The sequence below is a fragment of the Tsukamurella sputi genome, assembly GCF_007858445.1.
GTDB classification, from domain to species: domain Bacteria; phylum Actinomycetota; class Actinomycetes; order Mycobacteriales; family Mycobacteriaceae; genus Tsukamurella; species Tsukamurella sputi.
In genome coordinates this window covers 1-222,997 of sequence record NZ_VIGV01000004.1, presented here as the reverse complement: position 1 = coordinate 222,997, position 222,997 = coordinate 1, and the positions used below count along the sequence as shown (strand labels likewise).

The window sequence follows — 222,997 nt, the reverse complement described above, 5'->3', positions numbered from 1 at the left end:
ATGCGCGCCCTCGCGCGTGGGGTCTACACGCGGGTCAGACCCGGGCTCGGCTCACCAGCTGCTCTTGTGCACACCGGGGAGCTCGCCGGCGTGCGCCATCTCGCGCAGGCACACACGGCAGAGGCCGAACTTACGGAACACCGAGTGCGGGCGGCCGCACTTGTTGCAACGGGTGTACGCGCGAACGGCGAACTTCGGCTTCTTGTTGGCCTTGTTGACCAGCGCCTTCTTTGCCATGGCTCAGTTCTCCTTGAAGGGGAAGCCGAGGTGCTTGAGCAGTGCGCGGCCTTCCTCATTGTTGGTGGCAGTGGTGACGACGGTGATGTCCATACCGCGCGGGCGGTCGATCGAGTCCACGTCGATCTCGTGGAACATCGACTGCTCGTTCAGGCCGAACGTGTAGTTGCCGTTGCCGTCGAACTGGTTGCCGTTGAGGCCACGGAAGTCGCGGATACGGGGCAGCGCGATCGAGGTGAGGCGATCGAGGAACTCCCACATGCGGTCGCCACGGAGGGTGACGCGGGCGCCGATGGGCATGCCCTCACGCAGCTTGAACTGCGCGATGGACTTGCGGGCCTTGCGGATCTCCGGCTTCTGGCCGGTGATCAGCTCGAGGTCCTTGACGGCGCCGTTGATGAGCTTGGCGTCGCGGGCGGCGTCGCCGACACCCATGTTCACGACCACCTTGACGACGCCGGGGATCTGCATCACGTTGGCGTAGTCGAACTCGCTGTTCAGCGCGTCCTTGATCTCGGCGCGGTAGCGCGCCTTCAGGCGCGGCTGGGTCTTCTCAGAGGTGGTCATCTCAGATGTCCTTCCCGTTCTTGCGGGAGATCCGCACGCGCTTGCCGGTCTCCTCGTCGATCCGGTAGCCCACGCGGGTGGGGTTGCCGTCCGAGTCGACGACCATCACGTTGGAGACGTCGATCGGGGCCTCGCGGACCTCGATGCCGCCCTGCGCGGTGGCGGACGTGGAAGTGTGCTTCTTGATCCGGTTGACACCCTCGACGAGGACCTTGTCAACCTTCGGGAAGGACTCGACGACCTTGCCCTTGGCACCCTTGTCGGGGCCCGAGATCACGATGACGGTATCGCCCTTGTGCACCTTCATGTCAGAGCACCTCCGGAGCCAGCGAAACGATCTTCATGAACTTCTTGTCGCGCAGCTCACGGCCGACCGGGCCGAAGATGCGGGTGCCACGAGGGTCGTTGTCGTTCTTGATGATGACAGCGGCGTTCTCGTCGAACTTGATGTACGAGCCGTCCGGACGGCGGCGCTCCTTGGCGGTGCGCACGATCACGGCCTTGACGACCTCGCCGCGCTTGACGTTGCCGCCGGGGATGGCGTCCTTGACGGTGGCGACGATGATGTCACCGATGCCGGCATAGCGGCGCGAGCTTCCACCGAGCACGCGGATGCAGAGGATTTCCTTAGCACCCGTGTTGTCGGCGACCCGCACTCGCGATTCCTGCTGAATCACTAGAGAGTCTCCTCAGACCTGGATTTTCATGCGCGTCGGATTACCGACCCGAACACGCGCGGTCCGCCGCCTGTGGCACGAGGCCGCAGGCAACCGGTCCATGATAGAGGAAACCGCAGGTCGCTGTCGAATCGCGCCCGGTCAACCCCTCGGGCTGCGGTCCTCGATGCCCGACGGTGCCCCAGCCTTGACCGGAACCGGGCAGAACGGGTGCGGGAAGCCATCCGCACCTGACATGCGCCAGCGCACCCGGCACGCAGGGTGCGACCGGGCGAAACAGGTGCAGGGAGCCACCCCCGCTCGCGTGGCCGATGCCGATCGCCCTCGATTCACCGAGCGCCGTGACGATGGTGCGACGGTGCGACGAACTCGTGCTGCAGGTCGCACACGCAGGCGATGTATATCTCCTCCCGGTACCGAACGCGCTCGTCGGGCGTCCGCGCGCTATGACAGAACTCGAGCACCTGCGGTGGACACGCGACGAACAGGTCGGACGGGGAGCGGTCGATGCGCCGCAGACGTTCCGTGATCGCTTCATCGCCGATCCTCGGATGATCCCAACGCCAGCGGTCTCGCGGCGACGGTGTCGTACGGTTGCGCCGTGCAGCTCTCCGACCTCCCGCCGGGCGGGGTCACGCGCCTGCGGGGGACGTCACCGCTCGCGCTGGCGGCCGCCACGGAGCGGCGCGGCCCGGGCGACCCGATCGTCGTCCTCCCGGGCCTGACGCAGCCGCTGGGATCGTCGCCCGCGGCGATCATCGACGACGTGCTCGCGCGCATCGTCGCCGTGGCCTTCGAGCTGTTCCCCGCGTGGCTCCCCGAACCCGGGAACGCGCCGGAATCGGGCGCGATCCTCGACCGGTTCACCGCCCGGTCTCAGGCGCACCGGCACGACGGGGCGCCCGGCATCGGCGTCGCACTCGGGGCGCTCGCCACCGCGGCACTGCGCCCCGAGTCGATCGTGAGCTTCACCGAGCTGCCGGCGGCGAACCGTCGGGGCGCGATCGAGTACGCGCTCACCCACGGCTACGGCGCGCCCCGCATCGCCCTGGCGCTGGACGTGGACCGCCCCGTCGCCCCGCACCAGGCCGACGCGCTGTCCGTCGCCGCGCAGTGGCTCGCGCGGGGCGGCTGCGCCGTCTGGCTGCTCGGGCCGGGCTCGGAGCCCCTGGACCGGTTCCCCCAGGTCGACGGTCCGCCGCTCACCGTCGACCCGGAGACGGCGCGGTCCGCGCACACCGTGGGCCTCGAACCGCCCCCGCTGTTCCCGCCCGTCGCGGGCCGGCCGCATCCCGCGAGCGCGGCGGAACAACACCTGGAAAGCGCCCTCGCGCACCAGGACTGGGCCGCGGCGCGAGTGTGGAACCACGCCGTCGACCTGGGATCCCTGCATCCGCCGGTGCGCGTCGACCTGCACTTCCCGCCGCAGCGCCTCGTGGTGGAGGTCGACGGTCCCGATCACCGCACGATCGAGAAGTACGAGGCCGACCGACGGCGCGATGCCGACCTCCTCCTATCGGGCTTCCGGGTGCTGCGGCTGACCAACGCGCGGATCATGGACGACCTCGCCGCAGCCGTCGCCGTGATCCGTACATTGGTCCTGTCGGGAATCCCATGACGGCGGAGGGGCGCAGGGTGAACGAATCGATCGCCGGTCTCACCGGCACGGAATCCGCGGTCCTGCTGGTTCTGGCCTCCGCCGTGGAGCCGGTGCGCAACCCCGACCTGAAACTCCTCGGCCCGGCGCTGGAGGCACCGTCGCGGCGGAAGCTGGTGGAGCGCGGGCTGCTGGAGGTCGAGACCGGCGAGCGCCGCGCGCTCCTGCTCTCCCTCACCGACAAGGGCTGGGCCGCCGCAGCGGCGCTGCTCGAATCCCCTCCCCCGCCCCGCGCGACGCCCCAGCTGCGGGCGCTGTTCACCTTCGCCGCCGGGATCGGCCGGTACCTCCGGCGGGAATCGCTGGCGCTGGGCGAGGTGGTCACGCCCGCCGAGACCACCCCGGCACCACCCGTTCAGGCGCCGACGCCCGCCTCCGACGGTCCGCCCGCCGAGCGGGTGCGCGCCGCGTACCGGGCGATCGCGACGCCCGGCGCCTGGGTCGCCCTGCACCGCCTGCGGGCCGCCCTGCCCGGCGTGCCGCGCACCGTCGTCGACGAGGGCCTGCGTGCCCTGTACCCCGAACCCGGCGTGCACATCGTCGCCGAGGACAATCTCAAGGCCCTCACTCCGGACGATCACGCCGCCGCGCTGCAGCTCGGCGGTCGCCCCCTGCACGCGATACGGATCACTCGATGACGCTCTCCGATGTGCAGCGCACCGCGCTGCGTTCCGTCCGCCTGAGCTGGGCACCCACCTACGAGGAGGTGTGGGACGCCGCGTCGGAGGACACCCACGTCGACGGCCTGCACACCGACGTCTGGGAGGACCTGGAGGACGCCCTCGGCGACGCCGTCGCGAGCACCGGCGCCTCCCCCACCGGCCTGGTGATCACGGGCAACGCGGGCACCGGCAAGACGCACCTGCTCACCCGGTTCCGGTCCGAGGTGCAGGCGGCGGGTCACTACTTCGTGCTGCTGGAACTGCTGGACGCCACGGACTTCTGGCGCGCGGCGCTCACCTCGCTGCGCAGCTCGCTGCTGCGGCCCGCGCGCGATCACGAGACACAGCTGGCCCAGCTGCTGTGGCTGCTCTCCGACGAGGCCGGGCTGTCGCGGGCGCACCGCCGGGAGTTCTCCGGCGATGCGGTGCCCACCCCCGAGGGCCTGGACGCGCTGGTCGCGGCGATGAGCAAGCGCCGCCCGCAGGTGCGGCAGTACCACGGCGTGCTGCGCGCGCTGGTGCTGCTCGGCTCCCCCGACAGCCGGCTCGCCGACCTGGGCTCCGCCTTCCTCGAGGACATCGAGGTCGAGGAGACCGCCGCCGAGCGCCTGCACTGGGGCCTGCCCGCGCACGGCTTCCCCGCGGTGGAGACGGTGCGCGCGATCTCGGCGTTCATGGCGGAGACCGCGGCGACGGTCTTCGCCGTCGACCAGATCGACACCCTGCTCGCGCAGTCCGCGGCAACGCTCACCGCGCCCGACGCGGCCGAGAGCGAGGTCATCGAGCAGGTCGGCCACGGGCTGATGTCGCTGCGCCAGGGCCTGTACCGCACCGTCACCGTCGCCTGCATGCTCCCGACGGCCTGGGAGACCCTCTCCAGCCGGGCCACCGCCTCGGTCGCCGCCCGGTTCCGGGTCGTGGGCCCGCTCAAATCGCTGCCCGACGGTGCCATCGCCCGCGCCATCGTCGAGCGGCGCCTGACCGCGGCGTACCGCGCGAAGGACTTCGTCCCGCCGCACCCGACCTGGCCGATCGCGCCCGAGGCCTTCGCCTCCGCGGTGCACCACACCCCTCGCGACCTGCTCACCAAGGTCGACGCGCACATCCGGGCGTGTGTCACCAGCCGCACGGACTTCGAACTCGCCTCCTTCAACGACGGTCCGCCGCGCACCGTCGCCACGCCGGCGCCGGCCGCTCCCGCCGCGCCCGCGCCCGAGCAGCCCGCCCTGCCGGAGACGACCCCCGCGGAGGCACTCGCCCGCATCGACGAGCAGTTCCAGGCCCTGCGGATCCGGGCCCGGGTGGGCGACATCGCGACGGATCAGACCGTCGCCGACAAGCGCATGGGGGCGCTCATCGAGGCCGGGCTGCGCGCCTGGACCCGCGAGGACGGGGGCGAGGGCTTCCAGATCGAGCGCGGCAACAAGCAGCTCGACGGCCGGCTGCGGCGCCGCCTGCCCGGCCGCGTGGAGGACGAGCAGCACTGGGCCTTCCGCGCGATCCCCGCGCCGAACGCCGTCGCGACCACCAACCGCGTGCAGAGTGCCGCGACCGCGGCCGGTGTCGCCGCCGGCATGGACCGCCGCAAGCTCTTCCTGCTGCGCTCCACACCCTGGCCCAACAGCCCGAAGGCGTCGTCGGTGATCGCCGACGCCGTCGAGCGCGGGGCGGAGCTGCTCCCGCTCGACGAGGCCGATCTCGCCACGCTCGACGCGCTGGGACGGATCATCGCGAACTCCCCCGACGGGCTCGACGAGTGGCTGACGGCGCGCCGACCCGCGCACGGGCTGCGGATGTTCGCGGGCCTCGACCAGAAGCCGGCCGACCGGCCCACACCGGCGTCCCGCCGGGCGCGGGGCCTCATCCCCGGCGACGCCGTGGGGCGCGTGGGCGGGCTGTCGAGCTCCGTCGCCGACGTCATGTTCGGCAGGCCCCCGGCTCCGCGCCCGGCGCCGGAGGCACCCCCGGCCACGGCCGCACCGTCGTCACCGTCGGGAGACGGGGCGATCGCGGTCGGCCTCGGCCCGGACCACCGCCCGGTCGCACTGGAACCGGCCGAGCTGCGCAAGCACACCGCGATCTTCGCCGGCTCCGGCTCGGGGAAGACGGTGCTGATCCGCCGGCTCATCGAGGAGTGCGCGCTGCGCGGGATCTCCGCGATCGTGCTGGACCCGAACAACGACCTCTCGCGGCTGGGTGAAGCCTGGCCGGACGCACCGTCGGGCTGGTGGGAGGGCGATGCCGAGCGCGCCGAGCGCTACCTGCAGGGCACCGAGGTGATCGTGTGGACGCCCAACCGGGCGTCGGCGCGACCGCTGGTGCTGCAACCGATCCCGGACTTCGCGGCGCTGCGTTCCGGTATGGACGGCGACGGACTCGAGGCCCAGGAGGCGCGCGAGGGCTTCGCGATGGCCGTGGAGGCCTGCGCGAGCGCGCTCGAGCAGCACGTCGGGATCGGTGGTGCGAAGCGTGAGCAGCAGCGGGCCATCCTGCGCGAGGCGCTCGACGCCTACGGCCGTCAGGTCGGTACGGCCGAGATCCGCGGCTTCGCCGAGTACCTCGCCGAGTGGGACTCGACGCGCAGCAGCCTCGGCAGCGCCGACAAGCTGGCGCCGGAACTCGCCGCGAACCTGCAGGCGGCGCTGATCAACAACCCTCTGCTCGGCGGCAAGGGCGAGGCGGTCGACCCGGCCACGCTGCTCTCCCCCGCGGCGGGCAAGCGCGCGCGGATCTCGGTGATCAGCCTCATCGGCCTGCCGGACGAGACGCAGCGGCAGACCTTCGTGGCGCAGCTGCAGCTCGCGCTGTTCGCGTGGATCCGGCGCCACCCGGCGGGAGACCGCCCGCTCGGCTGGCTGCTCGTGATGGACGAGGCGCAGCAGATCGCGCCGTCGGGCGCGGTGAAGCCGTCCACCGAGTCGACGCTGCTCCTGGCCTCGCAGGCCCGCAAGTACGGGCTGGGCCTGGTCTTCGCGACGCAGGCGCCGAAGGGCCTGCACGACAAGATCGTCGGCAACAGCGCCACGCACTTCTACGGCAAACTCAATGCGCCCGTCCAGATCCAGGCCGCCAAGGACCTCGCCGCCGCGCGCGGTGGGCGGCTCGACGGGATCGGCGGGCTGGGCGCGGGCGATTTCTACCTCGGCGCCGGTGCGTCGACGGTGCGCCTGCACGCCCCGATGTGCCTGAGCCACCACGCCGCCAGCCCGCCCACCGAGGACGAGGTCCTCACCATCGCACGGAGGAGCACGACATGAGCCCGAAGAAGAAACTCAGCTGGGGCGAGCTCTCGCCCCGCGCCAAGACCACGATCGTCGCGGCGGCGGCCGTCGACGCGGGGCTACGGGCCTGGGCGCTCGCCGACCTGGCCGGACGCGACGACGCCGAGGTCCGCGGCCCCAAGAAGCTCTGGGGCCTCGGCCTCGGCGTGGTCAACTCCGCGGGTCTGCTGCCCGCGGCCTATCTGCTGTTCGGCCGCGCCTCCGCGCAGGCCTCGTCCGCGACGGCCTGACGCGGATCAGCCCGCGGGGCGGGTGGCGCGGCGACGGGGCTGCTGGGCGCGGCCCTGCCCCGTCGGGCGTCCCTGGACCTGGGCCCGTCCGCCGGACGAGGCCTGACGCTGCTGCCCCGAGCGCTGACCGCCCTGGCCGCGCCCGGCGCCCTGGCCCCGTGCGGCGCCGTCGCGGCCGGCACCGTCGGACCGCTGGCCCGTGCCCTTGCCGCGGCCCGCGCGCCCACGCCCCGGAGCGTGACCGCCGCCGGGGCGGCGCTGCTGCTGCGGCGGCGCGACGGGCTCGGGCTTGACGTACGGCGCCACGTCACCGACGAGGTCGACGACGACGGGCGAGGCGGCGGTGACCGCCACCGGGCGCGCGGCGATCGCGGCCTTCTTGAGCAGGACCTGGGTGTCCTTGCGCTGCTCGGGCGTCATCACGGTGACGACGGTGCCCGCGCTGCCGGCGCGCGCCGTGCGGCCGCTGCGGTGCAGGTAGGCCTTGTGCTCGGCCGGCGGGTCGACGTGCACCACGAGCTCGACGTCGTCGACGTGCACGCCGCGGGCGGCGATGTCGGTCGCGACGAGCACCCGCGCGGTGCCCGCGCTGAACGCCTCGAGGTTCCGGTCGCGCTGCGGCTGGCTGAGGTTGCCGTGCAGGTCACGCGCGGGGATGCCCTGCTCGGTGAGCTGCTTGGCGAGCTTCTTGGCCTGGTGCTTGGTGCGGGTGAAGAGGATCCGGCGGCCGGTACCCGAGGCGAGCGCGCGCACCAGGGCGGTCTTCTCGTCCTTGCCGCCCACCTCGAAGACGTGGTGGGTCATGTCGGCGACGGGCGAGGTCTCGGGGTCCACGGAGTGCGAGACCGGATCGTGCAGGAACTTGCGCACGAGCTTGTCGACGCCGTTGTCCAGCGTCGCGGAGAAGAGCATGCGCTGCCCGTCCGACGGGGTGGCCGCGAGGATCCGGGTCACAACGGGAAGGAAGCCCAGGTCGGCCATGTGGTCGGCCTCGTCGAGCACGGACACCGCCACGTCGGACAGGTCGACGATGCGCTGCCGCATGAGGTCCTCGAGGCGGCCGGGGCAGGCGACGACGATGTCGACGCCGTTGCCGAGCGCCTGCTCCTGGCGCGACTGCTTGACGCCGCCGAAGATCGTGGTGACGTTGAGGCCCAGGGACTTCGCCAGCGGCTCGACGGTGGCCGTGATCTGCGTCGCGAGCTCGCGCGTCGGCGCGAGCACCAGGCCGACGGGGCGGCCCGGGCGGCGGCGCGATCCGCGCGCCTCGTCGACGGCGACGACGAGCGGGATGGCGAAGGCCAGGGTCTTGCCCGAGCCGGTCTTGCCACGGCCGAGCACGTCGCGGCCGGCGAGGGTGTCGGGCAGGGTGTCGGCCTGGATCGGGAACGGGGTGGGGCGGTCCATCGCGACGAGGGCGTCGACCACGGGGGCCGGGACGCCGAGGTCGGCGAAGGAACGGGTGGGCACAGCTGTAGACACGGGTGTGGTCATACCTAACACTGGTGGTGGCGAAGGCGGCGGTGGCCGCGTCCGTTCGCCGCAAGAAAAGAACCGGGAGGAGGTCTCGAGCCGCTACCGGCGAGACAGGGCCCGGGAGCCCTACGACGCATGTAGGGCGTCACCGCCCCACACGATCTAGAGCATAGCAAAGTTGTTCGCGCGGCCGCGTGCACGCGCGGCGGAAGTGCCGACGCTCACACGCCGGACGGTGTTACCCGTGCGCCGGGGCGGCGGCGCGTGAGCGACAATGCACACAGGAGGCGTCCACATCGGCGCTGCCAGGGGAGGCGAGAGATGACCACAGGAAGAACCCGGCCCGTGCGGAGGGGCGCGGCGGCGATCGCCGGGGCGGCGGCACTGATCTCGCTCGCGGCGTGCACACCGGTCGCCGGGTCCGGTTCCGCGCAGCCGACCGACGTCGCGGCGTACCAGTCCACTGTCGCCTCCTCGCGGGCGGCCGCCGCGGCCGCGGCCAAGACGTCGGCGTGCACCGCCTGGCGTGCGGCGTTCGACAAGCGCAACCCGCTCACAGACGCGACGATCGCGGCCACGAAGGACGGGAAGTGGACCTGGGACAGCATCGGTCCCGCGATCAACGCCGAGCTGGCGGCCATCGCCACGGAATCGGGCACGCTCCCGGGGATCGTCGCGACCCCGGACCTGGCGCCGACCATCCGCACCCTCATGACGGACTACAAGACGAAGCTCGACGCCTACGGCGAGGGACTGCGCGCCGATCAGGCCGCGCGCTCGACGTCGACGGACAGCTGGAGCCGCTCCAACCCCGCTCTCGACGCGCTGCAGACCGTCACCAACAATGTGCAGGGAATCTGCTCCATCGGGTGAGCAGGTCAGGGGAGGAAGACGCATGACGAGGAACATCACCAGGATCGCCGGGCCGGCCGTGGCCGCCTTCGCGGGGGCCTCGGTGCTCGCAGGCTGCACCGTTGCGGGTGACGGATCGGCGTCACCGTCGGACGTCGCGGCGTACCAGACCACGATCGCGTCGTCGCGGGCCGCGGCGGCGGCCTCGGCACTCTCGTCGGCGTGCACGACGTGGTCGCAGAACCTCAGTACGCGGCTCGTGGCCAGCCGGGCGACGGCGGCGTTCACCAAGACCCCGGGCTGGCAGTGGGACGGGATCGCCGGACTGGTGAACGCCGAGCTGGCCGCGGTCGCCACCGAATCCGGCAAGCTGCCGGGCATCATCGGCACCGCGAACCTCCAGCCCACGGCGAAGACCCTGTTCACCGACTACCGCACCAAGCTCGACGCGTACGGTGAGGCCCTCCGGGCCGACGCCCAGGCCCGCGGCTCCGAGGCGCAGACCTGGGCCAAGCGCAATCCCGCGTCGGAGACCCTCATCGCGGCGGAGAAGGCGATCCAGGCGACCTGTCCGCGCTCCTGACGCGCCAGCGCGGGCCCACGCGAAAGGCCCCCGTCCTCTCCTTGCGGAGTGGACGGGGGCCTTCTCGTCTGTGCGGTGCGGTCCGGCCCTACTTGGCCTTCTCCAGCACCTCCACCAGGCGCCAGTGCTTGCTGGCGCTCAGCGGACGGGTCTCCATGATCCGGACGCGGTCGCCGACACCGGCGACGCCCTCTTCGTCATGCGCCTTCACCTTGGAGGTGGTGCGGATGATCTTGCCGTACAGGGAGTGCTTCACGCGGTCCTCGAGCTCGACGACGATGGTCTTCTCCATCTTGTCGGACACGACGTACCCGATGCGGACCTTGCGGCTGTTCCGCTCCTCGGTGGTCACATTGCTTCCGTTCTCGCTCATGCGGCGTCACCCTCCGGACCCGAGGCCAGGCCGAGCTCCCGCTCGCGCAGGATCGTGTAGATCCGGGCGATGTCGGTACGCACGGTGCGCAGGCGACGATTGTTGCTCATCTGTCCGGTGGCCATCTGGAAGCGCAGGTTGAACAGCTCCTCCTTGGCCTCACGCAGCTTCTCCACCAGCTCGTCCGCGGTGAGACCGCGGAGATCAGCGGCGACGGTGTTCGACATCAGAACTGCTCCTCTCGGGTCACGATGCGGGTCTTGCAGGGGAGCTTGTGCTGTGCGCGGCGCAGGGCCTCGCGAGCGGTCTCCTCGTTGGGGTAGGACATCTCGAACAGCACCCGACCGGGCTTGACGTTCGCCACCCACCACTCGACGGAACCCTTACCGGAACCCATGCGGGTCTCGGCCGGCTTCTTGGTCAGCGGGCGGTCCGGGAAGATGTTGATCCAGACCTTGCCGCCACGCTTGATGTGGCGGTTGATGGCGATACGAGCGGACTCGATCTGACGGTTGGTGATGTAGGCGGGCTCGAGAGCCTGGATGCCGTAATCACCGAAGGTCACCTTGTTGCCGCCCTTGGACTGGCCCGAGCGGCTGGGGTGGTGCTGCTTGCGGTGCTTGACGCGACGGGGGATCAACATGGCGTCAGCCCTCCTGGTTCGTTGCAGCCGGAGCAGCCGCCACCGGAGTCTCCTCCGTTGCGGCGCGACCGGCCTCAGTGCTGGTGGCGGTGGTGCCCGACGCACCGCTACGACGCGGGCGCTGGGGGCGCTCACGACGCGGGCCGCGACGGTCGTCGTTCGACGGTGCCGCCAGCTCGCGCCGGCCGCCCACGACGTCGCCCTTGTAGATCCACACCTTGACGCCGATCCGCCCGAAGGTGGTCTTCGCCTCGTGCAGGCCGTAGTCGATGTCGGCGCGCAGCGTGTGCAGGGGCACGCGGCCCTCGCGGTAGAACTCGCTGCGGCTCATCTCCGCGCCGCCCAGGCGACCCGAGCACTGGACCCGGATGCCCTTGACGTTCGGCTGACGCATCGCCGACTGGATCGCCTTGCGCATCGCGCGGCGGAAGGCCACGCGGTTGCTCAGCTGCTCCGCGATGCCCTGCGCCACGAGCTGGGCGTCGGCCTCGGAGTTCTTCACCTCGAGGATGTTGAGCTGCACCTGCTTCTTGGTGAGCTTCTCCAGCTCGGAGCGGATGCGATCGGCCTCGGCGCCGCGGCGGCCGATGACGATGCCCGGACGCGCGGTGTGGATGTCCACCCGCACGCGGTCCCGGGTGCGCTCGATCTCGATCTTGCTGATGCCAGCGCGCTCGAGGCTGTCGGTCAGACGCTTACGGATCTGGACGTCTTCCTTGACGTACTCCGAGTACTGCTTATCGGCGTACCAGCGGGACTTCCAGTCCGTGGTGATGCCGAGGCGGAAGCCGTGGGGATTGATCTTCTGACCCATGCTTACGCTCCCTTCCGGCTGTTGCGGCTGGCGGCGGGCTTCTTCGACTCCAGCGACTCCACCACGACGGTGATGTGGCTGGTGCGCTTGCGGATCCGGTACGCACGGCCCTGGGCCCGCGGCTGGATGCGCTTCATGGTCGGCCCCTCGTTGGCGTACGCCTCCGAGACCACCAGGGTGCGCGGGTCGAGACCCAGGTTGTTCTGCGCGTTGGCGATCGCCGAGGCGAGGACCTTCGCGACGGGCTCACTCGCGGCCTGCGGCGCGAACCGCAGGATGGCGAGCGCCTGCTCGGCGTCCTTGCCGCGGACCAGATCGATCACGCGACGGGCCTTCATCGGCGTGACGCGCACGAAACGTGCGGTCGCCGACGCCGAGGTCTGTGCTGCTGTGTCGTTGCTCATTAGCGGCGCTTCGCCTTCCGGTCGTCCTTGATGTGGCCCTTGAACGTCCGCGTCGGGGCGAACTCGCCCAGCTTGTGGCCCACCATGTTCTCCGAGACGAACACCGGCACGTGCTTGCGACCGTCATGGACGGCGAAGGTGTGACCGATGAAGTCGGGGATGATGGTGGAACGACGCGACCAGGTCTTGATGACCTGCTTGGTGCCCTTCTCGTTCTGGACGTCGACCTTCGCGAGGAGGTGGTCGTCGACGAACGGGCCCTTCTTGAGGCTGCGTGGCATTCTCTAACTCCCTCCTAGCGCTTGTTCTTACCGGACTTGCGGCGACGCACGATCAGCTTGTCGCTCGCCTTGTTCTTGCGGGTGCGGCCCTCGGGCTTGCCCCACGGGCTCACCGGGTGACGACCACCGGAGGTCTTACCCTCACCACCGCCGTGCGGGTGATCGACCGGGTTCATGACGACACCACGGACGGTCGGGCGCTTGCCCTTCCAGCGCATGCGGCCGGCCTTGCCCCAGTTGATGTTGCTCTGCTCGGCGTTGCCCACCTCGCCGACGGTGGCGCGGCAGCGCACGTCGACGCGACGGATCTCGCCGGAGGGCATACGCAGGGTCGCGTACGCGCCCTCCTTGCCCAGCAGCTGGATGCTGGCACCGGCCGAGCGGGCCATCTTGGCACCGCCACCGGGGCGCAGCTCGACGGCGTGGATCACGGTGCCGGCGGGGATGTTGCGCAGCGGCAGGGCGTTGCCCGGCTTGATGTCGGCGTTGGGGCCCGACTCGACCACGTCGCCCTGCTTCAGGTCCTTGGGGGCGAGGATGTAGCGCTTCTCGCCGTCCAGGTAGTGCAGCAGTGCGATCCGCGAGGTGCGGTTGGGGTCGTACTCAATGTGCGCGACCTTGGCGTTGATGCCGTCCTTGTCATGGCGACGGAAGTCGATGACGCGGTACGCACGCTTGTGACCGCCACCCTTGTGCCGGGTGGTGATACGACCGTGCGCGTTACGGCCACCACGGCCGTGCAGCGGGCGGACCAGCGACTTCTCCGGGGTCGAACGCGTGATCTCGTCGAAGGTCGAGCCCGACGAGCCACGACGACCCGGGGTGGTCGGCTTGTACTTACGGATAGCCATTTAGCTCGCGCCTCCGAAGATGTCGATGGGCTTGCTATCGGCGCTCAGGGTCACGATGGCGCGCTTGGTGCTCTTGCGCTGACCGTAACCGGCACGGGTGCGCTTGCGCTTGCCCTGGCGGTTCAAGGTGTTGACGCTGTCGACCTTGACGCCGAAGACCTTCTCCACGGCGATCTTGATCTGCGTCTTGTTCGCGTCCGGGTGCACCACGAAGGTGTACGTGTTCTCCTCGATGAGGCCGTAGGCCTTCTCGGAGATCACCGGCGCGAGCAGGATGTCCCGCGGGTCGGCGGGGATGGTTGCGGTAGCCATCAGGCGTTCGCCTCCTCGGTCTTCGTGGCGCTCGCGATGAACGAACCCAGAGCCTCGCGGCTGAACACCAGGTCATCGGCGTCGAGGACGTCGTAGGTGTTGAGCTGGTCGGCGGTGATCCACTTCGCGTTCGGCAGGTTCTGGACGCTGCGCTGCGCGGTCAGGTCCTCGCGGCCGACGACCACGAGGAACTTCTTGCGCTCCGACAGCGCGGCCAGGAACAGGCGGGCCGACTTGGTCGACGCCTCCTGGCCGGCCACCAGCTCGGTGACGACGTGGATGCGGTCCTCGCGAACCCGGTCGGTGAGGGCACCGCGCAGAGCGGCGGCCTTCATCTTCTTCGGGGTGCGCTGGCTGTAGTCGCGCGGCTGCGGACCGTGAACGGTGCCACCGCCGTTGAACTGCGGCGCGCGGGTCGAGCCCTGACGGGCGCGGCCGGTGCCCTTCTGGCGGTACGGCTTACGGCCACCGCCGCGGACCTCGCCGCGGGTCTTGGTGGCGTGGGTGCCGGCGCGCGCAGCGGCGAGCTGCGCGACGACCACCTGGTGCATCAGCGCGATGTTGGGCTCGACGTCGAAGATCTCGGCGGGGAGATCGACGGTGCCGTCGACCTTGCCGTCGGCGGTCTTGACATCAAGAGTCAGCTTGCTCATGCGCGAGCACCACCCTTCACAGCGGTACGGACCATCACGAGGCCGCCCTTGCGACCGGGGATGGCGCCCTTGATCAGCAGGACGCCGGCCTCGGCGTCCACCTTGAACACGGACAGGTTCTGCGTGGTCACCTTGTCGGAGCCCATGCGGCCGGCCATGCGGACGCCCTTGAAGACGCGGCCGGGGGTGGCGCAGCCACCGATGGAACCGGGGGCACGGTGCACGGCCTGCGCGCCGTGGCTGGCGCCGAGACCGGCGAAGCCGTGGCGCTTCATGACGCCGGCGTAGCCCTTGCCCTTGCTGATGCCGGTCACGTCGACGAAGTTTCCGGCCTCGAAGACGTCGGCGCCCAGCTCCTGGCCCACCTCGTAGTCGGCGGCGGCCTCGGCATCGGCGAGCCGCAGCTCGGCGATGTGGCGACGCGGCGTGACACCGGCCTTGGCGAACTGGCCCGAGACGGGCTTGTTCACCTTGCGCGGGTCGATCGCACCGAAGGCGATCTGCACGGCGTCGTAGCCGTCGGTGGCCTGGGTACGGATCTGGGTGACCACGTTCGGCCCGGCCTTGACGACGGTGACCGGGACGACCCGGTTGTTCTCGTCGAAGACCTGGGTCATGCCGAGCTTGGTGCCCAGGATTCCCTTGATCTTGTTCTCAGTCATATCGATTTCTCCGCAGCCGCTTACTGGATGTTCACGTCGACGCTGGCCGGCAGGTCGATGCGCATGAGCGCGTCGACCGTCTTCGGCGTCGGGTCCAGGATGTCGATCAGCCGCTTGTGCGTACGCATCTCGAAGTGCTCGCGCGAGTCCTTGTACTTGTGCGGCGAACGGATGACGCAGTACACGTTCTTCTCCGTCGGCAGCGGCACGGGACCGACCACACGGGCGCCGGTGCGGGTCACGGTCTCGACGATCTTCCGAGCAGACGCGTCGATCGCCTCATGGTCATAGGCCTTGAGCCTGATGCGGATCTTCTGTCCCGCCACGCTGTGTCCTCTTCCGTCAAGTGTTCAAACGTATTGCCAGACACACGGACAGCTGAATCACGTGCGGGAACGCATCCCGCCTGAAGTCGATCGACGCTGTTCATGTGTCAAATTGCTCCGGTCCACGCGGTCGGGCGTGTCGCGCTGGCGCTCATGCTCCGCCGTGTGTTCCGGTGGCTCCCGCGAGGGGTGCCGGGCGATACCGTAGCCGGGAGAGTCTGCCGTCCCCGTGTCACAGGGGACCGCGCCGCCCGACAAGGCAACCCGACCAGTATGCACTGCTCGGGCCCGTTCTTCAAATCGAACCGGTCGATCCCGCCCCTGCGATTCGCATCACAAGCGGCACTCGGCCCTGCTCTGGAAGAATATCGGTCATGACCGAGCGGAGCGTCGCGCCGAGGCCGGGCGCGTTGCTCCTGGCCGTACTCCTGTGTGTCGCCGCACTGCTGGGCGCGGGATGCCACGTCGAGACTGCGGACCGGCCCACGGCGCCGTCGACGGCGGCCCCGTCGAGCCTCCCGGTGCCGCGGCCCGTCGCGGCGGTGCAGGACGATGCGATCCGCTACCGCTACCCGGCACCGAACGCGGATCCCCGCCAGAACTACGGCAACCTCTACCTGCCCCGGGGCGCCCATCAGGCGCGCAGCGTGCCGGTGGTCGTCCTGATCCACGGCGGGGGCTGGAAGAACCGGTCCAGCGCGGCGTACATGTCCGACGTGGCGCGGGCGTTGCAGGCGGCCGGGCTGGCGGTGTGGAACGTCGAATACCGGCGGGTCGGCTCGGGCGGCGGCTGGCCGACGACCTTCACCGACGTCGGGCACGCCGTCGACTTCGTCCCCACGCTCGCCGCGAACGCGCCCGCGATCGACCCGTCGAACGTGATCCTCGTGGGCCACAGCGCCGGCGGACAGCTCGCCGCCTGGGCGGCGACGCGGCGCACCCTTCCCGCCGGGGCACCGGGCGTCACGTGGCCGGCGGGCGGTGGCCCGACGGTGATCCCCCGCGCCTTCGTCTCCATGGCCGGGGTGCTCGACATGCGCACCTCGTCGCGCCTGAACGATCACGTGCGCAAGGTGCTCGACGGCATGCCCGATCAGGTGCCCGACCGCTACGCACTGGCGAACCCGATCCAGCGGATCGACCCGCTGATGCCGTCGGTGGCGATCCACGGCACCAAGGACACGGTCGTGCCCGTGAGCGAGTCCATGGACTTCGTGGCCGCCGCGCGCGCCCTGGGCGCCCCGTCGCTGATGGTCCAGCTCGACGGCGCGAACCACGGCACGCCCGTCACCGTGCGCTCGCCGTACTGGCAGACGATCCTCGACACGATCGTCCGGTTGTCCCGCGAGGGCTTCGACGCCCTCGCCGCGAACCCGCCCCGCTGAGCGCACCGTCGAACTTACCGCGCGGTAAGGTAGCGGCATGACCGACACCTCCACGTACAAGATGTGGCGCGCTCTCAGCGACAAGCCGCTGGGCAAGCTGGCCTTCTCCGCCGCCGCATCGCTGAAGGCGCCCTACTTCGCCTCCGTGACGCCGTACATCTCCGAGATCGAGTACGGCCGCGCCGTCGTGCACGGACCGAAGTGGTGGTTCGTGCAGAACCACATCGGCACCTTCCACGCGATCGCGGCCTGCAACCTGGCCGAGGTGGGCATGGGCATGGTCATGGAGGCCTCGACCCCCGGCACGCACCGGTGGCTGCCGAAGTCGATGACGGTGAACTACCTCGCCAAGGCCGAGTCCTCGCTCATCGCGACCGCGACGCTGGCCGAGGAGGTCGACTGGGACGCGATCACCACCGGGCGCGAGGTCGCCGTCGACATCGCGGTGCGCGACAAGAAGGGCACCGAGGTGGTGCACGCGACGATCACGACATGGGTCACACCGAAACCCTCGAAGTGAGTCAATTCCACAACTCGGGTCACATGAGTTAACCAGCGCCTCAGCGATCACTCGGTTTACAGGCGGTGTGCTCTGTGGCACGCTACCGTCGCACAGTCTTGCGCCGACCCGAGGAGAATCATGCGCCGCACCATCACGTCGTTCGCGAGGACGGCCGCGGCTTCTGTGGCCGTCGTCGGCGGCGTCGCCGCGCTGGTTCCCGCCGCCGCGCAGGCGGAACCGATCGCCACCGTCACCCCGGGCAGCTCCGTGCTCACGATCACCAAGCTGGTCGGGAACGTCGCGGACGGCCGCGGCTGCACCGTCGGCTTCGTCGGACAGCGGCCCGACGGCACCCGCGTGGGCCTCTACGCCGGCCACTGCGGCGCGCAGGGGCAGCAGGTCGTCGTCGACGGCCGGATCGTCGGCGTGAACACCGGCTCATCCGCGCCCAAGCTGACCAATTCCGACACCTTCGTGGTGCCCGACGCCCCCGACTGGGGCGTCTTCACGCTGGATCCGAAGCTCGCCAAGGCCGCCCCCGGCGGCCGTGTCCGGCCCACCTCGGTGGGCACCGCGCGCCCGGGCGATCCGGTCTGCAGCCAGGGCGTCTCGTCGGGATGGCGCTGCGGTTCCGTGGTGAGCGTGGAGGGCGGCTACATCGCCACCACGATCCCGGTACAGGTCGGTGACAGCGGCGGGCCGCTGGTCCGCTCGTCGGACAACGCCGCCCTCGGCATCGCCAGCCGTGCCGCGACCTTCGACGGACCGGTCACCCGCAACGGCTCCCTGTTCTACGACCTCGGCTCCGCGCTGCGCGCCACCGGCACGTCGCTCGTCGTCGGCTAGCAGCCCCGTCCCCCGAGGAAACGGCTGATTTCCGGGCCGGCGCCGCGGATATCCGGCGCCACCACGGAATCGGCCGGTTTCACCAGTTCTCAGGCGCTGAACCAGGCGCGCACCGACTTCGGCGCCCACAGCAGGATCGGCGCCACGACGGTCGCAACGAGGCCGGTGCACGTCGCTCCCAGGATCACGGCCGCCGCGGTCGCGACGACGAGGGCCGTCCGCGTGCGCTGCGCGAACAGCACCACCGCACCGACGAACCCCGCGACCGAGCAGACCAGCCACAGCACGCTGAGCGCCACGCCGACGTCGGCGTTCGAGAGATTCGTGAAGCCGAGCAGGAGGCCGAAGACGCTCGCGACGACGAGCACGATCGCCGCCACCACCGCCTGCCACGGCCGCTTCGACGGAACAGGTGCCGCCGCGACGGGCGCCGCCGCAACGGCGGGGAACGAGGGCTGCGAGCCGTACGGAGCCATCGGCGCCGACGGCCGGATCTGCGTCGCCGGTCCGTACGGCGGGGGCGTGTGCGGTGGGGATGGGTGCGACGGTCCCGAGCCCACCTGCCGGGCCTCGGCCTCGAGAGCGCGGGCGAAATCTGCGCACGTGCGGAACCGCCGGTTCGGGTCGGCGGCCATGCCGGCGGCCAACGCCCGGTCCAGCGGCGCCAGGCGCGGGTCGGCGTCGGCGGCGCGCGGCACCTCGCCGCGCATCTTGCGGCTGATCACCGCTCCCGGCGTGGTGCCGGCGAACGGACTGCGGCCGGTCAGCAGGGTGAGCGCGGTCGCGGCGAGGGCGTACTGGTCGGTGCGGCCGTCGACGGCCTCGTCGGCCAGTTGCTCCGGCGCGGCGTAGGTCACCGTGCCCACCGCGGTGTTCGTGGCGGTGAGGCCGGCGTCGTCGTCCATCCGGCGGGCGATGCCGAAGTCCGCGAGCAGGACCCGTCCGCTCGCATCCGCACCGGACTCGGCCAAGAGGATGTTCGCGGGCTTCACGTCACGGTGGATGAGGCCCTTGGCGTGCGCGTGATCGAGCGCGGCCGCGACCTGGGTGATCACGGAGGCCACGTCGGCCACCGGCAGCCCGCGCGGGTGCCGGTCGCGGATCAGCCGGTCGAGGTCGACACCGGCGACGTAGTCCATCGACAGCCACAGCTTGCCGTCGGACTCGCCGCGATCGTGCACGCCCACGATGTTCGGGTGGAAGAGCGTGGCCGCGAGGTCCGCCTCGCGGTTGAAGCGGACCCGGTAGGACTCATCGGCGGAGAGGTCCTGAGGGAGGATCTTGAGCGCCTCCTCCCGCGGGAGCCGCGGATGCGCCACGAGGTACACCTCGCCCATCCCACCCGCGCCCAACCGGCGGACCACCCGGAACCCGGCGAATTCTGCACCGGCCTGCATCGACATGGGCGAATCCTAGCGGCCTGCACCGACCGCTTCCGGCATACCACCCGAAACCGGCGACATTTGCGATCGCGCCGCGAATACCGCGGCGCGACCGCGTTTTCCGCCGGTTCCGGGAGCCGCTATCGGACGGTCAGTCCCGCCACAGCGTCGACGGATCGACGGCCTCGGGGTTCGGCGCCTCGGGCGTGCCCGCGGGGGTGCGGGAGAAGCGCGGCGCGGGCATCGGCGCCATCGCTCCCCCGATCTCCTGCAGGTTCTTGCGGGCGGCCATGTGCGGGTGCTTCGAGGCCTCCTCGAAGGTGAGGATCGGCGCGACGCAGGCGTCGGAGTCGAAGAAGATCTCGGCCCACTCGTCGCGCGTCTTCGTCTTCAGCGCGGCCTCGATCGCGGCGCGCAGCTCGGGCCACCGGGCCTGATCCAGCTGGTAGGGCAGGTCCTCCTGCTCGAGCTCCAGCTTGGCGAGCAGCTCGGCGAAGAACTGCGGCTCGATCGCGCCGACGCTGACGTACTTGCCGTCGGACGTCTCGTACGTGTCGTAGAAGGGCGCGCCGCCGTCGAGGGTGTTCACGCCGCGCTCGTCGCTCCAGATGCCCTGGCCCCGGAAGTCCCACTGCATCTGCCCGATCAGGGAGGCACCGTCGACCATGGCGACGTCGATGACCTGCCCCTTGCCCGACGTGTTGCGCTCGTAGAGCGCCGCGAGAACGCCGAAGACGAGGAACATCGAGCCACCCGCGAAGTCGCCGACGAGGTTCAGCGGCGGTACCGGACGCTCACCCTTGCGGCCGATCGCGTGCAGCAGGCCGGTGAGCGAGATGTAGTTCATGTCGTGGCCGGCGCGCTGGGCGAACGGCCCGTCCTGGCCCCAGCCGGTCATCCGGGCGAAGACGAGGCGCGGGTTGCGCTCGAGCACCACGTCGGGGCCGAGGCCGAGGCGCTCCATGACGGCGGGGCGGAAACCCTCGACCACCACGTCGGCGCGGTCGATGAGCTCGAGAATGGTCGCGATGTCGTCCGGGTTCTTCAGGTCGGCCTCGACGATGGTCCGGTTCCGCTTGACGCCCGACGGGACGCCCGTGAGGCCGGCCACGCCGACGCCCGGGCGCTGCACCGAGACGACGTCGGCGCCCTGGTCGGCGAGGAGCATCGCGGCGTGCGGGGCGGGGCCGAGACCGGCGAACTCGACCACCTTCAGTCCGGCGAGGGGACCCTGCTTCGAATCAGTCATGAATGCACGTTAACTTGCCCGTAGGCTGGACGGGTGACCTGGCTCTCGATTCACGACCCCGAAGGCGACACCCGCGCAACGTTGATCCTGGCGCACGGCGCGGGCGGGAACCGCGACCAGGCGATGCTGCGCCTGCTGGGCGAGGAGCTCGCGGGGCGCGGCGTGCGCACCGTCCGCATCGACCTCCCGTTCCGGCGCAACCGGCCCAAGGGGCCGCCGTCACCGTCGGGCCAGGCGGCCGACCGGGCAGCCTTCGCCGAGACCGCGCGACTGCTGGACGTGCAGGGTCCCGTCCTCTGGGGCGGGCACAGCTACGGCGGCCGGATGGCGTCCATGGCGGTCGCCGAGGGCCCCGGCCCGGAGGCACAGAGCCCCGACGGCCTCGTCCTCCTCTCCTACCCCCTGCACCCGCCGGGGCGGCCGGAGAAGGCCCGCACGGCGCACCTGCCGGACATCACCGTCCCGACGGTGCTGGTGCACGGCCGGCGCGACCCCTTCGCCTCGCCCGAGGAGCTGGCGGAGGCGGCGGAGCTGATCACGGGCCCCACCACCATCGTGGACGTCGCCGCTGCACACGACCTGGCGCCCGCGAAGTCCGGCGCGCCGGCCAAGGCGGCCGACGCCGTGATCGCACTGCTGGATCAGCTGAAGGCGTAGTCGTCGATCGCGAAGCTGCTGGCGGCCCGTCGTGCCCCGAGGACGGAACTGGGGCGCAGCAGCGTCGCCTCGCCGTGCGGGTCGAAGTAGTAGCTGCGGCTACCCCCGCACGCGCCCCGCTGGAACACGGAGCGTTCCAGGCGGCGGCTCATGGTCGCCAGGAACCGCGCGTTCGCCTGCTCCGTGACCTCGACGGTGTGCGCCCGCCGCCGGTCGATCTCGTCGAAGACGCGGCGCAGGTGCACCATCTGCGCCTCGATGGTCCAGAAGTACGACAACCCGGTGTAGCTGTACGGACTGTGCAGGCTGAAGAAGTTGGGGAACTTCGGCACGGCCATGCCCTCGTACGCCTGGAACCGTCCCTCGCGCCAGAACTCGCCGAGGTTCCGCTCGTCGCGGCCGGTCACGTCGATCGCGGGGAAGTTCTTCTCCCACAGCGAGAACCCGGTGGCGAGCATGAGCACGTCGAGCTCGTGGACGGTGCCGTCGGCCATCTCGATGCCGTTCGGCAGCACCCGCCGGATCGACGTGGTCTCCAGCGTGACGTTCGGCCGGGAGAAGGTCGGGAAGTAGTCGTTGGAGAAGGTGGGCCGCTTGCAGCCGAAGGAGTACGACGGGGTCAGCGCGGCCCGGATCGTCGGGTCCGGGACCTGCGCCCGCAGGTGGGCCTTGGCCAGCAGCGCAGCCACGTCGTTGAACCGGTGCCCGTACTGGTAGTTGAGCACGCCCACGGTGTTGAGCACCTCGAGCGCGGTCGAGTTCGCCAGCCGCGCAGCGCGTTGCGTGATCGGCAGCGCGCCGAACAGCGCCTTGACGGGCCCCGGCACCGGGAAGTCGACCTTCGGCACCACCCAGATCGGCGTGCGCTGGAACACCGTGAGGTGCCCGGCGACCTTCGCCAGTTCGGGGATCAGCTGCACGCCCGTGGCGCCCGTGCCGATGATCCCGAGGCGCCGGCCGTCGAGCGGCACCGAATCGTCCCACTGCGCGCTGTGGACGACGGTGCCGGCGAAGCCCTCGATCCCCTCGATGTCCGGCAGTTTGGGTTGGCTGAGGAAGCCGGTCGCGGTGATCAGGAAGCGGGAGCGCAGCTTCTGCTCGAGCCCGCCGTCGCGCACCACGGTGACCTCCCACTCCGCGGCCCGCGCGTCCCAGCGGGCGGCGCGCACGTCCACCCCGAAGCGCATGTGCCGGCGCAGCCCGTACTTCTCGGCGACGCGGCTCGCGTACGCCTTGAGCTCGGCGCCCGGCGCGTACAGCCGCGACCAGTCGGGATTCGGCTCGAAGGAGTACGAGTAGGTCACCGACGCGATGTCCACCGCCAGGCCCGGGTAGCGGTTGACGTGCCAGGTGCCGCCCAGATCCTCCTCGCGCTCGAGGATGAGGACGTCGGTGCGGCCGCGGCCCAGGAGCTCGATCGCGGCACCCATGCCGCCGAATCCCGCGCCGACGATGATCACGTCGTGTGCCATGGCCACTGCCTTTCGGTGAACGGGGCGTCAGTTCCCACCCCGAAATCTACATCAATGTAGGACCGGATACGTCCTCTCGCCTCCGGCTCAGACGGACGCGAGCCCCGCCCGCGCGCCGAGCAGGACGACGCCCAGCGCCGCTCCCCCGCCGGTCGTCAGCGCGAACAGCGCCACCCACAGCCCGCCCGGGATGCCGGTCAACCGCGCCAGTTGGTCGGCGTCGCTGCCCTGACCGTGCCCGCGGCGCCGTAGACGATGCAGTTCGACGACGGCCCGGGGCGCACCGAACAGCAGGAACCACGTACCGAGGTGGGCCAGCGCGACCTTGGCCTCGGGCGGCGCCCACCAGGAGACCGCCACCACGACGGCGGCGGCGAGGAGCACCACGGAGAGGCCGAAGAAGTTGCGGATCCACACGAGCAGCAGCGCCAGCAGGAGCACTGCGGCCCACAGCGCCGCCAGCGCGTAACCGCGGGAGAGCAGGACGGCGGCGACGAGGCCGACCGCCGTCGGCGCCGGGTATCCGGCCGCGAACGTGGCGATCATCCCGGGCCCACCGGGCCGCCCGCGGGTGACGGTGAGCCCGGAGGTGTCCGAGTGCAGGCGGACGCCGCTGAGCCGCCGTCCGCACGCCACCGCGACCACGGCGTGGCCCCCTTCGTGGGCGATGGTCACCACGTGCCGGGCCCGGCGCCACGCCGGCCCCCACAGCACCAGGACCAGGGCGGCGACGGCCGTGCCCACCAGGACGGGAGCGCCCGGCGCCGGCGACCGGGCCGCGACGTCGGCGACGATCCTCTCCCAGGCCTGGGAGAGGACATCGGGCAGCGGGCGATCCACCGGGTGCACGGTAGTCGCGGCCGCTGGGCGGGCACAATCCTCCACCACTGCGGCCGATAACCTGGACGCATGAGCCTGACCCCCCACTCGAGCCGCAGCCAGATCGTCACCGTCGCCGAGGTGATCGACGAGACCGCGCTCGCGAAGTCCTTCGTCTTCGACGTGGAGTGGGACTACCGGCCGGGGCAGTTCGTCACGGTCCGCGTGCCGTCGGAGCGCACGGGGTCCGTGGCCAGGTCCTACTCGCTCTACACCTCCCCGTTCGACGGCGGGAAACCCGGCGTCACGGTCAAGCGCACCGTCGACGGGTACGCCTCGAACTGGCTCTGCGACAACCTGACCACCGGCTCCGAACTGGAGGTGCTGCCGCCGTCGGGCGTCTTCGTGCCCGAGAGCCTCGACGTGCCGCTGCTGCTGCTCGCGGCCGGCAGCGGCATCACGCCGATCATGTCCATCCTGCGCGCCGCCCTCACCGCAGGCACCCGGCCGATCACGCTGCTCTACGCCAACGCCGACCCGGAGGCCACGATCTTCCGCGCCGAGATCGCCCGCCTCGAGGCGGAGCACGAGCGGCTCACGGTGATCTGGTGGATGGAGTCCGAGCGCGGCATCCCCGACGCCGACATGCTGTCCGCTGTGCTCTCGCCGTACTACTCCCGCGCCACCTACCTCTGCGGGCGCGACGAGTTCATGGCCGCCTGCAAGGAGGCGTGCCGGGTGATCGGCACCCCGCGCGAGCAGGTGCACCAGGAGATCTACGCCTCGCTCACCGGCGACGCCTTCGCCGACATCGTGCCGCACGACGTGGAGGTCACGGCCGATTCGCCGGAGGTCACCGTGCACAACCTGGGCGCGACCTTCACGGTGCCGTGGCCCGAGGGCGAGACCCTGGTGGACGTGCTCATCAACAACGGGCACGACGTGCCCTACTCCTGCCAGTCCGGCGAGTGCGCCACGTGCCTGTGCAAGCTGACGAAGGGCACCGTCGAGATGGCGGTGACCGACGGACTCGACCCCGATGACGCCGAGGACGGCTACATTCTGGGGTGCCAGGCGAAGCCGACGTCGCCCGAACTGGAGGTCGAGTACTGATGCGGATCCGTGGAGCGGTGCTGGAGGAGATCGGGCGCGCGCGTCCCTACGCGGATTCGACGCCGATCTCGGTGGGCGAGCTCGAGCTCGCGGAGCCCGGTCCGGGCGAGCTGCTGGTGCGCATCGAGGCTGCGGGACTGTGCCATTCGGATCTGTCCGTGGTCGACGGGAACCGCGTGCGCCCGGTGCCGATGCTGCTGGGCCACGAGGCGGCGGGCATCGTCGAGACCCTGGGACCCGGCACCGAGGGAGTGGCGGTCGGCGACCGAGTGGTCATGGCCTTCCTTCCCCGCTGCGGCGAGTGCGCCAATTGCCGCACGGACGGCCAACTTCCGTGCACGCCGGGCAGCGTCGCCAACAACGCCGGCGAGTTGCTGGGCGGGGGCCGGCGCCTGTCCCGCGACGGCGCGCAGGTGCACCACCACCTCGGCGTCTCCGGGTTCGCGACGCACACCGTGGTGGACGCCCGCTCGGTGACGCGCGTGGATTCCGATGTGCCGCCCGAGATCGCGGCGGTGCTCGGTTGTGCGGTGCTCACCGGCGGCGGCGCGGTGCTCAACGCCGGCGTGCCGTCGGACGGCGACGATGTGATCGTCATCGGCCTGGGCGGCGTCGGCATGGCCGCCGTCCTCACCGCCCTGTCCTTGAAGGCCGACGGTGCCGTCGGCCGCGTGATCGGTGTCGACGCGCAGCCCGCCAAGCTCGACGCGGTGCGGGAACTCGGTGCCGACGCCGCCTACACCCCTGAGGAACTGGCCGAGGCGGGCGTGCGCGCGCCCGTCGTGATCGAGGCCGCGGGGCACCCGAAGGCCTTCGAGGCCGCCGTCGCGGCCACCGCGGTCGGCGGGCGGACGGTCACCGTCGGGCTGCCGAATCCCGCTGCGCGCTCGGAGATCAGCCCCTTGGTGCTCACCGCCGAGGCCCGCACCATCATCGGCAGCTACCTCGGCTCCGCCGTGCCGCAGCGCGACATCCCGCGGTACGTTCAGATGTGGCGCGCCGGCCGGCTGCCGGTGGAGAAGCTGATCTCGGGCGTCATCACGCTGGAGCAGATCAACGAGGGCATGGATTCCCTGGCCGACGGCACCGCGGTCCGCCAGGTCATCCGCTTCTGATCAGTCCTGCTCCGGGGCAGGCGCGGGGCGGGGCCAGTCCGTCGGACGCTGCTGGGCGTCGAGGCCACCGTCGGCGAAGACGACGGAGCCGACGCAGTAGCCCGAATCCGGGCCGAGTAGGAACTGCGCGAGCGCGGCGATCTCCTCGGGCCGTCCGGCACGGCCGGCCGGAATGAGGTCCAGGAAGGCGTCCATCGCGGCGCCGAGCTGCGGATCGGCGCGGCCGGCCTGCGTCATCGGGGTGTCGATCAGCCCCGGCGCGATGGCGTTGAGCCGGATGCCCTGCGCCACGTACTCGGCCGCGTGCGTACGGACGAAGTACGCGAGCGCCGCCTTCGTGGCCGGGTAGGCGAGGATCGAGGCGTACTCGCCGTAGGAGTCGGCGAGGTCCGCGGCGGCGTGCTCGTCGCCGCCCAGGCACGTCTCGGCCAGCTCCATCGGCCACCCCGGCTGCGTGGTCGTGGAGTTGGAGCTCACCAGCAGCGCCGCCGACGGCCCGCGCGCGAGCAGCGGCCGCAGCCCCACCAGCAGGTCGACGGCCCCGAAGTAGTTCACGGCGACGACGGACGAGCCCGACCGGCCGGCGGCGGGACCGAGCCCCGCGAAGGCGGCGAAGCCCGCGAGCGGCGCGGAACCCACCAGCTCGCCGATCCGCGCGACCGCCTCGAACCGTCCCCCGGGCGTCCCGAGGTCGGCCTCGACGTCGGTCCCGTGCAGGTCCACGCCGATCACCCCGTGCCCGGCGGCGTGCAACCGCTCCGCCGTCGCGGCGCCCAGTCCCGAGGCCGCGCCCGTCACCACGTACATGCTCATGATCCCCACCTTTCCTCCCGTGAACGGCCCGCGCCAAATCGGGTGACATCCGCCCCTGTCCGGTTTAGCGTGAACGCACGCGAGAGAGAGGAGACACCATGCCCGCCGACGGTATCGCCGACAAGTTCAAGGAAGCACTCGAACGCAAGAACGCGTCGAATCGCCAGGGGTCCGCGCATCTGGACGGATCCACCAAACCGCAGACCCCGCACGGCTCGGAGAGCCACCAGCAGCAGTTCCGCCGCAAGAGCGGTTAGCCGCACTCCTAGGGCCCGGTGCCCCGATCCGTCGGGCGCCGGGCCCTTCGGTGCGCGCGGCGGCCGCGCACCGCATCCGATAGACTTGCGATCGCATCACGACGGTCGCAGGAGGAGGGTGTCATCGACCTGCCGCTGCTCGTTCCCGTTCCGGTGGGCCGGCCACCCGCGCCCGGCGCTCCATCGACGGAAGATAGTGCGATCCAACAGGTTCGCAGCGTCGTCGCCTCGATCCTGGGCTCACTCCGCGGCGGCCCGCACCTTCCCGAGTCCGGCCTGAACTGGGCCGTCGCGTACCTCACCCGCGACTCGCAGCCGCTGCTCGTCGCCACCACCACCGACGCCGGCTGGATGCCGCTGGGCACGATCGTCCCCGCGGGAGTGCGGGTGCTGTGGAACGTACCCACTGCCGCCGCGTGGGCCACCGTCGACGATCCGGTGCGCCAGCTGGTCGAGTTCGCCGCGGCGGAGGGCTACACGATCCGCGCGGTCGCCACGACCCACCCGAGCCGCGCGCACCACATTCCCAACGGGCCCTGGAAGCTCGTCGGCGAACGGCATCCCGGCCAGGTGCTCCCGCATCGGGTCACGCGCTTCGAATCGGTGGCCTCCCCCGCGCGGGTCGCCCACATCCGCGCCCTGCCGGCCGACGAGGCGGACCGGCAGGCCCGCGCCCTCCTGCGCGATCTGGAGCGGGTCACCGTCGTGCCCCGGTACGCGATCGGGGTCGAGGAGGCCCGGACGGAGGCCCGGCGCCATCTCTCGGCCGGCCAGGAGGTCCCGTCCGCCGTGGTGGATCAGTTGCTGCTCGACCAGGACGCGCTCGCCGACGCACTGAACCTCGCCCGGGTACCTCCGCGCTCACTCACCGCCGGCGGTGATCCGCCCGACGGGACCGCGCTCCGCGCCCGGCTCGTCGAGCGCGCGCTCGTGGAGGTCACGATCTCCGCCGCTCGGCACGATCTCGAGTCCGCGGTGTACGGGTGGACCTTCGCGCGCTACCTGGCCCGCTGAACGGCGATCACGGGTAGGTTTTGTACCGGTCCCAGTGACGGTTGCACAGGTACTGCGCGGCGTAGAAGACCACCTGCTGCCGCTCCCACAGCGGGTACGCGCGCTCGTCGTTGTAGAGGGCGCGCGTGGCGGCGGCGGTGCTCGCGGGGTTCCGGTCCAGCGCGGCGCAGGCGCTGTAGCCGAACCGCACCATCTGGGCGTCGGTGGTCCGGCCGCCGAAGGGCTTGGTGAAGTCGTGGAGGTTCTTCGTGGCGACCACGAAGCGCCCCTCGTCGAGGCGGCCGTCCGCGTGCGCCGGGGCCTGGACCAGCGTGGCGAGCCCCACTGCCGCGATCCCCGCAGCCAGCGCCCTCATCAGCTTCGGCATCCGTGGTACTCCTCGCTCCCGGTGGGGCTCCGCCCCACGTGTAGACGGATTATCCACCGAACGCCGTGCTCCGCGCACCCGTCTCCCGGGAAATCAGCCGGCCGGACCGCACACGAGACGGCCGCGTCATGAGAATCTGCCGTGGAATCGGTCTCGATTCGGCGTCGGATGCCTTCTCGCAGTAGCGCGATCGCGATTCCACCGCCAGTCTGAGCGCAGACCGAACACGAGGGGGTTTCCCATGACGCACCATCTGCTCGCCGGCGACACCTGGGGGATTCCGAGCGCGGACTTCCTCATCGGGTACCTGCTCCTGAGCGTGCTCACGGTGATCGCCGTGCTGGTCGCGCGCACCAGCGGACGCGGCCCCCGGCACCGGATCGCCGTGCTGAGCCCCGTCGAGACGGGGATGTTGATCTCGGACGGCAACGCGGTGGTCGCGGCCCTCGCGCAGCTCCGCGCCGCCGGAATCATCGACGCGGACGGGCGCACCGTCCGCCCCGTCACCCGGGAGGACCGCGCCACGCTCGACTGGTTCGTGCGGAGCGTCGCCGACCGGCTCGAGAAGCGGTCGACGTCCCTGGTCAGAGACCTCGAGGCGCCGCTCCGGCAGCTCCGCTCCGGGCTCGTGCGCGACGGTCTGCTGCGCGCTCGGCCCCGCTCGGCGGGCCCGGCGGTGCTGCTCCTGCCGGTGATCGCGCTCGGGGTGATCCGCATCGTCGCAGGTGCGGCCGGCGGCAAGCCCGTCGGCTTCCTCACCGCCGCCGTGATCGCGCTGACGGCGCTGTTCCTGGTGCTGGCCCTGCGCACGCGCAGGCTCACGCCCGCAGGGCGGCGTGAGCTCGCGGCGGCGCGGCAGCGGCACGCCCACCTGCACCCGCGGTTGAAGCCGTCGATCCGGACGTACGGCACCGCCGCCGCGGCGTACGGGGCCGCGCTCTTCGGCGTCGTCGGGCTCGCCCAGCTCGATCCCACGCTCGCCGCGAGCGCGTACGCGGCGCAGGCCGGCGCGATGACGCCCGCCTTCACGGTCGGCGGCGGCTCGGGCGGCTCGTCCAGCTGCTCCTCGTCGAGCTTCAGCAGCTGCGGCTCGTCGTCGAGTTGCTCCTCGTCCTCCAGCAGTAGCAGCTGCGGCGGAGGCGGCTGCGGCGGCTGAGCGGCGCACCGTCGGACCGGAGAAGTCCTCCCGGACATGCGAAACGGCGCCCCTCCCTTCCGGGAGAGGCGCCGTTCACGGCTGACTACCTAGATCAGGCGATGATCTTGGTGACGCGGCCGGCACCGACGGTGCGGCCACCCTCGCGGATCGCGAAGCGCAGGCCCTCGTCCATGGCGACCGGCTGGATGAGCTTGACGCTCATCTCGGTGTTGTCGCCGGGCATGACCATCTCGGTGCCCTCGGGGAGGGTCACGACGCCGGTCACGTCCGTGGTACGGAAGTAGAACTGCGGACGGTAGTTGTTGAAGAACGGGGTGTGGCGGCCGCCCTCGTCCTTCGACAGGATGTACGCCTGGCCCTCGAACTCCGTGTGCGGGGTGGTGGTGCCCGGCTTCACGACGACCTGGCCGCGCTCGACGTCCTCGCGCTTGAGGCCACGGACGAGGAGGCCGACGTTGTCGCCCGCCTGGCCCGAGTCGAGCAGCTTGCGGAACATCTCGATGCCCGTGACGGTGGTCTTGGTCGACTTCTCGCGGATGCCGACGATCTCCACCTCCTCGTTCACGTTGATGATGCCGCGCTCGACGCGACCGGTGACGACGGTGCCACGACCGGTGATCGTGAAGACGTCCTCGACCGGCATCAGGAAGGGCTTGTCGGTCTCACGCTCGGGGTCCGGGATGGACTCGTCGACGGCGTTCATCAGCTCGACGATCGACTCGACCCACTTGGCATCGCCCTGGAGCGCCTGGTAGCCCGACACGCGGACGACGGGGGCGTCCTCGTCGAACTCCTGCGAACCCAGCAGCTCGCGGACCTCCATCTCGACGAGCTCGAGGATCTCCTCGTCGTCGACCATGTCGCACTTGTTCAGGGCGACGAGGATGTAGGGCACGCCGACCTGGCGGGCGAGCAGCACGTGCTCGCGGGTCTGCGGCATCGGGCCGTCGGTGGCGGCCACGACCAGGATCGCGCCGTCCATCTGGGCGGCACCGGTGATCATGTTCTTGATGTAGTCGGCGTGACCCGGCGCATCGACGTGGGCGTAGTGGCGCTTCTCGGTCTGGTACTCGACGTGCGAGATGTTGATCGTGATGCCACGAGCCTTCTCCTCGGGCGCCTTATCGATCTGATCGAACGCCGAGGCCTCGTTGAGGTCCGGGTACTTCTCGGCCAGAACCTTGGTGATGGCAGCCGTCAGGGTGGTCTTGCCGTGGTCGACGTGACCGATGGTGCCGATGTTCACGTGCGGCTTGGTCCGCTCGAACTTCGCCTTCGCCACTTTGTGTCCTCCTGGACGTAGTGCTTGCGGGGCCGGTTGCCCTGCAAGGGTGTTTATCTTTCGGTTGTTTTCGACGCCGAGGCGCCAGACGCCTAGGCGCCACGCTCCGGAGAGCGGGGAGGACTACTCCCCGTTCACCTTCGCGATGATCTCCTTCGACACGTTCGCCGGAACCTCGGCGTACGAGTCGAAGACCATGGAGTAGTTCGCCCGGCCCTGGGTCTTCGACCGGAGGTCGCCGATGTAGCCGAACATCTCCGACAGCGGGACCTGAGCCTTCACGAGGCGGGCACCGCTGCGTTCCTCCATGGCCTGGATCTGGCCACGGCGGGAGTTGAGGTCGCCGATCACGTCACCCATGTAGTCCTCGGGGGTCGTGACCTCGACAGCCATGATGGGCTCGAGGATGACGGGACCGGCCTGGCGTGCTGCCTCCTTGAAGGCCTGCGCGCCGGCGATCTTGAACGCCATCTCGGACGAGTCCACGTCGTGGTACGCGCCGTCGAGCAGCGTGACCTTGACGTTCACCAGCGGGTAGCCCGCGAGCACGCCGTACTGCATCGCGTCCTGGGCGCCGGCGTCGACCGAAGGGATGTACTCCTTCGGCACGCGGCCACCGGTCACGGCGTTGACGAACTCGTAGGTGGCGCCGTCCTCGGCGTCCTCCAGCGGCTCCAGCTTGATGATGACGCGCGCGAACTGGCCCGAGCCACCCGTCTGCTTCTTGTGGGTGTACTCGTGCTTCTCGACGGGACGACGGATCGTCTCGCGGTAGGCCACCTGCGGCTTGCCGACGTTGGCCTCGACCTTGAACTCGCGACGCATGCGGTCGACGAGGATGTCGAGGTGCAGCTCGCCCATTCCGCCGATGACGGTCTGGCCGGTCTGCTCGTCGAGCTCGACGGAGAAGGTGGGATCCTCCTCGGCGAGCTTCTGGATCGCGACGCCGAGCTTCTCCTGGTCGGACTTGGTCTTCGGCTCGATCGAGACGTTGATGACCGGGTCCGGGAAGGACATGGACTCGAGCACGATCGGGTTCGCCGGATCGCAGAGGGTGTCACCGGTCGTGGTGTCCTTCAGACCGATCATCGCGTAGATGTGACCCGCGGTCGCGTCCTCGACCGGCATCTCCTTGTTGGCGTGCATCTGGAAGAGCTTGCCGATGCGCTCCTTCTTGCCCTTCGTGGCGTTGAGCACGCCGGTGCCCGAGTCGATGTGACCCGAGTACACGCGGACGAAGGTCAGCTTGCCGAAGAACGGGTGCGCGGCGATCTTGAAGGCCAGGGCCGCGAAGGGCTCGTCCTTGCTGGGCTTGCGCGAGAGGATCTTCTCCTCGTCGCCGACGGCGTGGCCCTCGATGGAGGGCACGTCGAGCGGGCTGGGGAGGTAGTCGATCACGGCGTCGAGCATGGGCTGCACGCCCTTGTTCTTGAACGCCGAACCGCACAGCACCGGGTACAGCTCACGGCTGACGGTGAGCTTGCGGATCGCGGCCTTGATCTCGTCGATCGAGAGCTCTTCGCCGGCGAAGTACTTCTCCATCAGAGCCTCGTCGGACTCGGCGACGGTCTCGAGCAGCTTCTCGCGGTACTCGGCGGCCTTGTCGGCGAGGTCGGCGGGGATCTCCTCGATGGTCGGCTCCGCGCCGATCTCGACGACGCCGCGCCAGGTGATGGCCTTCATCTCGAGCAGGTCGACGACACCGTCGAACTCGTCCTCGGCGCCGATCGGCAGCTGCAGGACCAGCGGCTTCGCGCCGAGGCGCTCCTCGATGGTGCGCACGGTGAAGTAGAAGTCGGCGCCCAGCTTGTCCATCTTGTTGACGAAGCAGATACGCGGGACGTCGTACTTCTCAGCCTGACGCCACACCTGCTCCGACTGGGGCTCGACGCCCTCCTTGCCGTCGAACACGGCGACGGCACCGTCGAGCACGCGGAGCGAACGCTCCACCTCGACCGTGAAGTCGACGTGCCCGGGGGTGTCGATGATGTTGATCTGGTTCTTCTTCCAGAAGCAGGTCACGGCGGCGGAGGTGATGGTGATACCCCGCTCCTTCTCCTGCTCCATCCAGTCGGTGGTCGAGGCACCGTCGTGGGTCTCACCGATCTTGTAGTTCACACCGGTGTAGAAGAGGATGCGCTCGGTGGTGGTGGTCTTACCGGCATCGATATGCGCCATGATGCCGATGTTGCGGACCTTCGTGAGGTCGGTAAGCACTTCCTGTGCCACGGTGGTAAGCCTCGTTCTCTTAAGAGGATGGATTTGCTTCCGGTGACCCGCGCCGGCCGCCGTGCGGCGGCCGGCTCGGGGATCAGATCACCAGCGGTAGTGCGCGAACGCCCGGTTGGCCTCGGCCATCTTGTGGGTGTCCTCGCGACGCTTCACCGAAGCGCCCAGACCGTTGCTCGCGTCGAGGATCTCGTTGGCGAGACGCTCGATCATGGTCTTCTCGCGACGCTGCCGCGTGAAGGTCACCAGCCAGCGCAGCGCGAGGGTGTTGGCGCGACCGGCCTTCACCTCGATCGGCACCTGGTAGGTGGCGCCACCGACGCGGCGGCTCTTGACCTCGAGCGACGGGCGCACGTTGTCGAGCGCCTTCTTCAGCGTGAGAACCGGATCGGTGCCGGTCTTCTCACGGGTCGCCTCGAGGGCGCCGTAGACGATGCGCTCGGCGGTGGACTTCTTACCGTCCAGGAGCACCTTGTTCACGAGCTGGGTGACCACGGGCGAACCGTAGACGGGGTCGTTGACGACGGGGCGCTTGGGCGCCGGTCCCTTACGAGGCATCAGCCCTTCTCCTTCTTCGCGCCGTAGCGGCTACGCGCCTGCTTGCGGTTCTTGACACCCTGGGTGTCGAGCGAACCGCGGATGATCTTGTAGCGAACACCCGGGAGGTCCTTCACACGACCGCCACGGACGAGCACCATCGAGTGCTCCTGAAGGTTGTGACCTTCGCCGGGGATGTACGCGGTGACCTCGACCGAGCTCGTCAGACGGACGCGGGCGACCTTACGAAGCGCCGAGTTCGGCTTCTTCGGGGTGGTGGTGTAGACGCGGGTGCACACGCCACGACGCTGCGGCGAGCCCTTCAGGGCGGCCACCTTCGTCTTGGAGGCCTTGTCCCGGCGGCCCTTGCGGACCAGCTGGTTGATAGTTGGCATAGAAGCGCTGTTTCCTTCGTTTCGGCTGTCGCCGGCCGTCCGGCCGACTTTTCCTACTGCTGCGGTTGTAGCTCCGGGCAAGCGCCTCGACTCATCCGCGGATGGATGAAGGCGACTTCCGCAGCGCGGCCCCACCGGCCTCCTCGGCTCGCGCCGAATCCGCTGGTCAGTCCCGTTTCCGGGAAGTAGCTACCCGCCTCGCACGTACCCCGAGGTCGGGCGTGTCGCGCGTCCGTGAGCGGTTCCGGTCACCCGGCCTACGCATGGACACGTGAGATCGTCCTAGCATTCGCCAGGCACGGCTCCCCAGCTTACCGTGCTGAACTCACCATGGTCAAAAGAGTTGCCCTCACCACGCCCGGTAGTCGCGCACGGCCACCCGCGGACCCCGTCGTTCCCGGTCCACTCCCGCCCGCGCGAGCAGCCGGATCACCCTGCCGCGCTGGCCGCGGTACGGCTCGAGCACCTCGAGCATCCCGGCATCGTCCAACGCCTCGCCCACGAATCCCATTCCCACGATGCGCGGCAGGTGGTAGTCGCCCACCGGCACGGCGTCCGGATCGCCGCAGGCCCGGCCGAGCAGCTCCCCGACGGTCCACGCCCCGATGCCGGGAAGGGCTCCGAGCCGCTCCGGCCGATGCTCCACCTCGATGCCGCTCGCGCCGATGATCGTGCGCATGCGGACGGGTTCCACACCGGCCCGGTGCCATTCCCAGGCGGGGATCGCGGCCCACTGATCGCGGGCCGGCGGCACCCGCAGGTCCGGACCGCCCGTCGGCCCCGGGGCGACGGTGCCGAACCGGCGGAGCAGGTAGCGCCATGCGCGGAAGGCCTCCGCCCCGACGACCTTCTGCTCCAGCACGGTCGGGACCAGCGTCTCCCAGACCCGGTTCGACCGGGCCAGCCGCAGGCCCGGCGATGCGGCCACCGCCCGCTCGACGACGTCGTGCTGCGGAACCAGGGCCGACGGGTCGTCGTCGGCGCCCGCCATCGCCGGAGCGTGTTCGAGGAGCCACTGCGCCCCGCTCCCCCACGCCTGCGCCGTCACCGTCCCGTCGGCGAGGCGCAGCCGGACCGTCCCGGGACCGTCCGGCGTGCCGACCGCGCGCCACAGGGAACCGTCGGGCGTCCGCGCATAGGCCGGATCGCCCGCGCCGCGGCGGAGCACCCCAACGGTGCCGTGCAGGTCGAGGACGTGCCCCGGAGCCCATGAGCGTTCTGCCGTCACCCGGCGAGGCTACGCCGCCCGGTGCCGGTACTTCTGCTCGTAGACCTGCGCCCGGCGGCGGTGCTCCTCGAGTTGCCTGCCGCTCTCGGTGTGCGGATCGATGCCGTTGTCGACCAGGAGCTCCTGCAGGTAGATCGAGCGCAGGCCGCCGACGAAGACGATCGCCGGCAGCGCCATCATCGCGACCAGCGCCAGCTTGACCCACAGCGGCGAGGGCAGGATCAGTGCCACGACGAGGAAGGGCACGAACATCAGCGCCCCGCGGATGAAGAAGCGACGGTTGTGGCCGGGGCCGGTGGCGTCGTTGACCACCCAGTCGCGCATGGAATCGGGCAGGCGCATTCCCATCAGGTACTTCACCCGCTCGACGAGGTTCGGTGTGGTTCGAGTAGTGGACATATCCCCAGGTTACGCCGGTGTGATCCGAGTCACAATCAGTCGGAAACCGACTACCGCTCGGCACTGTGCCGGTAGGCGATCGCGGCCGCGCCGGCGAAGACGGCGAACCAGACGACCACGTTGATCGCGGCTCCGAGCAACGACGTGTGCACGCCGGTGAGCGTCTCGCCGCCGGTGAGCGGATAGCGGGCCAGCGCGGTGATCCCGTACATCGGCGTGAACTGCGCGAAGGTCAGCATCCCGCCGGAGAGCGGGAAGAAGACGTTGCCGCCGAAGGCCAGCACCGTCAGGAGCAGCCCCGGGATGTGCATCACGATCTCGGGCCGCAGCGCGAGGCCCAGCGCCAGTCCCAACGCCCCGAACAGCGCGGACCCGAGCCACGCGATGAGCAGGGACAGCACCCAGACCTGCGGTTCGGCGTGCGCACCGGTCGCCGCGGACAGCACAGCGAGCATCACGACGGGGAGCGCGGACATGGTCAGGGCGCTCACCACCTTCGAGGCGATGTACCCGGGCGGGCGCAGGGGCGTGAGCCGCAGCGTGCGCACCCAGCCCGTCGACCGCTCGGCCGCGACCTGGGCCGCCGTCGTCGTCGCCGCGGCGGCGGAGCCGTACAGGGCGAGACCGATCATCATCCACGCGGCGAAGTCGCCGTGCGCGAATCGTGCGTCCGGCCCGGCCTGGGTGTGCAGCGCCAGGTACAGCACCACGGGCAGGACGGTCGTGATGATGAGGGTCTGCCGGTTGCGCAGTTGGCGCCGCACGTCGAGCAGGAGGAAACGGGGCGTGAGGCCCCAGGCCGTGGGCGTCGTCGCGGTGGTGGTCGTCGCGGTGGTGGTCATGCCTTCTCCTCGGTGAGCTGCAGGAACGCCTCTTCGAGACCGTGCGTGACGGTCTCCACGTCGCGGGCGTCGGTACGGGTGAGCAGGAATCGGAGGGCGTCGTCGGACGCGCGCGGATCGCCGTCGACGGCGAAGACGGTGCGCTCGCCGCGCACCTCCACCACGCGGAGGCCGGGCACGGCCGCGACGAGGGCGGCGGCACCGTCGGGCCCGAGAACCGCCGAGATCCGCCGGCCGGTGGCGGCGGCCCGGACGTCGGCGGTCGCGCCGTCGGCGACGATCCGCCCGCCGGCGATCATCACCACCCGGTCGGCGAACTGGTCCGCCTCCTCCAGGTAGTGCGTGGCGAACAGCACCATCGTGCCGCGGCGGGCGTCGGCGCGGACGGCGGCCCAGAACCGGCGGCGCGCGTCGACGTCCATGCCGGCCGTGGGCTCGTCGAGGATCAGCAGGTCGGGCTCCGCGAGGAGTGCCAGGGCGAACCGCAGCGCCTGCTGCTGCCCGCCGGAACACTTCCCCACCTGCCGCTTGCGCAGGTCGTCCAGACCGGCGCGGGCGATCGCCGCCTCCGGGTCGGATCCGGGGTGCAGCGCGGCGATCAGCTCGACGGTGTCCTGCACGGTGAGGGTGGGCAGGAGGCCGCCCGACTGTTGCACGGCGGCGACGGTGCCGGTGTGCGTGGCGGTGCCGGAGTCCGGGGCGATGAGGCCGAGGATCATGTCGATCGTGGTGCTCTTGCCGGCGCCGTTGGGGCCGAGGAAGGCGACGACCTCGCCCTGCCGGACGGTGAGGTCGATGTCGTCGACGGCGGCGAACCGCTCGCCCGCCGCGCTCGCGTAGGTCTTGGTCAGGGATCTCAGTGTCAGTGCCGGTGTCATGACCTCGACGATGCCCGTGACCTGCGACGATCGGATCCACCCGAGGGTGGAGGCGCGGGTGGAGGTACACACTGTGAACGGCGTCACATCCGGAGTAGATTCACTGTCGTGCGCCTGCGATCATCACTCCCCCTCGCGGTGGCGTCCGCCGTGTGCGCGGCCGCCCCGGCCTTCGCGGCCGCGCCTGCGCCGGGCGCCCTGCTCGGCGAGTTCGCGCAGAACCAGCTGGAGAACTGCGCAGCGATCTGCCCCTACGTGGCGCAGGGCGCGATCGGAGTACCGGCGGGCGTTCTCGCGGCGCCGGGTACAGCCCTGGTCGCGGCCCCGGGAGGGCCGTTTCGGGCGCTCGGCGCGGGCGCGGCCGCAGTGACCGGGCCCGCGGACGCCGCGATGACCGGCATCATCGGCAACGACCTCAACCAGGTGGTGCCGCGGTTCCAGAACGGGGTGGTCATCGGCCTGCTCGACCTGATGCGGATCGGCGGCGGCACCGGGTCGGTGGATGCGCTGCGCGCGGATCTGTACGCAGCACTGCGGGAGCCGCTGCCGCCGGTCGCCGCGACGCCACCGCCGCTCACGACGCCCCCGCCCTTCGGTATCACGCCGGCGCCGCAGGGTCCGGCCGAGACGGCGCTCACGCGGGGGACGAACGCCTTCTTCGCGGCGGCGTTCTACGTTCCCGAGCTGTCACTGCTCGGGGCGACGCAGACCGCGAACGCCACGGCGACGACCCTCGCGCGGACCGGCGATCCCGTCGCCGCCGTCCAGGCCGGGCTGGACGCGGCGGGCGCCGTGGCCGCGGAGAACGGACGGATCCTCGCGGGGGCGACGAGCAGTCCCGAGACGAGCAGTCCCGAGACCAGCAGTCCCGAGACGAGCACCTCCCGCGAGCGCCCCTCCGCGACCGAGCCCGCACCCGTCGCCGGCGCGGCGAGCGCGGTCGGCGCGACCGAGCCACCTGCGACCGCGACCGCCGGTCACCCCGCCGCGGACGGCCCGGCGGATGGCCCGGCGACCGGCACCGGCTCGACCACCGGCGCGGGGGCGACCGGGGACTGAGCGAGCGCGGCGCGGGCCGCGCGGGCTCAGGCTCCCGCCGCGGCCCTGGCCTCGATTCGCGCCCGTACCTCGGGCCGGCGCAACGGCGGAACGGTCTTCGGCGGCTGCCGCCGTGCGGGCAGCGCGTCGAGCAGTTCCTCGGTGGCGGCGGTGACCTTCGCGACGGCTTTCTCGAAGGCGTCACGGTTGGCATCGCTGAGTTTCTGGATGCCCGAGATCTTGCGCACGTACTGCCGCGCGGCGGCCTCGATCTCCTCGTCGGTGGCGGCAGGCTCGAGCCCTCGCAGTTCAGTGATGTTCCGGCACATGTGCTGGACGGTACGCCGATACCACAACCTCCGCCGCGCTATCAGTGAACTGCGACGATGCGAGAGTCTGCGTGTCACGCGATGGACAGGTTCTGCCTGAATTTGCACTTCGATCTGGCACGTATCTGGCACGACCGAGATGTGCCAAATTGACGTAGGAGCGGCGGAGTGGCAGGCAAGGGCGGGTTCGGATCGGTCCGACGCGTGCCATCAGGAAGGCTGCAGGCGCGATACACCGCCCCCCGACGGCCGCAGCTATTCAGCCGGGACCTTCGGAACCGTCCGGCAGGCCGAGGCCGCGCTCGCAGCGGTGCGCCGGAGCATCGACGACGGCGAGTGGACACCCCCAACGACCGCCACGACCACCACTGCAGTGCCTGCCGTTACTGTGCGCAACGCCGCGGAGGCCTGGCTCGCGACGATCCCCAGCCACCAGCATCGCGCACAATCGGCCGGGCGGATGCGCCTCCACGTTCTGCCCCAGCTTGGCGATCTGCAGCTGGACGACCTCACCCGCGAACGGTGCGACGAGTGGTATGCGCAGCTCTGCCCTGAACGCCCTACTCAGCGCGCGCGTACCTATGCCGCGCTGCGTGCCGCGCTGCGGCTCGCCCATGACCGCGGCCACCTCACCGAGGTCCCACTCAAGATCCGAGGAGCTGGGGATACCCCGCCGGTGCGCGAGGCGCGGACCGCGACCGCAGAGCAGTTAACCCAGCTGCTCGACGTGTTGCCGCCGCAGGACCGTGCCGCAGCGCTCCTCGCTGCGTGGTGCGGACTGCGCGTCGGTGAGGTCATCGGCCTACAACGCCGCGACGTCGAGGTCGACCCCACGGCGTATCCCCCACTTGCACCCAACCTGCGGCTGCGTATCCGGCGGCACGTCGTGCAGCACCATGGGCGCGCCCTTGACGAGCCCGCGCAGCTGATCGTCTCGGGATCGAAGGCGGACAAGAGCGCCGCTGCAGTGGTGGTGCCGCCACATCTGTCGCGTGCCCTCTGGAAGCACCTGGAGAACTACGTCGAAGCCGACCCCTCGGCCTGGCTGTTCCCTCAGCGCAACGATCCATCTCACCCAATCAACACCGGCACGCTGCATCGATCATGGCGGCGCGCGCGAGACGCCGCCGGGCTCGACGGATTCGTTTTCCACGACCTGAGGAGGACCGGCAACACCCTCGCCGCGGAGAGCGGAGCGACGCTGGCGGAGATGATGCAAAGGCTCAGGCATCGGAACGTGCGCGTCGCGCAGCGCTACCTGGTGGCAGCGGCCGGAGCCGACGTCCGGCTCGCCGAGCGGATGAGCGCGAAGGTCGCTGCACCGCTCGCCACCAAGCCCGACACGCCTCCGCTGCCTGCGGTCGATCTCGTTGAGGCGGAGGTCGAGCGCCGGCTCGCGGCGCGGCTCAGGGCGCTGGGGATCGAGCCGGAGTGATCAGCTGACGCTCACCGCCGCTTCATCCACCGTCTGAGCCAGCAACATCGCGATCGTCATTGGCCCGACACCACCCGGCACCGGTGACGCAGCCCGGGCGACCGCGGCAGCCTCCTCCGACACCTCTCCCGGAGCGAATCCGGCATCTACGACGACCGCACCCGAACGCACCATCGCGGCCGTGATCAAGCCGGGCCGGCCCGCAGCGGCGACGAGGGTCTCGGCGCGGCTGGTGTGCGTGACGAGGTCACGGGTCCGGGAGTGACAAACCGTGACGGTGGCGTCGCGCGCCGTGAGCATCGCTGCCAGGAGCTTGCCCCCTTCGCGCACCTGAAGTACCCGGGCGAGTAGACGACCATGAGAACCGTCCAACGAGTTACATTCGCCGTCGCCGTCGTTCTCGCCGTCACGATCGTGGGCATCTGGTACATCGTGGACATCTGGTACTGGGGGTACGACCCCTTCGGAGGCAACAACTGGTGGCAGGGCAGCCCCGCAGGCCGTCCACGTCCACGGACGGACGTGGTCGATCACCCCGCAGCTGGTGAGTCCCGCCGCGGTCCCGCCGCTGTGCGAAGTCCCGAAGGACCTCCTGCTACCGAACAAGCGGTACTTCGCGCTCGTCGGCGGCGCCTGCCCTACCATGACCGGGCGTCTGGGTCAAATGGCACGGCGGCTACTTGCCTGGGCCCCTCCTCGGCGCCCCCGAAAGCTGACCGCCGGGAGCACCGTCGTCGTCGGAGGCGGCGCGGCGCAGGCGGCACCGCGCTGCGCGGGCGCGGAGAGCGACAGCACCACCGTTGAGGTCCGCTTCGGCTACACCGTCCCCACCAAGGCCAACGCTGGAATCAACTAGCGGAATGCAGCGGCCCCGCCCTCGTGGCGGGGCCGCTGCATTAGCAACCTGTGACATCCCTGCCCCTTGCGCGCACATGTGGTCGCCTCACACCGCGACCTCTACGTCCTTCACGATCCGGTACGCCGAGGCGCGGCTGATCCCGGAAGTACAACATCTAGTGACCTGGCACGACCCTGGTCCATGTCCCCGGGGCCTCAACAGCCAGGAGGATCGGGGCACGGTACCGTCCCTTGGTCTTGCCCATGCTCACCTGGGCCCATTCCTCGCCCCGGCGGTACAGGTATAGGGCGCCGGCGTCGATGACGAACCCTTGCGGTGTGGGCGGCGTCTCGCCATGAGGCGGGTCTTCGTTTGGGCGATCCACCGCGAAGTCGCCCCAAATCACCTGTTCGTCATCGTGCATGGCCCAGTGTTGCACAGGCAACGCTCATACGCAGTCCGAGACCTCGCGCAAGGCAAGCACCAGAACGGCTCCTCACCGATCCTGGGTGAGGGGCCGGCTTCTTCGTCTCAGGAGTGCGCCGCCGTGGAGAACCAGGATGTTCGGGTGGAGACGGTCTCGTACGTGCCGGTGGCCGCAGTACAAGCCGCGCGCCGCTCGCGGTCCCCGCGGTCAGATCTGCCGAGCGGCTTTGCGGCTCATGAGCTTCCGACCGGCGGAGTCAACCAGAGCGTCGACGCTCCCGCCTTCGGTCGGGAACCGTGCGGCTGCGATAGTGGCGGTAACAGGCGATGTGAATTCACGAGTGCCTGTGGCGCATAGCGCGGTGTAGAGCCTCGTCTCGATCTCATGCAGCTGCTCCGACATGCGGCGACCGGCGGTGATAACGGCGAACTCGTCTCCGCCCCACCGTCCGGCTACCGCGCCAGGCGGTACAACTGCTCGAATCGTCGCTGCCACCTGCCGGATTGCTGCGTTGCCGGCCGCGTAGCCATAGGTGGTGTTAATGCCCTTGAGATTGTCGACGTCGATGAGCACCAGGCCGGCAGCCGATAGAGCCGGCCGTGGAGCGTGGAGAGCGGAGCGGGCGCCCTTGAGTAGTCCGCGGCGGTTCAGGAGCGAAGTTAGCTCATCGGTTTCACTAAGGGCGCGCACCTCCGAGTAATTCGAATACAGGCTGGATATATCTCGTGAGATACACAAGACAGCCGCTGGCCGGCCAGCTCGCATGATCGGGGTCAGGACGTTGTCCCAGATTTGGACACCGGCGTCGGATTTGGTCTGTCCCTCGAAACGCGCCGGGGTCCCGCTCGCGGCATCGCGGATTGCAACAATCCCTGAGTCTCGAATACTCGACGGAAGCACCTCAAGCCAAGGTATTCCCAATTGATCGTCCGGGCCAAGCCCTAGGGCATTCCGGCCCGCGTTGTTGATACTCCGAAGGGAGCCGTTCAGGTCGATGACCTTAACGCAGTCGGAGCTGTCGCCAAAGACCTCAGTCCACTGCTGCATAGCCTCTGAGGAGATGAGTCCATGGCTCCACTCTTCAGATTGGATGCCTCCCGCTACATTGCGACGCGCGCGCCCGTGTGGCCGCTCGACTTCTCGCCATCTACGCCTGCGAGAGTTGGGTGACATCGGGAGGATCGACATCGGTTGATCATCTACGAACTGGCACACGGTTTCATCCGTGTGTCGCATACACGGCGCAACGGGCGAATCGATATCGCAAAGTTCAGGGTCGCGCCCAAGTAGAGGCACGGGGGAGCCAACTCTTGCAAATCTGTTGAAACAAATACTGGTCGCCGGACGGAATTCAATATGTCAATACGCTGAAGCTGATAAGCCATCCAATTTACGGCCTTCGATCAGGTCATACTAGCGATATGGCCTCAATCAACCTAGGGAGTTTATTGCTGCACATAAGGTGTGAATCCGTTCATGGTCCACGTCTTGATGTCGACGCATTGTTGTGCTGCTTTAGCTTTTGCACATTGGGTGATTGTGCGAAGTAATAGCCCAGCATGTGAGACGTACAAATCGGTCGCAGCACGGCGGCGACGATGCCGGCGAGCATCGATACAGGGGTCCGGCGCATCCCTGGACGAGGTCCCGGGCGCTTCCACGGGACAGGCGAGGGATATCGTGCGGATCGAACTGCCGACACGGACCGGTAGGCGGCTGCTCCGGTGTGGTTACGGGAGGAGTCTCGCTGAGACCAGCGTTGGTGCACTGGCGATTCTGCCCGCGGGTGCTGTCATGGGGGAATGGTTACGCCAAGGAGGTGACATGCAAGTAGAGTCGGAAGCCAGGAACTGGACGGTGCCGAAGTGACTACATACCACATCATTTTGACTGTAGCGGCCGTAGCGCTCGCTGTCGTGGCGCTCGTTGTTGGACGCGGCATCCGGCGTTCAAATTTGAAGGCATCGCCTGCCCGCCAGAAGCGGACTCGTTACATCGCAGCGGCAGTCTTGTGCCTCGTGGGGGTGCTGCTGGCGGTTCTGTCGGTCGTATCGAATCAGCCGGTATTGTCCACCCTATTCGAAGGCGCGATGGCCGCGATACTATTCGTTGTCGGCGCCTGGCACCTCATCAGGATCTCGAAAACGACTGTCGCTTAGTAGGCCTGGCGCGAAGGTGTCCCGCAGGCCCAGTCTGCTGGCAGTGGCAACTCGAGCTGAGTGCCGATGAACGTGGCTCCTACCTCGGTAGGAGCCACCGTTCTTTGCCGCAGTCGTCTCCGTCCGCCACGATCATGCATCGTAGCGGATATTAGATTCTAGGAGTTGAATGACCGGTCGTCGCTTCTAGTCTGACCGCATGGAGCCGGAACAGGTGTGGTCACATGAGCAGTACGAGCCGTATATTCAGGAGCCCCTCACGCCGGAGTCCCTGGCCGCAGCGGAACAGGAACTGGGCGTTCGGCTTCCGTTTTCCCTCGTGGCGCTCCTGATGTACCGCAACGGCGGGCCCATCCGCGTGACTCTCCCCCACGACCGCGACTTCGACATCCTCCACGAAACCATCCGCGGTATCGGTGAGAAGTTCCCGCACCTCGCCAAAGAGGCGTGGTGGCAGTGGCCGGACGAGGACGAGGGCGTCCCGATCCCGCCCGATCCGCACTGGCTGATCTCCTTCGACGGTGGCGGTCACTGGGACCTGTGTCTCGACTACCGGCACTCACCGACCGACACGACCGGCCTGGGCATCGACCCAGCAGTCACCGTCATCGACACCGAGCGGATCGAGATCGAGTACCCCGTCGCCGAGTCCTTCGACGCCTACCTGGCGGATCTGATCGTCTCGCCGGACGAGGAGTGAGGGTCAGCGGCCGAAGAACCTATCGCTGAGCCGGTCGAAGAAGCCTTCGATCCGCTTCCCCGGGTGTTCCGGGCGCGCTGTGGGCCTCATCGCGGATCTACGCGTCGCCTGTCGGCGACGCCGGTGTGACTGGACGGGGCGCAATGGTGGCGGCTGAGGGCTCGGTGGTGCTCAGTTCGTTTGTGGGTGGTCAGCGGCGGCGCGGCGGCACTAGATCGCGGCACTGTTCGGGTGCGGCTGCATACATGAATTCGCTGATCGTCCGCGGTTTCGGGACGTGGAACACAGACGCTACGAATGATGAACCGGTGTCCGGGGCATTCACGAGGCGATACCAGAGTCTCCGTCGCTGTGGACGGCGCTCTTCTAGCGCATCTGCCCGCTGACCGGGAATCAGTATGAGGCGGTAGACCAGCGCGGTCCGTATTCCCCGCGCTTGTTGCTCCAAAGTGGTGACAGTTCTGATCTCCGACCATGCCCACTCCCGTAGGTGGTACTCGATCGCGATCACCCACTCGTAGAAAGCTGGACGTCGCCGCGAGTTTCCGCTGCACCGACGAAGGAGCGAGCAACCGCCCGTGATCGGTGGCGCCCGCCAGGCCGAGACGCTGCTCGGGACGCCCGGACGGGATCCGGCGGAGGTAGCCGAGGAACTCGAACGCTGTCGGTGTCCGAAAGTCGTTGATGCTCAGTCCCTTGGCCGCGAGGAACTTCAGTCGATGCCGCAGACCGTAGGCGTATCCCGCGACTGTGTTCGGGCTGTACTCGGCGTCGATCAGGTGCGCGAGGTACCAGTTAACCGGCTCGACTTCGGCGCCGGACGGACCCTACAAATAGACGCGGCGGGCCACTCCATCTTCGTGCTCGGTGAGCACCTTCATGGCGTTGGTCTGCACTCAGTGTTGTCTCGCTCATCGTTGTCTCGCTCATCCTGATCCAATTGAGCATCGCCTGCTTCTGCCCCGCCGCAGTTACTGCTCAAGCGATTCGGCCTGCGCCAAGGCAGCCCGTTTTGAGCCCGACCTAAGGTCGCCTAGAAACCTGGCACCGGGCGCATTACGAGCGAGCGTCGGCTTGCCTCAGCAAGCGCTGGCATCCCTGCACTAGGGTAGCCTCACGTTCGTTGAAATGGCCGCTGACCAGCGTTTAGTCTGGCCGCTGTGACGAACAGGGACGGGATCGCCGACACCGCGACAGAATGCTCAGGACACGACGGTGAGCCGCACAGCGGCGCAGTCGGGAGCAAGCTGAATTGGCTCCGAGCCGGAGTCCTCGGAGCCAACGATGGCCTGCTCTCCACCGCGGGATTGGTGATCGGCGTCGCCGCAACCGCCGCCACCCCCGGAGCCATTCTGGTCGCCGGCGTCGCCGGACTGTCAGCAGGCGCATCAGCAATGGCCCTCGGTGAATACGTATCCGTGAGCACCCAGCGTGACACCGAGAAGGCGTGGATCGCGAAAGAGCAACGGGAACTTCTGGAGCAGCCGGAAGAGGAGTTCGACGAACTCGTCGGCCTCTACACCGCCAAGGGACTGAGCGAGGCGACCGCCCGGCAGGTCGCCAGTGAACTCACTGCCGCCGACCCCTTGCGTGCTCATCTCGACATCGAGTTGGGTATCGACCAGGAAGAACTGACCAATCCCCTGGCAGCGGCGTTATCGTCAGCGGTCGCGTTCAGCCTCGGCGCGCTCATCCCCATCGCAGCCTCCCTGATCGCCTGGCACCGCATGCTCTGGATCGTGCTCGCCGTCGCAGTCGGACTCGCCGTCACCGGCTACGCCTCAGCCGCGCTCGGCGGCGCCAACCGCCGCACAGCGGTCATCAGGCTCCTCGTCGGCGGCGCAGCCGCCATGGCCATCACCTACGCGATCGGCCGACTCCTCGGAACCACAAGCCTCACCTAAACCAAGATCCGCCACCGCAGCGCGCCGCAGCCCGATCACCCGATCGTCAAATGCCTGACCACACCATCGCCGCGCCCGAATGCCCTGCAATCACCACCCCGACGATCCCACCGACGGCAACAAGAACAGACAGAACACCGAGCGCGATTGCGCCCACCCGCCCACGAAGAGCGGCCATCACCGGAACCTTCCGATGAACCCACGAACTAGAACCGGCCCACACCATCACCGCAAGAACGAACAAGGCAATAGACCACAAGAACGTGACTGTCCCCTGCGTCGAGTGATCCTCGATCTGCGCGCGCATCGAAGCCATCGCCAGCCGCTTCTCTAACCGCTCCCCCGACTCCTTCGCCAGATAGCAGCCGATCACCGCAGCAAGCGCAAGGACCGGGAGAACCAAGCCCGCGCGGTCGCGGGCCCGAGCCGACCATGCGCAGACCACCAGTAACAGAGCTGCAAGCGGCACCAACACCACAGCACCGTGAACGAACAAGGGATGCGCCGGAATCCCGGCGATATCAGTGAACACACCGAAACAATGCCACCCGATCCTGGCAATCCACTGTCAACGAAGCGGGAGGTGACTCGTGCCGACACTGTACGACCATCGACGGAATGCGTCGACGGCTTTTCATGGCGAACAACCCCGAGGGGTCGCTGGTTCGCGTTGACACCAACATCACTTCCGTGCTTCCCGACGCCGAGCGGATGCTATGGAAGGAGCCTTCTGGGGCACAACCCACCAGTCGATCATCGGACACGGCGTGATCGATCAACCGCGCCGTGCGCCGCAACTACCGGCGCGGTGGCTCCTCATTGGTCTCGCCCGGCAGACGAGCCATCTCAACCTGTACGTCAACGCCGCCGAAGATAACCAACACCTCGCGCCGGTCTACGCTCCCACACTGGGGAAGGTAAAGGCCGGAGCGGCGAGCCTGTCGTTCGCGAACGCTGATCGCATCGATACTGACGTCCTCACCACGATGCTTCACCACGCAGCTCGACTAGTCCCACCCGGCAACTAACAACAACCACAACGGTAGTCAATCTCGGTCCAGAAGCTCACAGGAAAGTTCGCCGATCACTGCACGAAGGCGGTCGAGCTCCTCAACGCCGGCCGGAGTGGCTGTGTAGACACGTCGCACCCGGCCATCTACGACGTGCTCCGCTGAGCAGAGCAGTCCCCCGTCTTGAGCGGTAAGCGGGATGTTCCGCTTAGCCAGTTCGGCGGTCAGCTTTGCCTCGATTCCCATCCGATGAGGTCCAGTCCAGCAGCGGTTCCCGGGGTAGCCTGACGCCAGTGGGGTCTACGCGGCGTCGTTACTGAAGGGCTGTGCATGATGAGCGTTTGGTGTCTGCGGTGGTGGAGATGATCAGCCGTGACGTCCGCGATCCGGAACTTGCGGCAACTGATCTGGCGGCGCTGGTCGAACGGGAGGGCGTCGTCGAGTTGGCCGGAGTGGTCTCGCCAGCGTGGCTGGAGAGTGCCCGCTCCGACGTCGGTCATGCCATGAGTTCCGGTAGTGGGAACGCGTTCCTGATATTCGATCCCTCTGCCGAGGAGAGTCCGGCTGCCGAGGCAATCACGACGGACCGGCGGCTGATCGAGCTGTTCGAGGGCCTCACGAGACAGTCGTGGCCGCGAGCAGTGGAGCCAGCTACCGTGCGCCTACGGTCCTTTCTTCGGATTGTCGTCGGCGCCGACGACAATCCACCCACTCTTCTGCATTACGACGCCTACGTCGTGACAATGGTAATCCCGATAGTTCTCCCTGCTCCGGAAAGTGCCCCCTGTGGCCGGCGCGGCGAATTGCTCGCGCTGGGGAATCACCGGCGATTTCGGCGCACTGTGGCCGCGCACGTGGTCGATAAACTCCGTACCCACAACGGCCGATACCGCGCACAGGCCCTCGCTAGCGGCGTTCACGACGCTTTGGTGCCGATGGAACTCGGAAAAGCGTATCTCTTCTGGGGGTACCGGACCTTTCACGGCAATCTCCCGCTTCAGCCCGGTCTCGAGCGCGCAACGCTCATAGTTCACTACGGACTTCCGCACCGTGACAGTCGCTTCTTTGACCTCGCGAAGACGCTTAGTCCCGCCCGACGAGGAGTCCGCCGATACTCGAAAGTCAGTAATTGAGCGCATGTCACGCTCGGAGGGATAGCCGCGCAGCAGGGTGCGATGCCGTCGGCAAGCGACGACATGGAGTCCGACTTCGACAGACTACGGAGACGGTTCTGACTCCACCTTTTCGCACGACCTGAGAGACTGTCTGGAGAGCACGCCTCTTTATGGAACTGCTGTGCAGACAATGAATCCAGACACTCGCACCTGTAGGCTCAGCGAGTTCGTCAGTGCTTCAACGCGTCTGGTTAAACGGGGGGCTAGGCGATCACGGCGCGAGGGGAGGCTCATCCGAAGGTCGAGCGCGAAGCGCCAGTTAAGCAAGGAACACGTACAGTAAAGTACATGCCGCGACGGCGAGTGCGCAGACCGACCAGTGGAAGCTACCTGGCACCGGGACCCTAGCCAGCCTTCGCCGGGGCCCGCCATCGTCGAGGTGGCCATCGGCCCCCTTGGCTATGTCGGCCAACCCGCTAGCTAGGGGATGCATTCGACGTCGGGGCAGCGAGCGGCACCCTCGCGCCGCCGCTGACGTTCGTGCCAGCGCCCAGCCAAGATCTACTCCGCGGTGCGGGACAATGCAGACTATGAGCAGCGGGCCAGGCCCTGGAAGGCAATTTCCACCGGCGAGTCCCGGTGCATTCATTGCATGCAACCAACTGATAACGGGACGTGTTTAAGTTGCTCGCGGAAGTTCTTGGGCTTCGCCCCGAGGTGGATTCAGTGGCCGTTAGGACCGCCGAATGATTCATTCCGTCGCGCTAAGAGTTGAGCGACCAGACCGAACAGTTGAGAGCCGTAGCGAACAGGGACCATGCCAGGTATGGCGTAAGCAGTATCGCCGCGAGGCGATCGCGGAACCAGAAGGCCACGATCGTCGCAACAACAAGGACGTCCAGCACGACGATGTCGCCGAGTGCCCATCCGCGCTGCTCAAGGCCAAAGAACAGTGGCGACCACAGCAGGTTAAAGAGCAACTGCGCGCCGTAGAGCACAATAGCTCGGTTGCCGAACGTGGGTTCCGTGCGCCAGATTCGCCACGCTGCGATCGCCATAAGGATATACAGGACGGCCCAGACAGGACCGAACAGCCAACTCGGAGGCGCCCACGACGGCTGAGCGAGCTGCGAGTAGGTCGACGCCGCATCGGCTGACGCCGCCCCACCGACGCCGGCAACGATTCCGACGCACAGCAGCGAGACCACAAGGGCCACGGGACGGAATTCTCGGCGGTCGGCGAGATCCTCGCGGTGGGGTGCTCCTGTAACCATGCAGATCAGCTCACATTCGTTGGCTTGTCCGTAAGTCGTTGGTGCGCCGGGTTCGGTGCACCAACGCGCGACGCTCTGTTCGCCGCTATCAAGTATTCGGCGCCGCAGTGCCTCTGGATGGCATCGCACCGGGCGTACGCCCGGCGCGCGCATGTCCACTCACCTGCCGCACGGCGGCTGCGGCGAACGCTCCCTGGCCGACTGTGTTGAGGGTCTGCTCGATCCATTGCAGGGAGACGGTCTGTTCCGATCGAGCTAGATTTCCAAGTAGGTAGGTTGCGACTGTCATCACGAGCAGTACGAGCGTCGTCGAATCTCGTTCACGAAGCGCGTGCCGCCCGAGGGCGAGGTACAGAGTCGTGGTGCCGCCGATGACGGCAATGAGGTACCAGCCCTGCACATTCGGGACTGCGATCCCAAGCGCGGCCAGGGCAATGCAGCACCAACCGAGGAAGTTGATTCGGCACTCCCATGCGCCGGCAGCGAGGATGATAAGACCGCAGCCCATCATCGGGAAGAGCATTCCGGACAGCTGATCGAACTCTCCCGCCCCGAGTGCGGACAGCAGTTTGGCAACGGCCTTGCCGACGCCGCCGGCAGCCACCATCGCTGCGCCGATGTAGGCCATCGTCCGGTTTAGCCGGCGGGCCACGAAGAGCGCTCCGAGGGACCCGAGGGCGACGGGCACGAAGTCGTAGAGCGCTAGGAGCATTAGTTCGGTCTCAGGCACGGCCATGCTCGGTGCCTTCAGCGCCACTTGCCCCGGATGCCGCCCAGAGGCCGAGGACGAGACTGCCGAGGAGGAGCAACTCACCGACGTTCCCCAGCCACAGTGGTGTCCCGATTCCCGCCGCGAACAGCATCGCCACGCCTCCGACGAGCAGCCATGACGATCGTGATCGGCGCCAGATGAGCACACCCGCGCCGATGACGGCCAGGACGGTGAGTATCGACGGAAGGGGCACCAGTGTGGCCGCGTGCGTGTAGCGCAGGACGTCTCCGAAGGCGCGAGGCACGAGTGGGGGAGCCGTGAGCATCTCCACACACCCCGCCAGTATTGAGACCGCGGTCGTGAGTGCGACCAGCGCGCGTGCTCTTCGGTCGATGTGCACGCCACTTCTCACCGCAATGCTCGCCGCCGCGACGATGATCAGCGGCGTGAGAAGCGCATGCAGCCAGAACCGCAGCACGTTGAGCGCATAGAGGCTCTCTCCGTAGTGGAGCAGTCTTCCCGCGGCCAGCGTCCCATTGTCGAAGGCCAGTCCGCTCCCGATCGTCGACAGGAGGGCTGTCGGGCGGCCCAGCTGCCTGCGATGGAAGACGGTCCAGGCGACAAGGGCGAGTATCGCGGTACCGATTGCGGCGAAGATCACCGAATCGAGCGAGGGTGAGCCTCTCACGGCACTTCCTCCGCGGCTGCGGCTGCGGCGGTGTCGGTGTCGGTGTTTTGAGAGTCCTCCCGGCCGCGCGAGTCGTCCTTGAGTCGGCTGGGCCACCAGACCGTCGGACCGATGTCGTAGACCAGCGCCGGAACCAACAGGGTGCGTACGAGGAGTGCGTCGAGGAGCACGCCGAAGGCGACGATGAAGGCGATCTGCGCGAGGAAGATAAGGGGTATCACCGCCAACGCGGAAAAGGTCGCCGCCAGAACGATTCCTGCTGAGGTGATCACGCCTCCGGTCACTGTAAGGGCTCGGATTATTCCCCGTCGTGTGCCGATCTCAGCCGCTTCTTCGCGGGCCCGTGTCATCAGGAAGATGTTGTAGTCGATCCCGAGGGCGACGAGGAAGACGAAGGCGAATAGGGGTACCACCGGATCGACTCCGGGGAATCCCAGGATGTGGTTGAAAACGACCGACGAGATTCCCAGTGTGGCGGCGAAGGAGAGGATCACCGTGCCCATCAGGAGAATCGGCGCGAGAATGGAGCGCAGCAACAGGCACAGGATCAGCAGCACCACCAGGCTGACGACGGGAATGATCAGGTTCCGGTCATGGGTCGCCGTGGTCCTGGTATCAAGATCGACCGCGGTGGGCCCACCTACCAGCGCATCGGCTCCGTCGATGCGCCGGACCGCGTCCCGCAGCCGTACCAATGTCTCTTCGGCGGCCAGCGAGTCCGCGGGATCACGCATACTCGCATTGAGAGCGACCCGGCCCCCGACCTCCGTCGGCTGTCCGGCGGGATCGGCCACCGGTGCCACAGTGGCGATTCCATCGACCGCGGCCGCGGCCTTGCGCACGGATTCGAGCGATGCCACATTCGCGATGATCACGGCGGGCGATCCGCTGTCGGCCTCGAAGTGTTTCGTGAGGACGTCTTGGCCGCGTTGCGAGTCGACGGTCAATAGGAAGGTATCGGACTGTGCAACACCGTCGGCGCGGAACTGCGGTAACAACGCCGCGAACAGCACGAGCAGCAATGTCGACGCCACCCAGATTCGCCGCGGGTGCCGCCGGACGCGGTCGGCCAGGCGGCCCCAGGATCGATGCTCCTGCGGCTGACGGCCGACGGGCGCCTCCGGCTCGACGACCGGCGTGCGGGGCCAGAACACCCGGCGGCCGATGAGCCCGAGCACGGCTGGGAGGAAGGTCATCGAGGCGAGGAACGACGCGACGATGCCGATGGCCGCCACCGGACCCAGGCCGCGATTGGAATTGAGATCCGACAGCAGAAGACACAGGACACCCGCGATCACGGTGCCGGCCGACGCGGCCACCGGTTCCAGGGAGGCGCGCCACGCCGCCCGGATCGCGGTGTAGCGATCCGTGGTGGTAGCGAGCTCTTCCCGGAACCGCGATACCAGTAGCAGTGCGTAGTCGGTCGCCGCACCGAAGACAAGGATGAATAGGATTCCCTGGCTCTGGCCGTTCAGTGTGATGGCACCGTTCGAGGCCAGCACGTAGACCGCGGCGCTCGCGAGGGAAAGCGCGAGGACCGCGGAGATGATCACGATGAAGGGCAGAGTGGGACTGCGGTACACCACCACGAGAATCAGGACGACAACCGCGCCCGCCACCAGCAGCAGGAGGCCGTCGATGCGCCCGAAAGCGGCGCCCAGGTCGGCGGCAGTGCCCGCGGGGCCGGTGACATAGGCGCTCAGCCCCTGCGGGGCATCGTCGTTCAACTGATCGCGTAATCGCTTGACGCTCTCGGCCACCTCCCTGGAGGAATCGACGGGGACGACGATCTGGATCGCTCTCCCGTCCGCCGATCGGATCGGGGGTGATGCCGCTTCGGGGAACCCTTTGGTACCGGTGAGCCGGCCGATCGCGGCGGTAACGAACGTGCCGTCGGCATCGGTGATGCCGGAGCCGCGTTCCAGGGCGACCACCGCCGGAATTCGGCTCGAATCCTGGAAGGCCGAATGGGCCTTTGCGACCTCGGTGGCCTCGGCGGAGGCGGGCAGGAAGGCCGTGTTGTCGTTCGCCTGGACGTCGCCGAGCTTTCCGGCGAACGGCCCGCCGGTCGCGCCAATCGCGAGCCACAGAATGAGGAGCAAAGCGGGGAGCAACCATCGCACGCGCCGCACCGGCCGTCGGGAGCTGATCGTGTCGTTCACTTCGCGGGCCTCTCTGAGATTCGGATCGGCATCTGCGCTGAGGCGCCCCGCCATTAAAGCTCAGTAGGCTGAGTAATGGCAAGGTTGCGATCCCCACTCCGGGGCGGTTATGTGAGCGATGTGGATGACGGAATCGATGGGTGGCCCACCGGGCGCCTGCTTTCGACGGCGGCGCGGCTGGTGGAGCACGCCTGGGAGCAAGTGCTACGAGAATACGGCATCTCCAGTGCCGGACTCGTTGTGTTGCACGCAGTTTCCGCTGCGCCGGCATCTCAGCGCGAGATCGCCCGTGCCGCTCGCGTGACGGACCAAACAGCGAGCCGCACGATCGAACGGCTCGAGCGGGCCGGCTACATCACGCGCGATGTCGATCCCGGCGACGAACGCCGGCGCGTCGTCGCGGCTACCGAAGCCGGACGGCGTGTGTACCGCTCGCTCGTCGAGCGGGAACGCACAGATCCCAGCCTCGTCGCAGCCCTCGGTGACTCGGAAGTCGCCCTGCGCGCACTCCTCCTTGAGCTGATCAACTCCCAAAAAAGGGCCACCTGATCAGGGGAATCGCCTATGCAGCTGAGCGAGACCGATGAGCTGACGTCGCTACTCAACCGTCGTGGCCTCCTGACTGGTGTGCGTAACGTACTTGATGCCGCCGGGTCAGCCCTGTCCGCGGTGGTGGTTCTTGTCGACGTCGACGATCTCAAGGGCATCAATGCCGCCCATGAGTACGCAGCTGGTAATCGTGCAATTCGGCAAGTTGCGGCAACGATCCGAGCGTCTTCTCCACCCGGCACGGTTATCGGTCGATGGGGTGGGGACGAGTTCGCAACCCGCAAGCCGGCTCGGCGACGCACGTCACGCCGTGGTGCCCAGCAGAACCGATGTGTGCGGATAGTCGGCTCCTTGCTGCACCAATGCCGACCGTAGGCTTCCGACCTCAGGCGTATCCGCTCGACTCACCACCGAGTCAGTCGCCGCCTCGTTTCCCACAGTCTGCGTTCATTGCCGCGGCCCAAAGTTCGCGCCAGTGTGTCATGGGCCATCCGGTCACGTTGTCGCAGGCCAGATTCGGAGCCTTCCAGGTCGCGGCTGTCGCCGCGACCTGAAGGTAGGCGATAAGGGGTTCGAGTTCTTTGAAGGTTGCGGGCAGGTTGTTGCCTGATCGCCACTCACGGATCTGTTGCTCGGTGATGCCGACGCCAGACTGCGCTACGTCGGTGGAGGGTGGGGCGCCAGCTTCGGCGAAGGCTCGCTGGAGTGCTGACGCCAGGGCGGCCCGTGCGATGCTCACCGCGGGAGCACCACGTTCTCGCAGGCAAGAGCCACCGTTGAATTGGTAGCGTCGTCGGTCCCAGTTGAATCGGTCGCGGCGAACTCCAGGGTTCCCACTTCACTCTCCTGCCCCGTGTAGCTGATCTTATCGTCGGGTCTATTTCAGTGTGGGTAGGGGGACTCCGGCTTGGGCGAGGGCGATGACGCCGTCGGTGGCGATGGGGGCCCAGTCTGATGGTCCAGGTGTGATGGTGGGGTTGCCGCCGAGTGTTCCGACGTATTGGGTTTGCATCTCGTACTGGAACTGGTAGCGGACAAGTGTTTCGGTGTCGCCGAGCGTGGTGGTCACGGCTCGTGTGCCGATCGGGGTTGCTTTGACTACGCGGAGGCGGACCATGCGTTCGACGCCGATTTCGGGGAGGCGGCCGCCTTTGCCTGGGACGCGTAGTTCTCCGGGCGCGGTGGGGATCCGGATGGTTTCGGAGCGGCCGCCGCCGGGCCCAGGCAGGGCCCCGCCGGATTTGCCGAGCGCGTTGGGGATGATGAGGTTGCCGGACCATCCTGCAGTTGCGCCGGCATTAGTGTTGGGGTCGATCGTGCGTGGCGCGGTGCGTGGGTCTCCACCAGGGAACGGTCCGGCAGTGCCGGGCGAAATGGAGAAGACGCGATCGGTTCCCAGGTGGTACGGGGATCGGGACGCCTGGCCACCGGCGGGCAACGTCTCCTCGAGGACCGTTGAACCCGGCAGGTCCGGCGTGCCGCCGACACTACCGATCTGCACGGTCGAGGTGGTCGGTGACGGCGCGGTCGGTGTGGCGGAGTTCGGTGGCTGCGGGGACTCCCCGGACGGTTCGGGGGCGGCAAGGCGGTCGTCGGAACCGGAGTTCGGGTCAGGAAGGGGCGGGATCCCGGCCGCGCTTGTGGACGGTTGCTGCGATTGCGTTGACGGTGGTGAAGGTTCGGCGGTCGGCGCGGCACTGCTGGGGCTCGTCGGCTTCGTGCCATCGGAGTCGCGATCACGATTTGGTCGATCGCGATCCCTATCCTTGTCCTTGCGTTTGTTGTCGCCGGGCTTGCTCGAATCGTGAGAGCCCGAGCCACCCCCGGGGTCACCGTGCGCGACAGCGACGGGACCAGAGCCGACCGTCAGTACTACAGCCGCGGCCGCGATGAACGAGATCACGCGTGACATAACGATCCCCAATCAGATCCACCAATATGAATATGTCATCCAAGATTAGGCTGGGTCGGCGGGGAGTGTCGCGGCGAAGCAAGGCTTACGTGTCCGACGTCACAAATCTTCGGGTGGCACCGCTGAGCGCCGTGCACTGCGTGGGTCAGCGGCCCTGGAAGGCGGGGCCGCGTTTCTGGAAGCGGGCGACCTGCGCTTCGGCAGCGTCCTCGCTGCTCCACGCTGCGTCAAAGAGTTCCCGGCGGCGCTGTTCGGTTTCGGTGTCCCAGGCGCCGTCATCGTTGAGGACTCGTTTGCCGTGCTGGATCGACAAGGGTGCCAGGGCGGCGATCCCGCGGGTCCACTGTTGGGCGTCGTCGATCCGGTTAGCCAGGCCGGTAAGCAGCGCTTCGTCGGCGGGCAGCTTCTGCGCGCCCAGGAGCATCGCCCGCGCTCGTCCGTATCCGACGAGGGAAGTCAGTCGGCGGATCGACCAGGTGTCGAGGGCAAGGCTGTACTTGGCGACCGGGACCCGAAAGTACGCCTGTGGTGCGACGACGCGCAGGTCGCACATCATCGCCAAGGGAATTCCAGCGCCGATGACGGGACCGTTGATCGCGGCGATCACAGGGATAGGCGCGTGGTCGATCGTCTTGTTCAAGATGACCGCCCTCCCTTGCAGGTCGGCGATCAGATCCTCCGCGGAGGCGCTGTCACCGGAGAGGTCGATACCGGAGCAGAACACGGCGCCTTGCCCGGTGAGCACAATCGCCTTGACCCCTTCACCGGCCGCACTGCCGACCGCGTCGCGCAGACGGTCGAGCAGCTCGGCAGTCAGGGCATTGCGACGCTCTGGGCGTTGGATCTCGACGGTCAGGACATCGCCGTCACGGCACAGATCAATCACACTCGTAAACTAGTACTTGCGGGGATCGCACCTGATAGCGGGACGCCACGAACAGTTCACTTACGTAAGTATTCGACGGTTGTTCTAGTACGGTCACAAGAGTGTCGTACCGCAAGATCGCATCCAACGTCCGTGTCGGTGACCGTGTCTGGCGTGATGGCCAATACTGGCTCGTCGAGCAGAGCGCCGCAGCAGACGGGGCCGGGTGGCGGTTCCAACTCCGTGACAAACAAGACCAACGGACGGTGTGGATATACCGCCGCGACTTCGACGTCGCTGTCGCCGGCCGCGGCGACGACAACGGAGACGACGGCATTACCTAGTGCGCCAACCCGTCGGAGCCCTTCGCTAACGTCGATCGGGGCAACCCATCTACCAGGAGACCTACCATGGCATTGCCCACTCTGACTCCGGAACAGCGTGCGGACGCGCTCGCCAAGGCTGCCGCCGTCCGGAGCGCCCGCGCCGCGATCAAGAACCAGCTCAAGACCGGCGCGATCACTCTTTCCGCGGTCCTCGGCCGTGCGGATGAGCCGGCGGTCGGCAAGATGCGCGTCGCCGCGCTCCTCGAAGCTCTGCCGAAGATCGGCAAGGGCAAGGCCACCGAGATCATGACCGAGCTGGAGATCGCCGAGAATCGCCGTGTCGCCGGCCTGGGCGAGCGGCAGCGCGCCGCGCTGGTCGAGCGGTTCGCCGCCTGAGTTCAGATCTCCGCGGGATCGACCTTTCCCCGCAAGAGATTGCGCGCTATGTGCCGGGTGGGCGAGTAACAGAGGCGCCATTTACAATGGCACTACAACGAATCCTAATCAGGTATTTCCTGGAAATATTTTGATGGAGATTGTTTCCAAGACAGGTAAGCCGGTGTCCTCCGCGAGCGCCATCCCCACCGAGGCTGAAGTGCTATTCGGGTCGGGATCCCAATTACATGTCATCGACAACTTCTTCGACCCAAACCTGGGAAAGACTGCCATTCGGCTGGTTCAAGCGTAGGAGATTAGAATGCCAGAAGAAATGAACGGGCGGATGTTTGGAATCTCCGGAAGAGGTCAGGGGGTGAAACCCTATCGGAGGCCGAGATTGCCGCATACCGAGCTCGATTGATTCGATTCACCAGAAGATTATTGCGGCCGCAAATGATCAAGATTCCGAGGTGGCCTCGCCAAATTTCTGGAAGTAATTGCATCGTTCTGCTGAGGCCAGCAGTTAGATATATCTGACGAATCGAATTGGCGACATCGTGAAGATCAATTCCAGAGGGCTTGAGATGATTGCGGTAAGGCTTTGGCGATCCGGACGAATCCGGATTGGCCTCATTAATTCCGGCTGGCATCGAGGAGGCGGAACGCAAGATCGGTTCGTCCCAGGCCAAACAGTCAGACGGGTATTTGACGGGGCGGACCATCGAGGTCTCCGCAGAGTTCTACAGGTAGCGGCTCGAGGTATCGGCCGTCGCACCGACGCTGGAAGCAACCTCAGCATCGGGTGTCCTAGCGGAGCGGTTGCGTATCGCGTTGTTGGGGCCTATGTCCAAGGACGACCCCCTCTTCTAGGAGCTGCGAAGGGAGGGCGACTGTGGGTGGTTGAACCGATGCGGGTCTCTCCTCGATGCCACGAGCGCGGCTGCTTTCACGATCCGCTACGTTCGAATCCACCGGATCGGAACCCTTCCGAAGCCACACCGCCCCGGCGAGGCTCTCGCAGGTGAAGAACCTCGACGCCGACTGGTGGTCGGTCATCGTGACGGGCGTGATCGTGCTGGCGGCCGTCGCCGGCGTACTGCCGAGGATCGGCTGGTGACCGCGGAGACCGCGGCGGGCGACGCCGTCGTCGAGGCGCCGCCGGGCCCGCAGCGGATCCTCGCCTACGTCCCCGGTGTCCTACTGCTCCTGGCGATCGGCCTGCTGGCGAAGTTCACCGAGAAGTGGGTGAACGACGCGGTCAAGGCGCACCACTGGACCTTCCCGAACATCGAGTACGTGCTCTGGGCGATCCTGTTCGGCCTGATCGTGGCGAACACCGTCGGGATCCCGAAGGTCTTCCGCCCGGGCATCGGCAGCTACGAGTTCTGGCTCAAGGTCGGCATCATCGCGCTGGGATCGCGATTCGTCCTCGGCGACGTGGCGAAGCTGGGTGGCACGAGCTTCCTGCTGATCCTGATCGACATGACGATCGCGGGCGGGATCATCCTGCTGGTGGCGAAGCTGCTCGGGCTGTCGGACAAGCTGGGCAGCCTGCTCGCGATCGGGACCTCGATCTGCGGCGTCTCGGCGATCGTGGCGGCCCGCGGCGCGATCCGAGCGCGGAACTCGGACGTCTCCTACGCGATCACCGCGATCCTCGCCCTCGGCGCGGTCTCGCTGTTCACGCTGCCGGCGCTCGGCCACCTGATCGGCCTCACCGACCACGAGTTCGGGCTGTGGGCGGGACTCGCGGTGGACAACACCGCGGAGACCACCGCCACCGGCTACCTGTTCTCCGACGAGGCCGGCAAGCTCGCCGTCGTCGTGAAGTCGACGCGCAACGCACTCATCGGATTCGTCGTCCTCGGCTTCGCGCTGTACTGGGCCTCACGCGGCGAGGCGGACGCGATCGCGCCGGGCGTCGGAGCGAAGGCGCGATTCGTCTGGGAGAAGTTCCCGAAATTCGTGCTGGGCTTCCTCGCTGTGTCCGCGCTGGCGACCTTCCACCTCATCGACAAGGGCGGCCTCGCGAGCCTGGCGAACCTCTCCAAATGGGCCTTCCTGCTGACCTTCGCCGGAGTAGGCCTCAACACCGACCTCCGGGAGATCGCGCGGACCGGGTGGCGCCCGCTCGCCGTGGCCGTCGTCGGCCTCGTCGTCGTGGCGACGGTGTCCCTGGGCCTGGTCCTGTTCACCGCCCGCGTCCTGCACTGGGGCGTCGCCGCCGCCTGACCGCTACTCCGTGGCGCGTGGACGCACGAACGGGAACGCCAGGGTGGCGCGGATGTTCACCCCCGCGAGCAGCATGACGATGCGGTCCACGCCGAGGCCGAGGCCGCCGGTCGGCGGCATGGCGTAGGTGAGGTCCTTGAGGAAGCCCTCGTCGAGCTGCATGGCCTCCGGGTCGCCCGCGGCGGCCGCCATCGACTGCCGGGTCAGCCGGGCCCGCTGGTCGACGGGATCGTTGAGCTCGGTGTAGGCGGTCCCCAGTTCGGCGCCGAAGCCGACGAGGTCCCACCGCTCGGTGAGCGCCGGGTCGTCGGCCTTACGGCGGGCGAGCGGCGCGACCTCCACCGGGAAGTCGCAGTAGAACGTGGGAGACGTCGTCCGCTTCTCGACCAGCGCCTCGTACAGCTCCACGACGAGCTCGCCCGCGCTCGCGGCCGGCGCCGCAGCCACGCCGAACCGCGCGCACACGGCCGCCACGTCCGCGCGCGACGAGGTCGAGGTCACCGTCGTCCCCGTGGCGCGGGACACCGCCTCGTGCACCGTCACGACGGGCCACTCCCCGCTGAGATCGACTTCGCCCTCCGGGCGCCGTGCGACGGGTCGGCCGTTCATCGCGACCGCGACGGCGAGGATCACCTCGCGGGTGAGCTCACGCATCATGTCGTAGTCGCCGTAGGCCTCGTACGCCTCCAGCGCGGTGAACTCGGGGTTGTGCGTGGCGTCGACCCCCTCGTTGCGGAAGTTGCGGTTGATCTCGAAGATCCGCCCCATGCCGCTCACCGCGAGCCGCTTGAGGTAGAGCTCCGGAGCGATCCGCAGGTACAGCTCCTGGTCGTAGGCGTTGATGTGGGTCACGAACGGACGCGCCGCGGCGCCGCCGTGCACGCCCTGCAGCATCGGCGTCTCGACCTCGGTGAATCCTCGGGCCGCGAACTCGGCCCGCAGGGCGGCGACGCCGGCCGATCGCCGGTAGAGCAGGTCCACCGCGTCGCGGTTGGTGATCAGGTCCAGCACGCGGTGCCGGGCACGGGCGTCGTCGGCGATCCGAGCCCGGAGCGCGGGCACCGGGCTCAGGCACTTCGCCGCCATCGCCCACGACTCGAGGCGCACGGACAGCTCACCGGTGCGTGAGGCGATCACCTCGCCGGTCACGGCGACCAGGTCACCGAGGTCGAGGAAGGCCCGCCAGATCGACCGCGTCGCGTCCTGCGTCCCGGCCCGATCGGCGATCACCTGCAGACGCACGCCGTCCTCCTCGAGCACGGTGAAGGTGACACCGCCGAAGTCGCGGATCGCGCGGACCCGCCCCGTCACGGAGACGACGGTGCCCGATGCACCGCCCGGCGGGAGCCGCGGATGCTCGGCGCGGACCTGCGCGAGGCCGTGGGTGCGCGGCACGGACCGCGGGTAGCCGGGCATCCCGGCGGCCTCCATGGCGTCGAGCGTGCGGCGCCGGACCCGCTCCTGCTCCGACAGTCGCGGCGCCGGCGCCTCCCGCGCGAGCAGCCCGGTCTCCGCGGCGAGCGCCCGGCGCACGAAGTCCGGGTCGCGCGCGGGTTGATCGATCGACCGTCGCCGGCCGGCGAGGAACCTCGGGACCAGGTGCGGGATGTAGCCCTCCGCGATCGCGACGGCCACGACGGTGCGCACGACGGTCAGCGCCGGGTCGTAGCAGAGCAACCGCGGGACCCACTCGGGCCGGTACTTCTCGTTGGACCGGTACAGCGTCTCCATCTGCAGGAAGCGCGAGGCGAAGCCGAGTACCGCGTCGCTGAGCCGTGTCACCGGTCCGGCGCCCACGTCGTCGGCACCGAAGAAGACGGCGCGGAAGATCGCGAAGTTCAACGAGATCCGTCGTACCCCGATCGTCGGCGCGCGGTCGATCACGTGCGCGACCATCGCCTCGATCAGCCCGTTCTCCGCGCTCGGCGAGCGCCGCATGAGGTCCAGCGACAGTCCGCGGGCGCCCCACGGCACGAAGGACAGGAAGCCCTGCGCGGCGCCGTCGGCATCGCGAGCCGTGACGAGCACGCACCGGCCGTCGAGGTCGTCGCCGAGCCGGTTCAGGGCCATGGTGAAGCCGCGCTCGGTGTTCTGGCCGCGCCACCGTTCCGCCCGGTCCGCGAGCTCCGCCCGGTCGGCGGCGGTGAGCTCGCTGTGTCGCCGGACATCGATGACGTACCCGGCCGTGCGCAGCCGTGTGACGGCCTGCCGCACCGCCCGCATCGGCCGCCCCTTGAGGGTGAAGGAGTCCACGTCGACGATCGCCTCGTCGCCGAGCGTCAGGGTCCGCAGGCCGGCGTCGGCGAACATCCGGGCCGCGTCCACGGAAGCCGCGCTGACCGCCGGGTAGTGCCCGTGTTCGCGGCAGTGGGCCAGCCACCGGTCGATCGCGGCCGCCCACGAGTCGCGGTCCCCGATCGGATCGGCGCTGGCCAGCGAGACGGTGCCGACGTCACGGAAGGTGATCGCGGCCCGCCCGTCGGGCGCGAGGACCACCGACTTGTCCCGGCGGGTCGCGAAGTAGCCGAGCGAATCGTTCTCACCGTGTTCGACGAGCAGCATCCGGACCGCGAGCTCGTCGTCCTCGGTGAGCAGCTCCGAGCCCCGCGGGGCCCGCCAGAACGCCATGACGGTGACCACCAGGACCACCGCGGACAGCGCGCCCGAGACCGCGTACACCCAGCGGAAGCCACTGCGGCCGTCGAGCAGGAAGTCCCGTCCCGGAGAGACGATCACACCGAAGGTGCTGCGCAGCGCCCACGTCGCCTCCTCAACGATGCCGGAGAGGGTGTGCGGGAACGCGGCGGTCAGGGCGAGGGTGATCCCGTACGCGAGGCCGAAGCCCCCGACGAGCGTGGCCGCGGCGGCCCGTTTCGAGCCGGCGGTGAGCCGGGCGGAGAAGGCCCGCCGCGAGAACGCGACCGCGACGAAGGACGCGCCCGCGAGGATGACCACCGCGGCAGCCCCGAGCGCCGATTCCCGCACCGACCAGTAGGCGTCGAACAGGTGCGGGGCGTGCTCGAACCGCGGATCTCGGGTGACGATCGCGACCAGGTCGACGGCGTTCGCCAGCGTCGTGACCGCCATGAGCACCAGCGTGACGGTGTGCGCGGCCCGCAGTCGTCGGCGCAGCGCCCCGCTGAGCAGCGCCAACAGCGCGACGACGAACAGGCTCGGCTCCGTCGGGATGCCGAGGGCGCTGATCAGGTCGGCGAGGACCAGGAACAGGTGCTGCCCGCGGAACAGCAGGGTCAGCAGTGAGACGAGCGCCGCCGCGGCGGTCAGCCGGGCGAGCTGTTTGGCTATCCAGCGCGCGAACCGGTCGCGCCGATCCTCGGTCGTCCGCGGCGCCGCCGAGTAGCTGCGGAGGGCAGGAGCGAGCACGCCCCGACTCATACGAGCGTCGCGACCTCGTCAGCGCAACCCCAGCTGAGCGTGACGCCGGCGCCGCCGTGGCCGTAGCAGTGGATCACGTCGCCCTCGCGCTCGAGGCGCACCGTCGGGCGGGAGGGCCGCAGCCCGACGTTGCGGCCGATCACCTTCGCATCCGCGAGCTCGGGCACGAGTGCGCGCGCACGCGCCAGGATCGCGTCCTCGGTCGCGGGGTCGGTGGTGAGGTCCTCCGCGCCGTGGTCCTCCGTGCCGCCGACGACGATGTCGCGCGAGCGCGGCACGACGTAGGTCGGGTTGCGGAGGTCGTTGTCGTCGATCCACCAGCGGTCGACGCCCACCTGCTCGAGATAGACGACCTGCCCGCGCACGGGTTCCATCGTCGTATCGCCCACGAACTCCCGCGCACCCAGGCCCGTCGCGTTGACGACGGTGCCATCCAGCTCGTCGAGCGAGGCCACGGTCCGCTGTTCGACGGTGCCGCCCAGCTCGCGGACGCGCGCCGCGAGCCAGGGCAGGTACAGCGGCATCTCGATCACCGGCGAGACGAAGCTCCACCCCTCGGCGTAGCCGGGACGGGGCCCGAGCACCCGCTCCACCGCAGGGACGGCGGACGTCCACCACGGCTCGGGGACGCTCTCGCGGAAGATCTCCGTTCCCGGCGTCATGACGACACCGTCGACCCCGCGGGCGGCGAGCGCGGTGAACTCGGCGAGGGTCGTGGCCGACCATCCGGTCACGCGATCGCGCGGCTCGGCGAGGTACGGGTACCAGACCGCGGCGGCGACCGCCGACGTCACGTCAGGAGGCAGATCCCGCCCGACGACGCGCACCGCGTGCCCCGCCTCCAGCAGTCGCGCCGCGCACGACAGTCCGATCACACCCGCACCGACGACGGTCACCTCAGTCATGCCCCCACCCTGTCATGTCGCACCGTCCGCCCGAGCGTCCGTTCGGCGAAGTCCGGGCGATCCTTCGCAATCGCAGCGTAGGCTTTGCGATGACACCACCGGACCCGGATCACTCACCGACACAAGGACTCACCATGCCTGAATTCGTCGCCGTCATCTCGCTGCCCACTCGCGCCGCCACCTACGAGGAGTTCTCGGCCCTCAGGAACACCGCCGACACCTACGGCGTGGTCTCCTCCGCGCTGGTCGAGCGCAACGCCGACGGCACCTACGCGATCCCCGAGACCACCGACGGCACCACCGGGACCGGCACGCTCGGCGGCTCGCTCATCGGCATGCTCGTCGGCGTCCTCGGCGGCCCCGTCGGCATGCTGCTCGGCATGTCGGTCGGCACCGCGACGGGCGCGCTCGTCGACGCGAGCAACCTGGACGACAGCGACGACGTGATCTCTCTGTTCGCGCAGCAGCTTCCGCCCGGGAACAACGCGATCATCGTGCAGACCGAGGAGCCGACCACCGATGCGCTGGACGCGCAGGTGGCGAGCGTCGGCGGCCGCATCGCGCGCCGCTCGCTCGACGAGGTGATCAGCGAGCTCGAGGCGCAGCAGGACGCGGCGGACGCCGCCGCGAAGGCTGCTCGCAAGGCCGCGCACGAGCAGAAGAAGCAGGAGCGGCACGAGAAGAACGAGGACCGGATCAACGCCCTGAAGGCGAAGTTCAAGAGCGCCTGACGCCGCACCCCGATAGGGTCGCGGGCGTGAGCACCCCCGCCTGGACCCCGTCGACCTACGAGTTCCTGCAGGCGGCGCCGCCCGGCCCGTCGTTCGAGCGCACCTGGCCGGTGCGCACCGGCGACGTGGACCCCGGGCGGCGCGTGCGGCTCGACGGGATCGCGCGCTACCTGCAGGACATGGCGAACGACGAGATGTTCCACCGCGGCTTCGACGCGACGGATCCGTACTGGCTGGTGCGGCGCAGCATCATCGACGTGCACGAGCCGCTGCACTGGCCGTCCGACGTGACGCTGCTCCGGTGGTGCGAATCCACCAGTTCACGCTGGTGCAACATGCGGATCACGCTGCGTGGCAGCGCGGGCGGCCACGTCGAGACCGAGGCCTTCTGGATCCGGTTCAGCGCGGATTCCGGTATGCCCACGCACATCAGCGAGGGCGGCATGGAGTACCTGCAGCAGCACGTGACCGAGACGCGGCTGCGCTGGAAGGCGCTCAACACCGCGACGCCGCCGGAGCCCTCCGCACGCGACTACACGGTGAAGCTGCGGGCCACCGACTTCGATCCGTACCAGCACCTCAACAACGCCGCCTACCTGCAGTTGGTCGAGGACGACCTGAACGGCGATCCCCTGCTCGCCGCGCCGCACCGTGCGATCATCGAGTACTTGGCGCCGATCCCCCTGGGTTCGAGCGTGCAGGTGCGCTCGGAGCGCGACGAGGCGGGCTACCGACAATGGCTCCACCTCCTGGATGCCGACGGTGCGCCCGCGCGCAAGCCCGCGGCGGCCGTGTCCGTGACGCCGCTGCCGGGCGCCCCCTTCGCGCCGCCCGCGCCGTGGCCGCCGGAGCAGGTCGAGCGCATCGAGTGGCGCGCTTGAGACGCGCCCGCCGGTTGCACCGAATTCGGTCGAATGCCCCAGCCGCCCGGTCCCGCTCAGCGGCCGTCCGTGCGCGCACCTAGACTCCCTAAGGATAGGTAAGTTTTTCTAACCTTAAGGACGGACGGTGACGCCGGCCATGCTCGACACCCGTGCATCGGAGTCGCACAGCGACTCGTACAAGTGGATCGCCCTCTCCAACACGACCCTCGGCATGCTGATCGCGACGATCAACAGCTCGATCGTGTTGATCGCGCTCCCCGACATCTTCAAGGGCATCCACCTCAACCCGCTGGAGCCGGGGAACACCAGCTACCTGCTGTGGATGATGATGGGCTTCCTCGTGGTGACGGCCGTCCTGGTGGTCGCGTTCGGCCGCCTCGGCGACATGTTCGGCCGGGCCCGCATGTACAACATGGGCTTCTTCATCTTCTCGATCTCGTCGATCTTCCTGGCGGTGACCTGGTTCGACGGGCACGCCGCGGCGCTGTGGCTGATCGGCTGGCGCGTGGTGCAGGGCATCGGCGGCGCCTTCCTGATGGCGAACAGCTCGGCGATCCTGACCGACGCCTTCCCCGCCGACCAGCGCGGACTGGCGCTCGGCATCAACAGCGTGGCGGCGATCGCCGGTTCCTTCCTCGGCCTGATCATCGGCGGCGTCCTCGCACCGATCAACTGGCACCTGATCTTCCTCGTCTCCGTCCCGTTCGGCGTGATCGGCACCGTCTGGGCGTATCTCAAGCTCGAGGACCGCGGCGAACGCGTCCCCGCGACCATGGACTGGTGGGGCAACCTGACCTTCGCGATCGGCCTGATCGCCGTCCTCGTCGGCATCACGTACGGCATCCAGCCCTACGGCGGCCACGCGATGGGCTGGACCTCCCCCTTCGTGCTGTCCTGCCTCCTGGGCGGCGCCGTGGTCCTGGCGATCTTCTGCGCGGTCGAGCTCAAGGCCGAGTCGCCCCTGTTCGACCTGCACCTGTTCCGGAACCGGGCGTTCCTGTGGGGCAACGTCGCGAACCTGTGCGGCTCGCTCGGCCGCGGCGGCCTGCAGTTCATGCTCATCATCTGGCTGCAGGGGATCTGGCTGCCGCAGCACGGCTACGACTACACGCAGACCCCGCTGTGGGCCGGCATCTACATGGTGCCCATGACCGTCGGTTTCCTGCTCTCCGCGCCGATCTCGGGCGCCCTCTCGGACCGGATCGGCGGCCGCGCCCTCAGCGCGGCGGGCCTGGTCATCACGGCACTCACCTTCCTCGCGCTGATCGCGCTGCCCGTGGACTTCGCCTACTGGGCCTTCGCCGCGATCCTGTTCGTCAACGGCGTCGGGATGGGCATGTTCGGCTCGCCCAACCGTGCGGTGGTGATGAACTCGCTACCCGCGACCTCGCGCGGCTCGGGCTCGGGCATGATGACGACCTTCCAGAACTCCGCGATGGTGCTCTCGATCGGCCTGTTCTTCTCGCTGATGATCGCGGGCCTGTCGAACTCGCTGCCGGGCGCCATGTCGACGGGGCTGCAGGCGGGCGGCGTGCCCGCGCAGTACGCCTCGGAGATCGCCGCACTCCCGCCGGTCGCCGTGCTGTTCGCGGCGTTCCTCGGTTACAACCCGGTGCAGGAACTCCTGGGACCGCATCTGGCACAGCTGCACCTGACCGCGGAGCAGACTCAGCACCTCACCGGCCTGCAGTTCTTCCCGCACCTGATCTCCGAGCCCTTCCGCTCGGGCCTGGAGCTCGCGTTCACCTTCGCGGCGGTCGTGTGCCTGCTCGGCGCCGTCGCGTCGCTGCTGACCGGCGGGAAGAAGCCCGACGCCGCCCCCGCCGACGTGGAGACCCTCGAGTCCGAAGCCGACGAGGTGGAGACGATCGCCCGGTTCTGACCGCCGGCTACACCGACGCGGCCACCCGCACCGCGACGTTCTTCATCAGCGGCTGGTCGGATTGGGTGCTGTAGTCGGCGATCCCGATGAGGGCGTTCATCTCCGGCATGTATCCGGCTGCCGCGCCGCGGGGAAGGTCGTACTTCAGCGCCCGGAACCGGCGCAGCGTGCGCTCCGAGCCGTCGCGTGAGGTGGACGTGATGTCCACGAACTCCCCCTCGGTGAGGCCGCGGGCGCGCATGTCGTCCTCGTTGAGGAAGATGAGCTCGCGCAGGTTCTTGATACCGCGGTACCGGTCGTTGGCCGAGTAGATGGTGGTGTTCCACTGATCGTGCGAGCGCATCGTCTGCAGGATCAGCACGTCCTCGTCGGCGGGGATCACGTTCGGCATGGGCGCCAGGGAGAACTCCGCCCGGCCCGACGGAGTGTGGAAGACGCGCTCACGCGCGGGCTGCGGGATCCGGAATCCGCCCGGGTTCTTGATCAGCTGGTTGAAGCCCTCGAAACCCGGAAGCACCTTCGCCATGACGTCACGGAGGCGGTCGTAGTCGTCGACGTACCACTGCCACGGCGTGCGGCTGTCGGGCAGAGTCGCCTTCGCGATGCCGGCGATGATCGCCATCTCGGACTTGAGTTCCTTCGACGCGGGTCGCCGCTTGCCGCGGGAGATGTGCACCATGCTCATCGCGTCCTCGACGGTGACGCCCTGCAGGCCGGCCACCTGCTCGTCCTTCTCGGTGCGGCCCAGGCAGGGCAGGATGAGCGCCTTGCGGCCGTGCACGAGGTGGCTGCGGTTGAGCTTGGTGCTCACCTGCACGGTGAGCTCGGTCTTGCGCAGGCCGGCCGCGGTGTACGCGGTGTCGGGCGCGGCGAGCACGAAGTTGCCGCCCATCCCGACGAAGACCTTCACGCTGCCGTCGTGCATGCCCTCCACGGTGTTCACGGTGTCGAGTCCGTGGGTGCGCGGGGAGACGATGCCGCACACCTCGTCGAGCTTGTCGGTCCACGGCGGCGGGCGGTGGTCGATGCCGCAGGTGCGGTTGCCCTGCACGTTGCTGTGGCCGCGCACCGGCGACGGGCCCGCACCGGGCCGGCCGATGTTGCCGCGCAGCAGCAGCAGGTTGGTGATCTCACGGACGGTGTCGACGCCGTGCTCGTGCTGGGTGATGCCCAGGCACCACGCGATGATCGTCCGGTCCGCGTCGAGGTAGACCTGTCCGGCCCGGCGGATCTCCGCCTCGGGCAGCCCGGCCTGCGTGGTGATCTCGTCCCAGCCGGTGGCCGCGACCAGGTCGCGGTACGCCTCGAACTCCGCGGTGTACTGCTCCAGGAACGCGCTGTCGAGCACCGTCGGATCCGATTCCGCGGCCTCGAAGACGACCTTCGCCATGCCGCGCATCAGCGCGAGATCACCGCCCGGGCGCACCTGGATGTTCATGTCGGAGACCGAGGTCGCCTTGAACAGTGCCATGTCGACCATCTCGTGCGGGACGATCGTCTTCGTCGCGCCGGCCTCGACCAGGGGGTTGATGTGCACGACCTGCGCACCCCGACGGGTCGCGTCGGCCAGCGCGGTCAGCATGCGGGGCGCGTTCGACGCGGCGTTGACGCCCATGATGAACAGGGCGTCGGCCTCCTCCCAGTCCGCCAGATCGCACGTGCCCTTGCCCGTACCGATCGACGCGCTGAGCGCCCGGCCCGACGCCTCGTGGCACATGTTCGAGCAGTCCGGCAGGTTGTTGGTGCCGTACTCGCGGGCCAGCAGCTGGTACAGGAACGTGGCCTCGTTGCTGAGCCGCCCCGACGTGTAGAAGGACGCCTCGTTCGGGCTGGCGAGCCCGCGCAGGGCGTCACCGACCATGGCGAAGGCCTCGTCCCAGCCGATCGGGACGTACTTGTCGCTCGCCGCGTCGTAGACCATGGGCTCGGTGAGCCGGCCCTCGTTCTCGAGGTCGAAGTCGGTCCAGTCGGCGAGCTCGGTGACGGTGTGCTGCGCGAAGAACTCCCGCTTGACCCGCTTCGGGGTCATCTCCCAGGTGACGTGCTTGACGCCGTTCTCGCAGAAGTCGAGGGTGAGCTTCTTGTCGTCCGGCCACGCGCACCCCGGGCAGTCGTAGCCGGTCGGGTGGTTCATCACGAACATCGAGTGCGTGCCCCGGACCAGCTCTCGCTGCTGGAACAAGATGGTGCCCACGGACTTCGCTGCGCCCCAGGACGCCGCCGCGTGGTGGTAGGGCGAGCTGGACCAGGCACCGTCGGTGACCGGGCCGAAGCCGCCCTGCCGGGGCTCGTCGGGCATCAGGCCGGGCACGTGGGCCGTCGATTCCGGTCGGTGATCCGTGCTCATGTCAGAACTTCCTGTCGCACTCGGTGGGGCCGGCTGTAGACGTTGAGGTGATCGCCGCGGACGAAGCCGAACAGGGTGAGCCCCGCTTCGTCGGCGAGTTCCACGGCGAGGGAGGACGGCGCCGAGACCGCCGAGAGAACGGGGATCCCGGCCATCACGGCCTTCTGCACGAGCTCGAAGCTGGCGCGGCCGGAGACCTGGAGGACGACGCCGCGCAGCGGCAGGCGGCCCTGCAGCAGCGCCCACCCGATGACCTTGTCGACGGCGTTGTGCCGCCCGACGTCCTCGCGGAGCACGAGCAGCTCGCCGGAGGCGACGTCGAAGAGCGCCGCGGCGTGCAGGCCGCCGGTCTTGTCGAAGACGGCCTGTTCGGCGCGGAGCCGGTCCGGGAGGGCCACCACCTGCTCGGGGACGACGGTGACCGGATCCTCACGGACGTCGAACCGGGAGACGGTGCGCACCGCGTCGATGCTGGACTTGCCGCACATCCCGCAGGAGCTGGTGGTGTAGAAGTTGCGCGTCACGTCGGGCGCGGGCGGGCGGACGCCGGGGGCGAGCGCGACGTCGAGCACGTTGTACTGGTTGAGCTCCCCACCGGTGCCCGGTCCGCCGCAGTGGATGGCGGAGCGGAACTCCTCCGCCGAGGCGATCACGCCCTCGGAGACGAGGAAGCCCGCCGCGAGTTCGACGTCGTGCCCGGGCGTGCGCATGGTGACCGCCAGCGGCGCCCCCGCGACGCGGATCTCCAGCGGCTCCTCCACGGCGAGGGTGTCGATGCGGCGCAGCGGTTCTGCGCCGACGGTGACCTTGACCACCGACCGACGCACCGTGATCCGACCCATGGCCTCGACGCTACACCGGCACCACGGGACGGCGTTCGGGTTCTCCGGGCGCCGGCTCGGTACGCCCCGTCAGTCGGAGTCGCCGTCGGCGCCGGTACGGCCCTCGACCGCGACCTTGTGCGCCTGCAGCTCCTGATCGAGGGCGGCGTCGAGGGCCCGGTCCAGGGCGGCGTGCGCGTTCTCGGTGCCCGCGCGGCGCATGGCCCCGAGCAGGCCGACGGCCCAGGCGACGTCCTCGTCGGAGGACGGCAGCCAGCCGGGGCCGCGGCGCCGGTCCACCTCGTCGTGCGCGGCCGTCATGAGAATCTCGGCCGCCTCGTTCATCTTGGCGACGAAGCGCTGCTGCACGTCGACCAGTACGGCAAGATCCATGCCCTTGCCCACCAGGCGCGCGAGGTTGCCGATGATGTGCCGGTCGGCGGCCTCGTACCGCCCCGGTTCGGCCGTCTCCGTGACGATGCCCGCGGCGAGGAGCGAGGCGAGCGCGTCCTCGTCGAGCGGACCGAGCCGTGACTCGAGTTCCTCCCGTCCGAGCACCGGGCGGTTCGCGGAGGCCCAGGGCTCGTCGAGGATGTCGTTGAGGTCGAGTGCGTCGCCGATCCGCGCGCCGGGGTTGGTGAGGAAGGTGGCGATGTGGCCCAGCGTGAAGCCCTTGCTGAGCAGCTTGTTGATCGCCAGCAGGTTCCGCACGTGCTTCTCGGTGTAGATCGCGACCCGGCCCCGGCGCAGCGGCTGGGGCAGCAGGCCGCGCTCCTGGTAGCCCCGGATGTTGCGCGTCGTCGTCCCGGACACCCGGGCCAGGTCGTCGATCCGGTACTCGGTCATGCCCGCATGTTATCCGGCGGCGAGGGCGGTGCTGTCCACGTCATCGTGCACAAGAATCCGGTAGTCCTGCAGGTCGACGGTGCGCAGCTGGCCCACGTACTGCGAGGCGAAGCCCGGGTACATGGTGGCGTTGAAGCCGTCGTCGGTGAGGTACCAGCTGCTGCATCCCGAGTTCCACGTGGTCGCGGTGAGGCGCCGCTGGATGTCGCGGTTGTACTCCTCCTGGACGTCGGCGCGCACGTCGAGCGCCTTCCACCCGTTGCGCAGGAGTTGCCCGATCGCGTCGGTGATGTAGTCGATCTGCGCCTCCATGTAGACCAGCGCGGAGCTGTGCCCGGGGCCGGAGTTAGGGCCGAAGGTGACGTACAGGTTCGGGTAGCCCGAGACGGCGACGCTGCGGTAGGCGTAGGCGCCGCCGCTCCACTCGTCGGCGAGGACACGGCCCTCGAGCCCGGTGACGGGGATCGGCGAGCCGGTCTTGGAGACGTCGAAACCCGTCGCGAAGACGATGCAGTCGAACTGGTGCTCCACGCCCTCGACGGTGCGGATCCCCTTCGGCGCGATGCGGGCGATCGGCCAGGTCACGAGCGTGCAGTTCTCGCGCTGCAGCGCCGGGTAGTAGTCGCTGGTCATCAGGAGCCGCTTACACCCGGCGGCGAAGTCCGGAGTGAGCTGACGACGCAGCCACGGGTCGCGGACCTGCAGGCGCAGGTGCAGCTTGCTGACGGCCTCGACGACGCGCGTGAGCGGCGTGTTCCAGACGACGCCGAGCGCCACCGACTCGTGGCCCCAGAACCAGAGGGCGCGCGCGAGCTGCTGCGCGCCCGGGATCCGCCGGTAGATCGACTTGGTGAATTCGCCGGTCTCGGTGTTGATCCGGGGCAGCACCCAGCCGGGGGTGCGCTGGAAGACCTTGACGGATGCGGCCTGCTTCACCAGCTCGGGCACGATCTGGACCCCGCTGGCGCCGGTGCCGACGACGGCCACCTTCTTGCCGGTGAAGTCGTAGTCGTGGTCCCAGCGCGCGCTGTGGATCTTGTGCCCCTCGTAGTCCTCGATGCCGCGGATCGCGGGGAAGGAGCAGTTCGCGAGGGGCCCCGAGGCGATGATCACGGCGCGTGCGCGCTCGGGCTCGCGACCCTCGAAGGAGATGGTCCACTCCCCCGCGTCGGCGTCGTAGACCACGCCGGTCACGGTGTGCTCGAACCGGATGTGCGGTGCGACGCCGGAGGATTCGACCATGCCGTCGATGTACTCGAGGATCTCGGCGCTGCCGGAATAGGTGTGCGACCAGTCGGGGTTCGGGGCGAAGCTGTAGGAGTACAGGCGCGACGGGATGTCGCACGCGGCCCCCGGGTAGGTGTTGTCCCGCCAGGTGCCGCCCACGCGGGTGTCGCGCTCGAAGACGACGTAATCGTCGATCCCCTTGTCCTGGAGGCGGATGGCGGCGCCGATGCCGGCGAAGCCGGCGCCGATGATGGCTACGGAATGAGTCATGGCTGAGGCGTCCTCGTCAGGCGGTGGGCTCGTAGGTCAGTTCCTGCGACCACGTGGGCGTGCGGTGCACCAGGGGGAAGGGGATCAGCGACGTGGCCTTGACCAGCGCGTCCGCGGGGACGTGGTAGAGCTTGTTGCCGCGATCGATGACGCGGCTGCCGTGCCAGGCCACCATGCGGAACATGGGCAGTCGCTGGATGTACTCGCTGCGTTCGCCCGCGGCGCGGTAGCGCTTCATCGCGCCGTACAGCCGCTCCTCGTCGACGCCCATGTCGACGATGTTGTCGCGCATCTTGTTCAGCAGCGGGACGTAGCTCAGGAAGCCGATGAGCAGCGAGGGCTTGATCCAGCCGCCGACGAAGTCGATGGTCCGCTTGCGCAGGTCGGCGTGGCCCAGCATGTCCATCACCTCGAAATCGACGGCCAGGTGCCGGGACTCGTCGGCGTTGATGCGCTTGAAGACCTCCTGCGCGATCGGATCCTTCACCTCGTCGGTGATGAACTTGATCAGGGCGCCGTCGAGCGCGACCTCGAGCATCGGGATGACGGTGCCGAGGAAGGACAGCGACATGCCGTCGGAGTACTGGTCGAGCCAGTTGATCACGAGTTGCACGTTGACGTTCGGCGAGGGGATCTCGTCGTCCTCGAGCATCCCCCACCGCCGCATGAGCGCGAGCTCGGCGTTGGCGTGCTTCTGCTCCTCGGCGTGGAAGTGCTCGTAGATGCTCTTGAGCGTGGGCGTGGGCGCCTTGCGCGCCATCGCGGCGAAGCCGCGCGCGCCGACGTTCTCGATCCACATCAGGTCGGACAGGAAGGGTTTGAGCTTGGCGTGCAGCTCCGGCTCGATGAGCTCGGCACCGGGGGCGTCCCAATCGATGTCGGCGAGGGCCCACTGCCGGTCCTTGATCATCTGCAGCATGTTGTCGAGATCCATGGCCATGGCGGCTGTTCCTTTCGGTGGCGGGTGACGATCGGCGTCAGGACGAGGGCAGGAGTCGGCTGAGCAGCCCGAGTCCGCGGACGTACGGCGTCGGGAAGTGCCGCTTGAGGTGCCAGACGACGTTCGCGTCGAACTGCGGCACCACGTAGAGGCGGCCGAGGTCGAGCGCGTCAAGGGTCTGCGCGGCGACCCCGTCGGGCGAGATGCCGGTGAGCTTCATGAGCGCGCCGGCGAGGTTCTTGCTGCCGTCGGTGATCCGGCCGTCGCGCGCGACGTTGGTCTTGACGAAGGTGGGGCACAGCACCGTCACGGTCACGCCGGAACCGGCGAGCTCGGCGGCGAGCGTCTCGGACAGCGACATCACGCCCGCCTTGGAGACGTTGTACGGGCCCATTGACGGCGCGGCGGCGAAGCCCGCGGCGGAGGCGACGTTGATGATGCCGCCGCGGCCGGCCTCGCGCAGCATCGGCGCGAACAGCTCGCAGCCGTGCACCACGCCCCACAGGTTGATGCCCAGGGCCCAGTTCCAGTCGTCGAGACCGATGTCGCCGACGACGCGGCCGCCGATGCCGACACCGGCGTTGTTGATCACGAGGGTGGGCGGACCGTCGAAGACGGTGCGCGCGAACGCGGCCAGGGTCTCGACGGCGGCTCTGTCGGCCACGTCGACGACGGCGGCATGCGCCTTTGCGCCCCGGGCCTCGATGAGCGCGACGGTCTCCTTCGCGCGCCCCTCGTCGATGTCGGCGCAGACGATCTCTCCGCCGCGGCGGGCGAGTTCCAGCGCGAAGGCGCGGCCGATGCCGCTGCCGGCGCCGGTGACGACGGCCTTGGCGTCGGCGGTGATCGGGTCGCGGACGAGGTGGTGCAGCAGGCGGTCGATGCCGAACATCAGGAGGCCTCCGAATCGGTACGGGTGGTGGCGGCAGGGGCGCTGTCGAGCCCCGCGAGGAAGTCGCGCACCCGCAGGAGCGCGGCGTCGGCCTCCGGCGCGAGCCGGGGCAGCGCCTGGAAGACGTGCATGAGGCCGGGCCAGATTTCGAGCGTGCTCGTGCCGCCGTGCGCGCGGAGCTCGCCGTCGAGGTGGCGGGCGTCGGCCGAGAGCATCTCCGCACCGCCGGCCTGGATCAGGAAGGGCGGGAGCCGGTCCGCGCGCCGGAAGTCGAGGTGCAGGCGCGGGTGGCGGGGATCCACGCCGCGCGTGTACTGGTCGACGAGGCGCTTGGCGGCCGCAGCCGAGATGGCGGGATCGCGCCGGATCCGCTCCTGGTGCTCCGCGAGTGCGAAGGTGAGGTCGATGAGCGGCGAGAAGAGGACGGCGGCGGCCGGCTGCGCCTGCTCCGTGGTCGCGCGGTGCAGCAGCAGGTCGCCGATCAGGTGCCCTCCCGCGGAGTCGCCGGCGAGCACGAGGTCGTCCGCCGCATAGCCCTGGGTGAGCAGCCAATCCAGGCCCGCGGCCACATCGGCCGCGGCGCACGGGAACGGGTGTTCCGGCGCGAGGCGGTAGTCCACGACGAAGACCGGCAGTCCCGTGGCGGCCGAGAGGCGCGCTGCGAGGCTGCGGTGGGTGCGCGCCGAGCAGATGACGTACGCGCTGCCGTGCACGTAGTAGATCGCGCGGCGGCCGTAGGTGACGCCCGGGCCGAGTACCCATTCGCCGCGCACCGGCGCGCGAACGGCGGTAACGGTGGTCCCCCGCGGGGTCGAGCCGAGGGCGCCCATGATCGTGGCGATGAGCCCGCGCGCCACCCGGATCCCGATGGCGTTCATCGGGATGAGCCCGCTGGTCACGCCCAGGCCGTAGCGCGTGACGAGCGCGGCGGCGTCCGACCGGGGGGTCGACGCCGACGGGACCGGCGGGGCCGGTGTCGTTGTTCGCATGCCCTACACACCATCAGCAATCGTGCCAGTTGTCAATGGCACAGTCATCACGGTAGCGTCCCGAGGACCCGACGAAGGAGCAGGACACCGTGGAATCACCGGCGGCCGCACGGTCGCATCCGCTCGAGATCATCGACGTGATCGAGGAGACCGCCGACGCGGTCTCGCTCGTCTTCGCGCATCCCGTCGGGGGCCGCCTCGACTACTCCCCCGGACAGTTCCTCACCCTCCGGGTCCCCGGCACGCCGGAGGACGGCACGCGCTGGGCGCCGCGCTGCTACTCCCTCTCGAGCACCCCCGGACTCGACGACCACCTGCAGGTCACCGTCAAGCGCACCGTCGGCGGGTACGCCTCGAACTGGCTGTGCGACAACGCCAAACAGGGGATGATCCTCGAATCCCTACCACCCGGCGGGCGTTTCACCGTGCGCGACGTTCCCGATCACCTCGTCCTCATCGCCGCGGGAAGCGGCATCACGCCCGTGATGTCGATCCTCCGGGCCGCGCTGAGCGGTGCCGCAGCCCCGGTGACACTCGTCTACGCGAACCGCGACCGCGCGTCGGTCATCTTCGACGCCGCGCTCGCGGAACTGCAGGAGGCGCACGGCGATCGCTTGACAGTGATCCATTGGCTGGAAGCGGAGCGAGGGCTGCCCACCGCGGCCGGCCTCGCACCGCACCTGCCGGCGCCGACGGCCGCGACGTCCGCGTACCTGTGCGGCCCCGCAGGCTTCATGGACGCCGCCACCGAGGCCGCCGCACTCGCAGGGGTCGACGACGCCCGCATCCACCGGGAGGCCTTCTCCTCGCTGACCGGCGATCCGTTCGCCATCGACTCCGGCGCGCCCGATCCCGCTGACGGTCCGACACCGTCGGAAGGTGCCGCGACGGTCACCGTCGACCTGGACGGCGCCACCACGACCCTGGCCTGGCCCCGCGAGCAGGTGCTGCTCGACACGCTCCTCGCGGCGGGCCTCGACGCCCCGTACGTGTGCCGCGAGGGCAACTGCGGTGGGTGCGCCTACCGGCTGCGCCGCGGCGAGGTCGAGATGCTGGTCAACGACACTCTCGACGACTACGAACTGGGGAACGGCGTGCGTCTCGCCTGCCAGTCGCTCCCCCGCGCCGACGACCTCGCGGTCGAGTTCGACTGATCCGGCTCGTCCGCCCCATGGATCCGCACGGTTCGTCCGCGGTTCCGATCCGTCAGTCTGCGGGGTTCGAGGGAATGTTCTCGGTGATCCGCGAGATCCGTTCGACGGGGACGCGGATCGCCCTGCCGTCGTCGAGCCGCACAGAAGCCTCACCGTCGTAGGGGACGGAGAGCAGCGTCCCGAACGCCGAGGGTTCGTCGAGGTAGCGAACCCGGTCACCGGGATAGAGTCGAACAGTCACCACGTGTCGTTCCTTGTCTGTACGGCCTGCGCGATTCACATGCCGAGACGCGAGCGCCGGGGTCCACCGGCGGCGTCGAAATCACATGATTGCAGCGTGCACGAATGGCTTGCAACTGTTCACAGCCTGAACAGAACTCCGGTTTCACTTCACCGGATCGTTTCGTCGGGCGTCGACATAGTTCTGACCTGGGACGATGCACGAAACAGCGCAGTCCTTCGGGTGACAACCCCTGTACTTACACTGCGATGGCGCGCGCCTCGCCGCGGTCACGTAGGGCTCACCGCCGCGAGCTGCTCGAGTGCCGCCGCGAGCAGAGCGACCTGGAACAGCCCGCCCACGACCGGGAGCCAGAACGCCGGCTTGCGCAGCACCAGCAGCGCCACAGCGACGACGAGCGTCACGAGATAGACGACGACGCCGCCGATGTCGTTGAGGACGTAGGCGGCGCTCAGCTTGTCGTAGTCGCACCCCGCGGTCCCACAGGAGTCCGCAGCCATCGTCCAGAAGATGCTGAAGTACAGCAGCGCGAGCACCTCGAACGCGTACACGCCGAACAAACAGATCGTGGCGACCAGGTCGACGATGCGCCAGACCGGCCAGCGGGTCGGTGCACAGGGCTGCGACGCGATCAAGCGCTCGTACGAGTACGGCGCCGTCGAGTACTGCGACCGTGAGGGATGGACGGCAGCCACAAAGCCGGTTGCGGCAGCACCACCGCGAGGATCTTCGTTCATCCATCGATCGTGGCGCGACTGGGCACACGACGAATCCGTAGCGCTGCGCGTCACGCTAAGCGAAACTACCTAGCTCGCGTCAGTCGAACGAGTGGACCGCGCAGTAGATCACGCTCAGGTGCACGTTGAACTCCTCCGCGATCCGTTCCTTCGACTCCCCTGCCGCGGCTCGTTGCCTCGCCTCCGCTTTCCGCACGGGATCCAACGGCATCCGATCCTTGGGAGGAGCCGGGTCGACCGGCGTCGGCAGTCGAATGAGGTTCCCACCCAGAGATATCCGATCCTCGATGCAGAAACCGTAACTGCCCGCTTTGGTAGCGGCGTCCGCATCAACTTCTCGGATCAGTCCGGCGTCGACCCCTTCACGAAGCAGAGTCGTCAGAATGACCTCACGGACGACATCCAGGTCTACGGCGGCCGCGACCTCCGCATCACCGACCACCGCCCGGACCTCGTCGATGACCAGGTCGCCGATCGCGTCGTAGTCGAGTTCGTCGTCCGCCATGGCTTCACTCTCCCGGCCCGACCGCTCCCGGCGCATCGGGGGAAACACCCAGATTCCGATCGCCACGACCCTGGATACAAGAAGACCCCCTGCGAACAGGGGGTCTTACTTGTGGCCAGAGCCGGGATCGAACCGGCGACCTACCGCTTTTCAGGCGGTCGCTCGTACCAACTGAGCTACCTGGCCGTGCCGGTAAAACCGTCACCGCCGAGTTCATAGAACTCGGATGGCGACCCTGACGGGACTCGAACCCGCGACCTCCGCCGTGACAGGGCGGCGCGCTAACCAACTGCGCCACAGGGCCATATGCAATTTTTCGTCTTGCGACGTACCCCCTACGGGATTCGAACCCGCGCTACCGCCTTGAAAGGGCGGCGTCCTAGGCCACTAAACGAAGGGGGCTCGCATCGGGCGACTTGAAGCCGCTCTCCGCACCGCTTCCGTGTTCCGTTGGGAGCTGGGATAGCTTATGGCACATTCCACCCAGTTCCCAAATCGCCAGGTCAAGCGCTAGAAATCTGCGCCACGGGAACGCATCGGTGAACAGCTCCCCAACACCGCCGACACGACCGCCGCGCGCAGGCCGGTTCCCGCCCGCTCCGCAGGCGCCCGGCCGTTGACGGCACAATACGTAAGCGCTAACTTACGTATTGTGTCCATCGCCACCGACCCCTGGTCAGCCCTCGCCGATCCCACCCGGCGAACCGTCTTCGCACGGGTGGCCGCCGGGCCCTGTTCGGTCACCGAGATCGCCCGGGAACTGCCCGTCAGCCGGCCGGCCGTCTCGCAACACCTGCGAGTGCTCCTCGACGCGCAGCTCGTCGACGTGCGCAAGCAGGGCCGCGAACGCCTCTACCGTCCCCGGCCCGACGGGCTGGCCACGATGCGCCGCGAGCTCGAGGGCTATTGGACACAGACGCTCAGCACGTTCAAACAGCTGGCCGAGCAGGCCTACGCCGACGAAGGGACACCACGACCATGAGCACCACCGCGCCCACCGCATTGCGCTTCGACATCACCGTCGACGTGCCACTTGACTACGCGTTCCGCGTCTTCACCGAACGCTTCGACGAGATCAAGCCGCGGGATCACAACCTGTTGCCGGTACCCGTCGAGCGCACCGTGCTCGAGCCCCGCGTGGGCGGCACGATCTACGACGTGGGGACCGACGGCGCCGTCTGCACCTGGGCCCGCGTGCTCGCGTACGACCCGCCGAACTCGCTCACGATCAGCTGGGACATCGACCCGCAGTGGCGGATCGAGACGGACCTCTCCCGCACCAGCGAGGTCGAGATCCGGTTCATCGCAGAATCCGCCGAGCGCACCCGAGTCGAGCTCGAGCATCGCCACCTGGACCGGCACGGCGAGGGCTGGCAGCAGACGGCCGCCGGAGTCGGCGGAGCGAACGGCTGGCCGCTCTACCTCGACCGCTTCCGCGCCGCCGCCCAGGACGCGTCCGCACGGTAGGGAGCCCGGGCGCTTCAGGATGTCGAGTTCTGCGGGCATGGAAGTGTCGCAGTGCGCGTTCACGCGTCCCTGGGTCCGATTCCTGAACCGCCGAGGTCGGCCACAGCCCGCTCGACGAGTTCCGCCCGACGACGTGGCGAGCGCGCCTTGAGCAGCGTCAGGATCACCGCGTAGCGATCGGACCTGCTCATCGCCTCGAACGCCGTGGCGGCGCGCGGGTCACGAGCCAGCGCCGCGACCAGATCCGGTGGGGTCTCGGCGGTGCGCTGGGACTCGTATGCGGCGTCCCACCGGCCGTCCGCCAGCGCGGCGTCGCGTTGCGCGAAACCCGCCGGCCGGACCCGGCCCGCGGCGGCGAGCGCCTCGAACTTCTCGACGTTGATCCTCGACCACGAGCTGGTCCGACGACGCGGCGAATAGCGCTGTAGGAAGGAGTCGGCGTCGTTCGCCTTCCGCTGCCCGTCGATCCACCCGAAGCACAGCGCACCGTCGAGCGCGTCCGCGATCGAGAGGCCCGGCACCGACGAGTTGCGCTTACCGATCCGCAGCCACGCCTCCGTGGCGTCCGCGTGATTGCTCTCGAGCCAGGACTCCCACTCGTCGACGGTGACGAACTCCAGAATGTCGGCGGCACTGCTCAGCACGCAGTCACCAGCTGAACCGCTCGGGGTGGCTCTGGGCCTCCGCCCGGAGTTTGTCGAGATCGGCCGCGAACAGTTTCGTGTTCCCGCACTGGAGACAAACGACTGCCGTCAGCATCGACGTCGGATTCGCCCACGCCATCCGCCCATTCGGATTCATTCCAGCGCCCATCACGGTGAGATTCCCGACCTGGGTGCCGCGGCACAGCTCGCAGCGGGGCAGGGAGGGCGGACGGTTCATCGGCTGCACACCGCCACCAATACCACAGCGGACAATGCCGGCCGGCGCGTTCCAGGTGTGAGGCGTTCCTCGTACATCGGCGGGCTTGTATCCAACCGCCAGCACGGGCGCACCGGGAGAATTTGTACCCCCCGTGGGACTCGAACCCACAACCAATGGATTAAAAGTCCACTGCTCTGACCAATTGAGCTAGGGGGGCGCCGCGGAGAAGGATATCAGCGGCCCACCGCTACGCGCCCGCGGCGTTGACCATCCAGTGGATGCCGAACTTGTCGACGCACATGCCGAAGGTGTCACCCCAGGGCGCCTGGACGAACGGGACGGTGACGGAGCCGCTGGCGGACAGCTTCTCCCACCACCCGGTGAGCTTCGCCAGGTCGTCACCGGACAAGGAGATGGAGACGTCGTCACCGACGTTCCGCGGCATCCCCTTCGGCGTATCGGCGCACATGAGGGAGAAGCCGTCCGGCGTGGAGAGGTAGCCGTGCATCACCTTGGTGGCGTCGGCGGGATCGGAGAGCATCTCGGGCGGCATACCCTCGAAGGTGGAGATCTCGAGCTCACCACCGAAGACGTCGCGGTAGAACTCGAGCGCCTCGCGGGCGTTGTCGGAGAAGCTGATGTAGGGGTTCAGGCGTACGGTCATGCCTGTAGATTCTGCTCCTGTCGACCGACAAGTTCATACAGTTCGTCCAGCGGATTCCGCCCGTTCACCCCCACGACCGTCCCCGCGGGCAGCCTGGCGGCATGCAGCCGATGCACATCGTCCAGCTGGCGAACTTCTACGGGCCCCGATCGGGCGGCCTGCGGACCGCCGTCGACCAGCTCGGCGCGGGGTACGTCGCCCACGGGCACGCCGTCACCCTCGTCGTGGCGGGCCGCGAGCACGCCGACGAGGTGCTCGACTCCGGCGTCCGCCGGATCACGGTCCCGGGTCGCAAGTTCTTCAAGGTGGAGGGCTACCGCGCCGCCAGTCCCGTCCTCGTCCGTCGGTTGCTGCCCCGCCTCGGCGCCGACAGCCTCGAGGTCTCCGACCGTCTCACCCTCCGCGGAATGGGCCCGTGGGCCAAGGCGCACGGCATCGGCTCGATCATGATCAGCCACGAGCGCCTCGACCGGATGATCGAGTTGGGGGCACCGCCGCGCGTCGCGACCTGGGCCGCCGACGTCGCGAACCTCGGCACCGCGCGCAGCTACGACACCGTCGTCTGCACCACGGCCTTCGCCGGCGAGGAGTTCGCGCGCGTGCAGGCGCCCAACGTCGAGACCGTCCCGCTCGGCGTCGACCTCGCGACCTTCCGCCCGGATCGGGCCACGCCGCAGGCTCGGGAGCGATGGTCGGACGGTGCGGACGTCCTCCTCGTGCAGTCCTGCCGACTGTCGATGGAGAAGCACCCGGCCCGCGGGATCGAGGTCGTCCGCGCACTCGTCGCCGACGGTGTCCGTGCGCGCCTGGTCATCGCGGGCGACGGGGCGATGGCCGACGAACTGCGCAGGCAGGCAGCGGGACTGCCCGTCGCCTTCACCGGACACCTCGCGGACCGCGACGCGCTCGCCGACCTCCTGGCGTCCGCGGACGTCGCGATCTGCCCGGGCCCGCACGAGACCTTCGGCCTCAGCGCGATGGAGGCGCTCGCCTCCGGCACGCCGATCGTGGTGTCGCGCAACTCCGCCCTCGCCGCCGTCGCGCGTGGGGACTGCGGACTGCCCGCTGCCGACACCGGAACGGCGTTCGCGGCTGCGGTGCGCACGGTCCTCGACCGCGGCGACCGCAGCGAGGTGGCACGGGCCTGCGCCGAGGAGTACACGTGGGACCGCGCGGTGCGGACGATGCTCAGCCTGCACCGGTCGACGGCGGATCGTCGACGGTTCCTGCGAGAGCGTCCCGCAGCGCACCCCATCGCCCTGCCTCCGCGTTCGCGCCGATCGGCAGGCCCGCTTCGAACAGATCCGCCACTGCCCGCATCGAATCCGGCACCACGCCGATCATCGTCGGATCGTCGCGAGCGAGCGCGCTGATCGCGCCCACCACGGCGCCGACGGCGGCGCGCACCGCCAGCCGATCGACGGGTCCCGTGGCCTGCTCGACGATCGCGTCCTCCATCGCGACCATCGTGGCCTCGAGGTCGCGCGCCTGCGCGGCACGCAGTGACGGTGACGAATACAGCAGCCTGCCGCGCTCCATCTCCGTCTCCTGCGCGTCGCGGTCGAGCGATTCGAACTGGTCCGCACCGCCGCGCAGGATCTGGGCGGGCAGGTTCTTCGACGGGTCGATCGGGGGGACGTTGGCGAGCAGGATCGCGTCGTAGTCGTCCTCCAGGATCAGCGCCTCCTTCGTGGCGAAGTACCGGAAGAACGTGGCCTGGGAGACCTCGGCGGCGTCGGCGATCTGGGCGACCGTCGTCTCGTCGAAGCCCTGCTTCCGGAACAGCTCGTAGGCCGCCCTGCGCAGCTCGGTCCGGGTCTTGAGCTTCTTGCGCTCACGCAGGCCGAGCTGCTGCGGCACCGCGCTCCGCCTCGTCTCGCTCATCCCCCGATTCTGCCGGAATCATCCGGCACAGCGCCAACACCACGACGGACAGCGCCACCCCGACGACGGCGGCGACGGCGAGTCCGTGGCCGTACGCGGCCAGTACGCCGTCCACGGCGCCGGGATCGAGCGTCCGTACGGCCGGCACTCCCACGACGGGGTTCTCCCGCGCCAGGCGCTCCAGGCCCTCGGGCAGACCGACGGTGGCCAGTCGCGCGCCGTACGCGGCGGTCACGACGGAACCGAAGACGGCCACGCCCAGTGCCGAGGAGATCTGCCGGATCGACTGCATCAGCGCAGATCCCGCGCCGGCGTCGTCCGCATCGAGGTCGCCCATCGCCATCGACATCACGAGCGGCATGACCCCGCCGAGGCCGAGACCCAGGAGCACCGTCGTCACCGAGTACACCCAGAACGGCCCCTCGGGGCGGAGGGCCTCGATCGCGAACGTCACGGCGAGCAGACCGATCGAGACAGCGGCCACCGCACGGCGACCGAACCGCCGCACCAGGGCCGGTCCACCGCGCGCGCCCACCAGGATGCCCGCGATCACCGGCAGCAGCCGTGCACCGATGCCCAGCGAATCCGCCTGGAACAGAACCGAGAACACCTGCGAGAGCTGGAACACCGAGCTGGCGAGCAGCAGCATGGTGGCCGAGGCGAGGACCGTTCCGGCGAGAAAGCCGGGCCGGCGCAGCAGGGTGAGCCGCACGAGCGGCCGCGCCGCGGTCAGCTCCCGCCACACGAACAGCGCAAGGCCGACGATCGCGATCGCGAGCAGCCCGAGGAACCGCGCCGAGGTCCACCCGTGCTGTCCCGCTTCGGTGAATGCCCAGACCAGCGCGCCGAAACCGACGACGCACGTGATAATTCCGGGGATGTCGAGGCCGGCGGGGTTCTCCGCCTTCGACTCCGGGATCATCCGCCACACCGCGACTGCGGCCACCGCGGCGATCGGCACGTTGATCAGGAACACCGACCCCCACCAGAAGTGCTGCAGCATGACTCCGCCCAGGATCGGCCCGAGCGGCATACCGGCGGCGGACGACGCCATCCACACGCCCATCGCCTTCTCCCGCTCCCGCTTGTCCGGAAACAGCGTCGGCAGGACTCCCATCGAGAGCGGCATCGCCGCGGCGGCGCACACACCGAGCAGCACCCGCCCGGCCACCAGCAGCTCCGTCGATCCCGCGAACGCGCACAGGGCGGATGCCGCGCCGAAGCCCAGCAGCGCGCCGCTGAGCACCCGAACCCGGCCGACCCGGTCTCCCAGGGCACCCATCGGGATCATCAGCGCGCCGAGCGCCAGCGGATACGACGTGGTGATCCACTGCAGCGACGTCGTCGATGCACCGAGCTCACGGGCGAGCGAGGGCAACGCCACGGTGAGGACCATGGTGTCCAGTCCGATCACGAGCATCGCCAACGCGAGGACCGTCAGCGCGGTCCACGGCGACCGCTTCCGAATCTCCGGCATGGCACGACCTCCAGATTGAGAGTTTCTCTAATTTGAGAGTGACTCTCATAATCTGGATTGTCAAGGCCTCGGCGCCGGATCAGCGCAGCCGGTCGCCCGTCTCCGCGTGGAAGAACAGGGCGTGCTCCGCCGCCGGAACCAGGCCGGTCTCCTCGCCGGCCCGGAGCGTCGACGCGCGGTCGGCACGGGCCACCACGGGCTTGTCCTGCCCGGCGACGTTCACGTAGACCAACGCCTCGGCGCCCAACTCCTCCACCAGCGCGACGGTGCCCTTGGCCGCGCCCGGCGTACCGGCGGGGACGACCTCGAGGCCTTCGGGCCGCAGGCCGACGGTCACCGTCGCCCCCGATTCGACGGTGCGCGGCACCGGGACCACTGCGCCGCCGAGATCGGCGCCCGCCTCGGAGCGGGGCACCGTCAGCAGGTTCATACCGGGCGATCCCAGGAAGCCCGCGACGAAGGTGTTGACCGGATCGTCGTACAGCTCGCGCGGCGGCGCGACCTGCTGCAGCAGACCGTCTTTGAGGACCGCGACCCGATCCCCCATGGTCATGGCCTCGACCTGGTCGTGTGTCACGTACAGAGTGGTGACACCGAGCCGGCGTTGCAGCGCGGAGATCTGCGAGCGGGTCGAGACGCGCAGCCGCGCATCGAGGTTCGACAGCGGCTCGTCCATCGCGAAGACCTTGGGGTGCCGCACGATCGCGCGGCCCATGGCGACGCGCTGCCGCTGCCCGCCGGACAGGCGCGCGGGCTTGCGGTCGAGCAGCGGCTCCAGCTCGAGCATGGCGGCGGCCTCCGCCACCTGCTTCGCCGTGTCCTCCTTGGAGACACCGGCGTTGCGCAGCGCGAAGCCCATGTTCTGCGCCACCGTCATGTTCGGGTAGAGCGCGTAGTTCTGGAAGACCATGGCCACGTCGCGCTTCTTCGGCGAGACCGCCGTGACGTCGACGTCGTCGATGAGGATCCGGCCGTCGGTGACGGCCTCGAGCCCCGCCAACGCCCGCAGGCTGGTGGACTTGCCGCAGCCCGACGGGCCGACCAGCACCACGAACTCGCCGTCGGCGATGTCCAGGTCGAGCGAGCTGACCGAGGGCCGCTCGGCGCCCGGGTACTGGACGGACGCACCGTCGAAACGCACCGTTGCCATGGTCTTCCTGTCACTCCTAGTTCGTACGAAACCGCTCGTGCCGGACTTACTTCGGCAGCTTGGGCTTGATCTGCGAATCGATCTTGCCCTGGATGGTCTTCTGCAGCGCGCCGAGGATGGCGGCGGCGTCGCCGCCGGTCGCGATCTGCTGCAGGGCCTTACCGATGTCCTCACCGCCGCCCGGCACGAAGACGCGGGCGTTGTCCTGGCTGCGGGTCAGCGGCAGCTGCTTGACGGCGGTGCCGAAGTTCGGGTTCTTCTCGATGAAGGCCTTCATCGAGGGCTCGTCGACGGCGGCCTTGCGCACCGGCATGTAGCCCGTGGCCTGCGAGAACTTCGAGGTGTTCGCGGTGTTCGTCAGGAACTCGATGAACTTGACGGCCGCCGCCTTGCGCTCGGCCGAAATCCCCTCGGCCACCGCGACGCCCGCGCCGCCGGTGGGGCAGGACTTGCCGGCCGGGCCGGGCAGGAAGGCCGTACCGAGCTCGAACTTGGCGGTGGTGGTGATGGTCTTGAGCGAGCCCGTGGACTGCACTGTGGCCGCTGCCAGGCCGGCGCCGAAGTCGTTCTCCGGAGTCGTCACCACACGCCCCCACTTGCCGATCACGTCCTTGAGCTGGTTTGCCGCCGCGATCGTCTCCGGCGTGGTGAACTTCAGGTCCCAGCCGTCGGAGTAGGCCCCGCCCTTGGACCAGTTCCAGCCCTCGAAGGCCCAGTCGATGTAGTTCTCGCCGTCGGCGATCACGAGGGCCTTCTTGTCGCCGCCGATGGCCTCCTGGATGCGGGGCGCCCACTGCGCGAACTCGTCCCAGTCCTTCGGGCCGCGATCCTCGAGGCCGGCCTTCTTCCAGACGTCCTTGTTGTAGTAGAAGAGCGGCGTCGACCGGGCGAACGGAACGGCGTAGTGCTTGCCGTCGAACTTCGTATCGGCCAGCAGCGAGTCGACGTACTCCTCGGGCTTGAGCCCGGCGCCGGCGAACAGGTCGTCGAGCGGGGCGATCTGCTTGTTCAGCGCGAAGTTGAACCAGGTGACATCGGAGACCACCACGATGTCCGGCTTCTCTCCACCGGAGAGCGAGGTCTGGAACTTCTGCGCCACCTGCTCGTAGTTCTTGCCACCGTCGAGCAGCTCCACCTTGATGCCGGCATTGGCCTTCTCGAAGGCGGAGATCAGTTCCTGCTCGGTGGCCTTCGAGCTGCCCGGGTGGTTGGTGAGGAAGCGCAGCGTGATGTCGCCGCCGCCCCCGCCGCTCCCCGAGTTCGACGAGCCGCCGCCCGAACCCGAGCCCGCGCACGCCGCCGCCACCGCCGCGGTCGCCGCGAGCCCCGTGACGAGGAATCCGCGCCGTGTGAAGTCGCCCATGAGTTTCTCCCTTGGTGTTTCTTCTGTGGTGGTCCCGGTCAGCCCTTGACGGCGCCGGAGGTCAGGCCCTTGATCATCTGCCGCTGCAGGATCAGGAAGACGACGAGCATCGGCAGTGCGGTGAGCAGGGTGGCCGCCATGACGGGCCCCCAGTTCACCCCCTGCTCGGTGTTCTGGAGCAGGGTGAGTCCGACGGGCAGCGGCGCGACGGCGGCGTTGTCCGACATGAGGAACGGCCAGAGGTACTCGTTCCACTCGTTCACCAGGGTGATGACCGCGAAGGCCACCATCGTCGGGATCGAGACGGGCAGGATCACCCGGAACAGCAGACGCAGGTGGCCGGCCCCGTCCATGCGCGCCGCCTCCACGATCTCCTTGGGCAGCGAGAGGAAGTGGTTACGCATGAGGAAGGTGCCGAAGGCCACGCCCGCGAGCGGCAGGATGATGCCGACGAAGGTGTTGCGGTAGTCCGCCATCAGCGCGTAGTTCGAGATCACCGTGATCTGGTTGGGCACCATGAGCGCCGCGATCACCACGAGGAAGAGCAGCTTCTTGAACGGGAAACGCAGGAAGACCAGCGCGTACGCGGTGCTCACGCCCAGCACGAACTTGATGGATCCGGTGACCAGGGTGATGATCGCCGAGTTCCGCAGGTACTGCCAGTACGGGATCTCCTGCGTCACGTAGCTGTAGTTCTTCGGGTACCAGGTGGGCGGCCACCAGGTGGCGGGCGAGACGAAGATGTCGGGCCGGTCCTTGAAGGAGGTGATGACGATGAAGTACACCGGCACCGCGACCAGCAGCAGCGTGAGTGCCATGCCCGCGTACCCGAGCACCTTCATTCCGGTGCTGCCCGTGGGCGATCCGCTCACTTGTCGTCCCCCCGGTCCATCATGCGCACCTGTACCACGGTCACGATCAGCAGCACGAGGAACATGATCGTCGCGATGGTCGCGCCGTAGCCCGCCCGCTGGTTCCGGAAGGTCTGCCAGTAGATGTCGAAGACCATCGTCGTTGTTCCGGCCGACGGGCCACCCGCGGGGAACATGATGTTGATGATGTCGAAGACCTGGAGACTGTTGAGCAGCACGGTGATCGACAGGAAGTAGGTGGCCGGGCGCAGCTGCGGCAGCGTGACCCGCCAGAACTTGCGCCAGGCCGGCGTGCCGTCGATCGCGGCCGCCTCGTCGAGGTCCTTGTTCAGGCCCTGCAGCGCGGCGAGGTAGATGACGAAGGTGTAGCCCAGGTTCTTCCAGATGTAGGTGAAGGTCACCAGGAACAGCGCCCAGCCCGGATTCTGGTAGAAGTCCGGGCTCTCGATGCCGAACCAGGACAGGATCGACGCCACCGCGCCGAACTGCGGGTTGAAGACGAAGTAGAAGGCGGCGCCGATGGCCGCGCCGGAGATCACGAAGGGCGCGAAGACGGCGGAGCGGACCAGGTTGCGGCCCTTGAGGTTCTGGTCCAGAAGCATCGCGAGCGCCAGGCCCAGCACCATGGAGAAGACCACCGCGCTCACCGTGAAGATCAGGGTGACGGTGACGACCTGCCAGCTCTCCGCCTTGCTGAAGAACTCGCGGTAGTTGTCCAGGCCGATCCACTTCGCCGGCTCCACGCTGGCGAGCGACCACTCCTGGAAGCTCAGGCGCACGTTGTCGATCAGCGGGCGGTAGGTGAAGACGGCCAGCAGCACCAGGTTCGGCACCACGAACAACAGGAACAGCAGGTTGTCCTTGGGCACCAGGTTGGCGGCCAGCCCCGTCTTGGGTGATGGCTCCACCCGTTCGGTCGTGGCGGTCACTGCCGTAGCGTGCTGCACTTTCCCGTCGGGCGGACGAAAACCGGGAAAAGATTCGGTAACGAATTCATGATCGCACGGGGTCCGCTCGCCCGACGGACATGACAGATGTCATCGGGATTCGATGACAACCTGCGGGAATCCCCTGACAGCGGGCACTACTGGATGCTCCGGATCGCGGCGAGGCTTGATCTCATGAACGCCAACGACCTCCACAGCATCCACCGCCCCGAGCATCCACCGGCAGCACCGTCGAACGGCGGGCTGCACGATCTCCTCGTCGACTCGTGCCGGCTCGGCCCCGCACCGACCCGGGCCCGCGAGGGCGCCGTGATCATCGCGACCGTCGTCCTCATCGCGCTCGTCGTGGTCCTGCTGCAGCCCCCGCTGGTGCTCGCCGCGATCGTCACCGGCGCCGTCGCGCTGCACCTCGCGGTGCGCTGGGTGCTCGGCACGCGGAAGTGGGACCGTCGATGAACGCCCGCGCCGAACACTCCACCGGCCCCGTCATCAGCGCCACCGGCCTGCGCCGGACCTACGGCACCGGCGCGAGCGCCTACGAGGCCGTCCGCGGCATCGACCTCGACATCCGCGCCGGCGAGGTCTTCGCCCTGCTCGGCACGAACGGCGCCGGCAAGACCTCCACCCTCGACCTGCTCGAGGGACTCGCCGTCCCCAGCGCGGGCGAGCTCGCCGTCTTCGGTCTCGACCCCCATGCGGACCGGCGCCGCGTGCGCCCGCTCTGCGGCATCATGCTGCAGTCCGGCGGCCTGCCCGCCGAACTGACCGTCCGCGAGACGCTCGAGATGTGGCGCGGCACCTGCAGCAATCCGACCACCGCGGACGCGGTCCTCGAGCGGGTCCGGCTCACCGACCGGGGCGACGTGCGCGTCCGCGCGCTGTCCGGCGGCGAGCAGCGCCGCCTCGACCTCGCGTGCGCGCTGATCGGACAGCCCCGGCTGCTGTTCCTCGACGAGCCGACCACCGGCCTCGACCCGGAGAGCCGGCACGCCACCTGGAAGCTCCTCGCCGAGCTCAAGAGCGACGGCGTCACGATGGTGCTCACGACCCACTACCTCGACGAGGCGGAGGCGCTCGCCGACCGCATCGCGATCATGCACCGCGGCACGATCGCCCGGCTGGGCACGCTCCGCGAGATCGTCGAGGGCCACCCGGCGGAGGTCGTGCTCGACGATCCCGCCGTGCCCCTGCCCGCCGTGAGCGGGGACTGGAGCACCGGGGCCGGCGGTGCCGGCCGCGTCACCCTGCGCACCTTCCGGCTGCAGCAGGACCTGCACGCCCTCCTCGGCTGGGCGGCCGACCGCGATCTCGCACTCACGGGACTGTCCGCTCGTCATCCCTCCCTCGAATCGGTCTTCCTCGCGCTGGCGGACGACGCCGGCGTCGAGCGACCCGCCTCCCCCACGATCGGAGCCCCCGCATGACCACCACCACCCGGCCGGACGGCGTCGGCTACGGCCGCCATCCGCTGCGCGCCCTGGCGCACGCCGAGTACCTCCAGTTCCGGAGGAACAAGACGCTGCTGTTCATGGGCACCGTCTTCCCCGTCGGCATGCCTCTGTTGCTGTTCTTCGTCGCCCGCGGCGACCAGCCACCGAAGCCCCTGGGCGTGGCGATCACGCTCGAGACCTTCGCACTGCTGGCGCTGCTGATGGTGCAGTACTACTCGGTGCTGTCGATGGTCACGACCCGCCGCTCGGAGGGAGTGCTCAAGCGGCTCCGCACCGGCGAGTCCTCGGACCTGCAGATCCTGACCGCACCCGCGGTACCCGGCACCGCGCTGACCCTGCTGGGCGCGGTGATCGTGTGCGGCGCCGTCTACGGGGCCGGTGGACCGCTGCCCGTGAACGGCGTGCTGATGATCGTCGCGCTGCTCGCCGGACTGGTGATCTTCACGCTGCTCGCGCTGGCCACGAGCGCGATGACGAAGAACGCGGAGGCCGCCCAGATCACGTCGATGCCGGTCATGGTGGTGTCGATGGTGGGCATGGCCGGCATCCGGCAGATCCTCCCGGACAGGCTCGGCCTCATGGCCGACTGGACGCCCTTCGCCGCGGTCTCCGACCTGATCCGGCTGGGTCAGACGGGCCTCGCGCCCGGCGCGCCCGACGATGCCGCGCCGCTCGGTTTCGCCGCCACCTTCGGCGAGACCGGTCGTCCGCTTGCGACACTGGCGGTATGGACCGTGATCGCTCTCCTTCTCGCCCAGCGGTGGTTCCGCTGGGACGATCGGGGATGACGGCCGGCGCCACGCCCTCCGCGGAGTCACAGGAAGCGACGGCACCCCGGTCGCGCGTGGTCCCGCGTCCCGTGCGAGCCGCGCAGGACTGGTGGCACGAGACGTCGAGCGCCGACAGGTTCCGCCTGTACACCCGCCTCGTCCTCCAAGTGGTGATGATCGGTTTCGTCATCATGATGGCCACCTCGGGGAAGGGCACCTGGCCGGTCGTGGCGATCGTGGTGGCGGGCCTCGCAGCGATCGCGGGCATCGAGGCCCAGCCCGACCTCGCCATCCGCGCGACCGACCGGCAGCGCCGGATCGCCTGGCGATTCGCCATCGCCGGGCTGTCGGCCGTGTGGCTGGGCGCGATCGTCGTCGTCCAGCTCGCTCCACGCCTGGGCCTCGCCCTCGACGACGGCCGGGTCGTGTGCACCGTCGCCTACGCGATGGCGGCGTGTGCGGTCCTCCCCTTCTTCCGGCACCGCTGGGCCCTCCTCGCCGTCGCCGCTGCGGCGACCACGCTGCTGCTGCGCCCGACACAGGCACCGGCCTTCTTCGCACTGCTCCTCGCGATCGGCGTCGTCCTCATGTGGACGTCGCGGACCACCGTCTGGAGCCTGCAGATCCTCACCGAGCTGGAGGACGGCAAGCGCGTCGCCGCCGAGTTGCAGGTCGCGGAGGAGCGGCTGCGCTTCTCCCGCGACCTGCACGACGTGGTGGGCCGCGCCTTCTCCGCCATCGCGGTCAAGAGCGAGCTCGCCGCGACCCTCGCCAGGGCAGGCGCCGTGGACCGCGCGGCCGGCGAGATGGACGAGGTGAAGACCCTCGCCGTCGCGTCCATGGAGGACGCGCGCTCCCTGGTTCGCGGCTACCGCGGCATCGACCTCGGCACCGAGGTCGCCGGCGCCCGCTCATTGCTCTCCGCCGCGGGCTGCGAGCTGCGCGTGATCGGCGAGCCCGCGTCGATCCCGCCCGCCTTCCACGAGGCGGCCGCGTGGGTGGTCCGCGAGGGGACCACCAACATCGTCAAACACTCCACGGCGACGCAGGCGGTGCTGACACTGGCATCGTCGGGCCTGGTCCTGCGCAACGACGGTGCGCCCCTCCCGTCCGGGGACGACGGCGCACCGTCGGGCATCGACGGGCTGCGGGGCAGGCTCCGCGCGGTGGGCGCGGACGTGGTGGGCACTCGCGACGGCGACGACTTCACCCTGACCGCGACCTGGGAGGCGCCGTGACCGGCACACCGGCGATCGAGGTGATGATCGCGGACGACGAGCACATGATCCGCGCGGCCGTCGCGGCGCTGCTCGACCTGGAACCGGACATCACCGTCGCGGCGCAGGCCGCGTCGGGCACCGAACTGATCGCGCTGTGGGAGCACCGCGCCGCGGACGGGCTCGCACCTCCGGTGGCGGTCATCGACCTGCAGATGCCCGGCCCCGACGGCATCGACACCGCGGCGGAACTGCTGCGCCGCACGCCCGGCGCCGCGACGCTCATCGTGACCAGCCACGGTCGCCCCGGCTACCTCAAGCGCGCGCTGGCCACGGGCGTCCGCGGCTTCCTCCCGAAGACGGCGCCCGCGGCCACGCTGGCCCAGGTCATCCGCACCGTCCACGGCGGCGGCCGGTACGTCGACCCCGAGCTCGCGGCGGAGGCGATCAGCGCCGGCGACTCACCGCTCACCGCCCGCGAGGCCGACGTGCTGGAGTTCGCCGTCGACGGTTCCTCCGTCGAGGAGATAGCGAGGCGCGCGCACCTGAGCGCGGGCACCACGCGCAACTACCTCTCGTCGGCCATGGCGAAGCTGGGGACGGCCAACCGGTACGAGGCGGCGGTACGAGCACGGGAACTCGGATGGATCCTGTGACCCCCGTCTCGGTGTAACGTACCCACGTCCCGCGCCGATGCACTGGGCGCGTCCCCTACCCGAAAGCGTCACTTTCCGCTGGGGACGTTGAGTACAACGACCGGAGTGCGTAGACTTTCGGGATAATCTGGAACTGATCCAAACGTCGAAAGAGGAATGATGTCGACCCGCCAACTGACCCAGCTGGAGCTTCTGAAGGAGCTCTCCGGTGTCGCCGAGGACAACGTCAACCGCCATCTCTCGATGACGAAGGACTGGAACCCGCACGACTACATCCCCTGGTCGGACGGCAAGAACTTCGCCGCTCTCGGCGGGTCGGACTACGACCCCGAGGAGAGCCAGCTCGACGACGTGGCCAAGGCCGCGATGATCACCAACCTCCTCACGGAGGACAACCTCCCCACGTACCACCGGGAGATCGCCGCGAACTTCTCCATGGACGACGCCTGGGGCCACTGGGTCGGCCGCTGGACGTCGGAGGAGAACCGCCACGGCATCGCGATGCGCGACTACCTCGTGGTCACCCGCGGTGTGGACCCGGTGAAGCTCGAGCAGGCCCGCATGATCCACATGACCAACGGCTGGGATCCGCAGGGCAAGGTGGCCCAGCACACCGAGCAGAAGATGACGATGCTCCACTCGGTGGCGTACGTGACCTTCCAGGAGCTCGCCACCCGCGTGAGCCACCGCAACACCGGCAAGGTCTGCCAGGACCCGATCGCCGACAAGATGCTCCAGCGCATCGCGGCCGATGAAAACCTGCACATGATCTTCTACCGCAACATCTCGGCGGCCGGCCTCGACCTGGTCCCGGACCAGGCGATCCGCTCGATCACCGACACCATCAAGCACTTCGAGATGCCCGGCGCCGGCATGCCCGACTTCCGTCGCAACGGCGTGCTCATGGCCAAGCACGGCATCTACGACCTGCGCCAGCACAAGGACGAGGTGGTCATGCCCGTCCTGCGCAAGTGGAAGATCTTCGAGCGCGAGGACTTCGGCCCCGAGGGCGAGCGCACCCGCGAGGAGCTCGCGGCCTTCCTCGACGAGCTCGAGGCCGCGGCCGTGAAGTTCGAGGAGATGCGCGACCGCTCGCTGGCCCGCGAGGCCGCGAAGCGCGAGAAGGCCGGCCTGGCCGTCTAGCACCCGACGCACCGGAACCCGTCGAGCCTCCCGGAGGCCCGGCGGGTTCTCTCGTTCCCGCCCCGCGCGCCACGCTCGTTTGCGATGGCCCGCCGGGGTCGGCGATCATGGACGGGACGGGGCGACCCGTCGACCGACGCACTGGAGAGACCTGATGACCACAGCCACCACCGCGCCCAAGCTGCGCATCGGCCGGTTCGAGCTCGACTCGCCCGTCGTGCTCGCGCCGATGGCCGGCGTGACGAACGTGGCCTTCCGCAGCCTGTGCCGCGAGCTGGAGCGCGCACGGACGGGCACCGTCGCCGGGCTGTACGTGTGCGAGATGGTCACGGCGCGCGCCCTCGTCGAGCGGCACCCCGTCACCATGCACATGACGACCTTCGCGCCCGACGAGGACCCGCGCAGCCTGCAGTTGTACACCGTCGACGCGAAGTGGACGTACGAGGCGGCGCGGATGGTCGCCGAGGAGGGCCTCGCCGATCACCTCGACATGAACTTCGGCTGCCCCGTCCCCAAGGTCACCCGCCGCGGCGGCGGCTCCGCCCTGCCGTACAAGCGGAACCTGTTCGCGAGCATCGTCGACGCGGCCGTGCGCGGCATCGCCGACGGCTCCCCGGCGGGCTCCCCCGAGATCCCCGTGACCGTGAAGTTCCGGGTCGGCATCGACGACGAGCACCACACCCATCTCGACGCCGGCCGGATCGCCGCCGAGCAGGGCGCCGTCGCCGTCGCCCTGCACGCCCGCACCGCCGCGCAGCGCTACTCCGGCCAGGCCGACTGGGACGAGATCACCCGGCTCAAGGACCACGTGCACCACCACTTCGGCGACACCGTGCCGGTGCTCGGCAACGGCGACATCTTCGCCGCGGAGGACGCCGTGACCATGATGGAGCGCACCGGCTGCGACGGCGTCGTCGTCGGGCGCGGCTGCTTGGGCCGCCCGTGGCTGTTCTCCGAGCTCTCGGCCGCGATCAACCGCACCCCGATGCCGATCCCGCCGAACCTCGGCGAGGTCACCGAGATCATGTACCGGCACGGCGAACTGCTCGCGGCGCACCACGGCGAGGACAAGGGCATGCGGGAGATCCGCAAGCACGTCGCCTGGTACCTGCGCGGCTTCCCCGCGGGCGGCGAGCTGCGCACGCGCCTGGCCACCGTCAAGACCCTCGCCGACCTGCGCGCGCTGCTCGACACCCTGGACCCCGCCGTGCCCTTCCCCAAGGACGCCGAGGGCCCGCGCGGACGCCAGGGCACCCCCGGCAAGGTGGTCCTCCCCGAGGGATGGCTCGACGATCCGTGGGAGTCGGACGCCGCGGCGATGCCGGGCGCCGAGGAGGAGACGAGCGGCGGTTAACCGTCGTTCACCCGGCGTTCATGCAACGCAACGGCCACGTATGAAAAGCCCGATACACTGGGCACATGCGTAATGCGTACATCCAGCAGATGGCTGCTTTCAACGACATCCTCGGCGACATCTGCGACAAGTCGGGCATCGCCATGGAGAAGGCGACCAACTCGCTGCTCCAGGCGGACCTCGCCCTCGCCGAAGAGGTCATCACCGAGCACGACGAGATCGTCCGGCTGAGCCGCCGCGCCGAGGAGGAGGCCTTCTCCCTGCTCGCACTGCAGGCGCCCGTCGCCAGCGACCTGCGCGTCGTGGTCTCGGGCTTCCAGATCGTCGCCGATGTCGACCGGATGGGCGCGCTCGCACTGCACGTCGCGAAGGTCACCCGCCGCCGCTTCCCGAACAAGACCCTCCCCGAGGAGGTCAACGGCTACTTCGCTGAGATGGGCCGTCTCGCCGTCGAGCTCGCCAACTCCGCCCGCGAGGTGCTGGTCACCCAGGATCCGAAGCAGGCCGCGGAGATCGAGGAGCAGGACGATGCGATGGACGACCTGCACCGCCACCTGTTCACCGTGCTGATGGACCGGGAGTGGAAGCACGGGGTGGCCGCCGCTGTCGACGTGACCCTGCTGGGCCGCTACTACGAGCGCTTCGCCGACCACGCCGTGGAGATCGGCCGCCGCGTGATCTTCCAGGCCACGGGCAGCGCCGAGCCCACCGCGGACGTCTCCAAGTAGTTCCGGCGCACCGTCACGGCCGTCCCCTCGGGGGCGGCCGTCGCGCTGTCCGGGGTCAGGCGCCGACGCCGTCCTGCAGCTGCAGGATCCGGCCGCCCAGGTGGATGTCCGAGCCGACGCCGAGCGGCACGGGCTGCCCCGGCGGCAGGCGCAGGGGCTGCGCGGCGCCGGGCGGGCGCACCCACGTGCCGTTCGCCGAGCCCACGTCGACCGCGAGCACCTGCCAGCCGTCGATCCTGATCTCCAGGTGGGCGCGCGAGAGCGCACCCGTGCGATCCGGCAGGACGACGGGGGCGAGGCGCCCCGCACCGTCGAACGAACGTCCCGCGCGCTGCGCGACGAACGCGGCCGGGTCCCGTCCGATCACCATGTCGGCCTCGACGACGAAGGCCGTGCCGTCGTCGGCGACGAGCAGTCCCAGCGGCGGCCGCGGGCCTGTCTCGAGCCGGGCCCGCCGGTCGACGAGCGCGCCGCAGCGCGTGCAGTACGCGGCGGCGGGCGCGTTGAGGTGGCCGAAGGCGCAGCGCCGGCCCTCGACCATCGGCCCCGCGGCGACGGCGGCGTTCACCTCCCCGACCTCCACGTCGTACTCGGTGGCCGCGAACAGCGGACTCACCCCGGTCGGCTCCTCGTTGGTGGGGGCGTCCGCCGGGAAGACGTCCGTCGCGATGTCGGCCTCGTCCTCGGGCCGCAGCGAATCGTCCGACCAGAGCACTGCGCCGCCGCCCGGGACCGCACCCCGCAGCAGGTGCAGGGCGGTGGGCCCGCACACGGGTCCGGGCGGGGGCGGCGGCCCGACGGTGACCGTCACCACCGCGCCCGCGGGCAGGGGCGCGATGCGCTCGACGAAGTCGGCGTCGGCGTGCAGCACGTGATCCGGCGCGGCGGCGGATGCGGAGGAGAAGATCGCGACCGAGAGCATCCGCTCCTCGGGCAGGCCGGCCGCACCGCGCAGCAGAGCGCGGACCGAGCCGTCCGCGGCCTCGACCACGGCGAAGGACGGGCCGCCGCGGCCGCGCAGGACCGCGGCGAGGTCACCGTCGACGTCGAGGGCGGAGGCGAGTTCGGTCGCCTCCGCCGGCGCGCCGAGCGCCGGCGCATCGACGACGAGCACCGCCCCGCGCACCCGCGCCACGACGCGGTCCCCCGGCAGCACCGTGCTGTACCGCGCGCCGGTGGCCGGTGCGTCCTGGGTCTGCGATGTCACAGGTCCAGAGTATCGCTGACGTCCGACACCCAGTAATGCCTGTGACGCGTCAGCCGAAGCGGCCCGAGATGTAGTCCTCCGTGGCCCGCTCGTCCGGGTTGGAGAACATCTTCTCCGTCGGGTTGATCTCGATCAGCCGGCCCGGCTTGCCGGTGGCCTCGAGGTTGAAGAAGGCGGTCTGGTCGGAGACGCGCGCCGCCTGCTGCATGTTGTGCGTGACGATGACGATCGTGTACTTCTGCTTGAGCTCGCCGATCAGGTCCTCGATCGCCAGCGTCGAGATCGGGTCGAGCGCCGAGCAGGGCTCGTCCATGAGCAGCACGTCGGGGCTGACGGCGATGGCGCGGGCGATGCACAGACGCTGCTGCTGACCGCCCGAAAGGCCGCCGCCGGGCTTGTTCAGCCGGTCCTTGACCTCGCCCCACAGGTTGGCGCCGCGCAGCGACTGCTCGGCCACCTCGTCGAGCTTGGCCTTGCTGCGGATGCCCTGCAGCTTGAGCCCGGCAACGACGTTGTCCCGGATCGACATGGTGGGGAACGGGTTGGGCCGCTGGAAGACCATGCCGATGGTCTTGCGGACGCCCACCGGGTCGACGCCGGCGCCGTAGATGTCGGCACCGTCGAGCGTGATGTGCCCGTCCACGCGGGCGCCGGGCGTCACCTCGTGCATGCGGTTGATCGACCGGAGCACGGTCGACTTGCCACAGCCGGACGGGCCGATGAAGGCCGTCACGGAGTTCGGCGGCACCGTCAGCGAGACGTCCTGCACCGCGTGGAAGGCGCCGTAGTAGATGTTCAGGTCCTTGATGTCCAGGCGCTTCGCCATGTCAGATCTCCTAGGTCACTTCGTCTTGGGGGCGAGCAGCCGGGACATGAGAGCGGCGAGGCCGCTCGCGATGCCCACGAGGATCACCAGGGTGAGGGCGGCGCCCCACGCCCGGTACTCGCCGACGGCGCCGGGGTTGTTGCGGTACTGGTCGTAGATGAACAGCGGCAGCGACGACATGTTGCCGTTGAAGAGGTCGTAGTTCATCCGGTCGCTGATGCCCACGAGGAGCAGCACGGGCGCGGTCTCGCCGACCACGCGGGCGATGGCGAGGAAGACGCCGGAGACCATGCCCGACGCCGCGGTCGGGAGCACGATCCGCACGATCGTCTTCCACTTGGGGACGCCCAGCGCGTAGGAGGCCTCCCGCAGCTCGTTCGGCACGAGTTTGAGCATCTCCTCGGTGGAGCGCACCACGACGGGGACCATGAGCAGGATCAGCGCGAGGCTCACCGCGAACGCGGACTGCGGCATGCCGAACGTCGTGATCCACACGCCGAAGATGAACAGCGTGGCGACGATCGACGGGATGCCGGCGAGCACGTCGACCATGAAGGTGGTGATCCGGCCCAACCGGGTGCCCTCGGCGTACTCGACGAGGTAGATGCCCACCATGACGCCGATCGGCACGGAAAAGAGCGCCGCGACGCCGGCCTGCACCAGGGTGCCGTACAGGGCGTGGCGGATACCACCGGAGTAGGAGTCGGGGGCCACGCGGACCATCGACTTGGTCCACCACTCGGGGTCGAGGATCGCGGGCAGGCCGTTGGCGATCACCATGTAGAGCAGCGAGACCAGCGGCGCGAGGGCCAGCAGGAAGCAGGCGCCGAAGAGGATCGCGGCGGCGTTGTTCTTGATCCGGCGCACGGTGGACGTGCGGTGGAAGACGGTGCCGCTCTTGGCGACGTCGTCGAGCTCGGTGGCGGTCATCCGTTCACCCGTCCCCCGCCGATCCAGCGGGCGATCGCGTTCACCACGAAGGTGAGCAGGAACAGCACGAGGCCGGCGGCGATGTAGGCGCCGCGCTGGTCGACGTTGTCGAACTCAGCGGCGGCGGAGGCGATCTTCGAAGCGAAGGTGTAGCCGCTGTCGAACAGCGACCAGATGGAGGTCTTGGTGGCGGCGAACAGGATGATGAGCACCGCGATGGTCTCGCCGAGTGCGCGGCCGAGGGCCAGCATCGAGCCGGCGACGATGCCGGAGCGGCCGTACGGGAAGACCGTGAGGCGGATGACCTCCCACTTGGTGGCACCGAGGGCCAGCGCGGCCTCCTGATGCGCGACGGGGGTCTGCCGCAGCGATTCGCGCGTGATCGACGTGATGATCGGCAGGATCATGATCGCGAGCACGATGCCGGCGGTGAACACCGTCGAGCCCAGCGAGAGCTCCACGTTGCCCGTCTTGAAGAGGAAGAACCAGCCCAGGTTCTCGTTGAGCCACTTCTGCAGCGGCACCAGGAAGGGGGCCAGCACGAAGATGCCCCACAGGCCGTAGATGATCGACGGGACGGCCGCGAGTAGGTCGATGACGGCACTCAGCGGCCGCGAGAGGCGCTGCGGCACGTACTGCACGAGGAAGGTCGCGATGCCCACCGCGACCGGCACGGCGAGGATCAGCGCCATCACCGAGGACAGGACCGTGATCTTCAGCAGTTCGAGGATGCCGAACCGCATGTTCGACGGGTTCGTCTGCCACTCGGAGCTGGTGAGGAAGTTGACGTTGTTCTTGGTGAGAGCCGGGACCGCCTGCACCACGAGCTGCAGGAAGATCAGCGCGATCACCACGACCAGGAGGATTCCCGAGGCGTAGCTGGCCCACTTGAAGATCTTCTCCATGCGGTCGCCACCGTGGGCGAAGGTCGTGCGGCCGGAGCCGCTGTCCGTGGCCGCGGCGGTCGCCGTGCCGTCGGCACCGGCGTCGCGGTCCGTTGAATCCTCAGTCGCCATGTTTCCCCGTTGATCGGCCACGAATGGGTCGTCCTTCCGGCTGGGCCGGACGTCGTGCGAGTGCCATTGTGCCCGGCTCCCGCACGACGCCCGGTACGAGCGCTCGAGTTCTTACTGGATGGAGTCGATCGAGGCGTTCAGCGTGGTGCGGAAGGACTCGGGGATCGGGGCGTAGCCCTGGTTGGTGAGCTGGTCCTGCGCCTGCTTGCTGGCCGCGACCTTGAGGAAGGTCTTCAGGCCCTTGCCGATCTCGGCGTCCGAGTACTTCGAGCAGACGATCTCGTAGGTCGCGAGCACGATCGGGTAGGCGCCGGTCGCCGACGGCTTGTAGAAGCCCTCGGTGTCGATGACGAGGTCCTTGCTGCCCGGGGTCTTGAACTTGGCCGACTCGATGGTCTTGGCGACCGACTCGCTCGAGAGCTTCACGGCCTCGGGGCCGGCCGACGTGATGATGTTCGCGACCTGCAGCTTCTGCGCCTTGGCGAAGCTCCACTCGGCGTAGGTGATGGTGCCCTCGGCCTTGTTCACGGTCGCGGCGACCGCGGCGTTGCCGCTGGCGCCCTGGCCGGTGCCGCCCTTGAAGGCCTTGCCCTTCTTGTCGGCGGACCACTCGGCCGGCGCGGCCGAGCCGAGGTACTTCTGGAAGTTCTCGGTGGTGCCCGACTCGTCGGAGCGGAAGACGACGGTGATCGGCGTGGAGGGCAGGGTCTTGCCCGGGTTCTCAGCGGCGATCTCCGGGGCGTTCCACTCCTTGATCACGCCGGTGAAGATCTTCGCCAGCGTCGGGGCCGACAGGTTGAGCTCGAGCCCGCCCAGCTTGTAGGCGACCGCGATCGGGCCGAAGACGAGGGGCAGGTTCAGGGCGGGGGCGCCGCACTTCTCCTCGGCCTTCTTCGCCTGGTCGGCGTTCAGCGGCGAGTCGGAGCCGCCGAAGTTGGTCAGGCCCGAGGTGAACTCGGTGATGCCCTGACCCGAGCCGTTGCCGCTGTAGTCGACGTTCGCGCCGGAGCAGTCCTGGGCGAAGGTGTTCTTGAAGACGGTCATGGCGTTGGCCTGCGCCGTCGAGCCGCTGCCCTTGAGCTGCAGCTTGCCGTCGCACTGGACGCCCGAGCCGCCACCGGCGGCCGAGCTGCCCGCCGCGCCGCCGGACTCCTCGCCGCCGCAGGCGGTCAGGGTCAGGGACAGAGCGGCCGCCATGGCGAGGGCGGATACGGATCCACGCTTGAAGTTCACCGAGATTCCTCCGAGTCGAGTCAGGACTGATCACCCCGGCACTGTTGCGGGTGTCGCCCTGAACATAGGGAGGCCGGGTGTCGGATTCGGGTGCCCCGGGTGAACGGAGGGGAAACTCACCCGGGCGGGTGGATTACCGTGACGCGTACGCCACGTGTCTTTCGTTCTCCTCAAAACCCAATCGGCTGTACGTGCGGAGCGCGGCGACGTTGTCGCCCTCCACGTACAGCTCCACCTCCGCGAGCCCACGACCAGCCAGGTAATCCAGTCCGACGGCGGTCAGCAGTCGCCCGAGGCCGCGCCCCTGCCCCTCCGGGGAGACCGCCACGACGTACACCTCGCCGAGCCCCTCGGCCGGGTCCGCGACCTTGGTCCAGTGGAAGCCCAGCAACCTCCCGGAGTCGTCGACGGCGAGGAACAGTCCGGCCGGATCGAACCAGTCGGCACCCGTCCGCTCGTCGATCTGCTCCCCCGTCCAGCCGCCCTGCTCGGGGTGCCAGGAGAAGGCGGCGTTGTTCACCGCGAGGATCGCGGCGTCGTCCTCGGGCCCCGCGTAGGTCCGCACGGTCACGCCGGGCGGGTTCGACGGTGCCGGGTCCAGCCCGGCGAGGGGCCTGCGCAGGTTGAGCAGGGTGCGCACGGCGGTCAGGCCGAGATCCGCGGCCAGCGCGCGGGCGGCGGGGAGGTCGCCGTGCGCCCACACGGTGCCTCCGGCTCCCATGAGGTCGAGCGCCCCGGTCACGAGGGCGCGGCCCAGGCCCCGTCGGCGCTCCGACGGTGCCACGACCACCTCCGCCGCACCCGGGCCGCCCGCCGGCGGCACGACGACGCCCGCGTAGCCGGCCACGGCGCCGTCCGCGCCGTGCGCGAGGAGGTGCGGGCCGTCGCCGCGCACGCCGAGCCGGAACTGCTCCGAGAGCGCCCCGATGCCGTCGGCGGCCTCGGCCTCCGCGGCGATGGCCGAGACCGCCGCCGGGTCGCCGATCGGTCCGCGCACCACGTCGACCATCAGGCCTCCTCGAGATCCTCGTCCGTCGGTTCCATGTCCTCGACGGGCCGTTCCCCCTTGCCGCGCACGGGCCGCACCGCCTTGTAGCCCACGTTACGGACCGTGCCGATCATGCCCTCGTGCTCGGCGCCGAGCTTGGCGCGCAGGCGCCGCACGTGCACGTCCACGGTGCGCGTGCCGCCGAAGAAGTCGTAACCCCACACCTCCTGCAGCAGCTGCGCCCGGGTGAACACCCGGCCCACGTTCTGCGCGAGGAACTTCAGCAGCTCGAACTCCTTGTAGGTGAGGTCGAGAGGCTTGCCGCGCAAGCGGGCGGTGTAGGTGCCCTCGTCGATCACGAGCTCGCCGAGGGTCACCTTGTCGGCGACCTCCTCCTCGCCGCCGCTGTCGCGCCGGGCGGCGACGAGTCGCAGGCGGGCGTCGATCTCGGCGGGGCCGATGGTCGGCAGTAGGAAGTCGTCGATGCCCCAGTCGGCGTTCGCCGCGACGAGGCCGCCCTCGGTGAGCACCGCGACGACGGCCGTCCCGCCCCCGCCGGTACTGCCGAGGAGACGGCACAGGCCGCGCGCCGTCACCAGATCGGAGCGGGCGTCCACGAGTGCGACCTCGGCCTGTCCGACCTCGAGGAGGGAGGAGACGTCCGCGGGCAGTGTCCGCACCGAATGCGGGAGGAGCGAGAGCGACGGCAGCACCGTGTCCGGTTCCCGGTCGGATGTGAGCAGGATCAGATCCACATGCCCTCCCGCTGCGCGCCGGTCGATTCGAAAACAACGAATGTCAGAATAGCGGTGGTCAGAACGCCGTGCGTGACGGCGCTGAGGCGAACGAGAGGGATGCGGCGTGGCACAGGGGCAGGGACGGGTGTGGATCAGGCGGGTTCTGATCGCCCTTGCGACGCTCCTCACAGTCGCGGTGCTCGCCGAGCTCGGGTCCGCGGCGACGGCCGAGTACCGGCTCTCGCGCGAGCTCCGGGCCGCCGCGGGACTGGGCGACGATCCCGAGGTCACCATCGGCGGCTTCCCCTACCTGACCTCGGGTGGGAGCCATTCGAAGCTCACCATCGCGGTGCCGGCGAAGGTGCACGACAAGAACGCACGACTCGAGGCCGAGTTCGCGGACGTCGAGATCCCCGGCGGCCTGCTGCCGACGTTCGCGCCGGACACCCCCATCGCCGCCAGGCATGTGGAGTCCCGGGTCCGGCTCGACCAGAAGACGATGGGCCGGTACATGGACATCGTCGACCTGCAGGTGCACACGCCCGCCCCGAAGCGCCCCGGCGCGGGCAGCCCGGCGGACGGCTACGTCAAGGCGTCGAAGGGCATCGTGCTCACGGGAACGGTCCCGCTGCCCACGCCGGCCGATCCGAAGCGCACCGTGCTGATCTCGGTGGCGGCGGACTTCGCGACCGAGGGCGGCGCGATCGCCGTGCGCGCCACGGGCGTCTACACGGGTCCCGAGGATCACGCGAAGGCTGATCTGCTGCCCGGGGAGGACCGGACCGTGCTGGCCGCCTTCACCCGCACCCTTCCCGCGATGGCGCTGCCCTTCGGCATCGCGCCCACCGCGGCGCGCGCGGAGAACGCCGATGTGGTGCTTCTCGGCGAGGCCGATGCGGTGACCGTGACCCCGGGCGCCTTCTACCGGCCGGGCGCGACGACCCTGCCGTGACGCAGTCGCGCGGGTTCGGTATTCTCGACGCCATGCGCAACCGCTGTGAGCTGCTGCTCACCCGCCGTCTGGCGGTCGACCTGTGCCGTATGGCCGGTTGTCGCTGTCTGGGCTAGTCCCGATCTCTCCCCGGGCCGGGTACCCCTGTCGCCGCTGTCGCGATGTACCCATTGCCCTCCCAGCGCATCCGCGCACCCCTCGAAGTAGCGTCCGCGCCTTCATTCGCACCGTCATGGAATCAACGAAAGGGATCCTCATGGCTCGCTCCGACGTCCTGGTCTCCGCAGACTGGGCTGAGCAGAATCTCGACACCCCGGGTGTCGTCTTCGTCGAGGTCGACGAGGACACGTCGATCTACGACGACAACCACATCAAGGGCGCCGTGCGCCTCGACTGGCGCAAGGACCTGCAGGATCCGATCCGCCGCGACTTCCTCGACCAGGAGGGCTTCTCCAAGCTCCTGTCCGAGCGCGGCATCGGCAACGACGACACCGTGGTCCTCTACGGCGGCAACAACAACTGGTTCGCGGCCTACGCCTACTGGTACTTCAAGCTGTACGGCCACCAGGACGTGAAGCTGCTCGACGGTGGCCGCAAGAAGTGGGAGCTCGACGGCCGCCCGCTCTCGACCGACGCGGTGTCCCGCCCGGCCACGAACTACCAGGCCAAGCCCGTCGACCTGTCGCTGCGCGCCTTCCGCGACGAGGTGATCGACTCGATCGGCAAGAAGAACCTCATCGACGTGCGCTCGCCCGACGAGTTCTCCGGCAAGATCTCCGCCCCGGCGCACCTGCCGCAGGAGCAGGCGCAGCAGCGCGGCCACGTCCCCGGCGCGATCAACATCCCGTGGTCGACCACCGCCAACGAGGACGGCACCTTCAAGTCGGACGAGGACCTCGCCGCGCTGTACGCGGAGAAGGGCTTCGACGACGCCAAGGAGACCATCGCGTACTGCCGCATCGGCGAGCGCAGCTCGCACACGTGGTTCGTGCTGCAGGAGATCCTGGGCAAGAAGAACGTCAAGAACTACGACGGCTCGTGGGTCGAGTACGGCTCGCTCGTCGGCGCCCCGATCGAGAAGTAAGGATTTCAATCATGTGTGGAGCTCCCAAGCAGGGACAGGTCCTCCCCGCCGGCGTCGACGTCGAGAAGGAGACCGTGCTGACCGGTCAGGTCCTCGACGGCGCCGGTAACCCCGTCGCGGGCGCGTTCGTGCGCCTCCTCGACGGCACGGGCGAGTTCACCGCCGAGGTCGTGGCCTCGGGCACCGGCGACTACCGCTTCTTCGCGGCGCCGGGCACGTGGACGCTGCGCGCGCTGTCCTCCGTGGGCAACGGCGACATCCAGGTCTCGCCGGAGTCGAACGGCGTCTACAACCAGGACATCACCGTCGCGAAGTAGGCACTCGCAGAAGGGGCGCGCATCCGGGATCCGGGTGCGCGCCCTTTCCGTTTCCGCACTCGGCGGGAGTCGGACGGGTAGCGTCGGGCATCAGTACCGAATCGGTATTACGTCGCGAATCCGCTACCCGAGGAGTCCGCAGTGCCCGCTCCCACCGACGCCGAGTTCTTCGACCTCGGCGATCTCACCCTGCAGTCCGGCCACACCCTCCGCGGGGCCCGGCTCGCCTACAAGACCTACGGCACGCTCAACGCCGACAAGTCGAACGTGATCGTCTACCCCACCTGGTACTCGGGGTGGCACACGGACAACGAGTGGCTGATCGGCACCGATAAGACGCTCAATCCGGACGAGTACTTCATCGTCGTCCCCAACATGCTGGGCAACGGGCTGTCGACGTCCCCGTCGAACGCCGCATCGCCGTACGACCACGCGCGGTTCCCGCTGGTCACCTTCTACGACCAGGTTCAGGCGCAGCACCGGTTGCTCACCGAGAAGTGGGGCGTCTCGACGATCGCGCTGGTCACCGGCTGGTCGATGGGCGCGGGCCAGACCTACCAGTGGGCGGTGAGCCATCCCGAGATGGTGCAGCGCGCCGCCCCGTTCTGCGGTTCCAGCCGTACCGCGCCGCACAATCAGGTCTTCCTGGAGTCTCTGCGCGAGGCGCTGCGCGCGGACGCGGCGTGGGCCGACGGCGACTACGACCCCGCGCGGCCGCCGATCAAGGGCCTGCGCGCCTTCGCCCGGATCTACTCGGGCTGGGGCTTCTCGCAGGCCTTCTACTGGTTCGAGACCTGGCGCGAGATGGGCTTCACCTCGCTCGACGACTTCCTCTACGGCTTCTGGGAGCGCTTCTTCCGCGACGGCCGCGACCCCAACAACCTCATCGCGATGATCGGCACGTGGCACGCCGGGAACGTCGGCAACACGCCCGGGTTCGACGGTGACCACGAGGCCGCGCTCCGGTCCATCACGTGCCCCCTCCTGGCCATGCCCGCCGAGAAGGACCTCTACTTCCCGCCGGAGGACGAGGAGTGGGCCTTGCAGTTCATCGAGCACGGCGAGGTGCGGGTTATCCCCGGCGTCTGGGGCCATTTCGCCGGCGGCGGAGCCAACCCCGTCGACATCGCCTTCATCGACGCGGGCCTGCGGGACCTCCTCGCGCGCCCGGGCTACACCGGGTAGCCGCGTACTCTCCTCGAGATCGCATCTCACGTTCCACCCGCCCGCGGCGTCTACAGGGCAGGATCGAGACGAGGAGAGAGACATGACCGGACACATCGGCGCGGGGACGTCGTGAAGGCACCGTTCGAGCGGGTCGTCGACGAGCACGCCGCGACGGTGCTGCGGGTCTGTCGCGCGATCCTCGGCCCGCACGACGCGGAGGACGCGTGGTCGGAGACCTTCCTCTCCGCCCTGCGCGCCTATCCGGAGCTGCCGGAGTCGGCGAACGTCGAGGCCTGGCTGGTGACGATCGCGCACCGCAGGGCCATCGACCAGATCCGCGCGACGGGGCGCCGGGCCGTCCCCGTCGACAGTGTGCCCGAGCCCCGGAGCCCCGCCGCTCCCGCCGCCCTGCCCGACGGTGACCTCTGGGCCGCCGTCGCCGCCCTGCCGGACAAGCAGCGCCAGGCCGTCGCGTACCGCTACGCCGCGGACCTGCCCTACGCCGAGATCGCCGAGATCCTCGGCGGCACCGTCGAAGCCGCGCGCCGTGCGGCGGCCGATGGACTCAAGAGACTGCGCACGACGCACACGAGGGAGGACCTCGCATGAACGACATCACCGAAACCCTGTCGGCCCCCGCGGACACCACCGTCCTCGCTCGCCTCCGCGCCCGCCTCACGGCGAACGCCGAGGCGGACGGCCTGCTCGACATCGCGTACACCGTCGTCGACTCCCCCGTCGGTGGGCTGCTGCTGGCGGCCACCGAGAAGGGCCTGGTCCGGGTGGCCTACGCCCGCGAGGACCACGACGCGGTCCTGGAGGCCCTGGCACAGAAGGTCAGCCCGCGGGTGCTGCGCGCGCCGCAGCGGCTCGACGAGGCCGCCCGCGAGCTCGACGAGTACTTCGCGGGCCGGCGCACCACCTTCGACGTGCCGCTCGATCACGCACTCTCGCACGGCTTCCGGGAGCTGGTGCAGAGCCGCCTGCCCGAGATCGGCTACGGGAGCACGCTCAGCTACAAGCAGGTCGCGGAACTGGTGGGCAACCCCGCGGCGGTGCGCGCCGTCGGGACCGCGTGCGCGACGAACCCCCTCCCCGTGGTGGTTCCGTGTCACCGGGTGGTCAAGGCGGACGGCGGGATCGGGCAGTACGTCGGCGGCGTCGAGGCGAAAGCCGCCCTGCTGCGGCTGGAGTCGGCGGCATGAGCCCGATCGACGCCGATTGGGATACCGTCGCCGCCGAGCTGGACGCCGTGGGCGGCGCGCTGCTCCCACGGCTGCTGTCCGACGAGCGCACGACAGAGCTGCGCGAGCTGTACGCGCGGGACGAGCTGTTCCGCAGCACGATCGACATGGAGCGCTACCGGTTCGGCGCCGGCGAGTACCGGTATTTCGAGCGCCCCTACCCGGAACCCGTCGACGAGCTCAAGCACTCCCTGTACCCGCACCTGCTGCCCATCGCACGACGGTGGTGGGAGCGACTGGGCCGTGAATCGCCGTGGCCCGACGACCTCGACGAGTGGCTCTCGATGTGCCACGCCGCCGGACAGCGGAAGTCGACGGCGATCCTGCTCAAGTACGGCGCCGGCGACTGGAACGCGCTGCACCGCGACCTCTACGGCGACCTGGTCTTCCCGCTGCAGGTAGTGATCGCGCTGGACGAGCCCGGCGTGGACCACACCGGCGGGGAGTTCCTGCTCGTCGAGCAGCGGCCGCGGGCGCAGTCGCGGGGCACGTCGTTCACGCTGCCGCGCGGGCACGGCTTCGTCTTCACGACCCGCGACCGCCCGGTCCGCTCGGCGCGCGGCTGGTCCGCGGCGCCTGTGCGCCACGGGGTCTCGACGGTGCGCTCGGGGAAGCGGCACACGCTGGCCCTCGTCTTCCACGATGCGGCCTGACGTGGACTCCCCCATGCTGTTCCCGCCCGACCGGTCGGTGGTCGTCGTCGCTCCGGGCGCGTTCCTGATCCGTGGGTGGCTCGACCTGCGCCAGCAGGCCTGGATCGCCGACCGTTTCCGGGAGTGGGCGGCGGGGCCGGTGCCGATCCGCTCGGCGACGGTCCGCGGGCACCCGATGTCGGTGCGGACGGTGTGCCTGGGCTGGCACTGGCAGCCCTACCGCTACACCCGGACCGCGACGGACGTGAACGGAGCTCGCGTGCTGCCCTTCCCGGACTGGCTGGTGCGAGCGGGCCGTCGTGCGCTCGCCGACACGGGGCACGACGCCGACGAGGTCGCGCGGTACAGCCCCGACACCGCGCTGGTGAACTTCTACGACGAGCGCGCCCGGATGGGCATGCACCAGGACAAGGACGAGGTGTCCCTCGCGCCGGTGGTCTCGCTGTCCATCGGCGACAGCTGCACCTTCCGGCTCGGCAACACCGAGAACCGGAACCGCCCGCACACGGACCTCACGCTCGAATCCGGCGATCTGCTCGTCTTCGGCGGGCCGGCCCGGCTCGCCTTCCACGGCGTCACCGCCGTCAGCCCCGGGACGGCGCCACCCGGCTGCGGCCTCACGACGGGGCGCATCAATCTCACGCTCCGGGAGACCGGCCTCCTCGACCGTTAAGGCCGCGGCCGCTAGGCGGCGTGTCCTGGTGCGGAGGTCCGGTGCACATGCCCCGTGGGAGTTCGGGTTTCGACGGTATGCCGTCCGCTCGGGTCGGGGATGACGGTGCTGCGCCAGCCGGCGGCTTCCTTGGCGTAGTTGCACGCCGCGCACAAGCCTTGGCCGTTGTCGAATGCGGTGGGACCTCCCGCGGCGTGGGGGACGATGTGGTCGGTGTGGGCGATGGGTGCGTCGCAGTACGGGGTGCGGCAGTACCGGTCCCGGGCGCGGATCATCTCCGCGAGTCCGTCGGGGAAGCAGCGTTGCCGCGAATCCATCGCCACCACCGCACCCGACTCCGGCGCGACGAACAGCCTTCTCACCCACGCAGCACCCGCTGTGGTGGCTTTGCCGACGAGGTTGCGGGCGATCTCCGCGGGCATCGTGCCGCCGCCGTCGAGGTGCGCGGTGCCGGGCTGATCGCCGAGGAGCACGGTGGCGGGGATGGTCAGGTTCACCGTCACCGGCTGCCCGGCCATGGATTCGCGGCCGGTGATCCGCGCGAAGGCGGTGTCGGCCATGATCTGTCCGCGTGTGCGCAGGTCCTCTCCGACGCCGAGAAGCGTGTCGGCGTGCTTGCGCAGCGCCGCGTACACACCCACCCCTTGCGCGACGGGTAGCAGCAGCGACACCCGCGCCATCCCGTCCGGCAGCGGCCGGATGGTGACGGTGCGATCCTTCTCCGCCGCGGCGTTGCGGTCGAGGGTCGCCCGGGCGTCGAGCTCGTAGGCGAGCTTCTTCACCAGATCCGAGATCCGACCCAGCCCGCACCCGGCCAGAGTGGCGGGGTCGGCGCACAGCAACTCGTCCGCCCGCTCCCGATCCGAGACGTCCAGATGAGACAGACCCGCCACCAGAATCGGGATCGCCTCCGGGGCCAGGTCACCGGCGTACAACCGAGCGCGGGTGTGCGGCATGTGCTTCTCCAGCTCCACCGCCCGCGCCAGGAACCGAGCGGCCGTGTGCGGCGACATGTGCAACGCCAGCCCGACCTCCGCAGCCACGCCCTGCCGCCACCGATCCTGCGGCAACCCCGCCGCGATCCGTTCGCACACCCGCTCCCGCAGCAACTCCGCCGCCAACCGGTACTGCTCGAACATCAACCGACACCGGGCGATCTCACTCGAACGCAGCCGATCGGCAACGCCGTCCTCGGGAGGCGGATACTCCTCTACTGCAACAACTTCTTCCATACCCGAACGCTACGCCGCCCCACCGACAAGTTTTCGCGATCGCAACGTCGAATCGAACGCTGCGACGGGTGGGACGGTCATCAGCAGTCGAAGCTGCAGCCGGCTACAGCTAGTCCCCGTGCACGATCCGGTCGGCGCGGACCACCGTCGCATCGATGAGGCGGGCGTTCGTCTCGTCGGTGCCGTCGGCCCGCGCGCGGGCCTCCTCCGGACTACGGCCGAACCGCATGTGCCGCGCGATGAGCCGTTCGCGCCGCAGCGCGGGATCGATGCGCAGGAACCACACCTCGTCGAGCGCCGCGCGGGCGCGCGGCCACGCCCCGGCGTCCGCGAGCAGGTAGTTGCCCTCGGTGACCACCAGCGGCACGTCCGGCCGCACCTCGATGGCGCCGCCGATCGACGCCTCGAGCCCGCGATCGAACCTCGGGGCGTAGACGGTGCCGGAGCCCTCGCGCAGCCGGTGCAGCAGCTCCGCGTAGCCGGCGTCGTCGAAGGTGTCGATGGCGCCCTTACGCTCCCAGCTCCCGTGCCGGCGCAGCACGGCGTCGTCGAGGTGGAAGCCGTCCATCGGTACCAGCACCGCGTCGTCCCCGAGGGCGGCGACGAGCCGCTCCGCGAGCGTCGACTTACCCGACGCGGGCGCCCCCGCGATCCCCAGCATCGCCCGCCCCGGGCGATCCACCAGTTCCCGTGCGCGAGCGAGCAGCTCGTTGCTCACAGCGTCTCCAGCCACGCCCTCACCCCCGGATACCGGCACTTCGCGGACGCGTGTTCCGCCGAGAAGCGCAGTGCATCGGCGACCGCGTCTCCGCGCGCGATCGCGAAGGCGTACGCGCCGTGCAGCACGTCGCCGGCACCGAGCGTATCGACCACCGCAACGGCCGGGACCTCGACGGTGCCCTCGTTCCCGTGATCGCGATAGCGGATGGGCCGGGCGCCGTCGGTCACGGCGAAGACCGGCGGCAGCGGAACATCCTCCGGCAGCGCGAAGTCCGCGGAGCAGACGGCGTGCGCCGCCCGCGGGAGGAGGTCGGCGAAGACGGGCCGCCACCGTCCGGCGTCCAGGATCACGGGCACGCCCGCCGCCGAAGCGCTGCGGAGCGCCGACCGCGCTGCGGACGGCCCGTGTCCGTCGAGGAGCGCCACGTCGAAGCCCTCCGCGTGGAGCGGCGGGACGGCGTCGGGGTACCCCGAACCGTCGAACGAGACCACCTGCCGGTCGCCCGACGGGGCGTGGACCGTGACGGCGGAGACGGGCGGCGCGAACCCGGGCTGCGCGAGGTCGACGAGCTCGACCCCGCACGCGACGAGGTCCTCGTGCACGAGGCGGCCGAGGGCACCGTCGCCCACCGGCGCGGCGAGCACGGCACGCCCGCCGAGCGCGGCGAAGACCGCGGCGGCGTTGAGCGCGGGTCCTCCCCCGGCGAGGTCCTGCCGCACGGCGGTCACCTTGCCGTTGCGGGGCGGCACCTCCTCGACGCGGGAGATCACGTCGACGGTGGCGAGCCCGACGAACAGGCCCCGCGGGCTATCCGCGCTAGGGGCCACCCGCCGCCTCCTCGGCCGTCGGCTCCAGGGCTCCCGTCATCAGCGCGACCACCTCCGCCATCGACCGTTGCTTCGGATCCACGACGGCCGCGCGGCGGCCGAGCCGGTGCACGTGGATGCGGTCCGCCACCTCGAAGACGTGTGGCATGTCGTGGCTGATCAGGATCACGGGCGTGCCGCGGTCGCGGATCTGCCGGATGAGGTCGATCACCTGGCCGGACTCCCGCACGCCCAGCGCGGCGGTCGGCTCGTCCATGATGATGACCTTCTTGCCGAACGCGGCCGCGCGGACCACCGCGACCCCTTGCCGCTGGCCACCGGACAGGGTCTCGACGGCCTGCGTCGGGGACGTGATGCCGATCTTGAGCTCCGCGAGGTGGCCGGCGGCCGCGTCGCGCATGGCTTTCCGGTCCAGCTGGCGGAACACCGAGCCGAGGATCCCCGGCTTGCGCAGCTCCCGTCCCAGGTAGACGTTGGCCGCGATGTCCAGGGCGGGGATCACGGCGAGATCCTGGTAGACGGTCTCGATGCCGGCGTTGCGGGCGTCCAGCGTGCTGCGGAAGTGGACCGGTGCGCCGTCGAGCAGGATCTCACCCTCGTTCGGGACCAGCGCACCCGAGAGGGCCTTGATCAGGCTGGACTTGCCGGCGCCGTTGTCGCCGATCACCGCCAGTACCTCGCCCGCGCGCAGCTCGAAATCGGCCCCGGCGATGGCCCGCACCTGCCCGTAGTTCTTCACCAGGCCGCGGGCCTGCAGGACCGGCGTGCGTTCGACGGTGGTCATTGCAGCCTCCTGCGCGAGATCTGGTCCAGCGCGACGGCGGCGATCACGAGGATGCCCGTCGCGATGTTCTGGTACAGGTTGTCGATCCCCACCAGGGTGAGGCCGTTGCGCAGGACGCCCACGATGAGCGCGCCGACGAGAGTCCCGAGCACCGAGCCCCTGCCGCCGAACAGGCTGGTGCCGCCGATGACCACCGCGGTGATGGTGTCGAGGTTCGCGGTCTGGAAGGCGTTCGGGTCGGCCGTGGGGATGCGGCCGATGGCCGCCCACGCCGCGATCATGGCGATGACGCCCGAGGCGAGGTAGACGCCGAAGATCGTCTTCGAGGTCTTGATACCGGCCAGCGACGCCGAGACCGGATTGCCGCCGACGGCGTAGACGTGCCGGCCGGTGGCCGTGCGGTTGAGCACGTACCAGGCCACGGCGTACACGACGAGCAGGACCAGCAGGCCCAGCGTGAGCGGGAACCCGAAGACCGTGAAACCCGTGCCCAGGGCCGTCAGCGGACCGTCGGCCACGCGGTAGGTCTGCGATCCTGCGTAGAGCTGCGTGGCCGCCGCGACGATGGTGAACATGCCGAGCGTCACGATGAACGGCGGCAGCTTGAGCATCGTCACGAGCGCGCCGTTGATCGCACCGATGAGCACGCAGACACCCAGTGCCACCACCATCGCGAGGACCGGGTCCGTCCCCGCGACCTTGGCCAGGACGACGGTGCCGAGCACGCACGTCGCGCCGATCGAGAGGTCGATGCCCGCGGTGAGGATGATCAGCGACTGCGCGACGGCCAGGATCCCGATCACCATGGACTGCTGCAGGATCAGCGAGATGTTGTAGCCCGTCGCGAACTGCGGCGTGAGGATGAAGAAGACGACGCACGCCACCACGAGCGCGGCGAGCGGGCCCGCGAGCGGCTCCCGGAGCAGCCGCTGGAAGGTCAGTGCCGACACGTCAGCCCCAGCAGTTCTGCTCGCCCCAGGCGGTGTCCTTCGACGGGACGCCGGCGACGGGCTTGTCGGTCACGAGCTGCGAGCCGGTGTTGTTGAACCCGGTGGGCTTGGTGCCGTCCTTGGCGAAGGCGACCACCGCGTCGACGCCCTGCTCGGCCATCTTCGCGGGGAACTGCAGGACGGTGGCGCCGATGATCCCGGCCTTGACGTTCCGCACGCCCGTGCAACTGCCGTCGACGGAGCCGATCACCACCTGGGCGGCCTTGCCCGCCTTCTTCGCGGCCTCGTGCCCACCGGCCGCCGCGGGCTCGTTGATCGTGTACAGCGCGTTGGCATCCGGGACGCGCTGGAGCAGGTTCTCCATCGCGGTCTGCGCCTTGGTCTGGTCGCCGTTCGTGTTCTCCTTGCCCGCCACCTCGGGGCTGGTCTCGGTGAGGCCGATGCCCTCGAGGAAGCCCTGGTGCCGGAACTCCGAGACGGTGCTGCCCGCGGTCCCGTCGAGCATGAGCAGCTTGGCCGGCTTACCCGCCAGTGCTCCCTTGACCCACGCGCCCTGCAGGCGGCCGGCCTCCTTGTTGTCCGTGGCGAAGGTCGCGTCGACGGCGCTCTCGGGGTCGGTGGCGGTGTCGAGGGCGATGACCACGACGCCCGCATCGCGGGCCTTCTTGATGGCGGCGAGGATGCCGGTGGACGAGTTCGGCGTGATGAGGATGCCCTTGACGCCCTGGCTGACCAGGTTCTCGATCGCGGCGACCTGACCCTCGTTGTCCCCGTCGAACTTGCCCGCGAGCGCGACGAGGTTCGCCCCCTTGCTGTCCGCCTCCTTCTTCGCGGCCTCGCGGATCTTCACGAAGAAGGGGTTGGTGTCGGTCTTCGTGATCAGGCCGACCTTGACGCCGCTCGACGAGCCGCCGTCGCGGTTGCAGGCGGCCACCGAGGCGAAACTGACCGTGAGGGCGCAGCACATCGCCGCGATGCGCAGGCTCTTCCGATTCGACATGAGGACTCCGTTCGACTGTGTTGTGGGTCACACGACTCCGCGTGGATGCGACGGTATACCCGCTGCTGAAATCCCCGCAAGGGTTTGCGCAAACGCTTGCGCGTCCGTTTCGGCGCCGGGCAGACTGAATGGATGGGAAACATGGCCGATGTCGCCGCCGCCGCGGGCGTGTCGATCAGCACCGTCTCCCACGTGATCAACGAGACGCGGCGCGTCGATCCCCGCACCCGGGACGCCGTGCTCGCCGCGATCGAGGCCACCGGATACCGGCGCAACGCCCTGGCCGCCGCGCTCGCCACGTCCCGGTCCGGCGTCCTGGCCCTGAGCATCGCCGCCGGGCGCAACCCCTATTTCGGCCCGCTCATGCGGGCGATCGAATCGCGCGCCAGCGAGCTCGGGTACACGCTGATGATGGGCGATTCGCACGACGACACCGAGATCGAGCACCGGCTCGTCGGCTCGCTGCTCGATCGCCGCGTCGACGGCCTGATCATCGCGCCGGCACCCGGCTCGGAGCGGCGGGCGCTACCCGCCATCGCCGCCACGGGGACCCCCGTCGTCCTCATCGACCGCCTCTCGACCGCGGACGTCGACCAGGTGGCCTCCGAGGGCGCCGAGCCGGTGGAGCGCCTCACCGCGCACCTCGCCGAGCTCGGCCACCGGCACATCGGCGCCCTCACCGGCCGCCCCGGCATCCAGTCCACCGAGGAACGGGTCGAGGGCTTCGCACGGGCGATGGCCGCGGCCGGGCTGCGCGCCGCGCCCCGCCACGTGCGGTGCGGCGACTCCCGCGCCGACGAGGCGCACGTCCAGACACTGGCCATGTTCCGCGGCCGGGCACCGCGCCCCACCGGACTCGTGGTGCTCAACAACGAGATGACGGTCGGCGCCATGCGCGCCCTGCGGGATCTGGACCTGCGCGTTCCCGACGACGTCGCCCTCGTCGCGTACGACGATTTCGAGTGGTCCGACCTGTTCTCGCCGGGACTCACCGCCGCGGCGCAGAACGTCGAGGCCATCGGCAGGCGATCCGTCGATCTCCTCGTCGAACGGATCGCGGGATTCGACGGTCCGCGGCGCGTCGAGAGATTGCCCACAGCCTTCCACCATCGGGACTCGTGCGGTTGCGAGCGCCCACGAGCCGGGGGTTAGTATCGAGGCCATGGTCATCTTCTTCGAGATCCTCATGGCGGTGGCGTCGGTCGCGATCTTCGCGTTCGCGATCTTCGTGATGTACCGCGTCCTCACCGACGGGCAGTAACCCACGGTGAGCGACGAGGCCACGCCGGCGTCCGAGACCGCCGCATCCGCCGGCACCGGCCAGGAGGCCCTGGACGCGGCGATCGAGCGCGCCGAGACCACCTCGTCGCGCAACATCTCGAACCTCCCCGGACTGCCGCTCGCCGACGACACGGCGAACCTGCGGCAGGGTCCGGATCTGCACTCCGGCCTGCTCGGCCTGCTCCCCCTCGTCGGCGTGTGGCGCGGCGAGGGCGAGGGGCACGACGAGTCCGGTGATTACCACTTCGGGCAGCAGATCGTCGTGAGCCACGACGGCCAGAACTTCCTCTCCTGGGAAGCACGGTCGTGGAAGCTCGACGACAAGGGCGAGTTCTCCGAGCCCGACCTGCGTGAGGCCGGATTCTGGCGTATCGGCGAGGACGACGAGATCGAGTTCGTCGTCACCCACGCCAGCGGCATCGTCGAGCTGTACTACGGCAAGCCCGTCTCCCAGACCGCGTGGGAGCTCGAGGCCGACGTGGTGATCCGCTCCAAGACCTCCCCCTTGGCCGGCGCCGCGAAGCGTCTGTACGGCCTGGTCGAACAGGGCGGCGCTCTCGCCTACGTCGAGGAGCGCGTCGACGCAGACGGCGAGCTCATCCCCCGCCTCAGCGCCAAGCTGAACCGCTACGCCGGCTAGCGCCCGGAACCGACGAGAGCCCCCTCAGGGCGTGGACATCACGCGCCGGAGGGGGCTCCGTCATTCCAGGTGGGCGACCGCCGTCAGGCGGCGGCCACCTCCTCAGTCCTGAAATTCACCATGTCTCGGACCACCTCCTTTCGTTTGACATCTTCGACGCTACGCCCGCGCGACACCGTCGGCAATGGAATTTTCCGGAGGGAGAACACGCAGGTCAGGAGGCGTTCTCGCCGTACCATTGCGCGAACTGCTTCGACGACGCCCAGCGGGAGTAGGTGGGACCCTGCGGCCAGCCCTCGGGCACGTCCTGCCACTGTTCCTGCCGGCCGTAGGGCAGCACGTCGAGCAGGCCGAAGGTGTACGAGAGCTGCTCGGCTCCCCGGCTGCCGGTCTGCCACACGTGGTAGACGGTGTCGCCGTCGCGGACGAAGGTGTTGTAGGCGAATGCGCCGCCGGGACCGGCGCCCATGTCGGCACCGAAGCTCGAATCCGCCGAGGAGTACCAGGTCATCACGTTCCCGACGCGCTTCTTGTAGGCCAGGATCTCGTCCATCGGGCCGTTGGTGATCACCACCATCCGCGCGTCCCAGTTCCCGAGGAACTCGGTCCGCGAGTACTGCGCGGTGACGCCGGTGCATCCGGGGCACTGCCACTCGTTGCCGTCGGTCCACATGTGGTGGTAGGTGATGAGCTGAGAGTGCCCGTCGAAGACCTCCGCGAGAGTGACGGTGCTGCCGTCCTCCGCGGTGAGGCGGTACTCGGGCAACTGCACGGCGGGCAGGCGCCGGCGCTGCGCCGCGATCGCGTCCAGCTCGCGTGTCGCGGCCTTCTCGCGGATCCGGAGCGCGTCCACCTCCTTCTGCCAGGTCTCGCGGTCGACGACGGGCGGTACTGCGGTCATGATGAATTCCTCTCTCGGGGTGGATGTCTCGGCGTTCAGGGCCGGAAGCGGGTCTGGGCGAAGTGCTCGCCGCGGGCGAAGGCCAGGATCTTTGCCGGACGGACTCCGAAGACGGGCAGGGAGGCGGCGTCGGGGTTGGGCGCGTGTCCGGCGGTGTGATGCCGGAAGCCCTCGTCGTCGACGTCGTAGGGCCAGTCCAGCGTGGTCTCCCACATGCGCGCGAGGACCTCGAGCTCCGCGCGGTCGGTGCAGCGCTCGGCGCGCCCCTCGACCGTCACGTCCAGGCCGTGGAGGTACTCGTTGTTCCCGGTGGTCAACACGCAGCGGGGCTCACGCACCAGGTTGCGCGCCTTCTGCTCCTCCCACCCGGTCACGAAGTACAGCACGCCGCCCCACCACATGGCGGGCAGCGGGCACACGTGCGGCCGCCCGTCGGCGCGGACGGTACTCAACCAGAACATGCCCGCGTCCCGCAGCACCGCGTCCACCTCCGACCACGGGGTGGCGACGGAGCCGGGACTGCTGAACCCGGCGTGCAGGACGGGTTCGGGGGTCGTACTGGCGGTCATGGCGGCTCCTCTGTATGTTCACAGCGTCCACATCTGCTATGTTCACACCGTACACTTGAGTGACGGGGGACACAAGGGCATGGCGTACCACCACGGAGACCTTGCACAGGCACTCGTCGACGCGGGCCTGGAGGTCACGCGCGCCGGCGGACCGTCGGCGCTGACCATCCGCGAGGTCACCCGCCGCGTGGGGGTCAGCCCGAACGCGGCGTACCGCCACTTCCCCGACCGTCTCGCGCTGCTGCGCGGCGTGAGCGCGGCCATCGAGCAGCGCATGGCCGACGCCATGCCCGTCCACCCGGACCAGGGTCCCGTCGACCGGCTGCGCGCCGTCGGCCTCGGCTACATCGCCTTCGCCCTGGCCGAGCCGGGATGGTTCTCGGTCTGCTTCTTCGGCGACGAGGTGCCGGACCCCGAATCCCTCTCCGCCATCCCGCCGTACGTCGCGCTGACGGAGTCGCTCGATCTGCTGGTGCACGCGGGCCTGCTCCGCCCGGAAGCCCGACGGTCCGCCACCTGGTCCTGCTGGTCGATGGTGCACGGTTTCGCCGAGATGGCGCTGCGCGGGCCGCTGCACCACCTCCCCGGCGATCAGCAGTGGCCGCTCGCGGAGGCCGCGGTGGACGCGGCCATCGCGGGGGTCCTGCGCGGCGGGGGTCCTGCGCGAACCTGACGTCGGATTTCCGGCGGTGAGCGCTACGCCGACCTGAGCCGGTCCATCTCCCACTGACGCACCCCCGCGGGCGGTTCCGCATGCCCGGCCACGACGACGGTGCGCCCGGGGAACAGCCCCGCCGGGTCGAGGATCTCGGCGAGCAGTCGGGCGGCGTCGCGATCGTCGAGGTGCTCCGTCGGCTCGTCCAGCAGCACCACCGCCGCGGGACTCAGCAGCGCCCGCGCCAACAGCAGCCGGCGCCGCTGCCCACCCGAGAGCGAATCGGCGCCGTCCTCCAGCGGGGTCCGCACCCCGTCGGGCAGCGCGTCGATCCACTCCCCCAGCCCGACGCGGCGCAGCGCCGCCTCGATCTCGGTGTCCGTCGCGTCGCCGCGCGCCACGCGGCAGTTCTCGGCCACCGTCGTCGCGAAGACGTGTGCGGCCTCGCCGAAGAAGCCGACGGACGCGGGCAGATCGGCGCAGTCGCGCGCGGGTGTCCCGTCGACGAGGACCTCGCCGCCGCGGTCGTCGAGGCCCGCGAGGGCCAGCAGCAGCGTCGTCTTCCCGGCCCCGGAGGCGCCGCGCACGGCGAGCCGGTCCCCGGGTTCGAGCACAAGGTCGCCCAGCGCGAGCCGCGGGTGCGGCGCCACCGGCGCGGTGCCCGAGGGCACGGCGGGCAGGGTGAGCAGCGGCGCGATCCGGCTCGCGGCATCGGCGGAGCGCACGTACTGCCGCGCCGCGTCCGGCAGCACGGAGACGGCCTCGAAGGCACTGAGCGGCAGCAGGATCAGGATGCCGAGCGTGGTGGCGGCCGCCGAGTCGATCCGCGCGACGGCGACCAGCAGCGCGGCGATCACGGCGATGCCGATGGCGAGCGGGATCGCGGCGTCCGCGAGCGCACCCGTGCGGGCGGCGCGGTCGACGGCGGACCGTCGGGCGTCCTCGGCGCGGGCGGCGCGGGCGCGCACTTCGTCGAGCCGCCTCGCGACCGCGAGCTCCCCGCCGTGGTCCAGCACGGCCGAGGCCGCGACGCCGAAGGCCTCGGCCCCGGCGGCCTCCGCGGCCGCGCGGTCGCGAGTGGCGCGGGCGGTGAGCCAGGGCGCGGCCAGCCCCGCCAGGAGCAGGCACACCGCGAGCGCGAGCCCGGCGCGCGGATCGAGGAACCACATCCACACGGTCGCCGCGGCCGAGACGGTCGCGGCCACCGCCGCGGGGATCACGGTGCGCACCAGCGCATCGCCCACCGCGTCGACATCGCTGCCCGTGCGCGCGAGGAGCTCGCCGCTGCCGAGCCGCACGGATTCCGCGGGCGCTGCCCGGGCCAGTCGCAGGTACAGGGCGGCACGCAGTTCGGTCAGGCCGCGCAGCGCGACCCGGTGGCTCGCGAGCCGTTCGACGTAGCGCATCAGACCCCGGGTGATACCGAGCCCGCGCACCGCGGTCACGGCGAGCGAGAGCGCCAGTACGGGCGGCATGGTCCACGCCTTGGTGATGAGCCAGGCCGACAGCCCCGCGAGCGCGAGCGCGCTGGCGGCGATGAGCACCCCGGCGGCGACGGCGCCGAGCACCGCCAGCGGGCGGGTCCGCATGGCCCGCAGGCAGATCACGAGGTCACGCACGCGCCACCTCCAGCACCTCGTCGGCGGCGGCGAGCACCTGCGGGTCGTGCGCCGCGATGACCACGGTCGCGCCGGCGTCCGCGCGGGCCCGCAGCGCGGCCAGGACACGTGCGGCGAGTTCCTCGTCGAGGTGCGCGGTCGGTTCGTCGAAGAGCAGTACCGATCGGCCGAGCGCCAGCGTGCGGGCCAGCGCGAGCCGCTGCCGCTGGCCGGCGGACAGGCCCGTGCCGCCGGTGCCCACCGGGCGGTCCCAGCCGCCCTCGGCGACCACCTCGTCGAGGCCCGTCGCGGTCAGTACGCCGGGCACGGAACCCGGTGCGGGGGCGCCCAACAGCGTGAAGTTGTGCTCGAGCGTGCCCGGTTCGAGGTAGGGGTGCTGCGGGCACCACGCGACGTGCGCCCACCAGTCCGGGCCGCCGGCGAGCGGCGCACCGTCGACGGTGACGCTCCCCGCGTCCGGCACGGCGAGCCCGGCAAGCACGGTCAGGAGCGTGGACTTGCCGCAGCCGTTGGGGCCGGTGACCACGGTGAGCCGGCCCGGCCGGAAGACCCCGTCGAAGCCCGACGGTGCGGCGCCGTCCCGCCCGTGCACGGTGACGGCGCGCGCGGTGAGAACGCCGGGCCGCGCGGTCCCCGTCGACGGTGCCGGGACGGGCGCGTCGAGCAGCGCGAAGACCCGGCCGGTGGCCTCGATCCCCTGCTCGGCGGCATGGAAGCCGGCCCCGACGGCGCGCAGCGGCCGGTACACCTCCGGGGCGAGGATCAGCGCGAAGACACCGGCGAACAGCGTCATGTCGCCGTACACGAGCCGCAGGCCGATGCCGACCGCGACCAGCGCGACGCACAGCGTGGCGAGGAGCTCGAGGGCGAAGGAGGAGAGGAAGGCGATGCGCAGGGCGCCCATGGTCTCGGTCTCGTTGCGTTCGCCGAGCTCGCGCACCGTCCGCTCGGGGCCGCGCTCGCGGCCCAGGGCGCGCAGGGTGGGCAGGCCGGCGACCAGGTCGAGCAGGCGCGCCGAGAGCCGCGACATGGCCTCCAGCCGGCGCCGGGTGCGATCCCGGGTGAGCAGCCCGATGAGCACCATGAAGATCGGGAGGAGGGGCAGGGTGCCGAGGGCGATCGCACCGGAGACCCAGTCGGCGAGGAACATCGCGAGGATCAGGACGGGCGTCGCGATGACGCTGAGCGCCAGCGCGGGGACGTAGCCGGTGAGGTAGGGCGGCAGGTCGTCGAGCCCGCGGGTGAGCGCGGTGCGCAGTTCCTCCCGGTCGACCGGGGTCCGGCCCGGACCGACGGCTCCCAGTGCGGCGGACCGCAGTTCGGAGACCACGCGATCCGCGGCGCGGCGTTCGATCCGGGCACGCAGATGGCTCACCGCGACGCGCACCACCACCGCGCCGACTGTCACCGCGAACGGCACCGTCACGTCCGCGTTCCCGGTGACGAGGCGGGCGAGGGCGGTCGCGAGGGCGAAGGCCAGCGCGATCACCGCGGCGGTCTCGAGGACGCCGCAGGCGATCACCGTCGCCATCAGCCCGCGGGAGCTGCGCGCGTACCGCAGCAGCCGCGGGTCGACGGGCGCGCGGGTGTCAGGCACGAGGACTGAGGCCGATCGACGGCGGGATCTGCGCGACCGAGATGCGCTTGCGGAACACCCAGTAGGTCCACGCCTGGTAGATCATCACCAGCGGCAGCAGCACGATCGTGCACCACGACATCACGACCAGCGTGTAGTGCGAGGACGCCGCTGCGTCGATCGTGATCGACCGGGACGGGTCGGTGGCGTTGAGCACGTTCGGGAACAGCGCGCCGAAGAGCAGCACGCTCACGCCGATCACCGCCAGCGCGGTCGAGAGGAAGGCCGCCAGCTCGCGTCCCGCGCGGATCAGGGGGCCCGCCGCCAGCAGCGCTGCGGCTGCCAGCGCCACCATCGCCCAGGTCCACGGCTCGCCGTGCTCGAGCTGCGTCCAGATCACGAAGACCGCGCCGATCGCGGTGACGGGCAGCCACATCCGGAAGGCGAGGCTCCGGGCGTCCAGCCGGACGTCACCGTCGGACTTGAGCGCGACGAAGATCGCGCCGTGCAGCAGGAACAGGCCGAGGGTCGCGATCCCTCCCAGCAGCCCGTACGGGTTGAGCAGGTCCCAGACCTCGCTGGTCATGCCGCCGCGCGCGTCGAGGTCCACACCGTGCACGATGTTCGCGAAGATCAGTCCCCACGCGAACGCGGGGATCCACGAGCCGAGTCCGATGCCGAAGTCCGCCCAGCCCCGCCACCGGGGCTCGTCGATCTTGCCGCGCCACTCGATGGCGCAGACGCGGGTGATCAGGCCCACGAGGATCGCGAGCAGCACCAGGTAGAAGCCGGAGAAGACCTCGGCGTACCAGACCGGGAAGGCCGCGAACATCGCCGCGCCGGCGGTGATCAGCCACACCTCGTTGCCGTCCCAGACGGGGCCGATGGTGTTCAGCAGCACGCGGCGCCGCTGTTCGGCGTCCGGATGTGAGCGCTTGCGGCCCAGGATCGGCATGAGCATGCCGACGCCGAAGTCGAAGCCCTCCAGCACGAAGTAGCCGGTGAACAGGAAGCCGATGGCGAGGAACCAGTAGTCGGGCAGAGTCATGGCGGCCTCCTAGTACGCGAACGAGAGGTGGTCCGACGAGGCCTTGCGGCCCGGTTCCGCGCCCTCGGGGGCGTCGGCGCCGGCGGGCGGATCATCGTCGTCGTGCGGCGGGTCCAGCGGACTGTGCAGGTTCGGCCCCTTGATCACGTACCTCCGGAGCAGGAAGAACCACAGCAGGTACAGCGTGCCGTAGACCGCGGCGAAGGTCAGCAGCGAGAAGGCCATCATGGTGACCGAATGACCGGAGACGGCCTGGCCCACGGTGAGCCGGATCGTCGGGTCGCCGTTCGGGTTGGGCACCACCACCCACGGCTGGCGGCCCATCTCGGTGAAGACCCAGCCGGAGGTGTTGGCGAGGAACGGGGTGGGCAGCGCGATGAGGCAGATCCGGCTGAACCACTTCTGGTTCGGGACGCGGCCGCGCCGGGTGACCCACAGGCCCGCCAGGGCCAGCACGCCCGAGCCGATCGACCAGCCCATCATGGCGCGGAACGCCCAGTACGAGACGAAGAGGTTGGGCCGGTAGTCGCCGGGACCGAACTTCTCGACCGCCTCGGCCTGCAGCTCGGTGACGCCCTTGAGCGTCGAATTCGGGTCGCCGTTGGCGAGGAAGGAGGTCACGTACGGCACCTGGATGAGGTGCTGCACCGACTCGCAGTTGTTGTGCGTTCCCACGGTGAGGATGGAGAACGACGCCGCGGTCTCGGTGTGGCAGAGCGACTCCGCCGAGGCCATCTTCATCGGTTGCTGCTCGAACATGAGCTTGGCCTGCGCGTCGCCGGTGATGCCGAGTCCGACCGCGGAGACGATCATGATGCCGAGTCCGAAGCGGGTGACGGGGCGCATCGACTGCGCCAGCTCGATCGCGTCGGGGTCGCCCTTGCGCATGCCGCGCACCATCCACCAGCCGCCGATCGCGGCGACGAAGGTACCGGCGGTGAGCCAGGCGCCGAAGACCGTGTGCGGGAACGCGGCCAGCGTCGTCGAGTTGGTGAGCACCTCCCAGATGCTCGTGAGCTCGGCGCGGTTCTTCTCCGGATTGAACGTCGCGCCCACGGGGTGCTGCATCCACGAGTTCGCCGCGATGATGAAGAAGGCCGAGGCGTTCACGCCCAGCGCCACCAGCCAGATGCAGCCCAGGTGAACGACTCTCGGCAGCCGCGTCCAGCCGAAGATCCACAGGCCGAGGAAGGTCGATTCCATGAAGAAGGCGACGAGGCCCTCGAGCGCGAGCGGAGCGCCGAAGACGTCGCCGACGAACTTGCTGTACTCGCTCCACGCCATGCCGAACTGGAACTCCTGCACGATGCCGGTGGCGACGCCGAGCGCGAAGTTGATGAGGAAGAGCTTGCCGAAGAAGTTCGTGGCCTTGAGCCACGCCGCCTTCCCCGTCACCAGCCAGATGGTCTGCATCGTGGCGACCATCGGCGCCAGGCCGATCGTCAGCGGCACCAGGATGAAGTGCATCACCGTGGTCATGCCGAACTGCCACCGAGCTATGTCCAACGCGGTCATACGTGCTCCCTGGGCCGAGGGGCGGGCAGGCGCCGTCGCCGGCCCTCCTACTACATTCAGTAGTAATTACTACCGATGGTAGTAGAAAACGCGGCCGATCCCAAGTGTTGAGACACAGCACACGTCGTGGGCCGCGGGCCGGCCCGGTGTGTCCACCGTATGCCCGGGGCGCCGCCTCCGCGGGCGAGCGAGGTGGATTCGTCGACGGTCCGCGCTCACCCGGCCGTGACCGCGGACCGTCGATCCGTGCGGCGCTGGTGCACGACGCTGGCGGCCACCACGATGACCGCGAGGGCTGTCGACAGGCCGACGGCGCTGCGCTGGCTCTCGTCGAAGATCATGGCGACGATGACGAAGACGATGAAGGCGATCACGGCGTAGGTGGCCCACGGGAAGAACCACATGCGCAGCGGCGACGGGGTGTTCTCCCGCCGGCGCAAGGCGATCTGGCTGACCGCGATGACGAGGTAGACGAACAGCGCCACGGCACCCGTCGTGGCCAGGAGGTAGCCGAAGAGCTTCTCGGGCAGGACGTAGTTGCCGATCACGGCGAGGAAGCCGAGCAGCATCGACGCCAGGACCGCGACGGCGGGCACGCCCCGCGCGGTGGTGCGGCCCGCAGCGCGCGGCGCGTCGCCGCGCTGCGCCAGCGAGTAGAGCATCCGCGACGCGGTGTAGAGCGCGCTGTTGAGGCAGGACGCCACGGCCACCAGCACCACCACGTCCATGATCCCCGCGGCGGCGGGGATGTTCATGGCCTTGAGGACCGCCTGGTAGGAGCCCGTCGCCGAATCGAGCGTGTTCCACGGGACCAGGGCCACCACCACGAAGATCGATCCGATGTAGAACAGGCAGATCCGCCAGACCACCGAGTTCACGGCCTTGGTGATGCCCTTCGCCGGCTCCGGCGACTCCGCTGCGGCGATCGTCACGATCTCCGAGCCCATGAACGTGAACATCGTGGTGAGCATCGCCGCGATCACGGCGCCGACACCGTTCGGCATGAAACCGCCCGTGTCCCACAGGTGATGGACTCCCGAGACACCCGACCCCGGCAGCAGCCCGAAGATCGCGAGGACGCCCAGCACCAGGAAGGCGGCGATCGCCAGCACCTTGATCAACGCGAACCAGAACTCGAATTCGCCGTAGTTGCCCACGGAGAACAGGTTCGTCGCGGTGAGCAGCACCACGACCAGCAGCGCCCACGACCACTGCGGCCCGCCCACCGTCTTCGCCAGGATCACCGCGGCCGCGGTCGCCTCGACGGGGATCACGAGCACCCAGAACAGCCAGTACAGCCACCCGATGCTGCAGCCCGCCCAGCGACCCAGCGCCCGCTCGGCGTAGGTCGAGAAGGACCCGGTGTCGGGGTTCGCCGTCGCCATCTCGCCGAGCATGCGCATCACGAGGATCACGAGCAGGCCCGCGAGCCCGTAGGAGATCAGGACCGCCGGGCCCGCGAGTTTGATCGCGTTCGCAGAGCCCACGAACAGGCCCGCGCCGATCACGCCGGCGATCGAGATCATGGTGATGTGGCGGGGCTTGAGGCTCGTTCCGAGCTGATCGCCCGCCTCCGTGTCCGTACTCATCCCGCGACGCTATGCCGGTCGCGGCGCTGCCGCAGCGCGTGCCGGGATTGTCCGAAATGCTAGGGCGTGTTCGCGATCCCCGCTTCGATCAGGGAGCGGACCGTCGCGTCCATGGGTGCATCGGGAAGCGCATCGCCGTCGAGCGTGTGCACGCGCGCACACAACGTGATCGACGAGACCAGCCACACCCCGTCGTTCATGACCAGGTCCACCGGGAAGAGCGGCTCGACGGCGGTCGCGACGCCCTTGTCCTCCGCCGCCTCGAACAGCGCTCGCGCCGTGGTCCCCGGCAGGATGCCCTGCTCGGCGGGCGGCGTCACGAGGGTGCGGCCGCGCGCGACCACGACGGTGGCGCGCGGGGCCTCGAGGATCCGGCCCTCGCTGGAGGTGAAGATCACGTCGTCGGCGCCCTGCTCTGCGGCGTAGCGCGCGGCGGCCATGTTCACCGCGTAGGAGAGCGTCTTCGCGCCCAGCAGGAGCCACGGCGCGTCGGTACCCAGCCGGGTGGAGTAACCGCGGTCGAGGGTGATCGCGGAGACGCCCTCGGCCCGGGCGGTGCGCGCACGCTCGGGCACCGGGCCGACGGTGACGTACGCCGTGGGCGTGCCGGGGTCGGACTCGCGACCGCGGGTGTAGACGAGCCGCAGCGCGCCCTCCGCTCCCCCGGCCTCCTCGCCGTAGAGCATCGCAGCGCGCTGCATCGCGGCCCACCAGGCACCGTCGTTGGGCGCGGGGAGCCCCAGCGCCGCGGCCGACCGGGCGAGGCGGTCCAGGTGCGCGCGCCCCTTCAGCGGCGCACCGTCGCGCACGAGGACCGTCTCGAAACAGCCGTCGCCGCGGACCGCGCCGAGGTCGTCGGCGTACAGCAGGGGCGCGTCGGAGGCGCGCACGGAACCGTCCAGGGTCACCACCACGGAAGCCATGGCCGCAACAGTATTCGACGCCCCGGAGCCCCGCGCGGCCACCGGGGTAAGCTCGTGGAGTGTCGACTGAAGAACATTCCACGTCCGGCATCCTGAACCCCGAGGGGTCGCCCGATGAGGGTGTGACCTGGCACTACGGGGATCCGTTCGGGGAGCAGCGCGCAGCCGAACGCGGCGCCGTGGTGATCGACCGGTCGCACCGCCGCGTGATCACCCTCACCGGCCCCGAGCGCCTGTCCTGGTTGCACTCGATCACCAGCCAGCACCTGACGCACCTGCCGGACCGGACCGCGACCCAGAACCTGAACCTGGACGGCAGCGGCCGCGTTCTCGATCACTTCCACCTCATCGACGTGGACGGCACGACGTACCTCGACACCGAGCCGGCGGCGCTCGCACCCGCGGAGGCGCCGCTCAGCCCGGACCTCGCGACGTACCTGCAGCGCATGGTCTTCCGCGCGCAGGTCGAGGTGCGGGCCCGCCCGGACCTGGCGGTCCTCACCGTGCTCGGGCCCGACGCCGAGGCGGTGACGGCCGGCGTCGACGCTGTACGCCGCACCGAACCCGGCGAGGTGAACCTCCTCGTACCCGCCGCCGAGCTGCGCGCCATCTTCGGCGCGATCGTGGCGGCCGGGGCGCGCCCGGCGGGCACCTGGACCTACGAGGCCCGACGGGTCGCCGCCGCTCGCGCCCGCCAGGGCGTGGACACCGACGTCAAGACCATCCCGCACGAGGTCGACTGGATCGCCACCGCCGTCCACCTGGACAAGGGCTGCTACCGCGGCCAGGAGACCGTCGCCCGGGTGCAGAACCTCGGCCGGCCGCCGCGGCGCCTGGTGCTGCTGCACCTCGACGGCTCGGCGGATGCGCGGCCCGCGACCGGCGACCCCGTGACGCTGGACGGGCGCACCGTCGGGCGGCTCGGCACCGTCGTCGAGCACGCCGACTACGGCCCCATCGCCCTCGCCCTGATCAAACGCTCGATCCCGGACGACGCGAAGCTCGACGCGGGCGGCGCTGCCGCGGCGATCGACACCGACGTGACGCCGTCCGCGGACGCCGGCGAACAGGCCGGACGGTCCGCCGTCGACCGACTGCGCGGCCGGTGACGGCGACGATCGGACGCGTCCTCGCCGTCTGCGTGGTCGAGGACGAACGCCGCCTCGACCCGCGCAAGCCCGAACAGCGGACGGCCATCGACAAGCGCCCGACCGACGGCCCCGTCGACGTGGGTCCCCTCGGTCTCCTCACGGACCACGTCTGCGACACGCGGCACCACGGCGGCGCGGAACAGGCCGTGTACGCCTACTCCGAACACGAGGCGCGACGGTGGGCGCAGGACCTCGGGCGCGAGCTGCCCGCCGGGTGGTTCGGGGAGAACCTGCGCCTCGAGGGCGAGACCACCGATCTCGTGGTCGGCTCGCGGTTGCGGCTGGGTGCGGCGCTCGAGCTCGAGGTGACGATCCCCCGCACGCCCTGCCGCACCTTCGCACTGTGGGCCGGCGAGGACCACTGGGTCAAGCGGTTCACCGAGCGCGGTGACAGCGGCGCCTACTTCCGCGTGCTGACCCCCGGCCCCGTCGCCGCGGGCGACTGCGTGACGCTCGTGCACGTGCCCGAGCACGGCGCGACGGTCCGTGACCTCTTCCGCGCCACGCGACCGGACCGGCTGCGCGCCCTCCTGAGTGCCTCTGACCTGCCCCCGAAGGTCGAACGCGACGCCGCGAGAGCCCTCCAACGCGCCGTCTGACACCCGGGCGGCAGCACCATCGACGTGAGCACGCTAAACTGGACGGCAGGAAGAATTACTACACGGAGAAAGGGGCCGCCACCCACCGGTTGATCCGGTAGCTGGCCGCCCCTTCATTGCGCAAGGGGGTCCCCCATGGGCCGCGGCCGGGCAAAGGCGAAGCAGACCAAGGTTGCACGGGAGCTGAAGTACAGCACCCCGAGTACCGACCTGAAGAGGCTGCAGGACGAGCTGGCGGGTGGCGTGACCGACGAGGCCGACGTTCTCGCCACACACCCCGAGTGGAGCGACATCGCGGGGGATCCGTACCGCGAGGACGAGTGGCGCCGCGCCTGACGCGTCGCGCCCTCCCGTTTCGTACCCCGCCGTCGGGCACCGTGACCATGGGTCACGGTGCCTACGGCGTTCCTAGAACTTGGGGTGCGAGCCGCTGAGCACTGCGCCGGCGGAGTCCCCGTCGGACTTCTTGATCGTGCCGAGCACCCAGCTGTCGATGTGGCGTGCCGTGAGCACGGCCAGGGCACGGTCCACGTCCTCGGGCGCGACGATCGCGACCATGCCGACGCCCATGTTGAAGGTCTTCTCCATCTCGGCCTGCTCCACGCGTCCGCGCTGGGCGATGAGTGCGAAGACGGCCGAGGGGCTCCACGTGTTGCGGTCCAGCTCGGCGACGAGGCCGTCCGGGATGACGCGCGCGAGGTTCGCCTCGAGGCCGCCGCCGGTCACGTGGCAGAAGGTGCGCACCTGCGTCTCCTGCGCGAGCCGCAGGCAGTCGAGGGCGTAGATCGCGGTGGGCTCGAGCAGCTCCTCGCCGAGCGTGCGGCCGAACTCCTCGACGTAGCCGCCGAGGTCCATGTGGCCCCAGTCCAGCAGCACCTTGCGGGCGAGGCTGTAGCCGTTGCTGTGCAGGCCGGAGCTCTTCATGGCGATCACGACGTCGCCGGCGCGCACGTTGTCCGGGCCGAGCACCTCGTCGGCCTCGACGACGCCCACGCCGGTCGCGGACAGGTCGTACTCCCCCTCGGCCATGAGGCCGGGGTGCTCCGCCGTCTCGCCGCCGAGCAGGGCGCAGCCGGCGCGGACGCAGCCCTCGGCGATGCCGCCGACCAACTCGGCGACCGTCTCGGGGACGACCTTGCCGACGGCGATGTAGTCCTGCAGGAAGAGCGGCTCGGCGCCGGTCACGACCAGGTCGTCGACGACCATCGCGACCAGGTCGATGCCGACGGTGTCGTGCTTGCCGAGGGCCTGTGCGACCGCGATCTTCGTGCCCACACCGTCGGTCGAGGCGGCGAGCACGGGCTCGCGGTACTTCTTCAGCGCGAACAGGCCGGCGAAACCGCCGAGGCCGCCGAGGACCTCGGGACGAGTAGCGCGCTTGGCGTGCGGCTTGAACAGCTCGACGGCCCGGTCACCGGCCTCGATGTCGACTCCTGCAGCGGCGTACGAGGCACCCTGCGGCGGGTGGGTGTTGGAATCCGTCACGGATTCATAGGCTACCGGACCGGACGCCCCAGGGCCTCGGGCGGCGTCGAGACCGGGTCAGGGGCGACGCAGAGCGGAGGCGTTGTCGTTGTCGGCCTGGAGCGGGTCGCCCTGCCCGTTACCCGCCTTGAGCATGTTCTCCAGGACCGCCTTGCCCATCGAGGTCGACTCGGGCAGCGGGATCGGGTACACGCCGTCGAAGCACGCCCGGCACATCGACTCTCCCGCGTGCTCGGTGGCCGCGGTCATCTCGTCGAGGGAGATGTAGCCCAGCGAGTCGGCGCCGATCGCCGCGCGGACCGACTCCACCATGGCCTCCATCGAATCGGCGCCGCCGCCGTTGGCGATCAGCTCGGCGGGCGAGGCGAAGTCGATGCCGTAGAAGCACGGCCACTTCACGGGCGACGAGGCGATCCGCACGTGGATCTCGGCGGCGCCCGCCTCGCGCAGCATCCGGATCAGGGCGCGCTGCGTGTTGCCGCGGACGATCGAGTCGTCGACCACCACGAGCCGCTTCCCGCGGATCACCTCGCGCAGCGGATTGAGCTTGAGCCGGATGCCCAGCTGGCGGATGGTCTGGCTGGGCTGGATGAAGGTGCGGCCCACGTAGGCGTTCTTCATCAGGCCCTGGCCGTACGGGATGCCCGATTCCTGGGCGTAGCCGACGGCCGCGGGCGTGCCCGACTCGGGCACCGGGATCACCAGGTCGCCGACGGCGGGGTGCTCGCGGGCGAGGCGCCGGCCGATGTCGACGCGGGTCGAGTGCACGGACCGGCCGTGGATCACCGAATCGGGGCGGGCCAGGTAGACGTACTCGAAGATGCAGGTCTTCGGCGTGGGCTCGGCGAAGCGCGTCGAGCGCACGCCGTCCTCGTCGATCGCGAGCAGCTCACCCGGCTCGATGTCGCGCACGAAGGAGGCGCCCACGATGTCGAAGGCGGCGGTCTCGGAGGCGACGACCCAGCCGCGGTCCAGGCGGCCCAGCGACAGCGGACGCACACCGTGCGGATCACGCGCCGCGTACAGAGTGTGCTCGTCCATGAAGGTGAGGCAGAAGGCGCCCTTCACGGTGGGCAGCAGCTCCGTCGCCGCCTGCTCGAGCGTGCGGTCCGCGGCGGCGTGCGCGAGCAGCGCCGTGAGGATGTCGGAATCGGAGGTGGCGGCGGTGGCGGCGCGTCCGCCCGCGACGCCGAGCTCGACGGCCCGCTCCGCGAGCTCCGCGGTGTTGACCAGGTTGCCGTTGTGCCCGAGCGCGACGCCGTTGCCGGCGTTGGTGGTGCGGAAGATGGGCTGGCTGTTCTCCCAGGTGGTGGAGCCCGTCGTCGAGTAACGGCAGTGACCGATGGCGACGTGGCCGGGCATCGAGCTCAGCGTCTGCTCGTCGAAGACCTGGCTCACGAGGCCGAGATCCTTGAAGACCAGCACCTGCTGGCCGTCACCGACGGCGATGCCGGCGGCCTCCTGGCCGCGGTGCTGCAGGGCGTAGAGGCCGTAGTAGGTGAGCTTGGCGACGTCCTCCCCGGTGGCCCAGACGCCGAAGACGCCGCACTCCTCCCGGGGCTCCTGCTCTTCACCGTCGCCCTGCGGGGCGCTGGTGTTGACGACGCTGAGCGGAAGCTGCTGCACGGCTGACTCCTGGGGCTGGGGGCGTGGCCTGTCTCGATTGTAGGGCCGATCCGCCAGCGGAAACGAATCGCCGAGTAGGTTTCTTCCCGAGACCAGGGGGTGGGCAGTGGCGAAGGCGATCGATCCGGCTCAGATGCGGGCCGCAGTGCTCGCGGTCCGCGACTGGATCGTCGACGATGCCGCGCCCCCTCCCCCACGTGCCGCGATCGCCGCCGCGGTCCGCTCGACGGCCCGCACCCTGGCGCAGGACGCGCCGGGCGGGTCCGTCGAGGTGCGGGTGCCGCCGTTCGTCGCCGTGCAGTGCATCGAGGGTCTGCGTCACACCCGAGGCACGCCTCCGAACGTCGTGGAGTGCGCACCGCGGGTGTGGCTGCGGCTCGCCACCGGCCTGGTCACGGTCGATGAGGCGACGGAGGCCGCCGACCTCGCCGCCAGCGGCTCCCGGGCGGGCGAGATCACCCGGTTCCTGCCGATCCTGCGCCTGTAGGTGCTGCTCAGCGCGCCGTCGAACCGCGCGGCACGAGCCTGCCCACCCCGCCGGGCAGCGCGGGCGCGTCGGTGCCGCGCAGCCGCGCGACCAGTGTCGTCACCGCCCGCCGCGCGAGTTCCTCGGGCTGCAGGTCGACGGCCGTGAGGTCCGCCGCGCGCGCCTCCTCCGCATCCGAGCCGACCGCGATCCGCACCGCGCCGGGCACCGCATGGCCGAGCTCGCGCAGCCGCTCCGCCGCCCCGACCGCGGGCGCGGCGGCGAGGCAGAACAGGGCGTCGGGGGCACCGTCGGCGCCGGGGACGGAGCCCTGTGGGAACCACTGGTCCACCGCGTCCCGGCCCGCCTCCGCGCCGATCGCGTCGGCGTGCAACAGCACCCGCTCCGGCATCCCACGCGCGTCGCACCAGCGGCGATAGACCTCGACCGAGCGCAGCGACCACTCGTCCTGTTCATCGGCGGCGAGGAAGGCGATCGCGCGACTGCCGGCGGCCGCGAGGTGCTCGAGCACGTCGACGGTGATCCGCTCGGTCTCGATTCCGACATGGCACGGCGCGCGGTCGTCCCAGGTCCCGTCCTCGCGCGGCGGCAGCCCGACGGTGACGCAGGGCGTCCCGATCCGCTCGCACAGGTCGATCAGGGGATCGCCGAGGATCGGCTCGGTGAGCAGGAAGCCCTCGGCTGCGAGCGCGGCCGAGGGGCCGTCGTCCCGGACGGGGTCGCCGACGAGCATGAGGCAGTAGCCGGCGTCGAGCGCGGCCATGGCGGCGGCGCCCGCGAGCCGCAGGAAGTAGTCGACGCCGTGCAGCTGGTCCGGCGAGATCCGGTCGAGCGGACGCGCGACCAGGGCCAGCACGCTCAGGCGATTGCGGCGCAGCCCCTGGGCCAGCACGTCGGGCCGGTAGCCGAGCTCGTGCGCGGCGGCCCGGACCCGCTCGCGCGTCTCGGCGGCGACGACGCCGTTACCGCTGAAGGTGTGCGAGACCGTGGTCACCGAGACGCCTGCGCGCCGCGCCACGTCGGCGATCCGGGGGCGCCTGGTCATGCCCCCAGGCTAGCCCGCCGCATCCGCTCCGCCCGCAGCCTTGTCCAAATCGTTTTGGGTGCCTACCGTGATCCACGCCACATCGCGTCGCACCCCTCGCGTCGCGCCCGATCCCCTGGAGGCCCGATGACGCCCACCCCGTCGTCCCCCGAAGGCACGGCGGTCGCGCCCGCGTCCGCATCCACCAACCAGCCCCGGGTCGAGGCCCACGGCATCGACGTCATCCCCGACGCCGAGCGGCACGGCCGCGCCCGCGACCTCTTCCCCCTGTGGTGCGCACCCAACATCAACTACCTGGCCTTCGTGGTCGGCGCCGCGCTGATCCTCATGGGCCTCGAGCTGTGGCAGGCCGTCGCGGTCGCCTTCGCGGGGAACCTGTTCGCGATCGTGACCGGTGTCGTCGCGGTCCCCGGGCCCGCATCGGGCACGCCCAGCCAGGTCACCACCCGCGCGATGTACGGCGTGCGCGGCAACCGCGTCGCGATCGCGGTCAACGGCTGGTTCGTCTCGGTCTGCTACATCGCCATCAACTGGGCGGCCGCCGCGGCGGTGGGGTACACGCTGTTGCAGCACGTCGGCCTCGAGGCAACCATCCCGGTCAAGCTCGCGGTCATCTCCCTGATCGCCACCGCGACCGTGACGGTCGCGATCTTCGGGCAGGGCATGATCAGCCGCCTCTACCCGCTGCTGTCGCTGGTCCTGGGCGTCGTCTTCGTGGCCGCCGCGGGCTTCGTCGTCGCGCACGCCGACCTCGGCTTCCACCAGCCGGCGCCGCTGCGCGGCTTCGACCTGTGGGTCGCGGTCTTCGGCGGCCTCACGCTGGTCGCCGCCAGCCCGCTGTCGTACACGATCAGCTCCGACTTCGCGCGCTACCTCCCCGCCGCGACGAGCCCCGTCTCCGTGGCCGCCGCCACCGCGCTGGGCAGCGCCGTCCCGGGCTTCCTGCTCGTCGCCGTGGGCGCGCTCGCGGCGACCGCGGTCGACATGTCCGACCCGCAGCGGGGCATCACCTCGCTGCTCCCGTCGTGGCTGGTCCCGATCTTCCTCACCGCGGTCATCGCGAGCACCGTCTGCAACAACGCGCTCACCTCCTACAGCGCGGGCCTCGCGCTGCAGTCGGTCGGCGTCCGCACCACCCGGGCGCGCGCGGTCGCCGCCACCGGCGTCATCGGCGCGGTCCTGACCCTCTACGCGCTGTTCGTCTCCGACTTCCTCGGGGCGGTCAGCAGCGCACTGTCGATGCTCGTGGTGCTCGTCGGACCGATCATGGCGGTCTACGTCACCGACATCCTGATCCGCCGCAACCGCTACGACGGCGTCGCCCTGAGCGACGAGTCCCACCGGTCGGGGTTCTGGTACACCGGCGGGGTGAACGTCGCGGGCGCGGTGTCCGTGCTGTCCGCCGCCGGGCTCGCCCTGCTCGCCTCGCACACCGTCGAGTTCCGCGGCCCGATCGCGTCCGCACTGGGCGGGATCGACCTGTCGCTCCCCGTCGGCGTGCTCGTCGCGGCGGGCCTGTACCTGCTGCTCACCCACCTGATGTACGGCCTTCCGGGCCGTCGCGCGACCATGAAGGAGACGGACCGTTGATCCACTACCGGAACGGGCGGGTGGTCACCGTCGACCCCGCCAACCCGCACGCGCAGTCCCTCGTCGTGGACGGGGCGCGCCTGGCCTACGTCGGCTCGGACGACGGTGCCGCCGCCCTCGCCCCGGACGCCGAGGTCGTGGACCTGGCCGGCGCGCTCGTGCTCCCCGGGTTCATCGACGCACACACCCACCTCGTCGAGATGGGGACGTCCCTGAACAGCCTGGACCTGCTCGATGTGCGCGATGCCGCCGATCTGCAGGACCGGCTGCGGGCCTTCGCGGCCGAGCACGCGTCCGCGGCGCGCCTGACCGGTGGGGGCTGGCTGCTGGGGCCGCTGGCGGGCCGCGCGCCCGACCGGCATCTGCTCGACGCGGCGGTCCCGGACCGGCCCGTCTACCTGCACTCGAACGACATGCACTCGATGTGGGTCAACAGCGCCGCGCTGGCCGAATTGGGCATCGACGCCGGGACGCCCGATCCGGTGGGCGGGACCGTCGTCCGCGACGCCGACGGGGCCGCGACCGGTCTTCTCCTGGAGATGGCGGCACTGGGCCTCGCGAGCGACTTCCTCGCCGCGCGGGTCACCGACGCGGACCGCGACGCGGCGCTGCGCACCGCGATGGACGCCTATCTGCGGACCGGCGTCACGGGCGCCGTCGACATGGCGATGCGCGCCGAGGACCTCGCGGCGCTCGAGCGGGCGGCGGCCGACGGCCTCGCGATGCGGATCGCCGCGCACTGGCTCATCGTCCCGTCCGGCGACGCGGAACGCGATCTCGCGCAGGTGGCCGAGGCCGCGGCGCACGCGGAGCGACTGCGGGGCGGGCCGATCCGCATCGCCGGGATCAAGATCATGGTGGACGGCGTGATCGACAGCTGCACAGCGGCCATGCGCGCGCCCTTCGCCGACGGCTCCCACCCGGGCCCGATCTGGCCGCTCGCCGAGCTCGAGCCCGTGGTCCGCGCGGCGGACGCGGCCGGCCTGCAGGTCGCGATGCACGCCATCGGCGACGCCGCCTCCGACATCGCGCTCACCGCGGTGGAGCGCGCGATCGCCGCGAACGGCCCGCGCGAGCGACGGCACCGCCTCGAGCACCTCGAGGTGGTCGGCGAGGACGGCATCGCCCGGCTCGCGGCGCTCGGTCTGGTGGCGTCGATGCAGCCGGTCCACGCGGACCCGGCGATCCAGGAGACGTGGCGCGCGAGCCTCGGCGATCACCGGAGCGAGCGGGGCTACCCGTGGCCCGAGATCACCGCGGCGGGCGCCCGCCTGGCGTTCGGCTCGGACGCCCCGACGGCGCCGCATCCCCCGCTGCCGAACCTGTTCATCGCGTCGACGCGGCGCTCGGCGATCGACCCGGCGCTGCCGCCGAACCTGCCGCAGTACGCACTGCCGCTCGCAGAGGCCCTGGGCCACGCCACCCGCGACGCCGCCTACGCGTGCCGCTGGGAGGACGAGGCCGGCGTGCTCGCCGCGGGGCTCGCCGCCGACTTCGTCGTGCTCGACACCGACCCGTTCGCGCAGGGACCCGACTCGCTGCTCACCGCGCGGGTCCGGCGCACGGTCACGGCGGGGGTCACCCGCTGGTGCGCCGACGGCATCGCGGCCGGGTGAGCCCTACTTCGCGTCGCGGACCTTGTCGACGGCCTTGGTCAGCGTCTGCGCGAAGGCCCCGCGGTCGAGCTTGCCGCCCTGCGAGCCCGATGCGGTGACGACCACCGTCAGGCCGCGCACCTGCGAGACGCCCTCGATCTGGTTCACATCGACCTTGCGCTCCTTGCCCGGCTTGCCGTCCTTCCCCTTGACGCTGACGGTGCCGGTGCCCTGGGTCGCGATCACCACGGCACCCGCGGGCACGCCGGGCACGGAGGCGCGGGCCACCTTGATGCGGATGTGCGCGGTGGCCGGGACCTGCTCGTTCGGCTCCAGCTCGACGGTGACGTCGCTGCACTTGCTCAGCATGTCCGCGTTCGTGCCCGCGGACCCCGTGGAGAGGACCTCGACGAGGCCGGTGGTGGTGCGGTCGCTGAAGGCGCTGACCATGGGGAGGTCGCTGGCGCGCTGCTGCAGCGCGGGCGTGACCTTGGGCGCGCACTCCGCGGGAGTGACCTTGAGGTTCTTCGCGAACTGGTTGAGCGGGGCGATCATCTCCAGCCGCTCCGCGACCGAGAGCGGCATGACCTCGTAGCCGGCGGGGAACTCGCCGTCGGCCAGCAGCAACCGGTCGACGGGGGTCGTCGGTGCGCCGGCGGGGTCCGCCTGTGCGATCGCCGCGGGGGCGACGAGGGCGACGACGGCCGCGCCGATGGCCAGGGTGTTCCGAACGGTCCGCACGAGTGCTCTCCTTGGGTCGATCCGCAGCGCCGACAGCGCTGTTCGCGGTGCCACTCTAGCGAAGAGTGTTGCGATCGCGAATTCGCTCCCGGTGTCGATGCCCGGAATCCGGCCCGCGCCGCGCGCCGCTTCTGCAAAGCTGCGAGTCATGGGTGCCGACGTCGATGCCAGGGTGTTCACGCGCGAGGACCGCATGCGGTTCCGTCGCCAGGTCCAACGCGGAACGGACGCCATCGCCCGGATGCTCGCCGAGGGCCTGTTCACGGACGACGGCGCGCCGCCGGAACCGCTGCTCGGCATGGAGGTCGAGCTGAACCTCGTCGACGACGCGATGGAACCGGCCATGGCGAACGCGGAGGCCCTGGACGCGATCGCCGACCCGGACTTCCAGACCGAGTTGGGCCAGTTCAACATCGAGATCAACGTGGCGCCGCGGCCCTTCGTCGACCAGAGCACGGAGAACCTCGAGGACTCGCTGCGGGACTCGCTGAACCGGGCCGACGAACGCGCGCGGGCGGCGGGCTCGAACCTCGTGATGATCGGCATGCTCCCGACCCTCGAGGAGGAGCACTTCGGCAAGCAGTGGTTCTCCGCGAACCCCCGGTACGACCTCCTCAACGAGCAGGTCTTCGCGGCCCGCGGCGAGGACATCGAGATCGACATCGAGGGCGCGCCGCTCCCCGGCGCGGTGGTGGGCGAGCGGCTCGACATCACGTCGGACACGATCCTGCCCGAGGCGGCGTGCACCTCGCTGCAGCTGCACCTGCGGGTGGCGCCCGAGGACTTCGCGGCGCACTGGAACGCCGCGCAGGCCATCGCGGGCGTGCAGGTGGCGATCGCCGCGAACTCGCCCTTCCTCGCCGGCAAGGCCCTGTGGCACGAGACCCGGATCCCGCTGTTCGAGCAGGCCACCGACACCCGGCCGATCGAGCTGCGCAACCAGGGCGTGCGCCCCCGGGTCTGGTTCGGCGAACGGTGGATCACCTCCACCTTTGACCTGTTCGAGGAGAACACGCGGTACTTCCCCGCGCTACTGCCGGTGTGCAGCGACGTCGACCCGCTCGAGGTGGTCTCGCGCGGCGAGTCCCCCGAGCTGCCCGAGCTGCGCATGCACAACGGCACCGTCTACCGCTGGAACCGGCCCGTGTACGACGTGGTCGACGGGCACGCCCATCTGCGTGTGGAGAACCGCGTGCTACCCGCCGGCCCGACGGTGGTCGACACGATGGCCAACGCCGCCTTCTACTACGGCGTGGTCCGCGCGCTGGTCGAGGCGGACCGCCCCATCTGGACGCAGATGAGCTTTGACGCGGCGACCGAGAACCTGCACTCCGGCGCCCGGGACGCCTTCGACGCGGGCCTGTACTGGCCGAACGTCGGGTGGATCCGGCCCGACGAGCTGGTGCTGCGCCGCCTGCTCCCCCTGATGGACGAGGGCCTCAAGGCCTACGGCGTGGGCTCGCGCTCACGCGAGCGCTACATGCAGGTGCTCGAGGGCCGGTGCATCTCCCGCCAGACGGGCTCGTCGTGGCAACGGCAGGCGGTCGCGAACCGCGAGGCGGCCGGCGAGACCCGCGCGCAGGCGCTGCGCGGGATGCTGGCCGACTACGTCCAGCACATGCACGAGGGGAACCCGGTGCACACCTGGGAGTTCTGAGCGCCGCTCAGCCGCCGAGCAGGTGCGCGAGCGCCCGCTCGATGCTCGGGTGCCGGAACGGGTGTCCGCGCTCCTCGAGCACGGCCGGACGCACCCGCTGGGAGGCGAAGGCGAGGTCGTCGGCGCCTTCCCGTCCGAGCAGCAGTGCGGGGCCGAAGGCGGGCACGGGGAGCAGGGTGGGCCGGTGCACGGCCCGCCCGAGGGCCCGCGTGTAGACCGCGTTACGGACGACGCCCGGCGCCACGGCGTTGACGGGGCCCGACAGCTCCGTGTCCCACACCGCGCGGTGGTAGACGTCGACGAGGTCGTCGATGCTCACCCACGGCTGCCACTGCCGGCCGTCGCCGAGCCGCCCGCCGAGGCCCAGGCGGAAGAGCGGCAGGAGCAGACCGAGCGTGCCGCCCTGCGGCGCCTGCACGATCCCCGTCCGCACCGTCACCACGCGGGTGCCCTCCCCCGCGCCGTCGTGCGCGGCGTCCTCCCACCGGCGCACCACCTCGGAGAGGAAGTCGGCCTCGGCGGGCCCGGCGGCGGTCTCGGTCAGCACCTCGTCGCCGCGGTCGCGGCCGTAGTAGCCGACGGCCGAGGCGCTCACGAAGACCGGCACACCGGCCTGCGCCGCGGCCCGGGCGAGCCGGCGGGTCGGCTCGATGCGGCTCTCCTCGATCGCGCGCTTGTGCTCGTCGGTGAACCGGCCGGCGATGCCGGCACCGGCGAGGTGGATCACCGCGTCCACGCCCTCCAGGGCGGCGGGGTCCGGCGCCTCGGGATCCCAGCGACGCTCGTCCTCGGACTGCGGTGCGCCGCGCACCAGTCGCAGCACGCGGTGCCCGCCGGTGCTGAGGAAGGCCGTGAGGTCCTTGCCGACCAGGCCGGAGGCCCCGGTGACCGCGATGGTGGACGGCCGCAGCCCCGCGTTCGCGGCGCGACGGTGCGCGGCGAGGTCGCCGGCCAGGCGCCGGTACCGGAACTCGATGACCTCCGAGAGCAGGGCCTCGGGCACGGGCGTGTGCACCTCGTCGGTCACCCGCGTGCGCGCCGCATCGACCGGCTCGAAGCCGTGCACGTGCCGCCACGGGAACAGGCCGGCGGGCAGGGAGCGGACGCCGTCGGCGGTCACCTCGTCGACGAAGCGGCGCCCCTCGACGTATCCCGACGGGTCGTGCTCGGCGCGCCACTGCAGCCCGCCGGGCAGGTCGATCATGGTCACGCCGTTCTTCAACGAATCCGCCTGTGAGCGCAGGCGCATCGGTACCCAGGGGGCCTGCAGGCGGGCGAAGGCCCCGGGCCGGGAGAACCAGGCGAAGACCTCGTCCACGGGGGCGTCGATGACTGCCGATCGTTGGATTCCCATGCCTCCACGCTAACGCCGGAACCGTCTCCGCACAGGGTGGGAAGAATCTCCCCGCACAATCCCATCCGCCGGCCGCACGGCTCCGAATGACGGGCATGAACAGTGGAAGCAGACGCTTCGCCGTCGTCGGCAGCGGAGTCAGCGGACTCGTCGCCGCCCACGAGTTGAGCAGGTCCGCCCGGGTGACGCTCTACGAGCGCGACCGACGGCTCGGCGGGCACGCGCACACCCATGCGGTGGACCTGGGTCTCGGCGCTCCGGTGCACGTGGATTCCGGCTTCCTCGTCCACAACGACCGCACCTACCCCGTCCTGTGCCGGCTCTTCGACGAGCTGGGCGTCGCGACCCGCGACGCGGAGATGAGCATGTCGATCCGGGACGACGCCCGCGGCGTCGAGTTCGCGGGCGGCAAAGGCCTGCGGGGTCTGATCCCCTCGCCGCGCCGCCTCGTCGACCCGCGGCACCTGCGGCTGCTGGCCGAGGTGCCACGATTCCACCGCAGCGCCCGGCGGCATCTCGACGACGGCACTGCGGACGTCCCGCTCGGGGAGTTCGTGCGCCGGGAGGGCTTCAGCGACCGCCTGGTCCACGGTTTCCTGCGCCCTCTGGTCGCCGCCGTGTGGTCGTGCCCGCCCGACGACGTCGACGCCTATCCGGCCCGCTACCTGTTCCGGTTCCTCGCCAATCACGGGATGCTCTCAGTGGGCAGCTCGCTCCAATGGCGCACCGTGGTCGACGGTTCCGCACGGTACGTCGAGCGGATCGCCGCCGGCGTCGCCGACGTCCGCACCGGCGTCGGCGTCCGCTCGCTGGCGCGCACCGCGCGGGGCGTGCGGATCGTCGACGACGCCGGCCGGGCGGAGGAGTTCGACGGTGCCGTCGTCGCCGTCCACCCGCACCAGGCGCTCGCGCTCCTCGACGACCCCGCTCCGCTCGAACGGGAACTGCTGGGCGCGATCCGGTACACCCCGAATCCCGGCCTCCTGCACACGGACACGTCGCTGCTCCCGCGCACGCAGAACGCGCGCGGCTCGTGGAACTACCTCGCCGGCAGCGGCGGGCGCGTCTGCGTGACCTACGACCTGAACCGGCTCATGGGGCTGCCCAGCGGCGGGGAGACCGCCCTGGTCACATTGGGCGGCGACGACCTGGTCGATCCGCGGCGGGTCCTCGCGGAGCTGGACTACGAGCATCCGGCGTTCACCGTGGAGTCGGTCGCCGCGGCGAGCAGGCTCGACGAGATCTCCGGCCCGGTACTGGCGTTCGCCGGCGCCTACCACGGGTGGGGCTTCCACGAGGACGGCGCGGCATCGGGGATGCGGGCCGCCGCGCGGATCGAAGCAGGTGCGCCGTGACCCTCGCGCCCGCGATGTACGACACCGAGATCGGCCACCTGCGACGGTCGCCGATCGAGCACGGTTTCCGCTATCGGAGCGCGAGTTGGTTCATCGACGTCGACGCTCCGCCGCGGGTGCCGCGCTGGCTGCGGCCCGTGGTGGGCTTCCGTGCGGCCGATCACCTCTCGCCGGCGGCCGACGGTGCGGACACCCTGCGGAGCCGGGTGGAGCAGGTTCTGCGCGAGCACGGCGTCGAGGTGCCGGGCGGTCCGATCACCGCGCTGCTCAACGCCCGGTGCCTGGGCTACGTCTTCGATCCGCTCACGGTCTTCTGGTGCCACGACGAGTTCGGGGCCGTCGCCGCCGTGGTCGCGGAGGTGCACAACACCTACGGCGGCAGGCACGCCTACGTGCTCGGCCCCGAGGCCCGCTCCGGCGCGAGCGTGGCCAAGGAGTTCTTCGTCTCGCCCTTCCACCCGATCGACGGTGTCTACCGCCTGCGCATGCCGGAGCCGGCCGAGACCCTCTCGATCGACGTGGTGCTCGAACGGCCCGGCCGCGCACCGTTCACCGCGCACTGGCGCGGCACGCGCAGGCCGGCGACCCCACGACGGATCCTGCTCGCGCAGCTGCGCGCTCCGCTCGTGCCGCTCGTCGTCGCCGCGCGGATCCGGCTGCACGGCATCCGCCTGTGGGCCTGCGGCCTGCCCCTGCTCCCCCGTCCCGCCACCGTCGAACAGGAAGCGAAACAGTGACCGTCGAACTCGAAGCCCTGCCCGCCCGTGATCTCGACCTCGCCGTCCCGGTCCCGGCGGGGCTGCGCGCCCGCGTCTTCGGTCGCGCCGCTCGTGCCCTCCTCCGCGCCGCGACCTCGCGCAGCGGCGTCGCCCTCGCCGGCCCGGGAGACCCCCGGCCGGCGGGCCCGGCGATCATCCTGCGCGCGCCCGATGCGGTCCACCGCCGGATCGGCACCGCCCGCCTCATCGGTTTCGGCGAGGCCTACGTCGCCGGGGAGTGGGACGCGCCGGACCTCGCCGCGACGCTCACCGCCCTGGCGGAGCGGATGCCCGTGCTCGTCCCCCGCTGGCTCCAGTCGCTGCGCGGTCTCGCCGCGATCGCCCGGCCGGACACCGAGCTCGGCACGCCCGATCACGTGCAGGCCAACGTCTCCCACCACTACGACCTGTCGAACGAGCTGTTCGCGCGATTCCTCGACGAGACGCTGACCTACTCGAGCGCGTTGTTCTGCGCGCGGGAGCTCCACGACGACGAGCCCGGCGTCACTCGGGCGCCCGACCCGACCGGAGCGACCTGGGCGGCGCTCGCGGAGGCCCAGCGCGCGAAGATCGATCGCCTCCTCGACGCCGCGGGCGTCGGCCCGGGGACCCGGCTTCTCGAGATCGGAACCGGCTGGGGCGAGCTGTGCCTGCGCGCCGCCGCACGCGGCGCGACCGTGCGCTCGGTGACCCTGTCGGTGGAGCAGCGCGACCTCGCCCTGCGCCGGATCGGCGAGGCCGGACTGACCGATCGAGTGCGGGTGGACCTGCTCGACTACCGTGCCGTCGACGGCGAGTACGACGCCGTCGTCTCGGTCGAGATGATCGAGGCGGTGGGCGCGGCGCACTGGGACGAGTACTTCGAGGTCCTGGCGCGCCGGGTGGCGCCGGGCGGCCGGATCGCGGTGCAGGCCATCACCATGCCGCACGACCGGATGCTGGCGAGCCTGCGCACCTACACGTGGATCCAGAAGTACGTCTTCCCCGGGGGCATGCTCCCCTCCACCGAGGCGATCGCCGCCGCGGCCGGGCGCGCGGGCCTCGCCGTCCGCGCCCGGCACCGGTTCGGCATGCACTACGCCGAGACCCTCCGGCTGTGGCGCGAGCGCTTCCTCGAGGATCCCGATTCCCTTCCGCCGCCGGCGGACTCGGCGGCGTTCCGCCGGGTGTGGGAGTTCTACCTCGCCTACAGCGAGGCGGGCTTCCGGTCGGGATACCTCGACGTCCAGCAGATCGTCCTCGCCCCGGAGAGCCGGCATGACCGGCCGGCCCTGCCCCGCCACTGATACGTCCCCTCCGTCCCCCGACCTCTCGAGGAGCTTCCCGATGAATCGCACCGCGCTCGCCACCGCCGCCGCCCTCGCCCTCGCCGGGGCCACGGCGGCCCCCGCTGCCGCCGCTCCGCTCGGCCCGGTCGGGAAGGTCGACGTCGCCCGGTACGCGGGCACGTGGCACCAGCTCGCCACGATGCCCGCTCCCTTCAGCGTGCAGTGCGCACGCGATACGACGGCGACCTACCGGATCATCGACGCGAGCAATGTCGCGGTGCACAACTCGTGCACCACCTGGACGGGGTCGACCTCCTCCATCGACGGCAACGCGCGGGTCACGGACCCGCGGACCGCGGCACAGTTGCACGTGAGCTTCCCGGGGGTGCCGACCCAGGAGTCCCTGGACGGCCCACCGAACTACGTGATCGCGGCCCTCGCCCCGGACTACTCGTGGGCGTTCGTCGGCGATCCGGCGCGGCGCAGCGCCTTCGTCCTGTCCCGCACCCCGTCGGCCTCGCCGGCGCGGTGGGCGGAGATCCGGGCCACTGCGCGGCGGCTCGGATACAACGACTGCACGATCCTCAGCTCCCCGACCACGGGCGGGCTCGACCGGATCGCCCCGCTGTGCACGCTGTCCTGAGCCGGCCGCCGGCGCCGTCGCCGCACCGAACTGTGTCCGGAACGCCCGGACCCGGTACGGTACGGAAGGACGAAGGAGGCACGTCGATGACCCGTGCGCGAACCGAGGCCGACGAACTGCTCGAGCGCACCGCCGCCGGCGACGTGGGGGCCTTCCGCGACCTTTACGAACGCACGGGGCGGCTGGTCTTCGGCACGGCCCTGCGGGTGATCGGCGACCGCGGCTACGGCGAGGAGGTCACCCAGGAGGTGTACCTCGAGGCCTGGCGGAAGTCCGCCGAGTTCGACGCCGCGCGCGGCTCCGCCGAGGCCTGGCTCGTGACCATGGCGCACCGCCGCTCCGTGGACCGAGTGCGCGCGGAGCGCTCACGCGGTGATCGTGAGAACACGTTCGCCCAGAACGATTTCCAGCGCCCTCATGACTCGGTCGCGGAGGCGACGGAGCGCCGGGAGGACTCGGGTGCCGTGGTCGACTGCCTCGACACGTTGAGCGAGCCGCAGCGGGACGCGCTCACGCTGGCCTACTACGGCGGGCACACCTACCGCGAGGTCTCCGAGCAGGTGCAGGCTCCGTTGGCCACGGTGAAGAGCCGCATCCGTGACGGCATCGCCCGCCTGCGGCGCTGCCTCGAGCCGCTCGGGATGCCGTCATGAGCGGCCGGACCGACGAGGAGCTGCTCGACGACGCCGAGGTGTACGCGCTGCACGCCGTCGACGGCGACGAGCAAGCGGAGATCGAGGCCGCCCGCGCCGCGGCGTCGCCGGAGGTGCGCGAGGACTTCGACGCCCGGGTCGGCGCGGCCCGCGAGACCATGGCCGCGCAGGCCGCGCAGGACGGCGTCGAACCGCCGGCCGAGGTCTTCGATCGCGTCTTGGCCCGGGTCGTCGACGACCCGGGGGTGACCCCGCTGCGCCGCCGGCGCGAGCGGTCGCGCCGGAACGTCCGCCTGGTCGCCACCGCGGCGGCCGTCGCGGTCGCGGTGGCGGCGGGCGTCGTGCTCGGTCGCACGGTGCTCTCCGAGCGTCCCGGCCCCGCGCCGTCGGAGACCGAGATCGTGCTCGCGGCACCGGACGCGCGCACCGCGCAGGCGCGGGTCGGCGATGCGACGATCTCGTTCATCTACTCCCGCGAGCGCAACGCCGGCGTGGTGCTGATGAACGACGTCCCGCCGCCGCAGGACGGCACCGTCTACCAGATGTGGCTGATGGATCCCGGGGGCGGCGCGCGCTCGCGCGGCACGATGACGCAGGCCGACGTGCGGCCCACGACGACTGCGGCGGTCACGTCGATCGACGGTGCCACCACGTTCGGGATCTCGATCGAGGCACCGGGCGGGGCCGCCACACCGTCGGACCGGATCGTGACGACGATCCCGATCGCCGCGCGGTGACGCGGGCCGGGTCTACAGCACCCGGCCCACCCCGACGTAGCCGTAGTCGCAGCGCAACTGCGCTGCGGTGAGCGGGTACTCGGGGCGCCACCGCCCGTACCGCACGAGTCCGGGGTCGAGGATCTCGGTCCCGTCCAGCCAGGACAGGATCTCCGCGCAGGACCGCACGTGCAGCGGCGACGCGGTGTGTTCGTAGCGGCGGCGGACCCAGCGCAGTTCGGCGGCGATCTCGGGGTGCGCGGAGTCGTCCGCGACGTGCGAGAGCGCCAGCATGCTGCCCGGCGCGAGCGCCGCTCGGTACCGCGCCAGGAGCCCGCCCGGGTCGTCCTCGTCCCGGATGAAGACGAGGCCGCCCACCGCGAGCAGCCCGACGGGCCGGTCGAAGTCGATGAGCCCACGCGTCACGGGATGATCGAGGACGGCATCGGCGTCGCGGATGTCGAGTTTGAGGACGGCCGCGTGCGGATCGTCGCCGACCAGCTGGCGCCCCAGCTCGTAGGCGATCGGCTCGCGGTGGATGAACACCGCGCGCGCGTCGGGTCGGACGAACCGCGCCAGCTGATGCACCGTACCGCCCGCCGTGATCCCCGAGCCGAGGTCCACGAACTGATCGATGCCCGAGGCCGCCATCACCTGCACCGCCCGACGCGCGAAGGTCCGCGTCAGGCGCGCCCCCAGTGCCCAGTGCGGGGCCTCCCGGGCGATCGCCTCGCCCTCCGCCCGGTCGACGGGCAGGTAACTGGTGCCGCCGAGGAAGTAGTCGTACAGGCGAGAGCCGTTGGGCCGGTCCATGTCCAGCGAATCGGGTTCGGGCGCGGCGGGCGGTTCGGGTTTCGTCATTGCACAGTCGAATCTAACCGACCGATCGGCCCCACGTAGAGTGACCCGGAAGACCCGCAGACGAGGAGGGATAATGTCCGAATCCCCCTCTCCTCTGGGCTTCCTCGCGCGCGGCGAGTCGGTGGTCGCGCTGCTCGTGGACGAGTTCCTGATGTCGATCGCGGACGACGTCTACCTCCCGCTCCCCGCCGCGATGGTCCGGGCGGACCTGCTCGACGCGTTCCAGTTGATCATCGCCGCGCTCACCGCCGAGGACTTCGATCCCACGGTCGGGCGCGACGCGGGCCGCCTCCTGGTCGCGCTCCAGATCACCGTTCCGGAGGGCGCCGCCGCCGGAGGCCGGGCGATCGCCGCACTGCCCGACGCGCTCATGCGCGCACCGTCGGCCGAGATGCGGCGCCGGACCGCGCTGATCCTCGCCGAATACGCCGCCGGCTACGCGGAGGCGCTCACCGGGCGGATCATCGACGGCCAGGCGGCCGTGCACCGCGCGGCGCAGCTCGCCCGGCGCTCCGCGGAGGAGGGCGAACGCCAGGCCGAGGCGCGGCTGCGGATGATGTTCGAGCACGCGCGCCTCGCAGTCTTCGTCGCGGACGAGAGCGGCCGCGTGCTCTCCGCCAGCCCGGTCATGGCGAACCTCATGGAGGTCAACCGCACACGGTTGGGCGCGACGGGTGACGACATCCTGCCGTTGCTGGCCGACGATCCGTCCGAGGTGGTCCGCGCCCTGGAGACGCTGGCCCGGGTCGACGACGAGAAGGCCACCGTCTTCCTCGAGGCGCACGGCGTGGTGATCGGCGACCGCAAGGGCGTGGTCCGATGGGCCACCAGTCGCACCCCGGTCGACGGCAACCGGCCGGCGATGATCGTCGGCGTCGGCCACGACGTGACGGAGCTGCGCGCCCAGCAGACACAGCTCGACCATCTGGCGCACCACGACCCGCTCACCGGGCTGCCCAACCGGCGCTCACTCGCGGCCGACCTGCACGCACTCACCGCCCCGTCGGGCTTCTGCCTGATCGACCTGGACGACTTCAAACGGATCAACGACCTGCTGGGGCACTCGGGCGGCGACGCGCTCCTCGCGGCGGTGGCGGAGCGGATGCGGCTGGCGCTCGGCGGAACCGGGCGGCTCTACCGGGTGGGCGGCGACGAGTTCGCGATCCTCGTGGCCCCGCCCTTCACGCCCGGTGACGCGGCGCAGCTGATCCACCGCACCCTGCGCACACCGATCGAGGTGACGCACGGGCCGCCGATCGCCGTCGGCGCCAGTATCGGCACCACGGTCGCGCCGGCGGGGGTGAGCACCGTCGAGGAGGTTATCGCCGCCGCCGACACCGGTCTCTACCGCTCCAAGGAGGCGCGCCGCGCCTGACCGCGTAGCGCCCCCGGATCAGGCGGTCGGCAGCCAGTTCCCGTGGAAACCGGCGGGCACCCGCTGCGGCAGCGCCACGGAGGCGATGTCCTCGAGGGTCCGCGCGTCGAGAACCGCGAGTCGGGTGGTGTCCTCGCGCCGGTCGGTGACCAGGCCGAGGAGGGCACCGTCGGCCTGGTCCGCGGTGGCCGAGCGCGGGACGAAGGTGAACTCGCCCAGCGAGACGTCCGCGCCGAAGCGGCGGACCACCGGCTCCGCACCGCTCGCGGGCACCCGGCCGAGCAGGCCGCCGAAGAGGTTCGAGTTCTCGCTGCCGACCACCCAGCCGTCGGAGTGCGCGCCGGTGAGGAACCGGTCGTCGATGCGCGGGAACTCCACGGACGCGTCCCACAGCGGCTCCCGCTTGCAGGTGCGGGTCGCGGGATCGAGCGTCCAGCGCTCGAGGTGGTGCGCGTCCTCGACGGGTCCGCGGCGGTCGTCGTCGAAGGTGCGCTCGTGCACCACGAGGTCGACGACGACCCTGCCGTCCACGTCGTGGGCGTTCATCGGGTGGTAGACGAAGCAGGGATCGACGTCGATCCACACGGTGTCGGCGTCCGTGCCCTCGCGCGGCAGGATGCCCACGCGCGGCCGGTAGGCGGGGTCCCAGCGGTAGGGCAGCGGCCCGGAGCCGGTGCGGGGCAGGCGGTGCGCCATCGGCCCGGGCATCGGCACGCGGCCCACGATCGCCCCGAGTGCGAGGCCGGCGAGCGGCCGCAGGGGGCCGGGGACGGCGCGCGCGACGGCGGCCCGGGTGTCGAAGGTGACGGGCAGGTCGTAGATCACGACGGAGCTGCGGGTGAGCGAGAAGGCGTGCATCATCGGGCTGCCGCCGACCGTGACGTCGACCGTCCGGCGGGCGCGACCGTCGGTGCCGATCACCGAGTACTGCACGGTGTTCCCGCGCCCGAAGTGGTACGAGATCGCGTGCAGTTCCCCGGTCTCGGGGTCCTCGATCGGGTGTGCGGTGTACCCGCCGCGGATCGTGCCGTCGAAGTCGCACACGTCCACGGTGTCCAGTTCCTCGGTGAGGTCGGCGCAGGCGAGCCCGGCCTCGACGAGCGCGAGGGTCCGGCCCTGCCAGCCGATCACGTTCGTGTTCGCGCCCGCCCCGTGCAGGAAGCTCCGGCCCTGCTCCGACGGTGCGCGGCGCCCCAGTCGCGCGGCGACGGCCGCGGAGTCGACCCAGCGGTTGCGGTACCAGAGGGCGCGGCCGCCGGCGAGGCGGATGCCGTGCACCATGCCGTCGCCGGTGAACCAGTTGTAGGTGTCGGGATCGACGTCGGCGATCGGGTTGGGACCGTTGCGCAGGTAGCGGCCGTCGAGCCAGTCCGGCAGGGTGCCGGTGACCGTCAGGTCGTGCTCGGTCAGTTCCCCCCGGACGGGCGCGTACTCGCCGGTGAGGAAGGGGTTGGTGGACAGGGTGGCGGTCATGGGAACCTCCCGATTTGCCTATAACAACGTTATAGGCAGACCATAACGCTGTTATGAGCACCCCGCAACCCTCCACCGACGTCCGGGAGACCCTGGTCTCGCTCGCCCACCGCATCGTCGACTCCGACGGCGTCGACAAGCTCACGGTCCGCCGCCTGGCGGCGGAGGCCGGCGTCTCGACGATGGCCGTCTACACCCGCTTCGGCAGCGTCGGCGCAGTGGCGGCGGCGGTCCGCGAGCGCGGCTTCGGCGAGTTCGCCGACCTCATGGAGTCGGTGGGCGAGACCGCGGATCCGCTGGCCGATCTGTACCTGCAGGGCCTGCTCTACCTGCGCTTCGCCGCCGCGCACCCGCACCTGTACAGCCTGATGTTCCAGTACACCTCGCCCGAGTGGGCCGCGGGACAGCGCGCGGAACTGGTGCAGAACGCCGCACCCGCGGAAACGGAGGAGGGCGCACGGGCCTTCGGAGCGATGCGGCGCAGGGTCGCACGGGCGTACCCGGGAGGCGATACCGCGATCACCGGTGTCCGCGCGGGCGAGGCGTGGGCGAGCACGCACGGCATCGCGATGCTCGCGATGGCCCGCCTGCTCGCTCCGGAGGCGCTGGACGCCGTCACGGAGAGCATGATGGTCGCCCTGTCCGTCGGCCACGGCGCCCGTCACGCCGACGCCGCGGACGCCTTCAGCCGCGCGCGGGGCCGCCTGGACCCGCGGTGACCGCACCGTCGCGGGTGCGACGGCGTGCGTGCACGGTGCCGACGGCCCACAGCACCGCGACCACCGCGGCGGTGGAGAGCACCTGTTCCCGGACGTCGTCGTTCGCGATCGCGAGGACCACGATGCCCAGCAGCACCACGAGCACTGCCCAGGACAGATAGGGGTAGGCCCACATCGTCAGCGGTAGCCGCGTCCCGTCGCGCTCGGCGCGGCGTCGCAGCACGATCTGGGAGGCGATGGTCGCGAGCCAGGTGACGATGAGCGTCGAACCGACGACCGCCAGCAGGCGGTCGAGCACTTCGGAGCCCCAGACGTACGTCGCGGGCACCGCGAGGAATCCGATCACCGAGCTGGCCAGGACCGCGGGGACGGGCACGCCCGAGCCGTTGGCGCGCGCGGCGACCGCCGGCGCCATACCCCGCTCGGCGAGCGAGTACAGCATCCGGGAGCTGCCGTAGAGGTTCGCGTTGAGCGAGCTCAGTAGGGCCACGACGATGACCACACCGAGCGTCGTGCCGACAGCGGGGAGACCGGCCGCGCGGAGCACGGCCACGAAGGGTTCCTTCGCGACGGCCGGATCGTCCCAGGGCAGCGCCAGCAGGATCACGGCGACGCTGCCGACGTAGAACACGAGGATCCGCCAGACGGTCGCGCGGATCGCCCGCCCGACGGTGCGCTCGGGGTCCTGGGTCTCAGCCGCGGCCACCGCCACGATCTCGATGCCGCCGAAGGCGAAGGCCACCACGAGCAGCGCGGCCACGACGCCGCTGATCCCGTGGGGCGCGAAGTCGGTGAGATTGCCCAGACCGGGCGACGGGGCCGACGTCCAGCCCAGCAGGTAACCCACGCCGATGATCAGGAAGAGCGCCACGAAGACGACCTTGATCAGCGAGAACCAGAACTCGAACTCGCCGAAGCCGCGGACCCCGGCCAGGTTCAGCCCGGTCAACGCGACCATGAAGACCAGCGCCCACACCCACACCGGCGGCCCGCCGGGCAGCAGCCCGTTCAGGATCGCCGCCGCGGCGACGGCCTCCGCGGCCACCACGAGGCACAGCTGCACCCACCACAGCCAGCCGACGGCGAAGCCCGCGCCGGGCCCCAGGGCCCGGCCCGCGTAGTAGGAGAACGCGCCGGGGTTCGGGTCCGCGGCCACCATCTCGCCGAGCATGCGCATGACGGCGATCACGACGAGACCCGCCACCGCGTAGGCGATGAGGACCGCCGGTCCGGCCAGCGCGATCCCCTTGCCGGCGCCGACGAACAGCCCCGCGCCGATCGCGGAGCCGAGGCTCATCATGATCAGGTGCCGGGCGCGGAGCCCGGCGTGCAGGCCGGGATCGGTCGGCGCGGCCGCGGTGTTCTCGCCCGACGGTGCCGCCATCAGCCGAAGATCGCGGGCAGCGTGCCCTCGTGCGTGGCGCGCAGGTCGGCCAGCGTCACACTGAACCGCCCCTGCACCTCGACGGAGTCGCTGCCCTGGTCGACCACGCCGATGCGCACCGCCGGGAGTTCCCGGGCGTTGCACATCGCCGCGAACCGGGTCTCCTCGGTGCGCGGCACGGCGACGAGGACACGGCCCGTCGACTCCGAGAACAGCTGGACGAAGGGGTCGGCACCCTCGGGGAGGAGCAGGCGGCAGCCCGTCTCGCCCGCCAGCGCGGCCTCGACGACGGCCTGCCACAGCCCGCCCTCGGACAGGTCGTGCGCGGCGGAGACGAGGCCGTCGCGCGAGGCGGCGGTGAGCACGTCGGCCAGCAGCTTCTCGCGGGCGAGGTCCACGCGCGGCGGCACGCCGCCGAGGTGGTCGTGCTCGACCTGGGCCCAGATGGAGCCGTCGAACTCGTCGTGCGTCTCGCCGAGCAGGTACAGCGTCTCGCCGGGCTCGGTTCCGAGACCCGTCGGGATGCGGCGCCGCACGTCGTCGATCACGCCGAGGACCCCGATCACCGGGGTCGGCAGGATCGCGGTGCTGCCGGTCTGGTTGTAGAAGCTGACGTTGCCGCCGGTGACGGGGATGCCGAGCTCGACGCAGCCGTCGGCGATGCCGTGCACGGCCTGCTGGAACTGCCACATCACGCCCGGATCCTCCGGCGAGCCGAAGTTCAGGCAGTCGGTGACGGCCTTCGGGGTGGCGCCGGTGACGGCCACGTTGCGGTAGGCCTCGGCCAGGGCGAGCTTGCCGCCCGTGTACGGGTCGAGGTAGGTGTACCGGCCCGAGGCGTCGGTCGACAGGGCGATGCCGCGCTGCGTGGTCTCGTCGATGCGGATGACGCCGCCGTCCGCGTGCTCGGCGAGCACGGTGTTGCCGCGGACGTAGCGGTCGTACTGCTCGGTGATGAACCGGCGCGAGCACAGCGCGGGCGAGGCGAGCAGCTTCAGCGCGGTCGCGCGCAGCTCCTCGTCGGTCTGCGGCCGGGCGAGCTCCGCGGAGGTGTCGGCGATGAGCGCGTCCATGAACGCCGGGCGCTCGACGGGCCGGTTGTAGACGGGGCCGTCGTGGGCGATGGTGCGGGCGGGGGCGTCGACCACGGTCTCCCCGTGCCAGTCGATGACGAGGTGCTCGCCGTCGGTGACCTCACCGATGACGGTGGCGAGCACGTCCCACTTGGCGCAGACCGCCATGAAGGCGTCGACGTTCTCCGGGGTCACCACGGCGCACATGCGCTCCTGCGACTCGGAGGAGAGGATCTCGGCGGCGCTCATGCCCTCGGCGCGGCAGGCCACCTGGTCGAGGTCGACGTACATGCCGCCGTCGCCGGCCGCGGCCAGCTCGGAGGTGGCGCAGGACAGGCCCGCGCCGCCCAGGTCCTGGATGCCGACCACGAGCTTCTCGCGGTACAGGTCCAGACAGCACTCGATGAGCACCTTCTCCATGAAGGGGTCGCCCACCTGCACCGACGGCAGTTTCTTGGGCTTCTCGTCGGCGTCGAAGCTCTCGGAGGCCAGCACGGAGACGCCGCCGATGCCGTCGAGGCCGGTGCGGGCGCCGAACAGGATGATCTTGTTGCCCTTGCCGGAGGCGAAGGCCAGGTGCAGGTCCTCGGTGCGCAGCACGCCGGCGCACAGGGCATTGACCAGCGGGTTGCCCGCGTACGAGGCGTCGAAGACGGTCTCGCCGCCCACGTTCGGCAGGCCCAGGGAGTTGCCGTAGCCGCCCACGCCGCGCACCACACCGTCGAGCACGCGCCGGGTGTCGGGGGCGTCGGCCGGGCCGAAGCGCAGCTGGTCCATGACGGCGATCGGCCGCGCGCCCATGGCCATGATGTCGCGGACGATGCCGCCGACGCCCGTGGCCGCGCCCTGGTAGGGCTCCACGTACGACGGGTGGTTGTGCGACTCGACCTTGAAGGTCACGGCCCAGCCGTCGCCGATGTCGACGACGCCCGCGTTCTCACCGATGCCCGCGAGCATGGTCGACCGCATCTCGTCGGTGGTGGTCTCGCCGAAGTAGCGCAGGTGCACCTTCGAGCTCTTGTACGAGCAGTGCTCCGACCACATCACCGAGTACATGGCGAGCTCGGCGTCGGTGGGGCGCCGGCCGAGGATCTCGCGGATCCGCTGGTACTCGTCGTCCTTGAGTCCGAGCTCGCGGTACGGCTGGTCGACATCGGGCGTGGAGGCGGCGTGGGTCACCGTGTCTACGTGCACCCGCCCAGTTTAGACGGGTGATTCACGAGCGGAGTTTCAGCCAGCGATCGAGCACCACGAGTGCCTGCTCCACGGGTTCCCCGTCGGAGGGACGGAGTACCAGCTCGGGTCGCTCGGGCTCCTCGTACGGCGCGCTGACACCGGTGAACTCCGGGATCTCGCCTGCCCGCGCCTTGGCGTACATGCCCTTGGGATCGCGCTGTTCGCACAGTTCGACGGGGGTGTCCACGAAGACCTCGACGAAGGGCAGGCCCGCCTGGACGTGCTGGGCCCGGATCCGGTCGCGGTCCTCCCGGTAGGGGCTGATCAGGGACGCGATGGCGACGGTGCCGGCGTCGGCGAGCAGCTGCGCGACGGCGCCCACGCGCCGCACGTTCTCGGCACGGTCCGCGGCGGAGAAGCCGAGGTCGGCGTTGAGCCCGTGCCGTAGGTTGTCGCCGTCGAGCCGGTACGCGGGGATCCCCCGGGCGACGAGCAGGCGCTCCAGCTCGCACGCCACCGTCGACTTGCCCGACGCGGAGAGCCCGGTCAGCCACACGGTGCCGCCGAGCGTCGCGCGCTCCGCGCGCGTGACGGCCGCGCCGTGCCAGACCACGGCGCTCGCCTTGAGGGTGGGGCCGGAGATCATCCCGGCGGCCACGGTCTCGTTGGTCTGCGGGTGCACGAGGACGAAGCTGCCCGTGGTGCGGTTGCGCCGGTAGGGGTCGAAGAGCACCGGGCGGCGAGCGACCAACTGCACGCGGCCGATGTCGTTGAGGCCCAGTTCCACGGCGTCCTGGTCGCGGTGCAGCGTGCTGGTGTCCAGTCGGTAGTCGAGGGCCTCGACGCGGACCGGCTCCGACGAGTGCGCGTGCAGCATCCGGTACTCCGTGCCCGCGGTCAGGCGTGCGGTGTCGGAGAACCAGCACAGGGTGACGTCGAGGTCGGTGGCGGTCTGGGGTCGGTTCGCGGGCCGGCACAGCATGTCGCCGCGGCCCACGTCGAGCTGGTCGGCGAGGCGGACGCACGCCGCCTCCCCCGCCTCGAGCCGGTCGGCCTTCGCGCCGCCGGGCCGGTACAGCTCGGTCACCGTCGTCGTGAAGCCCGACGGGAGCGCCACCACCTCGTCGCCCACCGCGAACGCCCCGGAGGCGACGGTGCCGGCCACGCCCCGGAAGTCGCTGTCGCGGGGGCGGATCACGTACTGCACGGGCAGGCGCGCGTCGATGAGGTTCCGATCGCTCACCACGTGCACGTTCTCCAGGTGGTAGAGCAGCGACGGGCCGTCGTACCAGGGCGTGTTGGGCGATCGCTCGGTCACGTTGTCGCCCAGCAGCGCCGAGACGGGGATCGCCTCGACGTCGTGCACCTCGAGCTTGGCCGCGAACTCGGCGAACTCGGCGCGGATCGCGTCGAACCGGCCGCGGTCCCAGTCCACCAGGTCCATCTTGTTCACGCACAGCACCACGTGCTCGACGCCGAGGAGCGACGTGAGGAAGGTGTGCCGGCGGGACTGCCGGGTGAGTCCGTGCCGGGCGTCGACGAGGATCAGCGCGACGTCCGCGGTGGACGCGCCCGTGACCATGTTGCGGGTGTACTGCTCGTGGCCCGGGGTGTCGGCGAGGATGAACTTGCGTGCGGCCGTGGCGAAGTAGCGGTGCGCCACGTCGATCGTGATGCCCTGTTCCCGCTCCGCCCGCAGGCCGTCGGTGAGCAGCGCGAGGTCCACGCCCTCCTCGCCGCGGGCCCGCGTGGTCGCCTCGACCGCGCTGAGCTGGTCCTCCAGAACCGATTTCGACTCGTACAGCAGGCGCCCGATGAGCGTGGACTTGCCGTCGTCCACACTGCCCGCCGTCGCGATGCGCAGGACCTCCATCAGAAGTACCCCTCCTTCTTGCGGTCTTCCATGCCCGCCTCGGAGATCCGGTCGTCGGCGCGGGTGGCCCCGCGCTCGGTGATGCGAGTGGCGGCGACCTCGGTCACCACGGCCTCGGGCGTGGTGGCGTCCGACTCGACCGCGCCGGTGCACGTCGCATCGCCGACGGTGCGGAAGCGCACCGTCCGCCGTTCGGGCGTCTCGCCCGGCAGTGGCCTCACCAGCGGGCCGACGGACAGGAGCATGCCCTCACGTTCGACCACCTCCCGCTCGTGGGCGTAGTAGAGCGACGGCAGCTCGATGCCCTCGGCCGCGATGTACTGCCAGATGTCGAGCTCGGTCCAGTTGGAGAGCGGGAAGACCCGGATGTGCTCACCCTTCTGGTGCAGGCCGTTGAAGATGTTCCACAGCTCGGGCCGCTGCGCGCGGGGATCCCACTGGCCGAAGCGGTCGCGGAAGCTGAAGATCCGTTCCTTCGCGCGCGCCTTGTCCTCGTCGCGGCGGGCCCCGCCGAAGGCGGCGTCGAAGCCGTGCTCGGCGATGCTGCGCAGCAACGTGGCGGTCTGCAGGCGGTTGCGCGTGGCGCCGGGGCCGGTGGGTTCGACGACGGCGCCGGAGTCGATGTCGTCCTGCACGCTGCCGACCACGAGCCGGAGTCCCATCCGGTCGGCCATGGTGTCGCGGAAGGCGAGTACCTCGTCGAAGTTGTGGCCGGTGTCGATGTGCAGCACGGGGAACGGGATCGGCGCGGGCCAGAAGGCCTTGGCGGCGAGGTGCAGCATGACCACGGAGTCCTTGCCGCCGGAGAACAGCAGCACGGGGCGCTCGAAAGTGGCGGCGACCTCGCGGAAGACGTACACGGCCTCCGCCTCCAGGCGCCGCAGGTGATCCGCCGCGTCCGCCGCGACGGGAGCCGCGGCTCCCTCCGCGATCGACGGTGCAGTCGGTGACGACATCCGATCCTCCGGTTCATATTTGTACCGCACTGGTACAGGTTTGACATCCGGAGAGTAGAACTCGTTCTCGTCGCCTGTCAACAGTCATCGCCCGGGCCTGCGACCCCCGATGCGCACGGTGATCCGGTCCGCCGCGGCGACGAGAGCGGCTGCGCGCTCACTGATCTCCTGCTCCTCGAGCTCGGCACTGACGTAGAGGCTCGCCACCATCGCCTGCGCCCCGTCGGCGTCGAAGACGGGTGCGGAGATCACGCTGACGTTCTGCGAGCTCTCGGTAGCACCGGCTTCACCGCGCAGGTGAACGCGATCTCCGATGCCGGCGACCACCTCGCCGAGGAGGGCGCGCAACTCCGCCGGGATGTCGCCGGGAACGCCGGCCATGAGTCGGTACAGCTGCTGCCCCGCGGGCGTCAGCAGTTCCACGAGGTAGCCGTCGCTGCGACAGGCCTCGATCACCCGCGCCAGCCGGTCGCCATCGGCCCGCACCCGGTCGCGCGCGAGCCAGCGCTCGAGCCGGCCGGTGCGGTCCCACAGCACGTACATCAGGCCGATCGGGGGCGTGAACGGGTAGCTGTCCCCCACCTTGACCATCGCGGGCCGGCCCGGGTCGACCGCCACGTCGAGCACCGTGACCCGGTCGCCCACGACGCCGGAGAGCGAGACGGGATGCCCGAACGCCTCCCACAGCCCCGTGAGGATGTCGCCGCCGGCGGGATCGGTGCGCAGGGACGACCGCGCGGCCCGCCCCAGGGGGATCAGCGCCGGTCCGAGCCGGTACGTCTTGTCCCGGTCGTTGCGCAGCAGGTATCCGGATTCGACCAGCGTCGAGACGATACCCAGGCACGTGGGCTTGCTCAGGCCGACCCGGCGCGCGAGCTCGGAGAGCCCGAACCGCTCCTGCTCGTGCCGCGCGAGGAAGCCGAGCACCGCCACCACCCGTTCGGTGGGCGGCGACGTCCGCCCCGCCGCACCTGACGATTCCACCGAGTCCACCGGTTCCGTCATCGAGACTCCTTGACACTCGCCGATTCCTGCGCCTACCGTCTGGAACAGGTTCTACCACATTGGTCCACATTTGTACCACTCTGGGAGGTGGGATGTACAGCGATCCGCTCGTCGCGGCGATCACGGAGGCCGAGGGCCTCGTCGCCGCGGCGCCGCACATCGAGAACGAGGCCGACCTGTTGGAGGGGCTGCAGTACCTGGCCCAGGGCGTCGCGGCGTGCGTGCACGGCGCCTTCCACTTCGACAAGGACCACCCGTTCCTGCTCAGCGGCACCGGCCCGTTCACCAAGATGGGCCTCGACAACCCGGACACGCTGTACTTCGGGGCGCGGGTCGACGGCACGCACGAGTACGTGGTCACGGGCCGCCGGGGCACGACGTGCGACATCAGCTTTCAGGTGCTCGGTGGTGGCGAGTACACCGACGACAACGTGCCGGCCAGCACCGTCGCCTTCGACGACCGCGAGCTGGCTTTCGACGCCGACGGGCGGTTCGAGGTGCGCTTCGGCCCCGGCGAGCCGGCCCCCGGCTACTACCGACTCCCCGCGGGCAAGGCGCAGTTGGTGATCCGTGAGGTCTTCGACGACTGGTCCGCGCAGCGCAGCACCTTCGCGATCGCCCGCACGGATACCGCCGGTACCGCGCCCCCACCGGTCACGGCCGATCTCCTGACGAAGCGGTACTCCTCCGCCGGAAAGCAGCTGGTGAACCGCGTGAAGACCTGGCTGCAGTTCCCCAAGTGGTTCTACGACCCGCTGCCGGTGAACACGCTGACGGCGCCGCGACTCACGCCGGGTGGGCTCGCCACCCAGTTCTCCTCTGTCGGGCACTACGACCTCGCCGACGACCAGGCCCTGATCATCACCGTGCCCCGCGGCGACGCCCCGTACCTCGGATTCCAGCTCGGCAGCCTCTGGTACATCTCTCTCGACTACATCCACCACCAGACCTCGCTGAACGGCAGTCAGGCACAAGTGGATCCGGACGGCATGATCCGGATCGTGGTCGCGCAGAAGGATCCCGGCGTCACCAACTGGGTCGAGACGCTCGGTCACCGGCGCGGTTACCTGCAGTTCCGGTGGCAGCGCACGGAGACGGCGCTCACCGCCACGGACGGCCCCACCGCCGAGGTGGTTCCGCTCGCCGAAGTCGCGCAGCGTCTCCCCCACTACGAGGCCAATCGCATCACCCCCGCGTCCTGGAGCGCACGGATCGCGGAGCGGCAGCGCCTCATCGGCGAAAGGATGGTCGGCTGATGCCCGGTCTGGGTCTGGACGGCAGAGTCGTCGTCATCGCGGGCGCCGGCCCGGCCCTGGGAGCCGTCCTCGCCCGACGGTTCGCCGACGAGGCGGCGCAGGTCGTCCTCGTCGCGCGGAACGCGGAGCGGCTGGAGGCGATGGCCGCCGAGATCAGCGGTGCCGTCGCGATTCCCGCGGACATCACCGACGAGGCGTCGCTCGCCTCGCTGGCGACACAGGTGCAGGAGCGGTTCGGCCGCGTCGACGCCGTGGTGAACAACGCCTTCACCTACCCGTCGATGCAACGCCTGGTGAAGACCGACCCCGCGCACATCCTGCAGAGCGTCGACCTCATGGCGCTCGGGGCGCTGCGCACCGTGCTCGCCTTCCGCGAGGCCCTCGCAACTGCCGACGGCGGAGGCGCGGTGGTCAATGTGAACTCGATGGTGATCCGCCACTCCGATCTGCGCTACGGCGGTTACAAGGCGGGGAAGACGGCCCAGCTCGCGCTGGCGCAGTCGCTCGCCACCGAGCTCGGCCCCGAAGGCATTCGGATCAATTCCGTGGTGCCCGGCTGGATCTGGGGCGACACGCTCAAGGCCTACTTCGAATACCGCGCGAGCACCAAGGGAGTCACGGTGGAGGAGGACTACGCCGACGCGGCGAAGAACTCCGACCTGCGGCGCCTGCCCACCGAGGACGAGGTGGCCTCGGCCGTCCTGTTCCTCGCCTCCCCCCGCGCGTCCGGCATCACCGGCCAGACGCTCGACGTCAACTGCGGAGAGTTCCATGTCTGAGATCACCACGTCCGTCGGCACGGTGGACGACCTGCACGAATCGGCCATGCGCCGCACCGGGCTCAGCGATTTCGGCGACCCGTCGGACGGCTACCGCGAGGCGCTGCAGGTGCTGCTCGACTCCTACCGCGACGAGGCGCAGCTCACCGAGCTCGGATCGAAGCTCTCGCGCGTCTTCCTCCGCGGCGCCCTGTCGGCCCGGCTCATCAGCGAGGCCGCGTTCGCGGCGAACCCGGACCATGCCGAGACCGCAGTCGAGCGGCCGATGTTCGTCACCGGGCTGCCCCGGTCCGGCACGACGGCGCTGCACCGCCTGCTCGACGCCGACCCCGGGAACCAGGGCCTGCAGATGTGGCTGGCGGAGGTCCCGCAGCCGCGGCCGCCCCGGGAGACCTGGGCGGAGAACCCCGTCTACAAGCTCCTCGACGAGCAGTACGCGCAGCACCACACCGAGCACCCGGAATTCATGGGGCTGCATTACATGTCGGCCTCCGAGGTCGAGGAGTGCTGGCAGCTGCTGCGCCAATCCGTGCACTCCGTCTCGTACGAGTGCCTCGCGCACGTCCCGTCGTACGCGGCCTGGCTGGCCGAGCAGGATTGGACGCCCGCATACCGTCGGCACAAGCGGAACCTGCAGTTGATCGGCATGAACGACCCGGGCAAGCGGTGGGTGCTCAAGAACCCGAGCCACCTCTTCGCGCTCGACGCCGTGCTCGAGGTCTACCCGGACGCGCTGATCGTGCAGTGCCACAGGCCCGCAGAGACGATCATCGCCTCCGTGTGCTCACTCGCGCAGCACGCCACCGAGGGCTGGTCGACCGCCTTCACCGGCGCGACCATCGGCGCGGATCAGCTGGACACGTGGTCGCGCGGCCTGGCCGCCTTCGACGAGGCCCGCGCCCGCCACACCGCCGCCGGCCGCGGCGCGCAGTTCGTGGACGTCGACTACCGGGATCTGGTGGCCGATCCGCTCGGCACCGTCGGGACGATCTACAGCGCCTTCGGCCTGGAGCTGACCGATACTGCGCGGCAGTCGATGTCGGCGATGCACGACGCCAGCCGCTCCGGCGCCCGCCGCCCCAACCACACGTATTCGCTCGAGGACTACGGGCTCACCGAGGACTCCGTTCGCGCTGCGTTCGCCCGCTGATCGCGGTCGTACAACGCCGGAGGCCGTCTCGACCGCGGACGGTCGGGACGGCTTCCGTTCGGCGACGCACTCAGCTCGCGGGGACAGCCTTCGCATCGGCCGGCTCCTCGGCGCCGTGGTCGTCGACCATGGTGGCCTCGTCGAACGGTACCTGCCGGTCCAGCACGCGCTGGGTCTGCGCCAGGTCGACCGTCGAGGTCCACCTGCCGATGAGCAGCGTGGCGATCGCGTTGCCGGAGAAGTTGGTCAGCGCGCGGGCCTCGGACATGAACCGGTCGATGCCGACGATCACGCTGACGCCGCCGAGGAGCTCGGGGCGATGACTCTGCAGGCCGCCGGCCAGCGTCGCGAGACCGGCGCCGGTGACGCCCGCCGCGCCCTTGGACGCGATCATCATGAACACCAGCAGGGAGAACTGCTCCGCGTAGCTGAGGGGCGAGCCCATCGCGTCGGCGATGAAGAGCGAGGCCATGGTCAGGTAGATCGCGGTGCCGTCGAGATTGAAGGAGTAGCCGGTGGGCACCACGATGCCCACCGTCGTCTTCTCCACGCCCGCGTGCTCCATCTTGGCGATGAGCCGGGGCAGCGCGGACTCGCTGGACGACGTCGCGACGATGAGCAGGTACTCGCGGCCCAGGTACCGGGCCAACTTGAAGACGTTCAGCCCGGTCACCAGGCGCAGCAGCGTTCCGAGCACGACGAAGACGAACAGCGCGCAGGTGATGTAGAAGGCCAGCATCAGCCAGCCGAGCTGGATCACGGCGTCGAAGCCCGTCGCACCGACCACGGCCGCCATGGCACCGAAGGCGCCCACCGGCGCGAGCCACAGCACCATCACCAGCACCCGGAAGACCAGCTTCTGCAGCACGGCGACGGCCCGCACCACCGGCTCGCCCGCCGTTCCCATGGCCTGCAGCGCGAAGCCGACGAGCAGCGCCGCGAACAGCGCCTGCAGCACACTGCCGGCGGTGAGCGCGGAGAACAGCGTCTCGGGCACGATGCCCTGGATGAATCCCCACGTTCCGCCCGCGGCGTGCGCCTGGTCGGCGTACTTCGCGCCGACCGTCGGGTCGGCGTGGATCCCGAGCCCCGTGCCCGGCTTGAGCAGGTTTCCCACCACGATGCCGATGCCCAGCGCGAACGTGGACATGCCGATGAAGTAGCCGAGCGCGAGGCCACCGATCTTCCCGACCGACGCCGCGGCCCGCACCGACCCGATGCCGAGCACGATGGTGCAGAAGATCACCGGGCTGATCATCATCTTGATCAGGCTGACGAAGAGGTCGCCGAGGGGCTTGAGTCCCTTGCCGAACTCGGGGGCCACCAGGCCCACGATCACGCCGGCCACCACAGCGATGATCACCGCGATGTACAACCAGTGCGTCCGGTCGCGTTTTCCTTGAGCCGCCACGGGGTCCTCCTCGATCGATGGGGCTGAAAAGCCTGCATCGATACTGCGAGTACTGTGACCTGCAGCACAGCTTGTGTTCATTGTGTAAACGTCTTCACCGTGAGGAACAGAACGCGCAGCGTCGCCGCCCAGTCCTTCCTGGCCCAGGTCGCGATCCTGCTGACGATCGCCGTGGGCGCGTCGTGGCTGGTCGTGACGCAGGCACGGGACGACGGTGACCGCACCGCCCGGGCGCAGACGAGGGCCGCCGCGGTGGCGCTCGCCGCCTCCCCGTCGACGGTGGCGGCGCTCGCCGCCCCCGACGGGCCGGCGGTGATGCAACCCGTCGCGGAGCGGGTCGGCGCTCTCGGCGGCCTCGACTTCGTGGTGGTGATGCGGCCCGACCGCACGCGGCTGAGCCATGCGGATCCCGCGCTGATCGGCGGCAAGTTCACCGGGACCATCGACCGGGCCCTCGCCGGAGAGACCTTCACCGAGACCTACGCGGGCAGCCTCGGCCCGTCGATCCGTACCGTCACCCCCGTGTACGACGCCGCCGGTTCCCTCGTCGGGCTGGTCTCCGCCGGCGTCACCCGGGCCCGTCTCGGCGATCAGGTCCGCGACGCCCTGCCTCGCATCCTCACGGTGGTCTCCGCCGCGCTACTGCTCCTCGTGGCCCTCTCCGCGCTCGCGCAGCGGCGGCTGCGGCGGCAGACCCTCGGGCTCTCGGCGCACGACCTGCGCGGCCTGTACGAGCACCACGACGCCGTTCTGCACACGCTCTCCGAGGGCCTGATCGTCTTCGACGCCGACGCCCCGGACGGTCCGGCCCGGGTGGTCAACGACGAGGCCCGCCGGCTCCTCGAGCTCCCCGCCGGCGATGTCCGGCAGGACGACCTCCCGCCGTCGCTGCGCGGGGCCGCCGACGTCGAGGACGAGCTGCACGTGACCGGCAGCCGCGTGCTGCTCGTGAACCGCCGCCCGGTCACCGGCCCCACCGGTCCGCTCGGGACCGTCCTCACGGTGCGCGACCGCACCGAACTGCAGACGGTGCTCGGCGAACTCGACACCGCCCGCTCCCTCGCCGACGCGCTCAGCGCCCAGGCGCACGAGCACGCCAACCGGCTGCACGCCGTGGTCACCATGATCGAGCTCGGCGAGGAGAGCGCGGCCGCGGATCTGGCCGTCGCCGACCGCTCCGCGTCCCAGGAGTTGATCGACCGCCTCGCCGGGGACCCCGCGCCGTCGGCGGTCGCGCTGCTCGTGGCGAAGACCGCCGCGGCGTCCGCGCTCGACGTCGAGCTCACCGTCGCTGAGGGCACGGACCTCGGCCGGGCGCCGCTCCCCGACGTCCAGCTGCTCACCCTCCTGGGCAACCTGGTGGACAACGCGATCGACGCCGCCGGTCCCGGTGGCTGGGTCGAACTCTCGGCGTCGAGCCCCGGCGGGACCTGGGAGCTGCGTGTCACCGACAGCGGCCCGGGCATGTCCGCCGACGAGTTCGCGCGCGCCAGAGAACGGGGCTACTCGACGAAGGACCGGAGCGGGCGGTTGCACGGCGGCGGGCTCGGTCTGGCCCTGGTCGACCAGGTCGTCCGCCAGGCGGATGGCACGATCGAGGCGGAGCGCGCACCGTCGACGGTGACGGTGCGCCTGCCGGGAGGAGAGCGATGACGATCCGGGTGCTGGTGGTCGACGACGAGCCGCAGATCGCCCGCGCGCACGCCGAATACGTCCGGCGCTTGGACGGTTTCGAGCTCGCCGGCACCGTCGGGACCGCAGGCGCCGCATTGCAGGAGGTCCGACGGTCCGCCGTCGCCGGCCCACCCGTCGACCTGGTGCTCGCGGACGTGGGCCTGCCCGATCGCAACGGACTCGACCTCGCCGCCGATCTCGCGGGCGTCCGACCGCGGCCCGACGTCATGGTGATCACCTCCGCCCGCGACATCGAGACCGTGCGCGGCGCGATGGCGAGCGGCGCGATCCTGTACCTCATCAAGCCCTTCACCTTCGCCGCTTTCGCGGACCGGCTGCGCCGGTACCTCTCGTTCCGCGAGGCACTGAGCGGCGGTGACGTCGGCCAACGCGAGGTGGACGCCGCCTTCGCGGCGCTGCGCGAGGCCCCCGCCGAGACGACGGCGCCGAAGGGCATGGCCCCGTCGACTCTGGAGGCCGTGACCGGCGCACTGCGGCACGCGGACGGACCGCTCGGCGCCGCCGATGTCGCCGCGCAGACCGGGATGTCGCGCGTGACCGCGTGGCGCTATCTCGAGCGGCTCGCCGACGACCGGCTGTGCGAGCGGGTCACCGAGTACGGCGGCCGCGGCCGCCCCGAGGTCCGCTACCGCTGGTTGTGATCAGCGGACGGTGACACCGTACAGATCGACGTACTTGTAGAGGTTCCAGTCCAGTCCCTTGACTCGCGCCGGCGAGACGTACGTGGCGGGCGAGACCACGAGATCGATGACGAACTGCTGGTCCAGAAGGTAGTCGGTGTACTGCCGCAGCAGCGTCGGTCGTCCCGGGCCGTCGTCCGCCAGCCGCGCGACCAGGGCCGTGTAGTCGGGAGTGGAGAAGCCCGACAGGTTGCCCTTCGGCTTGAAGGGAGCGGCGCCTCCGGCGAGGGTGAGCGGATCGGACTGTCCGAAACCGTGCGGCCCCACCCATAATTCGTGGCGACCGGACTTGAGGAACGGGGAGAAGGCCGCCTGCTCCCGCGGATCGAGGTCGACGGTCATGCCTACCTCCGCGAGATCGTTCTGCACGATCGCGGCGATCGCCGGCGCCGCAGCGAGACCCGTCGGATAGCTCAGCGTGAGCCTGCGTGGGCCGCCCGCCTCGGCGAGAAGGGCACGCGCCCGCCCGGGGTCCTTCCGGTAGTGCGTGGCCGCCGCGGCGTCGAAACCGGGCGAGCTCGCCGCCCAGGGAGCAGAACTCGGCACGGCCGTGCCCGCGAAGACCTCCGCCGCGATCCGGTCCCGGTCGACTGCGTACGAGATCGCCTGCCGCACGCGCTTGTCCGCCAGGACGGGCGCGCCGACGTTGGCGCCCACGTAGTAGGCGGCGTCGTTCACATCGCCGGTGGTGACGCGGTACAACGACCGATCGCGGAACTGCCGCAGTGCGCGGGGCGCGGCGTCGAGGACGAGGTCCGACTGGCCCGCGCGGATCGAGGTCAGCAGTGCGCCGGGGTCGCGGACCACGCGAAGGACGACTCCGTCGAGCTGCGCGGGACCGCGCCAGTAGTCCTCGAAACGGCGGAACCGGGCGCTCGCGGCGACCTCGCGACCGTCGAAGCGGAACGGACCGGTACCCACGAACCGCGTACCGGCACGCAGTTCCTCGGCGGATTCCGAGTCGACCAGCAGCATGAACTCCAGTAGGTCGAAGACATTGGGCACGGGGGCGGCGAAACGGAGGACGGCGGTGTGCGGATCCGGGGTCTCGACAGCGGTCACCGCCTTCGCCGCCGCCTGGAGCTGCGATCCCGCGGCATCGGAGGCGTACACCGACACCGCATACGCGACGTCCTTCGAGGTGAATGCCCGTCCGGTGTGAAAACGCACGTCGTCGCGCAGCCGCAGAGCGAGACTCCGTCCGTCCGGCGCGATGTCCCAGGAGCGGGCGACAGCGGGCTGGGGCGTACGCGTGCGGCGATCGACGCGGATCAGGGTGTCCCACACCAGCAGGCCGATCGCCATCGTGGTGACCGACTGACTGTAGATCGACTTCGGATCGATGTCCGCGAGTGAGCCGAGAACCAGTGTGCCGCCACCGGAGCCCGGCGCCGCGCTCGCCTCCCGCGCCTGATCCACAGCGGAAGTGCAGCCCGACAGCACCCCCGTCGCACCGATACCCAGCGCCCCGAGCAGGACCGCACGCCTGGTCACGTCCGTCATCGCCGTCCCTCCCGGCGTTCCCGCTGCACCACCGGATCCGGCACCGGCACGGCCGCGACGAGATCGCGTGCGTAGTCCGATCGGGGCGCGGCCAGGACCGACGCCGCCGGCCCTTCCTCGACGATCCTGCCGTGCCGGAGGATCACGGCGCGGTCCGAGACATCACCCACGACCGCCAGGTCGTGCGTGATGAAGACGGCGGCGAATCCGAACTCCGCGTGCAGATCCCGGAACAGGTCGAGCACGCCCGCCTGCACGGAGACGTCGAGGGCACTCGTGGGCTCGTCCGCGACGAGGAACTCCGGCGACGACGCCAACGCCCGCGCGAAGGCCACCCGCTGCCGCTGCCCGCCGCTCAGCTCGGCGGGGCGGCGGCGCAGGACGTCGGCCGGCAGACGCACGGCGTCGATCAGGTCGGCCGCGCGTTCCCGCAGGATCCGGTTGTCGCGTTCGCCCGCGATGTGCATCGGCTCCACCACGATCCGCCCGACGTCCCACCTCGGATCGAGCGAGGCGTACGGGTCCTGATGGATCAGGGCGAGCCGCTTCGCCCGCACATCGACCACTCCTGCATCGGACCGCTGGAGCCCGAGCAGGGTCCGGCCCAGTGTCGTCTTCCCGGAGCCCGATTCGCCGACGAGGCCCACCACCTCGCCACGCCCCACCGTGAGGTCGACACCGTCGAGGGCAACGGCCCCGTCGAACTCGACGCGCAGGCCCTCGACGCGGACGACGGGCTCGGACGGCCCGGCCTCCGGTGCCGCGCCGGCCGCCGTGGGGAGGCGCGGGACGGCGGCGAGCAACTCCCGGGTGTACGCGGCCCGTGGCCGGGCGAAGAGTTCGTCCACCGGCGCCTCCTCCACGATCTCGCCCCGCCGCACGACGGTCACCGTATCGGCGAGGTCTGCGACGACGCCCAGGTTGTGCGAGATCAGCAGGACCGCGAGGTCCTTCCGGTCCCGCAGGTCGCGCAGGAGCGCGAGGATCTGGGCCTGGACCGTGACGTCGAGGGCCGTTGTCGGCTCGTCGGCGATGAGGAGTGCCGGCTCGGCGGCGAGTGCGAGCGCGATGACCACGCGCTGCTTCTGCCCACCGGAGAGCTGGTGCGGGTACCAGTCGGCGCGGACATCGGGCTCGGGAATGCCGACGTCACTGAGGAGTTCGACGGCGCGGCGCCTTCCCTCGGCCCGCCCCACCCGTCGGTGCGCCCGAAGCACCTGGAGGATCTGGCGCCAGATGCGCTGCGACGGGTTGAGCGCGGACTGGGGCTCCTGGAAGACGAGCGCGGCGCGCGTCCCCCGCAGCGACCTGAGTTCCCGCTCGGAGCGTCCGATCACCTGTTCGTCACCGAGCTCGATACTGCCGCAGGCCGTCACGCCGGCGGGGAGAAGACCGAGGATCGCGAGTCCGGTGAGCGTTTTGCCCGAACCCGATTCACCGACGAGCGCGGTCACCGAGCCCTCCGGCACCGTCAGGTCCAGACCGTCGACGAGCACCCGCCCGTCGGGCCCGGTGATGGTGAGGCCCGTGACGGTCAGCGGCGCGCTCATCGCCGGGCCCCCGCGAAGCCTCGGGCGATGAGCAACAGCGCCAGGGACAAGGCGACGATCGCGAGCAGCGGTCCCCAGGCGTACGCCGCATTGGCGTCCCAGTTGTTCACCGCGCCCGCCAGCACCGATCCCAGTGAGGGCGTGGGCGGGCGGACCCCGACCCCGACGAAGCTCAAACCGGATTCGACGAAGACGCCGAGGGAGAGGGCGAGCGCCACCTGCACCGCGAGCGGCTCCAACGCGTTCGGCAGGACGTGCTTGGTGAGCACGGTCCCGGGTGAGGCACCGGCGACGCGAGCAGCCTCCGCGTACGCGGTACCCCGGAGCCGGAGCACCTCGGCCCGGGCGAGCCGCAGGAAGACCGGGGTCTCCGCGACCGCGATCGAGAGGACGACGGTGACGGTGCCCGGTCCGCGCAGTGCGGTGAGGAGGATGGCCAGGATCAGCGCTGGGAACGCCAGTACTACGTCGGAGATCCGCGCCAGCGCGGTGTCGACCACCCGGTTCGTCGTGCTCGCCAGTCCGAGTGCAATGCCGAGCACCGCTGCGAGCGGCACCGCGCTGATGATCACGAGGAGGCTGGTCCGGATCCCGAACAGCACCCGGCTCAGAACGTCCCGATTCAGGTCGTCCGTGCCGAGCGGGTGGCCGCCGCCGGGCGGCAGCAGGTTGGCGCCGGGGATCTGACGCAACGGGTCCTCGGGTGCGAGGAGCGGAGCAGCGAGCCCCAGCACGACGAGGATCGCGAGGAGGACGAGACCCGCGAGAAGGGTGCGCGAGGTCTTCACACGGCCCTCCTCGACGGGTCGAGGAGCCGGTACGCCGCGTCGGTGAGCAGGGCGATGACGATGAAGACGGTGACCGCCAGGAGCAGCACGGCCTGCACGACGGGGTAGTCGCGGGCCGCGATTCCCTGGCCGAGGAGCTGCCCCAGTCCGGGCCACGCGAAGATCGCCTCGACCAGTACCGCCGAGCCCAGGAGCTGGCCCGCCTGGATACCGAAGACGGTGACGACGGAGGGCAGGGCGTTGCGCGCCGCGCCCCGCACGAGGATCCGCCCCGCCGGGACGCCGGCGGCGCGCGCGGTCAGGACGTACGGCCGCGCCCACTCGGTGCGGAGCGCCTCGGAGAAGAAGCGGGTGAGGGTCGACGCCACAGGGATCGCGAGGCAGACGGCCGGGAGCGCGAGGTACTGGAGCGTCACCGAAAGATCGTCGCCGTAACCGCGGGGTGGCGTGCCACCCGCCGGGAGCACGGGCCACACGACCGCGAACAACTCCACCAGGAGGACTCCGGTCACGAAGGGCGGCACCGCGATCCCGATCACCTCGAAGCCCGCGACCACCGAACGCACCCACGGCGCTCGCGATGCGACCGCGGCGAAGGACAGCACCGCCGCGAGGGCGACGGCGACGAGCAGCGCCGTGACGCCGAGCGCCGCGGTGTTCCGCAGTCCTTCCGCGACGAGCGTGTCGATCCGGCCACCGATGACGTACGACCGCCCGAGGTCACCGGTCACCGCACCGCCGAGCCACTGCAGGTACTGCGCGATGAGCGGTCGATCGAGGCCGAGCTCGTGGCGCAACGCCGCAAGGGTCGCCGGTGAGGCGTCCGCGCCGGCCAGCGCCACTGCCGGATCACCGGGTACGGCATGGAGCACCGCGAAGATGACGATGGAAGCGAGGAAGAGAGTCAGCACCGCCACGCCCACACGCCGCACCACCGCCACCCATCCCACCGCTCCAGTCAACACCCGGCACCCGTCGTGGGCCAGCGTTCGCGTCGTCCTGATCGGAAGGTCTACCCCTGCGGATCCGCGGACCCGCTCACCGCACCCCGTTCGTAGTCCGCCCGTGCGGCGCGGTCGGCGCTGCGGACCTGGTCCGGGACGAGGAAGCGGTCCAACAGGTCCCGCACGGGTTGCGGCGCGAGCGTCTGCGCGCGATGCAGCAGCCCGACGGTGCGCGGCACGTGCACTTCGAAGCGCGGACGGGCGATCGCACCGGAGATCGCCTCGGCGATCCGCTCGGGGGTGAGCATCGCCGCGGCGCCGGTGGTGGTGCCGGCGGCGAGGACCGTGTCGACGACGGCGGGCATGATCACGCTCAGTTCCACACCGCTGCCGCGCAGTTCGCGGCGGACGGCGCGGAGGTAGCCGTAGACGCCGTACTTCGTGGCGCTGTACGTCGCCTCCCCCGCGGGGCTGAGTTTCGACGCCGCCGACGCCACGGTCAGGATGTGCCCGCGTCCGCGGGGCCGCATACGGCGCGCGGCCAGCCGGGTGCCGAGGATCGGGCCGACGAGGTTGACGGCGACCTGCCGCTCGATCGACGCCGCACTCTCCTCGGCGAACGGCCCCACCCACATCACGCCCGCGTTGTTGACCAGGACGTCGAGCGGACCGTCGGATTCCGCGGCGGCGAGGAAGCCCTCGAAGGAGGCCTCGTCGGTCACGTCGAGCGCGAGCGCCTCCGCGCGACCGCCGGAGCGACGGATCTCCTCGGCGACGGCGGCTGCCGCGTCCGCGTCCCGGTCGCCGATCCAGACCTGCGCACCCTGGGCCGCGAGCAGCCTGCAGGTGGCCGCACCGATCCCCGCACCACCGCCCGTGACGGAGACCCTCCGATCGCTGTGCTCCGGCATCCGCGTCCTCCCGTCCGATCGCCCGTGCGGCCGTGTCGATACTAGGACGACGCGGCGAGCTGCCGTCCGGTCTTGGCCGCCGCCGAGTCCGCGGAGGTGAGGTACTCCTGGTGCAGGAGGCGACGGGTCAGCCGCGGCGTGAAGGTCCGGCCCAGCGCTCCGAGTGCGCCCAGCGGCGTCTCCCACCGGGTGGGCCTGCGTTCGATCGCACGGACGACGATCCGGGCGGCGCGTTCCGGGCTGATGGCGCGGACACCGTCGTAGGCCTCGGTCGGCGCGATCATCGCCGTCCGGACCAGCGGCATGTGAACGTTGGTGAAGGTCACGTGATCGCTCAGGGTCTCCGTGGCCGCGACGTCCGAGAAGGCGTCGAGCGCGGCCTTGCTCGCGACGTAGGCCGCGAACCGCGGACCGCGCGCCGAGACGCCGATGCTGGAGACGTTGACGATGTGCCCGAACCCCCGTTCGCGCATGTGCGGCAGCAGGGCGAGGGTCATCCGCAGCGCCCCGAAGTAGTTGACGTCCATGGTGCGCTCGAAGTCGTGGAACCGGTCCACCGAGGAGCGGACCGAACGGCGGATCGACCGGCCCGCGTTGTTCACCAGGTAGTCGACGTGGCCGTGCTCGGCCAGGATCCGCGCGACGGTGCTCTCCACGGCGTCGCCGTCGGTCACGTCGCAGACGTACGCGGCGGCCTCGCCGCCCCGCGCGGTGATCCCGGCGACCGCCGTCTCGAGTTCCGCTGCGCCCCTGGCGAGCAGGATCACGCGCGCACCGCGCTCGGCGAGGGCGCAGGCGGTGGCGAGGCCGATCCCCGCGGAGGCACCGGTGATCACCACGTGACGGCCTGCGATCGGGTCCCGGCGGCGCAGCCGCGCCGGATCGAGCTGCTCGCGCCAGTAGGAGAAGAGCTTCGGGCCGTAGTCGCGCAGCGCCGGCACCTCGATCCCGGTACCCGCCAAGGCCGCCCGGGTCGTCTCCGACGTGAAGCGAGCGGTGAAGCCCAGGTTGTCGAAGGCGCGCGGCGGAATGCCCCGCTGTTTGAGCACTGCGTCGCGGACAACGCCGGGCCTGCCCGATCCACTGACCCGGATCGCGGAATCGACCGCGCGCCGGGGGATCCTGCCGACGGCGGGCGGGGCGCCGACGGGCCGCGCGATCGCCCGGTAGACCTCCAGCACGCTCTGCGGCTCCGGGTTGACGAGGTGGTAGGCCCGGCCGTCGCCCTCGGGCCGGAGCATCAGCTCGACGAGGGCGCGCGCCACGTAGTCGACGGGCACCATGTTCGTGTCGCCGGTGTCCGGCAGCACCATCGGAATGACCGACGGGACGTGCCGCATCGTCTCGAAGACCGGGAAGAGGTAGTAGGGACCGTCGATCTTGTCCATCTCGCCGGTCCGCGAGTCGCCGACCACGATCGCCGGCCGGTAGACCCGCCAGCGCAGGCCCTCGGCCTCGCGCACCAGCTTCTCGGACTCGAACTTGGTGCGGTGGTAGGGCGACGGGAAGCCCTGCCCGAGGTCGAAGTCGTCCTCGGAGAAGACACCCCGGTGATCGCCCGCCACGGCGACCGAGGAGACGTGGTGCAGTGCGGCGCCCGCGCGCTGCGCGAGGGCGATCACGGCGCGGGTGCCCTCGACGTTGACGCGGTCGTTGGCCTCGACGCTCGCAGCCATGTCGTAGACGGCACCGAGGTGCAGGACGGCGTCGATCCCGTCGGGCGCGGCGGTGAGCCCGAGGCCCGGCGCCGCGAGGTCGCCCGGCAGGGGGACGACCCGGTCGCCGTACCGCGCGCGCCAGTCGTCGAGCTTCGATGCCGACGACGGGCGCACCAGCAGGTGCACCACGGCGTCGGGCTCGCGCTCCAGTAGCAGCGGGACGATCCGGCGGCCCAGGAATCCGGTGGCCCCGGTGATCAGGTAGGTACTCATGTGTGCGACTCCTCGGTGAGGCTCTCAGCAACTGACTTTGAAGTAACCTTACTCATGAGTCAGTTCTGCGCAAGCCCCTCGCACCGGCACTTGTCGGACCCCGGCGCGATACTGCGCCTATGAGCATCGACGCGCGGGCCGAAGCGTCGATCCTGCACGCGGATCTCGACTCCTTCTACGCCTCGGTCGAACAGCGCGACCACCCGTGGCTGCGGGGCCGCCCGGTCCTCGTCGGCTCGGGCGTGGTGCTCGCGGCGAGCTACGAGGCGAAGGCGAAGGGCGTCCGCTCGCCGATGCCGCACCGTGAGGCCCTGGCCCTCGCGCCCTTCGCGATCACCCAGCCTCCCCGGTTCGACGCGTACATGGAGGCCAGCCGACGCGTCTTCGAGATCTTCCGGGACACCACCCCGCTGGTGGAGGGTCTCTCGGTCGACGAGGCCTTCCTCGACGTGGCCGGCCTCCGCACCATCCGCGGCACCCCGGTGCAGATCGCGGCGCGGCTGCGCGAGCGGGTGCGCACGGAGGTCGGGCTGCCGATCACCGTCGGCGTCGCGCGCAGCAAGTTCCTGGCCAAGGTCGCGAGCGCCGTCGGTAAGCCCGATGGCCTGCTCGAGGTCCCGCCCGGCACCGAACTGCAGTTCCTGCACCCGCTCCCGGTGCGGCGTCTGTGGGGCGTCGGCCCGAAGACGGAGGCCCGTCTGCACGAGGTGGGGATCGTCACCGTCGGGCAGATCGCGGAACTGGGCGAGCACCGCCTCGCCGCCTTCCTCGGGCGCGGCACCGCGCGGCACCTGTACGCGCTGTCGATGGCGCACGACCCGCGCCGAGTCGACACCGGGCGGCGGCGCAAGTCGATCGGCGCCCAGCGGGCACTGGGCCGGCGGACGAAGTCGGAGACCGAGCTCGAGGGCACCGCGCTCGCGATCGTGGATCGCCTGGGCGAGCGCCTGCGCGCCGCCGGGCGCGTCACGCGCACCGTCGAACTGCGGCTGCGGTTCGACGACTTCACGGCGGTCACCCGGTCACGCTCGCTGCGCGAGCCGACCGATCAGACGGAGGTCGTGCTCGCCACGGCCCGGGCACTGCTCGACGAGGCCATGCCGCTGGTCCGCGAACGCGGCTGCACGCTGATCGGGCTGTCGCTGGCGAACCTGGAGAACCACGGAGCCGTCCAGCTGACGCTGCCCTTCGACGGCGGCGGGCACGACACCGATCTGGACCTGGCCATGGACTCGCTGCGCCACCGGTTCGGCCGAGCGGCGATCACCCGCGGCTCGCTCCTGCACCGTCCGCTGGGTCCGGACGCGCCGATGCTCGCGGAGCAGGACTGAGGGCGCTCAGCCCTGCGCGGCCCGCCACTGCGCGGCGGCCTTCTTCTCCTCCGCGACGCGGGCGGCGAAGGCCTCTCGCGCGGCGAGGTGCTCCGGATTGCGGCGCAGCACGAGGTAGGCCGCACCCACGATGAGGAACCAGATCGGCGTGACGAGCATCGCCTGCAGGGTGTCCGTCTCGCGGGTGAAGGCCCAGAGCAGGAACAGGAAGAAGGCGAAGACGATCCACGGCATCACGGTGCCGAGCGGCATCTTGAAGGTGCTCTCGGCGTGCAGCTGAGGCCGGCGCGAGCGGTACACCAGGTAGCTGACCAGGATGATGGTCCAGACGAACATGAAGCACAGCGACGAGACCGTGGTGACCACGGTGAAGCCGGCCGACTTGTCGAGACCGAAGCCCAGCAGCACCACCGAGGACAGCATCATCACGCCCGTGAGGAAGAGGGCGTTCTGCGGCACCTTGCGGCCCGAGAGCTTCGCGAAGATCTTCGGGGCGTCGCCCTCGGTCGCCAGCCCGTAGACCATGCGCGAGGTGGAGTAGATGCCCGAGTTCGCCGACGACATGGCCGAGGTGAGCACGACCGCGTTCACCAGGTGCGCGGCGGCGCCGAGCCCGGCGAGGGTGAAGAGCATGACGAACGGCGACTCGTCCTTGCTGAAGCGGTCCCACGGCACCACGGACATGAGGATGATCAGCGAGCCGACGTAGAACAGCAGGATGCGGATCGGGATGGCGTTGATCGCGCGCGGCAGGTTCTTCTCGGGGTTCTTCGTCTCCGCGGCCGCGGTGCCCACGAGCTCGATGCCGACGAAGGCGAAGACGGCGATCTGGAAACCGGCGACGAAACCCATGAAGCCCTGCGGGAACATGCCGCCGTGCTCCCACAGATTGGCGAGCGAGGCGCGGGCGCCGTCGTGCTCGAAGCCGGTGATGATGAGCACCGCGCCGACGACGATGAGCGCGACGATCGCGACGATCTTGATCATGGCGAACCAGAACTCGGTCTCGCCGAAGGCGCGGACCGTGGGCAGGTTCAGGCCGATGAGCAGCACGATCACGGCCACCGCGGGGATCCACGGGGGAACGTCCTTGGCCCAGAAGGTGATGTATACGGACGCGATGACCACCACGTCGGCGACGGCGGTGACCACCCAGCAGAACCAGTAGGTCCATCCGGTGAAGTGCGCGGCCCAGGGGCCGAGGATGTCGCCGGCGAAGTCCGAGAAGTTGCGGTAGCCGGTGCGGCTGAGCAGCAGCTCTCCCATGGCGCGCATCACGAAGTAGAGCATGAAGCCGATCACCATGTAGACGAAGATGACCGACGGGCCGGCCACCGAGATCGTCTTGCCGGAGCCCATGAACAGGCCGGTGCCGATCGCACCGCCGATCGCGATGAGCTGGATGTGGCGGTTGCTCAGGGCTCGGGTGAGCTGCTCACCCTCCTCCGGGTTCGACGGGGCCGCAGGTGAGGTGGTCATGAAACTGGACACTAACCGACTCCGGTGAGGCGCAGTTCACTCGGGGAGGCGTGTCGGCTCGCGTCCCGGGATCAGACCGGGGCGAGGAAGGCGCTCAGCGCCGCCGCGTACATCGCGACGTCTGCGGAGCCCATGAGCTCGCGGGCGCTGTGCATCGCGAGCTGGGGAGCCCCCACGTCGACCGTCGTGAGGCCCGTGCGGGCCGCGGTGATCGGGCCGATCGTCGAGCCGCACGGCAGGTCCGCACGGTGCACGTAGCGCTGCAGGGGCACGCCCGCCTGCTCGGCGGCGATACCGAAGACGGCCTCGCCCACCGCGTCCGAGGCGTACCGCAGGTTCTGGTTCACCTTGAGCACCGGGCCGCCGTTGACCGCGATGCGGTGCGCCGGCTCGTGCCGATTGGGGTAGCTCGGATGCGTCGCGTGCGCCATATCGCCCGAGGCGCACACCGAACGGCTCATCACGCGGAGGAAGTCCTCGCGATCGCCGCCGGCCGCGAGCAGGATCCGCTCGAGCACCGTCAGCAGCAGGTCCGAGGCCGCACCGCGATCGGAGCCGGAGCCGACCTCCTCGTGATCGAAGAGCGCGAGCACGGGCGTGACGCCCTCCACCGCGGGCGCAGCGACGAGCGCCTCGGTGCCGGCGTAGCAGGTGCCCTGATTGTCGAGGCGGGGCGCCGAGAGCAGGTCGCCGTCGGCCCCGATCACGCGACTGGGCGTGAGGTCATGGGTCATCAGCTCCCAGCCGAGGACGAGCGCCGGATCGATGCCCGCCGCTTCGGCGACGACGTCCACGAACGGCCCCTTCGCGCCCACGCCGCGGATCGCGTTGACGTGCCGCTGCGGATCCAGCTCCACGCCCTTGCGGTTCTCGGAGAGGTGGATCGCGAGCTGCGGCACGCGGAGCACGGGCTCGTCGATGCGGACCAGAGCGGTCCCGGCACCGTCGGCGCCTCGGAACGAGAGCCGACCGGAGAGGCCGAGATCGCGGTCGAGCCAGGAGTTGAGCCAGGCCCCGCCGTAAGGTTCGAGCCCGACCAGCGCCAGGCCCGCCTGCTCCAGGTCGGGGTGCTGCTTGACCCGCAGGTTGGGGCTGTCGGTGTGGCCGCCGACGATGCGGAAGGCACCGTCGGGCGAGAAACCGGACGTGTCGAAGGCGACGATCGAACCGCCCCGGACCACGTAGTGCTTGCCCGCGGCGGGCCAGCGGTCGCCCTCGGCGAGCTCGGAGTAACCGGCGGAGCGCAGGCGCGCCCCCGTGGTCTCCACGACGTGGAAGGGCGACGGCGAGGCGTCGACGAAAGCGCAGAGGCCCTCCGGGGATGCAGTGGTCGCTGCCGCCGAGCCCGCCATCAGGCCGACAGCACCGCGTCCAGCGCGGAGTAGAAGATGCCCAGGCCGTCGTCGGACGGGCCGGTGAGCGCCTCGGTGGCGTGCTCCGGGTGCGGCATCAGGCCGACGATGCGACCGTTCGCCGAGGCGATGCCGGCGATGTCGCGCTGCGAACCGTTGGGGTTGCCGCCGACGTAGCGGAAGGCGACGCGACCCTCCCCCTCGAGCTCGTCGAGCACGGCCTCGGACGCCTGGAAGCGCCCCTCGGCGTTCTTGACGGGGACCAGGATCTCGGCGCCCGCCTCGTAGCGGGAGGTCCATGCGGTGTTCGTCGCCTCGACGCGCAGCCACTGGTCGCGGCAGACGAAGTGCAGGCCCTCGTTGCGGGTCAGCGCGCCCGGGAGCAGGCCCGCCTCGCAGAGGATCTGGAATCCGTTGCAGATGCCGAGCACCGGCATGCCCTTGCCCGCGGCCTCGACCACCTCGGTCATCACCGGGGCGAGCGAGGCGATGGCGCCGGCGCGCAGGTAGTCGCCGTAGGAGAAGCCGCCGGGAACGACGACCGCGTCGACGCCCTTCAGGTCGTGGTCCTTGTGCCAGAGGGCGACGGCCTCGCCGCCCGCCCGCTCCACCGCGCGCGCCGCGTCGACGTCGTCGAGCGTGCCGGGGAAGGTGATGACGCCGACGCGCGTCATGCGTTCACCCGCGTGACGGTGAAGTCCTCGATCACGGTGTTCGTGAGCACGTCGGCGGCGATCTTCTCGAGCTGCTCGTCACTGAGGTCGCCGTCGACCTCGAGCTCGAACCGCTTGCCCTGCCGCACATCCGTGACGCCGGCGAAACCGAGGCGGTCGAGCGCACCCACGATCGCCTTCCCCTGCGGGTCCAGGATCTCGGCCTTCGGCATCACGTCCACCACAATCCGTGCCACGTTGCGGCTCCCTCTCGATTCGACCGCGCGCTCGGGTGTCGATCGCGCTTCACGGCGTAGTTTACCGGCGCATACTGGGCGCATGCGACTCACCCACTTCCGCCATTCCTGCGTCCTCGTGGAGATGTCCGACACCCGGGTCCTGTTCGATCCCGGCACCTTCTCCACGGGCTTCGAGGGCCTCACGGATCTCGACGCGATCATCGTCACGCACCAGCACCCGGACCACCTCGATCCCGAGCGCATCGACGCCCTCGTCGACGCCAACCCCGAAGCGCAGTTGTTCGCCGACCCGACCACCGCGGCCACGCGCGGCGGCCGCTGGATCGCCGCGGTGCCGGGCCACGACTACGGGATCGGCAACCTCATCGCCCGCGCCGTGGGTGGGGTGCACGCCGTGATCCACCCGGACATCCCGACGATCGACAACACCTCGGTGCTCCTGGGCGACGAGGAGCGGATCGGCCGCTTCTACCACCCCGGCGACGCCCTGCACGTGCCCGAGGACGTGCGCGTCGACGTCCTCGGCCTACCCGTGAACGCGCCGTGGTGCCGGATCAGCGAGACCATCGACTTCTTCCGCGCCGTGCGCCCGGCCACCGCGGTGCCGATCCACGACGCGCTCCTCACCGAACAGGGCGCGGGGGTCTACCTCGGCCGGCTGGACGAGATGCGTCCCGACGGTGCCGAATTCCTCCGCTGGGCCGCGGAGGACTCGGTGCAGGTCTAAGCGGCGACCAGCACCTTCGCCCGGTGCTCGTACACCGCGGGCCGGGCGCCGTGATGCAGGGCGAGATCGACCGCGTCGAGCATCGTGCGCGAGACCGTCGAGGACTCGAGGCGCCGGGCGTCGACGGCCAGCCGGAGCACACCGCCCCGCCGGGCGATGCGGTTGGCCTGTGCGAGCAGCGCGCGGCACCACCAGGGCTCGCTGAGGAAGCCGTCGCCGATGCCCAGGACGCGGGCCTTCTCCTCCTCGCCGGCGACGAGGTCGGTGATCGCGGTGTAGCCGAGGTTGAGCCGGAAGCCCGCGTCGGGCAGCGCGAGCACCGCACCTGTGGAGGCGTTCCAGCGCGGCGCCGCGAAGACGCGCGTGCGCAGCCCCACCGTCTCGAGCACCCGGTCGGCGGCGGCGAGCCGCAGCTTCGCCTCGTGGGCGCCGAGCGTCGAGAACTCCGCCCGGCGGCGCTTCGTGGCCGCCTGGTCGTACCCGTTGAGCACGATCGCGTCGCCCGCCGCCCGTCGCTCGCGCAGGAAGGCCTGGGTCGACGGGTCGTCGACCAGCTTGTACTTGCCCTTGAGGCGCGGCGCGACCAGGAGCGAGACGGGCACGCCGCGCTCGTCCATGTGCGCCGCGAACCGCTCGGCGCCGGCACGGGTGGCGTCGGAGAGGGCGGAGACGGAGACGTACAGCGGCGAACTCATGGTTGCCGAGTGTGCGCCCCCTTCCTTACCGGTTCGGGGATGGAAGGTTACGTGTCGCCCAACTCGCTGTTCAGGCGGGGAGGAGCGCCTCGATCGCCCCGACGACCTCGGGCGACTCGGGCTCCGTACGAGGCCGGAAGCGCTGCACGCTCGCATGGTCGGGCGCGATGAGGAACTTCTCGAAGTTCCACTGCACATCGCCCGCTTCGCCCTCGGCGTCGGCGGTCTTGGTCAGCTCGGCGTACAGGGGATGGCGATCGTCGCCGTTGACGTCGGTCTTCGCGAGCAGCGGGAAGGTGACGCCGTAGCTCGTCGAGCAGAAGGTGGCGATCTCCTCCGCCGTGCCGGGCTCCTGACCGGCGAACTGGTTGCACGGCACACCGAGCACCGTCAGGCCGCGGTCGGCGTAGCGGGTCGCCAGCGCCTCGAGGCCGGCGTACTGCGGGGTCAGGCCGCACTTGCTGGCGACGTTGACGACGAGCACGGCGCGGCCCGCGTAGTCGGTGAGGGAAGTGGCGGCACCGTCGAGCGTGGTGAGGGCGATCGAATCCAGAGCGGTCATGCCCCGAGCCTACGCGGAATGTAACGCACGACACATCTATCTCGTTTGTGCAATGGTTGCGCGAGAGTTATCGTTTTGGGGTGCAAGCAACCTCCACGGACGTGACTCCCGAGGACCTCACCGCGGTCTTCGGCGAGTTCATGGGCCGTCTCATGTGCAATGTCACGCAGGAGAGCCTGGGCACGATGCTGTCGTCGGACATCACCGCGCACCAGTTCCACATCCTGCTGCAGCTCGTGGCCGCCGAGGCCCCACTCCCGATCAACCGGCTCGCCGATGATCTGGGGCTGTCCGTCGCCGCCACGGGACGGAACGTGGAGAAGCTCGTCCAGCTCGAGATGGTGGATCGGCGTGAGGACGCCTCGGACCGCCGGATCAAGAACCTGACCATCACCGATCTCGGGCGAAAAACAGTTGCGTCCGCGGTCAGCGACAAGCACCGTGAGGTGCTGAGTTTCGCGGAGCGGCTGCCGCTCGCGCTCCGCACCCGCCTGCACGACGTGATGGTCGAGATCCTCGACGAGGGCCTGATCCCTCCGAACCCCTTCTTCACCGCAATGAAAGAGAACGCATGAGTACCGAGAACACGCTCGACAAGAGCGAGATCCCGCACGCGGGTGAGGGGCTCGACAAGCGAGTCCTGATGGTGGCCGGCGTGGTCGTCCTCGGGTCGATCATGGCCATCCTGGACATGACGATCGTGGCCGTCGCGCAGAACACCTTCCAGGCGCAGTGGGGTGCCTCGCCCGCCACCGTCGCCTGGACGATGACCGGCTACACCCTGGCCCTGGCCGCCGTGATCCCCGTGACCGGCTGGGCCGCCGACCGTTTCGGCACCAAGCGGCTCTACATGACGGCCACCGCGCTGTTCGTGGCCGGCTCCGCGCTCTGTGCCACCGCGACCTCGATCGACCTGCTGATCCTGTACCGGGTGCTGCAGGGCCTCGGCGGCGGCATGCTCATGCCGCTCGGCATGATGATCCTGACCCGGGCCGCCGGTCCGGAGCGCATCGGCCGCGTCATGGCCGTGCTCGGCATCCCCATGCTGCTCGGCCCCATCGGCGGCCCGATCCTCGGCGGCTGGCTGATCGAGTCCTTCTCGTGGCACTGGATCTTCCTGATCAACGTCCCGATCGGCGCCCTCGCGATCGCTTACGCCTGGTTCGTGCTGGATAAGGATGAGCCCGTGAAGGGCCAGAAGTTCGACCTCGTCGGCTTCGTGCTGCTCTCGCCCGGCCTCGCGCTGTTCCTGTTCGGCATCTCCTCGATCCCCGAGGCGCAGTCGGATTCGTCGATGTACACCGGTCGGGTCATCCCCGCCACCGCCGTCGGCCTCGTGCTGATCATCGGCTTCGTCTTCTGGGCGCTGCGCGCCAAGCTGCCGCTGCTCGACCTGCGGCTGTTCAAGAACCGGAACATGACGGTCGCCATGATCACCTTCGCGATGTTCGCGATGGCCTTCTTCGGCAGCTCGATCCTGTACGCGCAGTACTTCATCGGCATCCGCGGCGAGTCGACCCTCATGGCCGGCCTGCTGCTCGCGCCGCAGGGCCTGGGCGCGATGCTCACCATGCCGATCGCCGGTGTGCTCACCGACAAGATGGGCCCGGGCAAGTTCGTCATGACCGGCCTCGCGCTGATCACCGGCGGCATGATCGCCTTCACCCAGCTGACGGCGGAGACGCCGTACTGGATCCTGCTCGGCTCGCTGCTGATTCAGGGCCTCGGCATGGGCATGACGATGATGCCCACGATGTCGGCCGCGATCCGCACCCTGGCTCCGGAGTCCATCTCCCGCGGCTCCACGCTGACGAACATCGTCCAGCAGATCGCCGCGTCGATGGGTACCGCGATCTTCTCCGTGCTGTTCACCAACTGGCTGACCAACGCGGGCCCGATGATGCCGAGCCCGCAGGGCGGCGAAGTCGCCTCGGGCGCGGCCGCGTTCTACGCGAATTCCAGCCCCGCGTCGCGTGCAGACGGTGCTACGAAGATGACCGAGGCGGGGTTCGACAAGTTCCTGCACGAGAACCTGCCGTTCGCGGCGGAGGCGTTCGGGAACACCTACTTCGTGGCCGCGATCCTGGTCGCGCTGTGCATCATCCCCGCGTTCTTCCTCCCGCGCACCCACGCGGCGGACACGGAGGCCGCGGAGCGCCAGATGGTCATGCCGCACTGATCATCACCCGCTGACACGAAGTGCCCGGTCCCCGCAGGGGCCGGGCACTTCGTGTATCCGGGTCCGGCGTCAGCCGGTGACGTGGAAGGTGAGCTGCGGCAGCACGTCGAGCTGCTTCTCCACCGGCGTGATGTAGGCCTTGACCGCCGCGAGGTCGCCGGCGCTCCCCGAGGCGCAGCTGTACGCCACGGTCCTCTGCGGCGCGGAGCGACCGATCGCGTAGCTCAGGCGGTGCGTGCTCGCTCCGGGGCAGGGCGTCCCGGTCGCGGATGCCGGTATCGACGGGGCGGTCTGCACGAGCGCCCGGCGCGTCGGGTAGTCGAGCTGTTTCGTCTGTGTCTTCGCGGGCTTCGCCGTGCCATCGACGGTGCCGTAACCCCCGACCTTCGCGGTGGCGACGCCGCTGCGCACCTCGATGAGGTACTCCGTGTGGTACTCCGGCGCGGTGGCAGGTCCGACGTAGGAGTAGATCACCGTCGGTCCAGCGGCGTCGGGTTCCGCCTGCGCGGGCGCGGCGAACGGGAGGAGCACCACGGCGCAGGCGGCGCCGATGACGAACCTGTTCATGATCCTGAAACTACTGCGCGACGCCGAGCCTGTCGAGGACCCAGGCGTACTCGAAGGCCGTCTCGCGCCACTTGGCGTAGCGGCCGCTCACGCCCGCGTGACCGGCGACCATCTCCGTCTTGAGCAGGATCTGCTCGCCGGACGTGCTGTGGTCGAGGAGCTTGGCCACCCACTTGGCGGGCTCCGTGGGCAGCACGCGGGTGTCGTTGAGCGACGTCGTCGCGAGGATCGCCGGGTAGGGCTTCGCCGCGACGTTCTCGTACGGCGAGTAGTCGCGCATGTACCGGTACACCTCTGCGTTCTCGAGCGGGTTGCCCCACTCGTCCCACTCCCCCACCGTCAGCGGCAGGCTCGGGTCGAGGATCGACGTGAGCGGATCCACGAAGGGGACGTCGGCGACGATGCCGGAGAACAGCTCCGGCGCGAGGTTCGCCACGGCGCCGACGAGGAGGCCGCCGGCGCTGCCGCCCATCGCCACCAGCCGCCGCGGCTCGGCCCGGCCGGTGTCCACGAGATGCTGTGCAACGTCGACGAAGTCGGTGAAGGTGTTGGTCTTCTCCAGCTGCTTGCCGTGGTCGTACCAGGCGCGCCCCATCTCGCCGCCGCCGCGCACGTGCGCCACGACGAAGGCCACACCGCGGTCCATGAGCGAGAGTCGCGCGACTGAGAACCACGGGTCGAGCGTGGCCTCGTAGGAGCCGTAGCCGTACAGCAGGGTGGGCACCGGCCCGTCTCCGACGTCCTTGCGGCACACCACGGAGACGGGGATCTGCGCGCCGTCGCGGGCGGTCACCCAGAGACGCTCCGCGGTGTAGAGGGCGGCGTCGTAGCCGGGGACGTTGGCGCGCTTGAGCACGGTCTGCTCGCCCGTCTCGGGGTCGAGTTCGAGGACGGTGCCGGGGGTCACGAAGGACTCGTAGGCCAGACGCAGGCGCGGGGCGTCCCACTCGGGATTCGCAGCGGGGCCGAGGTTCACGAGCTCCTCGCCCGGGTCCCACTCCACGAACTCCGGATCGGCGGTCGCGTCGGCGAGCGCGAGGCGGGGCAGGCCGCCCCGCCGGTATCCGAGGGCGAGCCGTCGGGCGTAGGCGTCCACGTACTCCAGGCGAACGTCGTCGCGGTGCGGGATGAGGACCGTCCACTCGTCCGGCGCGTCGACGGGGGCCGAGGCCAGCTCGAAGTTGATGCCGGTGCGGTTGTGCAGGAAGAGGAATCGGTCCTCACCTCCGAGCACCGCGTGCTCGACCGAGTACTCGACGTCCTCCTCGCGCGGCCGCAGGAGGCGGAACTCCCCGGTCGCATCGGTCGCGTCGAGCACCCACGTCTCGGAGCTGAGGGTCGACGATGCCGCGATCATCAGGTACTTCTCGCTGCGGGTCAGCCCGATGCCCACTCCGAAGCGCTGATCCTCCTCGTGGAAGACCTGCACATCCTCTGCGGCGGAGCCGATCTCGTGCCGCCAGATGGTATCCGCGCGCCAGGCGTCGTCGACGGTGGTGTAGAACAGGTGCCTCCCGTCGAGCGCCCAGGTGGCACCGTAGAAGACGTTCTCGACCGTGTCGGGCAGCAGTTCGCCCGTCTCGATGTTGCGCACGCGCAGCGTGAACCGTTCGTCGCCGTCGGTGTCGAGAGAGAAGGCCAGGAGTGTGCCGTCGGGCGAGACCGAGGCCGCGCCGACGGCGATGTACTCGTGCCCCTCGGCCTCCTCGTTGAGGTCGAGCAACACCTGCTCGCCCGGCAGCGGCTCGTCGGACAGGACGGGCGGGGTCCAGTCGTCCGCGGCGGAGATCGGCGCGCGGCAGTGGATCCCGTACTGCTTCCCCTCGACGGTGCGCGCGTAGTACCAGTGGTCTCGGCGGCGCTGCGGGACCGACATGTCGGTCTCCTGGGTGTGCGCCTTGATCTCCCCGAAGATCGCCTCGCGCAGCGGCTCGTGACCGGCGGTGGCCGCCTCGGTGAAGGCGTTCTGGGCCCGCAGGTAGTCGAGCACCTCGTCGTTCTTGATGTCGGCGAGCCAGGCGTAGTCGTCGACGACGGTGTCGCCGTGGAAGGTGCGCTCGGACGGGACCTTCTGAGCGACGGGCTGCAGGGGCCCGCTCATGCGGCACCGCCCGGCCAGTCGGCGAAGCGCAGGCCGGAGATGCGTTCGTACGCCTCGATGTACCGGGCGCGAGTGCGCTCGACGACGTCGGCGGGGAGGGCCGGCGGCGGAGTGCCCGCATCCGTCGACCAACCGGACTCCTTCGTGAGCCAGTCCCGCACGATCTGCTTGTCGAAGCTGGGCAGCGCCTTCCCCGGCTCGTAGAGTTCACCATCCCAGTACCGGGAGGAATCGGGCGTGAGCACCTCGTCGGCGAGGAGCAGGTCACCGTCGGACGTGTGACCGAACTCGAACTTGGTGTCCGCGAGGATGATCCCGCGCTCGCGGGCGATGTCCGCGCCGCTGGAGTAGACCTCCAGGGTGAGATCGCGCAGTCGCGTGGCGAGGTCGAGTCCCACGTCGGCGGCGACCCGCTCGAAGGAGACGTTCTCGTCGTGATCGCCCACGGCGGCCTTGGTCGCGGGGGTGAAGATCGGCGGGTCGATGCGGCTGCCGTCCACCAGCCCCTCCGGCAGGGGAACCCCGCACACCTGACCGTTCGCGCGATACTCCTTGAGGCCGGAGCCGGTGAGATAGCCGCGGGCCACGCACTCGACGGGGACCATGTCGAGCCGCCGGGTGATCAGGGCGCGCCCGAGCACCGACTCGGGGATGCGCGGATCGTCGGCCGGACCGGCCAGGTGGTTCGGCACACCGAGCGCGTCGAAGAAGAAGACCGACATCGCCGTGAGCACGCGCCCCTTGTCCGGGATCGGCGTGTCCAGGATGTAGTCGTAGGCGCTGATCCGGTCGCTCGCGACGAGCAGCAGGTGCTCGTCGTCCACCTCGTACAGCTCGCGGACCTTGCCCGAGTAGATCGGCGTGTATTCGCTCAGTTCAGGACGCACACCGCCACCCTATCGCCCGCGAGGGGTCAGAGGATGGGGGCCGGCGTGTAGCCCGCGGCGTCGGGGTACCGCGCGACGAGAGCCTCGACGTCGGCGACGACCTGGGCGACCTGGGCCTCGGCGGCGCCGGTGAAGGCGGCGCGGTCGGCGAGGGCCTCGTCGAGCTGCGCCCGCGTGAGGCCGAGACGGGAATCGCCCGCCAGCCGGTCGAGAAGATCGGGCTCGCGGCCCTCCTCGCGCATCGCGAGCGCGACCGCGACGGCGTGCTCCTTGATCGCCTCGTGCGCCACCTCGCGTCCGACTCCGGCGCGCACCGCGGCCATGAGCACGCGGGTGGTGGCGAGGAAGGGCAGGTAGCGGTTCAGCTCGTTCTCGATCACCGCGGGGTAGGCGCCGAACTCGTCGAGGACCGTCAGGAAGGTCTCGAAGAGGCCGTCGATCGCGAAGAAGGAGTCCGGGAGCGCCACGCGGCGGATGACGGAGCAGAAGACGTCGCCCTCGTTCCACTGCGAGCCGGCCATCTCGGCCGCCATCGAGCCGTATCCGCGCAGGATCACGGTGAGGCCGTTGACGCGCTCGCAGGAGCGGGTGTTCATCTTGTGGGGCATCGCGGAGCTGCCGACCTGACCGGGCTGGAAGCCCTCGGTGACCAGCTCGTGCCCGGCCATGAGGCGGATCGTCGTGGCCATCGACGACGGTCCGGCCGCCACCTGCACCAGCGCGCTCACCACGTCGTGGTCGAGCGATCGGGGGTAGACCTGGCCCACCGAGACGAAGGACTGCGAGAAGCCGAGGTGCTCCGCGACCCGCTCCTCCAGCGAAGCGAGCTTGGCGGCGTCACCGCCCAGCAGATCGAGCATGTCCTGCGACGTGCCCATCGGGCCCTTGATGCCGCGCAGCGGGTAACGACCGATGAGGTCCTCCAGGCGGGCGATGGCCACGAGCAGCTCGTTGGCGGCCGAGGCGAAGCGCTTGCCCAGCGTGGTGGCCTGCGCCGCGACGTTGTGCGAGCGGCCCGCCATCACCACGGACGAGTACTGCGCCGCCCGCTCCGCCAGGCGCGCGGCCACGGCGACGGCATGGTCGCGGACGTACTCGAGCGAGCGCAGGACCTGCAGCTGCTCGACGTTCTCCGTGAGATCGCGCGAGGTCATGCCCTTGTGGATCTGCTCGAACCCGGCGAGGTCGCTGAACTCCTCGATCCGCGCCTTCACGTCGTGCCGGGTGATCCGCTCCCGCTCGGCGATCGACGCGAGATCCACCTGGTCGACGACCTTCTCGTAGGCCTCGACGGCACCGTCGGGCACGTCGATGCCGAGGTCGCGCTGGGCCTTGAGCACGGCGATCCACAGCTGGCGCTCCAGCACGATCTTGTACTCGGGCGACCACAGCTCACGCATGCGCGGGCTGGCGTACCGGTTGGCGAGGACGTCGGGGATGCGGGGAGTGCTCACCCGGCGATTATCTCATGCACGACGGCGAGCCCCGTTCACGGAAGAACGGGGGCCAGATCGTCGACGACGGTGACGAGCGCCTCGCGCACGGCGCGGGGCACGTCCGCCCCCTGCGCGGTGAAGGCCGCGAGGGCCGCGCCGTCCTCGATCGCCATCAAGCGCTCGACATCGGTCGGCGCAGCACGACGACCGGAGCGTGCCAGCACCTCGACGTGCAGCTCCGCCAGGACGTTCCGCATCTGCGCCTGCAACCGGGTGAGCTCCGGATCGCGGGTGCACAGCACCATCCGCTCGTAGCGCGAGACGAGCGCGCCGCGATCGGCGTCGGTGTCACTGGCGAAGAAGACCGAGGCGAGGACCTTCGCCAGTGCCGAGTCCCCGCGCTTGCGGCGGCTGACCGCCTCCACCCGGGCGCGCACCGCGGCGACATCGCGGTCACCGGCGTACGCCACGGCGTGGGACAGCAGATCGCCCAGCGACTCGAAGTAGTAGGTGGTGGCGGCCAACGGGATGTGCGCGCGGTGCGCGACGGCACGGTGCCGCACCGACTCGAATCCACCCTCGACGAGGAGCTCTCCGGCCGCGGCCACGAGTGCCGCGCGCCGGCGCTCACCCTTGGGCGTGGTCGCGGCTGTCATCAGGGACATGCTGCCAGCACGTCCCGTCCGGTCTGATGGTTTCGACCAAATCGTCGGCACACAGATCCGCCGACGTGGGCGAACCCCGCTACTGCAAGGCCTGATGTCCGATATCGGTGCGGAAATGACTGCCCGGCAGCTTGATCCGCTCCAGCTTCGCGTAGGCGTCCGCGCGGGCCGCGGACAGGTCATCGCCGACACCGACCACGTTGAGCACACGACCGCCGTTCGAGACGAGGCGTCCGTCGGCGTCGACCGCGGTCCCGGCGTGATAGATCCCCGCGCCGTCGGCGCCCGTGATGACGTCGCCCTTGCGCGGCGCGGCGGGGTAGTTCTCGGCGGCCAGCACCACGGTGATGGCGGCACCGTCGCGCCACCGCAGCGGCGGCAGGGCACCGAGCCCGCCCGTCGCGGTCGCGTGCAGGGCCTCGCCCAGCGGCGACTCGAGCAGGCTCAGCACCGCCTGGGTCTCGGGGTCGCCGAAGCGGCAGTTGAACTCGACCACGGCGGGGCCCTCGGCACCCATCGCGAGGCCCGCGTACAGCAGCCCGGAGAAGGGCACGCCCCGGCGCACCATCTCGCGCGCGACGGGACGCACCACCGTCTCGACGATCTCGTCCACCGCACCGTCGGCGAGCCAGGGCAGCGGGGCGTACGCGCCCATGCCGCCCGTGTTCGGGCCCGTGTCACCGTCGTCGACCCGCTTGTGGTCCTGCGCAGGCAGCAGTGGCACGACGTCCTCGCCGTCGACGAGGCAGAAGAGCGAGACCTCCGGACCGTCGAGGAAGGATTCCAGCAGCGCGGGGCGGCCCGACTCGATCAGGTCCGCGGCGTGCGCGCGGGCCGCGGCACGATCGGCGGTGACGACGACGCCCTTGCCGGCGGCCAGGCCGTCGTCCTTGACGACCCAGGTGGGGCCGAAGCGGTCGAGCGCGGCGTCGATGCCCGCCGGGCTGTCGACGATCTCGCTGCGCGCGGTGCGCACGCCGGCGGCGTCCATGACGTCCTTGGCGAAGGCCTTGGAGCCCTCGATCTGCGCGGCGGCGGCGGACGGACCGAAGACGGCGATGCCACGGGCCCGGACCGCGTCGGCGACGCCGAGGACGAGCGGCACTTCAGGGCCGATCACCACGAGATCGGCGGCGAGGCGCTCGGCGAGCGCGGCGACCTCGTCGCCCGAGGAGGCGTCCACCTCGTGGTTGGTCGCGATCGCCGCCGTGCCCGGATTGCCCGGGGCGGCATGCAGCTCGGTGACCTGGGGATCGCGGGTCAGCGCGTCGATGAGGGCGTGTTCGCGGCCGCCGGTGCCGATGACGAGTACTCGCACGTCACCGACCTTACCGGTGGACCGCGTGGACACTGCAGCCACTCAGTCGTATGCTTTATCCGGAATTACGTACTAACAGATTTCGGAGGTATCGATGCGCCGCCCCGTCCTCGCCGCACTCACCGCCCTGCTGGTCGCAGCGGGTCCTGTCCCAGCGGCGGCCGCCGCACCCTGTCCCCCGCCGCCCACCGCTGACACCGCAACCGCCGACGGCTGGGCGGGCTACCTCGCGCAGCACCGCGACGAGGTCTCGCTCGTTGTCGACGACGGCCGCGGCGGGACGCTGCAGCACCGCGCAGACGTCGCTATGCCGACCGCATCCATGGTCAAACTGGTCCACCTCGCAGCGCTCACGGCTGAAGCCGCCGCAGGACGGATCGACATGAACGAGCGGATTCCTCTGTCCGCGTGGCAGAAGTGGTACAAGACATCCGGGGGCACCCCCACCGACGGCGGGATGCACATCGAGGCGCTGAAGTACCTCGGCATCCCCGCCGACGACGGCGTACCGCGGAACATGTCCGGCACCGTCAGCCTTCATCAACTCGCCGACGTGATGATCCGCCTCTCCGACAGTGCGGCACCCGACGCCATCCTCGCTCGACTCGGGGACGGCCCACTGCGCGCGGTCATGGACCGCTACGGCATGCCGGGCGCCCCGCCGGTCTTCGCATCCACGTACGACTCCCTCCTCGCGGCGAACGCCTCGACGGAGCAGGCGCTGTTCGACGCAATCCGCCGGCACACCTACTCCGCGCCGGCGCGCTCCTTCGCGCGGCTCATCCGCGATCTCGCCACCGGTGAATTCGGCCCGGGTGCCGCACTCGCAAGACCGTTCCTCGAATGGCAGTCGGCCGGGCCGGAACAACTCGCGCCCGTCGGCCTCCAGACCCTGGGGTTCAAGGGCGGATCCTTCCCGGGCGTCCGCACCCTGTCCGTCGAGGGCCGTCGGCCCGACGGATCGGTGGCCACCGCCGTGTTCATGGTCGAGCGGGTACCGATGACCGACCTCGCGAAGGACAACGCTGCGGCGATGCCGCACCAGGCGATGCTCATCGACGCCATGACCGATGCAGATACCCGCGGACGCGTGGCCTGCGCGCTGCGCTCGTAGACTCCCGCCATGACCGACGACGAGCGCCTCGCCGACCTCGAATCGCGGGTCGCCGCACTCGAGGCGGCGTCAGGAGCGGTTCCCGCCGAGCCGCGTCCGGCCGGAGCCGGCGCGGGCACCGTCGGCTACGCCGGAACCGTGAGCCTCGACGGCGACGTGAGCTGGCGCATCGACTACTCCGCGGGAGCCGTCGCCGCGTTGCCGCCCGGGCGGCTCGCGACGGTGCTCGCGGCGCTGGGTCATCCCGCGCGACTCGCGATCGTCCAGGACCTGCTGCTCGGCCCCCGGACGGCCGCGGAACTGATGGACCGCGTCGACGGCGGATCCAAGGGACAGCTGTACCACCACCTCGGCACCCTCACCGGGGCCGGCGTGGTCGACAAGGGTGTACGCGGCCAGTACACGGTGGCACCGCAACGGGTGGTGCCGATCCTGGTGGCGATGTTGGCGTCCGCGGACATCGGCGGGCTGCTCCGATAGCCTGGCCCCATGGCTTCCGTCTTCTCCAAGATCATCGCCGGTGAACTCCCCGGACGGTTCGTGTATCAGGACGATTCCGTGGTGGCGTTCCTGACCATCGCCCCGCTCACCCAGGGCCACGTCCTCGTGGTGCCGCGCGACGAGGTCGACCACTGGGAGTCGATCGACGACGAGCTGTTCAGCCACATCACCGCCGTCTCGCGGAAGCTCGGCCGCGCCGTCAAGCGCGCCTTCGGTGCGCCGCGCGCCGGCGTCGTGATCGCCGGCCTCGAGGTGCCGCACCTGCACGTGCACGTCTTCCCCGCCTACACGCTCACCGACTTCGACTTCGGCCAGGCGGACCCGAACCCCTCCCCCGAGTCGCTCGACGAGGCGCAGACGAGGATCGTCGAGGCGCTCGCCGCGGAGTGATCAGCGCGGCAGGCGCACCGTGAAGCATGCGCCCTCCCCCGGCGCCGTGTCCACGGTGACCGTGCCCCCGTGCCGCTCGACGATGCTCTGCACGATCGACAGGCCCAGACCCGCGCCGCCACCGTAGCCCCGGCTCCGCGAGGAGTCGGCGCGGTAGAACCGCTCGAAGGCGCGCGCGGCCTCGTCGGGCTCCATCCCCGGGCCGGTATCCGAGACGGACAGCACCACCGCCCCCGGCTCGGCCGCCACTCGGACGCACACCGAGGCGTCGGCGGGCGTGTGGCGCAGGGCGTTCGAGACCAGATTGGTCACGACCTGGTGCAGGCGATCGCGGTCCCCGGTGACCTCGACGGGATCGTCCGCGACGAGGTCGATCGTGCGCTCCGGTTCGCGGGCCTGCGCGGCGTGCACCACATCGTCGGCCACCGCCACGAGGTCGACGACGTCCTCGGCGAGCGGGCGCCGCGCGTCGAGGCGGGCGAGCAGAAGCAGGTCCTCGACGAGCAGGCCCATCCGCTGCGCCTCGGACTCGATGCGGGACATCACGAACTCGGTGTCGTCGGTGGCGCCCTGCCGGTAGAGCTCCGCGAAGCCGCGGATCGAGGTGAGTGGGGTGCGCAGCTCGTGCGAGGCGTCGCCGACGAACCGACGCATCCGCTCCTCGTCGGCGCGGGCGTGCTCCTCCGACGCGGCGACCCTGTCGAACGAGTCCTGCACCTGGTGCAGCATCGTGTTGATCGACGAGGACAGTCGCCCGACCTCGGTGTGCGCGGGCGCCTGCGGGACGCGGCGGGTGAGATCGCCCGCGGCGATCGCCTCGGCCGTCGCCTCGACCTCCTCCAACGGGCGCAGCGATCGGCGCACCACGAGGTAGCCGAGCCCGCCCGCGACGATGAGCACGCCACCACCGATGAGCAGTTCGAGCGCGACCATCGCGCGCAGCGTCGATTCGACGTCCGAGAGGGTCACGGCGACGTAGGCGACGCCGTACTGCGAGGTCGACTGCACGACGCGCCACTGCGGCCCCTTGCCGCCGACGGAGTGCACCGTCACGGCCTCACCGTGCAGGTCGTCGAGGCCCGACAGGTCCGGCTGCTCGGTGAAGTCGGGATTGCTGATCCGCAGCTGGGTGCCGTCGGGCAGGAAGACCGCCTGGTAGAAGCGGGTGGGCGGGGGCTTGCCACCGCGCACCGGCTCGGGCAGATTCGGCTTCGGCCTGGCCCAGGTGTCGGCGGCCTGCCGCAGCGTCTGGTCCTCGCGGGAGACCAGACGGTCGCGCATCGCCGCCGTCAGCGCCGTGCCGGAGGCCAGCAGACCGAGGAAGACCAGCCCCACCACCAGCGCGACCAGCGAGAAGCGCAGCGGTACCCGCGACGCCAGTCCGGGGCGCGAACCCACGGCGGGCTACCGGGGTTCGCGCAGCACGTAGCCCACGCCGCGCAGTGTGTGGATCAGGCGCGTCTCGCCGGTGTCGACCTTGCGGCGCAGGTACGAGACGTAGGACTCCACCACGTTCACGTCACCGCCGAAGTCGTAGTGCCACACGTGATCGAGGATGCGTGGCTTCGACAGCACGACACCGGCGTTGACCATGAAGTAGCGCAGCAGCGTGAACTCGGTCGGCGAGAGGGAGACCAGTTCCCCGGCCTTCCAGACCTCGTGCGTCTCGTCGTCCAGCTCCAGATCCGCGAAGGTCAGGCGGGTCGTCGCCGCCTCCTCGCCGAAGCCGCTGCGGCGCAACAGCACGTTGATCCGCGCCACGACCTCTTCGAGGCTGAAGGGCTTGGTCACGTAGTCGTCGCCGCCGAGCGTGAGGCCGGCGACCTTGTCCTCGACCGAGTCCCGCGCCGTGAGGAACAGCGCGGGCGCCTCGACGCCGTCCTGCCGCAGCCGCTTGAGCAGTCCGAGGCCGTCCATGCCCGGCATCATGATGTCGAGCACCATGACGTCGGGCCGGAAGGTCCGGACGCGGTCGAGCGCCGCCGGGCCGTCCTGGGCGACGGCCACGTCGAAGCCCTGGAACTTGAGGCTCACCTGCAGCAGCTCCCGGATGCTCTGCTCGTCGTCGACCACGAGCACCCGGGGCATGGCTTCGTCATTCGCACTGGACACAACGCCATAGTGCACGGTGCGACGGCCAGGACTCTGACGACTCGCTGTCAGTTCCCTGTGAAGGTCGCCATCGAGCCGGACTTGTGAGCGACTGTCAGCGGAGAGCGGCGAGGATCTCCGGGGTCACCGGATCGACGATGTCCTGCACCTCGGGGTGCTTGGAGACGTACCGCTTGACCAGCGGGCACACCGGTACCACGCGCTTGCCGGCGGCGCGGGTGTCCTCGAGTGCGTCGTGCACCAGGATGCCGCTGAGCCCGCGGCCCGAGAACTTCTCGTCGAGCTCGGTGTGCGGGAAGATCCGCTGCTCACCGCGGTCGACGAAGAGGGTGAAGCCCGCGAGCTCACCGTCGACGGTGATGTCGTAGCGGCCCTGGGCATCGTTGCGGACGACGACTGTTTCCCGGGTGGGGTCGGCGTTCTCGGTCATCAGGGGTTCCTCCTGCGGGGCTTGAGCCGGGTGGTGGGGAGCGGCGGCGCCGGCAGGTACTGATCGTCTCGCCATCCGTTCACACTGCCGAAACGCACGGCGCGCGCCTCCCATTCCGCGCGGTACTCGACGATCTCCTCGTGGCTGCGGCCCACGAAGTTCCACCACATCACGATGTCCTCGTCGAACGGGACGCCGCCGAGCAGGACCACTCGCGCGTCCTCCTCGGTGGGGTTGTGCAGGCGGATCCCGCCCAGCCCCGGCCCGGTGTACCCGAGGTCGCCCCAGGCGAGGGAGACCCCGTCGACGAGGAGGCGCTCGGTATCCAGCAGGACGCCGTGTTCGAAGGCGGGATCGACCGCGAGGCTCACCCGCGCGCCGGGGCGCAGGATCAGCTCGGCTCCCAGCAGCGGCGTGGCGGTGACGATCGGCGACGTGCTGCCCGCGAGCTCGCCGATGAAGACGCGCGCGGTGCCGCCCGGGCCGCCGGACCGCACGTCGGGCAGGTCGACGGCGGGAGGAGCGTAGTGCTGGAAGCCGTTGGGCGCGTTCCGCGCCCGATCGGGCAGCGCGAGCCACAGCTGCACGCCGTGCAGCCGCCGGGTCTGCGGCGTGGAGACCTCGGAATGGCTGATGCCGAAGCCCGCGGACATGAGGTTGATCTCACCGGGAAGGACAGGCGCCTCGACACCGGCGCTGTCGCGGTGCTCGATCTCCCCCTCGAACAGCCAGCTCACCGTCTGCAGGCCGGTGTGCGGGTGCGGCGGCACGTTCATGCCGCCGGAGCGGTCCACCTCGTCCGGGCCGTAGTGGTCCGCGAAGCACCACGCGCCGATCATCGAGCGCTCGTGCGTGGGGAGGGTACGGCGCACCGTCATCGCGCGGGGGCCGCCGAGAGGCACCTCGCGGGCGGAGATCACCTCCACCCCGGCACCGGGGGCCGGCCCGTCCACCGTGGCCCCGCACTCGACCTCTTCGGGCTGTCGGTCGACGTTGCTCATGACCGCTAGCCTAGTGCCATGCCAGCTCAGCGCGTGCGGATCGACAAGGCCTCCCCCCGGATCTACAAGCAATTGATCGCCGTGTCGACGGAGGTCGCGGCCGCCGCCGAGGCCGCCGGAATCGGCCGGGACGTCGTCGAATTGGTGAATCTACGGTGCTCGCAGCTCAACGGGTGCGCCTACTGCCTCGACCTGCACGCCCGCGCCGGGCGCGCCGCCGGACTCACCGACCAGCAGCTCGATGTCGTGGCGGCCTGGCGCGAGGCGCCCGCCCTGTTCGACGACGTGCAGCGCGCCGCACTGGAGATCGCCGAGCTGGTGACGGAGCTGCCGCCGCACCACGCCGCGGACATCGCCTACGACCGCGTGACCGACGTGCTCGACGAGGCGCAGACCTCGGTGCTGGTCTGGGCTGCGGTCACGATCAACGCCTTCAACCGCGTGTCCGTGGTGAGCGGATACGAGGTGCGGCACCGCGCGTGAGCACCGCCCGCGTCGATCAGATCGCCGGCTCGTAGGAGATCTGGTAGCCGTCCGGGGCGACGACGGCGAGGCCGCGCCCCACGTCGAGCCGGTAGGTGTAGCCGTTGTTGACGGCGCTGTACGAGGCTCCGTTCGACCACACGACCGGGGCGGTCACGGCGAGGCCGTTGCCCTTGCCGAAGCCGCGGTACTCGCTGCGCCCGTCGCCCTGCCAGCGGCAGATGGACGCGCTGGAACTGGGCGTCTCGATGTGCGCGATCGTGCTCTGGTGCACGTCGCAGGCGTTGGGCGTGGCGTTCGCGGCGCCGGGGGCGACGGCGGCGATCCCTGCAGTTGCCGCCAGGGCGGCGGTGGCGGCGACGATCTTCCGGACGATCATGACTGCTCCTTCTCCGTGGACTCATCTGCTGACATCCACACCATCGCAGCCCGCCCTTAAGCCTCGCTCATGAGTCGCTGAAGAGCCAGGTCGACGAGCTGCGTGCGCGGACACGCAGGTGATGCTCGGGCGCTGGTGGCGGTCCGGCCCGGTCCCCGGGTTTCCGCCCCTGGTCGGATGCCCGGCGCGACGGCGCGTGGTTGGGTGGGGCCATGACGGAACGGATCACGGAGTTCACGCGCGCGGACCTGACCTTCCCCGTGGTCGACAGCGGGCCGATCGACGGGGAGATCGTCGTGCTGCTGCACGGCTTCCCGCAGACGCCCACCTCCTGGGAGGCGACGGCCGAGCACCTGCACGCGCAGGGGTACCGCACCGTCGTGCCGTGGCAGCGGGGGTACGCGCGCACGGCGAGCCCGGAGCGGCGCTGGCAGTACCGCAGCTCCGAGCTGGCCGCCGACGTCGCGGCCCTGCTGCAGCGGACGGGGCCGGCGCACCTCGTGGGGCACGACTGGGGATCGTCGACCGCGTGGCTCACCGCGGCCACCCACCCCGAGTCGGTGCGCACCCTCACCGCCGTCTCCGTGCCGCACCCGCTCGCCTTCCTGCGCGCCTTCCTCCGCTCGGACCAGGCGCTGAAGTCGTACTACATGTTCCTGTTCCAGATCCCTGCCGTGCCGGAGCTCCTGGCCCGCCGCTTCCCGGGACGGTTCGAGGCCTTCCTCCGCGCGAGCGGGATGCCCGACGGGGCGGTGCGCACCGTCGTCGACGAGGTGCTGACGCCCGGCCTCCTGACCGGCGGACTGAACTACTACCGGGGCATGCCCTTCACCGCGGTGAAGCCCGGTGCGGCCACCCGCATCGCGTGCCCGGTGACCTACATCTGGAGCACCGACGACGTCGCGCTGACCCGTGCGGGCGCCGAGCTGGCAGGCGAGTACGTCGACGGGCCCTACCGGTTCGTCGTGCTCGACGGGGTGAGCCACTGGATCCCCGACGAGCGACCCGAACGACTCGCGGCGGAGATCGTCGCGAACGCCGCGCGGGCGTGAGCGGAGACACCCTTTCCGGCCCGCGTGCGGCCACCACGGGCGTGATTGAGTAGTCCCATGACGCGCGTGGGCACGAGGGCTCTGCTGGCGGTGCTCACCTGCCTGGCGCTGGTGGCGTGCACGCCGCCCCCGGAGCCCGGACCGGGGCCGTCGGCGGCGGCGCGGGTCCGCGCGGCGGGCACCGGGCTCATCCTCGACGGCGCCCCGTGGTGGCCGCTCGGCGTCAACGCGTACCAGCTGGGCACGGACTGGTCGGTCAACGCCGGCTGCGGCGCCCAGACCGACCTCGACGCCTACTTCGGCTCGCTCCCGCCCCGCACGCTGACCCGCTTCTGGCTCTTCGCCGGCCAGGCGCGGGACCGCACGGGTGCCCTCGACTTCGGCCCCCTCGACCGGGTCTTCGCCGCCGCGCGCCGCCACGATCAGCTGCTGTTACCGGTGCTGGGGAACGGCGAGGGCGCCTGCGACGGCGGGTTCAAACAGTCCGGCTGGTATCGCGGCGGGTGGCGCACCGACACCGCGGGCAGCCGCACGTTCCCGGAGTGGATCGACACCGCGGTGCGCCGGTGGCGTTCCGAGCCGACCGTGGCCGGGTGGTCCCTGCTCAACGAGGCCGAGGTGTCGGACTGCGGCGACGCCGCGTGCACGTGGAGCGCACGACGGTGCCCCGCCGACGCCGGCCCCGTGCTCCGCTCCTTCGTCACCGACGCCTCGGCGCTCGTGCGCCGGCTCGACCCCGACCGCCTCCTGTTCGCCGGTATCGCCGGCGGCGGCCAGTGCGGCGCGGCGGGCGACGACTACCGGGCGTTGTCGGCGCTCCCCGCCGTGGACGTCGCCGAGTACCACCACTACGCGAGCGACGGCGCGACCTTCCCCGGCAGCCCCTACGACGGTCTCGCGGTGCGCCTGCGGCAGACCGCACAGGTCGGCAAGCCCTTGTTCATCGGGGAACTCGGCATGGACGCCGGCTCCGGCTGCGCCGTGAGCCGGGAGGCGCGGGCGGGCATCGTCGAGCGGAACACCGCGCGCCTGCGGGAGGCGGGCGCCGCGGGCGTGCTCCTGTGGTCGGCGGTGCCGGATCGTCGGATCAGCGGCTGCACGATGGACATCGGCCCCGACGATCCCGTCTGGCCCGTCGTGGCCGCCGCGGCGACCCGCACGCCGCCCTCCCCGCCCGTGCCGCCGGCGTCCGCGTCTCAGGAGCCCGCGCCGAGCACGCGGTAGAGCCGCCAGTCGGGCTGGTCCGGGGCGTCGTTGCGCGCCTCCACCTCGAGCTCGGCCACACCGGCGCCGTTCTCGAAGAGGGTCGGGTAGCGCAGGTTCAGCGCATCCGCCTCGCCACGGCCGGTCGGCGGCACCGTCAGCAGGTAGCGCACGCCGTGCCGGGTCGGCGCGTTCACCGCCTGCGTGAAGTCGGGGTCGGCCGTCTCGATGAACTGCAGCGGCCGCTGCGACCGCGCGACGATCGCGAACCCGGAGGCCGTGTCCACGGCCACGCTCGCCCGGGGCAGCCCCTTCGCGTCGAGGTACTCCGCGATCCGGCGTTCGGTGGCGAAGGCCAGCGCGGTGCGGCGGGCGCGGTCCAGCTCGGGGCCGGTGTCGGCCGGGCCCGCGAAGACGGTGCGCAGAGCGAACTCCTGGGCGGCATAGATGGGCGAGCCCATGCCCACCGTCGTCACGGGCAGCGCGGCCACGAGGGCGAGCACCGCCACCGTCGGGGCCACGACGGACCGGCGCGGCGGGCCCGGCGGTGCGCCCATCCACCGGAAGCGACCGGGTCGCGGGGAGGTGACGGCCCGGCCCGCGGGCGTCGCGAACAGCGCGAGGATCGCAGCCAGTGGGATCGCCGTGATGGTGAAGCGGAGGAAGCCGAAGGTGCCGCCGCTGAGGAAGGTCGCCGTCTGGAACAGCAGGACCGCGCCGAAGACCGCGAGCGGCGCGGCCAGCACCACCGGACGCCGGCGCTGCACGACCGCGGCGCACACGAGCAGCACCGGCAACGTGGGCGCCAGGATCACGAAGGACATGGCGGACATCGCCGCCGGGGAGGCGGCGGCACCGTCGGCGCCCCCGGTCTGCGCGAGGATCGCGCTGTTGCCGTACCGGGAACTGAACTGGGCGAACAGGTCGCCGGTGATCATCCAACCCGCCAGGGCCCAGGCGAGGAAGGCCGCGAGGCCCGGCGCCGCCACCAGGTTCAGGTCCATGAAGGCGGTGCCGAAACGGCGCTCGCCGCGGGCCCGGCGCCAGGTGATCACGAACACCAGCACGCCGGCGGCGGCGGTGGCCACGGCACCGTCGTACCGGGTGAGGTAGGCCAGGGCGAGGGCGATCCCCGCGACGATCAGCTCGTGCACATCGTCGTCGTCCGCCCAGCGGATCAGCCGGCGCACCGCCCAGACCAGGAAGAACAGGCACGGCGCCTCGCTCATCCCGTTCGCGGCGTAGAAGACGATCATCGGATTCACGGCGAAGACGACGACCACGGGCACCCGCACGAGGGCCCGCACCCCGCGATCGCGGGCGATGCCGTCGAGCTGGACCACCGTGCCCGCCGCGAACAGCGCGGAGACGATCACCGCCGACATCCCGTCGACGGTGAGCCACGGCGCGATCGGATCGAGCGCGACCAGCGGCAGCTGCGCCAGTGCCGTCAGCGGCGGGAAGACGAAGCCGAGCGAGGTCAGGCCGGGGCTCTGCCCGTGCACCGCCGACGAGGCGGAGGCGACGCGCGCCAGAGCGTCGCCGAGCAGGATCTGGTGCCGGGCCGTGACCACCACACCGGCGAGCAGGTACAGCGCCGACGCGAGCAGGAAGACGACGGTGCCGGGCCGGCGCAGCGCGGCCCTCACGACGATCCCCCGGGCGGCTTGCTGGCCGACAGTCCGTGGAAGGTCTTCTCCCAGTACGACGGGTTGCGGATCAGCTGGTAGGTGCCCTTGATGGCCGCCACCGACATCATCGCCCAGTACCCGGGCACCAGCAGCGCCGGCCAGAACAGGTCCGGCCGGTGGTCCTCGCGGATCGTCACCAGCGTCATGTACACCGTCGACAGGTTGCCGATCACGAGCGAGGCGAGCGCCGGGTAGTAGACCAGCGGCCCGAAGAGCTCGCGGATGATGGAGTACTGGCCGAAGAACCACAGGATCATGAGCAGCCAGAAGGCCATGTTCATACACGCGATCAGCGGCGTACCCGCGAGCAGTGTGGTGAACCGCAGGAAGCCCTTGGCGCCCAGCTCGCGGACCAGCCGCACGGGGTGCCGGGTGTGCACGAGCCAGGTCTGCAGGTACCCCTTGTACCAGCGCGAACGCTGACGGACCCAGTTGATCCCGTCGATGTTCGCCTCCTCGTAGGTCACCGAGTCCAGCACCGCGGTGCGGTAGCCGCGGGCCGCGATCCGCACACCCAGGTCGGCGTCCTCGGTGACGTTGAACGGATCCCACGAGCCGATCTCGTCGAGCACCGACCGGCGCAGGTGGTTCGACGTTCCGCCCAGCGGGATCGGTGAATCGCTCGCCATCAGACCGGGGAGGATGTAGCCGAACCACACCGCGTAGTCGGCCGTGAACCACGCCGCCAGCACGTTGTCCGAGGCGTTGTGGAAATTGAGGTTCGACTGCACGCAGGCCACGTCGTCGTCGAGATCGGCGAAGGCGACGGCCGTGCGGCGCAGCTGCAGCGGATCGGGCAGGTCCTCGGCGTCGTAGATGGTGATGATCTCGCCGTCGGCGAAGTGCAGGCCGTAGTTGCACGCCTTCGGCTTGGTCCGCGGGTCCGCAGGCGGCACCAGCACCACCGTCACCAGATCGTCCTCCGCCACCTCCCGGGCGGCGTCGATGGTGACCTGGTCGTCGGCCTCCAGGAGCAGCAGCACCTGCAGCTTCTCCGCCGGGTAGTCGAGCGAGCGCATCGCGGCGATGAGCCCGCCCACCACCTCGGGTTCGTCGTAGGCGGGCACGAGGACGGTGTAGCTCGGCAGGTCCGCGTCCGGTACCGCCCGCGCCCGCTCGTCGGACACCCGGATCCCGGCATTGGTCAGCCCGCGGCGGAACAGCAGCAGACGGTCGACGAGGGTCACGACGTACGCGACGGTCGCGACGGCCACCAGCACGCGCAGCGTCCCGACGAGGTCGAAGACCCCCGCTACCAGCACCACCGCGACGAGGCCCAGCAGCAGGTTGCGCTGCCACGGGTAGAAGGCCACCGACGCCGAGGCGTCCGGGTCGCGCTCGCGCAGCCCATCGACCGCGTCGTGCAGCGCGGCCGCGCGCAGGGCGGGATCGCTCAGCCCGTCGGAGCGCCGGGCCGTCATGCCGAAGCCCCGGGACGCAGGCGGGCGGCGATCATCCGGTTCGCGGTGAGCGTGAGCAGTTCGTCGTCCTTCAGCTCCCCCGAGAAGTCCCGGATCACCAGGTTGCCGCGCAACAGCACCGAGGCGAGGGTGCCGAGGTTCTTCGCGGCCGTCGGCCGGGCCAGGGGGAAGGTCGCCGACTCGCGATGGTCGTCGACGGCGATCATCGACACCGACTCGACGGTCCCGTCCCAGTGCCACTGCCACGACAGCCGGGTGTAGGAGACGCGGGTGCGGTCGTCGACGATGTTGGTCTTCGCGCCCAGCACGCCACCGTCGAGCAGCGCGTCGGCGGGGTAGCTGAACCGGCTGCCGTTCGCCTCGTACAGCAGGAGCAGCGGATACACGCCCAGCGTGATGGGGCGGCGCGTGCGCAGCGTGTCGACGACGATCGTGCGCGGCCGCTGCAGCGGGTCCCAGCGCAGGTCGCCCTGGGCCTGCCGCCAGGTCTGCCGGGTCAGTGTGGCGCCCGGTCCGTAGTACTGGCTCACCCAGTCGGTGCTCGTCTCGCCCAGCCGGTTCCAGCCGGCGGGCGGCTCCAGCGTCCGGTCGGCGACGGTCACGGCGCCGCGGTAGGTCTCGCCGGTCACCGTCGGCGTCGGGACGAAGGCGAGTCCCGCGGCCACGACACTGATCACGGCGGCGGTCTTGAGCCCGTTCGGCACCGTCGGGGCGCGGACCGTGCGTGCGAGCGGGTGCCAGTCCGGCGACCGTCGCCGCCGTTCGGCGTACAGGACGAGCGACCCGGTCAGCGCCGCGGCCGTGGCCGGGATCAGCACGTAGAGGTGCTGATCGGCGCCGGGCGCGAGCAGGGCGAGCACGGCCAGCGCGATCAGCCCGCCGATCCCGCCGACCGCCGCGCCGAGGAACGCCCGGCGGCGGGTGCTCCCCGTCGCGACCGCGGCCGCGAGCATGCCGAAGCCGATGTACGCGGCGCCCAGCGCGACCGACGAGGCGCCGAAGGTGATCGCCAGGACCCGGTTCGGCAGCGGGAAGATCCCGAGCGCGACGACCCACACCCAGCGGTAGCGGGCCGTCGGGCGGGTGCCGAACAGCAGCACCGAGCAGCCGAGCAGGAACAGCCACGCCGCCAACAGGTCCAGGTGCAGCGTCAGGTAGACGGGCGAGAAGCGCGGCACCAGCATCACCTGGAAGCCGACCGCCAGGATCAGCACCACGGTGCCCACGATGAGATCGGTCTGCCGGTCCTTGATCGGCGGGCCGGGATCCGCGTACGCCGTCACCCCGACGAAGGCGATCAGCATCAGCAGCGGGACCAGGTAGATGTAGACGATCTCGGTGTGCGCCGAGGCCTCCAGCAGCACCGTCCGCCAGGCGCCGTGGAAGGCGACGGCGGTCGCGACCAGCAGGAACACCCAGCGCAGCACCGGTCGGATCAGCCGCCCCCGGTCGCGGCCGCGCTCGACCGTCGTCGGCTCAGCCACGACGGCGGCGGCGCACGAGCACGACGGCCGCCGCCACCGCGAGCAGCACCGCCACCGCACCGGCCGCGGCCGCCGCGGCCACCCATCCACGGTCGGACGACGACCTCGCGGCCGCCGGTGGTGCCGTGTTCAGCTGCACCGGTTCGGCGTTCGGGGTCTGCAGCAGGACGTCGCCGGTCCGGGTCGGCCACCGGGTGGGGTCGGCGGCGAGCCAATCGAGTTCGGCGTCGAGCAGGCCGGGTTCGCCGTTCGACGTGGCCACCACGAGGGTGCGGTCCGCGTCGGCGATCACCTGCAGCGACGCGGCGCGCAGCTGGGGATCGAGGCGGAGGACGACCTTCGCACCGTCGGGCCGCGCGGCCTCGATGGTGCCGCCCGACCCGGCCCGCACGCGCAGCGGCAGGTCGGCGGAGCGGGCACCGTCGGCGTCGATGAACAGGGCGGGGACGCGCGACCGGACGGCCTCGTCCGCGTCGACCACGTCGACCCCGAGCGGCGCGCGGGCCATCCGCCCGAGCGCGGAGACCACGGCCACGGCGCGGCGCACGTCGGGCAGGTCGCCGCGGGTCCAGGCGACCTGCATCCGGGGCATGAGCGCCTGCGGCAGGGATTGGAAGCCCGACGGGGCGGGCGGCGAGGCGGTGGCGCGCCGGATCTCCGACGAGCCGTCGACCGAGAGCGTCGCGGCACCGCCCTCGCCGCAGCCGCCGCGCGCGACGGGACGGTCGAGCGCGACGGTGAGCGCCGTGTAACGCGCGAGCAGGTCGTTCGGCACGTCGACCCAGCGGTCGAAGGTCCCGGTGGCGTCGGCGGGCCAGGACGCGAGCGTCCGGTCCCCCGCGGAGACGACGACACGGCCGGCCTCGCCCGTGGTTCCGGGGCTGTAGGTGCCGGCGAGGCGGACCCGGACGTCGCGGACCGGGCCGCCGAGCTGCGTCTGGTCGATCCCGACGGTCACCGTGGGCCGGTACAGCGCCGTGGCGGTGAGGGTCCCGATGCCCAGCTCGTCGAGGGTGCCCATGACGCGGGGCAATTGCGGCGCGGCCACCGGCTGTTCGACGAGGACGCCCGACGAGGCGGCCAGCGGCGCGAGATCGGAGGTGAGCAGCGCCGCGGTCCGGGTCAGGTCGTCGGCGCTGCCGCCGAGCACCGCGTAGGTGCCGGAAGCCCCAGTGCGCAGCTGGAAGCTCCGGGGCTCGGTCCCCGAGATCACGATCTGCCGCTCGAAGGGCGATGTGGTGCCCGCCGCCCCGCCCACCGGGATCGCGCCGGTCGTGACGGTGAGCGGCGCGCCCGGGTAGTGCGCGGACAGCGCGGCCGCGAGCCGGACGGCCGCGGCGCCCTCCTCGCGGGTGGGTCGCGCGGGGAGCAGCAGCGAAACGCGGCTGAGCACGGGCGGGAGGAAGTCGGCGGCGGTCGTGGGCTGAGCGGGAGCACCGGCGTAACCGACGGACGTGTCCGTCAGCCGCAGGGCGTCGGCATCGTCGAACAGGCACTGTCCGTCGGCCTGCAGCCAGGTCCGCAGTGTGACCGTGGTGGAGACCTGCTGCGGGCGGATCCCGGTCAGGGGCAGGACGATCGGGGCGTTCGCGGCGGGCCGCGGCACGACGGTGCGCGAGAGCGTCCGGCCCTCCTGCAGTACGTCGACGGTGACGGAGGAGACGAAGGGCGGAGCCGTCACCCGCGCGCGGAGCTCCGCGGGGAGCGCCCCGCGGGGCGTCGGGACGGCGAGAGTGCGAGTGGCCTGCAGGCCGGGGAGCACCACGGTCCCGGAATCGCCCGTGGCCGCGAGGGGCAGCACGACCGCGCCGGTGTCCGGGTCGGCGTGGGCCGGCGCCACCGCCGCGAACTGCGTCAGGACGATCGCGGCCGCGACGAATGCGCGCACCCTGGATCTGTTCATGGTCACCCGCTCCGAGTCAATGTCTCATGCGACATCGTAATCTGAGAAGGTTTGCAGAACCACACCGGCGCGCGGGCGCCGCCCCGGAGAGCTAGAGAATGCGCTGCATGAGTACCAGATCGAGCCAGCGACCGAATTTGACTCCGACCTGCGGCATCTGACCGGTCACGCGGAAGCCGAGCTTGCGGTGCAGCGCGACCGAGGCATGGTTGGACTCCTCGATCGCGGCCACCACGACGTGCACGTCGGACTGCTGCGCCCGCTCGATCAACGCCAGCATCAGCGCCTCGGCGATCCCGCGGCGGTAGAAGCCGTCCGCGACGTAGACCGAGTTCTCGACGGTGTGCCGGTACCCCGACTTGGCGCGGAAGGGCCCGTACGTGGCGTAACCGGCCAGGTCACCGTCGACGATGGCGACGAGGACGGGGAAGCCCGCGCCCTGCCGCTCGGCCAGCCAGGCCTCCCGCTCCGCGAGATCCGCCTTCTCCTCGGACCAGATGGCGGTCGAGTTCTCCACGGCATCGTTGTGGATGACGAGGATGGCAGGCAGGTCGGCCGGCTGCGCGTCGCGGATCTCCATGGGGCCAGCTTATTGCTCGGCGACGAAGATGCAGAACGGGTGCCCGTCCAGGTCGGCGTAGACGCGCAGCGGATCGTCCGGGTCGTCGATCCGGTCCTCGACCAGCGTGCCGCCGAGTTCGAGGACGCGGTCGTGGTGCTCCGGCATCTCCGCGAGGTCGCGGGCCGCGAAGTCGAGGTGCAGTTGCTGCGGCACGTCCATCGACGGCCACGTGGAGCGGGCGAACGCCGGGACCGTCTGGAAGGCGAGCACGCGGCGGCCGTCCACATCGACGAGCACGATGAAGTCCGGATCGTCGATGCCGGCACGCGGCTCGGTGCCGGGGAGGTAGTCGAGCCCGAGGAGCGCGCGGTAGAACTCGGCGGACCGTCGTGCGTCCGCGGCGTCGAGGACGACCTGCCGGAAACGAGGAGAAGCCATGACTCGACGATAGCCGTCGGGGCATTTCCCCCGAACGGGGACGAACCGTCCCGCAACTCGACGCGGTACCGATGAGCAGCGCAGCACGCGAGTAGTTTCGCAACGCAATGTCCTGCTCCGCGGCTGCCCACCGGGCGCGGCGGGCCTTCGGAAGGAGTCGCCGATGACCGCGCCGCAGATCCTTTCGCTCGTCCTGCTCGTGGCGGTCCTGATCGTCGCGATCCTCCGGCGCATGAACATCGGCGTCCTCGCACTCGCCGCCGCACTGCCGGTGCTCGCCTTCTCCGGTTTCGAAGCGAAGGCCATGTACACGGCCTTCCCCGGCGACATCTTCGTGCTGATCGCCGGCGTCTCGCTGCTGTTCGCGCACTTGGAGCGCAGCCGCGCGCTGGAGTTGTTCGTGGATCGGGTGTACGCGGCGATCGGCGAACGGCACGGGCTGATCCCGTGGGCGGGATTCGCCATCGGTGCCGCGTTGTCGACCGCGGGCGCGTTCTCGACGGCCCCGATCGCCTTCCTCGTGCCGATGATCGCGCACGTCGGGGTGCGCTCGCGACGAACCTTCCTGATCAGCGAGCTCGCGGTGGTCATCGGCGCCAACTCGGCCGGCCTGTCGCCCCTGAACCCGACGGGCGCAGTCGTGCGCGCGGCGGCGACCAAGGCGGGCGTCACCTACTCCGGGTGGGGCCTGTGGGCGGTGTCCATGACGGTCGCGGTGATCGTCGTCGCCGCCCTGCAGGCGCTCACCGTCCTCGCGCGCAGGCGCGGACACCCCGTCGAAGCCACCCCGGCGCCCGCGGCGGCGGAGAAGCACGACGCACCGTCGAACCCCTGGTACATGGCCGCGTCCGGCGCCGCGCTGCTGACCTTCGTCCTGCTGGTGGTGCTCGCCAAGACGGACGTCGGCGTCAGCGCGATGTGCCTGGCCGCAGCGCTGCAGATCGTCTTCCACGCGCACGCCGACGAACGGTCGCTGCTCGCCCGCATCCCGTGGAACTCGATCCTGCTGCTCTGCGGACTGCTCACCTACCTCGGCCTGATGCAGAAGATCGGCACGATGGACTCGATCGCGCACATCCTGCAGCACCTCGGGACCGGGGCACTGCTGATCCTGGTGATCGCCTACATGACCGCGCTGCTGTGCAACATCGAGAGCTCGACGCTCGGCGTGCTCGGCCTGATGATGCCGATCGCGTTCGGTTCCTTCGGGCACACCGGCGTCGTCTTCTGGGTGACGGCGGCGGTCTGCGTCCCGTCCGCGCTGATGGTCATGAATCCCATCCATGTGGCGGGCACGCTGATCATCGGCAACACCGCGCACGACGAGCAGGACGTGCTGTTCCGGCGGCTCCTCACGCTGGCCGCGACCCTGGCCGTCATCGTCCCGGGCCTGCTGAGCCTGATCCCGATCGCGCTGCTCTGATCGGCGCTCAGTCGACGACGATGCGCGGCACCTCGGAGGCCTTCGACGTGAACTCGGGTGCGCGCTTCTCGAGGAAGGCGGCCACGCCCTCCTTGCCGTCGCCGATCGACGTGTAGTACATGCCGAGCGAATCCATCAGGTGCTGATCGAGCGGCTTCGCGGCGCCCAGGCCGCGGTAGATCATCTGCTTGTTGATCGCGACACCCGCGGCGGAGCGGCCCTTGACCCACGAGCGGGCGAGGTCCTGGGCGGCGGGGACGAGCTCGTCGGGCTCGTGGATGCTGCGGACCAGGCGGCCGTCGCGCGCCTGCTCGGCGGTGAGGATGTCGGCGGAGTAGACCCACTCGAGGGCCTGCGCGGGGCCGACGATGCGCGGGAGGAACCAGCTCGAGCACGCCTCCATGACGATGCCGAGGCGGCCGAAGACGAAACCGATGCGCGCCTTCGTCGAGGCCAGGCGGGTGTCCATCGCGAGGGTCATGGTCGCGCCGATGCCGACGGCCGGGCCGTTGATCGCCGCGATCACGGGCTTGGGCAGCGAGTGGATCGCCAGGGTGAGCTTGCCGCCGGTATCGCGCACGCCGGTGTTGTAGGGCTCCTGGTCGTAGGCGGCGGCGAACTCCTCCGGCGTCGGCTGCACCGACTCGTCGAGACCGAAGACGTTGCCCTCGCCGGTGAGGTCCATACCGGCGCAGAAGGCGCGGCCGGCGCCGGTGACCACGACGGCGCGGATGTCGTCGTCGTGCGCGTGCACCTCGAAGAACTCGGTGAGCTCGCGGGCCATCGTCACGCTGAAGGCGTTGAGCTGATCCGGGCGGTCCAGAACCAACGTGGCGATGCCGTCGCCGTCGATGGTCCAGCTGATGGTCTCGAAGGATGCACTCATGCCGGTCACGATATGCTGTGCCCCGCGGGCCGCAGGGCCCATGCCTCCCTAGCTCAGTGGTAGAGCACCGCTCTTGTAAAGCGAAGGTCGTCGGTTCGATCCCGACGGGGGGCTCAAAACACCGTCACCTGGGCCGTTGTCCGGTGCCGGCGCCTCGCCGGTGAGCAGCCAGGTAACCGGCACGCCGGTCGCCAGCGCCCAGGCGTTGACGGTGATCCGGCGCGGCACGGTAGCACCCGTCTCGGCGTTGCCGATGGAGTTCCGCGCGACGCCGATCATGTCGGCGAGCGCGGCTTGGCTGAGTCCTGCCTCGGTGCGGGCAATCATGAGTCGATGGCGCAGCTCAATTTTCGGAGCGCTCCCCTGATCGTATGCGCTGGTCATGTTGCCCAGCTTAGAACATAATCCCGGAATACGCCAGATCCCTCTTTGGAAGCTACCAGCGCGCCTCTTGGGCATATCCCCATTGTTGCGGTACTACTGGGTATATGCCCAACGTAGAAGCAAGCCCCCCGCCCCAGCCCTCCGACGAGGTGACCGCATCCGAAGCCGCCCGCATCTCGGGCGTGACTCGCCGCGCGATCAACCAGGCCATCGCCGACGGCCGCCTCCAGACCACCCGCAAGCTGCCCGGCCGCACCGGCGCTTACCTGCTCAGCCTCGATGAGGTCCGCAAGTACGCGGAGCTCACCCGCAAGAAGGACAAGGCGGTGTCGGCATGAGTCTCCGAACCTCTGACTTCGAGCGCGTCGCGCGCCTCCGCCCAGAACTCGGCCTGGTGCGCCTGCCGGGCGACGACTACTACTCGCGGAACCCCGACGGATACGTCTACGCGCTGTCTCTCGCCGACGGCGGCGTGAAGTTCGGTCGCACCCAGAGCCCGCACAAGCGGCTGCTGGCCCTCCGAACGCTCGGCGAACCCCGCGAGGCGTGGGTGTCCCGAGCTCACGTGGGCTGGATCCAGTCGGAAGCGCGCATCCTCCGCGAGGTCCGCACCCTACTCACTCCCGCGCCTCAGCGCGGCGAGCTGTGGGACCACCTCACCTTCGACGACGCCGTAGCGCTCTGCCGGGCTGTCGTCTCCGGGCGAGAGCCGCGATTCCCGTTCGCTTCGGTCCCGCTGATCCAGGCCGCCAACGCGCGCCTGTTCGCGGATCGAGACGCCGCGTGACCGCCCCGGTCGTCGACGAAGTGCCGGACCGGACGCTCACCGCGCCGGACGGTACGGAGGTCAGGCTGTCCACGATGACGCGCTGGCACTTCGGGATGTGCCGCGAGGCGAAGCTCCTCACGCTGGTGGAGCGACTGGTCGTGGCGCGGCGGCTGGAGGGCCTGGACGGGCAGTACCCGCCTCTCGGTGAGGTGCAGCTGGTGAGCATGGCGCGGGTCGGCATCCTGGTGGGTATCCCGTGAGCCTGTGGACCGACGCGCCGCTGACGTACCTGGATACGGAGACGTCGGGCCTGCCGATGGAGTCGTTCATCGTGACGGCGTGCATCGGTGACCTCGGCGCGGACCCGAACGAGGACGGTGTGCCGCTGCAGTTCCTCCTCACGCCGCCGGACGGCCTGGAGATTCCCGAGGGTGCGACGAAGGTCCACGGCGTGACGACGGAGCACGCCCGCACGTTCGGCACGCCGTACGAGGAGGGCCTGGCGATGATCGCCGAGGCGCTGAACCGCGCGGCCCGGAACGGCCGGGCGTGGGTGGCGTACAACGCGGCGTACGACATCTCGCTGCTGGTGTGTGAGTGCGCCCGCGTCGGGATCGACCTGCTGCGTCCGCAGCTCGTGATCGACCCGCTGGTGATCGACAAGGCGGTGGACCCGAAGCGCACCGTCGAGGCGACCAGCATGAAGGGCAACCTGTACCAGAAGAAGGCGCCGCGGAACCTAGTCGACGTGTCGGCGCGGTACGGCGAGCCGTTGGACGAGAAGGCCGCGCACGACGCGGTCGCGGACGCGGTGGCGGCCGGCGCGGTGGCGCGGGTGATGCAGCGGCGTGTGGCTGCGGCTCCGGCGGATGCGAGCCCGCTGGTGCGGTGGCTCGCGGGGCTCGACGCGGCTGGGCTGATGCGGTGGCAGGCCGAGCGGCACCGCGAGCAGCAGGAGGAGCGGCGCGCGGATCAGCGTGCGGGCGGCCACGGCGATACGGCTGAGTTCGGCTGGCCGCTCTATGAGTCGGCGTCCGCGCTGATCGCGCGGCGGCGTGAAAACGCGCGTCTTGGTTGACCGAATACCTACCCCATTTGAGAGGACAAGTCCCTGTGAACGATTACGAGTTCAGGCGGGGTGTGGAGCGGTCGGAGGCCGCGCACCTCGACCGGTATCTGGAGGGGCCGACGCCGGGCGCGTGCTGCGCGTGCGGACGGCCGTGCGACCGGCTCGCGGACCTCTGCGACCGCTGCGAGGACGTCGCGGCGGGGAGGGCCGCATCATGACGGTTCAGCACGAGGTGCGCGCTCACCTGCCCGGCGAGCTCCCCGCGGGCTGGGACGCGAGGCTCGCGGACACGCTGGCCGAGAACCCGAACTGCTGGGTTCGGGTGCCGGGTGACGGCCAGATTCCGCCGACCAACACCGGGACGGTGCTCCTCGACACGATCGTGGAGAAGAACGTCCTGCACGGCCACCTGTCGATCGACACGTACTGGTACCGCCGCGACCTGTACTTCCGCCTCAGCGTGGTGGAGGCATCGTGATCGAGCTGGAGTTCATCGGCCCGGTGCTGCCGCCGCGGGTGCCGGAGTGGTGCGAGGACATCGCGGACGCGCTGGTGCGGGGCGCCGCCACGCACCCCGGGCAGTGGGCGCGGTTCCCGCGCACGGGTGAGCCGGGCGCGAAGAAGATGCGGCACGAGGTCGCCGTGTTCATGGAGCACTTCCGCGCCGCCGACGGGTACCTCGTGCAGCAGCGCGGCGGGGCCTGGTTCGCGCGGTTCAAGCCGCCGACGGAGCTCGGCCCGCGCGCGAAGGTCACCCGGTGACCGCGCGGGAGCCGGGCGTCTACGAGGACGTCCCGGACACCGACTACCACGATGACCTGGTCTCCCTGTCGAGTTCGGGGGCGCGCACCCTGCTGAACGACTCGCCCGCGCGGTTCGCGTACGACCGCGAGCACGGCAGCGGACCGAAGCGGACGTATGACCTCGGGCACGCCGCGCACCGTCTCGTGCTCGGTGCTGGGTCGGAGCTCGTCGAGGTGAAGTTCGAGAACTACTTGACGAAGGCCGCGAAGGAAGCGAAGGCCGACGCGTACGCGCAGGGTCTGGTTCCGTTGCTGTCCAAGGAGATGCGTGTCGCTGAGGCGATGGCCGCGAAGGTCCGCGCTCATCCTGTCGCGGCGATGCTCTTCGAGGCCGGCCGACCGGAGGTGTCGCTGTACTGGACCGACGAGGCGAGCGGCGTGCAGCTCCGGGCGCGCCCGGACTGGCTCCCGGCTCGGCCCGGCCGGCTCATCATCACGGACTACAAGACCACCGTGACCGCGCACCCGCGCAAGTTCGCGCGGAAGGCCGCCGACTACGGCTACCACCAGCAGGCCCCGTGGTACATCGACGGCGCCATCGCACTCGGCCTGGACGAGGACCCCGCATTCGTGTTCATCGCCCAGGAGAAAGAACCTCCCTACCTCGTGTCCGTCGTCGAGCTCGACGCGGCGGCCATCGCGGAGGGACGCCGGCTCAACCGGCAAGCGATCGACCTCTACGCGCAGTGCGTGGAGGACAACGAGTGGCCCGGGTATGGCGACGGCGTGGAACTGCTGTCGCTGCCCTCCTGGGCCGCGCCCCGAGGAGACGAAGGAACCCCCCTCTATGTCTGACCAGTACCAGCCCGTCGGCCAGCAGCTCGCCCCGCGCCAGCAGCCGTCCCCGATGCAGAATCTCCAGGGCCTCATCCGCCAGATGGCGCCGGAGATGCAGAAGGCGCTCCCGAAGCACATGACCGGCGAGCGTATGGCGCGTATCGCGACCACCGTCCTCCGGCAGACCCCGAAGCTCGCCGAGTGCACCCCCGAGTCGTTCCTCGGCGCACTGCTCACAGCCGCGCAGCTCGGGTTGGAGCCCGGCCCGCTCGGCGAGGCGTACCTCGTGCCGTACGGCCGCACGGTGACGTTCATCCCCGGCTACCGCGGGCTCATCAAGCTCGCTTGGCAGTCCGGGCAGCTCCAGGACATTCACGCGCAGGTCGTCTACGAGAACGACGAGTTCGACTACCGCCTCGGCCTGCACCGTGACCTCGTGCACGTCCCCGCGCGCGGCGACCGCGGCAAGGCGGTCTACGTGTACGCCGCCGCCGTGATGAAGGACGGCGGCACCGCGTTCGAGGTCATGTCCGTCGGCGAGGTCGAGGCGATCCGCGCCCGCTCCCGGTCGGGGAACAACGGGCCGTGGAAGACCGACTGGTCGGCTATGGCCCGGAAGACCGCGGTGAAGCAGCTCGCGAAGTGGTTGCCGTCGTCGGTGGAGCTCCGCACGGCGGTCGCGCTCGACGAGACGGCCCGCGACGGTACGGACCGGTCGCTGCCGTCGGTGGTGGACGTGTCCGCGGGGCCGGAGCTGGACCTCACGCCGGAGACGCCCGCGATCGACGCGGCCTCGGAGGACGTGGAGGCCGCGGTCGACGTGCCCGCCGAGCCGAAGCCGCAGGCCGCCGCGCCGGCGGCGAAGAAGGCCACGAAGGTGCAGATCGCGAAGGTCGAGGCCATCGCGGCGGAGCAGAAGTTCGACGCCGCGTTCATGCCGGAGGCGCTGGCGAACTGGACGCAGCGCGACGGCGCGACCCTCGACGACCTCACGAGCGACGAGGCCAACCAGATCATCTCGATTTTCACCACCACCGAAGGGAAGTAACGAATCATGGCTGAGATCAACACGATCGACGGCGAGTCCGAGGGCGCCGGGTTGTGCAAGTGGAAGTTCGCCGGGTCGCCGGAGGACATGTTCGAGCACCACCCGAAGGTCGGGGAGATTCGCGTGCTCACGATCACCGTGGAGTGCACGTCGACCGGCACCGAGAAGCTGGCATCCGGCACCCGCCAGTTCGCGAACTTCAAGGTGCGGGAGACGAACGTCGGCACCGCGGGAACGCTGAAGGGAATGAAGGGCACGGGCGAGATTCCCGGGCAGACGAGCATCGAGGACGAGCTGGGCGACGAGCCCCGCCCGGACCTCGGCGACTATCGGCCGGACGAGCCGGGCGGCGACTGGGTGCCGCCGGCCGATCAGGTCGGGAAGGACGGCGAGGGCCGCGCGCCCGACAACGTCCGCGGCATGTTCTCCGATCCCGCGTAGCCCCACCCCTCCCCGAGTCTCGGCGGCGCCGCGTGTCCACTCCGCGGCGCCGCCGGGCACCACCCCCGATCGGAACCACCATGAACGCCGAGCAGTACCTCACGGACGTCGCCGCGCGCTGTGACCAGCTCGTCACCGAGATGTACGAGGCCGAAGACCTCGCGCAGGTCCAGGCCGACGTTGCGGTCATCGTCACCACCGCTCCCGAGCTCGCGGTGAACATGCTGATGGTGTTCGCCGCCCAGGCGATGCGCCGTGACCAGCTCCGGGACCGCCGCGTCATCGAGCTCGCGTGGCGCCGGTACGCCACGGGCCGGAGCGTCTGCGGCGAAGTCCCACAGCCATGAACGGCATCCCGGCCGCCCCTCCGTATCTCGTCGTCGCCTCGCTCGTCGACGAGATGGAGGCTCGCGTCGCAGCCCTCTGGCGCGAATACTGCCGCGCCGCCCAGAACGTCCAGATCGACCGCTGCGAACAGATCGACCGCGAGCTCCGCGCAGCGATAGCAGCCCTACCTCATAGGAGAACAGCAGCATGACCGACCACATCGTCCCCCGCGCCGAGGACTTCCCCGACGCCGTCGTCTGGCGCCCCTTCGAGGACGACCCGAAGGCCGAGCTGATCGCGTACCGGCCCGGCGAATCCTTCGATCCCGCCCTCCCCGTGATGCTGCGGATGGGCCACACCACATCCCACCTGTTCGCGCTCACCCGCGAGGACGTGCAGCGGCTGATCGACGCCCTCCAGCAGGCCGACGAGGTCGCCGGAGGTGCAGCATGATCCACCGCCTCACCGTCCCCGGCACCTGGATCGACCGCATTCGCGAGGGCCAGCAGCACGTCATCCTCGCCCAGGCCCGCGACTACCAAGCCGGCGACACCATCCGGCTGATCGACGCCGAGGACAAGTGGAAGTCAACGGACCGCAGGATCGCTCACGTTCTGCACGACAACCTGAAGCTGACCGGCCAGCACGTCGCGCTGTCCCTGGTTGACCCGCTCCGGGAACGCGCCGAGAGCGCGGAGAAGTCGAACGCGCCGTTGCGCGGCACCATCACCCGCCTCACCCGCGAGCTGAAGGAGGCCCGCGATGCCTGATCGCGGCGAGAGCGTGTTTCCGGTATCCAACTGCCCCGGCTGCCGCGCCCGCGTCATCTGGGCAACGGTGAACCCCGAGCTGAAGTCGTCGCAGCGCACCATGTTCGGCGCGCAGCCCGACCCGGCCGGCGACCACGTCCTGGCGCGCGACACGTCGATGCCACGCGGCCGGAAGGGCGAGGTGCAGATTCGCGCCACGAAGGTCCGGCCCGGCCAACGCGCCGGCATGGCCCGCGACGGCTGGGTGTTCTATCGGCTCCACACGTCCGTGTGCCCGAAGCGGGACGAGCTGCGCACCAAGTACGCCGCCGCCCACGCGAAGGGCGGCCGACGATGAGCCGCCAGCAGGCCCTGTTCGCTGTGCCGCCGGATGGCCCGCGCCGCATCCAGCGGCTCCGCACGAAGGGCTGGCACGCGCCCCGCGGGACCGTCTACGTCGGACGCCCCGGGCGGTACGGCAACCCGTTCATCGTCGCCACTCCGAAGAACGGCGGGAACATCACGCCGGAGGCGGCTGTCGCCGAATTCCGTCACGCGCTCATTGAGGGGCGGCTGCAGTTCTCGGTGTCTGAGGTCCGGCGCGAGCTGGCCGGCCGAAACCTCATGTGCTGGTGCCCGCTCGACCAGCCGTGCCACGCTGACGTCCTCCTGGAGCTCGCGAACGGAGACCGACGGTGACCGATCAGAACATGAAGACCGCAGTGGCCGCCGTGAACCGGCTCGCCGACTCCGCTCTGCAGTGCACCCGCGTGCTGACGAACGAGAACATCAGACTCCGCGCGGAGAACGAGCGCCTGCGCGCCGAGGTACACCGTCGGCCGGGCGGATGCTGCTGCGGCCACGAGGAGGCCCCGTGACCAGCTACCACGACCTGGCGCTGGCGAAGGCCGCCCGGCTCGCCGAGCTCCGCGCGCGCTGGCAGAACGGCGACCGCGTCGAATACTTCCCGCCCCTCCCCCGCGGCTTCCGCCCCGGCCCCAGCTGGAAGCCGATCCCGCTCTACGGCCGAATCATCGGCCAGCCCGTCACCGTCGACGGCGTCACCCTCATCGCCGTCACCCTCGACACCCACCAAGCCGTCCACGCCGAACCCGAACGGCTCCGCAACCTCACCCGGAAGGACCAATCGTGACGAACGCGCTCCGCCGCACCCGCATCTGCCTCTCCTGCCGCCGGGACCGGCCGCACCAGGGCCGCGGGCTCTGCTCCACCTGCTACAACTTCGAGAACCGCCACGGCCGCCTCGACCAGTGGCCGCCGCTCGGCCGGACCCGCCGCGCTGGTGTTGGGTCCGCGAAGCCGCTCACGCTCGGCACCGCCCGCCGCGCCGACCCCGTCGTCCTCGACCGTGTCCACCGCGGCGAGCCGGTGCGCGCCACCCACCCCGACGACCGCGCCGCCATCATCGCGACCTACCTCGCCGGCCAGATCACCAAGAACGTCGCCCTGACCGCGATGCACTGCTCCACCGCCGTCTTCGACGCCACCATCAGCACCCTGGAGCGGGCCGCATGAATCCCTGAAAACGCGCTATACGCTGAACCGAAACCCCGCCCCGCATCCCAAGGAGAGGCCCCACGATGGCCCGTGAGTACGCCCGCATCAAGATCAGCATCGCCGACGACGAGGACGTCGAGGGCCTGTCCGTCGACGCCCAGTGGCTCTACTTCCGCGTCCTCATCCCCGACCCCACACTGAACACTGCCGGCGTCGCGGACTGGCGACCGAAGCGGCTCATCGGCAAGGCCGCGGACATGGACATGGGCCGACTCCTCGCGGCTGCCGCGGAGCTGGAGGCCGCGAACTACGTCCTGTTCGACCTCGACACGGAGGAGGTATTGGTCCGCACGTACATCCGTTCCGACCGGCTCCTCGCGAACCCGAAATCGGCCCTCGGCATGGTCCGCGCGTACCGTGCGATCGCGTCCAAGACGCTCCGCTCGGCAGTCGTGAGCGAGGTCCGACGAGAACGGAAGGACAACCCCGACCACGCCGCCTGGACGTCCAAGCTCAGCCGCGAACAGGTGGTGGAACTGGCGGAGCGCACCGCCCTCCAGCCGGGTCAGTACGAGCCCGTTTACGGCGACCTCATCGCCGATCACATCGGTAATCGGAACGGTAATCACATCGCCTATCGGAACGGCGATCCGATAGGCGATGCCGAACCGACCGGATCGCCTATCGCATCGGGTATCGGATTCCCTAAAGCCCTAAGCCCTAAGCCGGAAGCCGAAGAACAGGGGGTTACGGAACAGGGGAACGTTACGAGGGCCGCGTCCCCGAATCCGGCGACGCCCCCACCCCCTCGATGCCCCGAACACCTCACCGAACCCGCGCCCGGCCCCTGCGGGCCGTGCGGCGACGCCCGACGCGCCCACGACCGCTGGAACGACCAAAACGCCGACCGCCTCCGCCGCCAAGCCACCGACCAACGCCGAACCGAACGCGAACACCAAGCCGCCGCACGCCGCACCGCCATCGACGCCTGCACGCTCTGCAACGACGACGGCTACCGCGGCAACCGCGTCTGCGACCACATCGACCGCACCCACACCGCCGCCCGAGGCATCGCCCGAGTCCGCGCCGCACTCGAAAAAGACCCCACCCACACGACAACGGAGACGTCGGAGCCCCCCGCCGACGAGCCCCCGGCTCCCGACACCGAGGCGTGAACACCAGATGCCGATTCCTGCCTTAGGGGCGAGCCATACACGGCCGAACACCGCCTCCCCGGTACCCGTAGGCCGCGGAGCCCTCCCAATCGCTCTCAGCGGCCACCATTACGCGGTTCTAAAACGCGAGGTACGCTTCAATGTGTGCCTACCCCTTTCGGCCCGACATCTCGCTCGTGGATCACGTGCGACTGCGGCGCCCAATGGACCGGGCTTGTCACCTGCCACTGCCCCACCTGCCACTGCACGTTCAGCGGCATCACCGCCTTCGACCGCCACCGCGTCGACGAGCAGTGCGTCACCCCCGGCCTCCGCGGACTCATCCCCCGCTGGAAACGCCCCGGATTCGTCGCCTGGAGCTTCCCCGGCTCCCGAGACCGCAAGCAGTAACCACGCCTACCCCGAGAAGGACTCATGAACGAAGAACTGACCAACATCCACACGCAGCTCGCCGCCCATCAGCAGCAGATCGCCGACGCTCAGCAGCGGTTGACGGCGCTGGAGGCCGGCCGTGGGGCGCAGGCCGGCGGTGACCTGCTGGGGCTGCTCACGACGGCGTTGGGCGTGGCGTCCCGGTTCGCGCGCACTGCGGCTGAGGCGCAGGCCGTGCAGGAGAAGCCGGTGGAGGAGCCGCGGCGGCGGGAGCGTCGTGCTGGTGGTCTGGCTGCGCGGCTGGCTGAGCTCCGCGAGGAGGCTGCGCGGGCGGCGTCGGAGGATGAGCACCGCGACCACATGCGCACGCCGGCTACCAACGGCGGGCCGCTGTTCCCGATCGAGGACCGCAGCGGCTTCCGTACGGACCCGGCCGCCACGTACGCCGGGCAGACCGCGCCACGGCGCACCCTCCCGCCGGAGGCGCCGGTGCGGCTGTGGAACCGGGAGCACACCGACCACCTCGACGTCATCGGGCGCGCAGTGCCCGGCGGGGAGCACGCGATCTGCGTCCGCATCCGCGAGGACCAGGCCGACGACGCCCGCCTCTGGATCGCTGAGCGGTTCGAGGCCGACGAGTCGGTGTTCGTCGCGTGGATGGACCGCGAGTGGGAGCTCGGCCAATACCTGGCCGGCGGGCGACGCCCCGGGCTGCTGCTCACCCTCGACCCGATCCCGAAGCCGCCGCGCGTCGACGAGGTGCTCGGCAAGGGCGTGAACAAGATCCAGGTCAACGCGGAGTCGCCGTACGCCGGGCCGTTCCCGAACCTCGCGAAGGGCGACCGGATCGGCGTCGAGCACCCCGACACCGGTGAGGTCACCACCCACGAGTTCAGCGGCAACCCCGCCCAGCCCGTCGCCGACGAGCCGGACCACGCGGGGCGGTGGCGCGCCGTCGAGACGATGGGCCGCGCCCTGGCCGCCGCCACCGAGCCCCCGTGCGCCTTCCCGCACCCGGACCGGCTCCTCCTCTGCGACCGCCCCGAAGGGCACCAGGGCCCTCACAACGCCGTCGACAAGGCGCACTCCGGCGGCCGGGTCATCATCTGGACCGACCGCGCCGAACTCGGCACCGCAGGCCCAGGCAGCGGCGAGCCCGTCGGCACCGTCACGTCCGGGCTCATCCACGCCACACCCGAGAACCTGTGCTCCGCCGAGCACGACGGATTCGTCTGCTGCATGACCGCCGACCACACCGGCGACCACGTCGCGACCGGCCCGGACACCGTGTACGCCACCTGGCCGGCCGAGCCGGACGTGGACGAGGTGCTGCCGATGCCCGGCGGCCCCAACGACCGACTGAGCCAAGCCGCCCGGCCCTCCATCCGGTTCCACGTCGCCGACGGCGGATCAGCCGAAACCACCAACGTCACCGAGACCCACATTGGGGCTGACGGCCTGTTCGCGCTCGTCCGGTTCGCCGACGCCAACGCCCAACTGTTCCTCCGCCATCGACGGGACACGATCCGCGCCACCTGGAACGGCCGCGACTGGACCGTCCGCGACATCGACCTCCACAGCACCCGCGACACCACCGTCCACCTCGGCCCGCTCCCCGGCGAGCCCGGCGCACCCGACACCAAGACCCCCGCCTACGCGGACCTGTACGCGCGGCTCCCGTACCTCCACGACGCCACCGCCGAGGAGGAGTCGTGATCGTCCTCCAGATCCTCGCCGGCGCCGCAGCATTCCTCATCGTCATGTTCGTCATCGCCGCGATCATCAGCGTCATCGACGACGAGAAGGGCGCCGCATTCGCCCGCCGGATCGGCCAAGCCATCGGCGTCCTCGCCGCCACCAGCCTCGGCATGGCGCTCCTCTGCGGCATCGCCTACCTCGTGCACTTCGCGATCACCGGCGAATGGAGCTTCCAGTGACCACCGTCGTCGGGCTCGACCTCTCACTCACCGGCACCGGCGTCGCCGTCATCACCCCGCTCGGCGCCGAAGTGCACCGCATCGCATCCACCGGACGCAGGGGCGCAACCCTCGCCGAGCGGCACGCCCGCCTCATCCGGCTACGCAACGCCACCCTGAAACACGTCGTCGTCAACGACGCCGACCTCGTGCTCGTCGAAGGCCCCGCCTACGGCATCCGCGCCCAGGAAGGCCGCCACGACATGGCCGGGTATTGGTGGCTCGTCATGGCCGCGCTCCAGCACACCGGCCGCACCGTCGTCGAAGTCCCGCCGACCACCCGCGCCAAGTGGGCCACCGACAAGGGCAACGCGCCGAAGGCCGCCGTCGTCGCCGCCGTCGCGAAGCTCTGGCCCGACGTCACCCTCGTCTCCGACGACTGCGCGGATGCGTTGGCGCTCGCCAGCATCGGCGCGATCCACATGCGGATGGACGTTCCGTTCCGAGTGCTGGAGCGGCACCGCGAAGCCGCCGCGAAACTCGACCTCCCCGAAAGGCCCCCACGATGAGCAAGTACCAGCGCGTGCGCCCGCCGCCCCGCGCAGCTCACCCGGGCGAGAAGACCCCGCAGTGCTGGGCGTTCGGCCGCCGGTGCAAGTACCACTGCCCGCCGTGCCAACCCGTCCCCCAGGGCGGCCCCGGCCCGGTCATCGCCCGCCGCCGAGTCTGCCGACGCTGCGAGACCTTCCCCGACCAGCCGCTCGCGGCCCGCGGACTCTGCCGCCGCTGCTACAACGCCTGCCGCGCCGCCGGCGAACTCGACGACTGGCCGCGGATGCCAACCGAACCGATCCCGAACGCCCGCTACATCCCCACCCTCGTACCCCGCCGCCGCTGGAACGGATGGGGCTACGAAATCCGATACGAGGTGCCCACGTGAACCGTTACCCCCTCCCCGCCCGCCCCGAAAGGACCACAACGTGAGGTACTACACCGCCGACCTGCACCTCGGGCACCAACTCGTCGCCGACACCCGCCAGTACGACAACACCGACGTCCACGACTCCGCGATCCTCAGCAAGCTCCACGCCCTCAACCCGAAGGGCGACCAGCTGTACATTCTCGGCGACCTCTCCGGCGGCTCCAAGCGCGCCACCGAACGGGCCCTCGACCTCCTCGCCGAAGTCCCCGTCACCAAGCACCTGATCCTCGGCAACCACGACCCCGCCCACCCGATGCACCGCGACGCCTGGAAGTGGCAGCGCCGCTACCTCGACGTGTTCGAGAGCGTGCAGCCGTACGCCCGGCAACGGTTCACCGTCGACGGCCAGCGGCACGAGGTGCTGCTGTCGCACTTCCCCTACGGCGGCGACCACACCGACACCGAGCGGTACAGCCAGTACCGGCTCCCCGACGAGGGCCGCTGGCTCCTCCACGGCCACACCCACTCCGGGAAACGCACCAGCACCCCGCCCGGCGGGCAGTCGTACGGCGCGTGGTGGGACGGCCGCGAGAACTACCAGCTCCACGTCGGCTGGGATGCGTGGCGCCGCCCCGTCTCCGAAGACGACATCGCCGCCCTCATCCGCGAGGGAACGCCCAACACCCCGGACCTGCAGGCAGAGCTCGCGGAGTCGCTGCGCCGGCACCGCGGTCTCCGCGGGCATCCCGCGATCCCGATCCCCACCACCGTCCCCGAGCAAACTGCCGCCCGATTCACCGGCCCCACCATCACACCCGAGGAGAACTGACCATGCCCGAGAACATGACCGACGCCATCGCCTACACCGAGAAGCCCACGCCCGAGAAGTACGCCGTCGTGTGGCCGCTGCCCGACGGCCGGATCGAGTACCCGGGCGCCGACTACGTGAGCTACGACGATGACGGCTACCTCACCGTCGGCCAGCGCCTCGTCCCGCCCGGCTCGTTCACGTTCGGGCCCCACACCGCGGTCATCGCGATCTGGGCGCCCGGCACCTGGGAGCGGGCGGAGGTCGCCGAGCGCATCCCCGACGTCGAGCTCCGCCAGGACGAACCCGTCGCGCCGTCCGAGCCCGAGGAGCCCGCGGGCCCGGGCACGTTCGAGGTGTTCGAGGACCCGCGCCGCGACCGCTACCGCTGGCGGCTGAAGACCGCCAACGGTGAAGTCGTCGCCTCCGGCCAGGCGTACGCCTCCCGCAAGGGCGCCCACGCCGGCACCGCCGCCGTGCAGCGCGCCGCCGCAGGCGCCCCCATCATCGATCTGGAGCGCGAGTGATGAGCACCTTCAACACGATCGGCATCGGCCGCGACCACGAACGTCTCGGCATCGTGGCGTACGCGCTGGAGCAGGACGGGCACGGCGCGCTCGCCGCCGCGTACCAGGAGCGCGCGAACACAGAGGCCGAAATCTGGCGGTCGGCGACCGATCTGGGGCAACAGCTCATCCACCTCGCCAAGAGGGACGGTGCGGGCGCCGCCGACCGCGGCGCGGACCTTGCGGCCTGGCTGGTCCGACACGGCTGGACTCCGCCCGCCCACTTCAACGGACGGATCACCGAATGAGGTGGCGCGAGCTCCTGGACACGTACGCCGCCGCCGTGGACCGGCTCTTCGGGCCGCTCACCAACGATCCGCTGCCCTCACCTGAGCGCGCGAAACCGGAAACGCCGCAGGTCAAGCCGATCACCACTGTCGGGGGCTCGCAGGAGTGGAAGGCCCGCATGCTCGCCGCCCGCCGCGAAGCCCTCGCCAACCGCATCGACCAGGGCATCGCCGACGCCCTCGCGGACGCCACCGAAACCATCACCAACCCCTACGCCCAGGAGACCCCCGTGACCACACCCGATCCGGCCGCCGTCGCGCTCGCCGACGCCGCCCCCGACAACGCATTCCGCACCGAAGACGGCGGCGTCCTCGTCCGCCTCGCCGCCGGATGGCTCCGCATCAAGGACGGGTACCACCGCGTGCTGCCGCTCTCCGCCGTCGTCCCGGGGTTCGGCATCGGCCGCAACGCCGTCCCGCTCGTCCCCGAGGTGTACACCCCGAAGTGGGAGACGTACGTGGTCGACGCGGCGCGGGCGGTCGCCGCCGGAGCCCCCGCCCGCAGCGTCGATACTGCCGGCCCCGACCCGAGCACGCCGCCCCGCCGCGTCGTCATCATGCGGGAGGACGAGGTCGGTTCGGCGGCGTGGCTCCGCGACCTCGCCGACCGACTCCACCTGTACCTCATCACCCGGTTCGAGATTCCCGCGGACACCGCTCGTGTCTCCGTAGGCTCCCCCGACTCCATCCGCGATCACGCCAACGAAATCGAGCGCCGGGAGCACCGGGCCGCGCGCGACACCCGCGACCGGGACCGCGTCACCGCCATGCTGCGCGAGCAGGTGACCTACGCCTACAGCAGCACCACCGACACCGTCACCCCCGGAACACCGTTCACCGACCTCCCGCCCAAACTGCAGGACGCGATGGTCGACGACGCCCTGGAGCTGTACCGCGCCGGCCGCGACGACCAGGAGGCCGACGTACGGAACTTCGTGCGCAGCTACTGGGAGCAAGGCGCAGCAGATGCGTCGAAGGCGACCGCCGAACAGTTGCTCGGCGAGGAGGCCGACCGTGCCTGAGCCCACCGAGGTGTACATCGTCACCCGAGGCATCTACAGCGACTACAAGATCGTGCGCGTGTTCCTCGACCGCGCCCAGGCCGACGAGTACGCGAAGATCATGACCGCCACCGACGAATACGCCTGCTACGAGCACGAGGTCGAGGTGTGGCCCATCGGGGTCCCCGCCCCCACGTACGAGGCCAGCGACTTCGCCTACCAGTGGACCCCGGACGAGCAGTTCGAGGAGAACTACGACCGGCACCAGATCCCTGAGGGCGCGCACACCCACGTCGTCGAACGGTCCCCGCAGCGCGTCATCGTCGCCGGGAAGTCCGAGGAGCACGTGCGGAAGGTGATCTACGACGAGGTCACACGGATCAAGGCGGAACAGGCGGGCATCGCATGACCGCACTCCCACCGTTCCCTGTCGATCCGGGCACGCTCGACGCGATCGAAGAGGCGCTGCGGTACTCGGTCAGCGACGAACGGGCCGCCGCGACCGCAACCACCGACGACATCACTGAAGCCGAGATCGCCGGCCACGCGCTCACCCTCGACGACGTCCTCCAGCAGGCCGCCGACCGGCACGTCGACCTGACCAACGTCGACCGCGAGCGCCCCGTGGTCGACGTGCCGCCACTCTATTCCCGCGACGTCGTGATCCTCGCGCTCATCACTGAAGTGCGGCGGCTCCGCGAGCTCGCCGAACGGCTACTCCCGCGGGCCCGCGCATGAGCACCGTCATCGAGTGCGGGGCGTGCTGGGCGAAAGCCGTCCGGCAGGTCGCCCCACGCAAGGGCATCGCCCTCTTCACCACCTACCGGCTCCTGCTCGCCGAACACGACCGCGCCGCCGACCGCGGCCAGGAGTGGCTATGTCAAGTTGATCTGGCCCCGGTAGGGCGGTTTCATTCGGCCCCACCTGAGTGGGGCCCTGAGCCGCTAGAGTCCGGGGTGTGGATGGGCGGCCGCGGGTGCGCAGTGTGGTTGCGCCGAC

239 protein-coding genes, 5 tRNA genes and 3 pseudogenes are annotated in these 222,997 nt (G+C 70.4%); 116 read left to right on the top strand and 131 right to left on the bottom strand.

From position 1 onward, the window contains the following. Positions 1-51: 51 nt before the first annotated feature. The 4 genes from FK268_RS13945 to rplN are packed head-to-tail and all read right to left on the bottom strand — an operon-like array spanning position 52 to position 1,481. The gene (locus FK268_RS13945; protein WP_068522657.1) at positions 52-237 is read right to left on the bottom strand and encodes a type Z 30S ribosomal protein S14; all 186 of its coding nucleotides are present in this window, start codon (positions 235-237) and stop codon (positions 52-54) included. A 3-nt stretch (positions 238-240) separates the two neighbouring features. Continuing rightward, positions 241-804, bottom strand: coding sequence for a 50S ribosomal protein L5 (rplE, locus tag FK268_RS13940; RefSeq protein WP_013128002.1), 564 nt, complete (start codon positions 802-804; stop codon positions 241-243). A gap of 1 nt (position 805) precedes the next feature. Then, complete coding sequence (gene rplX / locus FK268_RS13935) at positions 806-1,111, bottom strand: 50S ribosomal protein L24 (protein ID WP_146434995.1); 306 nt, start codon at positions 1,109-1,111, stop codon at positions 806-808. A 1-nt stretch (position 1,112) separates the two neighbouring features. Beyond that, on the bottom strand, positions 1,113-1,481 hold the full coding sequence (rplN, locus tag FK268_RS13930; protein ID WP_013128004.1) for a 50S ribosomal protein L14: 369 nt from the start codon (positions 1,479-1,481) through the stop codon (positions 1,113-1,115). Between the two features lie 601 nt (positions 1,482-2,082). On the opposite strand from rplN, the gene FK268_RS13920 reads away from it, so the two are divergent. From FK268_RS13920 to FK268_RS13905, 4 genes are read left to right on the top strand one after another with little or no spacing between them, the layout of a single operon-like run. Beyond that, the gene (locus FK268_RS13920) at positions 2,083-3,099 is read left to right on the top strand and encodes an endonuclease domain-containing protein (protein WP_158636111.1); all 1,017 of its coding nucleotides are present in this window, start codon (positions 2,083-2,085) and stop codon (positions 3,097-3,099) included. A 17-nt stretch (positions 3,100-3,116) separates the two neighbouring features. Then, positions 3,117-3,776 carry a winged helix DNA-binding protein gene (locus FK268_RS13915; protein ID WP_146434988.1) on the top strand — a complete coding sequence of 220 codons (660 nt, stop codon included), beginning with the start codon at positions 3,117-3,119 and terminating at the stop codon, positions 3,774-3,776. Next, positions 3,773-7,057: a helicase HerA domain-containing protein gene (locus tag FK268_RS13910; protein WP_146434985.1), complete on the top strand. Its 3,285-nt coding sequence runs from the start codon at positions 3,773-3,775 to the stop codon at positions 7,055-7,057. The genes FK268_RS13915 and FK268_RS13910 overlap by 4 nt, the downstream gene beginning before the upstream one ends. Beyond that, positions 7,054-7,311, top strand: a complete 258-nt coding sequence (locus FK268_RS13905; protein ID WP_146434982.1) for a hypothetical protein — start codon at positions 7,054-7,056, stop codon at positions 7,309-7,311. The genes FK268_RS13910 and FK268_RS13905 overlap by 4 nt, the downstream gene beginning before the upstream one ends. A gap of 6 nt (positions 7,312-7,317) precedes the next feature. Here FK268_RS13905 and FK268_RS13900 read toward each other — a convergent pair whose 3' ends face one another. Beyond that, positions 7,318-8,805 (bottom strand): DEAD/DEAH box helicase, encoded by a 1,488-nt coding sequence (locus tag FK268_RS13900; RefSeq protein ID WP_146434980.1) that lies wholly within the window; start codon positions 8,803-8,805, stop codon positions 7,318-7,320. 303 nt (positions 8,806-9,108) lie between these two features. Between FK268_RS13900 and FK268_RS13895 the strand changes: the two genes are divergently transcribed. Continuing rightward, a complete protein-coding gene (locus tag FK268_RS13895) occupies positions 9,109-9,660 on the top strand; it encodes a hypothetical protein (protein WP_146434977.1) in 552 nt (183 codons plus the stop codon). A gap of 22 nt (positions 9,661-9,682) precedes the next feature. Beyond that, complete coding sequence (locus FK268_RS13890) at positions 9,683-10,222, top strand: hypothetical protein (protein WP_146434975.1); 540 nt, start codon at positions 9,683-9,685, stop codon at positions 10,220-10,222. Positions 10,223-10,310: 88 nt separating this feature from the next. Here FK268_RS13890 and rpsQ read toward each other — a convergent pair whose 3' ends face one another. Genes rpsQ through rpsJ form a run of 11 tightly spaced genes read right to left on the bottom strand, consistent with a single transcriptional unit; the run spans position 10,311 to position 15,541 of the window. Continuing rightward, the gene (rpsQ, locus tag FK268_RS13885) at positions 10,311-10,595 is read right to left on the bottom strand and encodes a 30S ribosomal protein S17 (protein ID WP_068573211.1); all 285 of its coding nucleotides are present in this window, start codon (positions 10,593-10,595) and stop codon (positions 10,311-10,313) included. Further along, positions 10,592-10,822 (bottom strand): 50S ribosomal protein L29, encoded by a 231-nt coding sequence (gene rpmC / locus FK268_RS13880; RefSeq protein ID WP_013128010.1) that lies wholly within the window; start codon positions 10,820-10,822, stop codon positions 10,592-10,594. Before rpmC ends, rpsQ begins: the two co-directional genes overlap by 4 nt. Beyond that, a complete protein-coding gene (gene rplP / locus FK268_RS13875) occupies positions 10,822-11,238 on the bottom strand; it encodes a 50S ribosomal protein L16 (RefSeq protein ID WP_146434973.1) in 417 nt (138 codons plus the stop codon). Before rplP ends, rpmC begins: the two co-directional genes overlap by 1 nt. 4 nt (positions 11,239-11,242) lie before the next feature. Then, positions 11,243-12,052, bottom strand: coding sequence for a 30S ribosomal protein S3 (rpsC, locus tag FK268_RS13870; protein WP_068522668.1), 810 nt, complete (start codon positions 12,050-12,052; stop codon positions 11,243-11,245). Between the two features lie 2 nt (positions 12,053-12,054). After that, positions 12,055-12,456 carry a 50S ribosomal protein L22 gene (gene rplV / locus FK268_RS13865; RefSeq protein ID WP_146434970.1) on the bottom strand — a complete coding sequence of 134 codons (402 nt, stop codon included), beginning with the start codon at positions 12,454-12,456 and terminating at the stop codon, positions 12,055-12,057. After that, positions 12,456-12,737, bottom strand: a complete 282-nt coding sequence (rpsS, locus tag FK268_RS13860) for a 30S ribosomal protein S19 (RefSeq protein WP_068522670.1) — start codon at positions 12,735-12,737, stop codon at positions 12,456-12,458. The genes rplV and rpsS overlap by 1 nt, the downstream gene beginning before the upstream one ends. Before the next feature lie 14 nt (positions 12,738-12,751). Next, complete coding sequence (gene rplB / locus FK268_RS13855; protein ID WP_126196442.1) at positions 12,752-13,588, bottom strand: 50S ribosomal protein L2; 837 nt, start codon at positions 13,586-13,588, stop codon at positions 12,752-12,754. Next, on the bottom strand, positions 13,589-13,900 hold the full coding sequence (gene rplW, locus FK268_RS13850; protein WP_068522672.1) for a 50S ribosomal protein L23: 312 nt from the start codon (positions 13,898-13,900) through the stop codon (positions 13,589-13,591). Next, positions 13,900-14,553 (bottom strand): 50S ribosomal protein L4, encoded by a 654-nt coding sequence (gene rplD / locus FK268_RS13845; protein ID WP_146434969.1) that lies wholly within the window; start codon positions 14,551-14,553, stop codon positions 13,900-13,902. The genes rplW and rplD overlap by 1 nt, the downstream gene beginning before the upstream one ends. Next, entirely contained in the window at positions 14,550-15,215 is a 666-nt protein-coding gene (gene rplC / locus FK268_RS13840; RefSeq protein ID WP_146434967.1) for a 50S ribosomal protein L3, read from the bottom strand. The genes rplD and rplC overlap by 4 nt, the downstream gene beginning before the upstream one ends. A 20-nt stretch (positions 15,216-15,235) precedes the next feature. Further along, positions 15,236-15,541 (bottom strand): 30S ribosomal protein S10, encoded by a 306-nt coding sequence (gene rpsJ / locus FK268_RS13835; protein WP_003938093.1) that lies wholly within the window; start codon positions 15,539-15,541, stop codon positions 15,236-15,238. A gap of 374 nt (positions 15,542-15,915) precedes the next feature. On the opposite strand from rpsJ, the gene FK268_RS13830 reads away from it, so the two are divergent. The 3 genes from FK268_RS13830 to FK268_RS13820 all read left to right on the top strand — a co-directional run bounded on the left by FK268_RS13830 (position 15,916) and on the right by FK268_RS13820 (position 18,274). After that, a complete protein-coding gene (locus FK268_RS13830; protein ID WP_146434964.1) occupies positions 15,916-16,926 on the top strand; it encodes an alpha/beta hydrolase family protein in 1,011 nt (336 codons plus the stop codon). A 37-nt stretch (positions 16,927-16,963) separates the two neighbouring features. Then, positions 16,964-17,446, top strand: coding sequence for a hotdog fold domain-containing protein (locus FK268_RS13825; RefSeq protein ID WP_146434961.1), 483 nt, complete (start codon positions 16,964-16,966; stop codon positions 17,444-17,446). A gap of 120 nt (positions 17,447-17,566) precedes the next feature. Next, positions 17,567-18,274 carry a chymotrypsin family serine protease gene (locus tag FK268_RS13820; RefSeq protein WP_146434958.1) on the top strand — a complete coding sequence of 236 codons (708 nt, stop codon included), beginning with the start codon at positions 17,567-17,569 and terminating at the stop codon, positions 18,272-18,274. An 89-nt stretch (positions 18,275-18,363) separates the two neighbouring features. On the opposite strand, the gene FK268_RS25220 is transcribed toward FK268_RS13820, so the two are convergent. Together FK268_RS25220 and FK268_RS13810 are read right to left on the bottom strand one after the other, a co-directional pair. Continuing rightward, positions 18,364-19,677, bottom strand: a complete 1,314-nt coding sequence (locus FK268_RS25220; RefSeq protein WP_146434956.1) for a serine/threonine-protein kinase — start codon at positions 19,675-19,677, stop codon at positions 18,364-18,366. Positions 19,678-19,807: 130 nt separating this feature from the next. Further along, complete coding sequence (locus FK268_RS13810; protein WP_146434954.1) at positions 19,808-20,905, bottom strand: CaiB/BaiF CoA transferase family protein; 1,098 nt, start codon at positions 20,903-20,905, stop codon at positions 19,808-19,810. A gap of 33 nt (positions 20,906-20,938) precedes the next feature. On the opposite strand from FK268_RS13810, the gene FK268_RS13805 reads away from it, so the two are divergent. Beyond that, positions 20,939-21,562: an alpha/beta hydrolase family protein gene (locus FK268_RS13805; RefSeq protein WP_146434951.1), complete on the top strand. Its 624-nt coding sequence runs from the start codon at positions 20,939-20,941 to the stop codon at positions 21,560-21,562. On the opposite strand, the gene FK268_RS13800 is transcribed toward FK268_RS13805, so the two are convergent. After that, positions 21,547-23,034, bottom strand: coding sequence for a flavin-containing monooxygenase (locus FK268_RS13800; protein WP_146434948.1), 1,488 nt, complete (start codon positions 23,032-23,034; stop codon positions 21,547-21,549). The two genes, FK268_RS13805 and FK268_RS13800, sit on opposite strands and share 16 nt — an antisense overlap. 87 nt (positions 23,035-23,121) lie before the next feature. Continuing rightward, positions 23,122-23,874: a M50 family metallopeptidase gene (locus tag FK268_RS13795; protein WP_231707080.1), complete on the bottom strand. Its 753-nt coding sequence runs from the start codon at positions 23,872-23,874 to the stop codon at positions 23,122-23,124. A gap of 69 nt (positions 23,875-23,943) precedes the next feature. Between FK268_RS13795 and FK268_RS13790 the strand changes: the two genes are divergently transcribed. Next, a complete protein-coding gene (locus FK268_RS13790; protein WP_146434946.1) occupies positions 23,944-24,966 on the top strand; it encodes a ferredoxin--NADP reductase in 1,023 nt (340 codons plus the stop codon). Continuing rightward, positions 24,966-26,081 (top strand): alcohol dehydrogenase catalytic domain-containing protein, encoded by a 1,116-nt coding sequence (locus FK268_RS13785; protein ID WP_146434944.1) that lies wholly within the window; start codon positions 24,966-24,968, stop codon positions 26,079-26,081. The genes FK268_RS13790 and FK268_RS13785 overlap by 1 nt, the downstream gene beginning before the upstream one ends. Here the strand turns inward: FK268_RS13785 and FK268_RS13780 are convergent, their stop codons facing one another. Beyond that, complete coding sequence (locus tag FK268_RS13780; RefSeq protein WP_146434942.1) at positions 26,082-26,894, bottom strand: SDR family oxidoreductase; 813 nt, start codon at positions 26,892-26,894, stop codon at positions 26,082-26,084. It lies immediately after the preceding gene. A 98-nt stretch (positions 26,895-26,992) separates the two neighbouring features. Between FK268_RS13780 and FK268_RS24225 the strand changes: the two genes are divergently transcribed. Then, a complete protein-coding gene (locus FK268_RS24225; RefSeq protein WP_158636110.1) occupies positions 26,993-27,151 on the top strand; it encodes a DUF5302 domain-containing protein in 159 nt (52 codons plus the stop codon). Positions 27,152-27,304: 153 nt separating this feature from the next. Then, positions 27,305-28,165, top strand: coding sequence for a hypothetical protein (locus FK268_RS13775; protein ID WP_146434939.1), 861 nt, complete (start codon positions 27,305-27,307; stop codon positions 28,163-28,165). A gap of 7 nt (positions 28,166-28,172) precedes the next feature. Here FK268_RS13775 and FK268_RS13770 read toward each other — a convergent pair whose 3' ends face one another. Further along, positions 28,173-28,532 carry a DUF732 domain-containing protein gene (locus FK268_RS13770; protein WP_146434937.1) on the bottom strand — a complete coding sequence of 120 codons (360 nt, stop codon included), beginning with the start codon at positions 28,530-28,532 and terminating at the stop codon, positions 28,173-28,175. Positions 28,533-28,773: 241 nt separating this feature from the next. Between FK268_RS13770 and FK268_RS13765 the strand changes: the two genes are divergently transcribed. After that, positions 28,774-29,688 (top strand): TIGR04222 domain-containing membrane protein, encoded by a 915-nt coding sequence (locus FK268_RS13765; protein WP_146434934.1) that lies wholly within the window; start codon positions 28,774-28,776, stop codon positions 29,686-29,688. A 94-nt stretch (positions 29,689-29,782) separates the two neighbouring features. Here FK268_RS13765 and tuf read toward each other — a convergent pair whose 3' ends face one another. The 8 genes from tuf to FK268_RS13725 form a co-directional block, all read right to left on the bottom strand. Further along, entirely contained in the window at positions 29,783-30,973 is a 1,191-nt protein-coding gene (tuf, locus tag FK268_RS13760) for an elongation factor Tu (protein WP_146434931.1), read from the bottom strand. A 123-nt stretch (positions 30,974-31,096) separates the two neighbouring features. After that, positions 31,097-33,202: an elongation factor G gene (gene fusA, locus FK268_RS13755; RefSeq protein ID WP_146434929.1), complete on the bottom strand. Its 2,106-nt coding sequence runs from the start codon at positions 33,200-33,202 to the stop codon at positions 31,097-31,099. Positions 33,203-33,289: 87 nt separating this feature from the next. Next, complete coding sequence (gene rpsG, locus FK268_RS13750) at positions 33,290-33,760, bottom strand: 30S ribosomal protein S7 (protein WP_068533086.1); 471 nt, start codon at positions 33,758-33,760, stop codon at positions 33,290-33,292. Then, positions 33,760-34,134, bottom strand: a complete 375-nt coding sequence (gene rpsL / locus FK268_RS13745; RefSeq protein ID WP_068522692.1) for a 30S ribosomal protein S12 — start codon at positions 34,132-34,134, stop codon at positions 33,760-33,762. The genes rpsG and rpsL overlap by 1 nt, the downstream gene beginning before the upstream one ends. Positions 34,135-34,483: 349 nt before the next feature. Continuing rightward, positions 34,484-35,362 carry a DNA-3-methyladenine glycosylase family protein gene (locus FK268_RS13740; protein ID WP_146434926.1) on the bottom strand — a complete coding sequence of 293 codons (879 nt, stop codon included), beginning with the start codon at positions 35,360-35,362 and terminating at the stop codon, positions 34,484-34,486. A gap of 9 nt (positions 35,363-35,371) precedes the next feature. Beyond that, positions 35,372-35,761, bottom strand: coding sequence for a DUF5313 family protein (locus FK268_RS13735; protein ID WP_146434925.1), 390 nt, complete (start codon positions 35,759-35,761; stop codon positions 35,372-35,374). 50 nt (positions 35,762-35,811) lie between these two features. Then, positions 35,812-36,603, bottom strand: coding sequence for an ABC transporter permease (locus FK268_RS13730; protein WP_146434922.1), 792 nt, complete (start codon positions 36,601-36,603; stop codon positions 35,812-35,814). After that, on the bottom strand, positions 36,600-37,481 hold the full coding sequence (locus FK268_RS13725; protein WP_146435847.1) for an ABC transporter ATP-binding protein: 882 nt from the start codon (positions 37,479-37,481) through the stop codon (positions 36,600-36,602). The genes FK268_RS13730 and FK268_RS13725 overlap by 4 nt, the downstream gene beginning before the upstream one ends. Before the next feature lie 108 nt (positions 37,482-37,589). Here FK268_RS13725 and FK268_RS13720 point away from each other — a divergent pair, with 108 nt between their 5' ends. Beyond that, positions 37,590-38,540 carry a hypothetical protein gene (locus FK268_RS13720; protein WP_146434920.1) on the top strand — a complete coding sequence of 317 codons (951 nt, stop codon included), beginning with the start codon at positions 37,590-37,592 and terminating at the stop codon, positions 38,538-38,540. Positions 38,541-38,566: 26 nt separating this feature from the next. On the opposite strand, the gene FK268_RS13715 is transcribed toward FK268_RS13720, so the two are convergent. Then, entirely contained in the window at positions 38,567-38,848 is a 282-nt protein-coding gene (locus FK268_RS13715; RefSeq protein WP_146434918.1) for a DUF2277 domain-containing protein, read from the bottom strand. A 388-nt stretch (positions 38,849-39,236) separates the two neighbouring features. Here FK268_RS13715 and FK268_RS13710 point away from each other — a divergent pair, with 388 nt between their 5' ends. Beyond that, the gene (locus FK268_RS13710; protein ID WP_158636109.1) at positions 39,237-40,283 is read left to right on the top strand and encodes a tyrosine-type recombinase/integrase; all 1,047 of its coding nucleotides are present in this window, start codon (positions 39,237-39,239) and stop codon (positions 40,281-40,283) included. Here the strand turns inward: FK268_RS13710 and FK268_RS25020 are convergent, their stop codons facing one another. Next, complete coding sequence (locus FK268_RS25020; protein WP_231707079.1) at positions 40,284-40,613, bottom strand: Rossmann-fold NAD(P)-binding domain-containing protein; 330 nt, start codon at positions 40,611-40,613, stop codon at positions 40,284-40,286. Positions 40,614-40,827: 214 nt separating this feature from the next. On the opposite strand from FK268_RS25020, the gene FK268_RS24680 reads away from it, so the two are divergent. After that, positions 40,828-41,139, top strand: coding sequence for a hypothetical protein (locus FK268_RS24680; RefSeq protein ID WP_166443483.1), 312 nt, complete (start codon positions 40,828-40,830; stop codon positions 41,137-41,139). A 616-nt stretch (positions 41,140-41,755) separates the two neighbouring features. Here FK268_RS24680 and FK268_RS13695 read toward each other — a convergent pair. Further along, entirely contained in the window at positions 41,756-42,595 is an 840-nt protein-coding gene (locus FK268_RS13695) for a sensor domain-containing diguanylate cyclase (protein WP_158636108.1), read from the bottom strand. A 1,311-nt stretch (positions 42,596-43,906) separates the two neighbouring features. On the opposite strand from FK268_RS13695, the gene FK268_RS13690 reads away from it, so the two are divergent. Continuing rightward, a complete protein-coding gene (locus tag FK268_RS13690) occupies positions 43,907-44,407 on the top strand; it encodes an SMI1/KNR4 family protein (protein ID WP_146434906.1) in 501 nt (166 codons plus the stop codon). An 86-nt stretch (positions 44,408-44,493) separates the two neighbouring features. On the opposite strand, the pseudogene FK268_RS25320 reads toward FK268_RS13690, so the two are convergent. Continuing rightward, a pseudogene (locus FK268_RS25320) lies at positions 44,494-45,189 on the bottom strand (hypothetical protein); the annotation flags it as partial. 378 nt (positions 45,190-45,567) lie between these two features. Between FK268_RS25320 and FK268_RS13680 the strand changes: the two are divergent. Beyond that, positions 45,568-46,311, top strand: a complete 744-nt coding sequence (locus FK268_RS13680; protein ID WP_231707078.1) for a VIT1/CCC1 transporter family protein — start codon at positions 45,568-45,570, stop codon at positions 46,309-46,311. Positions 46,312-46,357: 46 nt separating this feature from the next. Here the strand turns inward: FK268_RS13680 and FK268_RS13675 are convergent, their stop codons facing one another. After that, positions 46,358-46,843, bottom strand: coding sequence for a DUF2231 domain-containing protein (locus FK268_RS13675; RefSeq protein WP_146434904.1), 486 nt, complete (start codon positions 46,841-46,843; stop codon positions 46,358-46,360). A 184-nt stretch (positions 46,844-47,027) separates the two neighbouring features. Between FK268_RS13675 and FK268_RS13670 the strand changes: the two genes are divergently transcribed. Both FK268_RS13670 and FK268_RS13660 read left to right on the top strand, forming a co-directional pair. Next, positions 47,028-47,339 (top strand): hypothetical protein, encoded by a 312-nt coding sequence (locus tag FK268_RS13670; protein ID WP_146434901.1) that lies wholly within the window; start codon positions 47,028-47,030, stop codon positions 47,337-47,339. Between the two features lie 326 nt (positions 47,340-47,665). After that, the gene (locus tag FK268_RS13660; protein WP_146434899.1) at positions 47,666-48,454 is read left to right on the top strand and encodes a hypothetical protein; all 789 of its coding nucleotides are present in this window, start codon (positions 47,666-47,668) and stop codon (positions 48,452-48,454) included. A gap of 746 nt (positions 48,455-49,200) precedes the next feature. Here FK268_RS13660 and FK268_RS13655 read toward each other — a convergent pair. From FK268_RS13655 to FK268_RS13640, 4 genes are all read right to left on the bottom strand, one after another. Next, positions 49,201-49,710, bottom strand: coding sequence for a TspO/MBR family protein (locus tag FK268_RS13655; protein ID WP_146435842.1), 510 nt, complete (start codon positions 49,708-49,710; stop codon positions 49,201-49,203). Positions 49,711-49,798: 88 nt separating this feature from the next. After that, positions 49,799-50,446, bottom strand: a complete 648-nt coding sequence (locus FK268_RS13650) for a hypothetical protein (RefSeq protein ID WP_146434897.1) — start codon at positions 50,444-50,446, stop codon at positions 49,799-49,801. Beyond that, positions 50,433-51,110 (bottom strand): hypothetical protein, encoded by a 678-nt coding sequence (locus FK268_RS13645; protein WP_146434895.1) that lies wholly within the window; start codon positions 51,108-51,110, stop codon positions 50,433-50,435. Before FK268_RS13645 ends, FK268_RS13650 begins: the two co-directional genes overlap by 14 nt. Further along, positions 51,107-53,272, bottom strand: coding sequence for an MMPL family transporter (locus FK268_RS13640; protein WP_231707077.1), 2,166 nt, complete (start codon positions 53,270-53,272; stop codon positions 51,107-51,109). Before FK268_RS13640 ends, FK268_RS13645 begins: the two co-directional genes overlap by 4 nt. Before the next feature lie 75 nt (positions 53,273-53,347). On the opposite strand from FK268_RS13640, the gene FK268_RS13635 reads away from it, so the two are divergent. Together FK268_RS13635 and FK268_RS25315 are read left to right on the top strand one after the other, a co-directional pair. Then, entirely contained in the window at positions 53,348-53,821 is a 474-nt protein-coding gene (locus FK268_RS13635; protein WP_146434891.1) for a MarR family winged helix-turn-helix transcriptional regulator, read from the top strand. Between the two features lie 15 nt (positions 53,822-53,836). Then, positions 53,837-54,196 carry a GGDEF domain-containing protein gene (locus FK268_RS25315; protein ID WP_146434889.1) on the top strand — a complete coding sequence of 120 codons (360 nt, stop codon included), beginning with the start codon at positions 53,837-53,839 and terminating at the stop codon, positions 54,194-54,196. 40 nt (positions 54,197-54,236) lie between these two features. Here the strand turns inward: FK268_RS25315 and FK268_RS13625 are convergent, their stop codons facing one another. From FK268_RS13625 to FK268_RS13615, 3 genes are all read right to left on the bottom strand, one after another. Further along, the gene (locus tag FK268_RS13625; RefSeq protein WP_146434887.1) at positions 54,237-54,560 is read right to left on the bottom strand and encodes a hypothetical protein; all 324 of its coding nucleotides are present in this window, start codon (positions 54,558-54,560) and stop codon (positions 54,237-54,239) included. 138 nt (positions 54,561-54,698) lie between these two features. Then, entirely contained in the window at positions 54,699-55,724 is a 1,026-nt protein-coding gene (locus FK268_RS13620) for a hypothetical protein (protein WP_146434885.1), read from the bottom strand. Between the two features lie 154 nt (positions 55,725-55,878). Next, entirely contained in the window at positions 55,879-56,619 is a 741-nt protein-coding gene (locus FK268_RS13615; protein WP_146434883.1) for an enoyl-CoA hydratase, read from the bottom strand. A 101-nt stretch (positions 56,620-56,720) separates the two neighbouring features. Here FK268_RS13615 and FK268_RS13610 point away from each other — a divergent pair, with 101 nt between their 5' ends. The 3 genes from FK268_RS13610 to FK268_RS13600 all read left to right on the top strand — a co-directional run bounded on the left by FK268_RS13610 (position 56,721) and on the right by FK268_RS13600 (position 59,534). Next, the gene (locus FK268_RS13610) at positions 56,721-56,942 is read left to right on the top strand and encodes a hypothetical protein (protein ID WP_146434881.1); all 222 of its coding nucleotides are present in this window, start codon (positions 56,721-56,723) and stop codon (positions 56,940-56,942) included. Between the two features lie 66 nt (positions 56,943-57,008). Continuing rightward, positions 57,009-57,320: an integration host factor, actinobacterial type gene (mihF, locus tag FK268_RS13605; protein ID WP_146434879.1), complete on the top strand. Its 312-nt coding sequence runs from the start codon at positions 57,009-57,011 to the stop codon at positions 57,318-57,320. Between the two features lie 1,095 nt (positions 57,321-58,415). Further along, on the top strand, positions 58,416-59,534 hold the full coding sequence (locus tag FK268_RS13600) for a YeiH family protein (protein WP_438695989.1): 1,119 nt from the start codon (positions 58,416-58,418) through the stop codon (positions 59,532-59,534). A 3-nt stretch (positions 59,535-59,537) separates the two neighbouring features. Here the strand turns inward: FK268_RS13600 and lysX are convergent, their stop codons facing one another. Together lysX and FK268_RS13590 are read right to left on the bottom strand one after the other, a co-directional pair. Next, the gene (gene lysX / locus FK268_RS13595) at positions 59,538-62,918 is read right to left on the bottom strand and encodes a bifunctional lysylphosphatidylglycerol synthetase/lysine--tRNA ligase LysX (protein WP_231707076.1); all 3,381 of its coding nucleotides are present in this window, start codon (positions 62,916-62,918) and stop codon (positions 59,538-59,540) included. 8 nt (positions 62,919-62,926) lie between these two features. Further along, positions 62,927-63,835, bottom strand: coding sequence for an NAD(P)/FAD-dependent oxidoreductase (locus tag FK268_RS13590; protein ID WP_146434875.1), 909 nt, complete (start codon positions 63,833-63,835; stop codon positions 62,927-62,929). Positions 63,836-63,969: 134 nt separating this feature from the next. On the opposite strand from FK268_RS13590, the gene FK268_RS13585 reads away from it, so the two are divergent. From FK268_RS13585 to FK268_RS13575, 3 genes are all read left to right on the top strand, one after another. Beyond that, entirely contained in the window at positions 63,970-64,566 is a 597-nt protein-coding gene (locus tag FK268_RS13585) for a DUF1269 domain-containing protein (protein ID WP_146434873.1), read from the top strand. Between the two features lie 26 nt (positions 64,567-64,592). Then, entirely contained in the window at positions 64,593-65,447 is an 855-nt protein-coding gene (locus FK268_RS13580) for an acyl-[acyl-carrier-protein] thioesterase (protein WP_158636107.1), read from the top strand. 139 nt (positions 65,448-65,586) lie between these two features. After that, positions 65,587-67,332, top strand: a complete 1,746-nt coding sequence (locus tag FK268_RS13575) for an MFS transporter (RefSeq protein WP_146435838.1) — start codon at positions 65,587-65,589, stop codon at positions 67,330-67,332. Between the two features lie 7 nt (positions 67,333-67,339). Here FK268_RS13575 and FK268_RS13570 read toward each other — a convergent pair whose 3' ends face one another. The 7 genes from FK268_RS13570 to FK268_RS13540 form a co-directional block, all read right to left on the bottom strand. Beyond that, entirely contained in the window at positions 67,340-69,679 is a 2,340-nt protein-coding gene (locus tag FK268_RS13570; RefSeq protein ID WP_193560284.1) for an FdhF/YdeP family oxidoreductase, read from the bottom strand. Continuing rightward, positions 69,676-70,521, bottom strand: a complete 846-nt coding sequence (fdhD, locus tag FK268_RS13565; RefSeq protein WP_146434869.1) for a formate dehydrogenase accessory sulfurtransferase FdhD — start codon at positions 70,519-70,521, stop codon at positions 69,676-69,678. The genes FK268_RS13570 and fdhD overlap by 4 nt, the downstream gene beginning before the upstream one ends. A gap of 69 nt (positions 70,522-70,590) precedes the next feature. Next, positions 70,591-71,346 carry a MerR family transcriptional regulator gene (locus tag FK268_RS13560; RefSeq protein WP_146434867.1) on the bottom strand — a complete coding sequence of 252 codons (756 nt, stop codon included), beginning with the start codon at positions 71,344-71,346 and terminating at the stop codon, positions 70,591-70,593. Positions 71,347-71,355: 9 nt separating this feature from the next. Beyond that, positions 71,356-72,843: a flavin-containing monooxygenase gene (locus FK268_RS13555; RefSeq protein WP_146434865.1), complete on the bottom strand. Its 1,488-nt coding sequence runs from the start codon at positions 72,841-72,843 to the stop codon at positions 71,356-71,358. Between the two features lie 16 nt (positions 72,844-72,859). Beyond that, entirely contained in the window at positions 72,860-73,783 is a 924-nt protein-coding gene (locus FK268_RS13550) for a ferritin family protein (protein ID WP_146434863.1), read from the bottom strand. Positions 73,784-73,820: 37 nt separating this feature from the next. Next, complete coding sequence (locus tag FK268_RS13545) at positions 73,821-74,675, bottom strand: SDR family NAD(P)-dependent oxidoreductase (protein WP_193560283.1); 855 nt, start codon at positions 74,673-74,675, stop codon at positions 73,821-73,823. Further along, positions 74,675-75,664: an alpha/beta hydrolase gene (locus tag FK268_RS13540; protein ID WP_146434861.1), complete on the bottom strand. Its 990-nt coding sequence runs from the start codon at positions 75,662-75,664 to the stop codon at positions 74,675-74,677. The genes FK268_RS13545 and FK268_RS13540 overlap by 1 nt, the downstream gene beginning before the upstream one ends. An 89-nt stretch (positions 75,665-75,753) precedes the next feature. On the opposite strand from FK268_RS13540, the gene FK268_RS13535 reads away from it, so the two are divergent. Further along, positions 75,754-76,818, top strand: a complete 1,065-nt coding sequence (locus FK268_RS13535; protein ID WP_231707074.1) for a ferredoxin--NADP reductase — start codon at positions 75,754-75,756, stop codon at positions 76,816-76,818. Between the two features lie 52 nt (positions 76,819-76,870). Here FK268_RS13535 and FK268_RS13530 read toward each other — a convergent pair whose 3' ends face one another. From FK268_RS13530 to FK268_RS13505, 6 genes are all read right to left on the bottom strand, one after another. After that, positions 76,871-77,062, bottom strand: coding sequence for a hypothetical protein (locus tag FK268_RS13530; RefSeq protein WP_146434859.1), 192 nt, complete (start codon positions 77,060-77,062; stop codon positions 76,871-76,873). 266 nt (positions 77,063-77,328) lie between these two features. After that, a complete protein-coding gene (locus FK268_RS13525; RefSeq protein WP_146434857.1) occupies positions 77,329-77,796 on the bottom strand; it encodes a DUF6264 family protein in 468 nt (155 codons plus the stop codon). Between the two features lie 79 nt (positions 77,797-77,875). Beyond that, on the bottom strand, positions 77,876-78,301 hold the full coding sequence (locus tag FK268_RS13520; protein WP_146434855.1) for a helix-turn-helix domain-containing protein: 426 nt from the start codon (positions 78,299-78,301) through the stop codon (positions 77,876-77,878). Between the two features lie 112 nt (positions 78,302-78,413). Further along, a tRNA-Phe gene (locus FK268_RS13515) sits at positions 78,414-78,487 on the bottom strand. 41 nt (positions 78,488-78,528) lie between these two features. Beyond that, a tRNA-Asp gene (locus tag FK268_RS13510) sits at positions 78,529-78,605 on the bottom strand. Positions 78,606-78,630: 25 nt separating this feature from the next. Continuing rightward, positions 78,631-78,703: transfer RNA gene (locus tag FK268_RS13505), tRNA-Glu, on the bottom strand. Between the two features lie 250 nt (positions 78,704-78,953). On the opposite strand from FK268_RS13505, the gene FK268_RS24765 reads away from it, so the two are divergent. Both FK268_RS24765 and FK268_RS24760 read left to right on the top strand, forming a co-directional pair. Then, entirely contained in the window at positions 78,954-79,283 is a 330-nt protein-coding gene (locus tag FK268_RS24765) for an ArsR/SmtB family transcription factor (RefSeq protein ID WP_438695988.1), read from the top strand. Continuing rightward, the gene (locus FK268_RS24760; RefSeq protein WP_193560282.1) at positions 79,280-79,768 is read left to right on the top strand and encodes an SRPBCC family protein; all 489 of its coding nucleotides are present in this window, start codon (positions 79,280-79,282) and stop codon (positions 79,766-79,768) included. Before FK268_RS24765 ends, FK268_RS24760 begins: the two co-directional genes overlap by 4 nt. A gap of 59 nt (positions 79,769-79,827) precedes the next feature. Here FK268_RS24760 and FK268_RS13495 read toward each other — a convergent pair whose 3' ends face one another. The 3 genes from FK268_RS13495 to FK268_RS13485 form a co-directional block, all read right to left on the bottom strand. Beyond that, positions 79,828-80,412, bottom strand: coding sequence for a YdeI/OmpD-associated family protein (locus FK268_RS13495; protein ID WP_231707073.1), 585 nt, complete (start codon positions 80,410-80,412; stop codon positions 79,828-79,830). A gap of 363 nt (positions 80,413-80,775) precedes the next feature. Continuing rightward, positions 80,776-80,849: transfer RNA gene (locus tag FK268_RS13490), tRNA-Lys, on the bottom strand. Between the two features lie 30 nt (positions 80,850-80,879). Beyond that, positions 80,880-81,296 (bottom strand): VOC family protein, encoded by a 417-nt coding sequence (locus FK268_RS13485; RefSeq protein WP_146434851.1) that lies wholly within the window; start codon positions 81,294-81,296, stop codon positions 80,880-80,882. A 110-nt stretch (positions 81,297-81,406) separates the two neighbouring features. On the opposite strand from FK268_RS13485, the gene FK268_RS25010 reads away from it, so the two are divergent. Beyond that, a complete protein-coding gene (locus FK268_RS25010) occupies positions 81,407-82,669 on the top strand; it encodes a glycosyltransferase (protein WP_146435828.1) in 1,263 nt (420 codons plus the stop codon). A 40-nt stretch (positions 82,670-82,709) separates the two neighbouring features. Here the strand turns inward: FK268_RS25010 and FK268_RS24755 are convergent. The 6 genes and pseudogenes from FK268_RS24755 to FK268_RS13450 form a co-directional block, all read right to left on the bottom strand. Beyond that, positions 82,710-83,180, bottom strand: a pseudogene (locus FK268_RS24755) (TetR family transcriptional regulator); the annotation flags it as partial. Further along, a complete protein-coding gene (locus FK268_RS13470) occupies positions 83,131-84,657 on the bottom strand; it encodes an MFS transporter (RefSeq protein WP_146434848.1) in 1,527 nt (508 codons plus the stop codon). The pseudogene FK268_RS24755 and the gene FK268_RS13470, both read right to left, overlap by 50 nt. Positions 84,658-84,736: 79 nt before the next feature. Then, positions 84,737-85,807 (bottom strand): ABC transporter ATP-binding protein, encoded by a 1,071-nt coding sequence (locus tag FK268_RS13465; protein ID WP_146434846.1) that lies wholly within the window; start codon positions 85,805-85,807, stop codon positions 84,737-84,739. A gap of 46 nt (positions 85,808-85,853) precedes the next feature. After that, a complete protein-coding gene (locus tag FK268_RS13460) occupies positions 85,854-87,170 on the bottom strand; it encodes an ABC transporter substrate-binding protein (RefSeq protein ID WP_146434844.1) in 1,317 nt (438 codons plus the stop codon). Between the two features lie 38 nt (positions 87,171-87,208). Continuing rightward, positions 87,209-88,012 carry a carbohydrate ABC transporter permease gene (locus FK268_RS13455; protein ID WP_166443487.1) on the bottom strand — a complete coding sequence of 268 codons (804 nt, stop codon included), beginning with the start codon at positions 88,010-88,012 and terminating at the stop codon, positions 87,209-87,211. Between the two features lie 26 nt (positions 88,013-88,038). Next, positions 88,039-88,971: a carbohydrate ABC transporter permease gene (locus tag FK268_RS13450; RefSeq protein WP_146434840.1), complete on the bottom strand. Its 933-nt coding sequence runs from the start codon at positions 88,969-88,971 to the stop codon at positions 88,039-88,041. 192 nt (positions 88,972-89,163) lie between these two features. Here FK268_RS13450 and FK268_RS13445 point away from each other — a divergent pair, with 192 nt between their 5' ends. From FK268_RS13445 to phoU, 8 genes are all read left to right on the top strand, one after another. After that, a complete protein-coding gene (locus FK268_RS13445) occupies positions 89,164-89,445 on the top strand; it encodes a hypothetical protein (RefSeq protein WP_146434838.1) in 282 nt (93 codons plus the stop codon). Continuing rightward, positions 89,442-90,413 carry an ABC transporter ATP-binding protein gene (locus FK268_RS13440; RefSeq protein ID WP_146434836.1) on the top strand — a complete coding sequence of 324 codons (972 nt, stop codon included), beginning with the start codon at positions 89,442-89,444 and terminating at the stop codon, positions 90,411-90,413. The genes FK268_RS13445 and FK268_RS13440 overlap by 4 nt, the downstream gene beginning before the upstream one ends. Next, complete coding sequence (locus FK268_RS13435; RefSeq protein WP_146434834.1) at positions 90,410-91,228, top strand: ABC transporter permease; 819 nt, start codon at positions 90,410-90,412, stop codon at positions 91,226-91,228. The genes FK268_RS13440 and FK268_RS13435 overlap by 4 nt, the downstream gene beginning before the upstream one ends. Beyond that, a complete protein-coding gene (locus tag FK268_RS13430; RefSeq protein ID WP_146434832.1) occupies positions 91,225-92,448 on the top strand; it encodes a sensor histidine kinase in 1,224 nt (407 codons plus the stop codon). The genes FK268_RS13435 and FK268_RS13430 overlap by 4 nt, the downstream gene beginning before the upstream one ends. 23 nt (positions 92,449-92,471) lie before the next feature. Further along, a complete protein-coding gene (locus FK268_RS13425) occupies positions 92,472-93,083 on the top strand; it encodes a response regulator transcription factor (RefSeq protein ID WP_146435826.1) in 612 nt (203 codons plus the stop codon). A gap of 156 nt (positions 93,084-93,239) precedes the next feature. Next, positions 93,240-94,226, top strand: a complete 987-nt coding sequence (locus FK268_RS13420) for an acyl-ACP desaturase (protein ID WP_146434830.1) — start codon at positions 93,240-93,242, stop codon at positions 94,224-94,226. A 154-nt stretch (positions 94,227-94,380) separates the two neighbouring features. Continuing rightward, positions 94,381-95,580 carry a tRNA dihydrouridine synthase DusB gene (gene dusB / locus FK268_RS13415; protein WP_146434829.1) on the top strand — a complete coding sequence of 400 codons (1,200 nt, stop codon included), beginning with the start codon at positions 94,381-94,383 and terminating at the stop codon, positions 95,578-95,580. Between the two features lie 65 nt (positions 95,581-95,645). Then, a complete protein-coding gene (phoU, locus tag FK268_RS13410) occupies positions 95,646-96,308 on the top strand; it encodes a phosphate signaling complex protein PhoU (protein ID WP_146434827.1) in 663 nt (220 codons plus the stop codon). Between the two features lie 55 nt (positions 96,309-96,363). On the opposite strand, the gene FK268_RS13405 is transcribed toward phoU, so the two are convergent. The 7 genes from FK268_RS13405 to FK268_RS13375 all read right to left on the bottom strand — a co-directional run bounded on the left by FK268_RS13405 (position 96,364) and on the right by FK268_RS13375 (position 103,263). Beyond that, the gene (locus tag FK268_RS13405; protein WP_146434825.1) at positions 96,364-97,515 is read right to left on the bottom strand and encodes an FHA domain-containing protein; all 1,152 of its coding nucleotides are present in this window, start codon (positions 97,513-97,515) and stop codon (positions 96,364-96,366) included. A gap of 49 nt (positions 97,516-97,564) precedes the next feature. After that, the gene (gene pstB / locus FK268_RS13400) at positions 97,565-98,341 is read right to left on the bottom strand and encodes a phosphate ABC transporter ATP-binding protein PstB (protein WP_146434824.1); all 777 of its coding nucleotides are present in this window, start codon (positions 98,339-98,341) and stop codon (positions 97,565-97,567) included. Between the two features lie 15 nt (positions 98,342-98,356). After that, positions 98,357-99,271: a phosphate ABC transporter permease PstA gene (gene pstA, locus FK268_RS13395; protein WP_146434822.1), complete on the bottom strand. Its 915-nt coding sequence runs from the start codon at positions 99,269-99,271 to the stop codon at positions 98,357-98,359. Continuing rightward, positions 99,268-100,287, bottom strand: a complete 1,020-nt coding sequence (gene pstC, locus FK268_RS13390) for a phosphate ABC transporter permease subunit PstC (protein ID WP_146434821.1) — start codon at positions 100,285-100,287, stop codon at positions 99,268-99,270. The genes pstA and pstC overlap by 4 nt, the downstream gene beginning before the upstream one ends. A 111-nt stretch (positions 100,288-100,398) precedes the next feature. Then, a complete protein-coding gene (gene pstS / locus FK268_RS13385; protein ID WP_146435824.1) occupies positions 100,399-101,484 on the bottom strand; it encodes a phosphate ABC transporter substrate-binding protein PstS in 1,086 nt (361 codons plus the stop codon). Between the two features lie 169 nt (positions 101,485-101,653). Beyond that, positions 101,654-102,529, bottom strand: coding sequence for a mycothiol synthase (gene mshD / locus FK268_RS13380; protein WP_146434819.1), 876 nt, complete (start codon positions 102,527-102,529; stop codon positions 101,654-101,656). After that, a complete protein-coding gene (locus FK268_RS13375; RefSeq protein WP_146434817.1) occupies positions 102,529-103,263 on the bottom strand; it encodes a winged helix-turn-helix domain-containing protein in 735 nt (244 codons plus the stop codon). Before FK268_RS13375 ends, mshD begins: the two co-directional genes overlap by 1 nt. Positions 103,264-103,369: 106 nt before the next feature. On the opposite strand from FK268_RS13375, the gene FK268_RS13370 reads away from it, so the two are divergent. From FK268_RS13370 to FK268_RS13335, 8 genes are all read left to right on the top strand, one after another. Beyond that, positions 103,370-104,197: an LmeA family phospholipid-binding protein gene (locus FK268_RS13370; RefSeq protein WP_146434815.1), complete on the top strand. Its 828-nt coding sequence runs from the start codon at positions 103,370-103,372 to the stop codon at positions 104,195-104,197. A gap of 256 nt (positions 104,198-104,453) precedes the next feature. Next, positions 104,454-105,281, top strand: a complete 828-nt coding sequence (locus FK268_RS13365) for a sulfurtransferase (RefSeq protein WP_146434813.1) — start codon at positions 104,454-104,456, stop codon at positions 105,279-105,281. An 11-nt stretch (positions 105,282-105,292) separates the two neighbouring features. Further along, positions 105,293-105,598: a DUF1416 domain-containing protein gene (locus FK268_RS13360; RefSeq protein WP_068522737.1), complete on the top strand. Its 306-nt coding sequence runs from the start codon at positions 105,293-105,295 to the stop codon at positions 105,596-105,598. A gap of 141 nt (positions 105,599-105,739) precedes the next feature. Continuing rightward, a complete protein-coding gene (locus FK268_RS13355) occupies positions 105,740-106,783 on the top strand; it encodes an alpha/beta fold hydrolase (protein ID WP_146434811.1) in 1,044 nt (347 codons plus the stop codon). A 111-nt stretch (positions 106,784-106,894) separates the two neighbouring features. Beyond that, positions 106,895-107,374 carry an RNA polymerase sigma factor gene (locus tag FK268_RS13350; RefSeq protein ID WP_146434809.1) on the top strand — a complete coding sequence of 160 codons (480 nt, stop codon included), beginning with the start codon at positions 106,895-106,897 and terminating at the stop codon, positions 107,372-107,374. Beyond that, entirely contained in the window at positions 107,371-107,970 is a 600-nt protein-coding gene (locus FK268_RS13345; RefSeq protein ID WP_146434807.1) for a methylated-DNA--[protein]-cysteine S-methyltransferase, read from the top strand. Before FK268_RS13350 ends, FK268_RS13345 begins: the two co-directional genes overlap by 4 nt. Next, positions 107,967-108,662: a 2OG-Fe(II) oxygenase gene (locus FK268_RS13340; protein WP_146434806.1), complete on the top strand. Its 696-nt coding sequence runs from the start codon at positions 107,967-107,969 to the stop codon at positions 108,660-108,662. Before FK268_RS13345 ends, FK268_RS13340 begins: the two co-directional genes overlap by 4 nt. Then, positions 108,652-109,335 (top strand): alpha-ketoglutarate-dependent dioxygenase AlkB family protein, encoded by a 684-nt coding sequence (locus FK268_RS13335; protein WP_146434804.1) that lies wholly within the window; start codon positions 108,652-108,654, stop codon positions 109,333-109,335. The genes FK268_RS13340 and FK268_RS13335 overlap by 11 nt, the downstream gene beginning before the upstream one ends. An 11-nt stretch (positions 109,336-109,346) precedes the next feature. Here the strand turns inward: FK268_RS13335 and FK268_RS13330 are convergent, their stop codons facing one another. The 6 genes from FK268_RS13330 to FK268_RS13305 form a co-directional block, all read right to left on the bottom strand. After that, positions 109,347-110,567: an HNH endonuclease gene (locus tag FK268_RS13330; RefSeq protein WP_146434802.1), complete on the bottom strand. Its 1,221-nt coding sequence runs from the start codon at positions 110,565-110,567 to the stop codon at positions 109,347-109,349. A gap of 109 nt (positions 110,568-110,676) precedes the next feature. Continuing rightward, positions 110,677-111,300 (bottom strand): nucleoside/nucleotide kinase family protein, encoded by a 624-nt coding sequence (locus FK268_RS13325; RefSeq protein ID WP_146434800.1) that lies wholly within the window; start codon positions 111,298-111,300, stop codon positions 110,677-110,679. After that, positions 111,282-112,115 carry a PfkB family carbohydrate kinase gene (locus FK268_RS13320; RefSeq protein ID WP_146434799.1) on the bottom strand — a complete coding sequence of 278 codons (834 nt, stop codon included), beginning with the start codon at positions 112,113-112,115 and terminating at the stop codon, positions 111,282-111,284. Before FK268_RS13320 ends, FK268_RS13325 begins: the two co-directional genes overlap by 19 nt. Further along, complete coding sequence (locus FK268_RS13315) at positions 112,105-112,899, bottom strand: ATP-binding cassette domain-containing protein (protein WP_146434797.1); 795 nt, start codon at positions 112,897-112,899, stop codon at positions 112,105-112,107. The genes FK268_RS13320 and FK268_RS13315 overlap by 11 nt, the downstream gene beginning before the upstream one ends. Then, a complete protein-coding gene (locus FK268_RS13310; RefSeq protein WP_146434796.1) occupies positions 112,896-113,849 on the bottom strand; it encodes an ABC transporter permease in 954 nt (317 codons plus the stop codon). Before FK268_RS13310 ends, FK268_RS13315 begins: the two co-directional genes overlap by 4 nt. A gap of 1 nt (position 113,850) precedes the next feature. After that, positions 113,851-114,849 (bottom strand): substrate-binding domain-containing protein, encoded by a 999-nt coding sequence (locus FK268_RS13305; protein WP_146434794.1) that lies wholly within the window; start codon positions 114,847-114,849, stop codon positions 113,851-113,853. Positions 114,850-114,990: 141 nt separating this feature from the next. On the opposite strand from FK268_RS13305, the gene FK268_RS13300 reads away from it, so the two are divergent. Both FK268_RS13300 and FK268_RS13295 read left to right on the top strand, forming a co-directional pair. After that, positions 114,991-116,001: a LacI family DNA-binding transcriptional regulator gene (locus tag FK268_RS13300; protein WP_231707072.1), complete on the top strand. Its 1,011-nt coding sequence runs from the start codon at positions 114,991-114,993 to the stop codon at positions 115,999-116,001. 115 nt (positions 116,002-116,116) lie between these two features. Further along, positions 116,117-116,770: a heme-binding beta-barrel domain-containing protein gene (locus tag FK268_RS13295; RefSeq protein ID WP_146434789.1), complete on the top strand. Its 654-nt coding sequence runs from the start codon at positions 116,117-116,119 to the stop codon at positions 116,768-116,770. Positions 116,771-116,984: 214 nt separating this feature from the next. On the opposite strand, the gene FK268_RS13290 is transcribed toward FK268_RS13295, so the two are convergent. Both FK268_RS13290 and FK268_RS13285 read right to left on the bottom strand, forming a co-directional pair. Next, positions 116,985-117,671 carry a DUF899 family protein gene (locus FK268_RS13290; RefSeq protein WP_146434788.1) on the bottom strand — a complete coding sequence of 229 codons (687 nt, stop codon included), beginning with the start codon at positions 117,669-117,671 and terminating at the stop codon, positions 116,985-116,987. Between the two features lie 35 nt (positions 117,672-117,706). Further along, positions 117,707-118,240, bottom strand: coding sequence for a pyridoxamine 5'-phosphate oxidase family protein (locus tag FK268_RS13285; RefSeq protein WP_146434786.1), 534 nt, complete (start codon positions 118,238-118,240; stop codon positions 117,707-117,709). A gap of 55 nt (positions 118,241-118,295) precedes the next feature. On the opposite strand from FK268_RS13285, the gene FK268_RS13280 reads away from it, so the two are divergent. Continuing rightward, positions 118,296-118,913: a TetR/AcrR family transcriptional regulator gene (locus FK268_RS13280; RefSeq protein ID WP_231707071.1), complete on the top strand. Its 618-nt coding sequence runs from the start codon at positions 118,296-118,298 to the stop codon at positions 118,911-118,913. A 23-nt stretch (positions 118,914-118,936) separates the two neighbouring features. Here FK268_RS13280 and cydC read toward each other — a convergent pair whose 3' ends face one another. The 6 genes from cydC to FK268_RS13250 form a co-directional block, all read right to left on the bottom strand. Beyond that, the gene (gene cydC, locus FK268_RS13275) at positions 118,937-120,514 is read right to left on the bottom strand and encodes a thiol reductant ABC exporter subunit CydC (RefSeq protein WP_231707070.1); all 1,578 of its coding nucleotides are present in this window, start codon (positions 120,512-120,514) and stop codon (positions 118,937-118,939) included. Further along, positions 120,507-122,111 carry a thiol reductant ABC exporter subunit CydD gene (gene cydD / locus FK268_RS13270; protein ID WP_231707069.1) on the bottom strand — a complete coding sequence of 535 codons (1,605 nt, stop codon included), beginning with the start codon at positions 122,109-122,111 and terminating at the stop codon, positions 120,507-120,509. Before cydD ends, cydC begins: the two co-directional genes overlap by 8 nt. Further along, a complete protein-coding gene (gene cydB, locus FK268_RS13265; protein ID WP_146434784.1) occupies positions 122,104-123,138 on the bottom strand; it encodes a cytochrome d ubiquinol oxidase subunit II in 1,035 nt (344 codons plus the stop codon). Before cydB ends, cydD begins: the two co-directional genes overlap by 8 nt. Before the next feature lie 9 nt (positions 123,139-123,147). Next, positions 123,148-124,653 (bottom strand): cytochrome ubiquinol oxidase subunit I, encoded by a 1,506-nt coding sequence (locus FK268_RS13260; RefSeq protein WP_146434781.1) that lies wholly within the window; start codon positions 124,651-124,653, stop codon positions 123,148-123,150. A gap of 215 nt (positions 124,654-124,868) precedes the next feature. Then, positions 124,869-126,242, bottom strand: coding sequence for an amino acid permease (locus tag FK268_RS13255; protein WP_146434779.1), 1,374 nt, complete (start codon positions 126,240-126,242; stop codon positions 124,869-124,871). A 59-nt stretch (positions 126,243-126,301) separates the two neighbouring features. Beyond that, positions 126,302-127,165 carry an aminodeoxychorismate lyase gene (locus FK268_RS13250; RefSeq protein WP_146434777.1) on the bottom strand — a complete coding sequence of 288 codons (864 nt, stop codon included), beginning with the start codon at positions 127,163-127,165 and terminating at the stop codon, positions 126,302-126,304. A 59-nt stretch (positions 127,166-127,224) separates the two neighbouring features. Here FK268_RS13250 and ygfZ point away from each other — a divergent pair, with 59 nt between their 5' ends. The 3 genes from ygfZ (at position 127,225) to FK268_RS13235 (ending at position 129,251) form a co-directional block, all read left to right on the top strand. Further along, positions 127,225-128,274, top strand: a complete 1,050-nt coding sequence (gene ygfZ / locus FK268_RS13245) for a CAF17-like 4Fe-4S cluster assembly/insertion protein YgfZ (protein WP_146434775.1) — start codon at positions 127,225-127,227, stop codon at positions 128,272-128,274. Continuing rightward, a complete protein-coding gene (locus tag FK268_RS13240) occupies positions 128,271-128,915 on the top strand; it encodes an MOSC domain-containing protein (RefSeq protein ID WP_231707068.1) in 645 nt (214 codons plus the stop codon). Before ygfZ ends, FK268_RS13240 begins: the two co-directional genes overlap by 4 nt. 135 nt (positions 128,916-129,050) lie before the next feature. Further along, positions 129,051-129,251 (top strand): DUF3073 domain-containing protein, encoded by a 201-nt coding sequence (locus tag FK268_RS13235; RefSeq protein WP_068533291.1) that lies wholly within the window; start codon positions 129,051-129,053, stop codon positions 129,249-129,251. 72 nt (positions 129,252-129,323) lie between these two features. Here FK268_RS13235 and purM read toward each other — a convergent pair whose 3' ends face one another. Continuing rightward, on the bottom strand, positions 129,324-130,400 hold the full coding sequence (purM, locus tag FK268_RS13230) for a phosphoribosylformylglycinamidine cyclo-ligase (RefSeq protein WP_146434773.1): 1,077 nt from the start codon (positions 130,398-130,400) through the stop codon (positions 129,324-129,326). A 57-nt stretch (positions 130,401-130,457) separates the two neighbouring features. Continuing rightward, positions 130,458-132,026, bottom strand: a complete 1,569-nt coding sequence (gene purF, locus FK268_RS13225) for an amidophosphoribosyltransferase (protein WP_146434771.1) — start codon at positions 132,024-132,026, stop codon at positions 130,458-130,460. Between the two features lie 133 nt (positions 132,027-132,159). On the opposite strand from purF, the gene FK268_RS13220 reads away from it, so the two are divergent. Continuing rightward, entirely contained in the window at positions 132,160-132,513 is a 354-nt protein-coding gene (locus FK268_RS13220; protein WP_146435813.1) for a sterol carrier family protein, read from the top strand. A 7-nt stretch (positions 132,514-132,520) separates the two neighbouring features. Here FK268_RS13220 and FK268_RS13215 read toward each other — a convergent pair whose 3' ends face one another. Beyond that, positions 132,521-133,558 (bottom strand): LacI family DNA-binding transcriptional regulator, encoded by a 1,038-nt coding sequence (locus tag FK268_RS13215; RefSeq protein ID WP_146434769.1) that lies wholly within the window; start codon positions 133,556-133,558, stop codon positions 132,521-132,523. Positions 133,559-133,684: 126 nt separating this feature from the next. On the opposite strand from FK268_RS13215, the gene FK268_RS13210 reads away from it, so the two are divergent. Both FK268_RS13210 and FK268_RS13205 read left to right on the top strand, forming a co-directional pair. Continuing rightward, positions 133,685-135,148, top strand: a complete 1,464-nt coding sequence (locus tag FK268_RS13210; RefSeq protein ID WP_146434767.1) for a purine-cytosine permease family protein — start codon at positions 133,685-133,687, stop codon at positions 135,146-135,148. Further along, complete coding sequence (locus FK268_RS13205) at positions 135,145-136,764, top strand: amidohydrolase (protein WP_146434765.1); 1,620 nt, start codon at positions 135,145-135,147, stop codon at positions 136,762-136,764. Before FK268_RS13210 ends, FK268_RS13205 begins: the two co-directional genes overlap by 4 nt. Positions 136,765-136,767: 3 nt before the next feature. Here the strand turns inward: FK268_RS13205 and FK268_RS13200 are convergent, their stop codons facing one another. Then, the gene (locus FK268_RS13200) at positions 136,768-137,484 is read right to left on the bottom strand and encodes a hypothetical protein (protein ID WP_146434763.1); all 717 of its coding nucleotides are present in this window, start codon (positions 137,482-137,484) and stop codon (positions 136,768-136,770) included. Positions 137,485-137,632: 148 nt separating this feature from the next. Between FK268_RS13200 and FK268_RS13195 the strand changes: the two genes are divergently transcribed. Continuing rightward, entirely contained in the window at positions 137,633-139,141 is a 1,509-nt protein-coding gene (locus tag FK268_RS13195; protein WP_146434761.1) for a glutamate-cysteine ligase family protein, read from the top strand. 7 nt (positions 139,142-139,148) lie between these two features. Here the strand turns inward: FK268_RS13195 and FK268_RS13190 are convergent, their stop codons facing one another. Further along, positions 139,149-140,495 carry a TIGR01777 family oxidoreductase gene (locus FK268_RS13190; RefSeq protein WP_146434760.1) on the bottom strand — a complete coding sequence of 449 codons (1,347 nt, stop codon included), beginning with the start codon at positions 140,493-140,495 and terminating at the stop codon, positions 139,149-139,151. 95 nt (positions 140,496-140,590) lie between these two features. On the opposite strand from FK268_RS13190, the gene FK268_RS13185 reads away from it, so the two are divergent. The 6 genes from FK268_RS13185 to FK268_RS13160 all read left to right on the top strand — a co-directional run bounded on the left by FK268_RS13185 (position 140,591) and on the right by FK268_RS13160 (position 145,909). Then, positions 140,591-141,850 (top strand): NAD(P)/FAD-dependent oxidoreductase, encoded by a 1,260-nt coding sequence (locus tag FK268_RS13185; protein ID WP_146434758.1) that lies wholly within the window; start codon positions 140,591-140,593, stop codon positions 141,848-141,850. Between the two features lie 14 nt (positions 141,851-141,864). Continuing rightward, a complete protein-coding gene (locus FK268_RS13180) occupies positions 141,865-142,587 on the top strand; it encodes a DUF1365 domain-containing protein (protein WP_146435811.1) in 723 nt (240 codons plus the stop codon). Then, positions 142,584-143,894, top strand: coding sequence for an SAM-dependent methyltransferase (locus tag FK268_RS13175; RefSeq protein ID WP_205124482.1), 1,311 nt, complete (start codon positions 142,584-142,586; stop codon positions 143,892-143,894). The genes FK268_RS13180 and FK268_RS13175 overlap by 4 nt, the downstream gene beginning before the upstream one ends. 40 nt (positions 143,895-143,934) lie before the next feature. Next, positions 143,935-144,519, top strand: a complete 585-nt coding sequence (locus FK268_RS13170) for a lipocalin family protein (RefSeq protein WP_146434754.1) — start codon at positions 143,935-143,937, stop codon at positions 144,517-144,519. Positions 144,520-144,605: 86 nt separating this feature from the next. Beyond that, positions 144,606-145,172 (top strand): ECF RNA polymerase sigma factor SigK, encoded by a 567-nt coding sequence (sigK, locus tag FK268_RS13165; RefSeq protein ID WP_146434752.1) that lies wholly within the window; start codon positions 144,606-144,608, stop codon positions 145,170-145,172. Continuing rightward, complete coding sequence (locus tag FK268_RS13160; RefSeq protein ID WP_146434750.1) at positions 145,169-145,909, top strand: anti-sigma factor; 741 nt, start codon at positions 145,169-145,171, stop codon at positions 145,907-145,909. The genes sigK and FK268_RS13160 overlap by 4 nt, the downstream gene beginning before the upstream one ends. 12 nt (positions 145,910-145,921) lie before the next feature. Here the strand turns inward: FK268_RS13160 and FK268_RS13155 are convergent, their stop codons facing one another. Then, positions 145,922-146,749 (bottom strand): SAM-dependent methyltransferase, encoded by an 828-nt coding sequence (locus FK268_RS13155; RefSeq protein ID WP_146434748.1) that lies wholly within the window; start codon positions 146,747-146,749, stop codon positions 145,922-145,924. A 73-nt stretch (positions 146,750-146,822) separates the two neighbouring features. Here FK268_RS13155 and FK268_RS13150 point away from each other — a divergent pair, with 73 nt between their 5' ends. Next, positions 146,823-148,124, top strand: a complete 1,302-nt coding sequence (locus FK268_RS13150; RefSeq protein WP_158636106.1) for a sensor domain-containing diguanylate cyclase — start codon at positions 146,823-146,825, stop codon at positions 148,122-148,124. Positions 148,125-148,142: 18 nt separating this feature from the next. Here the strand turns inward: FK268_RS13150 and FK268_RS13145 are convergent, their stop codons facing one another. Further along, positions 148,143-149,597, bottom strand: a complete 1,455-nt coding sequence (locus FK268_RS13145; protein WP_146434744.1) for a carotenoid oxygenase family protein — start codon at positions 149,595-149,597, stop codon at positions 148,143-148,145. A gap of 53 nt (positions 149,598-149,650) precedes the next feature. Here FK268_RS13145 and FK268_RS13140 point away from each other — a divergent pair, with 53 nt between their 5' ends. Beyond that, positions 149,651-150,316, top strand: coding sequence for a TetR/AcrR family transcriptional regulator (locus FK268_RS13140; RefSeq protein ID WP_146434741.1), 666 nt, complete (start codon positions 149,651-149,653; stop codon positions 150,314-150,316). Here FK268_RS13140 and FK268_RS13135 read toward each other — a convergent pair. The 5 genes from FK268_RS13135 to FK268_RS13115 form a co-directional block, all read right to left on the bottom strand. Beyond that, positions 150,282-151,700, bottom strand: coding sequence for an amino acid permease (locus tag FK268_RS13135; protein ID WP_146434739.1), 1,419 nt, complete (start codon positions 151,698-151,700; stop codon positions 150,282-150,284). The two genes, FK268_RS13140 and FK268_RS13135, sit on opposite strands and share 35 nt — an antisense overlap. Then, positions 151,700-153,967 (bottom strand): phosphoribosylformylglycinamidine synthase subunit PurL, encoded by a 2,268-nt coding sequence (gene purL / locus FK268_RS13130; protein ID WP_146434738.1) that lies wholly within the window; start codon positions 153,965-153,967, stop codon positions 151,700-151,702. Before purL ends, FK268_RS13135 begins: the two co-directional genes overlap by 1 nt. A gap of 22 nt (positions 153,968-153,989) precedes the next feature. Further along, positions 153,990-155,822, bottom strand: coding sequence for an adenylyl-sulfate kinase (gene cysC, locus FK268_RS13125; protein WP_146434736.1), 1,833 nt, complete (start codon positions 155,820-155,822; stop codon positions 153,990-153,992). After that, on the bottom strand, positions 155,822-156,778 hold the full coding sequence (gene cysD / locus FK268_RS13120) for a sulfate adenylyltransferase subunit CysD (RefSeq protein ID WP_146434734.1): 957 nt from the start codon (positions 156,776-156,778) through the stop codon (positions 155,822-155,824). Before cysD ends, cysC begins: the two co-directional genes overlap by 1 nt. Before the next feature lie 84 nt (positions 156,779-156,862). After that, positions 156,863-157,783, bottom strand: coding sequence for a helix-turn-helix domain-containing protein (locus FK268_RS13115; protein ID WP_146434732.1), 921 nt, complete (start codon positions 157,781-157,783; stop codon positions 156,863-156,865). Positions 157,784-157,875: 92 nt separating this feature from the next. Between FK268_RS13115 and FK268_RS13110 the strand changes: the two genes are divergently transcribed. From FK268_RS13110 to FK268_RS13100, 3 genes are read left to right on the top strand one after another with little or no spacing between them, the layout of a single operon-like run. After that, positions 157,876-159,039 (top strand): hypothetical protein, encoded by a 1,164-nt coding sequence (locus FK268_RS13110; protein WP_146434730.1) that lies wholly within the window; start codon positions 157,876-157,878, stop codon positions 159,037-159,039. After that, on the top strand, positions 159,039-159,818 hold the full coding sequence (locus FK268_RS13105) for an SDR family oxidoreductase (protein ID WP_146434728.1): 780 nt from the start codon (positions 159,039-159,041) through the stop codon (positions 159,816-159,818). The genes FK268_RS13110 and FK268_RS13105 overlap by 1 nt, the downstream gene beginning before the upstream one ends. Further along, on the top strand, positions 159,811-160,968 hold the full coding sequence (locus tag FK268_RS13100) for a sulfotransferase family protein (protein ID WP_146434726.1): 1,158 nt from the start codon (positions 159,811-159,813) through the stop codon (positions 160,966-160,968). Before FK268_RS13105 ends, FK268_RS13100 begins: the two co-directional genes overlap by 8 nt. Positions 160,969-161,038: 70 nt before the next feature. Here FK268_RS13100 and FK268_RS13095 read toward each other — a convergent pair whose 3' ends face one another. Next, the gene (locus tag FK268_RS13095) at positions 161,039-162,460 is read right to left on the bottom strand and encodes a cation:dicarboxylate symporter family transporter (RefSeq protein ID WP_146434724.1); all 1,422 of its coding nucleotides are present in this window, start codon (positions 162,458-162,460) and stop codon (positions 161,039-161,041) included. 18 nt (positions 162,461-162,478) lie between these two features. Between FK268_RS13095 and FK268_RS13090 the strand changes: the two genes are divergently transcribed. Together FK268_RS13090 and FK268_RS13085 are read left to right on the top strand one after the other, a co-directional pair. Next, positions 162,479-164,032, top strand: a complete 1,554-nt coding sequence (locus FK268_RS13090) for a sensor histidine kinase (RefSeq protein WP_146434722.1) — start codon at positions 162,479-162,481, stop codon at positions 164,030-164,032. Beyond that, positions 164,029-164,715 (top strand): response regulator, encoded by a 687-nt coding sequence (locus tag FK268_RS13085; protein WP_146434720.1) that lies wholly within the window; start codon positions 164,029-164,031, stop codon positions 164,713-164,715. Before FK268_RS13090 ends, FK268_RS13085 begins: the two co-directional genes overlap by 4 nt. On the opposite strand, the gene FK268_RS13080 is transcribed toward FK268_RS13085, so the two are convergent. From FK268_RS13080 to FK268_RS13055, 6 genes are all read right to left on the bottom strand, one after another. Then, positions 164,716-166,257: an ABC transporter substrate-binding protein gene (locus FK268_RS13080; protein ID WP_146434718.1), complete on the bottom strand. Its 1,542-nt coding sequence runs from the start codon at positions 166,255-166,257 to the stop codon at positions 164,716-164,718. It lies immediately after the preceding gene. After that, complete coding sequence (locus tag FK268_RS13075; protein ID WP_146434716.1) at positions 166,254-167,807, bottom strand: ATP-binding cassette domain-containing protein; 1,554 nt, start codon at positions 167,805-167,807, stop codon at positions 166,254-166,256. The genes FK268_RS13080 and FK268_RS13075 overlap by 4 nt, the downstream gene beginning before the upstream one ends. After that, entirely contained in the window at positions 167,804-168,595 is a 792-nt protein-coding gene (locus FK268_RS13070) for an ABC transporter permease (protein ID WP_146434715.1), read from the bottom strand. The genes FK268_RS13075 and FK268_RS13070 overlap by 4 nt, the downstream gene beginning before the upstream one ends. Beyond that, positions 168,592-169,545 (bottom strand): ABC transporter permease, encoded by a 954-nt coding sequence (locus FK268_RS13065; protein ID WP_146434713.1) that lies wholly within the window; start codon positions 169,543-169,545, stop codon positions 168,592-168,594. Before FK268_RS13065 ends, FK268_RS13070 begins: the two co-directional genes overlap by 4 nt. Positions 169,546-169,607: 62 nt before the next feature. Beyond that, on the bottom strand, positions 169,608-170,450 hold the full coding sequence (locus tag FK268_RS13060) for an SDR family oxidoreductase (protein WP_146434711.1): 843 nt from the start codon (positions 170,448-170,450) through the stop codon (positions 169,608-169,610). Positions 170,451-170,491: 41 nt separating this feature from the next. Next, positions 170,492-172,381, bottom strand: coding sequence for an SDR family oxidoreductase (locus FK268_RS13055; RefSeq protein ID WP_146434709.1), 1,890 nt, complete (start codon positions 172,379-172,381; stop codon positions 170,492-170,494). A gap of 119 nt (positions 172,382-172,500) precedes the next feature. Here FK268_RS13055 and dinB point away from each other — a divergent pair, with 119 nt between their 5' ends. Next, on the top strand, positions 172,501-173,712 hold the full coding sequence (dinB, locus tag FK268_RS13050; protein ID WP_146434707.1) for a DNA polymerase IV: 1,212 nt from the start codon (positions 172,501-172,503) through the stop codon (positions 173,710-173,712). Positions 173,713-173,718: 6 nt separating this feature from the next. Here dinB and FK268_RS13045 read toward each other — a convergent pair whose 3' ends face one another. The 4 genes from FK268_RS13045 to purS form a co-directional block, all read right to left on the bottom strand. Continuing rightward, a complete protein-coding gene (locus FK268_RS13045; RefSeq protein ID WP_146434705.1) occupies positions 173,719-175,191 on the bottom strand; it encodes an amino acid permease in 1,473 nt (490 codons plus the stop codon). A 71-nt stretch (positions 175,192-175,262) separates the two neighbouring features. Then, positions 175,263-176,543, bottom strand: coding sequence for a M18 family aminopeptidase (locus FK268_RS13040; RefSeq protein WP_146434703.1), 1,281 nt, complete (start codon positions 176,541-176,543; stop codon positions 175,263-175,265). Next, positions 176,543-177,217 carry a phosphoribosylformylglycinamidine synthase subunit PurQ gene (gene purQ, locus FK268_RS13035; RefSeq protein ID WP_146434701.1) on the bottom strand — a complete coding sequence of 225 codons (675 nt, stop codon included), beginning with the start codon at positions 177,215-177,217 and terminating at the stop codon, positions 176,543-176,545. The genes FK268_RS13040 and purQ overlap by 1 nt, the downstream gene beginning before the upstream one ends. Further along, positions 177,214-177,453, bottom strand: coding sequence for a phosphoribosylformylglycinamidine synthase subunit PurS (gene purS / locus FK268_RS13030; RefSeq protein ID WP_146434699.1), 240 nt, complete (start codon positions 177,451-177,453; stop codon positions 177,214-177,216). The genes purQ and purS overlap by 4 nt, the downstream gene beginning before the upstream one ends. An 82-nt stretch (positions 177,454-177,535) precedes the next feature. Here purS and FK268_RS13025 point away from each other — a divergent pair, with 82 nt between their 5' ends. Further along, positions 177,536-178,183, top strand: a complete 648-nt coding sequence (locus FK268_RS13025) for an MBL fold metallo-hydrolase (RefSeq protein ID WP_146434697.1) — start codon at positions 177,536-177,538, stop codon at positions 178,181-178,183. Here the strand turns inward: FK268_RS13025 and FK268_RS13020 are convergent. Together FK268_RS13020 and FK268_RS13015 are read right to left on the bottom strand one after the other, a co-directional pair. Continuing rightward, positions 178,180-178,878, bottom strand: coding sequence for a DUF2334 domain-containing protein (locus tag FK268_RS13020; RefSeq protein ID WP_146434695.1), 699 nt, complete (start codon positions 178,876-178,878; stop codon positions 178,180-178,182). The two genes, FK268_RS13025 and FK268_RS13020, sit on opposite strands and share 4 nt — an antisense overlap. Before the next feature lie 70 nt (positions 178,879-178,948). Then, positions 178,949-179,440 (bottom strand): glutathione peroxidase, encoded by a 492-nt coding sequence (locus FK268_RS13015; RefSeq protein WP_146434693.1) that lies wholly within the window; start codon positions 179,438-179,440, stop codon positions 178,949-178,951. 80 nt (positions 179,441-179,520) lie between these two features. Between FK268_RS13015 and FK268_RS13010 the strand changes: the two genes are divergently transcribed. Next, positions 179,521-180,015 carry a MarR family winged helix-turn-helix transcriptional regulator gene (locus tag FK268_RS13010; RefSeq protein WP_146434691.1) on the top strand — a complete coding sequence of 165 codons (495 nt, stop codon included), beginning with the start codon at positions 179,521-179,523 and terminating at the stop codon, positions 180,013-180,015. After that, positions 180,012-181,619, top strand: coding sequence for a DHA2 family efflux MFS transporter permease subunit (locus FK268_RS13005; RefSeq protein WP_146434689.1), 1,608 nt, complete (start codon positions 180,012-180,014; stop codon positions 181,617-181,619). The genes FK268_RS13010 and FK268_RS13005 overlap by 4 nt, the downstream gene beginning before the upstream one ends. Positions 181,620-181,688: 69 nt before the next feature. Here FK268_RS13005 and FK268_RS13000 read toward each other — a convergent pair whose 3' ends face one another. The 6 genes from FK268_RS13000 to purD all read right to left on the bottom strand — a co-directional run bounded on the left by FK268_RS13000 (position 181,689) and on the right by purD (position 188,593). Beyond that, positions 181,689-182,186 carry a hypothetical protein gene (locus FK268_RS13000; RefSeq protein WP_146434687.1) on the bottom strand — a complete coding sequence of 166 codons (498 nt, stop codon included), beginning with the start codon at positions 182,184-182,186 and terminating at the stop codon, positions 181,689-181,691. A 10-nt stretch (positions 182,187-182,196) separates the two neighbouring features. After that, complete coding sequence (locus FK268_RS12995) at positions 182,197-184,287, bottom strand: S9 family peptidase (RefSeq protein WP_146434685.1); 2,091 nt, start codon at positions 184,285-184,287, stop codon at positions 182,197-182,199. Next, the gene (locus FK268_RS12990; RefSeq protein ID WP_146434683.1) at positions 184,284-185,174 is read right to left on the bottom strand and encodes a phosphoribosylaminoimidazolesuccinocarboxamide synthase; all 891 of its coding nucleotides are present in this window, start codon (positions 185,172-185,174) and stop codon (positions 184,284-184,286) included. The genes FK268_RS12995 and FK268_RS12990 overlap by 4 nt, the downstream gene beginning before the upstream one ends. Before the next feature lie 26 nt (positions 185,175-185,200). After that, positions 185,201-186,628, bottom strand: coding sequence for an adenylosuccinate lyase (purB, locus tag FK268_RS12985; RefSeq protein WP_146434681.1), 1,428 nt, complete (start codon positions 186,626-186,628; stop codon positions 185,201-185,203). A 35-nt stretch (positions 186,629-186,663) separates the two neighbouring features. Beyond that, complete coding sequence (locus FK268_RS12980; RefSeq protein ID WP_146434679.1) at positions 186,664-187,266, bottom strand: TetR/AcrR family transcriptional regulator; 603 nt, start codon at positions 187,264-187,266, stop codon at positions 186,664-186,666. Between the two features lie 88 nt (positions 187,267-187,354). Then, entirely contained in the window at positions 187,355-188,593 is a 1,239-nt protein-coding gene (purD, locus tag FK268_RS12975; RefSeq protein ID WP_146435809.1) for a phosphoribosylamine--glycine ligase, read from the bottom strand. Between the two features lie 94 nt (positions 188,594-188,687). Here purD and FK268_RS12970 point away from each other — a divergent pair, with 94 nt between their 5' ends. From FK268_RS12970 to FK268_RS12960, 3 genes are read left to right on the top strand one after another with little or no spacing between them, the layout of a single operon-like run. Beyond that, a complete protein-coding gene (locus tag FK268_RS12970) occupies positions 188,688-189,707 on the top strand; it encodes a serine hydrolase (protein ID WP_146434677.1) in 1,020 nt (339 codons plus the stop codon). A gap of 9 nt (positions 189,708-189,716) precedes the next feature. Then, a complete protein-coding gene (locus tag FK268_RS12965) occupies positions 189,717-190,187 on the top strand; it encodes an ArsR/SmtB family transcription factor (RefSeq protein WP_146434675.1) in 471 nt (156 codons plus the stop codon). Positions 190,188-190,196: 9 nt separating this feature from the next. After that, the gene (locus tag FK268_RS12960) at positions 190,197-190,598 is read left to right on the top strand and encodes an HIT family protein (RefSeq protein WP_146434672.1); all 402 of its coding nucleotides are present in this window, start codon (positions 190,197-190,199) and stop codon (positions 190,596-190,598) included. Here the strand turns inward: FK268_RS12960 and FK268_RS12955 are convergent, their stop codons facing one another. The 4 genes from FK268_RS12955 to FK268_RS12940 form a co-directional block, all read right to left on the bottom strand. Then, positions 190,599-191,996 carry a sensor histidine kinase gene (locus FK268_RS12955; protein WP_231707067.1) on the bottom strand — a complete coding sequence of 466 codons (1,398 nt, stop codon included), beginning with the start codon at positions 191,994-191,996 and terminating at the stop codon, positions 190,599-190,601. It abuts the gene before it with no gap. A gap of 6 nt (positions 191,997-192,002) precedes the next feature. Beyond that, complete coding sequence (locus tag FK268_RS12950) at positions 192,003-192,686, bottom strand: response regulator transcription factor (RefSeq protein WP_146435805.1); 684 nt, start codon at positions 192,684-192,686, stop codon at positions 192,003-192,005. A gap of 118 nt (positions 192,687-192,804) precedes the next feature. Next, complete coding sequence (locus FK268_RS12945; protein WP_146434670.1) at positions 192,805-193,140, bottom strand: GNAT family N-acetyltransferase; 336 nt, start codon at positions 193,138-193,140, stop codon at positions 192,805-192,807. Continuing rightward, entirely contained in the window at positions 193,140-194,141 is a 1,002-nt protein-coding gene (locus tag FK268_RS12940) for a pirin family protein (protein ID WP_146434668.1), read from the bottom strand. The genes FK268_RS12945 and FK268_RS12940 overlap by 1 nt, the downstream gene beginning before the upstream one ends. A gap of 18 nt (positions 194,142-194,159) precedes the next feature. On the opposite strand from FK268_RS12940, the gene FK268_RS12935 reads away from it, so the two are divergent. Then, on the top strand, positions 194,160-194,624 hold the full coding sequence (locus tag FK268_RS12935) for a carboxymuconolactone decarboxylase family protein (protein ID WP_146434666.1): 465 nt from the start codon (positions 194,160-194,162) through the stop codon (positions 194,622-194,624). A gap of 16 nt (positions 194,625-194,640) precedes the next feature. Here FK268_RS12935 and FK268_RS12930 read toward each other — a convergent pair whose 3' ends face one another. Next, on the bottom strand, positions 194,641-195,003 hold the full coding sequence (locus FK268_RS12930) for a hypothetical protein (RefSeq protein ID WP_146434664.1): 363 nt from the start codon (positions 195,001-195,003) through the stop codon (positions 194,641-194,643). Positions 195,004-195,215: 212 nt separating this feature from the next. Here FK268_RS12930 and FK268_RS12925 point away from each other — a divergent pair, with 212 nt between their 5' ends. Continuing rightward, complete coding sequence (locus FK268_RS12925; RefSeq protein ID WP_146434662.1) at positions 195,216-196,055, top strand: alpha/beta fold hydrolase; 840 nt, start codon at positions 195,216-195,218, stop codon at positions 196,053-196,055. A 57-nt stretch (positions 196,056-196,112) separates the two neighbouring features. Then, positions 196,113-197,279, top strand: coding sequence for a beta-mannosidase (locus FK268_RS12920; protein ID WP_193560281.1), 1,167 nt, complete (start codon positions 196,113-196,115; stop codon positions 197,277-197,279). On the opposite strand, the gene FK268_RS12915 is transcribed toward FK268_RS12920, so the two are convergent. From FK268_RS12915 to FK268_RS12890, 6 genes are all read right to left on the bottom strand, one after another. Continuing rightward, positions 197,252-198,907 (bottom strand): glycosyltransferase family protein, encoded by a 1,656-nt coding sequence (locus FK268_RS12915; RefSeq protein ID WP_231707066.1) that lies wholly within the window; start codon positions 198,905-198,907, stop codon positions 197,252-197,254. The genes FK268_RS12920 and FK268_RS12915 overlap by 28 nt on opposite strands. Next, on the bottom strand, positions 198,904-200,370 hold the full coding sequence (locus FK268_RS12910; RefSeq protein WP_146434660.1) for a glycosyltransferase: 1,467 nt from the start codon (positions 200,368-200,370) through the stop codon (positions 198,904-198,906). The genes FK268_RS12915 and FK268_RS12910 overlap by 4 nt, the downstream gene beginning before the upstream one ends. Further along, positions 200,367-201,854, bottom strand: coding sequence for a YfhO family protein (locus FK268_RS12905; RefSeq protein WP_146434659.1), 1,488 nt, complete (start codon positions 201,852-201,854; stop codon positions 200,367-200,369). The genes FK268_RS12910 and FK268_RS12905 overlap by 4 nt, the downstream gene beginning before the upstream one ends. Beyond that, the gene (locus tag FK268_RS12900) at positions 201,847-203,757 is read right to left on the bottom strand and encodes a hypothetical protein (protein ID WP_146434657.1); all 1,911 of its coding nucleotides are present in this window, start codon (positions 203,755-203,757) and stop codon (positions 201,847-201,849) included. The genes FK268_RS12905 and FK268_RS12900 overlap by 8 nt, the downstream gene beginning before the upstream one ends. Before the next feature lie 91 nt (positions 203,758-203,848). Then, positions 203,849-204,337 (bottom strand): GNAT family N-acetyltransferase, encoded by a 489-nt coding sequence (locus FK268_RS12895; RefSeq protein ID WP_146434655.1) that lies wholly within the window; start codon positions 204,335-204,337, stop codon positions 203,849-203,851. Between the two features lie 9 nt (positions 204,338-204,346). Beyond that, positions 204,347-204,757: a VOC family protein gene (locus FK268_RS12890; protein ID WP_146434653.1), complete on the bottom strand. Its 411-nt coding sequence runs from the start codon at positions 204,755-204,757 to the stop codon at positions 204,347-204,349. 163 nt (positions 204,758-204,920) lie between these two features. Between FK268_RS12890 and FK268_RS12885 the strand changes: the two genes are divergently transcribed. Next, positions 204,921-206,180 (top strand): SLC13 family permease, encoded by a 1,260-nt coding sequence (locus FK268_RS12885; RefSeq protein ID WP_146434651.1) that lies wholly within the window; start codon positions 204,921-204,923, stop codon positions 206,178-206,180. Between the two features lie 7 nt (positions 206,181-206,187). On the opposite strand, the gene FK268_RS12880 is transcribed toward FK268_RS12885, so the two are convergent. Further along, a complete protein-coding gene (locus tag FK268_RS12880) occupies positions 206,188-207,066 on the bottom strand; it encodes a crotonase/enoyl-CoA hydratase family protein (RefSeq protein ID WP_146434649.1) in 879 nt (292 codons plus the stop codon). A gap of 42 nt (positions 207,067-207,108) precedes the next feature. On the opposite strand from FK268_RS12880, the gene FK268_RS12875 reads away from it, so the two are divergent. Continuing rightward, a tRNA-Thr gene (locus tag FK268_RS12875) sits at positions 207,109-207,180 on the top strand. 51 nt (positions 207,181-207,231) lie between these two features. Here the strand turns inward: FK268_RS12875 and FK268_RS25215 are convergent. Next, positions 207,232-207,450 (bottom strand): annotated as a pseudogene (locus FK268_RS25215) (helix-turn-helix transcriptional regulator); the annotation flags it as partial. Positions 207,451-207,599: 149 nt separating this feature from the next. Here FK268_RS25215 and FK268_RS12865 point away from each other — a divergent pair. From FK268_RS12865 to FK268_RS24815, 31 genes are all read left to right on the top strand, one after another. Beyond that, positions 207,600-207,788, top strand: a complete 189-nt coding sequence (locus FK268_RS12865) for a hypothetical protein (RefSeq protein ID WP_146434647.1) — start codon at positions 207,600-207,602, stop codon at positions 207,786-207,788. Then, a complete protein-coding gene (locus tag FK268_RS12860; RefSeq protein WP_146434645.1) occupies positions 207,785-208,237 on the top strand; it encodes a hypothetical protein in 453 nt (150 codons plus the stop codon). The genes FK268_RS12865 and FK268_RS12860 overlap by 4 nt, the downstream gene beginning before the upstream one ends. Continuing rightward, positions 208,234-208,479: a hypothetical protein gene (locus FK268_RS12855; protein ID WP_146434643.1), complete on the top strand. Its 246-nt coding sequence runs from the start codon at positions 208,234-208,236 to the stop codon at positions 208,477-208,479. Before FK268_RS12860 ends, FK268_RS12855 begins: the two co-directional genes overlap by 4 nt. Beyond that, positions 208,476-209,297: an exonuclease domain-containing protein gene (locus tag FK268_RS12850; protein ID WP_146434641.1), complete on the top strand. Its 822-nt coding sequence runs from the start codon at positions 208,476-208,478 to the stop codon at positions 209,295-209,297. Before FK268_RS12855 ends, FK268_RS12850 begins: the two co-directional genes overlap by 4 nt. A gap of 205 nt (positions 209,298-209,502) precedes the next feature. Further along, complete coding sequence (locus FK268_RS12845; protein ID WP_146434639.1) at positions 209,503-209,766, top strand: hypothetical protein; 264 nt, start codon at positions 209,503-209,505, stop codon at positions 209,764-209,766. Continuing rightward, positions 209,763-210,050: a hypothetical protein gene (locus tag FK268_RS12840; protein WP_146434638.1), complete on the top strand. Its 288-nt coding sequence runs from the start codon at positions 209,763-209,765 to the stop codon at positions 210,048-210,050. The genes FK268_RS12845 and FK268_RS12840 overlap by 4 nt, the downstream gene beginning before the upstream one ends. Then, a complete protein-coding gene (locus tag FK268_RS12835) occupies positions 210,047-210,886 on the top strand; it encodes a PD-(D/E)XK nuclease-like domain-containing protein (protein ID WP_193560280.1) in 840 nt (279 codons plus the stop codon). The genes FK268_RS12840 and FK268_RS12835 overlap by 4 nt, the downstream gene beginning before the upstream one ends. Continuing rightward, complete coding sequence (locus FK268_RS12830) at positions 210,879-211,916, top strand: recombinase RecT (RefSeq protein WP_158636105.1); 1,038 nt, start codon at positions 210,879-210,881, stop codon at positions 211,914-211,916. Before FK268_RS12835 ends, FK268_RS12830 begins: the two co-directional genes overlap by 8 nt. Positions 211,917-211,922: 6 nt before the next feature. After that, the gene (locus FK268_RS12825) at positions 211,923-212,357 is read left to right on the top strand and encodes a DUF7171 family protein (RefSeq protein WP_146434632.1); all 435 of its coding nucleotides are present in this window, start codon (positions 211,923-211,925) and stop codon (positions 212,355-212,357) included. 80 nt (positions 212,358-212,437) lie between these two features. Further along, the gene (locus tag FK268_RS12820) at positions 212,438-212,704 is read left to right on the top strand and encodes a hypothetical protein (RefSeq protein WP_146434630.1); all 267 of its coding nucleotides are present in this window, start codon (positions 212,438-212,440) and stop codon (positions 212,702-212,704) included. Beyond that, positions 212,701-212,895 carry a hypothetical protein gene (locus FK268_RS12815; protein WP_146434628.1) on the top strand — a complete coding sequence of 65 codons (195 nt, stop codon included), beginning with the start codon at positions 212,701-212,703 and terminating at the stop codon, positions 212,893-212,895. Before FK268_RS12820 ends, FK268_RS12815 begins: the two co-directional genes overlap by 4 nt. Next, positions 212,892-213,137, top strand: coding sequence for a hypothetical protein (locus tag FK268_RS12810; protein ID WP_146434626.1), 246 nt, complete (start codon positions 212,892-212,894; stop codon positions 213,135-213,137). The genes FK268_RS12815 and FK268_RS12810 overlap by 4 nt, the downstream gene beginning before the upstream one ends. Next, positions 213,134-213,454, top strand: coding sequence for a hypothetical protein (locus FK268_RS12805; RefSeq protein ID WP_146434624.1), 321 nt, complete (start codon positions 213,134-213,136; stop codon positions 213,452-213,454). Before FK268_RS12810 ends, FK268_RS12805 begins: the two co-directional genes overlap by 4 nt. A 13-nt stretch (positions 213,455-213,467) precedes the next feature. Beyond that, complete coding sequence (locus FK268_RS12800) at positions 213,468-213,791, top strand: hypothetical protein (RefSeq protein ID WP_146434622.1); 324 nt, start codon at positions 213,468-213,470, stop codon at positions 213,789-213,791. Then, entirely contained in the window at positions 213,788-214,132 is a 345-nt protein-coding gene (locus tag FK268_RS12795; RefSeq protein WP_146434620.1) for a DUF4326 domain-containing protein, read from the top strand. The genes FK268_RS12800 and FK268_RS12795 overlap by 4 nt, the downstream gene beginning before the upstream one ends. Then, the gene (locus FK268_RS12790) at positions 214,129-214,311 is read left to right on the top strand and encodes a hypothetical protein (protein ID WP_146434618.1); all 183 of its coding nucleotides are present in this window, start codon (positions 214,129-214,131) and stop codon (positions 214,309-214,311) included. Before FK268_RS12795 ends, FK268_RS12790 begins: the two co-directional genes overlap by 4 nt. Further along, entirely contained in the window at positions 214,308-214,586 is a 279-nt protein-coding gene (locus tag FK268_RS12785; protein ID WP_146434616.1) for a hypothetical protein, read from the top strand. Before FK268_RS12790 ends, FK268_RS12785 begins: the two co-directional genes overlap by 4 nt. Further along, positions 214,583-214,969 (top strand): hypothetical protein, encoded by a 387-nt coding sequence (locus FK268_RS12780; protein ID WP_146434614.1) that lies wholly within the window; start codon positions 214,583-214,585, stop codon positions 214,967-214,969. Before FK268_RS12785 ends, FK268_RS12780 begins: the two co-directional genes overlap by 4 nt. Before the next feature lie 65 nt (positions 214,970-215,034). Beyond that, entirely contained in the window at positions 215,035-216,126 is a 1,092-nt protein-coding gene (locus FK268_RS12775) for a hypothetical protein (RefSeq protein ID WP_146434613.1), read from the top strand. Between the two features lie 144 nt (positions 216,127-216,270). Continuing rightward, positions 216,271-216,516, top strand: a complete 246-nt coding sequence (locus tag FK268_RS12770; protein ID WP_146434612.1) for an FDXHR family putative zinc-binding protein — start codon at positions 216,271-216,273, stop codon at positions 216,514-216,516. Between the two features lie 24 nt (positions 216,517-216,540). Then, complete coding sequence (locus tag FK268_RS12765; RefSeq protein WP_146434611.1) at positions 216,541-218,214, top strand: hypothetical protein; 1,674 nt, start codon at positions 216,541-216,543, stop codon at positions 218,212-218,214. After that, positions 218,211-218,435 (top strand): hypothetical protein, encoded by a 225-nt coding sequence (locus FK268_RS12760; RefSeq protein WP_146434610.1) that lies wholly within the window; start codon positions 218,211-218,213, stop codon positions 218,433-218,435. The genes FK268_RS12765 and FK268_RS12760 overlap by 4 nt, the downstream gene beginning before the upstream one ends. Beyond that, positions 218,432-218,983 carry a hypothetical protein gene (locus FK268_RS12755; protein ID WP_146434609.1) on the top strand — a complete coding sequence of 184 codons (552 nt, stop codon included), beginning with the start codon at positions 218,432-218,434 and terminating at the stop codon, positions 218,981-218,983. Before FK268_RS12760 ends, FK268_RS12755 begins: the two co-directional genes overlap by 4 nt. After that, the gene (locus FK268_RS12750) at positions 218,980-219,354 is read left to right on the top strand and encodes a hypothetical protein (protein WP_146434608.1); all 375 of its coding nucleotides are present in this window, start codon (positions 218,980-218,982) and stop codon (positions 219,352-219,354) included. Before FK268_RS12755 ends, FK268_RS12750 begins: the two co-directional genes overlap by 4 nt. Before the next feature lie 40 nt (positions 219,355-219,394). Further along, complete coding sequence (locus tag FK268_RS12745; RefSeq protein ID WP_146434606.1) at positions 219,395-220,165, top strand: metallophosphoesterase; 771 nt, start codon at positions 219,395-219,397, stop codon at positions 220,163-220,165. A gap of 2 nt (positions 220,166-220,167) precedes the next feature. Further along, positions 220,168-220,671: a YegP family protein gene (locus tag FK268_RS25760; RefSeq protein ID WP_231707065.1), complete on the top strand. Its 504-nt coding sequence runs from the start codon at positions 220,168-220,170 to the stop codon at positions 220,669-220,671. Next, entirely contained in the window at positions 220,671-220,958 is a 288-nt protein-coding gene (locus FK268_RS12735; protein ID WP_146434604.1) for a hypothetical protein, read from the top strand. The genes FK268_RS25760 and FK268_RS12735 overlap by 1 nt, the downstream gene beginning before the upstream one ends. After that, the gene (locus tag FK268_RS12730) at positions 220,955-222,019 is read left to right on the top strand and encodes a hypothetical protein (protein ID WP_146434602.1); all 1,065 of its coding nucleotides are present in this window, start codon (positions 220,955-220,957) and stop codon (positions 222,017-222,019) included. Before FK268_RS12735 ends, FK268_RS12730 begins: the two co-directional genes overlap by 4 nt. Then, a complete protein-coding gene (locus tag FK268_RS12725) occupies positions 222,012-222,407 on the top strand; it encodes a DUF7336 domain-containing protein (RefSeq protein ID WP_146434600.1) in 396 nt (131 codons plus the stop codon). Before FK268_RS12730 ends, FK268_RS12725 begins: the two co-directional genes overlap by 8 nt. Further along, on the top strand, positions 222,404-222,736 hold the full coding sequence (locus FK268_RS12720; protein WP_146434598.1) for a hypothetical protein: 333 nt from the start codon (positions 222,404-222,406) through the stop codon (positions 222,734-222,736). Before FK268_RS12725 ends, FK268_RS12720 begins: the two co-directional genes overlap by 4 nt. Next, a partial coding sequence (locus FK268_RS24815) for a hypothetical protein (protein WP_205124481.1) occupies positions 222,733-222,997 on the top strand: 265 nt, incomplete at its 3' end. The genes FK268_RS12720 and FK268_RS24815, both read left to right, overlap by 4 nt.

Coding starts and splice junctions, on each gene's coding strand:
- FK268_RS13945 (WP_068522657.1), bottom strand. CDS start 237: ATGGCAAAGAAGGCGCTGGTCAACAAGGCCAACAAGAAGCCGAAGTTC.
- rplE (WP_013128002.1), bottom strand. CDS start 804: ATGACCACCTCTGAGAAGACCCAGCCGCGCCTGAAGGCGCGCTACCGC.
- rplX (WP_146434995.1), bottom strand. CDS start 1,111: ATGAAGGTGCACAAGGGCGATACCGTCATCGTGATCTCGGGCCCCGAC.
- FK268_RS13910 (WP_146434985.1), top strand. CDS start 3,773: ATGACGCTCTCCGATGTGCAGCGCACCGCGCTGCGTTCCGTCCGCCTG.
- FK268_RS13905 (WP_146434982.1), top strand. CDS start 7,054: ATGAGCCCGAAGAAGAAACTCAGCTGGGGCGAGCTCTCGCCCCGCGCC.
- FK268_RS13900 (WP_146434980.1), bottom strand. CDS start 8,805: ATGACCACACCCGTGTCTACAGCTGTGCCCACCCGTTCCTTCGCCGAC.
- FK268_RS13895 (WP_146434977.1), top strand. CDS start 9,109: ATGACCACAGGAAGAACCCGGCCCGTGCGGAGGGGCGCGGCGGCGATC.
- FK268_RS13890 (WP_146434975.1), top strand. CDS start 9,683: ATGACGAGGAACATCACCAGGATCGCCGGGCCGGCCGTGGCCGCCTTC.
- rpsQ (WP_068573211.1), bottom strand. CDS start 10,595: ATGAGCGAGAACGGAAGCAATGTGACCACCGAGGAGCGGAACAGCCGC.
- rpmC (WP_013128010.1), bottom strand. CDS start 10,822: ATGTCGAACACCGTCGCCGCTGATCTCCGCGGTCTCACCGCGGACGAG.
- rplP (WP_146434973.1), bottom strand. CDS start 11,238: ATGTTGATCCCCCGTCGCGTCAAGCACCGCAAGCAGCACCACCCCAGC.
- rpsC (WP_068522668.1), bottom strand. CDS start 12,052: ATGGGTCAGAAGATCAATCCCCACGGCTTCCGCCTCGGCATCACCACG.
- rplV (WP_146434970.1), bottom strand. CDS start 12,456: ATGAGCAACGACACAGCAGCACAGACCTCGGCGTCGGCGACCGCACGT.
- rpsS (WP_068522670.1), bottom strand. CDS start 12,737: ATGCCACGCAGCCTCAAGAAGGGCCCGTTCGTCGACGACCACCTCCTC.
- rplB (WP_126196442.1), bottom strand. CDS start 13,588: ATGGCTATCCGTAAGTACAAGCCGACCACCCCGGGTCGTCGTGGCTCG.
- rplW (WP_068522672.1), bottom strand. CDS start 13,900: ATGGCTACCGCAACCATCCCCGCCGACCCGCGGGACATCCTGCTCGCG.
- rplD (WP_146434969.1), bottom strand. CDS start 14,553: ATGAGCAAGCTGACTCTTGATGTCAAGACCGCCGACGGCAAGGTCGAC.
- rplC (WP_146434967.1), bottom strand. CDS start 15,215: ATGACTGAGAACAAGATCAAGGGAATCCTGGGCACCAAGCTCGGCATG.
- FK268_RS13830 (WP_146434964.1), top strand. CDS start 15,916: ATGACCGAGCGGAGCGTCGCGCCGAGGCCGGGCGCGTTGCTCCTGGCC.
- FK268_RS13825 (WP_146434961.1), top strand. CDS start 16,964: ATGACCGACACCTCCACGTACAAGATGTGGCGCGCTCTCAGCGACAAG.
- FK268_RS13820 (WP_146434958.1), top strand. CDS start 17,567: ATGCGCCGCACCATCACGTCGTTCGCGAGGACGGCCGCGGCTTCTGTG.
- FK268_RS25220 (WP_146434956.1), bottom strand. CDS start 19,677: ATGTCGATGCAGGCCGGTGCAGAATTCGCCGGGTTCCGGGTGGTCCGC.
- FK268_RS13810 (WP_146434954.1), bottom strand. CDS start 20,905: ATGACTGATTCGAAGCAGGGTCCCCTCGCCGGACTGAAGGTGGTCGAG.
- FK268_RS13800 (WP_146434948.1), bottom strand. CDS start 23,034: ATGGCACACGACGTGATCATCGTCGGCGCGGGATTCGGCGGCATGGGT.
- FK268_RS13790 (WP_146434946.1), top strand. CDS start 23,944: ATGAGCCTGACCCCCCACTCGAGCCGCAGCCAGATCGTCACCGTCGCC.
- FK268_RS13785 (WP_146434944.1), top strand. CDS start 24,966: ATGCGGATCCGTGGAGCGGTGCTGGAGGAGATCGGGCGCGCGCGTCCC.
- FK268_RS13780 (WP_146434942.1), bottom strand. CDS start 26,894: ATGAGCATGTACGTGGTGACGGGCGCGGCCTCGGGACTGGGCGCCGCG.
- FK268_RS24225 (WP_158636110.1), top strand. CDS start 26,993: ATGCCCGCCGACGGTATCGCCGACAAGTTCAAGGAAGCACTCGAACGC.
- FK268_RS13770 (WP_146434937.1), bottom strand. CDS start 28,532: ATGCCGAAGCTGATGAGGGCGCTGGCTGCGGGGATCGCGGCAGTGGGG.
- FK268_RS13765 (WP_146434934.1), top strand. CDS start 28,774: ATGACGCACCATCTGCTCGCCGGCGACACCTGGGGGATTCCGAGCGCG.
- rpsG (WP_068533086.1), bottom strand. CDS start 33,760: ATGCCTCGTAAGGGACCGGCGCCCAAGCGCCCCGTCGTCAACGACCCC.
- rpsL (WP_068522692.1), bottom strand. CDS start 34,134: ATGCCAACTATCAACCAGCTGGTCCGCAAGGGCCGCCGGGACAAGGCC.
- FK268_RS13735 (WP_146434925.1), bottom strand. CDS start 35,761: ATGTCCACTACTCGAACCACACCGAACCTCGTCGAGCGGGTGAAGTAC.
- FK268_RS13730 (WP_146434922.1), bottom strand. CDS start 36,603: ATGACCACCACCGCGACGACCACCACCGCGACGACGCCCACGGCCTGG.
- FK268_RS13725 (WP_146435847.1), bottom strand. CDS start 37,481: ATGACACCGGCACTGACACTGAGATCCCTGACCAAGACCTACGCGAGC.
- FK268_RS13715 (WP_146434918.1), bottom strand. CDS start 38,848: ATGTGCCGGAACATCACTGAACTGCGAGGGCTCGAGCCTGCCGCCACC.
- FK268_RS13695 (WP_158636108.1), bottom strand. CDS start 42,595: ATGCAGCAGTGGACTGAGGTCTTTGGCGACAGCTCCGACTGCGTTAAG.
- FK268_RS13690 (WP_146434906.1), top strand. CDS start 43,907: ATGGAGCCGGAACAGGTGTGGTCACATGAGCAGTACGAGCCGTATATT.
- FK268_RS13670 (WP_146434901.1), top strand. CDS start 47,028: ATGGAAGGAGCCTTCTGGGGCACAACCCACCAGTCGATCATCGGACAC.
- FK268_RS13655 (WP_146435842.1), bottom strand. CDS start 49,710: ATGGTTACAGGAGCACCCCACCGCGAGGATCTCGCCGACCGCCGAGAA.
- FK268_RS13650 (WP_146434897.1), bottom strand. CDS start 50,446: ATGGCCGTGCCTGAGACCGAACTAATGCTCCTAGCGCTCTACGACTTC.
- FK268_RS13635 (WP_146434891.1), top strand. CDS start 53,348: ATGGCAAGGTTGCGATCCCCACTCCGGGGCGGTTATGTGAGCGATGTG.
- FK268_RS25315 (WP_146434889.1), top strand. CDS start 53,837: ATGCAGCTGAGCGAGACCGATGAGCTGACGTCGCTACTCAACCGTCGT.
- mihF (WP_146434879.1), top strand. CDS start 57,009: ATGGCATTGCCCACTCTGACTCCGGAACAGCGTGCGGACGCGCTCGCC.
- FK268_RS13590 (WP_146434875.1), bottom strand. CDS start 63,835: ATGACTGAGGTGACCGTCGTCGGTGCGGGTGTGATCGGACTGTCGTGC.
- FK268_RS13585 (WP_146434873.1), top strand. CDS start 63,970: ATGCCTGAATTCGTCGCCGTCATCTCGCTGCCCACTCGCGCCGCCACC.
- FK268_RS13575 (WP_146435838.1), top strand. CDS start 65,587: ATGCTCGACACCCGTGCATCGGAGTCGCACAGCGACTCGTACAAGTGG.
- FK268_RS13570 (WP_193560284.1), bottom strand. CDS start 69,679: ATGAGCACGGATCACCGACCGGAATCGACGGCCCACGTGCCCGGCCTG.
- fdhD (WP_146434869.1), bottom strand. CDS start 70,521: ATGGGTCGGATCACGGTGCGTCGGTCGGTGGTCAAGGTCACCGTCGGC.
- FK268_RS13560 (WP_146434867.1), bottom strand. CDS start 71,346: ATGACCGAGTACCGGATCGACGACCTGGCCCGGGTGTCCGGGACGACG.
- FK268_RS13555 (WP_146434865.1), bottom strand. CDS start 72,843: ATGACTCATTCCGTAGCCATCATCGGCGCCGGCTTCGCCGGCATCGGC.
- FK268_RS13550 (WP_146434863.1), bottom strand. CDS start 73,783: ATGGCCATGGATCTCGACAACATGCTGCAGATGATCAAGGACCGGCAG.
- FK268_RS13545 (WP_193560283.1), bottom strand. CDS start 74,675: ATGTTCGGCATCGACCGCCTGCTGCACCACCTCGTCCGCGACCCGATC.
- FK268_RS13540 (WP_146434861.1), bottom strand. CDS start 75,664: ATGCGAACAACGACACCGGCCCCGCCGGTCCCGTCGGCGTCGACCCCC.
- FK268_RS13525 (WP_146434857.1), bottom strand. CDS start 77,796: ATGAACGAAGATCCTCGCGGTGGTGCTGCCGCAACCGGCTTTGTGGCT.
- FK268_RS13520 (WP_146434855.1), bottom strand. CDS start 78,301: ATGGCGGACGACGAACTCGACTACGACGCGATCGGCGACCTGGTCATC.
- FK268_RS24760 (WP_193560282.1), top strand. CDS start 79,280: ATGAGCACCACCGCGCCCACCGCATTGCGCTTCGACATCACCGTCGAC.
- FK268_RS13485 (WP_146434851.1), bottom strand. CDS start 81,296: ATGACCGTACGCCTGAACCCCTACATCAGCTTCTCCGACAACGCCCGC.
- FK268_RS25010 (WP_146435828.1), top strand. CDS start 81,407: ATGCACATCGTCCAGCTGGCGAACTTCTACGGGCCCCGATCGGGCGGC.
- FK268_RS13470 (WP_146434848.1), bottom strand. CDS start 84,657: ATGCCGGAGATTCGGAAGCGGTCGCCGTGGACCGCGCTGACGGTCCTC.
- FK268_RS13465 (WP_146434846.1), bottom strand. CDS start 85,807: ATGGCAACGGTGCGTTTCGACGGTGCGTCCGTCCAGTACCCGGGCGCC.
- FK268_RS13460 (WP_146434844.1), bottom strand. CDS start 87,170: ATGGGCGACTTCACACGGCGCGGATTCCTCGTCACGGGGCTCGCGGCG.
- FK268_RS13455 (WP_166443487.1), bottom strand. CDS start 88,012: ATGAAGGTGCTCGGGTACGCGGGCATGGCACTCACGCTGCTGCTGGTC.
- FK268_RS13445 (WP_146434838.1), top strand. CDS start 89,164: ATGAACGCCAACGACCTCCACAGCATCCACCGCCCCGAGCATCCACCG.
- FK268_RS13440 (WP_146434836.1), top strand. CDS start 89,442: ATGAACGCCCGCGCCGAACACTCCACCGGCCCCGTCATCAGCGCCACC.
- FK268_RS13435 (WP_146434834.1), top strand. CDS start 90,410: ATGACCACCACCACCCGGCCGGACGGCGTCGGCTACGGCCGCCATCCG.
- FK268_RS13430 (WP_146434832.1), top strand. CDS start 91,225: ATGACGGCCGGCGCCACGCCCTCCGCGGAGTCACAGGAAGCGACGGCA.
- FK268_RS13425 (WP_146435826.1), top strand. CDS start 92,472: ATGATCGCGGACGACGAGCACATGATCCGCGCGGCCGTCGCGGCGCTG.
- FK268_RS13420 (WP_146434830.1), top strand. CDS start 93,240: ATGATGTCGACCCGCCAACTGACCCAGCTGGAGCTTCTGAAGGAGCTC.
- dusB (WP_146434829.1), top strand. CDS start 94,381: ATGACCACAGCCACCACCGCGCCCAAGCTGCGCATCGGCCGGTTCGAG.
- phoU (WP_146434827.1), top strand. CDS start 95,646: ATGCGTAATGCGTACATCCAGCAGATGGCTGCTTTCAACGACATCCTC.
- pstB (WP_146434824.1), bottom strand. CDS start 98,341: ATGGCGAAGCGCCTGGACATCAAGGACCTGAACATCTACTACGGCGCC.
- pstA (WP_146434822.1), bottom strand. CDS start 99,271: ATGACCGCCACCGAGCTCGACGACGTCGCCAAGAGCGGCACCGTCTTC.
- pstC (WP_146434821.1), bottom strand. CDS start 100,287: ATGGCGACTGAGGATTCAACGGACCGCGACGCCGGTGCCGACGGCACG.
- pstS (WP_146435824.1), bottom strand. CDS start 101,484: ATGGCGGCCGCTCTGTCCCTGACCCTGACCGCCTGCGGCGGCGAGGAG.
- mshD (WP_146434819.1), bottom strand. CDS start 102,529: ATGGTCGACGTGGTGCGCGGACCGATCGGCGACCCGGCGGCGGTCTCG.
- FK268_RS13365 (WP_146434813.1), top strand. CDS start 104,454: ATGGCTCGCTCCGACGTCCTGGTCTCCGCAGACTGGGCTGAGCAGAAT.
- FK268_RS13360 (WP_068522737.1), top strand. CDS start 105,293: ATGTGTGGAGCTCCCAAGCAGGGACAGGTCCTCCCCGCCGGCGTCGAC.
- FK268_RS13345 (WP_146434807.1), top strand. CDS start 107,371: ATGAACGACATCACCGAAACCCTGTCGGCCCCCGCGGACACCACCGTC.
- FK268_RS13340 (WP_146434806.1), top strand. CDS start 107,967: ATGAGCCCGATCGACGCCGATTGGGATACCGTCGCCGCCGAGCTGGAC.
- FK268_RS13335 (WP_146434804.1), top strand. CDS start 108,652: ATGCGGCCTGACGTGGACTCCCCCATGCTGTTCCCGCCCGACCGGTCG.
- FK268_RS13330 (WP_146434802.1), bottom strand. CDS start 110,567: ATGGAAGAAGTTGTTGCAGTAGAGGAGTATCCGCCTCCCGAGGACGGC.
- FK268_RS13315 (WP_146434797.1), bottom strand. CDS start 112,899: ATGACCACCGTCGAACGCACGCCGGTCCTGCAGGCCCGCGGCCTGGTG.
- FK268_RS13305 (WP_146434794.1), bottom strand. CDS start 114,849: ATGTCGAATCGGAAGAGCCTGCGCATCGCGGCGATGTGCTGCGCCCTC.
- FK268_RS13300 (WP_231707072.1), top strand. CDS start 114,991: ATGGCCGATGTCGCCGCCGCCGCGGGCGTGTCGATCAGCACCGTCTCC.
- FK268_RS13290 (WP_146434788.1), bottom strand. CDS start 117,671: ATGACCGCAGTACCGCCCGTCGTCGACCGCGAGACCTGGCAGAAGGAG.
- FK268_RS13285 (WP_146434786.1), bottom strand. CDS start 118,240: ATGACCGCCAGTACGACCCCCGAACCCGTCCTGCACGCCGGGTTCAGC.
- cydB (WP_146434784.1), bottom strand. CDS start 123,138: ATGACTCTGCCCGACTACTGGTTCCTCGCCATCGGCTTCCTGTTCACC.
- FK268_RS13260 (WP_146434781.1), bottom strand. CDS start 124,653: ATGACCGCGTTGGACATAGCTCGGTGGCAGTTCGGCATGACCACGGTG.
- FK268_RS13255 (WP_146434779.1), bottom strand. CDS start 126,242: ATGAGTACGGACACGGAGGCGGGCGATCAGCTCGGAACGAGCCTCAAG.
- FK268_RS13250 (WP_146434777.1), bottom strand. CDS start 127,165: ATGGCTTCCGTGGTGGTGACCCTGGACGGTTCCGTGCGCGCCTCCGAC.
- FK268_RS13235 (WP_068533291.1), top strand. CDS start 129,051: ATGGGCCGCGGCCGGGCAAAGGCGAAGCAGACCAAGGTTGCACGGGAG.
- FK268_RS13220 (WP_146435813.1), top strand. CDS start 132,160: ATGCGGGCCGCAGTGCTCGCGGTCCGCGACTGGATCGTCGACGATGCC.
- FK268_RS13215 (WP_146434769.1), bottom strand. CDS start 133,558: ATGACCAGGCGCCCCCGGATCGCCGACGTGGCGCGGCGCGCAGGCGTC.
- FK268_RS13210 (WP_146434767.1), top strand. CDS start 133,685: ATGACGCCCACCCCGTCGTCCCCCGAAGGCACGGCGGTCGCGCCCGCG.
- FK268_RS13195 (WP_146434761.1), top strand. CDS start 137,633: ATGGGTGCCGACGTCGATGCCAGGGTGTTCACGCGCGAGGACCGCATG.
- FK268_RS13190 (WP_146434760.1), bottom strand. CDS start 140,495: ATGGGAATCCAACGATCGGCAGTCATCGACGCCCCCGTGGACGAGGTC.
- FK268_RS13185 (WP_146434758.1), top strand. CDS start 140,591: ATGAACAGTGGAAGCAGACGCTTCGCCGTCGTCGGCAGCGGAGTCAGC.
- FK268_RS13180 (WP_146435811.1), top strand. CDS start 141,865: ATGTACGACACCGAGATCGGCCACCTGCGACGGTCGCCGATCGAGCAC.
- FK268_RS13170 (WP_146434754.1), top strand. CDS start 143,935: ATGAATCGCACCGCGCTCGCCACCGCCGCCGCCCTCGCCCTCGCCGGG.
- sigK (WP_146434752.1), top strand. CDS start 144,606: ATGACCCGTGCGCGAACCGAGGCCGACGAACTGCTCGAGCGCACCGCC.
- FK268_RS13160 (WP_146434750.1), top strand. CDS start 145,169: ATGAGCGGCCGGACCGACGAGGAGCTGCTCGACGACGCCGAGGTGTAC.
- FK268_RS13155 (WP_146434748.1), bottom strand. CDS start 146,749: ATGACGAAACCCGAACCGCCCGCCGCGCCCGAACCCGATTCGCTGGAC.
- FK268_RS13150 (WP_158636106.1), top strand. CDS start 146,823: ATGTCCGAATCCCCCTCTCCTCTGGGCTTCCTCGCGCGCGGCGAGTCG.
- FK268_RS13145 (WP_146434744.1), bottom strand. CDS start 149,597: ATGACCGCCACCCTGTCCACCAACCCCTTCCTCACCGGCGAGTACGCG.
- FK268_RS13140 (WP_146434741.1), top strand. CDS start 149,651: ATGAGCACCCCGCAACCCTCCACCGACGTCCGGGAGACCCTGGTCTCG.
- FK268_RS13135 (WP_146434739.1), bottom strand. CDS start 151,700: ATGGCGGCACCGTCGGGCGAGAACACCGCGGCCGCGCCGACCGATCCC.
- cysC (WP_146434736.1), bottom strand. CDS start 155,822: ATGGAGGTCCTGCGCATCGCGACGGCGGGCAGTGTGGACGACGGCAAG.
- cysD (WP_146434734.1), bottom strand. CDS start 156,778: ATGTCGTCACCGACTGCACCGTCGATCGCGGAGGGAGCCGCGGCTCCC.
- FK268_RS13115 (WP_146434732.1), bottom strand. CDS start 157,783: ATGACGGAACCGGTGGACTCGGTGGAATCGTCAGGTGCGGCGGGGCGG.
- FK268_RS13110 (WP_146434730.1), top strand. CDS start 157,876: ATGTACAGCGATCCGCTCGTCGCGGCGATCACGGAGGCCGAGGGCCTC.
- FK268_RS13105 (WP_146434728.1), top strand. CDS start 159,039: ATGCCCGGTCTGGGTCTGGACGGCAGAGTCGTCGTCATCGCGGGCGCC.
- FK268_RS13100 (WP_146434726.1), top strand. CDS start 159,811: ATGTCTGAGATCACCACGTCCGTCGGCACGGTGGACGACCTGCACGAA.
- FK268_RS13095 (WP_146434724.1), bottom strand. CDS start 162,460: ATGAACACAAGCTGTGCTGCAGGTCACAGTACTCGCAGTATCGATGCA.
- FK268_RS13085 (WP_146434720.1), top strand. CDS start 164,029: ATGACGATCCGGGTGCTGGTGGTCGACGACGAGCCGCAGATCGCCCGC.
- FK268_RS13080 (WP_146434718.1), bottom strand. CDS start 166,257: ATGACGGACGTGACCAGGCGTGCGGTCCTGCTCGGGGCGCTGGGTATC.
- FK268_RS13075 (WP_146434716.1), bottom strand. CDS start 167,807: ATGAGCGCGCCGCTGACCGTCACGGGCCTCACCATCACCGGGCCCGAC.
- FK268_RS13060 (WP_146434711.1), bottom strand. CDS start 170,450: ATGCCGGAGCACAGCGATCGGAGGGTCTCCGTCACGGGCGGTGGTGCG.
- FK268_RS13055 (WP_146434709.1), bottom strand. CDS start 172,381: ATGAGTACCTACCTGATCACCGGGGCCACCGGATTCCTGGGCCGCCGG.
- dinB (WP_146434707.1), top strand. CDS start 172,501: ATGAGCATCGACGCGCGGGCCGAAGCGTCGATCCTGCACGCGGATCTC.
- FK268_RS13045 (WP_146434705.1), bottom strand. CDS start 175,191: ATGACCACCTCACCTGCGGCCCCGTCGAACCCGGAGGAGGGTGAGCAG.
- FK268_RS13040 (WP_146434703.1), bottom strand. CDS start 176,543: ATGGCGGGCTCGGCGGCAGCGACCACTGCATCCCCGGAGGGCCTCTGC.
- purQ (WP_146434701.1), bottom strand. CDS start 177,217: ATGACGCGCGTCGGCGTCATCACCTTCCCCGGCACGCTCGACGACGTC.
- FK268_RS13025 (WP_146434697.1), top strand. CDS start 177,536: ATGCGACTCACCCACTTCCGCCATTCCTGCGTCCTCGTGGAGATGTCC.
- FK268_RS13020 (WP_146434695.1), bottom strand. CDS start 178,878: ATGAGTTCGCCGCTGTACGTCTCCGTCTCCGCCCTCTCCGACGCCACC.
- FK268_RS13015 (WP_146434693.1), bottom strand. CDS start 179,440: ATGACCGCTCTGGATTCGATCGCCCTCACCACGCTCGACGGTGCCGCC.
- FK268_RS13005 (WP_146434689.1), top strand. CDS start 180,012: ATGAGTACCGAGAACACGCTCGACAAGAGCGAGATCCCGCACGCGGGT.
- FK268_RS13000 (WP_146434687.1), bottom strand. CDS start 182,186: ATGAACAGGTTCGTCATCGGCGCCGCCTGCGCCGTGGTGCTCCTCCCG.
- FK268_RS12995 (WP_146434685.1), bottom strand. CDS start 184,287: ATGAGCGGGCCCCTGCAGCCCGTCGCTCAGAAGGTCCCGTCCGAGCGC.
- FK268_RS12980 (WP_146434679.1), bottom strand. CDS start 187,266: ATGACAGCCGCGACCACGCCCAAGGGTGAGCGCCGGCGCGCGGCACTC.
- FK268_RS12970 (WP_146434677.1), top strand. CDS start 188,688: ATGCGCCGCCCCGTCCTCGCCGCACTCACCGCCCTGCTGGTCGCAGCG.
- FK268_RS12965 (WP_146434675.1), top strand. CDS start 189,717: ATGACCGACGACGAGCGCCTCGCCGACCTCGAATCGCGGGTCGCCGCA.
- FK268_RS12960 (WP_146434672.1), top strand. CDS start 190,197: ATGGCTTCCGTCTTCTCCAAGATCATCGCCGGTGAACTCCCCGGACGG.
- FK268_RS12950 (WP_146435805.1), bottom strand. CDS start 192,686: ATGCCCCGGGTGCTCGTGGTCGACGACGAGCAGAGCATCCGGGAGCTG.
- FK268_RS12945 (WP_146434670.1), bottom strand. CDS start 193,140: ATGACCGAGAACGCCGACCCCACCCGGGAAACAGTCGTCGTCCGCAAC.
- FK268_RS12940 (WP_146434668.1), bottom strand. CDS start 194,141: ATGAGCAACGTCGACCGACAGCCCGAAGAGGTCGAGTGCGGGGCCACG.
- FK268_RS12935 (WP_146434666.1), top strand. CDS start 194,160: ATGCCAGCTCAGCGCGTGCGGATCGACAAGGCCTCCCCCCGGATCTAC.
- FK268_RS12930 (WP_146434664.1), bottom strand. CDS start 195,003: ATGATCGTCCGGAAGATCGTCGCCGCCACCGCCGCCCTGGCGGCAACT.
- FK268_RS12925 (WP_146434662.1), top strand. CDS start 195,216: ATGACGGAACGGATCACGGAGTTCACGCGCGCGGACCTGACCTTCCCC.
- FK268_RS12920 (WP_193560281.1), top strand. CDS start 196,113: ATGACGCGCGTGGGCACGAGGGCTCTGCTGGCGGTGCTCACCTGCCTG.
- FK268_RS12910 (WP_146434660.1), bottom strand. CDS start 200,370: ATGACGGCCCGGCGCTCCGACGGGCTGAGCGATCCCGCCCTGCGCGCG.
- FK268_RS12900 (WP_146434657.1), bottom strand. CDS start 203,757: ATGAACAGATCCAGGGTGCGCGCATTCGTCGCGGCCGCGATCGTCCTG.
- FK268_RS12895 (WP_146434655.1), bottom strand. CDS start 204,337: ATGGAGATCCGCGACGCGCAGCCGGCCGACCTGCCTGCCATCCTCGTC.
- FK268_RS12890 (WP_146434653.1), bottom strand. CDS start 204,757: ATGGCTTCTCCTCGTTTCCGGCAGGTCGTCCTCGACGCCGCGGACGCA.
- FK268_RS12885 (WP_146434651.1), top strand. CDS start 204,921: ATGACCGCGCCGCAGATCCTTTCGCTCGTCCTGCTCGTGGCGGTCCTG.
- FK268_RS12880 (WP_146434649.1), bottom strand. CDS start 207,066: ATGAGTGCATCCTTCGAGACCATCAGCTGGACCATCGACGGCGACGGC.
- FK268_RS12860 (WP_146434645.1), top strand. CDS start 207,785: ATGAGTCTCCGAACCTCTGACTTCGAGCGCGTCGCGCGCCTCCGCCCA.
- FK268_RS12845 (WP_146434639.1), top strand. CDS start 209,503: ATGACGGTTCAGCACGAGGTGCGCGCTCACCTGCCCGGCGAGCTCCCC.
- FK268_RS12830 (WP_158636105.1), top strand. CDS start 210,879: ATGTCTGACCAGTACCAGCCCGTCGGCCAGCAGCTCGCCCCGCGCCAG.
- FK268_RS12825 (WP_146434632.1), top strand. CDS start 211,923: ATGGCTGAGATCAACACGATCGACGGCGAGTCCGAGGGCGCCGGGTTG.
- FK268_RS12820 (WP_146434630.1), top strand. CDS start 212,438: ATGAACGCCGAGCAGTACCTCACGGACGTCGCCGCGCGCTGTGACCAG.
- FK268_RS12815 (WP_146434628.1), top strand. CDS start 212,701: ATGAACGGCATCCCGGCCGCCCCTCCGTATCTCGTCGTCGCCTCGCTC.
- FK268_RS12810 (WP_146434626.1), top strand. CDS start 212,892: ATGACCGACCACATCGTCCCCCGCGCCGAGGACTTCCCCGACGCCGTC.
- FK268_RS12805 (WP_146434624.1), top strand. CDS start 213,134: ATGATCCACCGCCTCACCGTCCCCGGCACCTGGATCGACCGCATTCGC.
- FK268_RS12795 (WP_146434620.1), top strand. CDS start 213,788: ATGAGCCGCCAGCAGGCCCTGTTCGCTGTGCCGCCGGATGGCCCGCGC.
- FK268_RS12775 (WP_146434613.1), top strand. CDS start 215,035: ATGGCCCGTGAGTACGCCCGCATCAAGATCAGCATCGCCGACGACGAG.
- FK268_RS12765 (WP_146434611.1), top strand. CDS start 216,541: ATGAACGAAGAACTGACCAACATCCACACGCAGCTCGCCGCCCATCAG.
- FK268_RS12750 (WP_146434608.1), top strand. CDS start 218,980: ATGAGCAAGTACCAGCGCGTGCGCCCGCCGCCCCGCGCAGCTCACCCG.
- FK268_RS25760 (WP_231707065.1), top strand. CDS start 220,168: ATGCCCGAGAACATGACCGACGCCATCGCCTACACCGAGAAGCCCACG.
- FK268_RS12735 (WP_146434604.1), top strand. CDS start 220,671: ATGAGCACCTTCAACACGATCGGCATCGGCCGCGACCACGAACGTCTC.
- FK268_RS12730 (WP_146434602.1), top strand. CDS start 220,955: ATGAGGTGGCGCGAGCTCCTGGACACGTACGCCGCCGCCGTGGACCGG.
- FK268_RS12720 (WP_146434598.1), top strand. CDS start 222,404: ATGACCGCACTCCCACCGTTCCCTGTCGATCCGGGCACGCTCGACGCG.